A 230686-nucleotide genomic window follows, 5' to 3' on the forward strand; every position below is an offset into this window, starting at 1 on the left:
CGTCGGCCGCTGCGGTTCCCGCACCTGCGGCACCTGCCGCACCCGCGGCGCCTGCCGCACCGACGGTGGGGACGCCGTTTACTGTGGACGTGCGTAACGGCAACGTTGCCCGGATCACGATTGTCTCCGCGGTGAGGACTGACACCGTCAGCACGACGGCGTTTGCCACGCCGCCGAAGAACGGCACCTACCTGCTCCTGGACGTCCTTTGGGAGACCGAGAAGGGCGCGACCTCGTCCAACCCGCTGTACTTCTCCGCGAAGGATGCCAACGGGCGCAAAGCCGACATGAGTCTGTTCGCTGACAACCAGTTGGGGTCCGGCGAGGTTGTGCCCGGCGATAAGTCGCGGGGGTTCATCGCTTTCGATATCGCTCCGGGCGCGGCGACCGTGATGATCTCGGATCCGTTGCTGCAGGAGGCTGCCCGGATCCAGATTCCGTAATTGGCAGTACTTGAAACCTCTGATGCTCAACTGGTCGGGTCTCTTGGGCAGGACACTCCTACAAAGCGTCCGCTTCGGAAAAGTGTTCCTTTGTTGGCAGGAGGGGGCGACGTGGCGGGTGAACAACCACGCATGGATAAGAACAGGAATTGCGACGCACGAATAGTGCACCATGACCACGACCTGGACAGGTGGTAAGAGTTGAGTCCTAAGAGCGTAATGGGAGCGTTGCGTATGCGACGCCACTCCCAGCAGGGATATGATCTCGAACTAATGAAAACGGCTTGCTCAGCTATGGCTGATCGGCGCTGGGGGTTAGTCGAAAGGAAGGCATGAGTAGGTCCGGAGATTTGCGAGGGCGCCACGGTGAGAAAAAGCATTGGGTGCATGGCCTTCGCCGCCCTACGCCCACTGATTCTCATTCATCCCTTGGGCAGGTCGAAAAATAGTGGGGTTTTGGCACACCGGCTACATGGAATTCCATGAGCCTACAGGCGAAGGTTCAAATCCATTCGTGGAGCCGAAACAGGTGACCTTTCCGTGTATGACCTGCGGCGTGGAATTTTCAACGGCCAGCGATCTGCGCGTACACAATTTTGAGGGTCACCCCGTGCGGCGCCCTGTTCTCGTGTTCAATGGGCGGGAATGCGGCAGGAGTCGCCTAACCATCACCAGTGAAACCACCCCGAAGGATTGGGTCATACGGACAGCTGAGGCTGTGAGTGTCAACGGCAAGACAATTCCAATCGGAGGCGCTGCAGAATTTCTGTCATCTCAGCGGAGCGGTGTTGTCGACGTGACGCTTTCGAATCTGGATGTTGTGCAGACTTTCCAGTTCGAGTTTGCTCTCGCTGATATGGAAGATCTTGACGGAGTTGACGCTGCCTTGGCACGTCTGGTCGACGGGGGCGAGCTGAGTCGCCGGTCTATCGACGACTTCATTATGCGCTGCAAGCAATATCGGACTGCCGTCCGGTATCAATCCGGCCTTGCAAATTACCTTTACGGCGTTCTGGCACGCGAGGGTGCTGCTGGGGGAGAGGGTTCCGAGCGGTCGGGGGAGGGCAGTGGCTATGAGGGCAAATATGATCAGGCTGTCGGAATATTGAGAAGTTTTGATCGCCCTCCAGCAGAGGCTATATGCGGCATTGTTGCCTTCCACTACAACCAGTTCGAACGCGCCATGACGAAGACCAAGAGCCAACGCGTTGCGGAAGTGTCTTTGCGCTTTCAGGCGCTCGTCAAAGGGGAAAGCTGGTTGCCCGATGCGCTGTCGCAGTCGCCACACCCGAGCCTGGACGTCGCTCTCAGCGACTCGATAATCGAACAAGTGCTCAGGTGGACTGCATTGCCACTTGACGGTACAGCAGCCGATGACATGGCTGAGCTGGCTGCCAATATTGGCTCGCAACGACCATACGACGCGCTCAAGCTCCACCTGGTGTTGGCTGAGCACGCGCTGGCTGTAGGAGATTACCCTGCAGCGCTGCGCTATGCCGAAAGCCTTCGACACAGCCGTCTCAGCGAGAAATGGTACAGAAATTTCCGACCTCGAGTTCAACGTCAAGGAGTTCTTAAAAAGTGACAACAGACGACGGACCCACTGGAGTTCATTCGGCTGAAGGCTCGGACCCGTCCCTGCCTAAGGAACCTGCGGACATCGGCCCGCAACCGCCCAACCCAGGCAACAGCAGCAAGCGGGAGCGGCCCAAAACGATCCTCGCATTGATGGAATATGCCTACAGCGAAGCGGGACGAAAGCTAAATTTGTCGCGCAAAGATGTATTCGATTTGTCGGTTCGGCCAGAGGATGAGCAAGCAGAAATCGATATTGTTCGGCAATTAGCGGGTAGAGATCTGCTATTCGCCGTCCCGCCGGCTTTGTTGTCATCGCTGGCTGAGCTGGGATCAGAAACGCTTGTGCGTCGCCGCGTTCTCGATCTGGTTGTCGTGGCTTTCGCCAGCCACAAACTCTTTGAGGGGCGGATTGAGGGCTTGAGGGAGCAGCAGCCCTTGAAAATGCTTACCGCCGAAGAGGTTAACCGTGCTGCCAAGCAAATTAAGTTCAGCGACTTGGGGCTGAACGAGGAATCTGAATTCAGCGACGCAAGCCGGGCGCGGCTTCGCACAAACGCGGTAACCGCTCTGGAACTCTTCCGCGTTCTCCGCGATCGTTGGACTTCGCGACAGTTCATCGAGGACATGAGTGCCACTGTCTGGGACTCTCCGACGCAGCCGAGTGCGTACAAGACAGCTGCTCTACTGGCGACCGCGAAGAACGCAGAAGCACTGAGCCAAATCTCGCGGCACTTCGAAGTTCTTCTCCGTGACTCGAAGAAGGAAACCGGGAAGGCCAATTCGCAAGCCCGGGAGCAGGAGCTTCGTGCCATAACGGCCGAGGGTTTGGGAAAAAGACTGGCAGCAGATCTAGAAAAGGCAAGAGCACATGCCGCGGAGTTGGCAGCTAAAGCCAATGAACTTGAGCTGCGGCTTTCGGTAGAGCAAAACAACCGCGTGGTTGATAAGAGCCACCACGTCGATGACTATGAGGCTCTCAGAACTCAGGTGATTCGACGGCTCTCTACTCAGGCTGAGCTTTTAGGGGACGGGCTTCACGCCCTTCGCCATGGAAGCACAGGTGTAGCGGAGGAGTTCGTGGACAGGGCACTCACTGCAATCGGTGGTGAGGTCACACGCCTTAAGGAACTGGACGGGGGAGTGCAATGATTGCAGGTTTTGATTTCGGAACAACTAACAGTCTGGTTTCTGTGGTGGTTGGCGACCGTGTCATTGACGTTTTGGACGATGAGGGCCTGCCGCACCCATCTGTCGTTCGATACGAGGGCGAGGAAGTCGTCGTCGGACGCGAGGCCCGCCATGCGCTAGAAGAAGTCGGTCTCGGCGTGTATGGCAACACCGTGCGCTCCCCAAAGTTTCTCCTGGGCGAGGAGTCAGTGACTGTCGGAGGGGTCGACCGCAGCCCCATCGAGATTGTGGCAGATGTCATCCGCCACGTCCGTTTTGAATCGCGGCGAAGCGGTCAGCGACAAGTGCTGGGCGAGCTGGATCGTGCAGTGGTCACGATTCCTGTGAACATGAACGGACCGAGACGCGCGGCTCTTCGAGAAGCCTTCGCCCATGCCGGAATCTCTGTGGCTCAGTTTGTTCACGAACCACTTGCAGCCCTCTACGGCTACCTCCGCGGTGCAGCAGATACCGACAGTGAAATCCGGGGCCTGATGCGACGCAACGTACTGGTCGTTGACTGGGGTGGCGGCACCCTCGACCTCACGCTTTGCAGAATTGAGCCGGGGCGGATCCTCCAGCTCCGCAACGGGGGAACTGACATAGTCGGAGGCGACAAATTCGATGAAGTGATTCGTGACGAGGTCGTCGCGCGATTCTCTACAAAGCACGGGATCTCCAAGTCTGATCACCCCACAAAGGAAGCACGGCTCAGGCTGTTGCAGGATGCGGAACGGAACAAGATCGCACTCTCAGAGCGGCCGAGCGTCACTTTCTATCGTCCAGGCTACTTTCCAGAATCCGAGACCACGCTTGAGTACCCGCTAACGCGGCAAGAGCTGGACGCAATTACACGACCTCTTGTGACATCAGGCATCAGGGAGATTGAAGCGCTCCTTGACAGCGTCGGCATGGCACCCGCTCAAGTCTCACTTTGCCTGGTTGCCGGTGGTATGGCCGCGATGCCAAGCATACGGAGCCGACTGCACGAACTCTTCGGGCCTGAACGAGTACTCGTCCCTGCGAACAGTGCCACGCTCGTTTCGCAGGGAGCGGCACGCATCGCTCACGACTCACAGCGGCTGGTGCTGGCAAAGCCCATTGAGCTGGAGATGGCACGTGGTTCACGCCTTCCACTGTTGAGGGCCGGAACGGCCATGCCGAATGATGGCGAGGTATGTCAAGACCGCTTTCACCTGTACTGCACCGATCCGACTGACGGTCGGGCAAAGTTCGCCATAGTGGCGCCAACTGAGCTTGCTGATCAACCCCAAGCCAGCGATCCGAGAACATCTCTCGGCATGGTAGCCATTGCTGTGGACAAGACAGCCCCACCTCTCGCCGAGCGGCTGGAACTAGACGTAAAGGTCGACGACAACCTCATCTTGTCTGTCACCGCTATGTCCAAGCAGCGCGGCGACAAAGCACATGCGTCCTACTTTGACCTGGAGTTTGGCATCGGACTCCCCGGCAGCAATGACCTGGGACCAATTGATATTGCTGACTCCCAGGCCTATATACCCAACGACGGCCTGATTGCCCGTGCCAACGTAGCCGATCAACAGGATACGATGCTGGTTCCCGGAGACGTGCTTTATCAGCATCGGCCTCATGCGTTTTCTCGGCTCCCTGGCCCGGACCAAGCCACTGATGAGCAACTGATCGAGCACCTCTACTACAAGCCCTGTGCCGTCTGTAAGCGCAAATGGGGCGATCCCGCTTGCAGGTGCGCCTCGGTAGCCTGACATGGCTTCTCAGCAAGTCGTTGTACGTATCCAAGAGGGTGCGTCTGTAGTCGCTGAACATGTTCGTCGACCGGTCCGGTTAACTCCGGACGGATATGCCGGCATTGTCTACAACGGCGCCGTTTACCCGTTGTTTGCCCACGACGTGGTCGACATTTCCGGCGCATCGTGGGAAGTCGAGGACTGCAGCAGGTTCCTTTTCGCAGGAGCCTCTATCCCATACGTGCCGCAATTTGACGACGTCGGTGAGCAGCAGAACTTTGCGGGTTTCCACGGTGAGTGGGAGGTCGAGACCAATCGCTTTGGTCATTACCTTGTCTTTAATGCCCCTGAGCGACTTGCGACGGATGTCGTCGACGCACTCGAGGCCGGAGGTCTTTCGGTCCAGAGGTGGGACGTCAGCCATCGTCCCACGACTGAGGGGAAGTTCTACGACTGGTTTGCCCGGCTCCGGTTTAAAGGCAGCCATGAACAGGTCGTGGCCCAGATCTCCGCCGTCTTTTCGCCCGCCTCAGCAGAGCCAACAGCTGCGCCCGTTCCGGCACCTTCAGTCTCGTCGCTAGAGGATCTCGCAGCACAGGTCGAGCAATTGGTCGATCTGACGGCCGAACTCAGGGAGCGTCTCAGCACCTCTGAGTCGGAAGCTTCGCTCCTAAGACAGCGGCTCACTACCGCTTCAAGTCGGGAGTCAAAACTTTCCGAGGATTTAGATCGGGCCCTAGATCATCAAAAGGCACTACAAGGTCAGCTTGAAGAGCTGAGCCGTGATCCGCGGCAAGCTGTTGAAACGAAAATACTCCTGAAACGTCAGGCCGAGACCGAAGAACTTCTCGAACTGGCGTTCGCGGAAAACTCCGAACTTCGTAGGAGTCTGGCGGGTTTCCGTGATCAGGCGGAGCAAGGCGACGTACGGATTTTGACACTCGAGGCGACTGTGGTCGACCTACAAGAACGCCTCCAAGAATTCGGAGAACAGGAGCGAGTGCGGCGTAGAGGTGCGGTGACGGCCCGAGCACCTCGTCGTGGTGTTCCTGGATTTCTGGATGTGGCCTTCTCTCGGCTGACCTTTGTTTTCGACAGCGTTGAAGTATTGGCCAACCTCGATTCATCAGCGTCTATGATGCGATCGCTGGTGCAGATTGATATGGGCGAGGTTGTGGGCAAGGATTTGGAAGGCATGCGCGGCTGGCGCGAGGTTTCGAAGCTTGCCACCGGGGTTGCTGGTAGCGAGGACATGGGTCGCATTTACTACAAGCCGGACGGCGACCGCGTCCTTGTCAGCGTGCACGTAAAGCAAGACGACAAGGAACAGCGCCGTCACATCGAGAGGCTTCGCTCCATATGAGGACGATATTAACTATCCGGCGGAATTGCAGTGGGAAGTAGGCGTAGCCGGGGTGGTGCCGCGTGGCGCGCTAAGAGCGGCCGGATCGTGCGGGACACTGATGATGGTGCGGCAGAGGAGCGCTAGGCTCCTCTGCCGCGAGCAGAATTGCTGCGTTTGTGAAAAGGCTCAGGGTTGAGCCTTGGTTGAAGGGGGAGAGCACAATGGCCGATATTGAAGACGTGACACTGGAGACGCAGCTCGATGACGAGGAGGCCAACGCAGACATTGCGAAGGCGGTCAGTGCCCGTCATTCGATCGCCCGGAAGTACGTCATGAGGATTCGGCGCCGGCGTCCGGAGGCGAGCCCAGCGGAAGTTATCAAGCTGCTTGAGCGTCACTACAGCACATCGATCACCGCTGCAGGGGCTGCTATCGCTGCTGGGTCTATCGCGGCTGAGGTGGGAATTTCCTTGATTCCGGGTGGCGGAGTCGCGGCCGCCGGTCTTAAGACTGCCGGCAAGCAGGCCGCGAAGAAGACTGTTCAGGTAACGGCGAAGGAGGCGGCCAAGGTGGCCGCGAAGAACATGGCCATGGGTGCTGCGAAAAACGGGGCCCAGCGGGTGGCCGCGCTTCTCCCTGCCGGTGATCAGCAGCTTCAATTCGAGATTACGGCAATTTTTGGGCTAGCCCTCGCCGACGTACATGGGATGGACCTCGACCAAGACCAGGCTCATGCTCTGGTTTACGGGCTCACCAATGACTCCGTTAGCCAGCAGCAGATCGCGACTATGGCCAAGGACGTCGCGGAAACGTCTCCCGATGGAGTGGTGGGCGTTGGTCACAAATTCGCCGCCGCCAGCGGTGACTGGTCACACTGGGCAACGACGCTGGCAGACACGCTGCCGAGCGGAGCCGCGCAAAGTCTCGTCAGGACCATGCAGACGGGCCAGTTGGATACCGTGCGGGAAACCCTGAGCGGAAAGCAGCAGTCCGCGATCGAATACGGGGTTGGCGCGCTGACGGGAGGAGTCAGCCGGTTCGTTTTCGGCCGGGACGTGGTGGAAGCGGCACGGGCTGCATTCCCTGAGGCTCCGGAGGAGTTCCCTGCACACCTGGCTCTGCAGGACAAGTCCTCCGACGCCGACGACCGGGAGTCGGAGCCCAATCGGGCGCTTGCAGCCCTCGAGGATGCTGCGAAGTCCACAGGAAGCTGGATCACGGGGACGGCCAGCACGGTTGGAGAAGGAGTCGCAACCGGTGCCTCCGCTGTGGGGTCAGGGGTCGCAAGCGCCGCCGCTGCTGTGTCTCGCCCCTTCCGCGCTGTGGACGTTGACGGCGACGGTATCCCCGATGAGCCGCAGGCACTCGCAGCGGTAAAGGGCCTTGGCGGTGCCCTTGCTGGAGCCACCGGCGCAGCGAGTGGAAAGGTCGCTGGTTTGTTCAAGTCCCGTAAGCGGGACATAGCTGATGCGCCGGAGAAGGCGCCTGAGGAATGAACTCAGAGGCTTACAGTGCAGAACTGGCTGCTGCCATGGAGGCTGGCTTTATAAGGAACCGCAATACGGGCGAGCACTGTCACAGCCTCGCCGACGCGTATATGGCTTCTCTGGCCGAGAGTTCCCTACCTGAGGACGTAGAGGAGCGCGAGGAGTACGACCGCCTGGTCGCGTGGTCCCTGGAGAAGAGAGACGTGTCGCGGGGAGAAGTCGTTATGACGTTCAACTTCATTCGGGTTAAAGCGGTTCGGGTAGCCCTAAAAGTCGCCCAAAGGCGCGGGGAGGTCGGCCAGTACGAGTCCCTTTATTGAGCCGCCGGTGATCCTCAAACAGCACGCTTCGTGACAATTCCGGCAGCCGGTAAGCTCCCCGTATTGCAGCTATGTAAGCGGCTTGCGGTGCACCGAAAGCTGGCAGATGAACTGCATGTCATCGCCCATCGTCAACCACCCGCACGTAATCACATAACGAACCGCCTCAACGCTCACTCGCACCTGAAGACGGCGGTATACGTGTGCTATCGATGAAACGTTCGTGGGTTAGAAGGGCGCCTGAAGGGTCTAATCCACAGTCAAACGTAATCGGAGCATTTTGACATAGGTGCCGAACTGCAGATCCTCGCCCAGTCCACCCACTCTTTGTCCGAACTATGTGGTGGAATACGTAGGTGACTGCGACGATGCCCCTGCCCGATGACATCCTCGAGCGCATTTGCCTTGAGAACCTCGCTGTATACCGAGAATCACAGGGTCGGCTCCAGGAGGACGTCAGCCAAGAGGCGCAAGTCGCGCATGACTATCGTGGGCGTCTCGTGTACGAGCTCCTCCAAAATGCGGATGACGCGCTAGTTGGCATTGCGACGACTGAGGACAGGGCATTATTTCGACTCACGGACACCGAGCTGTGGGTTGCCAACACGGGGCGCCCCTTCACCGAAGCCGATATACGAGGACTGTGCGGCTTGGGAGCCAGTTCCAAGGCCCAATCAGACGGCCCCAAGCGCGCCAGCATTGGTCACAAGGGATTGGGCTTCAAATCGGTTCTCGAAATCACCGACAGGCCCGAAGCCCACTCCGAGACGGTGAGTTTCCGACTGGGACGGGAGCAAGCGGAAGCGCGGGTGTCCAGGCTTTGGAAGGAGTTTGACCGCGGCAATGTCCGCGGGGTGCCGGCGATGCGGTTCCCTTGGGCGATGACGGAGGTGCACGAAACTTGGGACGAACTCCGTGCAGCCGGCTATCACAGCGCCTTTCGATTCCCGTTCCACGAACGCGTCAGCTCCGAACAGAAGGCAGCACTCGCGCATCAATTATTGAACCTTCCGATGACCAGCGTGCTCTTTCTCAAGCACTTGGAAGAAGTGGTCATTGAGGTTGCGACTTCCAGCGAGAAGTCAGACCGTCAGTGGCTCGTGGAAAGGCACCGAGTGACCTCCGCTGGCATCGAGCGGTGTGTCGGACTGACCGAGTCGGGTCTCTTCAGAGTCGACTTGGTCAACCGGGAAGGTGAGGGTGACCGCTACTGGGTTGCTCACGACGGCAACGTGCGAATCGGCGACCACCGAGATGGCTTGACTGGGCCGGCATGGGAGGGCGTGGACGTCACCGAAGTGTCGGTCGCGGTCCGGGATGCCGACGAGCCGCGGGTCAGGCCGGAGGACCGCAGGTTTCACGTCTTCCTGCCTACGCAGGAGCCTTCATCCTGCTCGCTGCTGGTCAACGGGGCCTTCACGACTGACCTTTCACGGCAGCACATTCAAGTCGCGGACACCGAGTCGAACTACAACGGGTATCTCGTACGTCGCGCAGCCGAGACATTTGTGCGGATGCTCATGCCTCACCTCCTTGCCGAGGGTGGCCCCCGTTACGTCCTGCGAGTTCTGGATCGAGGCGAAAGCGATTCCGGGACGGCAGGCCGACTCCTCGCCGACGCCATTGCCAGGGCAATGACGGGTGTCCGTTTCCTGCCCTCAGGACCGAATGAACTCGCCTTCATTGAGGCGGTTTTTCCATCGCCCGTTCTTGGCGCAGAGGGGTCCGCCTTCGCGGCCCTCCTCAAACCGGACTGCGTTATTAAAGGCAGACAATTCCCTGATCCGGAGTTCTGTGAAGGCACGCTTGCCGGGGTTTGTGCGGCCTACGGGTCAGCGGCTCTGAGTCCGATTGACTCGCTACGGGCCCTTGCTCACAATCTCGACACGGGGAAGACAGCGTTGAGACCAAGCCTCGACGCTCGTTATCAGGTTGACCCGGTGCTTGATCTCTGTGCACTCCTCTGGGAACGATCGGACGCGGCGGATCGCCAGGCCTTGGAGGAGAGCGCCCGGCTGGAACCGGTCTTCCCTGTCGGCGAGAACGATGGTGGCACCGTTAGGAGGATAGCTCTGCGAGGTGAAAGTGCGTTTTACCCGCCGCGCTCTTCCGCGGAGGGACTTCCCCTTCGTAAGTTACAGTTCCTCGCACATGCGGTCTGCTGGGGCACGCTCGGCAGGACCGAACAGAGGTCGGTACTGGAGCGCCAGATGAAGGCGTGGGATGCACTCTTTGACGTGAAAGAGTTCCGCTTCGAGGAGGTCATGCGCGCTGCGGTCCTCCCAGGACTGACGCGCACGGCAGGGGCCGATGCTGAGTTGCGGGAGTCAAACCGCACCATCGAAGCACTCGCCACGATATGTCGGTTGGCCGGAAAAACCACCAAACCCGATCAGCCTCTTCCCATGGGGCGGCTCGGTTCGGATCGAGCGTTCTTCAATCTCAGCCGCCTTGATGTTCCGTGTCGTGCCGATGACAGTGGGGAGTTGACCTGGGCACCGGCCCATCAGGTTTACTTCGGAAGCGACTGGGTTGGCGATGACTCTGTGGAGCCGATCGTTGAAGCAATGGCCGATGCGGGCGAGGTCATGCAAGTCCGATTCCTTGCGTCGCCCGACGTGTTCGCCGAGTTCTCTGCCAGCATCGGGGTCAACGAGGATGACGACGCGAGTCCAGGGACAATCGATCCCGACGAGGGAGAAGTCGACCTAGATGACGACACCGACGAAGCACTTGAGACCACCGTCGATGATCGCTGGCGCAACTTTTTCGCTTGGCTCGGAGTGAGCCGTGGTTTGAGACTGATCCACTTTCACGATGTTGACGACACCGGGACCGGGTGGACGAACACTAAGGGTCTCGGTCTCCCTGGTGGTTGGGCTTTCTCAGGCTTGGATAAGGTCTGGTCCGAATACCAAGCGGATCTCGTCGGGGCACTCGCGTCGCATCCGCGGTGGGAGCAGACGGATCACTATCTCTATCAGGTTCACAACCTTGATCGGCTCGATGAGATCGCGAGAGTCGCCCTCCGTAGAGACACCGACGTGGCCGAGAAGCTGCTCGACCACCTCGTTCGCAACTGGAACACCTACGCCCGCCACACCCAGGCCAAGTTGGCATTCGTCGGAGCCGGCAAATGGCCGTCGTCCCGTACGGCTCCTCCGCGAGCAACGTCGGAAGAACTCGTTAATGCTGGCCCAGATCTATGGCTCTACCGACTTCGTCACCACGCGATTTGCCCCACTAGTCATGGTCCGCGGCGTCCAAACCAAAGTTGGCGTCGATCGGAGGAGCTTGTCCGTCGTCTGGGCCGCAGTGGGCGCGACGCCGACGACTACCTTCCCGTCCTCAAACAACCGACTGGGGTGCCGTCGTCGACACTCCGCGCTTGCCTCGACGAACTGCAAGTCCGCGGCGAGCTTACTCCGGCCGCGTTCAATGTCGAGGATGCACACGATCTCTGCGTACGCATTTCGCACCTCTACCCGTCGGGCATCACCGACCAGGCGCTGCGCTCGGAACTGCGGCCGATCTACCGACAAATGTTCGAACTCTTGGTCGGCAGCACTGTGAACAACGGGGCGCCACTGACTGACACCCCGCTTGCCGCTCGCACCGCGGCTGGGTACGAGTTCCTCGCCGCGCGAGACGTTGTGTACGCGTCCGTGTCTGGCAGCCGAGAACGGAGCGGTGTGCAAGACAAGATACCGTTGTTCGTTCTCGAGGCCGAGCCGGGAGCGCTTCGTCCGCTCCGCGAGCTCTTCGGAACCCCGCTCCTCGAGAGCGCGTTGGAGTGGTCGGCGAGGCCGGGTGAGACCCCTCTTGAACCGTCCGGCCTCGGCACTTTCCGCCAAGGACTCCGAGACCTCATCCCACCGCTACTCGCCCGCCTAAGTGCCGATCGAGCTGACCGGAGTAGGGCCGACCAACGGGCCTTGACTGAATTCGCTGAGAAGTTGGAACCCGTGGAGTCGCTGAATCTGAGTTGCTCATTCCGAGGGCAGGACCTCGGTGACATTCCCCAGCGGACGTACTACGTGCGGCGCTCCGAGGAATCAGGATTTCAAGGTTTCGCCGTGTGGACCGGCCCTGCGTGGCCGCCGATAGCGGAGGACGCTCATACCTTGGCTATGGCGCTTGCGGAGACCTTGGAGGTCAACACTGTCGAGACCTTCCTATCGTTCATCAACGCGAACCCCGCACAGCGACAGCAACTGCTCGATCTGGCCGGCGCCGCCGAGAAGCTGGAGGAGGTGCAGCGAGACATTGCCGATCTCGGAGATGACGCGTATCAGGTCGATCAGCTGGTGAACCGCGTAGAAAGCAACGAGCTCGACACGACAGACGGCGAGTCAACAGAAGCGGCCGCCGGGCTCGCAGGCCGAACGCCTCCCGCTGCGACCCGTGCCGCACCGCGTATCCCGTTGCACCGCTACGAGGACCTCCTGATAGATGGAGAACTCATCCGCATCGAGGGAACAGGTCCCAAACACGAGGCCCCAGGAGGGAACCGTCAACTCGCAGCCGCAGGTGACGGACATGGCGCCGACGGGGGTGGTTCTGCGGGCGTGCCAAGGGCAGCCGCCGGCACCGACCTGAACGAACTTGACCGTCTGGGCATGCGTATTACCTTTGCATTTGAGGAGCGCCGATTCGCCGGGCAGAAGACCGTCGTGCTCCCAGGAGAGACGCCCCCTGAGAATGCGGACGTGCTCATCGTCGACGTCAGCTCACCGGAGATGATCGTAACCGCTATAGAACAGTCCACCGTGGTTGGCCAAGTGTTTGTCCAGCTCGCTGAGCAGGGCATCAGCGAGCTCTACCCTGGCTTCGACGTCCTGACCATCCAGAATGGTTCAATCGATCGAATGATTGAACTGAAGTCGTCCGGAGTCGACGCACAAGTTCAAGCCATGAGTTGGAACGAGTGGAAGACGGCCGGGGGCGAATTAAGAAACTATTTCTGGCTCTACCTCGTTGGCAATCTTCGCGCCGATCTCGAAAACGCCTCACCCTTCGTGAGAGCTGTGCAAGACCCATTCGGGACACTTGCATCATCAAAGTCGGAAGACGTCATACGCAAGCGCACTGTTCAGCTCCGAGTGCGCGAGTTCGCCGCTGCAGATCAACTCACACTGGAGTTGCGGCATCAGAAAGACGCGCAAAACTGGGACTACAGGTGAGCTTGATGGCAAAGCCAGCATCGTTGCCTCCCCCCGAACTCCCGCAGCGAATTACATTTCTAGGCTAAGAATCGCAAAAAGCTGAGGCGGTCGAGTAGGTCGGCCGCCTCATCTTCGTTCCGGCTGTTCTAGGAGGGCCATGGACCGTCGTGGAATAGTCATATCTTTCCCCGTTCGGGGGGGTAGGTGTATTTGCCTGACAGCAGCTGCGGACCGGCTAGGCCAGCCAGCGCCGCCAGCGTGGCCGCTCCGGTTCCGGAGTCTGTTCAGGTTCCGGTTCCGGCTGCTCGCCCAAGGCTAGCGCGGCCTGGACGATGTCGTCCGCGGTGAGCGTCATGACGGCCTCACGATCGAGTGCGTCGAGACTTTGTTCCTTGTTGAGCGACAGCCGTAGCGCCTGGCGGTTGAGCGCCTGCTCGAACAGCGTGCGGGCGAACCGTGCGTTGCCGGAGTCCTCGCTGGCGTGGAGCCCGGTGAAGATGCGGCGCAGCATCTGGTCAGCACCCGCCTCCAACGTGTACTCGTGCTGGGCCAGCATCTGGTGGAAGATCGTCTGCAGTGCGTCGACGGAGTAGTCGGGGAACGTGATCTCGCGGGCGAACCGGGAGCGCAGTCCGGGGTTCGAGAGCAAGAAGGACTCCATCAGCCTCGGGTAACCGGCCACGATCACGACCAGGCGGTGGCGGTGGTCCTCCATCCGCTTGAGCAGGACCTCGATCGCCTCTGGGCCGAAGTCCATACGGCCGTCCTCCGGGGCCAGCGCGTAGGCCTCGTCGATGAACAGGACGCCGTCCAGCGCACGCCGGATCACCCGGTCCGTCTTGATGGCGGTCGCACCCACGTATTGCCCCACCAGGCCCGAACGGTCGACCTCGACCAGGTGGCCCTTTTGCAGCAGTCCCACCGCGCGGTACATCTCGGCCAGGAGCCGCGCCACGGTGGTCTTGCCCGTGCCCGGATTTCCGAGGAACACCAGGTGCTGTGATGTGGCCACCTCCGGCAGGCCGTGCGCCTTACGGCGGGCCTGGACCTGGAGCAGTGCGACGAGGGCCCGCACCTGTTCCTTCACGGTCTCCAGCCCGACCAGCGCGTCGAGCTCGGCCTGCACCTCGGACAGCGGCCGGGCCGGCCCGGGCCTCACACCGATGAGATCGCCCACCAGGTCGTCCATGCGCTCTGAACCGGGCAGCTTGAGCTGATCGGCCAGATGGCCGATGGTTTCGCGCAGGTCGTCGAGCGGATTGCGGCTGGGAGCCATGCATCCACTGTAGTACCCGATTCCCACCTTGATGCAGATTCGCCGGGTGGCCCTCAGAACAGCGGCCAGGGCACCGCCGGCATTTCACCGCTCGGAGCAGGGAACCGACCCAACTGGCGCAACCGGGCGCAGCGCACGGCGGCCGACGCAATTTCTTGGGCGGAGAGCAGGTCCGCCAGGCTTCGGCCCAGCTCACCGTCCAGCCCTTCGCTGACACGGTCGATGCCCTCAAGTTCCTCAACGGTCAGAGCGTCTCCCAGCCACCCCCACAGCACCGTGCGCAGCTTGTGGTCACGGTGAAAAGTGAGGCCATGGTCCACGCCGTGGCGGTGCCCGTCCGTCATGGCAAGGATGTGTGCGCCTTTGCGGTCGGCGTTGTTCACGACGACGTCGAACACCGCCATGCGTCTCAGTGCCGGTGTGTCCTCGTGGACGAGGGCGACCATCCGTCCCTGCTCATCCTGACCCTCAAGGACGTGTTTCCAACCGCTTGCCGGGACGTCGTCCGTTGCCACAAGGTCCACCGCGTTCTGGCCGGGGTCTGTCTCCTGCCAGAGCTGCACCATCCCTATGCCCAACGGACCATCGCGGAGCCAAGTGCGTGGCACTATGTTCCAGCCGAGGACCTCAGAGACCAGGTAGGAGGCAACCTCCCGGTGGGCGAGGAAGCCATCGGGAAAGTCCCACAACAGTTTCTCCCCGGCTATCGGTTTATAGACGACCGTCGTGTCGCCGATGCTGCCCACGAATGTAGCGTTCGACGCCGTCGTGATGCGGCCGGTGAGCGTCAACTCGGCAGTCAGCAGGTCGGGCGCCGGCATCAGACCTCAGGAAGAGTGCAGACGTGTCCGTCTGGGTCCACAGGGTAACCGCAAAGGGGGCATGCGGGACGCCCGGCCCCGACAACCTCACGGGTGCGCTTGGCGAAGGCACGGGCGGTACCGACCGGCATCCGCACCAACAGCATTTCGGGCACTTCAGCGTCGTCTTCCTCGAATGACCCGTCGTCCTCAGCATCAACTTCCGCGAGCGGGTATGCCTCGATGACCACCTGCGCCGTCGTCGGGTCCCAACCCAGGCTCAGGGCGCCGGTTCGAAACTGCTCCTCGACCGCCTCGAGCTGGTCATTGTCGACGAGCTCAATGGGAGTACCGGTGGGAACGCTGAAAGGGTTGCCCTCGAGGGTCATGAGCTGATCGAGGATTTCGTCAATCTTCTCGGCGAGCTGGGCCGACTGCTGCTTCTCCAAAGCGATGCTCACAATTTGCTGACCTGTGCGTACCTGCAGGTAGAACGTGCGCGACCCCGGAACGCCGATGGTTCCAACGACGACCCGGTCGGGCCAGGCAAATTCATGAACACGTGTAGGCATAAGAGCATTTTAGGCACGGGTGCTTCATGGTGCCTGATTAGTTGCAAGGGTGGCGAGGTCGCGGATTACTCGTTGGATCTCATGTTCCCGTCTCCTGGCAAGGGAAGTTTGTTGTACTGCACGCGGCTTTACCAAGGGTTTGGTGGGCGGAGCAGGAACAGGAGCGTCCGTGATATGTGCTTCCTTTGCCTTGGGCGGAATACTGCTCATGTTCATACGTCCCCCCGACGTAGATGCTTTGCTGCCGTGTGGGGACACTCTATGAAGCCTGAAGAACAAGATGGAAGGGTGTTTTTCCACCTTTGGGATTTTTTGCGTCGATCTTGAGGTAGGCGGTCAGGCCCTCTGCCAACTTACCGGGAGCGCCTTCAGCCCATAGATGATGGTGCTTTCCATTCGTTCCAGGTGGGCTCCCTGATCCAGAGCAAGCCCGGGCAAACGGGACAGTAGGGCACCCAGCGCGATCCTGGCTTCGAGCCGGGCCAGCGGGGCGCCGAGGCAAAAGTGAATGCCGTGGCCGAACGCCAGATGCCGGTTCTGGCCGCGGTCCACGTCGAACTCGGCAGGCCGCTGGAACTGCCGCTCGTCGCGGTTCGCGGAGCCGATCCAAGCCACGATCGGTGCGCCGGCCGGAATCAGTTCGTCTCCCAAGACAGTCTCCGTGACCGTCACCCGGTACATGGACTGGACCGGCGATCGAAAGCGCAGCACTTCTTCGATGGCCTGGGGAAGCAGGGCGGGTTCCCTCAGCAGGCGGTTCATGGTGCCGGGGTACTCAGCCAGGCACAAAACCGCGTTGCCGATCAGATTGGTGGTGGTCTCATTGCCGGCGACGAGCAGCAGGGCGCAAAAACCGAGCAGTTCGGGCACCGTCAGTTTTGGCCGTCAATCTCCGCTGCCAGCAGGGTGCTGATGAGGTCCTGGCCTGGCCGGCGCCTGCGTTGGTCGATCAGGGCCAGGAAATACTCCGTCATCTCCACGTTTGTGCCGGAGTGGTTCTCACTGGTCGAATCAGTCCGCGTCTGGCTGACAATCACGTCGGACCATTGTTTGAAGCGCTCACGGTCCTCCGCGGGGATACCCATAAGTTCGGCGATCACTATGACCGGCAGCGGGTAAGCCAATTCCTTAATCAGGTCTGCGCTGCCGCGGGCCGCGATCCCCTCCAAAAGTTCGTCAGTGAGCGCCGCGATACGGGGAGCCAGCGCGTCCACGGCTTTGGGCGTGAACGCCTGGGTCACCAGGGATCGTAGCTGCCGGTGCCTTGGGGGATCGGTGGCAATCAGGCTCGCTGCGAATAGTTGGCCGGTCCCCGATGCATCGTCCCCGCCCATGCGCGACGAGAATGTTGCATATTCGGACAGTGCCCGCTGGACGTCGTCGTACCGGAAGACGTGCCAACTTCCCGATTGTTCGTCGTAATGGACAGGGGCAGTTTCCCGCATTCGTTCGTAGTGGGGAAAGGGGTTGAGCTGATGTTCAGCGGACTGGATGAAGTCCACGGCTGGCCTCTCTGCTCGCCGGGAGCCCTATCGCCCGAACGGACGGTGGGCCCGGGTCGACTGCGCGTCGAGCCTTGATTTTAGCCAATGCCTGCTCCTGGGTCATTAGCAGGCGGTAAAGCGGTTGGTTCTGTATTCGCCGTTACCGGTGTATGCGTTCTTGCCAGTCCGCCGGTACCTTGTCTTCCGGTGCAGGTGCCGGCTGCTCCGGTGGCCTCGACTGAGGATCCGGAAGCCGCGGGCCGCGGAAGAATCTCTTCGTGGTGTGGTCGTAGAACCAGTCCTCCCCAGGTTCAAAGGACCTCATGACGGGGTGACCGACGGTGCGCGCGTGGGCACTGGCATGCTGCGAAGGTGATGAATCGCAGCATCCGATGTGGCCGCATTGGGCGCAGCGGCGGAGATGTAGCCACCACCCCGGGCCGTCACCCCTGAGGCATTCCAGACACCCTGTTCCACTGGGTATGGCGACGAGGCTGATTCCCGGAATAGGACGATTCTCCATCGTGTCCTCCAAAATCTCCGTGCCTTGGGAAAATGCCAGAATCAACGGGACAACCGGGGCTGATATTACTCCGTTCCCGGTGGCTAAGGACCTTCCCGGAGGCAGCGGCACCCCTTGTCCCCACTGTCCCGGCGCGAGTATCGTGAGCGCCACCGAACCATTGAACCGGAGAGACGGCGGCTATGGATCACTCGGTTCCGATCATGCTGATTGCTACCGGAGACTCAGCCTCTCGGCGCATTCTTGAAGACGAGTTACGTCGTCGCTACGGTGCCGACTACGAGGTGGTGGCCTGCGCCGACCACGCCCACGGGCGGGCGGTGCTTGAGGGGCTCCGGCGCTGGAATCGCCCGGTTGCCCTCATACTCGGGTGCTACGGGCCGGCCGACCGCGGTGGGCTCGATTTCCTCCGGCGTGCGTATGGCTTTCACCCGGCCGCCAAGCGTGGCGTTGTAGTGACATGGGGCGATTTCGCCAGCGCCCCCACTGTATTCCGGGCGATCGGGCAGGGCTACGCCGAATTGGTGATCATCCGTCCCGAACGATCGCGCGACGAGGAATTCCATGGGGCTATTACCGACGCCCTCGATGACTGGCACCTGGCCCAGGGGCTTGGGTTCGAGGCGGTCCGGCTGATCGGGGAGGTAGGCGACGAAAGAACGCATACGCTGCGCGACTCCTTGAGCCGAAACCACATCCCGGTGGGTTTCTACCCTGCCGGGTCCGAACTGGCGGAACGGACGCTCGAGAGCGTGAACCTGCGCGACCCCGTGCTGCCGGTCCTGGTGCTGGAGTTCACGGCTCCACCCATTGTCCTCGAGAACCCCAGTGACTTAGAAATTGCCGAAGCAATGGGGGTGACGCGACCGCCGCCGGCGGACAAGATCTTCGATGTGGTGGTTGTGGGAGCCGGCCCCTCCGGTCTCGCGACCGCCGTATATGCCTCCTCCGAGGGCCTGTCCACCATGGTGGTGGAGGGAGAAGCTGTGGGAGGCCAGGCCGGCACCAGCTCGTTGATCCGCAACTACCCTGGCTTCTCCCGTGGTGTGAGCGGTGCCCATCTGGCCTACCGGTCGTTTCACCAGGCATGGACTTTGGGCACGGACTTCCTGTTTCTGCGGAAGGTGCAAGGGCTCGGTGTGGATGGAGCGGTGTACGCTGTGTCGATTTCCGATGGCACTGTGGTACGGTGCCGTGCAGTTGTAGTGGCCACCGGCGTGGACTACCGTCGCCTCGGCATTCCTCAGCTGGAGGATCTGGTGGGCAGAGGCGTCTTCTACGGGGCCACAGTCTCCGAGGCGCCGTCGATGGCCGGAAAAAACGTCTGCGTGGTGGGTGGCGGCAATTCGGCCGGACAGGCGGTTCTGCACCTCGCGAAGTACGCGAAAAAGGTGACGCTGCTGGTGCGTGGACCCACATTGTCAGTCAGTATGTCGGAGTACCTCATCTCCCAACTCGAGGCCACCCGGAACATCGCGGTCCGCTATAGCACCATGATCGTGGGGGCCCGCGACCAGGACGGATTCCTTGCCGCCGTCAGGGTGTCCGCATCCGGCGCCGCCGACGGAACCCCGGATGAGGAGATCGAAGCGGGCGGCCTGTTCGTGCTGATCGGTTCGGTGCCGCGGACTTCCTGGTTGCCCGAGACCGTAGAGCGTGACCCGGCCGGTTTTCTGCGCACGGGAGCCAGCCGGGATGTCAGTGACGCAGGGTCCGCCAGGACGGACAGGCCGCCATTGGCGCTGGAAACCAGCATGCCCGGCATTTTCGCGATCGGCGACGTGCGGGCCGGTTCGATCAAAAGAGTGGCTACCGCAGTGGGGGACGGCGCCACTGTGGTCTCGATGCTTCACAGCTACCTGGCCGAGAACCCCTTGCCTGTCCCGCCGTCTAACCCCGGAGAGGCAGCCGCACCCGAGGAACTGCCCGGTGACGTCCGCTTCACCTGATGCCACGCCCTTGATTCCACCGATGCGGTGGCTGCTCTACCTCGCTGCATTCCTCGTGTTCCTTGCCGGGCTGGTGCTGTTCGTGTTTCCCCTCCGGACTGCGGAATGGTTCGCGTGGACAGTCAATCCGCCCATGACCGCCGTCTTCCTCGGCGCAGCCTACTGGTCGGCCGCCGGCCTGGAGGTGGCCGGCGCCCGCTCAGCAAGTTGGGAATCAGCGAGGCTGGCTGTCTTGCCGGTGTTCGGCTTCACGGCATTGACCCTCGGAGTCACCCTGCTTCATCTCGACCGTTTCCACCTGTCGCCAGGCACTGCCACCCTTGCGCAAGTAGCCGCCTGGGCATGGCTGGCGATCTATGCGATCGTCCCGGTGGCAATGCTGGTCATCAGCTGGATACAGATCCGCTCCCGGCGTCCTGCCTCAAGGTCCCTAGCAGCGGGATGGCCGGTGCTGCCCCCTGCGCTGCGGCTGCTCCTGGTGGGAATCGCCGCGATACTGCTGTTGTATGGCGTGGCGCTCCTGGCAGCACCCATTCCCGCCGCGGCATGGTGGCCGTGGCCGCTGTCCGAGCTCACAGCCAGGGCGATCGGAGCATGGCTGGTCGGTCTTGGGTGGGCGGCCGCGCAGGGCCAGATGAGCGCCGACCTTCGCACCGTCCGCCCCGTAGCCCTGACCTCTGTTGCCTTCGTCATTCTGCAGGCGCTTGCCCTGCTGCGGTATGGCGGTGCCCTGGCCTGGGCGAGCGCACCGGCGATCGGCTTCGTAACCGTACTCCTTGCCATCGGAGTGGCCGGCGGATGGGCGCTCGCGCTTTCTTTTCGCCGGTAGCGCGGGCCTAAATTACGTGAGCGGCCTTCCAGTCCCCACTAAGCTCTAAGCATGGCGGTTCAAGATTCTCCGGGAAATACGACCAAGGCCATCCATCAGGACCTTGGTCAACGCCGTGGCTGGATTTTGACGATCGCCGTGGGATTCGCCGTCCAGATCCTCAGTGTCGTTATCGGCTTGAAGACAGTGGGGCCGCTGTGTGGCAGCCCGCTGCTCCCGCAAAGCCGTGCAGCTGAAATGGCAGACGTGCAGCTGCGAACTACCGAACTGGCGGCAGAATGCTACCGGAACATCGATTCCGCGTCGGTCCCTGTCTGGATCCTCATGGCGTTGGGAATCGGCCTTGTCCTGACAGGAGTGGCCGTCAGGATCGTCGCTATCCGCAGGTCTATTGATCTGACCCGGAGCTGACCGAAACCATCACCTGCGGACCTTCCCGCGGCGCAGCCGGCGTCGGTTCGCTCTTTGTCCTGTTAAGGGCCGGACACGGCGCCATGCCCTGTGCGGACGGTTACTGCCGGCCTCGGCAGGAGGGGGAGCCGAGGCCACCAGTGAAGACCCGTTCCGGCGGCGGCGCAGCCTCAGGATGGCGAATGCCGTCAAACCAATCCAGGCGAGAGCGGCACCGATAATGACAATCACCGCAGGAATCGGATCCATGGCTAATTTTAGGGACCGGGCCGCGTGGATGGCCGCCATGATTTCCAAGGGTTACTAACACGTGATTGAAGTAGTACCGCCGTTACCGGTTCATGACCTCTGTACAACTGATGGATCTCACCCCGTAGTAGTAAGCAATCATTTTCCTTGACGGAACAGAATGGCCCCTGTAACAGTTAGGCGTGGGCGGATCGATGGAGAACCACCAAGGGAATGGCGCGGCGTCAATCCCCGGTGGGCTCACTCAGGGTTCCGCGGCCCCGCCGCCACTCCTGGAAGTCCGTGGACTGACCAAAAGCTTCTTCGGCATTCCCGTGCTGGAAGACGCCCACCTTACCCTTCACCGGAGCCAGGTTCACGGGCTCGTGGGCGAAAACGGCGCCGGGAAGTCCACCCTGATGAAAGTGCTCGCGGGGGTCTACCAGCCGGACGCGGGAACAGTGCTTTTGGACGGCGAGGAAGTCAACTTCAGCCACCCTACGAAGGCCCACGAAGCCGGGCTGTCATCGGTATTCCAGGAGTTTAATCTCCTTCCCGACCGGACAGTGGCCGAGAACATCTACCTGGGCCGGGAGCCGCGCCGCGGAGTCCTGGTGAACAAGGCGCTGATGAACGCGAAAACGGCGGAGCTGCTTGAGTCGCTCGGGATCACTGCCATCCGGCCTACCGCGCAGGTGCGGACCCTGACGGTGGCTGAGCAGCAGGTAGTGGAGATTGCGAAGGCTGTCAGCTATGACGCCCGGATCGTTTCCATGGACGAACCCACCGCCGCACTGGCCGGCGCCGAAGTTGAGCTCCTCTACCAGATCGTGTCCCGCCTCCGGGAACGTGGAACGGCGATCCTCTATGTGTCCCACCGGCTTCGGGAGCTCTTTGACCTGTGCGATGTCATCACCGTCCTGAAGGACGGCCGCGTGGTCAGCACCGGCCCCGCCTCGGAACTCGACGATACAAGGCTGGTCCGGCTGATGGTGGGCCGGCCCATTTCAGCATTCTTCCCGGACAAACTGCCCCGGACGGACAGCGGTGCCGATGTCCCCGCAGGTCCGATCCTCGAACTGGAGGCGGCTGGAAACGGCCAGCTGGACGGGATCAGCTTCAGCGTTCAGCCGGGTGAGATTGTGGGGCTGGCCGGCCTCCAGGGCTCCGGCCGGACTGAGCTGCTGCACGCCATTTTCGGCGCCGCCCCCTTTACCCGGGGCACCATGAAGGTGGAAGGCCGTGAAGTCCTGCCGAAGTCGCCGCGGGAGGGGGTCCGGGCGCGGATGGCCCTCATCACGGAAGACCGCAAGGCTGAGGGCCTGAGCCTGAACCAGTCCATCCTGAACAACGCGCTGACCGTGATCAGGTCCGTTTTCCCGCGCCGCACAGGCGCCGCCCGAACCGAGATCCCCGGTGTGTTTTCCTCCCTGGAAGTCGTGGCCCGGGACCTGGACCAGGAGGTGCAGTACCTCTCCGGCGGGAACCAGCAGAAAGTGGTCCTTGCCAAGTGGCTGGCCATCCGCCCCCGCCTGGTCCTGCTGGATGAACCGACCCGCGGCATTGACGTGGGAGCCAAAGTGGCGGTGTACCAGCTGATGCGCAAGCTGGCAGCCGAAGGCAAAGCCATCCTGATGGTCTCCAGCGAATTGCCCGAGGTCATCGGCATGTCGGACCGGATCCTGGTCATGCGTGACGGGCGACTGGCCGGCGAACTTCCGGCCGGAACGTCGGAGGAAGCCGTCCTGCAGCTGGGAACGGGCGCCAGGACCACACCTGGAGGAGGAACATGAAACAACGGGGCAGCTTCATCGACCGCCTGTCCTCCACTCAGATTGTCTACCTGGTGGCGCTGCTGACCCTGATCGTTGGTGCCGTTCTCGTCAGCACGATCGGGCGGAATTTCTTCAGTCAGGGCAATATCTCCAGCATCCTGACCGGAACCAGCGTCCTCGGTTTCATCGCGATCGGACAGACGCTGGTCATCCTCGCCGGCAGCCTGGACCTTTCTGTCCCCTATGTTGCCAGCCTGGCCAGCCTTATTGCCGCCGGGGTGATGGCCAACAACCCGGGTAACGTCCTGCCCGGGGTCCTGCTCACGCTGGGCGCCGCGGCCATCATCGGCCTGGCGAACGGGCTGATCGTGGCCCGCCTCAACGTGCACGGGTTCATCGCCACGCTGGGCATGGGCCTGATCATCAGCGGCTATCTCGCCACCAACTTCAAGGGCAGCTTCGGGCAGACCCCGCTCTCGTTCCGGCTGATCGGGGCGACCGGCCTGGGACCAGTTCCCATCTCGACCATCATTATGCTGGCCTGCGCAGGCCTGGCCATGCTGCTGCTCCACCGCACCCGGATGGGCCACCACCTCTACGCCGTCGGCGGTGACATTTCCGTGGCCCGGACTTCTGGAATCCGTATCGACTTGCCTGTCATCACGGCCCATGTGATCTGTTCGGTGCTGGCCGGAATGGCGGGGCTGCTCCTTGCCAGCCGGCTGGGTGTGGGCAGCCCGACGGTGGGCTCGCAGGGCGGCTACGACCTGCTCTCCATCGCCGCCGTGGTCCTCGGCGGCACCCTGCTTGCCGGCGGCAAAGGGACCATCACCGGAACCCTGGGCGGCGTCCTCATCTTCGCCATGCTGGACAACATCATGTCCGTCATGCAGATCAACCCCTTCCTCAAGGACGTAGTCAGGGGCGTGGTGATCGTCGTCGCAGTCGCGGTGTACGCCCGCCGCAGAATCGTCAACAGGCCGGAGCGCTTCAGTTCGAAGGGCTCTGCGGGAGCGCCTGCCGCAAAGGCTGCATTGGCGGAGGGGCCATGAGTGCGGCACTGCCCTCCGGGCGCAGCGCGGTCCTCCGGCAAAACCGCGCCAGCCGTTCCCAGCGGCTCCTGCGGGCTTTGCGGACCCCCGGCGGCGCCGTTTTCATCCTGTTGATCGGCCTCCTGGCGGCCATCATCGCCCTGAACCCCTCCTTCGGGGAGCCGGGCTCCTTCATCCGGTTTATTGGCAGGACAGCTCCGATCGCCATCGCCGCCGTCGGCCAGTACTTCGTCATTGTGGGCGGCGAATTCGACTTGTCCATGGGATCGGTGGTGACCATGCAGGTCATCGTTGCCGGCAACCTCATCCGGCAGGACGATTCCAGGGTGATCCCGGTGCTGATCCTCATGTTTGTGCTCGGCGCCTTCATCGGACTGGTGAACGGACTGATCACAACGCTGCTGAAGGTGCCCAGCTTCATTGTGACGCTGGGCATGATGCTGGCCCTGCTCGGGCTGGTCCTCTACTGGACGGGCGGCGCGGCCCAGGGAAACCCGGCGGACAGCTTCCGCCAGATAGGGCGGGGCGGGATCCAGGATGTCCCGGTTCTGGACATCATTCCCTACCCTGTGATCATCCTGACGGCGGTGGCCATCCTGGCCGTGGTCCTGATGCGCCGCCCCTTTGGCCGCATGCTCATCGCAGTGGGCGACAACCCGAGGGCTGCTGAACTGTCCGGTTCCCGCGTCTGGTGGGTGCGGACTCGGGCGTTCATCATCTCGTCACTGTCGGCCACCGTGGCAGGCATCCTGCTCGTGGGCTATGCCGGAGTCCATCCTTCGGTGGGGCGCGGTTACGAGTTCACGGCGATCACCGCCGTCGTCCTCGGTGGCGTGGTGCTGGGAGGCGGACGCGGCTGGGTCCTGTCTGCGGCAGCAGGCGCGTTTGCCCTCGAGGCGCTGTTCACCCTCCTGAACTTCATGGGCGTCCAGGCCACGTGGCGGGACACGGTCCAGGGGGTCATCATCATCATCGCTGTGGCAGCAGGGTCCAAGTCATGGCAGCGAAAACGCAAGGGCGCCGCATCCGCTGCCCATGACGAACGGCACCGGCTAAGCGCAGCACCCATGCCCCGCGAGGGCACCGAACAAGGAGGAGATCGAGTCTGATGCGCAAACACTCTATCCGCGCTGCCGCGCTTGGGGCGGCGTTGCCGCTGGTGGTGCTGACCGCCTGTACCACCACGGATCCGTCAGTTACCGAAACGACGGCGCCTGGTACCGGCTCGCCCGCCGCAACCACTCCGGCGAGCCAGGACTGGTTTGACCAGAAGCTGTACGATGACCAGTTTGAGCAACGCTCAGCGACCTTCGAAGGGAATGCGGAGCAGCCCTACCTGCAGTACATTGCCGGTGACATGACGGACACCGCGAAGTTCGCCTCAACGGGGGCAAAGAAGGTCTGCTTCGCCAACGCGTCCATCTCGAACCCGTGGCGCCAGACCGGCTGGATCACCATGAACCAGCAGCTCAAGGTCCTGCAGGACTCAGGGGCCATTTCCGAGATGGAAACCCGGGACGCCAAGGACAACGACAACACGCAGATTGCGGACATTGACTACTTCATCGACGAGGGAAACTGCGATGCGTTCGTCATCTCGCCCAACTCGACGGCGGCCCTGACCCAGGCTGTGGAACGCGCCTGCGAGACCGGCAAGCCGGTGGTTGTCTTTGACCGCGGGGTGGAAACGGACTGCGCCACCACGTTCATCCACCCGATCGGCGGCTTTGCCTGGGGCATTGACACCGCCACGTTCCTGACCGACAAGCTGCAGTCCGGTGACAAGGTGGTGGCCCTCCGCATCCTCCCCGGCGTGGACGTGCTGGAACACCGCTGGGCGGCGGCGAAGAAGATCTTCGAGGAGAAGGGGATCGAGGCCAAGGACTACTTCACGGGAGCGGACCCCACCGAGATCAAGAAAATCATCTCCGACGAACTGGCCACCGGCGACGTCCGGGGCGTCTGGATGGACGCCGGCGACGGTGCCGTGGCTGCCCTCGAGGCGTTCGAGGATGCCGGCAAGGACCTTCCGGTGATGACCGGCGAGGATGAGATGAGCTTCCTGACCAAGTGGAAGGAGACCGGCATCGATGCCATGGCCCCTGTCTACTCCAACTTCCAGTGGCGGACCCCGCTGTTGGCCGTGGAAAAGATCTTCAAGGGTGAGCAAGTCCCGGCAGAATGGATTCTCCCGCAGAAGCCCATCCTCGCGGACGAGCTGGACGACTGGCTGCAGCGCAACCAGGGGATGCCCGGCGGCCACTACGCCAAGTTCGGCGGAGAAGACCTCCCCGGCTACCCGCAGGTTTGGCAGCAGCGGCAGATACCCTGACGCTGTCCCTCTGCGAGCAGCGTGGAAGGGAGTGGCGTTGGAGGGAGCGGCGTGAAGCGTTCCATCGGGATCAGCACATGGGTCTGGGAGTCTCCCCTGACCGATGCCAACCTGGGCGGGCACCTGGCGAGGATCGCCGCGCTGGGGTTTGACGCCGTCGAACTCCCGCTGGAAAACCCCGGCGACTTCACTGCCGCCGCGGTGCGCGAATCGCTGGAGTCCACGGGGCTTTCACCGTTTCTTGTTGGTGCCATGGCGCCGGGCCGGGACCTCGTAGCCGCGGACCCGGCCTCCGTGGAACGGACCCAGGCCTACCTCATGGCCTGCGTCACCATGGCCAGCAGTATCGGTTCGCCCACTGTTTGCGGTCCCTTCTACGCCCGGACGGGCCGCGTCTGGCAAATGTCGGCGGGGCAGCGGCGGGAGGCCTACGCCGAGCTGCGCCGGAACCTGGAGCCGGTAGCCGCCCGGGCCCTTGAAGCGGGCGTAGTGCTCGGTATTGAGCCGCTGAACCGGTATGAAACGTCGCTGATCAACACGGTGGACCAGGCGCTCGAGGCCCTGGAGCCGTTACTTGGCAACGGTGTGGGCCTTGCTCTGGACAGCTACCACCTTCATATCGAGGAGCGTTCGCTGGCGGCCGCAGTCCGGGCGGCCGGCGAACACGTGGTGCACGTGCAGGTGTGCGGGAACGACCGGGGCGCTCCCGGCGGGGACCAGACCGACTGGGAAGGCTTCCTGCAGGCCTTGGACGAGGTGGGCTACAGCGGACCGTTGAACATTGAAAGTTTCACTGCCGATAATGCCGCGATTGCCGTTGCTGCCTCCATCTGGCGGCCGCTGGCCCCGAGCCAGGACGAGTTGGCCGCAAGAGGCTTGGCTTTCCTGCGCGGCCTGTAGTCGAAAGCGCCTGGGGCTGTGGCAGCGGCAGGATCGGCCTGGTTACCTACTGAAGGTCACCCGGTCCCGCTTACACGCACACCGCCAACCGCCCCCGTCCACGGCGTATCGCCCGGGCTGGGCAGGAACAAGTGCGCGAAAACGTACCCCTGTTGAAGTGCTATGACCTGTGATGTGGCCCCGGCGCAATCCAGCTCGAGCTCCACCGGCCGAAAGGGTGCCCCGGGATGCTCCTGTCCAACGAAGACCTTCGCGCCTGCTGCACCAACACAGGCCGCGGTGACCGTGTACTGTCCGGCCGCGGACACCTTCTCGAATGTGCCAAAGCCCCTGTCGGGTCCGTCCAGTGGCCCCACTTCGGAAAGGAGGACTGGTCCCGGTGATGTCCTGAGGAGCCGCTCCAGCTGAGCGTAGTTCCTTGCCTCCTGCTCCAGGACGTGCCTGCTTTTGTATGGCGGGAGCGACGCTGTTGCTGGCGCGGGGGCTGTTGGGGTGTTCACCGTCTCGGGCTCAGGGTAGTCATAGGAGCATCCCGTCATACCGCCAAGAGGGAATGGCAGGCACAGCGCAAGCGCAACCAGGTGGCGCCTGTCCTTCATTCCCACCCTTCAATGGTGGGCAACCTTGCCGTTCAATACAACAGCTGCGTAACCGTATAGAAGTCTGCCGCTCCAGATGGCCCCCTCAGGCAGCACCGCCACAAGCATGGTTCACGGCCTTTAACCAGTAACGGTGTCGCCGTGGCGGTGTGCGACTTTCCAGTCGCCGTCTTCGCGGCGGTATATCTGCGTGGCCCGCAGGACGTAGCTGCGCGGCTCACCGTCCACTGAGGTCGAGGTGTGTTCGAGGTCGGCGGTGTATGCCATATCGCCGTTGTGGATGGCCAATTCCGCGTTATACAGCGCAGTCCTCACCCACGCCAGAAAATCAGTCCATTTCCAACGGCCTGGCCAGATCGAATCGCTCCACCAAAACTGGAAGTGAGTCCGGCTAACGCAGTTTACGGGAGTAGGACGAGCCCGAGGCGGTCCGCTCCAACAGTCCGAAGTCCACCATGTAGCGGCGCAGCATCACAACGTCCTCGGTATAACTGAGGAGCCGTTCATTAACCTGCTTTTCGGTAAGGTTCTCGCCGGGCTCGATGGCTTCGCTGATGATCCAAGCCAGCAGCTCGCGCCGCTCCGACATGTTGGCTGGATACCTTTCGATCCTGCCCAGGCGCATAAAGCGGTCCACTCCGCTCTGCGGCTGGCGCCGCGGTTGCTGAGCCAAAAGGTCCCGGAAGATCGATTCAGGTGCCACCAGTTCGTCTGCGGCATTCCGTTCGACGAGGCCAGACTCAAGCAGGCTATCCAGCGCCCGGTTTCGCCGCTGATCCTGTGCGCCAGCAAGCACCTCGGGAAGCTCTGCTCCGAGCACAATTTGTGCGTAGGCCGTTCGGGCGTCGCTGTTGGCGAGGGCAGCCACCACTCGCCGCCAATGGGGCCCGCTAAACCTCGTCCCTCCGGCCACAGCATTTCCTCACTCTGCATCTGCGCCCACCTGTACCGATCACGGTGCTGAAATCGTAGTCCTGATGCCAGTGCCTGCGGAACGGCGGGTGGCCCGCCTCCAGCCCTTCGGCAGGGTCTGGATCACGATGGGCAGCGGGTCTACATTGGTTCTGGCGGTGCAGTAGGCCCAGCCACCACTAATCCAGGAGGCGACGATGAGCCCCAACCCAAAACAACCGATAACCGATGACAGCATCCAAGTCCGCCAAGTCAACCATTACCAGTTCAGCTGGGTGGCCGGAGAAGCAGCGAAACCTGGCACCTGGACCCTCCAGTTGGTCCTTGACCAGGGCGCGTGGGAAGAAGTGCTCACGCTCGATGCGGAGGACGCCGAGGTTCTCCAAAACCTCTTGAAGCGCTCGGCAACGGTGTATTACGACGTGCGGCGCCGGACCCTGATGTTCGGGACCACACCAGCCGGACAGTAATTGGCGCCGCCGTCCTTTTCGCTCCTGCCGGCATTTCAGTCCTGGCGCCCTTCGAGGATGCGCCGCGCATCCTCCTGGGCTTGGAGGGCCAGCTCGCTGACCACCTCGCCCGTCATATGGCCGGCGGCGGAAATGATGCTCCGGAGTTCCGAGACTGTCCGCGGCGAGGCCACGCCGTGGTGTGCCATGGCGTGGCAGTTGGGGCATAACGGTACGAGGTCAGCAACAGGGTCCAGTTGGTACCCGTCCCCGAGCATTACTGGCGGCACGACGTGGTGCACGTCAATGAAACCCGTGCCAATAGCGCCGTAGGAGGCCTCGAATGAGAAACCGCACGCAGCGCAGGACGTTCCATGGAAGGCCAGGCACACGCGCCGAGCGTCAGGGTTTCGCTCGTAGCGGTTTACCTCGACAGTGCTGACAGCGTGCGGCGGGTAGGTTCCCGAAACCAGCTGCGTAGGCTCCACTGCCGAAGGTCCGTGGTCCCGCCAAAGCTGGCGAAGATCATGTTCCGCCTCAGGCGGAACGGCCAGACTTGAGCAACCTTGTGCGTCACCCCGGGGAATCGCAGGGACGGCTGCGCTGAGGGCGTCGGGACGTATTTGCTCGCCAAGGGGGAGAAGGGCGTCGAAAGCGACGCTGACATAGCAGCCAGGTGCATCAGCATCCCCGGAATGGACGGCCTCTGAGGGCTCGGAGAGCACCACGCCATGGCCGATCAGGCCGGCGCACGCGTCAGTGCCTCCCTGCAGCAAGAGCCAAACCTCGGTTCCCGCCAGGATGTTCCGGTTGTCGCCGGCGCTCCAGCGCTGCAGGAACCGGCCGGACTCCGCAACCTGCTCGACGGCGGCGCGGTAGTCCCAGCCGTTCCACCGGTTGGGGTTCCATCCCAGAATTACTGCAACCACCACTCACCTGCTCCAGTCCACGCCGGATCGCGTCCCATAGCTTGAACGGCGGGACCTAGATAGCTTCCTTGGCCAGCGCTTTGGTCTTGGCCGGTGTTTCGCGTCCCAGGCGCTGATCAAGCGTGACGCGCAGCCTTGCGGCTGCTACTTGGACGCGATGCTCAGCCGGGGAAGTCTTGTGTTGGGCCGGTTTGGCAGGGGAGCTGCTACGGGGAGTAGGGACGAAGCGGTGTTCAGATGACGCTGCGCTCATTCTCCAACCACCTTAATCTTGTCCTCATCCGTCGTTTCATTGTCGCCCATGTCGGCAGGGGAGTCCACGAAGGCAAACTGCTGTAGCGCCGGGGCGTCCCGCGAGCGGAGTGGGGGACGGAGCAGGAGTCACTCCACCAGCCTATGTGGCGGCGAGCCCATCAAGAGCATGGCGAAAAGCCTTTCCACTTCTGTGTCGCGGCCACCGACTGACGCCACCGGGAGTAGGCATAACCGTCAGACGGCGGTGTAACCTCCGTCGACCAGGTAGTAGCCGCCTGTCATGAAGGAAGCCTCTTCTGACAACAGGAAGCAAACGAGGTGGGAGACTTCCTCCGCGGTACCTAGGCGGTTGAGGGCGTGTTTGCCCTCAAGGACCTGCAGGACCTCAGGACTGAGACTGCTTTCGACGAGCGGTGTCCGGATGTAGCCAGGGCCGACGGAGTTGATCCGTAGTCCCTGCGGGCCGTACTCGGCCGCAGCATTCTTGGTAATCCCCACGACGCCATGTTTGGCAGCGGTGTAGGCGCCGTTGCCGAGGGCAGCGACTGTGCCGTGGATGGAGGCCATGTTCACAATCGAACATCTCGTTGCGCCGGCCTCAAGCATCCGGGGGATCTGGTACCGCATCCCGTACAGGACGCCATTGAGGTTGATGCCAATGACCTTGTCCCATTCGTCGAGGTCCGTTTCACCGGCCGGCGCCTGCTTCCCGCCAATGCCGGCGTTGTTCACCGCCAAGTGCAGTGCCCCGTATGTATCCACGGCGTGGCGGACCACCATTTCGGCGTCCTCCTTGCGGGCAGTATCCTGCCTTACCGCCGAGGCGGTTCCGCCGCCGTCGGATATTTCCTGGCCAACACGCTGCGCCGCCTCAAGGTTAATATCAGTGACGACGACGCTGGCTCCTTTGGCAGCCAACTCCTTGCTGATTGCTTCGCCGATGCCGGAGCCGCCTCCGGTGACAATGGCGACTTTGCCGGTGAACTGTGCCATATTGACTTCCTCTCAGTCGCCGCGGCGTTCGCGACAATTCCGATGGTTGGAGGCTGTGATCCACGCTACAGCCTGGAGCTGGAAGCCAGCCTATTGCCCTGCCGTCGCGTCGCCCCCGGGGAGAGTCGTCCCACCATGTGGCGGGGCCAGGATCGGCCGCGGGACCTCCATGGGGCCCTGATCGAGTCGGAACGGCGGGTACTCGTCACGCATCAGCGAAGTGTAGGCGAGGACCCGGTAAATCCAGCGGTTGATCCCGAGTATCAGGTCGAACAGCGGGCGCTGGTACCGGCCAGTGAAGAGCAAGGCCACCACGGCAATTAGGACAAGCAGCCCCAGCACGGAAAGCCCTGTTCCACGTTCGTAAGTAGTCCCCAAGTCACCGGTATCCGCTTGCCACGTCCAGGTGGTACCGGCGAGCGCGGCGACGACGAGCAGATGCGGGATTGCAAGGAGCCACCATTTGACCAGGACCAGCCCGCGGGAGAGCCGTTCGGGGTAGTCCACTTCGAAGTCGGCAGGATAGTTCGTGCGGGCGAGGGTGAAGGGCGGGTAGAGGTCCGTGCCTGCAGCGGCGTAGGCGTAGAAGGCGACCCTCCAGTTCCACCGCAGAACCCCCACATTGAAATTGAACAGCCGCCGCGGGTAGCGGCCGGTAAACAGGATGGCGAACCCTGCAAAGATCGTGGTCACGAGGAACGCGAACCAAAGGAAGACCAGCACGATGAAATGCGGAACGGCCAGGAACCATTTCACCAGCCACATCCAGCGCGACAGGGCGGGGTCAAGTTCGCCGATGAGCCGTGCCGGGTAGGGTGTCCGGTCCGCTGGCTCCGCCGGGCGGGGGAGGGCCGGCTGAGCTGCTCCCGGCGTTGCCGGAACTCCCACCGTGGTGCCGGGCAGTGCCCCGCCCGGTCCACCGGAGGGCGGTCCCGCATGCCGTCCGAGTCCGGCGGCTCCCAGAATGAGCAAAGGAATCCCGATCACCAGTGCAACGGCTCCGCCCACGAGCAGGCCCGTGGCTGCCGGCCAAATCAGCTCGGACCGGAACCCGGCCTGCACCTCCGAGTCGACGCCGAGGCTGGCATCGGCGTTCATGATGACAATTGCCCAGCTGCCGGCGGCAAGATCCCAGGTAAGCTCCTGCTCTCCGGCACCCGACGCGGATGCGGTCCAGAACGTTTGATCTCCCGGCGGTGACGGTGCAGTGGTACCCGGAATGTCACGGTACTCCGCCCGGAAGGGCCGGCCGTCCACCTCAAGCAGCTCCGAGTGATGCACGCCCGCAAGGTACCGCTCGACGTCGGCCTGGGAAGCGATGCCGATGAAGATCTCCTTGCCGGCCTCCGCGGAGGAGGCCCGCAGCCTGAGCGTACCGACGTCGAAGGGCAGGCGTGGCGGAATGCCCTCGCCGACGGCGTCAAGCCGGGGCGTCGTCAGAGCATGCGAGCCAACGGAAAGGCGGGCGGTGCCTGACGTCAGGAATCCGTCGCCTTGGGCAGAGCCCACCACGGACGCCACGGCTCCTCCCGCCAGTACCGTCAAGCCAAAGAGCGAAATGAGGATCCCCAGGATGAGCATTATCACTGCAGCGGTCTTTTTCACGATGCTGTCCCGCCTCTCTGCGGGGCCGTCCAGTCTCAACGGCGCCTGTTTACTTTGATACCCGCGAACTGCCCGGAGTCCGCGGGGAGGCCGCCCAGCGTAGGGACAGTGTGCTCCGGATGGGGCGGCTTGTCGATACCTAATTTGAGCCGGTTTCAGGGTGGCCCGGAGGGGTTGAGCAGCCCTGCTGACCCGCCCTGCGCCGCTACTTCCACGCCTGCTGGGAGGAGAGTACGCTGGGGTCACCGTTAGGAAGTGTGCGGCCACCATTGAAGACTGGGTGTGGATATCCCCAGCGTTCCGGAAGTGATGCTTAGTGGTTGCTCGAACCCCTCTGATTGCCGGTTTTCCGCGGTTCGGGGCCCTTTGGGGCTGCGGGCCGCATGTAACGGGCAAAGTCTCCTTCAACCGCCGTGCTCCGGCCTGCCGCGCAGCACTCATCACAGACCCATGACTTAACAAAACCAAAGAGGAGTCCCCGTGGACCCTGGGGCCGTTCTAGCGCTGATTGCCGGTTACATTGCAGCCGGAGTTGGTGTTTTCCTGCTGTACTCGCCTGTGCTTGTTCTTGTAGTCGGTTTGTTGCTCACGGCCGGCCTGCTGCAACTCCTGGCCTGGCCCTTCCTTGTCCTGATCCGCAAACTGCGCCATAAGCCCAAGCCGCCGCAGGACGGATCGTGGCTCCTGCAATGATGCGGGAGTTCACACGTCGCCCCTTTCGTCAGTATGCTTACTATTATCCGCAAAGCCGCTGAAGAGAAAGGCATCACCATGACGGAACAGAACCTGCCTGACGACGAACTTGAGATCGTCGAGGAGAACGATGTGCTCCTTGACGAGACCCCCGGCGCGGCTTCTTCCTTTGAGTTGGATCCCGTTGTGGGCGGCCGGCCTGACAGCTACCCCGGCGCCGCGGAGAACAACCCTGACCGCTGGCAGGAGGATCCGCTGCTGCAGGACGAAGTCTCCGGCGAGGAGGAGGATTTCCTCAGCGACCAGACACTGCGCGACGACATGAAGGCGACCCGAGATGGCGCCGGGGACGAACTCCCGGCAAGCACGCCGACCTTGGGCGAGGCAGTTGCCGATGTCGACTTCGGCGAAGACCCCACCGGCCTGGAAGCGGACGCCAGTGACGACCAGGAAAACTTCGGCGGCTCGCCCCTCAGTGAATTCGACCCGGATGACATGGAGCGCTAGCACCCAACGCCAACGGAGGAAGATGGCAGGGCTTCTGCCCTAGCCGTACATCGAAACTACGCTAAAATGATAAGCAGGCTGATGAATATCGGTTGGCAGGATCAAGACTGAAGGAGTTTCACATGAACTTGGGAAGCATGATCAAGAATGCCGCTGGACGATTCGCAGGCAGGTCCGGCACCGGCGGAACAGTCCGCGGCACCGGAATGAACGCCACAGGGCGGACGCCCCACACCACAGGCGGCATGGGCGGCCGGCCGGGCACCGGCGGCATGGCCAGCAAAATCATGGGCATGCTCAAGCGGCGCTGACCCGTCACACTGAACCACGAAGCAGGTCCCGGATCATTCCGGAACCTGCTTTTTGGTCCCACTAAAAACCATGCGCGAACTCGTCGTCCTGGGCACCGCCTCGCAGGTTCCCACCCGGACCCGCAACCACAACGGCTACCTGCTTCGCTGGGACGGCCAGGGGCTGCTCTTCGACCCGGGTGAGGGAACCCAGCGGCAGATGATCCTTGCAGGCGTCTCCGCAACCCAGATCACGCGCATCTGCCTCACCCACGTCCACGGAGACCACTGTTTTGGCCTGCCCGGCGTGCTGTCGCGCATGGCGCTGGACGGAGTGGCCCACCCCGTCCACCTGCACTACCCGGCGTCCGGCGCCGAGGTGGTCCGCGCCCTGGTGTCCATCAGCTCGGCCGGGATAGACCTGCGGCTTCATCCGCACGGCGTGAGCGGGACTGTGGCGGAAGGCCTGGAGGTCCGGCCGCTGAAGCACCGCATCGAGACTTACGGCTACCGGCTGGTCGAACCGGATGGCCGCACCCTGCTGCCCGACCGCCTTGCCGCAGCGGGGATCACAGGGGCCGACGTCGGACGCCTCCAGCGCGAGGCCACCCTGGCCGGCGTCCACATCAACGACGTCAGCGTTCCCCGGCCGGGCCAGCGCTTCGCCTTCGTTATGGATACCGCTCCCTGTGCGGGCGCGGAGGACCTGGCGGACGGCGTCGACCTCCTTGTCGCGGAGTCCACCTTCAGCGACGACGACGCCCCGCTCGCCACCCAGTACCGCCACCTCACAGCCGGGCAGGCTGGAGCGTTGGCCGCCGGCGGCGATGTAAACACCCTTGTGCTGACGCACTTTTCGGCAAGGTACGACGACGTCAGCGGCTTGGGTGCGCAGGCCCGGGCCCGCGCCGCCCGGGCAACGGTCATCACGGCACACGACCTGCAAAGGATTGCCTTCCCGAAACGGCGGCGGTGGCACCAGGACCCCATTCTGACGAGCGGGGGCAGGGCGGATGATTGCCAAACCCAACCATGAGGTAGAGAGTGAATTATCCGGTATGCACCCCGGGCCCACCCGCCCACCGTGTTGTGGAGGTCGACAATGAGCAAAACTTCCGAAGAAGTCTTCGACGCTACTCCTGAAGGAAGGGAACCCGAACTTAAACGGGTCCTTGGCCCCAAGCTCCTCCTGCTCTTCATCGTGGGCGACATCCTGGGTGCAGGCGTCTATGCCGTCACGGGAACCATGGCAGGAACCGTGGGCGGCATCGTGTGGCTGCCGTTCCTGCTGGCCTTCGTGGTGGCCACCCTGACAGCCTTCTCCTACCTGGAGCTGGTCACGCAGTATCCGCAGGCCGCCGGTGCCGCCCTTTATACACACAAGGCGTTCGGCATCCACTTCGTCACCTTCCTGGTGGCCTTCGCCGTGGTTTGTTCAGGCATCACCAGCGCCTCCACCTCCGCGAACGTCCTGGCCCAGAACCTGTTCGGCGGGTTCGAGATCAACGGCTGGATGGGGCTTCCCGGGCAGGGTGTCATCACCGCGGTAGCAATGGGCTTTATGCTGCTCCTCGCCGCCATCAACCTCCGCGGCGTGGGGGAGAGCGTGAAGTTCAATGTGGTGCTAACCCTGGTGGAGATGATCGCGCTCTGCATCGTGATCGGCGTCGGCTTCTTTGTAATGTCCCAGGGGACGGGGAACCCCGGGGAGATCTTCGTCTTCAAGGACTACCAGGACAAGGGAATGTTCCTCGCGGTCACAGCAGCCACATCCATCGCGTTCTTCGCCATGGTGGGCTTTGAGGACTCCGTGAACATGGTGGAGGAAACCAGGAACCCGGAAAGGATCTTCCCCCGCACCATGCTGACCGGCCTGGGAATAGCCGTGCTCCTGTATATGCTGGTCGCGGTCTCCGTGGTCAGCGTGCTGACGCCCACAGAGCTGGAAAACATTCGGGAAGCCGAGGGTGCGGCCCTCCTTGAAGTAGTCCACAAAGGTTCTCCCGATTTCCCGATCGACAGAATCTTCCCGTTCCTGGCGGTCTTTGCCGTAGCCAATACGGCGCTGATCAACATGCTGATGGCGAGCCGCCTCATTTACGGCATGGCACGCCAACGCGTCCTGCCACCTGCCCTCGGGAAAGTCCTGCTGGTCCGCCGCACGCCGTGGGCAGGCATCCTCTTCTCAACCGTCCTGGCACTGGGACTCATCCTGTACGTGACCAGCGATCCGGAAAGCAACATCGTGGCCAACCTCTCGGGCACCACGGCCTTCCTGCTGCTGTGCGTGTTCACGGTAGTGAACGTGGCGTGTGTGGTGCTGCGGCGCAAGCGGGACCCCAACCGCAAGGTGTTCTTCACCTCCCCGGGGCAACTGCCCGTGGTGGCCGCCCTGCTGTGCGCTTTCCTGGCCGGGCCCTGGGTGGGCAGGAATCCCATCCAGTACCAGATTGCCGGCGGCCTGATGGCCATCGGCGTTGTGCTCTGGTTCGTCACGTGGCTGATCAACCGGAGAACGAACCAGGGTCAACCTGAGAACAAAGCAAGAGGAAAGGCTTAACACATGACAGCTGCTGCAGAATCGACTGTCACCTTTGACGGACGCTTCGCCAGGGAACTGGCCGAGCTGGCTGTTCCCTGGCAGGCAGAGGAGGCCCCCGAGCCGAAGCTGCTCATCCTCAACGACGGGCTGGCAAGGGAGCTGGGGCTTGATCCGGAATACCTCCGGTCCGCCGAGGGCGTACGTCTCCTCCTGGGCAATCACGTCCCGGAGGGATCGACGCCGGTTGCGCAGGCGTATGCCGGCCACCAGTTCGGCGGCTACTCGCCACTCCTGGGCGACGGGCGTGCCCTTCTTCTCGGCGAGGTGACCGACGCGGAGGGCAGGCTCCGGGACGTCCACCTGAAAGGTTCGGGCCGCACACCATTTGCCCGCGCCGGGGACGGCCGTGCCGTCGTCGGACCAATGCTGCGGGAGTACCTCGTCAGTGAGGCGATGCACGCACTCGGCATCCCCTCAACACGTTCCCTTGCTGTGGTGGGCACCGGCCGCCCCGTACGCCGCGACACGATGCTTCCCGGGGCCGTGCTGACAAGGGTAGCCAGCAGCCACCTGCGCGTGGGCAGCTTCCAGTACGCAAGGGCCACCGAAAACCTGGACCTCCTGCGCCGCCTGGCCGACCATGCCATCAGCCGGCACTACCCTGATGCCGCCAAAGCAGAAAACCCCTACCTCGAGCTCTTCGAACGGGTGGTGGCCGCCCAGGCATCGCTGGTGGCGCAGTGGATGCTGGTGGGATTCGTCCACGGCGTGATGAACACGGACAACATGACCATCTCCGGAGAAACCATCGACTACGGGCCCTGCGCTTTCATGGACGCCTTTAATCCTGCCGCGGTCTACAGCTCCATTGACGTCGGCGGGCGTTATGCGTACGCCAACCAGCCGGTCATTGCCGAATGGAACCTGGCCCGACTCGCCGAGGCCATGCTGCCGCTCTTCAACGAGGACCAGGAAGAGGCCGTGGCCCCTGCCGTCGAGGCACTCGGCAAGTTCCGCCGCCAATACAGTGACGCATGGTTCTCCGGCATGAAAACCAAACTCGGTGTGGCGGAAGCCCCAGCGGGAACGCCTGAGGCTGAAGAAGCCTCTGAGGTGGTGGACGGGCTGGTGGCACTCTTGAGGGACGGACCAATCGACTACACGTCCTTTTTCCGGAACCTGGCCCACGCGGCAAGGGGAAATGACCGCCCGGCCAGGGGAATGGTCCTTGACCTGGCTGCCTTCGACGCGTGGGCGGCGCGGTGGCGTGCCCTGCAACCCGACGCCGGCATGATGGACCGGGTCAACCCCGCCTACATACCGCGTAATCACCTGGTGGAGGAAGCGCTCGCCGCAGCAACGGAGGGTGACCTTGGTCCTTTCAACCAACTCCTCGACGTGGTCCGTGACCCCTTCCACGAGCGGCCGGGGCTCGAACGCTACACCGAGGGAGCGCCGGAGGACTTCGGCAGCTACCAGACCTTCTGCGGCACCTGAGCACGCACGGCACTGAAGCAGCCACAGTCTAAGCAGCCAAGGCACCTGCGGGGCCGGCTGCCTGGAGGGCCGGACAACAAAACAGGGCCTGGCAACAACAGGCCCGGACAACAAAACAGGGGCGGCAGCCGGGAACAATCCCGTCTGCCGCCCCTGTTCGGGTGGTGTGACTACGCTACGCGGACGAAGGAAGCGCCGCTGAGCCAGCTGATGGAGTGGACCTCGGTCTTGAAACCGTCCACGCCGCCGCTGACAACCTGGCCGTTGCCGGCGAAGACGCCCACGTGGCCGGCGGTGATCACCAGGTCACCGGGAGCGGGGGTGCCCACAGTGGAGCCGTACTGGTAGAACTGGCCCGGGGCGAGGTCGCCAACGCCCTTGCCCACGGAGCGGAGAGCCTTCTCCACCATGGCGGTGCAGTCCTGCTGGACGCCCAGCTGGCCGTACGCGGCCGCCAGGATGGCTGCGCCGGTGCCGGTGCCGGCGGCTGCCGGTGCCGGAGCGGGTGCTGCCGGAGCCGGAGCAGGCGTCGTGGAAGCGTAGGACAGGTTCATTCCGGTGTTAGCGGGAGCGGCAGCAACAGCAGCCTTGACGGGAGCCGGAGCAGCAGCCTTGGCGGGAGCTGGAGCAGCTGCAACGGCACCGGCACCGGGGATCTGGATCTGGTCGCCGGGGAAGATGATCGTGTCGATCGACAGGCCGTTGGCGGACAGAACGTCATTCAGGGCTACACCGTTGGCGGCCGAGATGGCGCCCAGGGTGTCGCCGGAGACGACGGTGTGCACGTTGGCTGCAGCTGTGGCTGCGGGGGCAGCCACTGCAGCAGCAGGTGCTGCATAAGCCTGGGTGTTGGTGGTCTCAGTGGTGTCCGGACCGGTAACGCCTGCGTGGGCCGGGGCGCCTACACCGAAGGCAATGCCGGAAGCTGCGGCTACGGCGAGCGCCGGGCGGCCAAGCGACTTGGCTGAGACAGCCAAGCCCTCGAGCGCGATGGAGCGGGCCGGAGTCGCGCGGTGACGGGCGGTGGTGGAATTTTTTGACACGGTTGATCGCCTCTCCCATGCCTGCGGGGTGAGCTGTCGGGTTCGGGTTGGAGATACCCGGCCGGCAGCGACTCCGCACGGAACGGAGGCGCTATCGACTTAACCCCAAGGCCTCGTAGGAGGCCGCGGAAACTTGGTTCCCCCGTCCCTGCCAGCTGGAAACGATTGAATCCCGGGTCAGTGGCAGGGCTCGGCATACTGACGGGAATGTCCCGTCTGAGAGGGACACCTGAAGACCATAACCTGATTCCGCACCGATTGTCACATTTGGGTAACATACGAGGTGTTCCTATCGTATTTAGCAATCGAATAGACTCATTTGCCGCATCCGGCTGACCACCCGAAATAGGCGCGCCGCACATCTGGCCGTGTTCTTTGTCACAAACTGATAAAGGATCTCGAAAAGTGGCCGCGAACCTTGCCCGGAGGTACCGGACGGAGGAGGATGTTCGGCACCGGCGAGGAGGCACAGTGACCCAGCTAGGCAAGTATGAGAAATACCTGATCGAGGAATTTTTTGACGACTACCGTGCCGGCGCGCTGAGTCAGCGGACCTTCACCCGGCGGGTTGCCTTCATCACCGGCAGCATGGCAGCAGCAGCGGCGGCGATGCTGCTGGTGGGCTGTACGCCCAGTGAGGTACCGCGGAGCACCGACCCCATGCCCACCCCGGAGCCTTCAACATCTTCGGCCGCCGGCACTGCCGGTTCCGGTGCTGTGCCCGGGGCAAAGAGCCCGCTTTCCGTTCCGGAGGGTGCGCCAGGGATGACGACGGCGACCGTACAGTTTTCGTCCGGCGGAACCTCAATCAGCGCCTACCAGGCCAGGCCGGAGCGGGAAGGGCGCAGCCCTGCCGTGCTGATCTGCCATGAAAACCGCGGCCTGACACCCCATATCGAAGATGTGGCCCGCCGCTTCGCGAAAGCGGGCTACGCGGCCCTTGCCCTTGACCTGCTCAGCCGGGAGGGCGGGACTGCAAACATGGACCGCGACGCAGTTCCCGGTGCCCTCACCCAAGCCGGCGCCCCGCGCCACGTTGCCGACTTCGCAGCAGCACTGGAGTATCTCAAAGCCCAGGACTTCGTGGACGGCGGCCGTATCGCCATGACCGGCTACTGCTTCGGCGGCGGCATTACATGGCAGGCGGCCACCGAGCTGGACGGGTTAAAAGCCACCTCGGCGTTTTATGGGCCGGCCCCTGACCTGGCCAAAGTGCCGGACATCAGGGCCGCCGTTTTCGGCGTTTATGCCGAACTTGACCAGCGCATCACGGGCGCGATGCCTGCTCTCAAGGATGCGCTCGCAGCCACTGATGTTGTCCATCAGCTCACTGTCTACCCCGGCGTTGACCATGCCTTCCATAACGACACCGGCGACCGCTACAACGAAGCCCAGGCTACGGCGGCGTGGAACGATACCCTCGCGTGGTTCGGCGAGCACCTCTAGGGCGCGGCATGCGCGCCTGGCGTGCGGAAGGCGGATGTTTCTCCGCTCCATAACGAAAAATGCTGGCCGTCAAAGACGGCTCGCCGTGCGCCGCCTGGAACCACCGGTGGCGAGGAACTGGTCCTGACCCCGCGTAGGCTTTTCCCATGCCCGACTACGAACGGTTCCGTCTCCTGCTCGAGGAGGAACGGGAGCGGAAGGCGGCCCTCCTGCCGGCCCTCCGCGCGGACATCGCCTCCGCAAATTCAGCACGCCAGGACTCCAACGTGGACGACGAGCATGATCCGGAGGGCTCCACCATCGCCTTCGAACTGTCCCAGGCGTCCGCCCTGCTGAAGCAGAGCAGCATTGGGCTCGGCGAGGTGGAGGCGGCCCTGGCCAGGATCGCCGCCGGCACCTATGGGACCTGCGCGGTCTGCGGGGACGCCATCGCCGAAGGCAGGCTGGAGGCACGGCCGTGGACCCCGTTCTGCATCCGGCACGCATCGGCAGGCCGCAGTCAATGAGCAGCGGCGTGGACGTGACTGTTGTTGCCGCCTTCATTGACCGCACGCTGCAGAACGAGGGTGCCTGGTACCGTGCGGACGACGTCGAGGGCCGGCTCGGCGGGCAGCTGGCCTCCTACGGCTCCTCTGTGGGTGCTGTCCGGGGGACCATCCGCGACGCCCTGCGAAAGTACAAGGACTTCGATCACGACGCCGTGGTACAGCTGGCATCCGCCCTGTGGGGTCAGCCCAAGCCCGGCTCCAGGGCAGTCTTCGAGCGCCGGCTCGCCGCCGTTGTGCTGCTCCAATCCAGGGAGTCACTCCTGCGCCATTCGGACCTGACGCGGATTGAGGGCTTCCTGCGCTCTGCCGGCACGAGCGAACTGACCGAACCCCTGCTGGCCGACGTCGTGGCGCCCTTCCTGGCGCGGCTCGGCGGGCGCGACCGGCAACGCACACATGTTGTCCTCGCCCGATGGCGGACGGACTCTGACAGCCGGCTGCGCAGCGCCGCCGCCTACCTCGCACAGCAACCTGCCCACGAAGCCCCATCACAAGGAGACACCCATGAACGATCCCTATAACCTGGACCGATTTGTTGCCGCGCAGGATGGCGGCGGGACCTATGACCAGGCCCTGGCCGAACTGCAGCTGGGCAGGAAATCCGGCCACTGGATGTGGTTTATCTTTCCGCAGATCGCCGGCCTGGGCCAGAGTGAAATGTCGCAGCGGTACGCCATCAGCTCCCTTGCCGAAGCCCGGGAGTACCTGGACCATCCCGTGCTGGGCCCCCGGCTTCTCGACTGCGCCCTTGCGGTCACCAACCACAAAGGCCGCCCGGCGGAGGACATCCTGGGCGGCATCGACGCGCGGAAGCTGCAGTCGTCCATGACGCTGTTCCTCCGCGCAGCTCCCGGGGAAACCGTCTTCAAAACAGTCCTGGCCCAGTTCTTCGATGGGCAGCCCGATGGCGCTACCGACGAGCTGCTGGCGGGCAAGGGCGAACATTAAGGGCCAACAGCGGCGCCCTGCGCAATTGCGCAAGGTACCGCCGTCGGGCTCACGTGGTGTAACTCAACGCTACGGCGAGGGGCTGCCGCCGTTGACGTTCAGCGTTTCCCCGATGACGTAGCTGGACTCCGGCGATGCCAGGAAAACATACGCCGGGGCGAGCTCTGCCGGCTGGCCCGCCCGGCCCAGGGGGGTGGACTGGCCGAACTCCGGCAGTTCCTCCTTGGGCTGGCCGCTGCTTACCTGCAGCGGCGTCCAGATGGGCCCTGGCGCTACGGCGTTGACGCGGATGCCCTTCGGCGCGAGCTGCTGGGCCAGCCCCTTGGTGAAGTTATTGATGCTGCCCTTGGTGGTGGCGTAGTCCAGCAGCGTGGGGGACGGGTTGTAGGCCTGGATGGACGTGGTGTTGATGATGGTCGATCCTGCCGGCATGTGTGGGAGGGCAGCCTTGGTCAGCCAGAACATCGCGTACACATTAGTTTTAAGGGTGTGGTCGAACTGCTCGTCCGTGATGGCGGTCAGCTCCTCCTGCGCCACCTGCTTGCCGGCGTTGTTCACCAGGATGTCCACCCCGCCCAGCACGGCCACTGCGGTATCAACCACTTCACGGCAGACGTTGGGGTCCTTCAGGTCCCCTGGGACCTTGACGGCCTTGCGCCCGGCGGCCTCGATGAGCCCCGCGATGCGGGCTGCGTCCTCTTCCTCCTCCGGCAGGTAGGACAGGACGACGTCGGCCCCCTCGCGGGCGAAGGCGATGGCAGTGGCCGCCCCGATCCCGGAGTCCGCGCCCGTCACTATTGCCTTCCTGCCTTCCAGCCGGCCGGTCCCGCGGTAGGTGTTCTCGCCGAGGTCCGCTTTGGGCTCCAGCTCAGCGTCCAGGCCCGGCTCGGGCTGGTGCTGCTCGGGGGGAGAGATCTTCCCGTACGCGGTCACGGGATCGCGGAAGGTGTACTGGTCTGTCATGGTGGTCCTCCTGTTGGGTAGGGGTGGAACACGGTAAAACTAAGCATGCTTACCGTTCCAAGCCTAGGCACTTCAGCCTGTCCCTGCCAACCCGCATTCCACTAGTGGTTCAGTAGGGTTTCGAGTCCCGGCTTACCTCCACCAACCTGACATCCCTGATGGTTCCCGAGTCCACGACCGCTGTCATGAACGTGCAGGCAGGCTGGCGGCGCCGGTCTGTGGGGGAGCCCGGGTTCAGCAACCGCAGCCCTCCAGGGGAGGTGCTGTCCCACGGGATGTGGCTGTGACCGAAGACCAGCACGTCGGCGTCCGGATAAAGTGCCTCGCACCGCGCTTCCCGGCCCTTCGCCTGTCCGGTCTCGTGCACCATGGCGAAGCGGACACCCTCGAACGTGGCGGTGGCCGTTTCAGGCAGCCGGCGCCGCAGGTCAGGACCGTCGTTATTGCCGTAGACCCCAATAAGGCGGCTGCTCCGGTCCTCAAGCTGGTCCAACAGTTCAGCCGTCACCCAGTCGCCGGCGTGGAACACCACATCGGCGCTTTCGACGGCGGCCCACAACTGCGCAGGGAGTGCCTTGGCGCGCTTGGGAACATGGGTATCGGCGACCAGGAGAAGGTTCAGCGGCATGGGGAAATCCTGCCATGCCGAGCCGTTTCCGTCGGTGCCTTCCTTTGGCATTGTTCATCATGTTGGGCAGTCGTAATCTGGGGCTGGAGGTGATAGCCATGGAGGCTGCACAGGGCGACAGGATTATTGTTCACGGAAGGACCGTCGGGTCTACAGACCGGCACGGCGTAATTCTCGAAGTGCGCGGGCAGGGCGGAACGCCGCCCTACCTGGTCCGCTTTGACGACGGCCACGAAACCATCATGTACCCCGGCGGTGATTTCGCCGTCGAACGCGGCAACGTGCACTAGCGCCGCAGGTGATGCGCCGGCTCCGGTGCACCTGTCAGACTGGAGCGATGGATCACTCACTGGCTTCAACGCCGTCCTCCACGCCGCCTGTCCGTACCGGCCCGCGCGATCCCGGTGACGCCTGGGTGGACGGGGAACACGGCCGGTACTGGGGCAGGTTCGGCGCGGCCGGGGTGCTCGCCTTCGACCCTGCCAAGGGAGTGCTCCTGCAGCACCGCGCCGTCTGGAGCCACAACGGCGGAACCTGGGGACTGCCCGGCGGAGCGCTCCACAAAGGCGAGGACGCTGTTGTGGGCGCGTTGCGTGAGGCCTTTGAAGAGGCCGCCGTGCCGCCGGAGAGCGTGGACGTGCTCTTCACCTCGGTGCTGGACCTGGGTTACTGGTCCTACACCACGGTGGTGCTACTGGTGACAGAGCCATTTGATCCGGTCATCAGCGATCCCGAGAGCATTGAACTGCTGTGGATTCCGCTGGCTGACGTGGAGAGCAAGGAGCTGCATCCCGGTTTCGCGGCGGCGTGGCCGGACCTGCGGGACCGGCTCGTTTCCGGCGCTTAGCCCAGTACGCCGGTCAGTAGTCCGGGCCGTATTCGGCGTGGACCAGGATGGGCAGGTGGTCCGAGTTGCCGCGCGGGAGGGTCTCCACGCTCGTGATGTCCAGCCCCAACGACGTGGCGAAGTCGAAGTGGCCCTTGAACACCTTGTAGCGGGTGTACGTGCGGCGGTTGCTCAGCGAGAGCGCATACCCCGAGTTCTTCATGTGCACGTGCAGGTTCTTGGTGAAGAACGGGTAGTTGAAATCGCCCACCATCAGCGTCATCAGGCCTTTGCCCATACTCAGGAGTTCGGCATGGGCGGCGTGGATCTGCTTCCGCCGCAGCGAGTTGGAGGCGGTCAGGGGTGCGGCGTGGAAGGAACCGATCACCAGTTCGTGCTGGGTCTCGTTGTCCATCACGCGGGTACCGATGAGCCGTTCGTGGGCCGGTGCCAGCACGCGGTCATGCATGGACTTCTTCAATGCGAACGACTGGGTGTCCAGGGCCGTGAACCGGCTGGTGCGGTAGTAAATGGCCAGCCCGAGCCGGTTTCCCTTGGTGGCGTCCGCGAGGTGAAGCGGGCCCAGGGTCTCCGGCAGGTCGCTGGAATCCACCTCCTGGAGGCAGAGCGCATCAATATCGTGGTTCCGTGCCAGGGCAAGGAGTTCACCGCTTGCCTTGTGCTTGCGGAGGTTGTAGCTGATGACGCGCATGGAACACCTCTTCCGAGGGTTGCTGACAGGACCAGTTCCTGAGTCTACCCAGATGACGGCCCCCAGGCTCCAACATTTCGCCGCGTCGGATGGCAGCTCCTGGCGGCGGTCCCGGAGCAAAACGATAGAGTTATTGGCAATTCACTGACATCTCCTTCGAAGGGCACCCGTTGACTGCTGATCTGCCTGAACTGGCTGAGGGAAACTTCTATTACCGGTCCCTGGGTGATGGCCGTTTCCGCTCCACCATCCACGCCCAGGGCGCCTGGAACGTCCACGAGCAGCACATGGCGCCGGCCTCCGGGCTGATGGCCGACAGCCTCGAACGGCACCAGCCGCGGACGGACATGCGGATGGCCCGGCTCAGCTTCGAGATCCTGGGCCTGATCCCCGGCGGCGAATTCCACATCGAGACCACCACGCTGCGGCCTGGCAGGACCATCGAACTGCTGCAGGCCGAGCTGGTGGCAGGCGGCCGGACAGCGATCCGTGCCACCGCCTGGCGGCTGGTCACCAGTGATACCTCCGAGGTGGCCGCGGTGGAAGACACCGCCATTCCCGGGCCCGACGAATGCAAGCCGTACGACGGAGCGTCAGTATGGCCGGGCGGCTACATCCGCTCCCTTGAGATGCGGGTGGCGGAAGGGCACCGGCCCGGGGCCGGCAAGGTGTGGCTGCGCACGGACCATCCCCTGTCAGACCGCGAAGACCGCGAAGACAGCGGCGACCTCGCGCGGCTGATGGGGCTGGTGGACACCGCCAACGGCATCGCTGCGCGGGTACCTCCGGGCGCGGACAGCTACGCGTTCCCCAACCTGGACCTGCAGATCCACATGTACCGCCGCCCCGAAGGGGAATGGCTGGGGCTGGACAACGCGGTCTCCTTTGGCGGGGACGGAATCGGCCTCACCTCAACGGTGCTGCACGACCTCCAGGGCCCCTTCGGCAGGGCGGAGCAGATCCTGACCGTGCGCAGGACGTGACGGCTGCGCCGGCGTGACTCCATGCGGGACGTTAAGTCCGGCCCGGGCCGGGTTCAGCCCCGGCCTTGGAAGACAAGCCATCCGGCGAGGGTGGACAGCCCGGTCAGAGCAGCGCCCCAGAGCATGTCCACCACAATCAGCTGCAACGGCCACACCTTGAGTGTTGCCGCGTTGGTCAGGTCGTAGGTGGCGTAGGCGAAGGCACCCAGCGCCGCACCGTAGCCCAATGCCGTAAGCCAGCTGCCGCCGTCGATCGCGGGCCGGAGGGCAAAGAACACAATTCCGGCGATGTAAATGACGTAGAAGGCAACCGCGTACCCTAGGTTTGGCTTGTCCGCCAGCAGATCGCCGATGTGGCTCCGGTAGAACGGGTTCATCAGCTTGAGCCAGACGGCGTCAATTACTGCGAATGCTGCGGCGACAACGAGGAATTGCAAGATGACCATAGGGGAGCTTAGCAACATGCATCACGCCGGACCGGGACCCCGCACGCTGACAGTAGTGCGGCAGGAGGCGTCGCTGGGTGCCGCCCGTGACCTGGAATTTGGCCTGGAGCTCCTGGCCAAGGCAAGGACGGGGGACATCGGCCCCATGTTGCGGCTGTACCGCCCTGCCCCCACAGTGGCATTCGGGCAGCGGGACACCCGGCTGCCTGGCTTCGAAGCAGCAGCCCAGGCCTGCCGTGACAACGGTTTCGAACCGCTGGTCCGCAGGGCGGGAGGGCGCGCTGCTGCCTACCACCAGGGAACCCTCGTGGTGGACCACATCGAACCGGACGCAGATTCCATTGCAGGATCGAAAAGCCGGTTCGGATATTTTGGTGAGCTGTTCGCTGAAACGCTGCGCAGCATAGGAGTGCACGCGGCCGTGGGGGAGATCCCGGGTGAGTACTGCCCCGGGGAATACAGTGTGCACGGCACGGACCGGACAACCGGCTCCCGGATCAAGCTGGTGGGCACTGCCCAGCGCGTGGTGGCAGGAGGCTGGCTATTCAGCTCCGTCATCGTGGTGGAAAACTCCGCCCCCATCCGCAAGGTCCTCACCGACAGTTACGCAGCATTGGGGCTGGAGTGGGACCCCGCCACGGCCGGAGCCGTCAATGATCTTGTGCCGGGAGTGGACGTCGCAGCGGTGGAGGACGCGCTGCTGGCAACCTATGCGGGCCATGCCACACTCACGAGCGCTGCCTTCAGCAGCCTGGGGGCATGACCGGGCGGGTATGGCAGGTACACAAAACGGGACCAGCACCGAAATGCTGGTCCCGTTCTGGTTATCACACGCCTCCGACGGCGGGTGCCTGGGCTGCCGGCCCTCTGGCCGGCTTCCCGGCTACGCTGCGAGGCGGTTCTTGACCTCGGCAGCGGAAGGGTTGGTAGCCGCGGTGCCGTCCGAAAACAGGACCGTGGGCACCGTGCGGTTGCCGCCGTTCAGCTGCTCCACCAGTTCTGCCGTACCGTCCACTTCCTCGATGTTGATCTCGGTGTAGCCTATGCCCTGCGCGTCCAGCTGCTTCTTCAGCCGGTTGCAGTAGCCGCACCAGGTGGTGGAAAACATGGTGATGGTGCCGGTTTCGGGGGTGAAGTCCACGGATTTCTCCTACGTGTCGCTTACGGGTTCATTCCTGACAACGGTAACGTGCAGTCCGCTATTCCCGGCAACTGCGCCCCTGGCCGCCCCCGGATGACAGCTCCTGCCGCCGATGGCATGCTGGAGCCATGTGTGGACGCTATGTGATGGCACGTGCCGTGGGGGACCTCCTGGCTGAGTTCGACGCCGAGCTTGAGGAGGAGGTGGCCATCCCGCCGTCGTGGAATGTCGCGCCAACTGATGACGTTCCCATCGTCCTGGAGCGGCTGATCGATGAGGGCCCGGAGCGCAAGCAGGTGCGCCAGCTGCACGTGGCGCGGTGGGGACTGGTTCCCTCCTGGGCGAAGGACCCGGGTATCGGCTCGCGGATGATCAACGCCCGGAGTGAATCGGTGCTGGAGAAGCCCGCGTTCCGGAAGGCCATCCAGTCACGCCGGTGCGCTGTGCCCGCAGACGGTTACTACGAATGGAAGCAGGGGCCGGGGAAAGGGAAGCAGCCCTACTACGTACATCCGGGCGAGGGCCGTGGCCTGGTTTTTGCCGGGCTCTATGAGTGGTGGAAGGATCCGGCCTGGCCGGCGGGGGAGCCCGGCGGCTGGATGCTGTCCACGTCAATCCTGACGACTGACACCCCACCACCCGGCAGCGAATCAACTGTCTTCGGCAAGCTGACCGCACTGCATGACCGCGTGCCGCTGCCGATGGACAAGTCCACGATGCAGGCCTGGCTCGACCCGGAGGCCGACGACGCCGCGGGGCTGGTTGACCTGGTGCGGTCGCGGGTCAAGGACGTGGCTTCGGACTGGCACGTGGATTCAGTGGGAAAGGACGTGGGCAACGTCCGCAACAACGGCCCTGAACTGATCCGCCCGGTGGAAGCACTTTTCTAGGCGTTACCCATAGCAGCCCGGACGGCTTTGCCGGCGGGCTAAACGGTGACCGACCCGGCGTCATCCACCGTCCACGTGGGGTTGTACGCCACTTCCCAGCGGAAGCCGTCCGGGTCTGCGAAGTAGCCGCTATAGCCGCCCCACGGCTGGGTGATGGGCTCGGCGATGATGTCCGCTCCCGCTGCGGCAGCTTCTGCCATGACCCGGTCAACGTCTCCTGTGCTGGGGAGGTTGTGGCTGAGCGTGATGCAGGGGACGGGGCCCGGCGCGCCGACACCGGCGTCAGCTTGCATCTGGCGGACGTCCCACAGGGACAGCACCAGGCCATGGTTCACCTGGATGAACACCACGTCCCCCGGAAACTCGCGCTTGACGGGCCAGCCAAGGCCGTCCACATAGAAGGAGCGGGACGCCGGGACGCTGCGGACGCCCAGTGAAATGAAGTCGACTCTGGGTTGCATGGTTCGATACTGTCAGAGGATGGCAACAATTCAAGGGAACGATAGAGACGCCCTGGCCGACAAGGAACAGCTCGCTGCCGTCCGGGTTGCCGTTGACGAGGTGGATGACCAGATTGTCACCCTCATTGCACGCCGGGAGCGGCTGATCCGGATCGCCGGAACGCTCAAGGGCGACGACGCCGAGGTCCGTGCGCCTGGCCGCGTGGAGCGGGTCATCGAGCACGTCCGCTCCGCCGCTGAGAAGAAGGCCATCGATCCGGACATCGTGGAGTCCACCTACCGGGCCATGATCTCAGGGTTCATCGAACTCGAACTCCGGGTCCACAAAGAGAACAGCTGAGCGGTTTCTGCCCAGCTGTTAAAGGTTTTCCTCCACCGGAACTCCGGACTGGAATTCCCGGCCGTCCGCTTCGCTGAAGCCGGTCATCACGTGCCCTTTGCCGAGTCCGTTGATTGCTGCGAGCGGGAAGTGGCCGGTGATGGTGTTTCCGGAATGGGTCACGCCTGAAAGATCGTAGTTCTCTTCCGTGCTCTGTTCGTGGTTAAACGAGAAAAAGGCGATTGCCTCCCCGTTCATGAATTCAATGCCCAGCCGCCGCTGCGAGGAGTAGTCCGGGGTGGCAGCCACAAGCCCCACCACGTAGGCACCGGAACCGGGGATGTTGCCGTCGATGTCGAAGGTGGCCACGAGTGTGGAGTCCTGGGCTTTGATGCTGACCTGCTTGAGGAGTGCGTCATGGGTGCTCATGGACCAATCCTGCTCCCTGCCGATCGGTCCGTCCACCCCCGCCTAGGATTTGTCCTGCCGCTGGCTTAGACTGGAAGCATTCGAACACATATTCGAATTCTTCTTGTTTCTTTGGCCTGTCGGGAGGTGCCCATGGCGATGTTCAGCGAATCCGTGGTTGTTGCCTGCAACCCTGACGGCCAGCCCGTGAGCCTTCAATGGGCAGGACGGTCCTATTCCGTCTGCGCTGAACCGGTGCGCTGGTACGAACGCCGCCAGTGGTGGGCGGAAGAAAGCCGTGCCCCGCTGGGGAGCGGGCCCGGGCTTGTTGACCACGAAATCTGGCGGGTCCAGGTGCTCCCGTCCGCTGCAGGTTCCGGCACGGCCAAGGAGCAGGACGAGGCGCTCACCCTTGACCTCACCCGCCATATCCGCAGCGGCCGCTGGCGGCTCCTGCGCATCCACGACGCCTTGCGCCCACGAACAGCATGAGTTTCACCCATCTCCACGTCTCCACCGCATTCAGTGCCCACTATGGCGTTTCCTGGCCTGATGAACTGGCGCAGGCTGCTGCTGCCGACGGCGCAACCGCGCTCGCCTGCACTGACCGCGATGGCCTGTACGGAACCATCAAGCACCTCAAGGCGTGCATGACAGCAGGTATTGATCCCATCGTCGGGGTGGACCTGGCGGTGTATGACGACGATGGCGATCACCGCACCCAGCTGGCCGGCCGCGTGGTGGTGCTCGCCCGCGGCAACAACAACGGGGCTGGGTACCGTGCTTTGTGCCGGCTGGTGTCAGATGCCCATGCCCGCACCTCGGGAAAATCCGGCGGAACCATTCCAGTGGCAGTGACCAGGGCAGAGCTTGCCTCCCGCACTCTGGACCCCCAGACCCTCAAACCAGTGCTGATGGTGCTCCTTGGGCCGGACTCCGACGTCGGGCGTGCGATGGGCGGCCGCCGGTACCTGCGCCCGCGGACCCTTTTTAAACAATGGCTCGAGGCCATGCCCCGCGGAACAGTGGTGGCCGAGATCGTTTCCCAGCTCAGCGCACCGGGGGCGCCCCTGAGCACCTCGCATGCCGTCCGGATGCTCAAGCTCGCGGCGGAGCACAACGTTCCGGCAATCCTCAGCAACGCCGTCAGGTACTGCGCGGAGGACGGCGCCGCCACCGCTGACGTGCTGGATTCAGCACGGACCCTGAAATCGCTGCCGGAACTGGCCCAGGAACCACTGCTGCAGCCCAACGGCCAGGGCTGGTTGAAGTCCGCCGCCCACATGCTGCAACTGGGCAAGGAAATCATCGCGGCAGCGGGTTACGGTGCCCAGGACCTTAAACAGCTCATGGCGCAGACCGAGGCGCTCGCCGATCTCTGCAGGATAAACCCCGAAACCGACATGGGCTGGAAGCAGCCAGTGGTGCCGGAGGCTTCTGTCATCGGGATCAGCCAGGACCCGCACGTTGAACTGGTGCAGCGCTGCGAGGCGGGAATCGGGCGGCGGTTCCCGGGAATCCACGGCAGCCGGGAAAAGGAAATGCGGAAACGCCTTGACCATGAACTGGGGATCATCCGGAACCTGGGCTTCTCCTCCTACTTCCTCACCGTCGCCGAAGTTTCACGCATGATCCAGGACATGGGGGTAAGGGCAGCGGCCCGCGGGTCGGGAGCTTCCAGCCTGGTGAACTACCTGATCGATGTCAGCCAGGTAAACCCTCTGCAGCATGACCTGATCTTCGAGCGCTTCCTGTCCCGGGATCGCGCCACCCTGCCGGATATCGATATCGATGTCGAAAGCGCCGAACGGCACAACGTCTACCGGCGCATCTTCGAGCGCTTCGGCGCGGAGCGGGTCACGCTGATGAGCATGCAGAACGGTTACCGGGCAAGAGGTGCAGTGCGGGATGCCGGCATGGCATTGGGAATGGATGATGGCGACATTGGGGACATCGCCAAACAGCTATGGCGGTTTTCCGCCCGGAAGTTCCGCGAGGCGCTGCAGGAAAAGCCGGAACTGAGGGAGTTTGCCGGCCGGGTGGAGCAGCGGGAGACCCACGGGAACCAGCAGCTGGACCTGCTGGTGGACCTGACGGAACGCCTTGACCGGCTGCCGCGGCATATTTCAATGCATCCCTGTGGTGTGATCCTTGGGGACGCAACCCTGCTGGACAGGACACCCGTCCAGCCCAGCGGCCTGGGGCTGCCCATGAGCCAGTTCGACAAACACGATATGGACCCCATGGGCATGCTCAAGCTGGATGTCCTGGGCGTCAGGATGCAAAGCGCCATGGCATTCGCAGTCCGGGAAATCATCCGGATCCATCCCTCAAAACAGGAAGTGGTGGCTGCCGGGGCCCATCCTGCCGGGCAGGACGGAACCGGCCCGGATTACATTGCAGAAAACGGGCAGATAGACCTCAACGCCATACCGCTGGATGATGAACCCACCTTTGAACTCATCAGGAGCACGCACACCCTCGGTTGCTTCCAGATCGAGTCTCCCGGGCAGCGCGAGCTGATCGGCAAAATGGCGCCGCGGGAGTTCAACGACCTCATCATCGACATTTCGCTTTTCCGCCCCGGGCCCATGAAGTCGGACATGGTCCGGCCCTTCCTGGAACACCGGCACGGTTTCGCCCCCGAGGTGTACCCCCACCCGGACCTGAAACCTGTGCTGGCGGAAACCCATGGGGTGACCGTTTTCCATGAGCAGATCCTAAAAACGTTCAACGTGATGACCGGCTGCGGCCTGGCCCGGGCAGACGAATTCCGGCGTGCACTGGGCAATGAAGTGCTGGAGTTGGGTGTTGAGGAGTTCTTCCGCAGGGAAGCCCGGAAGAAAGGCTATTCGCCGGAGGTAGTGGACAACGTCTGGGGGACCCTGAAGGCTTTTGGCAGCTTCGGCTTCTGCAAGGCCCACGGTGCGGCTTTCGCCGTGCCCACCTACCAGTCGGCCTGGTTGAAGGCGCACCATCCCGAAGCCTTCCTGGCCGGACTCTGGGAACACGATCCCGGCATGTACCCCAAAAGATTGCTGGTGGCCGAAGCCAGGAGGCTGGGCATTCCCATCCTTCCCCTGGATATCAACCGCAGCAAGGGCGAATACAGGGTGGAGCGGGTCCGGCAGGGGCCCGATGCGGGAAAACTGGGAATCAGGCTGAGCCTGAACGGTATCTATGGGCTGTCTGCCACAGAATTGAAGAGGATTGTGGCAGGCCAGCCTTATGACTCCCTTGCAGACCTCCGTGCGCGCTCGCGGCTTAGCAAGCCCAGTATCAAACGCCTGGCCCAGCTTGGTGCTTTTGATTCCCTGCACCGCGAGGCGGGCGGGGTGGCGAACCGGGCAGACCTGGTCCAGCACCTGCAGCAGCTTCAGAACTCAGGCAGTACGCGGAAAGGCGTCGAGGTTCTCGAGGGGCAGCTGTCCCTGCCCCTGGGAGATGTGGAACTGCGCAACGTCAAGCCCGGCCTCCCTGAACCTACCCTGATCGAAAACGTACGGGCGGAGCTGGATTTGATGGCGGTGGACGTCAGCAGCCACCTGATGGACAGCCACCGGCCAATGCTGGACAGATTGGGAGTGACGACGGCAGACAAGCTCCTGGGCTTACGCAACGGAACTGAAGTACTGGTGGCCGGAGTGAGGGTAGCCACCCAGACGCCTCCCATGCGCGGCGGCAGGAGGGTGGTGTTCATCAGCATTGACGACGGCACCGGCTGTATTGATTCTGTCTTCTTCCACGAAGCCCAGGAAAACGCCGGCCTGCTCCTGTTCGGGACCAGGCTGCTGCTGATTCGCGGCACCACACGCAGGACAGGCCCGCGGGGAATCAGCCTGAGCGCAAGCATGGCCTGGGACCTGAGCCGAACTGAAACCCTGCCATTTTCACCTTCGGACACCGGTGCACCGGACGGCCCTCACCCCCTGGATGGAATCAACCGGAGTCTGGCCATCACGGGATTTAACGGCTGAGCCTGCCGTGCGCCGCGTTGGTCGGCCCTTTGCTGAACCGATAGCATTGACGATGGCTGGCTGTGGTCCCCGTACGCCACAAGCTATGAAGCCTCAACTTTGAATAGGAGACACCCGTGTCAGATGCCCAGCAGATCACCCTTCTCGTCGATGGCGAAGAGACCAAGGTGACTACCGGGACAACCGGTGCGGAACTCTTCTTTGAGCGCCGTGATGTTGTTGTTGCCCGCGTCAACGGCGAACTGAAGGACCTTGACCAGGAACTTCCGGAAGGTGCCGACGTCGAAGGCGTCACCATCGATTCCCCCGACGGACTGAATGTGCTCCGCCACTCCACCGCCCACGTGATGGCCCAGGCGGTCCAGCAACTGCGCCCCGATGCCAAGCTGGGCATCGGCCCGTACATCGCCGACGGTTTCTACTTCGATTTTGACGTGGCCGAGCCCTTCACCCCCGAGGACCTCAAAACCCTCGAAAAAATGATGCTCAAGATCGTCAACCAGAACCAGAAGTTCGTCCGGCGTGTGGTCTCCGAAGACGAGGCCCGCGAAGCCATGAAAAACGAGCCCTACAAGCTCGAACTCCTGGGCAAGAAAAACGAAGCCGCCGAAGCCGGTGAAGGCGTCAACGTCGAGGTGGGCGCCGGCGACATCACCATCTATGACAACGTTGAGCGCAAGGAAGGCACCACCGTCTGGTGCGATCTCTGCCGCGGTCCGCACCTGCCCAACACCAAGATGATTTCCAACGCCTTCGCCCTCACCCGATCATCCTCCGCATACTGGCTGGGAAACCAGAAAAACCAGCAACTGCAGCGGATCTACGGCACGGCCTGGCCCACCAAGGACGCGCTGAAGGCCTACCAGGAACGGCTGGCAGAGGCCGAACGCCGCGACCACCGCAAGCTGGGCTCTGAGCTGGACCTGTTCTCCTTCCCGGACGAGCTCGGTTCCGGCCTGCCGGTGTTCCACCCCAAGGGCGGCATCATCCGCAAGGAGATGGAGGACTACTCGCGGCAGCGCCACGTTGAAGCCGGCTACGAGTTCGTCTACACGCCGCACATCACCAAGGGCCACCTGTACGAGGTCTCGGGCCACCTGGACTGGTACAAAGAAGGCATGTTCCCGGCGATGCGCGTCGATGAAGAGCTCAACGCCGACGGCTCCATCCGCAAGCCGGCGCAGGACTACTACCTGAAGCCTATGAACTGCCCCATGCACAACCTCATCTTCCGGTCCCGCGGACGCTCCTACCGTGAGCTGCCCCTGCGCCTGTTCGAATTTGGCTCGGTCTACCGGTACGAGAAGTCCGGCGTGGTGCACGGCCTCACCCGCGTGCGCGGCATGACACAGGACGACGCCCACATTTACTGCACCCGCGAGCAGATGAAGGACGAACTCACCAAGACGTTGACCTTCGTCCTTGACCTGCTCAAGGACTACGGGCTCAACGACTTCTACCTGGAACTGTCCACCAAAGACCCGGAAAAGTACGTCGGTGACGACGCCACCTGGGAGGAAGCCACCCGGACCCTCGCCGAAGTGGCACAGGAATCAGGTCTTGAACTCGTACCGGATCCGGGTGGAGCTGCCTTCTACGGCCCCAAGATCTCCGTCCAGGCAAAGGACGCTCTGGGCCGCACCTGGCAGATGTCCACCATTCAGCTGGACTTCAACCTGCCCGAACGGTTCGAACTCGAGTTCCAGGCCGCCGACGGCAGCCGCCAGCGTCCCGTTATGATCCACCGTGCGCTTTTCGGGTCGGTGGAGCGGTTCATGGGCGTGCTGACCGAGCACTACGCCGGCGCCTTCCCGGCGTGGCTCGCCCCGGTCCAGGTGGTGGGCATCCCGGTGGCGGAGACGTTCAACGAGTACATGTTCGACGTCGTTGATCAGCTTAAGGCGGCCGGCATCCGGGCCGAGGTGGATACGTCGTCGGACAGGTTCCCGAAGAAGATCCGCACTGCCAGCAAGGACAAGATCCCGTTTGTGCTGATCGCCGGCGGCGACGACGCCGAGGCAGGCGCAGTGTCGTTCCGGTTCCGTGACGGCAGCCAGGACAACGGCGTGCCCGTGGCAGAGGCAGTCAAGCGGATCACGGAAGCCGTCCGTAACCGGACCAGCTAGCGGAAACGGAACAGCACCGTGCAGGAGAACACAGACGCAGGATATCCAAGCGATGCCGGCGTAACCGACGACTTTGACCTCGCCGGTGTCCCGGACGCCTTCCAGCGCCTGTGGACTCCGCACCGCATGGCTTACATCAAGGGCGGCCAGCACCAGTTCAAGAACGAAAACGACTGTCCCTTCTGTGTCGGACCGGCAAGGACCGATGAAGATGCGCTGATCGTCTACCGGGGAAAGACCTGCTACGTGGTGCTGAACCTTTTTCCCTACAATCCGGGGCACCTCCTGGTCTGTCCCTACCGCCATATTCCCGACTACACGGACCTCACCGTCGAGGAGACGGCGGAGTTCGCCGAGCTGACCCAGACCGCCATGCGGGTGCTGCGGAAAGTAGCGAACCCGGGCGGATTCAACCTGGGGATGAACCAGGGCGTGGTGGGCGGAGCGGGCATTGCCGCGCACCTGCACCAGCACATTGTTCCGCGCTGGGGCGGTGACGGGAATTTCTTCCCCATCATCGCCCAGACCAAGGCGATCACGCAGACCCTTGACGAGGTCCGCCAGCAGGTCGCCGACGCCTGGCCCGGGGAGACGGATGCTGAATAAGCACGCCCGCGGGTTCTTCACCGCGCTGTTCACCCCGCTCGCCCGCTGGCTCCTTCGAATCGGCGTCTCACCGGACGCCGTGACCATCATCGGTACCGCCGGTGTGGTGGTGGGAGCCCTCGTCTTCTACCCGCTGGGCCAGCTCTGGTGGGGAACACTGTTCATCACCGCGTTCATCTTCTCCGACGTCCTGGACGGCATCATGGCCAGGATGCAGGCGGTGGGCAGCCGTTGGGGCAACTTCCTCGACTCCACCCTGGACCGGATCGCCGACGGCGCCCTTTTCGCCGGCCTGGCCGTCTGGTTCTTCACCGGCGGCGCGAATGTTCCGATCGCCATGGCCGCTACCGTCTGCCTTGTCCTTGGCATGGTGGTCTCCTACGCCAGGGCAAAGGCGGAGTCGCTGGGGTTCACGGCCAACATCGGTATAGCAGAACGCGCTGAACGCCTTGTTTCCGTGCTGGTGGTGACCGGATTCACCGGCCTTGGGCTGCCGCACGTGGTGCTGCTGGTGACACTGATCCTGCTCGCCCTCGCCAGCCTCATCACCGTGATCCAGCGCATGGTGTCCGTACGCCGCCAGGCACTCGCTGAACCATCGCCTGCCGATTAACACGAATTAAGCCGGCCGGGCGCGGTAAGACTAGTATTAGGACTGCCCGATCAATGGATCCGGCAACCCGGTGTGTGTACATATGGCATCTCCGTGCCGCCCTGCACCCCGGCGAAGGTCATCTATCTACCCATAGGGGTTTTTGTGTCTACACCTGATGTAAGCAGCGAAGCCGGTTCGTCCGCGAACAGCGTCACGGGCAGCAGCCGTGTGAAGCGGGGCATGGCTGAGATGCTCAAGGGCGGCGTCATCATGGACGTCGTCAACGTCGAACAGGCCCGCATCGCCGAAGACGCCGGTGCCGTTGCAGTAATGGCGCTGGAACGCGTTCCGGCCGATATCCGCGCCCAGGGCGGCGTCTCCCGCATGTCCGATCCGGACATGATCGACAAGATCATCGACGCCGTGTCCGTGCCGGTCATGGCCAAGGCCCGGATCGGTCACTTCGTCGAAGCCCAGGTCCTGCAGTCCCTCGGCGTGGACTACATTGACGAGTCCGAGGTCCTGACCCCGGCCGACTACGTCAACCACATCGACAAGTGGAACTTCACCGTTCCCTTTGTCTGCGGCGCCACCAACCTCGGTGAGGCGCTGCGCCGCATCAACGAGGGCGCGGCGATGATCCGCTCCAAGGGCGAGGCCGGCACCGGTGATGTCTCCAACGCCACCGGCCACATGCGCCAGATCCGTTCCGAGATCGCCAAGCTCGCAGCCCTGCCCGAGGACGAGCTGTACGTTGCGGCGAAGGAACTGCAGGCCCCGTACGAACTGGTCAAGGAAGTTGCCGCTGCCGGCAAGCTTCCCGTGGTCCTGTTCACCGCCGGCGGCATCGCCACCCCCGCCGACGCTGCCATGATGATGCAGCTCGGCGCCGACGGTGTGTTCGTCGGTTCGGGCATCTTCAAGTCCGGCAACCCCGCCCAGCGCGCCGCCGCCGTCGTTAAGGCCACCACCTTCTTCGACGACCCCGACGTTATCGCCAAGGCTTCCCGCGGCCTGGGCGAGGCCATGGTGGGCATCAACGTCGACGAGATCCCTCAGCCGCACCGCCTGGCTGAGCGCGGCTGGTAATTTCCGCCCTCTTTGGTCGCCTTTGGGGCGCCGGGCGTCGCTAAGCGGTCGCCTTGCGTCTTTATGTACGACGCCGGTTCCCCAACTTTCTCTGGTGGGGGACCGGCGTCGTACTTTTTGGGCTTGGGGAGGTTTACTCCAGGCCTCGGCGCTTCAGCAGGGGCTCCAGTTTTGCTTCGCGGCCGCGGAGGGTGCGGAAGGACTCGAGTGGGTCGCGGCTGTTTCCCCGGGACAGGAGCTCCTGCCGGAAACAGGCACCGTTAGCCCGGGTGAGGCCGCCTTTTTCGGTAAACCAGTCCACCGTCTCGGCGTCCAGCACTTCGCTCCAGATGTACGAGTAGTAGCCGGCCGCGTAGCCGGCCCCCGCGAAGACGTGCTGGAAGTATCCCGTGCGGTAGCGCGGCGGAATCAGCGCATGGGCGATTCCGGCAGCCGCCAGGGCCTTGTCCTCGAACGCCAGTGCATCCTCGGGGATTTCGCTGCTCCCCAGGACATGCCAGGCCAGGTCCAGCAGCGCCGCCCCCAGGTATTCGGTAGTGGCAAAGCCCTCACCCCAGAGCCGTGATTCGTTCAGTTTGTCCACGATTTCCTGGGTAAGCGGCTCGCCGGTGGCGTAGTGCTTCGCGTAGTTGGCCAGCACCTCCGGCCACATGATCCACATCTCGTTGACCTGGGACGGGTACTCCACAAAATCGCGCGGAACCGAGGTGCCGGAAAACCGCGGATAGGTGACATTGGAGAACAGCCCGTGCAGGGCATGCCCGAACTCATGGAACGTGGTCCGCAACTCATCCAACGTCAGCAGCGTCGGTTCGCCTGCGGGCGGCTTGGAGATGTTTAGGTTGTTGATGACCACTGGCTTGGTACCGAGCAGTTCAGACTGTTCCACCAGGGAGTTCATCCAGGCCCCGCCGCGCTTGGATTCACGGGTGTAGTAATCGCCGAGGAACAGCCCGAGGGCGCTGCCGTCCTCATTCCGGACCTCCCAGACCCGCACGTCGGGGTGGTAACCGGAGAGATCCTTCCGTTCGTGGAAGGTAATGCCGTAGAGGGATGTGGCAGCGAAGAAGACGCCGTCGGCCAGGACCCTGTCCAGTTCGAAATAGGGCCGGAGGGCCTGCTCGTCCACGTCGTACTTTTCCCGCCGGACCTTCGCGGAGTAGAACGCCCAGTCCCAGGGCTCCAAAGCGCGCCCGGCTGCCTCCGACAGAGCCGCGGCCTCGCGGTCCGCATTGCGGACCGCGGCCGGGGCCATGCGGTTCAGCATCGACTGCACCGACTCGAAATCCGGTGCTGTCTGCCGGTCCACCACCAGTTCGGCGTAGTTGGCGAAGCCCAGCAGCGAAGCTTTTTCGGCGCGCAGGGCGGCCATGGACCTGGCGAGTTCGAGCACGTCGAGGTTTCCGCCGCTGCTCCCGCGGGCCACGGAGGCTTCAAACAGCCGCCGCCGGACGTCGCGGTTCTCCAAAGCGGCGAGGGCCGGCTGGTTGGTGGGCTGGATCAGCGTCAGGAGGAACTTCCCCTCATGGCCGGCCGCACGAGCTGCTTCTGCGGCGGCGGCCATGTCGTCGGCCGGCAACCCTGCCAGGTCTGCGGGGTCCTCCAGCAGCAGGGCCGCGGACTTCATCCCCTCCTTGACCCGCTGGCCGAATTCGGTTCCCAACCTGGAGAGCTCGGCATTGAGCTCCCGCAGCCGCTCCTGCCCGGGACCGTCCAGCTGAATGCCTGTCTGCCGGAACTCCTTCAGATACTCATCCACCAGACGTGCCGACTCCCGGTCAAGACCCGTTGAATCGATGGCAGCGAAGCGCTCGAACAGGGCCCGGTTCAGGAACACTTCGTCCTGGTGGGCTGCAAAGCGCGGTGAAAGCTGGGTTTCCAGGTCCCGGATTTCGTCAGACGCGTCGGCAGAGACCAGGGTGAAGAACGCCGCAGCAGCCCTTTGGAGCAATTGGCCGGAGCGTTCCATCGCCACTGCCGTGTTCTCAAACGTGGCGGGGTCACTGTTCTCCGCGATCGCCTGGACTTCGGCCAAGTGCTCCGCGAATCCTGCCTCAGCCGCCTGGGCATAGTGGGATGCCTCTATGTCCACGAACGGGGGCAGTGCGAACGGGAGCATGCTCGGAGTGAGCAGGGGGTTTGTCATGAGGTAAATCTTCCACACAGGCCGCACCTTCTCAACGTCCCTCAAATGCTCGTGGCGTCCGTGGGCGTTGCCTAGAATGACCGCTATGGGGATTACCTGGCGAGGTGCTGCCTCGCGTGCCGGGTCCACGACAGTGGCCTTGGTCGCGGCTGCTGTGCTGGCAGGCTGCGGCCTCGTGGCGGAACAGGACGGGCAGCCGCTGCGGACGGCGGAGTCTGCTCCACAGAGTCCGGGTTCGGGCATCGCGTCGCTCACGGACACCGGTCCTGCCCCTAGCCCCACAGCCACACCTAGACCCACACCCACGCCCACGCCGGGTAAGGGCCCGGCCTGCCCAATGGTCCGGTGCACCACCGTGCTGGTCACCGGCGACATGTTGATCCACACCCAACTCTGGCAACAGGCGCAGCAGGACGCCGCAGCCGCCGGCAAGCCGGGCATGGATTTTGGGCCACTCCTGGAAGGGCAACGCAGGTACATCACCAACAGCGACCTCGCCATCTGCCACCAGGAGACGCCGGTGGCCGGCCCGGACGGTCCGTTTTCTGCGTACCCGTCGTTCAATGTTCCGCCCCAGATCATCACCGCGTCCAAGGACGTGGGGTACCAGGCCTGCACCACCGCCAGCAACCACACCATTGACCGTGGCACCGACGGGCTGCTGCGCACCCTGGACGCCCTGGATGCTGCCGGCCTTAAACACACAGGCTCCTACCGGACTGAAAGCGAATCCCACGGCATCCTCATCATGCAGACGGCGGCAGCAAAAGTCGCCATTATCCAAGCCACGTACGGGCTCAACGGACTGGTCCCTGAATATCCCTGGCAGGTGGACATGCTGGACACCGCATCCATGATTGCCAAGGCCGAAAAGGCAAGGACGTTGGGGGCGGACATTGTCCTGGCCGCCATGCACGCGGGTGATGAGTACGCCAGCGAACCGAACGCCCAGCAGGAGGAGGTGGCGCGTGCCCTGGTGGACAGCCGGCAGTTCAACCTGGTCTATGGCCACCACACCCACTCGGTGCTGCCCATCGAAAACTACAAAGGCACCTGGATTGTGTACGGCCTGGGCAACGGCGTCACGGAGCTGTCTCCCTGGTACGTGGTCAATAACGAGGGCCTGCTGGTGAGGGCGCAGTTTGGCCAGGACGTGTCAGGAAAGTGGTCGGCCACAGACCTGGCGTGGGCGCCATCGGTGATTGTCCGCGACCCGTACCGCTGGTGTTCCGTCGCCGCTGATGCGCCGCAGGGACAGTGTGCCGGTCCCGAGGAGGACATCGCCACCAGGCAGCGGACCAGCACGGTGGTGGAATCCCGCGGTGCGGGGGCAGCGGGTGCCCACGAACTCCTGATAACCCGCGAACCCTAAGCCTGACCGCCAAAAGGTGCGGGCCGCCGTCGGCCGCTCGACGCTGTGCCAGTCAGCGCGGGCGGCGCGCCGCGTGTTCCCTCGCCAGTTCCGCGTAATGGTCATCCGGGTGGCCGGGCTGGAATGTGCCGTACTTCCGCTCGGCCGCCGTCCGGATCAGGAAGTCGGCAATGGCTGGATTCTTCGGCAGCAACGACCCGTGCAGGTAGCTCGCCACGATGTTGCGGTACCGGGCACCTTCGTGGCCGTCGCTGCTGTTGTTTCCTGTCCCTTTGGCTACCGTGCCGAGCGGCCGCACCCCGTTGCCGAGCGTGGTCTGCCCGCTGTGGTTCTCGTAACCCAGCACCTCGCCGAACTCGGGCGTAGCCACCTTGACGTTGCCGATCAGGCGCTCCTCAGTGCCGTGGGTTTCCACGTCAAGAATGCCGATGCCGGGAATTACTGCTCCGGTGCGCGTTTTGAAGAACCGTCCGAAAAGCTGGTACAGCCCGCAGATGACCAGCATCGGCGCGCCGTCCTCAGCCAGGTCCTTCAGCGCTCCCGCACGTGCCTGCAGGTCGTCCTGGATGACCAGCTGGCCGCTGTCCTGGCCGCCGCCGCCCACGATGATGTCCACGTCCTTTGGGAAGGGATCACCAACGTTGTATTCGAGCAGTTCCGGGGTGTAACCGTGCCATCTGATGCGTTGCTGAAGGACCAGGGCGTTGCCCCAGTCGCCGTAGATGTTCATGTCGCGGGGGTAGAGCTGGACTATCCGGATGGTGCCCTTGCTCGCGGAGCTATCCGTTGCAGGATCCGCGCCTGACTGGCTCAAGAGACAACCTCCACGGTGGTGATTTTGGACAGCTCGCGGCGGATGGCCAGCATGGCTGTGTAGGTGCAGAAGATGCGCTTCGGCTTGCCCTGGGCTTCCCTAATAAAGGAGGCAAGGGCAGGCGTAATCTCGGGCTCGACCCCGCCGATCCGCACGTCGTCGTACTGCAGGCGCAAGGCCATGTCGTAGGCGCGGGAGCCGGTGAGCTGGTCCACTCCGCCCTCTCGCAGGGAGTCGAATTCCACATCCCACAGCCAGGACATGTCCCGGCCATCGGCGTAGTTGTCGTTGATGGCAATCATGGTGGCATAGCCGCGGGCGGGGAAGGACTTCAAGCCAAGCCGGAACCCGCTGGGGTTCTTGACCAGGACCAGGTCAAGGGGCTGCCCATCGACCGTGAGGCTTTCCCCGCGGCCGAAGGCAGGCGCAACCTGGGCGAGTGCGGCCAGCAGGGTGTCGTGGTCGGCGGTGGCTGCGCCACCGCCGCAAATGCTGCGGGCCAGGGTCAGTGCCGCCGCCGCATTGAAGATGTTGTAGACGCCGCGAAGCTTCATCCCGGTGGTGACCGTGACGCCGTCGTACTCAAATTCGGCGGTGTCCGCACCCACTTTGCGGAGGACGACGTCGGCGGCAGGCTTCTCGGGAAGGCCCGCCGGAGCGGGACTTCCGGGAGCGGCGCGCATGTCGTCGTCGTTGGGGAAGGTGCCCAGCAGCGAATCGTCCAGGCCGAAGTACTTGACGTCCTGCCCGGTCAGGGTGCTGGCGATCCTGGCGACGCGGGGGTCCTCCCGGTTCAGCACCACTGTTCCGGTGGTCTTGGCGGCGATGTGCTGGAGCAGCTGGGCCGTCTTGTCGATCTCACCGAACCGGTCCAGCTGGTCGCGGAGGACGTTCAGGAGCAGGCAGTAACGGGGCGGGACGCTGTTGACGAAGTGCACGGCGTGGGCCTCGTCGAGCTCCAGGACGGCGACGTCGGCATCGAGCCGGCCCCGCCAGTCCACTTCACCCAGCAGTGCGGCGGCGACGCCCCTCGTGAAGTTACTGCCGGTGCGGTTGGTGAAAACCTTCAGCCCCTGGCTCTCCAGCAGCTCCACCACCATTTTGGTGGTGGTTGTTTTGCCGTTGGTACCGCTGACCACGGCCACGCCGTGGGGGAGCGTGGTGAGGGTCCGCCGCATGAAGCCGGGATCGATTTTTTCGACCACCAGCCCGGGCAGGGCAGAGCCGCCGCCCCGTAGCCGGGACACCCGGCGGACCAGCTTGCCGAGCGGAACACTGAAGTAGAGCATGCTTCGAATATATCCCAGCAACGGCATGCAAGGGCCGTCGGGGCGGGTCTCCGGCGCCGGTCGGGAAGGCCGCGCCCCGTATGCTGGATGGATGACAAATTCCCCTTCAGCTGCTTCCGCGCGCGTGGGCTCGGGCTTGCGGATCGGCGTGCTGGCGCTTCAAGGTGACTTCCGCGAGCACCTCCATGCCATCGAAGCAACCGGAGCCGAGGGCGTCGGGATCCGCCGTCCGAAGGAACTGGACGGCCTGGACGGGCTGATCATTCCTGGCGGTGAATCCACCGCGATCGACAAGCTCGCCCGCGCCTTCGACCTCGCGGGACCCCTTCGGGAGCGGATTGCAGAGGGCCTGCCCGTTTACGGTTCCTGTGCCGGCATGATCCTGCTCGCCGCGGACATCGCTGATCCAGCCACAGACCTCGCCGGAGCTCCGCAACAGACCTTCGGCGGACTTGATATCACCGTCCGGCGCAACGCGTTCGGCCGGCAGCGCGAGTCCTTCGAAACGGACCTTGACTTCAAGGGACTCGATTTCAGCGCCACCGAAACCGGTGTTCCTCCGGTCCACGCCGTCTTTATCCGGGGCCCCTGGGTGGAACGCGTCGGCCCGGACGTGGAGATCCTTGCCCAGGTGGAACCGGCGGATCCGGAGCACGCCTCCCACGCGGTCCCGCTGCCCGGGACGGCTAGAATTGTTGCAGTGCGTTCCGGCCAGTTGCTGGCCACCTCCTTCCATCCGGAAGTGACCGGGGAAAAACGCGTACATGAACTTTTTATCCGCATGATCAGAGGAGAAGCGTAAAGCATGTCAGGCCACTCCAAATGGGCGACGACCAAGCACAAGAAGGCGATCATTGACAGCCGCCGCGCCAAGTCGTTCGCCAAGCTGATCAAGAACATCGAAGTTGCAGCCCGGATGGGCGGCCCGGACCTCGCCGGCAACCCCGGCCTGGAACTTGCCGTCACCAAGGCGAAGAAGACCTCGGTCCCCAACGACAACATCGACCGTGCCATCAAGCGCGGCGCCGGCCTCACCGGTGAAGTGGTTGACTACACGGAAATTATGTACGAAGCCCGCGGCCCGCAGGGCTCCGCGCTGCTGGTCGAGTGCCTCACGGACAACAAGAACCGTGCCGCCTCCGAGGTGCGCCTGGCCATCTCACGCAACGGCGGCACCATCGCCGACCCCGGATCCGTGAGCTACCTCTTCGCCCGCAAAGGCGTTGTCAACCTGCCCAAGAACGGCCTCAGCGAGGACGACGTCCTGATGGCAGTCCTGGACGCCGGCGCGGAGGAAGTCAAGGACAACGGGGAAACGTTCGAGATCCACTCCGAACCGGGTGACCTGCAGGCCATCCGCGAGGCACTCAACGAAGCCGGCATCGAGTACGACACCGACGAGGTGGAGTTTGTCCCCTCCATGCAGGTGGAACTCGACGTCGACGGCGCCCGCAAGTTCCTGAAGCTCGCAGACGCCCTCGAAGACCTCGACGACGTGCAGAACGTCTACAGCAACGCCGACCTCAGCGACGAAGTCCAGGCTGCCCTGGAATCCGAGTGACGCCCGGCCTTGCATGCTGAAACCGGACGCCCGTGACGCTGCGCGTACTGGGGGTTGACCCCGGACTGACCCGCTGCGGCATCGGCGTGGTGGACGTCGAACGGAACAGGCGTGCCACCATGGTGGCCGTTGGGGTGGTCGGGACCTCTCCGGACGAAACGCTGGACCAGCGCCTCCTGGTGATCGCGCTGGCAATCGACGAATGGCTGGACCGTTACGAGCCCCAGGTGCTCGCCGTCGAGCGTGTCTTCTCCCAGCTGAACGTCAGCACCGTGATGGGGGTGGCCCAGGCGTCCGGCGTGGTCATCGCCGCTGCCGCGCGGCGCGGGATCCCGGTGGCACTGCACACGCCGTCGGAAGTCAAAGCCGCAGTTACCGGCAGCGGATCCTCCAACAAGGATGCGGTGACCAAGCTGGTTACCAAGATCCTGCGGCTGGACGCGCCGCCGCGCCCGGCCGACGCGGCGGACGCCCTGGCGCTGGCCATCACGCATGCCTGGCGCGCCGGCAGCGGCGCGGCCGTTGCCACCACCGGGCCCGGCAGTTCTTCGCTCACGCCGGCCCAAAGAGCGTGGGCTGAAGCCGAAGCGAAGGTGCGGCGCGCACGCTGATTGTCCTGGCTGCTTGCTAGGGTATTCGTAGATATGTTCGGATCGCCGGTCCAATTCCTAGAGCCCGGCAGTAAACAGGAGCCAGGCCCTTGATCAGTTTCCTCCGCGGAACCGTAGCGCACGTTGGCCTGTCCACGGCCGTTATCGACCTCAATGGCGCGGGCATGAGCGTCAACGCCACGCCGCAGACCCTCAGCCGGCTCCGCACGGGCGAGGAGGGGCAGCTTTTTACCTCCCTGATCGTCCGGGAGGATTCGCTGACCCTCTTCGGTTTCGGGTCCGACGACGAGCGGGAAGTTTTCGATGTCCTGCTCAGTGTCAGCGGGGTGGGCCCGCGGCTTGCCCTGGCGGTTCTCGCTGTCCATGACCCGGAAGCTATCCGGGTGGCTGCACATACCGGGGACAGCAAAACGTTCACCAAGGTGCCCGGTATCGGGCCCAAGGTCGCCGGCCGGATCGTCCTGGAACTCGCAGGAAAGCTGGTTCCGCACGGCACCGGTGGCACGGCCAGCGCGCCCACCCCTGCAGAGGCTGCCTGGAAGCCCCAAGTGGTCGCGGCCATGACCAGCCTCGGCTGGTCCGAAAAGGACGCGTCGGCAAGTATCGACAAGGCATTGGCCGATGATCCCGAGGTCTCGTTCCGCGGCAATGTCCCGGAGATCCTGCGGACCACCCTTCGCTGGCTGGGCCAGGACGGGGCCCGCGCCGGCAACCGCGTAGGCAGCCGTGGTTGAACCGTCAGTGGTGGCCGCAGGGGAGGAGCCGGAGGAGCGCGCCATCGAGGCCGCCCTTCGGCCCAAGAACCTGCACGACTTCGTGGGCCAGCACCGGGTCCGCAAGCAGCTTTCCCTGGTGCTGCAGGCCTCCCGGATGCGGGGCCGGAGCGCGGACCATGTGCTGTTCTCCGGCCCGCCCGGCCTCGGCAAGACCACGCTGGCCATGATCGTTGCGTCCGAGATGAACGCCCCGCTGCGGATCAGCAGCGGCCCCGCCATCCAGCACGCCGGAGACCTGGCGGCCATCCTCTCCTCCCTGTCGGAGGGCGAGGTCCTGTTTTTGGACGAGATCCACCGCATGTCCCGGCCGGCAGAAGAAATGCTCTACATGGCCATGGAGGACTTCCGTGTGGACATCGTGGTGGGCAAGGGAGCCGGTGCCACGGCGATTCCGCTTGAACTTCCGCCGTTCACCCTTGTTGGCGCTACGACCCGCGCCGGCCTCCTGCCCGGGCCGCTGCGCGACCGCTTCGGCTTCACCGGGCACCTTGAGTTCTATTCCGTCGCCGAGCTCGAGCTTGTCCTGCGGCGCTCCGCGGGTCTGCTGGACCTCAAGGTCAATTCCGCCGGCTTCAGCGAAATCGCCGGCCGTTCACGCGGCACGCCCCGCATCGCCAACAGGTTGCTGCGGCGGGTACGCGACTGGGCGCTGGTCCACGGCATCGAACAGATCGACGCGCGGGCGGCGTCAGCTGCGCTGGATATGTACGAAGTGGACAAAAAAGGACTGGACAGGCTCGACCGGTCAGTCCTGGAGGCGCTGATCACCAAGTTCGGCGGCGGCCCTGTCGGGCTGTCCACCCTGGCCATCGCCGTCGGCGAAGAAACCGAGACCGTGGAAACGGTGGCCGAACCCTTCCTGGTCCGCGAGGGACTCCTGGGCCGCACTCCTCGGGGCCGGATCGCCATGGCCCCCGCCTGGACCCACCTTGGCTACGCCATCCCTGCCGGGGTCTTCGGGCAGGAGCCGCTGGACCTGTTCGAAACGGCCGGCGACGACGCTGACGGCAAGGAAGACTGGGCCCCGCAGAGCCAATAACAGGCTCCCTTCAGCTTTTCCCTTTAGACTGGTATGACGCTCGGCACGTTCGGGTCTTTGTTCCTGCAGCCACCAGAATGCGGCTGCGCCGGCGGAGAAGGAAATCCGTCAGGTTTTCTGTCCGCCAGTCCGGCCAGCGGACGGAACTCATCGGACGTCGCCGGAAACCGGCCAGGCACGCAATAGAACGGATTTCTCCCTTGGATCTAATGTCAATACTCCTCTTCGTCATGCTTGGCGTGTTCATCTTCATGATGTTCCGCCGCAACAAGAAGACGCAGCAGCAGCAGGCTGAACTCCAATCGCAGTTCGCTCCGGGCGTTGAGGTCATGACCAGCTTCGGTCTTTTCGGCCGCATCGTCGACATGGACGACGTCGAGAACAAGGTCACCCTGGAACTCTCCCCGGGCAACCTCGCCACGGTGCACCGCCAGGCCGTCACCAAGATCGTGGAGCCCGTCGCGGTTTCCGACGAGGACGCACCGGCTGTGCCCGCCGTGCCGGATGACGCTTCATCCCTCACCGCCCGCGAAACCGGCACCCAGTCCGCGTCAGTGGAGACCCCGGACGAGACCCTGAAGCGACTCAATGACGAGGGCAAGAAGGACAACTAGTCCCGCTGGTTCTACACAACACCTCTACGGCTGCGGATCGCCGCCGGTGCCGGCACCGAGCATGCACCGGCGGTTCCTCCGTGAATAAGAGAAAGATCAACAATGGCACGAACTGGCCTTAAGAAACCGGGCCTCAGGGTCCTGGTCTGGCTCGGCGTAATCCTCGCCGTGCTGACTGCTGTCCTTGCCGGCGGCACCATGGCCGGACAGGCGAGCTGGGCCCCGAAGCTGGCGCTGGACCTCGAAGGCGGCACCCAGATGATTCTGGCGCCGAAGGTCGAGGGCGGTTCGGACATCAACGAAGAACAGCTCAACCAGGCTGTGGCCATCATCCGCCAGCGCGTGGACGGTTCCGGCGTCGCTGAAGCAGAGATCAGCACCCAGTCGGGGCGCAACGTGGTGGTCAGCCTTCCAGGCACCCCCTCAAGCCAGACGCGCGACCTCATCCAGGCTTCCGCGGACATGAACTTCCGCCCGGTCCTCCTCAACGGTGCGGGCGCACCCGTCCCGGAGGAGTCGCGGGCTCCCGAGGACCAGCTGCCCAAGCCGACGGCGGAACCCGCCAACAGCAGCGACACCAACTGGATCACGCCGGAAATCTACCGCCAGTTCGAAGCCCTTGACTGCGACAACCCGTCCCAGGACGAGCAGGAACGCTCGGATCCGGCCAAGCCGCTGGTGACCTGTGAGCCCGCCTCCGGAACGAACCCGGCCATCAAGTACATCCTCGGTCCGGTAGAGGTCAAGGGCAGCAACATCGTCACGTCCTCCTTCCAGCTCCAGCAGGGCGCACAGGGCGCCGTCACGAACGAGTGGGCCGTCAACATCCAGTTCGACGACGAAGGCACCGCCAAGTTCAAAGAGGTCACCGAACGCCTGAACCAGTTCTACGTGGCTGCCGGCGGCGATACCGGAAACGACCCCAAGGCCCAGTTCGCCATTGTGCTGGATGACCAGGTGATCTCCGCGCCCCGCTCGCTTGCCGTCATTACTGACGGCCGGCCCCAGATTACCGGCGGCTTCACGGAACAGAGCGCCAAGGCCCTGTCCGACCAGCTCCGCTTCGGCGCCCTGCCCATCAGCTTCGAGATCCAGAGTGAGCAGCAGATCTCTGCCACCCTCGGTGGCGAACAGCTGCGCATGGGCCTCCTCGCGGGCGTGATCGGCCTGCTGCTGGTGGTGGTGTACTCGCTCTTCCAGTACCGGGCCCTCGGCTTCGTGACCATTGCCTCGCTGGTGGTGGCCGGCATACTGACCTATCTCGCCATCGCCATCCTGGGCTGGACCGAAAACTACCGGTTGTCCCTGGCCGGAGTGGCCGGCATCATCGTCGCCATCGGCCAGACGGCAGACTCATTCATCGTCTACTTCGAGCGCATCCGCGATGAGCTCCGTGAGGGACGCGGCCTGGTGTCCGCCGTCGAAAACGGCTGGAAGCGGGCCAAACGCACCGTCCTGGCTTCCAAGGCCGTCAACCTCCTTGCAGCCCTGGTCCTGTACTTCGTAGCGGTGGGCAACGTCCGTGGTTTTGCCTTCACCCTTGGCCTCACCGCCATCGCCGACCTCATTGTGGTGTTTATGTTCACGCACCCCACCCTGCAGTTGCTGGCACGCACCAGGTTCTTTGGTGAAGGCCACCGGCTGTCCGGCCTCGACCCCAAGCGTCTGGGCGCCGTGCCGCTCTACCGTGGTGCAGGCCGAATCCGTACGCCCGAAGACAAGCCTGCCGCCGTGGTACGCACCAAGAATGCCGGTGCCGCGGCCGAGGCAGAGCGCCGGATGACCATTGCCGAGCGCCGGATGGCGCAGAAGCAGGAGCAGCTCGCAGGCTCCTCCAAGTCTGCAGCGAAGGAGAACAAGTAATGCCAAGCTTCGCGAATTTCGGCAACGAGCTCTACACAGGCAAGCGCTCCTACAACTTTGTGGGCGCCAAGAAGATCTGGTTCATCATTGCGGCTGTTGCCGTTGCCCTGTCCATCCTGATTCCCGTGGCCAAGGGCGGCTTCAACCTCGGCATCGAGTTCCGCGGCGGGTCCGAGTTCACCGTCTCAAACGTCCAGACGACTGACGCGGCCGTGGGCGAAAAGGCCGTCACGGATGTGGTGGAGGGCAGCGTTCCGCGCGTAGCCAACGTCGCCGGGACCACCATGCGGATCCAGACCGACAAACTGACCGACGACGAAACCCTTCGCATCAAGGAGGGCCTGACCGCGGCCTACGGCGTCACGGACAACGAAGTGACGTCAACGTTCGTGGGTCCGACGTGGGGTGCAGACGTAACCAAGCAGGCACTGATCGGCCTGGTGATTTTTGTGCTCCTGGCCGCGGTGCTGATGGCGTTGTACTTCCGCACCTGGAAGATGTCACTCTCGGCAATCGCCGGCATGGTGGTCACGATGTTCGTCACGGCAGGGGTCTACGCCCTCAGCGACTTCGAAGTTACCCCGTCCGCCATTATCGGGTTCCTGACCGTCCTCAGTTACTCGCTGTACGACACGGTGGTGGTGTTCGACAAGATCCGCGAGAACACCGCGGACCTGGACGCCTCAACCCGGCGTACTTTTGCTGAGGAAGTCAACCTGGCGGTGAACCAGACCCTGGTCCGCTCGATCAACACCATGATGGTGGCGATCCTCCCTGTGGGTGCCATCCTGTTCATTGGTGCGGGCCTGCTGGGCGCGGGAACCCTGCGCGACCTCTCGCTTGCGCTGTTCGTCGGCATCCTGATTGGCACCGCAGCCACGATTTTCGTCGCGGCCCCCATGTACGCCTGGCTGCGCCAGAACGAGCCGGATCTGGTCAGGCAGGCCAAGCGGGTGGAGCACCGCCGTGCCGAGGCTGCTTCCAGGTCTGGAGCAACGGCGGTGGAGCCGGCCCAAACCTAAGCCGCTGGTGCCGGGCCGGGCCGTGTCAGAACCTTGACACGGCCCGGCCCGTCCTGTTTTAAGGGCCGGTTTAAAAAGTCCCCCGGCGGAGGAATAGACTGAAGTAATTAAACGGTGGTGAGGGGTGCTTCATTGGAAGAACGTTCGGCGTCGGTGCCAACGGCACAGGGAGATAAAAGTCCTTCCGGTCTGCAGACCGGTGCGGCTGCTTCCGCACGTCCGGGTTCGTTGGTTCCCGTGGACAACTCCGGGTCCCGCCCCACGTTCCCGGGCCGTAGGGAGCGCACCCGCTCCAGGCTTGCCCGGCTGACAGGACGCGGCGCGGCCAATTATTCGCCCATCCTCGAGCCGCTGCTGAGGACGGTCAGGGCCAACAATCCCAAAGAGGATTTTGACCTGATCCAGCGCGCTTTCGACGTGGCGGAGCAAAGCCACCGGGGGCAGAAGCGCAAGAGCGGCGATCCCTACATCACCCACCCTGTTGCGGTGGCCACCATCCTTGCCGAACTGGGCCTGAGCGGGACAACCCTGGCGGCGGCTCTCCTGCACGACACCGTCGAGGACACCCCGTACACCCTTGCCGACCTGAAGCGCGATTTCGGGCCTGAAGTGGCCATGCTCGTTGACGGCGTGACCAAGCTGGACAAGGTCAGCTTCGGGGAAGCAGCGCAGTCCGAGACCGTGCGCAAGATGGTCGTGGCCATGGCCAAGGACATCCGCGTCCTCATGATCAAACTGGCGGACCGGCTTCACAACGCCCGCACGTGGCGTTTCGTGTCCGCCGAATCTTCGGCCCGCAAGGCCCGGGAAACGCTGGAAATCTTTGCCCCGCTTGCACACCGCCTGGGTATGAACACCATCAAGTGGGAACTGGAAGACCTCTCCTTCGCGGCGCTGTACCCGAAGGTGTACGAAGAGATTGTCCGCATGGTGGGGGACAGGACCCCTGAGCGGGAGAAGAGCCTGAGCGTCATCCGCGACCAGATCACGGAAGACCTCCGCACTGCCCGCATCAAGGCGACCATCACGGGCCGTCCCAAGCATTACTACTCGATTTACCAGAAGATGATTGTCCGCGACAAGGACTTCGACGACATCAACGACCTCATGGGTGTCCGTGTCCTGGTGGACTCCGTCCGGGACTGTTACGCAGCCCTTGGTACCATGCACTCGCGGTGGAACCCGCTGCCCGGCAGGTTCAAGGACTACATCGCGATGCCGAAGTTCAACATGTACCAGTCGCTGCACACCACCGTGATCGGCCCGGGCGGCAAGCCGGTGGAAATTCAGATCCGGACCCACGAGATGCACCGCCGCGCCGAATACGGCGTGGCGGCACACTGGAAGTACAAGGACCAGCCCAACCGGACTGCCGTGGGCCCGGGCAGCCCCCGCGACGGCGACATGGGCTGGCTGCGGTCGCTGGTGGACTGGCAGCAGGAAACGTCGGATCCTGGCGAGTTCCTTGACTCGCTCCGGTTCGAGATCAACGCCCGTGAGGTGTTCGTTTTCACGCCCAAGGGTGAGGTCATGGCCTTGCCGGCTGGATCTACTCCGGTGGACTTCGCGTATGCCGTCCATACCGAGGTGGGGCACCGCACCATCGGTGCCCGGGTCAACGGGAAGCTGGTTCCGCTCAACAGCGAGTTGAACCACGGCGACTGGGTGGAAATCTTCACCTCCAAGGCCGAAGGCGCCGGACCCAGCCAGGACTGGCAGCATTTCGTCAAGAGTGCCAGGGCCCGCAACAAGATCCGGCAGTGGTTCAGCAAGGAACGCCGTGAAGAGGCGATCGACCGCGGCAAGGAACTGCTGACCCGCGCCATGCGGAAGCAGAATCTTCCCCTGCAGCGCCTGATGACGCACGAGGCCCTGGCCGCAGTAGCGCAGGAATTCAAGTACGTTGACATTTCCGGCCTGTACGCCGGCGTGGGCGACGGCCACACCTCCGCGCAGTCGGTCATGGAGAAGCTCGTCGAAAGTCTCGGCGGCAACGAAAGCACCGACGACGACATCACCGAAGTCAGCGTCCCCACCCAGGTAACGAAGGCACGGTTCTCCGATTCCGGCGTTGTGGTCCGCGGCGTCGGTGACGTCTGGGTGAAGCTTGCCCGCTGCTGCACTCCTGTGCCGCCGGATCCCATCCTCGGCTTCGTGACCAGGGGCTCGGGGGTGTCAGTACACCGCACCGACTGCACCAACATCTCGGACCTGAAGGACCAGCCGGACCGGATCGTTGACGTGGACTGGGCGCCCACGCAGTCCAGCGTGTTCCTGGTGGAAATTCAGGTGGAGGCGCTGGACCGCAAATCGCTGCTCTCCGACGTGACGCGTGTGCTGTCCGAAAACCACGTGAACATCCTCGCAGCGAGCGTCCATACCTCCACTGACCGGGTGGCCATCTCAAAGTTCGCCTTCGAGATGGGGGACCCCAAGTATCTGCACCACGTCCTTAGTGCCGTCCGTCGCATTGACGGGGTTTTCGACGTCTACCGCACCACCGGGAACAAGCGCCGGAGCTAGCAGGGCCAACTTCTCCAGGGCTGCTTTCTTATGCGGAACGCGGGGGCTGGCCTCGATGGCAAGTACCAGCAAACGCAGGCGCACATCGTTCTGCGGGCGGGCGAGCAGCCCCTGAAGCGTGGGAATGGCGCGTTCGGCCTCCACATGAAGGGCGACATCAAGGGCAGTCCGCAGGGGACTGGAGACCATCAGGCCACCGAGGCTGACGACGTCAAAGGGACCAAGCCTCACCTCATGCAGGGTGCAGCCCCTGGTGTTCCGGAGGCTTGAAACCCGCCGCTTCGCGTCCACCAGGAGGGCAATCCGGTCCGGTTCGCCCGCGCAGCCGTAAATCCATGCCGCTGTCATACGGCCCGCGACTACCCGCTGGCGGACAGCCGCGGGGACGGCCCCCGCTGCAGCCCGTGCCCGCAACTGCGGGGAGGCTGTGGCACCGGGCAACGTGTAGCCGTGCTGATGGAAACGCTCCAGCAGGCCGTCCGAGGCCAAGGATTGCAGCTCCGGCGACGCAAAAGGCATGCCAGGGGCGTACAACTCAGGAAAACGGGGTGCTGCTTCTCCGCCCTGAACATGGTCCCTGGCGGAGGGAGGAGTTGATGGATTCGCCATCCACCCATCCTGCCGCGCCTGCGCTTAACAGGCACAGGCCCGGCACCGGATATGTGGATAACCGGGGCCGGGCCTGGAGTAAGTGGCGGCGTGTACGGGCCGACCGATAAGCCTAGGACAGCTCGCTGGCCGAGCGCTGGATCTGGTCAAGCCACGCCTGCCGTGCTTCAAGGGCTTCCTGAGCGGCCTTGATCCGACGCTGGTCGCCGGTTTTCTCGGCCTTGGCGAGGTCGTCCTGCAGCCCGGCGATGGCGGATTCCAGCTGGGAGAGGGCGCTGTTGGTGCGTGCTTTCCGTTCAGGGTTGGACCGCTGCCACTGTTCTTCCTCAGCGTGGCGCACTGCGTCCTCAACCTTGCGCAGTCCGGCTTCAATGCGTCCCATGTCTGCCCGGGGGACCTTGCCGGCCTCTTCCCAGCGGTCCCGGACGGACTGCAGGGCCTTCTTAGCGGCCCCGAGGTCCTTCACGGGGAGGATCGCGTTGGCCTCGGTCAGGAGGGCTTCCTTGACCGTGAGGTTTGCCGCGTACTCCTGGTCGATCTCGTCATTAGCGGACTGGCGGTTTGTAAAGAAGACGTCCTGGGCGGCCCGGAACCGTGCCCACAGGGCGTCGTCGTCCTTCCGGCTCGCGCGCGGGGAGGCCTTCCACTGGTCCATCAGGCGGCGGTACTCGCCGGCGGCGAAACCCCAGTCGGTGGAGGTGGACAGCGCTTCCGCTTCGGCGATCAGCTTTTCCTTGGCCGACTTGGCAGCGGAGTTGTTGCTGTCCAGCTGTGAGAAGTAGGCACGGCGGTGCCGGTCAAAGACGGTGCGCGCAGCACGGAAACGCTTCCACAGGGCGTCCTCGTTGCTGCGTCCCAACCGGACTCCGCTCTTCTGGGCAGTCTTCCAGCTCTCGAAGAGTTCGTTCATCCTGGCGCTGGAGGTCTTCCACTGCGTCTGGGCCGGGTCCTGGCCGGAAATCTGCTCTGCTTCGGCAACGATCGCCTCGCGTGCGGCGAGCTCGGAGGCGCGGACGGCCTCGTGCTCAGCCTTTTCCGCCTTTTCCAGCTCAGCAATCTGGGTGGAGAGCTCGTCGAGGCGCGCCTCCGCGGACCGGAGGTCGCCCACCATATTCCGCTCGGCCAGCTGTTCGCGGAGGTGCGTGACGGTCTTCTGCATGTCGGTGCTCGGGGCCTTGGAGCTGACGCGCTGCTCGAGCAGCACAATCTGGGCCACTACGTCGTCGTATTTCCGGGCAAAGTACGCCAGGGCTTCGTCGTCACTGACGTCCGGGTACTGGCCGACAGGGTGCTCGGCGCCGTCGATGGTCAGGAAAACGTGTCCGTCGCCCTCAACGCGTCCCCATTTCGAGGCTTCCGCCAGCGAAGTGGACGGCGCTGGTGCGACCTGTGCTGCGGCAGGTGCGGCAGCGGGCTTGGGGCGGGAGGCAAAAGCAGCCGGGGAGGGCGCCGGGCGGGGCGCCGCTGCCGGGGCACTGCTCTCCGGTTCGTTGCCCTCCGGTTCGTTGCCCTCTGGTTCGTTGCTCTCCGCGGCGTTCTCCGCCGGGGCTTCCGCTGCCGGGGCGTTGCTCTCCGCGGCGTTCTCCACCGGGGCTTCCGCTGCCGGGGTGGTGGCTGCTTCAGATGCTGCGTCGTCGGCGGCAAATGCCGTCGTCTCGGTCAGGTCTGTTGCTGTTTCGTCGGATTTCTGACTGTCTGTCACCGCTAAAAGTCTTTCGCTTGGAGGAAAATACTCAGGTCCTGCGCCGCAGCCGCCGGGGCCGGGCCTCCTACTTCAGAGAAAACGAGTCTATCGTGACTGGTTCCACAGGTGCGCCGTCTGTGTCGCTGCTGCCCGGCGTAATTCCGGCGGAAGCTATGTTCGACACCACTTCCAGGCCGGAGGTCACCCTTCCCACCACCGTGTACCCGCCGGCGGTATCGGCCGGGATGACCGTGTCCTTGTAGACGATAAAGAACTGCTGTCCGTTCCCAAAGGCGTTATTGCCCGTACGGGCAACGGCGACAGTTCCGGCGGGATAAGTGTTGTCCGCGGGGGTGTTTTCCAGCGGTCCCCACGTGTAGTCAGGATCGCCCTGGCCCTCAGGGCCGGAGGCGCCGCATTGCAGCAGCCCAAAGGTCTCGCCGGTGGTGAGGCGGTGGCAGGATTTTCCATTGTAATAGCCCTCATCGCTGAGGGACTTGAAAACAGCGGCCGCCTGCGGGGCAGTTGTCCCGTCAAGCTCCACCGCGAGGGCGCTCCCGTTAAGGACCAGGTCTCCGGTGAACGTCTTGCCCGCAGCGGTCTCGGCCGCCGGGATATTCGGGCCGTTGGTGGCCTGGGCAGTCGGGCTCGCAGGTGCCGACGCGGACGGGCTGGTCAGCCCGGCCTCGGCTGCGGCGAACTCCTCCTCAGTCGGATTACCGGCAAAAGCGGTGAGCTGGAGTACGACGGCGAGGACAACGGCGGCGGTTCCGGCACCGGCGGCGATGACGTTGTCCCGCTTACGACGCTTCTCCTGGTCCCGCCGCAGCTCGCGCTTGGCTTCCATCTGCTGGATGCGGCGCTTTGCTTCGCGGGCGCTGCGTGAACTGGCCGCCAAGGGTCCTCCTTATTGTCGGGCTGCTGCACAGCGTGGCGTGAGGCCTCGGGCGCAGTTGTCTGACGGCCGAGCCCTGCCGGTCCGCCGTATTAGAGATGCCGGCGGATGACGCATAAACTGACTGCCGCACATAGTTTATGCATGACTGGCTGGACTGCCGCCGTTCCTGGCCCGTTTCGGGATTCCGGGCAAGTCCCAGGCACAACACCTACGAGGAGAAAATCCACCATGGCACGCACCGCCTCCCTGTCCGGATTCCCCGAGTGGCTTCCCGAGGAGCGGCTGGTGGAGCTGCATGTGCTGGACACGCTCCGCCGGGTATTTGAGCTGCATGGCTTCTCTTCCATCGAGACCCGGGCCGTGGAAACGGTTGGCCAGCTGCTGCGCAAGGGTGAGATTGACAAGGAAGTGTACGGCCTCAGCCGGCTGCAGGAGGACGAGAGCGACAATCCGGTCAAGGGAGGCAAGGCCGATCCGCACGCCCTTGCCCTGCACTTTGATCTCACCGTCCCGTTTGCCCGTTATGTGGTGGAGAACGCCGGCTACCTCGCCTTCCCGTTCCGCCGTTACCAGATCCAGAAGGTTTGGCGCGGTGAGCGTCCCCAAGAAGGCCGTGCCCGTGAATTCACCCAGGCAGACATCGACGTGGTGGGGGACGGCGACCTGCCCTTCCGGTACGACGTCGAAATCGCGCTGGTGATTGCCGAGGCCCTCAGCGCCCTCCCGATCCCGGACTTCCGCCTTCGGATCAATAACCGCAAGCTCGCGGAGGGCTTCTACCGGGGCATCGGGCTCGAGGACACTGCCGGCGTGCTGCGCAGTATCGACAAACTCGAAAAGATCGGCCCGGACAAGGTGGCTGACCTGCTCAAGGCGGAACTGGGGGCAACCGACGAACAGGCGCAGAAGGCGCTGCAGCTGGCTGCGATCCGCACGGAGGACACATCCTTCGTGGCACAGGTTCAGGCGCTGGGGGTGAGCAACGAGCTGCTGGATGAGGGCTTGAACGAGCTGGAACAGGTGATCGAAGCGGCTGTCCAGCGCGCCCCCGGCAAGGTGGTGGCTGACCTCAGCATCGCCCGCGGCCTGGACTACTACACCGGCACCGTTGTGGAAACCGTACTGGTGGGCCACGAGCAGCTGGGCTCCATCTGCTCCGGCGGACGTTACGACGCGCTGGCGTCAAAGGGCAACCGGAAGTTTCCGGGGGTGGGCCTTTCCATCGGCGTCACCCGGCTGGTCTCCCGCATCCTCAGCCAGGAACTGGCCAAGGCCTCGCGATCGGTTCCGACCGCAGTCCTCGTTTCCCTCGCCTCCGATGACAGCTGGAGTGCGGCACAGGACGTTGCAGCCCAGCTCCGCAGCCGTGGGATCGCCACCGAGGTCGCGGCAAAGGCGGAGAAGTTCGGCAAGCAGATCAAGTTCGCCGACCGCCGGGGCATCCCCTTCGTCTGGTTTACGGACGACGACGGCACCCACCAGGTGAAGGACATCCGCACCGGCGAACAGGTGGTCGCGTTCCCGGAAACCTGGACCCCCCCGGTGCAGGATCTGACCGTTCAAGTGGCCTCAACAGTGCCGGTGGCATCCGCGGTATAGGGACCTGACGTTCTACGTCATCACCGATTGCTTGAAGTGGGCGCGTTTAAATGCCGCGGCGCGCTCCCGGTGCTGACGACGGCGGTGCGGGGCAGCAGCCCCTGCGGTCGCTAAGGTGCCTGTCAAGCGAGTTCTGGTCATTTGGGTGCCGGGCGGTGGGGCAGTGGACCGGTAGGTATGGCCCGTGGGTGTGCGGAGTTCTACTGAGCGTCGGGGTCCCGGGGTGGGTGTGGCTGTCCATCCGGGTGCTTCTTTGGTGTGGTTGCAGGCTTCGCAGAGGCCTTGTCCGTTTCGGCTGTTGGTGGGGCCGTCTTTGTGCCAGGGGATGATGTGGTCGTGGTGGCGGATGGGCGCGTCGCAGTAGGGGGTGCGGCAGGTGTCGTCCCTGATTTGAATGAACCGGCGGAGCCCCGGTGGGAAGAGCCGGGCCTTGGAGTCCATCGCGACCAGTTCGCCGGTGGTTGGTGCGGTGTAGAGCCGGCGAAGCCAGACCTTGAACCCGGCATTCTCCGGGATAGCTGTTTCCCTGCCGGCAGGCTCTGAACCAAACGCTCCCACGACTGCTTTTCTGGCCCAGCTGCCGGGGACGACGCCGTAGCCGGTGAGTCTGGCTGGTTCACTGTGGCCTTGGAAGAGGGTGCGGTCGGTCATCACAAGCTGGATCTCGACCCCGTTGATCCCGCCCGGGGTGCCGGTGACGCGTTCGACGAGGGCGTCGGCCATGATCGCGCCCTTTGGACGTTCATCGCCAGAAGACTTAAGTGCGTCGGCGTGGCGGGTGAGGGCTGCGTAGGCGGCGACGCCCTGCGCGACCGGAACCAGTGCCGTGAGGTAAGCCATGGTGTCGGGCGCAGGGCGGAGGCTGACCGTTCGCTCTGAGACGGCATGGGAAGCCCGCTTCGCGACAGACCGGGGGTCCCGCCGGTACGCTGCGGCACGGACGGCGCCGGTGATGGCCCGGTCTCCGGCGCCGGCGAGGGTCCCGGTGTCGGCGGCGATTTCCTCGTCCACGGCGGCCCGGTCCTCGGCGGACAAGCAGGCTGTTTCTTTCACGATCAGGGTGGCGCGCCACTCATTCAGCTGCCCGGACTCGAGAGCTGCGAGGGTGTGGGGCATTCCGGTGACCAGGGCTTTCCCCAAGCCCAGCAGCCTGCCGCCCCTGACAGGGGACTCCCGGCGGGCGAGGGCGATTTCCGCTCCCACCCCGGCGCCGAGCTCATCTGCCGGGACATCCGCTGCGGCCTGGTCCTGTCTCCTCGCGAGGCCGTAGGCCACAGCGATCCTGGCCTGCTTTGCAGCGGCGGCCCCCTTCAGGTCCTCCAGTTCACGCAGTTGGTCAATCATTCCCTGACTATCAGGCGCGGGACGGATGGATGCCACGGTGCGCACGGCATCAGCAACCCGGGGACCACGGGAACTTCCCTTTGCTTGAGTCGCTTCCTGACCCCGGGTTGCCGACGACCGTGTTGCTTCCATAGCCAAAGTCTTCCAGCCGGGCGCGGCAAAAACAGATGCCCGAGGAGCTATGTGGATAACTTTCGCCGCGCCCGCAGCCGTAGCCGCAGCACCAGCCAGCGCCCCGCTACACCGGTGGCCAGGACCGCCATCATGGTGAGCACCGAGGCCGGTGGAAGGGTGAAGGCCAACAAAAGGCAGGCCAGGAATCCCACTGCGTTGAGCCACCTGGGTGCGTACCCGGGGTGCGATGCCAGCGTGTAGGCAGAGGCGTTGGCCACCGCGTAGTACAGGAGCACGCCGAAACTTGAAAAGCCCACCACAGTCATGACGTCGGTGGTCAGCAGGAGCAGGATAACGACCGCAGCAACGGCGACTTCGGCAGCGTACGGAACAGTGTGCTTTCCGCCCACCCGGGCCAGCTGCCGGGGAAGGTCCCGTTCGCGTGCCATGGCCAAAGTGGTGCGTCCCACGCCGGTAATGAGGGCAAGGAGCGCTCCGAGGCACGCAGCCGCCGCCCCCGCCTGCACCAACGGCGCACCGGCTGCCAGCCGTGACTGCAGGACCGCTTCCAGCAGCGGGGTGTGTGTACCCGCCAATTCTCCGCCGGGAAGGTGGTTGAGCAGCAGCAGTGCCAGTGCCAGGTAAATGACGAAGGCGGCAGACAGTGCGGCCAGGATGGCCTTCGGAATGGAGCGGGACGGGTCCTTGATTTCCTCGCCCAGCGTGGCAATCCGGGCGTAACCTGCGAAGGCGAAGAACAGCAGTCCGGCAGCTGGCAACACACCCCCGGGTCCGCCCGAGGAAGCCGTCAGAGGTCCTTCCGCTGCCGGGTGCGGCCCCACAATCGCCGCAACGGCCACAAACACCAGGGTGGCCAGCACCACGCACAGCAGGATGCGGGTCAGCAGTGCCGTCCGGGTGATTCCCAGCAAGTTGACTGCGGTCAACGCCACCACCGCCGCGATGGCCACCGGCACTGCATAGGCACCGGCAACATAACTGCCGAATGTCAGCGCCATCGCTGCGCACGAGGCGGTTTTTCCGGTGACGAAGCCCCAACCGGCGAGGAACCCCGGCCACTCACCGAGCTGTTTGCGGCCGTAGACGTACGTCCCTCCGCTGGTGGGATACTTCGCTGCCAGGGCAGCTGATGCGACCGCGTTGCAGTACGCAACGCCCCCGGCAATGACCACCGATAGGACCAGCAAATTTCCCGCCAACGCGGCGGCGGGGGAGAAGACGACGAACACTCCCGCGCCCAGCATGGAGCCAAGGCCGATAACGGTGGCATCGAAGGTGCCAAGCCTTCGATGCAGTTGCTGGTGCGCGCTCATGCGGTGACAGTCCCTTTGCAGCGGGTAAACTCGAACGGAATCGTTCCCCGGACGATCCTATTTAACTTTCCGTATGACTTCCCGTGTTACCCCGCAGAAAGGCGTGCTGTGCTGCGCACACATGACCTCGGATCCCTTCGTTCCGAGCACATTGGACAAACCGTAACCCTCGCTGGCTGGGTGGGCCGCCGTCGTGATCACGGTGGTGTGGCTTTCGTGGACCTGCGCGACGCTTCCGGCGTGGCACAGGTTGTGGTCCGCGAGGAAGAAGTTTTCCACGGCCTGCGCAACGAGTATGTCCTGCAGGTCACCGGCACCGTCTCCAAGCGGCCTGAGGGTAATGAGAACCCGGCGCTGGCCACCGGCGGGATCGAGGTCATGGCGGACAAGGTGGTCATCCTCAACACCTCCGAGCCGCTCCCGTTCCAGATCGACGAGCACGTTGAGGTGGGCGAGGAAGCACGCCTGAAGCACCGCTACCTGGACCTGCGCCGGCCCGGTCCCGCCCGCAACCTCCGGCTGCGCTCGGAGGCAAACCGCGTGGCCCGTGAGCTGCTGCACCAGGATGGCTTCGTGGAGGTTGAAACCCCCACTCTGACCCGTTCGACGCCGGAAGGCGCCCGGGACTTCGTGGTCCCCGCCCGCCTGGCCCCGGGTTCGTGGTATGCCCTGCCGCAGTCACCGCAGCTTTTCAAGCAACTCCTGCAGGTGGGCGGCTTCGAGAAGTACTACCAGATCGCCCGCTGCTACCGCGACGAGGACTTCCGCGCCGACCGCCAGCCGGAATTCACCCAGCTGGACATTGAAGCCAGCTTCGTGGACCAGGACGACATCATTGCCCTCGGCGAAAACATCGTCAAGGCACTGTGGAAGCTGATCGACGTCGAGATCCCGACGCCTATCCAGCGCATCACCTACGCGGACGCCATGGCCCGGTACGGCTCGGACAAGCCCGACCTCCGCTTCGGCGTGGAGCTGACCGAGCTCACTGAGTTCTTCAAGGACACCAACTTCGGTGTCTTCAAGGCCCCGTACGTGGGCGCCGTGGTGATGCCGGGCGGTGCCTCCCAGCCCCGCCGCACGCTGGACGGCTGGCAGGAATTCGCCAAGCAGCGCGGGCACAAGGGCCTTGCCTATGTCCTGTTCAAGGAAGACGGCGAGCTCGCCGGCCCGGTTGCCAAGAACCTGACCGACACCGAGCGCGCAGGCCTCGCGGATGCCGTGGGCGCCAAGCCCGGCGACTGCATCTTCTTCGCGGCCGGCGAGAAGTCGGCCGCCCGCGCCCTTCTCGGTGCTGCCCGCGTCGAAATCGGGCACCGCACCGGCCTGATCGACCCCAAGGCCTGGGCTTTCTGCTGGGTAGTGGACGCGCCCATGTTCGAACCCGCCGCAGCAGCGGTGGCGTCCGGGGATGTGGCCGTCGGGGCCGGCAAGTGGACGGCTGTGCACCACGCTTTCACTTCACCCAAGCCCGAGTTCCTGGACACGTTCGACCAGGATCCGGAGTCCGCCCTGTCCTACGCCTACGACATCGTCTGCAACGGCAATGAAATCGGCGGCGGTTCCATCCGTATCCACGAGCGCGATGTCCAGGAACGCGTCTTCGAACTGATGGGCCTCGACCGCGAGGATGCCCAGACCAAGTTTGGCTTCCTGCTGGAGGGTTTCAAGTACGGCGCCCCTCCGCACGGCGGCATCGCCTTCGGCTGGGACCGTGTGGTGGCATTGCTGGCCGGCGTGGAGTCCATCCGCGACGTTATTGCCTTCCCAAAGACCGGCAACGGTTACGATCCCCTGACGGCGGCCCCGGCCCCGATCACGCCGCAGCAGCGCAAGGAAGCCGGCGTGGACTTCAAGCCGGAGGCCAAACCGGCAGAAGGCAAGTAAAGCACCACTGATCCAACTGAAGGCTCTCCCTGGAAGGGAGGGCCTTCAGGCTTTTCCGCAGACAGGAGTCCTTGTGGCCCACAGCTTCCCCGGTCACCAAACCCGCGCCTTCGAAACGCTCATGGATGCTGCCTGGCCCGCCGTCGAGCGTTACGACACGGGGGAGTGGGTCCTCCGGGCTGCCGCCGGGGTCACCCAGCGAGCCAACTCGGTGTGGCCGCGGGAGTCCACCGCGGAGCCCCGGGCCGCGCTGCGCGAGGCGGTCCAGTGGTACCGGAAGCGGCGTCTTCCCCTGATCTTCCAGATAACGGACACGCCTGCCAACGCCGGGCTGAACGACTATTTGGACGCGCAGGGCTTCACGCGGCAGTCCGAGACGCTCGTTATGGCCCGGCCGGCTGGTGTTGACCCTCCGAGTCCGGCGGCAGCTGGGAGGGTTGAGTTCCGAGATCAGCCGGAAGAGGAATGGCTGGACCTTTGGTGGCGCGTGGACGGCCGGGGCGGCCAGGCCGAACGGGAGATTGCGAGAACCATATTGGCCGGGTGCCCGTCCCTCTACGCCTTAGTGAGGGATGACGACGGCGTGCCGGCCGCTGTTGGGCGCCTCGCCCTGGTGGAGGGAACCGGCGGCATCTACTGCATGGCAACCTCGCCGTCCCACCGGAGGCGCGGCTACGCTTCGGCGGTGCTGCAGGCGCTCCTGTCCGAAGGGGACGCCCGCGGCCTTACCAGCACCTGGTTGCTGGTCACAGCGGCCAACGAAGCAGCCCAGCAGCTGTACCGTCAGGCCGGGTTCGAGGAGTCGGGCCGCTACCTCTACCGCCAGCAGCGGCCCCGGCGCGCCCTGACGGGCTGCTGAAGCGTTAGCGCCAGTCCAGCGGCCGTTCCGTCCGGTTTCAGACACGGAGCCTACGCGGGCGGGTCGCTGACCTGGATCCGAACCGAGCAGGCGTCCGCTGCCGCCTTCTTCAGCACAGCGGCCTTGGGGTCCGGAACGTCAAGGCAGGCCAGGCGGGGCAGCCCGGCATAGTCCTGCAGGGCCGGGTGGTCGAGGACAAAGCCCGCCAACGCCCGGTCGCCGCCGGGAACCATATACTCAAACGGCTCACCGCTGAATACCCGGCGGGCCTGTTCGGCTACAGCGTCCACGAGTGCGTCCGCCTGGTTGGACCGCCGCCGCGCGAACCGTTGCTGGGACTGGCCGCCCGCGGCGGTCCGGGACTGCACGTAGGTGGAGCCGACCTTCGAAGCCAAGGGCACGCCCTCACTGACCACCGCAACCCCGTAACCTCCACGCCGGACCAGCAGAAGGCCGAGCCGGCGTGGCTGTGACGCGAGGGAGGCGAGCCGTTCCAGCGCGTCGGCGCCGCGGCCCGGCCTGCCGTCGATGGGCCAGGGCGCCTGCAGGAGCGCTTCGGCGCCGTCACCAGCAAGAAGGTGCAGGCCGTCGTCGTCATCCCGCATCTGGAACCCGCCGTGCGCCGCGCCGAACCTCTCCGTCCAGCCGGGCAGGCGGCTGCCCGTGACGTAGGCCGTGCGGACGGAGGGCTGCCGCTGCCCGCCGGCGGAGGTACGTGCGGACATGCTGGCATCCTTCGCTGAGCGGCTGCGGCTTCCGGGGAAGCCATGGGTGAACTGGAAGTAGCCTATCTATGTGGAAGATCTCTTTGGGCACGGGCCCGGCAATCATGACGACGACGGTCCCGTTGCCGCCGACAGCACCGTCTCCAGCGGGAGCGCAAAGCCGCGGAGCCCGCTCGCCGTGCGGATGCGCCCACGGACGGTCGATGAGGTAGTAGGTCAGCAGCACCTGCTGGGCCAGGGCTCGCCCCTGAGGCAACTCGCCGCGGGAGCGGATGCGGCCGGGCCGGCAGGGCCCAGCTCGCTGATCCTGTGGGGTCCTCCCGGAACCGGGAAGACCACGCTCGCGCACGTGATCGCCAGGGGACCGGGACGGAAGTTCGTGGAACTTTCGGCCATTACGGCCGGGGTGAAGGACGTGCGACGCGTGATGGATGAGGCCCTGACGGCACGCGACCTGTACAAAACCACCACCGTCCTGTTCCTCGATGAGATCCACCGCTTCAACAAGGCCCAGCAGGATGCCCTGTTGCCCGGCGTCGAAAACCGCTGGGTGGTACTGGTGGCGGCCACAACCGAGAACCCGTCGTTTTCCGTGGTGTCGCCGCTCCTGTCCCGCTCCCTGCTGCTGACCCTCAAGCCGCTGACTGACGCCGACATCGAAGGGCTGCTGGAGCGGGCGGTTGCGGACGCCCGTGGCCTGGCGGGGAAGGTGGAGCTCGCCGACGAAGCCCTGGCGCACCTTGTCCGGCTCTCCGGCGGCGATGCCCGGCGTGCCTTGACGGCGCTGGAGGCGGCGGCGGGTGTTGCGTTCGGGGACGCGGACGACGCCGGCGAGGGCCTGGTGAAGGTGGAGCTGAAGCACACCGAGCGCGCGCTGGATGTTGCCGCTGTCCGCTACGACCGGGCCGGCGACCAGCACTATGACGTGGCCAGTGCCTTCATCAAGTCCATCCGCGGATCCGATGTGGACGCCGCCCTGCACTACCTGGCGCGGATGCTCGAAGCGGGGGAGGACCCGCGGTTCGTTGCCCGCCGGATTGTGATCTCGGCCGCCGAGGATGTGGGGATGGCTGATCCCACTGCCCTGCAGACGGCCGTGGCCGCAGCCCAGGCCGTGCAACTCATCGGCATGCCCGAGGGGCGGATCATCCTGGCCGAAGCCGTGGTGCACCTGGCCACGGCGCCAAAGTCCAACGCCGCGTACATGGGCATCAACAAGGCCATCTCCGATGTGCGGGCAGGGCTGGGGAACGGCATCCCCGCCCACCTCCGGGACGCGCACTACCCGGGTTCCAAGCAGTTGGGCCACGGCCTTGGCTACAAGTACGCCCACGACGCTCCCCACGGAGTAGCCGCCCAGCAGTACCCGCCCGATGACCTGGTGGGAAGGGACTACTACCAGCCCACCGCCAACGGCGCAGAGCGGGACATTGCTGTGCGGCTGGAACGGCTGCGGAAGATCGTCCGGGGCCAGTAGGCGCCGTGGTAGGATAGATGTTTGTCTGGCAAGGCGCGGACGCACAATCTCCCCAATTTTACGTTGAGAAGGTTATGCCTGCGCCCAGTAGCAAAAGGCAGCGGTTGGCCGATGCTCTCCATCGTGGAGGCCAGTAACACTGACACACCGCAGATATTGGAAGGACACAAGTGGCTAACAACACTCGTGCTCGCCGTCAGGCCCGCCTCTCGCGGTCCCTCGGCATCGCTCTGACCCCCAAGGCCGCCAAGTACATGGAGCGCCGCCCGTACGGCCCCGGTGAGCATGGCCGTGCCCGCAAGAAGCAGGACTCCGACTACGCCGTACGTCTGCGCGAAAAGCAGCGCCTGCGCGCCCAGTACGGCATCCGCGAAGCACAGATGACCCGCGCCTTCGAAGAAGCCCGCCGGACCAAGGGCCTGACCGGTGAAAACCTCATCGAACTGCTCGAAATGCGTCTTGACGCCCTGGTCCTGCGTGCCGGCTTCGCGCGCACCATCGCCCAGGCCCGCCAGCTGGTTGTGCACCGCCACATCATGGTTGACGGCGTTCGCGTTGACCGCCCGTCGTTCCGCGTCGGCGAGGGCCAGCTGGTCCACGTCCACAGCCGCAGCGAAACCATGGTTCCGCTCCAGGTTGCAGCAGCAGGCGCCCACCGCGACGTCCTGCCCGCCGTTCCGGCATACCTGGACGTCAAGCTGGAAGCCCTCCAGGCACGCCTGGTCCGCCGTCCCAAGCGCTCCGAGGTCCCCGTGACCTGCGAAGAGCAGCTGGTCGTCGAATTCTACGCACGCTAAATTCCAGCAGCGTATCCAAAGAAGCCCGTGGCAAGCGCCGCGGGCTTCTTTGTATGTAAGGTACTTGGGGGACATCTGCGGGAATGCGCTTCACGACGCATCCGCCAGGTGGAACGAACCACAGAATTTCGAGGAGATGAACGTCTATGTCTGGTGGCGATATTGCCGGCCTGATCGCTGCCGGAGTGTTTGCGCTCCTGGTGTTGCTGCTTGCCGTGCCCATCCTGAAGCTGGGCAAAGTCCTTGACGAGGTCCGCACCTCCATCAGGTCCCTGAGCGAAGGTGCCACGCCCCTGATGGACGAGGTCACGGCCACCGTGTCCACCACCAACCAGCAGCTGAAGAAGGTGGATGGGATCTCCTCCAACGTCTCTGACGCGTCAGCGAACTTGTCGGCACTGTCCTCGCTGGTGGCCGCCACCGTTGGTTCGCCGCTCATCAAGGTGGCAGCGTTCAGCTACGGCGTCCGCACCGCGCTGGCCAACCGCAAGAAACCCGCTGCCGGCCGCCGTAGCCGCTGAACTCCGGAGAACTTTAAATGAAACGACTTGTCTGGATGGGAATCGGCGTGGCGATCGGAGTCATCGCCTTCCGCAAAGTCACCGAAGCACAGGCCACCATGCAGTCCACGCTTGGGCCGCAGGGCCTTAACCGGGCTGTGGGCCGGCTGGCCGACGGGGTCTACGACTTCGCGGACGCTATCCGGGACGGAATGCGTGAACGGGAAACAGACCTCCGCGCCGCCCTCGGCGTGGACTCCGGAGAACTGGTCCGCCGCTGACCCGGCAGGCCGCAGCCCGGCCAAGGCACCTCAGAACCAACCGGCAGCAACCGTGCCTACGGAACTGCCAAGCGAACGAACTTCCGCGCATGTGCGCGGACCAAGAAGGGTAAGTAAACAGCTCATGAAGTCGCAGGAGATCACTAAGCGCTGGGTGGACTTTTTTGTCAGCAAGGGCCACACCGCGGTCCCCTCCGCATCGCTGGTCTCCAGCGACCCCTCGCTGCTGTTCACGGTTGCCGGCATGGTTCCGTTCATTCCGTACCTCACGGCGCGCGAAGAACCGCCCTACTCCCGCGCCACGAGCGTGCAGAAGTGCATCCGCACCGGTGACATCGAGGAAGTGGGTAAGACCGCACGGCACGGCACCTTCTTCCAGATGTGCGGAAACTTTTCCTTTGGCGATTACTTCAAGGAAGACGCCATCAAGTTCGCCTGGGAACTGCTCACCACGAGCGTGGACGACGGCGGCTACGGCCTCGCGCCCGAACTGCTGTGGGTGACGGTCTACGAAGAGGACGACGAAGCCAAGGAACTCTGGCTGAAGAACACCGGCGTTCCGGCCGAGCGCATCCAGAAAATGGGCAAGTCCGACAACTACTGGCACACTGGCCAGCCAGGTCCGGCCGGTCCGTGCTCGGAGATCTACTACGACCGCGGCCCTGCATATGGCGTGGAGGGCGGCCCGCTGGCTGACGAGACCCGGTACATCGAGATCTGGAACCTCGTGTTTATGCAGTACCAGATCGAAAACGTCCGTTCCAAGGAAGACTTCGATGTTGTGGGCGAACTGCCCAAGCGCAACATCGATACGGGCCTTGGCATGGAGCGCCTGGCCATGATCCTCCAGGGCGTCGAGAACATGTATGAGACCGACCAGGTCCGTCCCGTCATCGACAAAGCTGCCGAGCTCTCCGGCAAGGAATACACGTCCGCTGAAACACCGGATGATCCGCACCACACGGATGACGTGCGTATGCGCGTGGTGGGCGATCACATCCGCTCGGCACTGATGCTGATCTCCGACGGAGTGACCCCCTCCAACGAGGGCCGCGGCTACGTCCTGCGCCGGCTCATCCGCCGTGCGGTGCGTTCGATGCGCCTCCTGGGCGTGGAGCAGGCCTGCCTGCCGGAGCTGCTGCCGGCCTCGCGGGACGCCATGAAGGGTGTCTACCCGGTGGTGGACACCGACTTTGCGCGCATCAGCCGCATCGCCTACGCCGAAGAAAAGGCGTTCCTGCGCACCATCGCCTCCGGCACCGCCCGCCTTGAGGATGCCGTCAAGGAATCCAAGGCTGCCAACAAGCCGCTTTCCGGCGCCGATGCCTTCGCCCTGCACGACACCTATGGCTTCCCCATCGACCTCACGCTTGAAATGGCCGAGGAGGCCGGGCTCCAGGTGGATGAGGCAGCCTTCCGCAGCCTCATGCAGGAGCAGCGCAAGCGCGCCCAGGCTGACGCGAAGGGCAAGAAGGGCGGCCACGCTGACCTGAGTGCCTTCCAGGAGATTCTGGCCCAGGGCGAGACGGTCTTCACTGGTTACACGGAGCTCGACGGCGAATCCCGCGTCCGGGGCATCCTCACCGGAGGACAGCCGGTGCAGCAGGCTTCCACGGGTGACGAGATCGAGCTCGTGCTCTCCGAGACCCCGTTCTACGCAGAGGCAGGCGGCCAGGCCGCCGACACCGGCCTGATTACCGGTGACGGGTTCGTCGTCGAGGTCCTCGACGTCCAGCGGCCCCTCAAGGGCCTGAGCGTCCACAAGGCGATTGTCCGGGAAGGCGAAATCGGCGCAGACTCGCTGGTGCGTGCCGCCGTCGACCGCGAACGCCGCCACGCTGCCGAGCAGGCACACACGGGCACGCACATCGTGCACGCCGCACTGCACCAGATCCTGGGGCCGGAAGCCACCCAGCGCGGGTCCTTCAACAAGGCCGGCTACTTGCGCTTCGACTTCGCCTGGGGCGAGGGCCTGAGCACCGCCACCCGTTCGGAGATTGAAGAGGTCTCCAACCTCGCCATCCGGAACAACTACGCTGTGGAGACCAAGGTGATGGGACTGGCGGAGGCCAAGGCCCTGGGCGCCATGGCCCTCTTCGGGGAGAACTACGGCAGCGAAGTCCGCGTGGTGGAGATCGACGGCGCGTGGTCCCGTGAGCTCTGCGGCGGAACACACGTGGCCAACACCTCGCTGATCGGCAGCCTCTCGCTCCTGGGCGAACAGTCAGTCGGCTCCGGAAACCGGCGCGTTGAGGCCTTCGTTGGCATGGATGCATTCCGCCACCTTGCCGCCGAGCGTGCCCTGGTGACCGAGCTGACCGACCTGCTCAAGGTTCCCTCCGGCCAGCTGGCCGACAGGATCGCCGCCACCCTCGCCAAGCTCAAGGCTACCGAGAAGGAGCTCGACAGGCTCCGCAAGGAACAACTGGCTGCTTCCGCCGCCCAGCTCGTCAACAGCGCCAAGGATGCCTCCGGGGTCAGCGTGATTGCGCACGACGCCGGGCAGGTCAGTGGCGCGGACGACCTCCGCGGCCTGGCTCTGGACCTGCGGAACCGCTTGGGTTCCGCTGCCGCTACGGTGGCTGTTGCCGGCGTCGCGAATGACCGCCCCATGGTCCTGGTCGCCACGAACGAGGCCGCACGGGAAGCCGGCGTCAAGGCAGGTGCCTTGGTACGGCTCGCCGCAGGCATCCTCGGCGGTGGTGGTGGTGGCAAGGACGACGTCGCCCAGGGCGGCGGGACGGACGCCGGTAAGGTGGCCCCGGCCCTCGCGGCCGTCGTGGACGCCATTTCAGGGCGATAAACCTCCTATGACCAATCCAACAGCGGCCGGCGGCAGCCCCCAGGGCATCAAACTGGGGGTTGACGTCGGCACGGTCCGGGTGGGGGTGGCCATCTGCGACCGCGACTCAATTCTGGCCACGCCGTACAAGACGCTGGACCGGAACGCGAAGAAAAACTCGGACGTCCGGGTCATCGCCAACCTGGTCGAGGAACTTGGCGCCGTGCAGGTCATCGTGGGCCTGCCCCGGACCATGAAGGGCGAAGAGCACGCGTCGGCCAGGATGGCCACCGAATACGCCGAGCTGCTGGCCGCAGAGCTGGCAACACGGGCCCTGGCAGTGCCGGTGAACCTGGTGGACGAGCGCTTGAGCAGCGTTACAGCGCACCGCAACCTCCATGCTGCTGGCATGAGCAGCCGGGATCACCGTAAAGTAGTTGATCAGGTCGCGGCGGCAGGTATCCTTCAGCACGCCCTCGACATGCAGAAAGCCAGGGGATCGGATGTCGGTCGACGCGTGACCGCGCCCTCCCCTTCCGTGGACCCGGGGGTCGGCGGGGTGGATGAGTCCGTCCGCGCCACTCCTGACACGGACCGATCTTCAGATGGAAGGCAACAGTGAGTCCTGCCAATATTGACGACGCTTCCGGCCCCTTGGATGCCGGGGCGGCGCGGCCGCTGACCCGCAAGGAACTCCGGGCGCGCGAAAAGACCTCTGACACCGGACTCCAGGGCGCCGTGCCCGAGCAGGCCTACGAAACGGGGCACGAGGTTCCGCCGCCGCCTTCTGAGCCTCCGGCCGCTGCGGGGTCACCGGTTCCTTCGGCCCCTGAAGAACACTCGATTCCGGCCGCTCCGCAGGCACCGCCGTCCATCCAGGACGCTCGTGATGAGCCGCAGCCCCCGCAGGGCGATGTTCCTTACCACGACGTGCACGCTTCCTACCCTGAGCCTGCCCTTGCCGGCCACCACCATTCAGCAGGTGGGCACTACGAAGACGATGCCCAATATGCGGAGGGGCACCACTACCAGGAGGGTGTGCAGCACGACGATGCCCTCCATCACGAGGGGCACTATGACCACGGGCAGTACGACGATGCGCACCACGAGGCGGGGCATCACGAGTTCCTGCCCGGCGCTGCGGCAGCGCCCGTAGTGGCTAAGCCCTCGAAGAAGGTCCGCCGCCGCCGGCGGTTGCTGGCGCTGTTCCTCACGCTTGCGGTATTCGTTACGGCCGTCGCCGTCGGCGCCCAGTTCTTGAAGCCATTGCTGGGCAATGACAAGCCCAGCGACTACCCCGGCCCGGGTTCGGGTGAGGTGATGGTGACGGTCGAGAACGGGGAAGGCACCCGTTCCGTAGCCACCAAATTGGAGGGTGAGCAGGTCGTGGCGAATTCCGACACGTTCCTCCAGGAATTCAACGCCTCCGGCGGGGTATTGGCGCCGGGGGACTACACCTTCAAGACGCAGATGAAGAACTCCGATGCCGTCAACGTCCTGCTTGGCAAGGACCAGACGAAAGTGATCTACTTCGCCCTGAGCGCCGGCCTGCGTATCGGTGAGTCGTTGCAGGCCATCTCGGAAGGTTCCGGCATTTCCATCCAGGATCTGCAGGCCCTCAGCAACCAGCCGGCACAGTTCGGCCTGCCCGCAACGGCCAAGAACCTGGAAGGGTACCTGGCCCCGGGCGAGCACCGTTACCCCCTGGGCACACCGGCAAAGGACATCCTCCAATCTCTGGTCAAGATCACCGTTGATGAGCTGGAGGCTCAAGGGATCACTGATCCTGCCAAGCAGTATGAGGCCGTCATCGTAGCCAGCATCGTTCAGGCAGAAGGAGGCCAGGCAGAATACGGGGACGTAGCCGGGGCCATCTACAACCGCCTCAAGCCCAATGACCAGACCAACGGGTTCCTGCAGGTGGATTCGGCGGTCACGTACGGACTGGGAACGAAGAGCTACAACTTCACGGAAGAACAGCGCCAGGACAAGTCCAACCCGTACAACACCTACGCGAATCCGGGCCTGCCCCCGGGGCCGATCGGTTCACCGGGAAAGACAGCCATTGATGCTGCCGCCAAGCCCAAGTCCAACGACTTCCTGTATTGGGTAACCATCAACCTGGACACCAAGGAAACGAAGTTCTCCCGCACCCTGGCTGAACATAACGGCTACGTTGAGCAGTACAACGCCTGGTGCATGGCGAACGTCGGCCGCTGCACATGAGCCTGCGGGCAGCCGTCCTGGGCCACCCCATCAGCCATTCGAAGTCTCCGGCACTGCATCATGCGGCGTACAGCCGGCTCGGCATCGGCATCAGCTACACGGCCATCGACGTCACTGAGCAACTGCTGCCGTCGCTGATGCGCCAGATCCGCAACCAGCCGGGCTGGCGCGGCCTTTCGGTCACCATGCCTTTGAAGACCGCCATGGTCGGCGAGGTGGACGAGGTCCGCGGCGTGGCCCGGACCCTCGGTGTGGTGAACACCGTGTGCTTCGAGGAGCACGGGGATGGTTCCCATGCCGTCGGGTTCAATACCGACGTCACAGGAATCGTCAATGCGGTCCGGCACGCCGGCGCCCGCACGCCTGCGGCCCCCGTCATCCTCGGCGGGGGCGGCACAGCGGCCGCGGCCGTTGCAGCCCTGTCTGAGCTCGGAGCCGGCTCCGCCCGGATCTTCGTCCGTGACCCGGCACGCACGGCAGAAGTACGCGCCGCAGCAGAAGGCCTGGGCCTTTCCCTGGTGATCCGCCCACTCACGGAGGCCGCGAAACCAACGGCCGCTGCCGACGTCGTCATCTCCACGCTGCCACCGCGCGCGGCTGACGGGCTGGCAGCCGAAATCGCGGCGATGAAGACCTCCACGCCCGGCGTTTTGCTGGATGTGGCCTACGATCCCTGGCCCAGCCTGGTCGCGTCCGTGTGGGAGGCCGGCGGCGGCGCCGTGGTGCCCGGCCTCGAAATGCTGCTGTACCAAGCGGTGGAACAGGTACGACTGTTCAGCCGCCTCGAAGAGGAAGTTAACGCATCCGTCATAGATGTGATGTGTGACGCAGTCGGCCTTCCCCGACGGGCGTTGTAACCGCCATACGTGGCAGGATGGAAAATATGTTGCGTTGGTTGACTGCCGGTGAATCCCATGGTCCGGCCCTGATGGGAATTATTGAAGGCGTCCCCGCCGGTGTTGAAATCACCAGCGGGCACATCGCCGATTCACTGGCCCGCCGCCGCCTGGGCTACGGCCGCGGCGCACGCATGAAGTTCGAACAGGACGTTGTGACCATCCTCGGCGGAGTCCGGCACGGACGCACCCAGGGTGGCCCCGTCGCCATCCAGGTGGGCAATACTGAATGGCCCAAATGGGAGCAGATCATGTCTGCCGATCCGGTGGACGCTGAGCTGCTCGCCGACCAGGCCCGCAACGCGCCGCTGACCCGCCCGCGGCCGGGCCATGCCGACTTCACCGGAATGCAGAAGTATGGCTTTGACGAGGCCCGCCCCGTGCTGGAGCGCGCCAGCGCCCGCGAGACTGCGACCCGTGTGGCCATGGGAACGGTGGCAGCGCAGTTCCTGAAGCACCTCGGCATCGAACTTGTCAGCCACACCGTTTCAATCGCGACCGTCACCGTGCCCGAAGGGCGACCGCTGCCTGTTCCCACCGACGTGTTGGCCCTGGACGCGGATCCGTTGCGCTGCTTCGACCGGGAAACGTCCGACGCCATGGTGGCCGAGGTGGATGCGGCGCACAAGGAAGGCGAAACCCTGGGCGGCGTCGTTGAAGTCCTCGCCTACGGACTTCCCCCGGGACTTGGCAGCTACGTGCATTGGGACCGCAGGCTCGATTCCCGCCTTGCGGCCGCGCTGATGGGCATCCAGGCGATCAAGGGTGTGGAGGTCGGCGATGGCTTCCTGACCGCCGCACGCCGCGGTTCGGCTGCCCACGACGAGATCGTCCGGGACGCCGACGGGCGCATTGTCCGCACCAGCAACCGTGCGGGCGGCATCGAAGGCGGCATGAGCATCGGCGATGTGCTGCGCGTTCGCGCGGCCATGAAACCCATCGCTACGGTTCCGCGCGCACTGAAGACCATCGACGTCAGCACCGGAGAACCCGCCAAGGCACACCACCAGCGCTCCGACGTCTGTGCCGTCCCGGCCGCGGGTGTAGTGGCGGAAGCCATGGTGGCCCTGGTCCTGGCTGAAGCGGTCACCGAAAAGTTCGGCGGCGACTCCGTGGCGGAAACCGCCCGCAACATCAAGGGCTACCTGGACAGCATTCCGGCGTCCCTGGACTCGATCGGCCAGTAAGTGCCCCACAGCAACAAAACCGCGTCCCTGGGCCGCCCGGTGGTCCTCATCGGGCCCATGGCCGTCGGCAAATCCGCTATCGGGCAGCAGCTTGCCCAGCAGCTCGGTGCCCCGTTTGTGGACACCGACGCCGTCATCGTGGCAGCCCATGGCTCCATTTCCGATATTTTCGCCGGACGCGGCGAGCACGCCTTCCGGGAGATAGAGGCGCGGACAGTGGCCGACGTCGTGGAAGCGGCGGAAGGCACGCCCACCATCATCTCCCTTGGCGGCGGTGCCGTTCTTGATTCCGGAACCCAGCAGCTGATCGGCCGCTGCACCGTTGTGTACCTCGAATGTGACGCCACAACGGTTGCCGGCCGCATCGCCCGGAACTCCGGGCGGCCGCTGCTGGCGGGGGATGCGATGGGCCGTTGGACGGCAATGTTCGCCACCCGTAAGCCGGTGTACGAGCGGCTGGCAGATATCACCCTGGACGTGCGCCACGGCTCGGTTGCCGAGCTGGGGCGCCGGCTGGAAGCAGCACTGCGGGACTACGCAGCTGCCAAACAGGAAGTTGAAAAGTGAGCGCGGAATCTACAGTTATCAAGGTCACCGGCGAATCCGCCACTAACAACTACGACGTCGTGGTGGGGCGGGGACTGCTGGGGGACCTTCCCGGCCTGCTCGGTGAGCGCGTCCGGCGGGTACTGGTGATCCACCCCCGGGCCTTGCGGCTTACCGGCGACACGGTCCGCGATGAGCTCGCGGCAGCAGGGTTCACGTCACTCACGGCGGAGATTCCCGACGCCGAAGAAGGCAAGCACATCCAGGTGGCCGCCTTCTGCTGGCAGGTCCTCGGGCAAAACGACTTCACCCGCTCCGACGCGATTGTCGCCGTCGGGGGAGGTGCCGTTACGGATCTGGCCGGCTTCGTCGCCGCCACCTGGCTGCGCGGCATCAAGGTCATCCACATGCCCACCAGCCTGCTCGGCATGGTGGACGCGTCAGTGGGCGGGAAAACCGGCATCAACACCGCCGAAGGCAAGAACCTGGTGGGCGCTTTCCACCCCCCGGCGGCCGTGCTGGCGGACCTGGACACGCTGAACACCCTGCCCAAAAACGAGATCATCTCCGGAATGGCAGAAGTCATCAAGTGCGGCTTCATCGCTGATCCCGCCATCCTGGACCTCATCGAGAAGGACCCGGAGGCGGTAGTGGACCCGCAGTCCGCCGTCCTCCGTGAGCTCATTGAGCGGGCAATCGCCGTCAAGGCAAAGGTGGTCTCCGAGGACCTCAAGGAGTCGGGCCTGCGGGAGATCCTGAACTACGGGCACACGCTGGGCCACGCCATCGAGCTGGTGGAACGCTACTCCTGGCGCCACGGCGCCGCCGTCTCCGTGGGCATGATGTTCGCTGCCGAACTCGCCCGCAGCGTCGGCAGGCTCACCGACGCCGACGCCGACCGGCACCGCACCATCCTGGAGACACTGGGCCTTCCCGTCACCTACCGCCGGGACCGGTGGCAGGGCCTGCTGGACGGGATGCGTCGGGACAAGAAGTCCCGTGGTGACCTGCTGCGCTTCGTCGTCCTCGACGGGATAGCCAAACCGGGGATCCTTGACGTCCCGGACACCTCGCTGCTGTTTGCCGCCTACCAGGAGATTGCTTCCTGATGCTCGGCGACATGGAGGGAACAGCGGACTGGCCGGAGGCAGGCTTCCCGGGCATCCGCATCAACCCCGAATCACTGCTGCCGCAGATCGTGAACGAGGACGCCTGCCGGGAGGCACTGGCAGTGTCCACCGACCCCGCGGACCACATTTTTGTCCTGCTGGTGGAAGGGCACGCGGCTGAGGCGGCGGAACTGCTGGCCGAGGCTCGCTTCAAAGACCCCGAGTCCTTCAGGCTGCGGGCCTTTGAGGCCGAAGTGCTGAGGGTTTCGAACCGGCTGGACCGGGCAGTGGAGCTGTTCCGGCAGCTGCTCGCCGAGGTTCAGGGGACGCCCCGCGAGGCGCTGGTCCTGCAGTTCCTGGGCAAGACCCAGTACAGCGCGGGACAAACGTCGGCGGCCGTTGAATCCTTCGCCCGCGCCCTGGACCTGCGGGTGGCCGAGTCCGCAGATGCCGCCCTGATTTACTCGTCCACTGTGGCGCTGCAGCGTGCCCGGGACGTCCTGGACCTGGCCTGCTGACACCGCCGACGGGGGCGGCCCGGAAGGCGCCCGCCGTTTTACCGGTAGAATAGTTCTTGAATTTTTTCGAAGACCCGATTTTTGACAAACACGCGCTGGCAAGCCGATTGGCAGGCCTGCCCGGCATACAACGTCTGAGCACGCGACCAGACAAAGAAACCAGAGGAAACCAGTGGCAACCACTAACGACATCAAGAACGGAACGGTCCTGAAGCTTGAGGGCCAGCTCTGGAACATCATCGAATTCCAGCACGTCAAGCCGGGCAAGGGTGGCGCCTTCGTTCGTACCAAGATGCGCAACGTGATGTCCGGAAAGGTCGTGGACAAGACGTTCAACGCCGGGCTCAAGATCGAGACCGCCACCGTGGACCGCCGCGACTACCAGTACCTGTACCAGGATGGGGCGGACTTCGTGTTCATGGACACCTCCGACTACGACCAGATCACGGTTTCCGGAGCCACCGTAGGCGACGCCACCAACTTCATGCTCGAAAACCAGATGGTCAACATCGCCATCCACGAGGGCACACCGCTGTACATCGAACTGCCGCCGAGCGTTGTCCTCGAGATCACCTACACCGAACCCGGCCTGCAGGGTGACCGCTCCTCGGCCGGCACCAAGCCAGCAACCCTGGAAACCGGCTACGAGATCCAGGTTCCGCTGTTCATCGAGAACAACACCAAGGTCAAGGTGGACACCCGCGACGGCAGCTACCTCGGCCGGGTCACCGAGTAGTGAGCGCCCGCGGTAAAGCCCGAAACAGGGCCCTGGACGTTCTTTTCGAAGCAGAGCAGCGCTCTGTTTCGGCCTTCGACGTGCTCCGGGCGCGCCGGGAGAAGACTGACCAGATCGTTAACCCGTACACCCTGGAAATTGTTGAGGGCGTGCTTTCACAGCAGGCAGCCATCGATGAGTTCCTCGAGACGTACTCGCAGGGCTGGAGCCTGGAGCGTATGCCGTCTGTTGACCGCATCATCCTCCGGATCGGTACCTGGGAACTCCTGTACAACGACGACGTCCCGGACGGCGTGGCCGTGAGCGAAGCGGTTGCGCTGGCCAAGACGCTGTCCACCGACGAGTCGCCGCAGTTCATCAACGGCCTCCTGGGCCGGCTGCAGCAGCTGAAGCCTTCCCTGCTCGCTTAGGCGGCAGGAACGCAAAGGGCTGGCTTCCACCAAAGTGTAGGCCAGCCCTTTGGTGGTTAAGCTGCCAGCCAGCGACTTATAAGTGGGGTGGCGGCAGCGTTCAGTGGGCGACGGCGGCCCGCAGGGCCAGGATGCGCTGGAGCTGGTGGCGCTCTTCAGCCTGGTGCAGCTGGACGTCGCGGCCGCTGAGGATGCGCTGGCGGGTGTTGGCCAGCTGGGTCGCCGCCTTCAGGAATTCCTTCATCTGCCGTCTCCTGCCGTAGCTGCCGGCCCAGTTCAAGGCCGTACGGCGGCCGCCCAACGTGGCAAGGAGCTCCACCTCGGCGGGCGTGAACCAGCCGGCGGCGGAGTATTCGAGCAGGCGTTGGCGCGTCAGCCGCTTCTCCGCCACGCGCAGGAGGATGATGCCCGCCACGGCAAGGAAGAAGATGGGAACCTGGACCAGGATGTAGTCCACCAGGAAGCCCTGGCCCATGCTGTTCCAGCGGTTGTGGAGGAACATGGCCGGCAGCAGACCCACGAAGAAGGCGGCAACCGATGCGCCTGCGTGCCAGCGCCGCGCTGCGAAGCCCATGATGAGCCCGGTGGTGCCGGTGAAGATGGCGTGGGCAAAGGGGGACATCACACCGCGGAGGAAAAACACCTGGGCGAAGTTGCTGGCCGGGTCCGCCGATTCCGCAATTGCCCGGCCGAAATACAGGATGTTCTCGGTGAAGGCGAAGCCGCCTGCGATAGTGAAGGCGAAAACCACTCCGTCCACAGGTCCGTCGAAGTGTTTCCTGGCCAGCAGGAGCAGAAGCAGCAGTCCCAAGGACTTGGCGAACTCTTCCACTATGGGCGCCTGCACTGTAGCCATGTAGGTCTGCAGGTCCGCTCCGTCAGACAACTGGAAGCCCAGCACAAAAAACGGCTGGATGAGCAGGGTGACTGCGATGGAAACCGCAGCGCCCCAGGTGAAGGCGAAGTACAGGAGCCGCTTGGGCTCAGGTTCCCACTTGTCGATGACATACACGGCCAGGAGCACCACCGACAGGGGAATGAGCGAGGCCACGAAACCCACGAGGAAGCCGGCCGGTCCAGTGTTCGAGAGCAGGAACGGCACCACCAGGAAGAGGCTGAGGAAAGCAAGGGCACTGCCCCCGATGGTCAGCCCGAGCAACCCGCCGCTGCGGGTCCGGCCGGCATGAACTACCGTTCCCTGGACCTGCGGCGGCACCACTGTATCCACGGGCCGGCCCTGATGCCCCGGCGCCGGCCGGTAGTTCTCGGGCTGCACCTGCCCCATCCAGCTCGGGTTGGCTTCGTGCGGGAGCGGAGCACGTGCCGCCCGGAAGGGATCTTCGGGTGGCCCGGACGCCGGGAAGCGGGGATGCGTCGACATACCCGAAAGCCTAGGTGGCTTACGCCATGCGTCCAAGGACCTCCGGCACTGTGGCCGCGAGTGTGTGACCATCACCGCTCTGTCCGGGCACCGGTCCAGCCAGGCCCATGTGGTAATTTTGGAACGCACATGATCCTTTTTTAATTCCGTCCTGTGAGGCGGGGAAAGGGGAGACGAGCGTTGACTTCTGTCACCAGCGCACCGGTTCCAGCCAGGGTAGTCCTTAGCCAGGCGGACATCGACCGGGCCCTCACTCGTATCGCCCATGAGATCCTCGAGGCCAATAAAGGTTCCCAGGACCTCGTCCTGCTCGGCATTCCCCGCCGCGGTTACCCGCTGGCTGCGAGGCTTGCGGAAAAAATCGCCGCCGCTGATCCCAGCGTGGACGCCGCCGCGATTGTTGGCCAGTTGGACGTCACGATGTTCCGCGACGACCTGTCCCACCAGGGCACGCGCCCGCCGTACCCCACCAAGCTCCCGCGTACAGGCATCGACAACAAGGTGGTTGTCCTCATTGACGACGTCCTGTACTCGGGCCGCACTATCCGTGCCGCCCTTGACGCCCTCGTGGACCTGGGCCGGCCCCGCATCGTCCGGCTCGCCGTACTGATCGACCGCGGCCACCGGGAACTGCCCATCCGTGCAGACCATGTTGGCAAGAACCTGCCCACGTCATCCGCGGAGAAAGTCCGGGTCCGGCTCGAGGAAACCGATACCGCCCCCGGCGGTACACCGGTCAACGAAGTAGTGATTGAGGGCCGCTCGTGAAGCACCTGCTTTCCACCGAAAACCTCAGCCTTGCCAACGCCATCCGCATTCTCGACACCGCCGAGGAAATGGCTGCCGTAGGTGACCGCGAGGTCAAGAAGCTGCCCGCTCTTCGCGGCCGCACCGTGGTGAACCTCTTTTTCGAGGACTCCACCCGCACCCGCATCTCCTTCGAAGCCGCCGCCAAGCGCCTCTCGGCAGACGTCATCAACTTTGCCGCCAAGGGCTCCTCGGTGTCCAAGGGGGAGTCCCTCAAGGACACAGCCCAAACGCTTTCCGCCATGGGGGCTGACGCCGTCGTCATCCGGCACTGGGCCTCGGGTGCCCCGCACCGGCTGGCTGCCACCGACTGGATCGACGCCGCCGTCATCAACGCCGGCGACGGCACCCACGAACATCCCACCCAGGCCCTGCTGGATGCATTCACCATGCGCCGGCACTGGGCCCGCCTGGCCGGGACCGGCTCCGAAGGTGCCGACCTGAAGGGCATGCGGGTGGCCATCGCCGGCGACGTCCTGCACTCCCGCGTGGCCCGCTCCAACGTCTGGCTCCTGCGCACCCTCGGCGCCGAGGTCACCCTGGTGGCGCCGCCCACGCTGCTGCCCATCGGCGTCGAAAAGTGGCCCTGCAAGGTCAGCTACAACATGGATGAAACCATCGAGCAGGGCGTTGACGCCGTGATGATGCTCCGCGTCCAGGGCGAACGCATGAACGCATCCTTCTTCCCCAGCACCCGCGAATACTCGCGGCGGTGGGGCTTTGACGACAACCGGCTGCGGGCGCTGGACGCACTGGGTATGAAAGACACCATCATCATGCACCCCGGACCCATGAACCGGGGCCTGGAAATCTCCGCAGCCGCCGCCGATTCCCCCCGCTCCACCGTCCTGGCCCAGGTCCGCAACGGCGTGTCCGTGCGCATGGCCGCCCTTTACCTGCTGCTCTCCGGGGACACCCGGGAACCAGCCGCCACCCCCGCCCTGGCGTATACCGGCACCCATTCCACCAAGGAGAGCAACTGATGGCAGGCAACACCGGAACCTATCTGATCCGCGGGGCCTCAATCCTGGGTGGAGCGCAGGGGGACCTCCTGATCCGTGACGGCCTCATCGCCGAAACCGGAACCGGCTTGTCGGCCACTGATGCCGTCGTCATCGACGCCGCCGGTTTGGTCGCGCTGCCGGGCATGGTGGACGTCCACACCCACCTCCGTGAGCCGGGCCGCGAGGACGCCGAGACCGTGGAGACCGGAACCCGCGCCGCTGCCCTGGGCGGCTACACCGCCGTGCACGCCATGGCCAACAGCACTCCCGTCGCTGACACCGCCGGCGTGGTGGAGCAGGTGTACAGCCTGGGTCAAAAGGCCGGCTGGGTGGACGTGCGCCCCGTCGGCGCCGTGACAGTGGGGCTCGCCGGTGAGCAGCTCGCCGAGCTCGGCGCCATGGCCGATTCCCGAGCCCGCGTCCGCATGTTCTCGGACGACGGCATCTGCGTCCACGATCCCGTCCTCATGCGCAGGGCGCTGGAGTACGTCAAGGCGTTCGACGGCGTGGTGGCCCAGCACGCGCAGGAGCCGCGGCTTACCGCCGGCGCCCAGATGAACGAGGGTGAAGTGTCAGCGGTGCTGGGACTTGCCGGATGGCCCGCAGTGGCGGAGGAAAGCATCATCGCGCGGGACGTCCTGCTGGCCCAGCACGTTGGCTCCCGGCTCCACGTCTGCCACGTCTCCACGGCCGGTTCGGTGGAAATCATCCGCTGGGCCAAGGAACGCGGCATCAATGTCACGGCAGAGGTCACCCCGCACCACCTGCTGCTGACCGATGACCTGGTCCGCAGCTACGATCCCGTCTACAAGGTCAACCCGCCACTGCGTACCGACGCCGACGTCCAGGCCCTGCGCGCCGGCCTCGCGGACGGGACCATCGACGTCGTCGGCACCGACCATGCCCCGCACCCCAGCGAGCACAAGGAGTGCGAGTGGGCGCAGGCCGCCATGGGCATGACCGGGCTGGAGACGGCACTCTCCGTGGTGCAGCACACCATGATCGAAACCGGTCTGATGACCTGGGCAGACTTTGCCCGGGTGACCTCCGCCGCTGCCGCCAAGATCGGCCGCCTGGAGGACCAGGGCCGCCCGCTGGAAGCAGGTGAACCTGCCAACGTCATCCTGGTGGACCCCAGCGCGCGCTGGACGGTTGAACCTTCCCTGATGGCCACCATGGGCCGGAACTCGCCGTTCAAGGGCATGGAACTGCCCGGCAAGGTTGTTGCCACGTTCTTCAAGGGACACCCCACTGTCCTGGACGGCGCCCTCAACACCGCGTACGGGCACGCCGCTTCCGTAGGCGCCGCCTGATGGACACCCAGCTGCTCTCGCTGGTCATCACGCTGGCCCTTATCGCCGCAGCCTTCAGCCTCATCTGGCTGGGCTGGCGGAACCGCCTGCGCCGCCAGGCCGACGTCGAACAGCTGCCTTCGGTGCCCGAGGCGCCGGGGGAGCCGCTCACCACTGCCGAGGGGCAGTACGTCGCGTCCACCACAGGCGGTGACTGGCTGGACCGGATCGCAGTGCACGGGCTCGGTATCCGGACGAACGCCACGCTTAAGCTTTACCCGCACGGCGTCCTTTTTGACCGGGCAGGGGCACCGGCGCTGTACATTCCCGCGGCTTCCCTCACCGGGGTGCGGCTGGACAGCGGCATGGCGGGCAAATTCGTGGAAAAGGACGGCCTCCTGGTCCTGGCGTGGACGCACGGCAGCCACGAGCTGGACACCGGCTTCCGCACCCGCCGCGCAGAGGACAGGAACGTGCTTTTCGCAGCACTTCAGGAATTGATTTCTTCGGCCCCAGCGGCTGATGCCAATAGTGGAAAGTAAGACAGTGACAACAAACACAGCAGTATCGGCCCCAGTTTCCGCTCCAGCTGCGCTGGTGCTCGAGGACGGCCGCATCTTCCGCGGACGAAGCTACGGCGCCACCGGAACCGCCCTGGGCGAGGCAGTCTTCGCCACCGGCATGACCGGCTACCAGGAGACCATCACGGACCCCTCCTACGCCCGACAGCTCGTGGTCCAGACCGCCCCCCACATCGGGAACACCGGTGTGAACAACGACGACGCCGAGTCCCGCCGCATCTGGGTGGCCGGCTACATCGTCCGCGACGCCGCCCGCCGCCCCTCGAACTGGCGCTCGGAGCGTTCGCTGGACGAGGAGCTGGTGGACCAGGGCATTGTCGGCATCCAGGGTGTGGACACGCGCGCCATCACCCGCCACCTGCGCGAGCACAAAACCATGCGAGCCGGCATCTTCTCCGGCGAAGCCGCACAGGCCACGGACAAGGAACTGGTCGACGCCGTGCTCGCCAGCGCCCCGATGGAAGGCGCCCGGCTGGCCGAGGAAGTCAGCGTTGACGAGGCGTACGTGGTGGAACCCAAGGACCACGGCTGGGACGGCGACCCCCGCTTCAGCATCGCGGCCGTCGACCTCGGCATCAAGGCCATGACCCCCGTCCGGTTCGCAGAGCGAGGCGTCCGGGTCCACGTCCTCCCCGCCACCGCCACCCTGGAAGACGTCAAGGCAGTCAACCCGGACGGCTTCTTTATGTCCAACGGCCCCGGCGACCCCGCCACGGCCGACGCCCAGGTCAAGCTGCTCCGCTCCGTCCTGGACGAAAAACTGCCCTACTTCGGCATCTGCTTCGGCAACCAGATCCTGGGCCGTGCCCTGGGCTTCGGCACCTACAAGCTGCGCTACGGCCACCGCGGCATCAACCAGCCCGTGATGGACCGCCGCACCGGCAAGGTGGAAATCACCTCCCAGAACCACGGCTTTGCCGTAGATGCTCCGCTCGACGGCGCCACGCAGGCTCCCGAGGCACGCTACGGGCGCGTGGAGGTCAGCCACGTCAGCCTGAACGACGACGTCGTGGAAGGCCTTGCCTGCCTGGACATCCCCGCCTTCTCCGTGCAGTACCACCCCGAGGCAGCGGCCGGACCGCACGACGCCGCCTACCTCTTTGACCGCTTCATTGAATTGATGGAGGGCACCCGGGACGGCAGGACCGCCAACCTGTCCAAGGATCCCGTGGACTCTGCCCACTCCGCCGGCGCGGAACACAAAAACGACAACAAGACTGAGGACAAGAAGTAATGCCGAAACGTACAGATCTCAAAAGCGTCCTCGTCATTGGTTCCGGCCCGATCGTCATCGGCCAGGCTGCCGAATTCGACTACTCCGGCACGCAGGCGCTGCGCGTCCTCAAGGAGGAGGGCCTGCGGGTCATCCTGGTCAACTCCAACCCGGCCACCATCATGACCGACCCGGAGTTTGCCGACGCCACCTACATCGAACCCATCACCCCCGAGGTGGTGGAGAAGATCATCGCCAAGGAACGCCCGGACGCCGTGTTGCCCACCCTGGGCGGCCAGACAGCGCTCAACACGGCCATCGCTTTGGACAAGAACGGTGTGCTCGAGAAGTACAACGTGGAGCTGATCGGTGCCAACATCGCCGCCATCGAACTCGGCGAGGACCGCGAAAAGTTCAAGGGCGTGGTGGAGCGCTGCGGTGCAGAGTCCGCCCGCAGCCACATCATCCACAGCATGGACGAGGCTTTGAAGGCTGCCGATGACCTCGGGTACCCCATGGTGGTCCGCCCGTCCTTCACCATGGGCGGACTCGGCTCGGGCCTCGCCTACAACGAGGACGACCTCCGCCGCATCGTGGGCCAGGGCCTGCAGTACAGCCCCACGTCCGAGGTGCTGCTTGAAGAGAGCATCCTCGGCTGGAAGGAATACGAGCTCGAGATGATGCGGGACAAAAACGACAACGTCGTGGTGGTCTGCTCCATCGAGAACTTCGATCCCGTAGGCGTCCACACCGGCGACTCCATCACCGTGGCTCCCGCCCTTACCCTCACGGACCGGGAATACCAGCGGCTGCGCGACATCTCCATCGCCGTGATCCGTGAAGTGGGCGTGGACACCGGCGGCTGCAACATCCAGTTCGCCATCGACCCCGCCACCGGCCGCGTGGTGGTCATCGAGATGAACCCGCGCGTGTCCCGTTCCTCGGCCCTGGCGTCCAAGGCAACCGGCTTCGCCATCGCCAAGATCGCCACCAAGCTCTCCCTGGGCTACACGCTGGACGAGATCCCGAACGACATCACCCAGAAGACCCCGGCGTCCTTCGAGCCCACCCTCGACTACGTTGTGGTGAAGGTACCGCGCTTCGCGTTCGAGAAGTTCCCGGCCGCGGACAACACCCTCACCACCACCATGAAGTCGGTGGGCGAGGCCATGGCCATGGGCCGCAACTTCACCGAGGCCCTGCAGAAGGCGCTGCGGTCGCTGGAGCAGAAGGGCTCCCAGCTGGACTTCAGCTCCGTTCCCGAATGGGAAGTGGCTGAGCTCATCGAAAAGGCAAAGCGCCCGACGACGGAACGGCTTCACCAGGTCCAGCGCGCCCTCCTGGGCGGCGCCAGCGTGGAGGACCTTTTCGAGGCAACCAAGATCGACCCCTGGTTCCTGGACCAGCTCCAGCTGCTCAACGAGATCTCCCGCGAGATCCGCCAGGCCGGCGCACTCACGGCCGACATGCTGAAGCGCGCCAAGCGCCACGGCTTCTCCGACGAGCAGATCGGCGCCCTCACCCACAATTCCGAGGCTGTGGTCCGCGGCGTCCGCCAGGCACTGGGCATCCGTCCCGTCTACAAGACCGTGGACACCTGCGCCGCAGAGTTCGCGGCCTACACCCCGTACCACTACTCGGCCTATGACGAGGAGGACGAGGTTGCGCTGCACTCCAAGCCGTCCATCCTGATCCTCGGTTCCGGCCCCAACCGCATCGGCCAGGGCATCGAGTTCGACTACTCCTGCGTCCACGCCTCGATGGCCCTGCGCAAGGCCGGCTACGAGACCGTGATGGTCAACTGCAACCCGGAAACCGTCTCCACGGACTACGACATCTCCACCCGCCTGTACTTCGAGCCCCTGACGCTCGAGGACGTGCTGGAGGTTATCGCCGCGGAGGAACGTACCGGCGGCGTGATGGGCGTCTTCGTCCAGCTCGGCGGCCAGACCCCGCTCAAGCTGGCCCAGCAGCTGGCCGACGCCGGTGTCCCCATCCTCGGCACCTCCCCGGAAGCCATCGACCTCGCCGAGCACCGCGGGGCGTTTTCGCGGGTCCTGGACAAGGCCGGCCTGATCTCCCCGAAGAACGGCACCGCAGTGTCCTTCGAGGACGCCAAGAAGATCGCTGACGAGATCGGCTACCCGGTGCTGGTCCGCCCGTCCTATGTCCTGGGCGGCCGCGGCATGGAGATCGTCTACGACGAGCCCAACCTGTCCCGCTACATCGCCAACGCCACGGAAATTACCCCGGACCACCCGGTGCTGATTGACCGCTTCCTGGAGGACGCCGTCGAAATCGACGTCGACGCCCTCTTCGACGGTACGGACATGTACCTGGGCGGCATCATGGAGCACATCGAGGAAGCCGGCATCCACTCCGGTGACTCCGCCTGCGTCCTGCCGCCCATCACCCTGGGCACCAACGTCCTGGAGCGCGTCCGCACCGCAACCCGGGCCATCGCCGAAGGCGTGGGCGTGCGCGGCCTCATCAACATCCAGTTCGCCCTGGCCTCGGACGTCCTGTACGTCCTCGAAGCCAACCCGCGGGCCTCCCGCACGGTGCCGTTTGTGTCCAAGGCCACCGGCGTGCAGATGGCCAAGGCCGCCGCCCTGATCGGAACCGGTGTCACCATCGGCCAGCTCCGCAGCGCCTACAAGATGCTGCCCGAGGTCGGCGACGGCTCCACCCTGCCCCTGGACGCCCCGGTGTCCGTCAAGGAGGCAGTCCTGCCGTTCAGCCGCTTCCGTACCCTTGAGGGCAAGGTGGTTGACTCCCTGCTCGGACCCGAAATGCGCTCCACCGGCGAGGTGATGGGCATCGACAAGCACTTCGATACCGCTTTCGCCAAGAGCCAGGCAGCTGCCAACAACGCCTTGCCCACCGAAGGCAAGATCTTCGTCTCGGTGGCAAACCGCGACAAGCGCTCGGTGATCATGGGTGTCAAGCGGCTCTCCGACCTCGGTTTCGAGATCGTCTCCACCGGCGGCACCGCCGATGTCCTGCGCCGCAACGGCATTCAGGCCACGCCGGTCCGAAAGGTTGCAGAAGGCAGCAGCGCCGAAGGCGAAGGCACCATCGCCGACCTCGTCATCGCGGGCGAGATCGATATGGTCTTCAACACCCCCTCCGGCGGTGAAGCCCGCAGCGACGGCTACGAACTCCGTGCAGCCGCCACGTCCATCGGCATCCCCTGCATCACAACGGTGGCCGAGTTCAATGCGGCCGTCCAGGCCATCGAAGCGATGCGCATCTACGAATGGTCGGTCACCAGCCTGCAGGAGCACGCCGCTGCCCTCGCAGAGTCCCAGAAGGCGGCCCTGCAGCATGCCTGAGCAGGCAGCATCCGCTGAAGTGCAGGGCCGGGAGCCCTTCGGTTCCCGGCTCGGTGCGGCCATGGCCGCCCGCGGTCCGTTGTGTGTTGGGATCGACCCCCACCCATCCCTGCTGGCCGGCTGGGGGCTGAAGGACGACGTCGACGGCCTCCGCTCGTTTTCCCTGACGGTCCTGGAGGCCGTCGCTTCCCTCGCTGCCGCCGTAAAGCCGCAAGTGGCGCTCTACGAGCGCCACGGTTCCGCGGGGATGGCTGTACTGGAGGAAATCCTTGCAGTTGCCCGGGACGAGGCTGTACTCACCATTGCCGATGCAAAACGCGGGGACATCGGATCCACCATGGCGGCCTACGCAGACGCGTGGCTCCGTGACGGTTCCCCGCTGGCCGCAGACTCGGTGACGCTCAGCCCCTACCTTGGGTTCGAGTCGTTGCGTCCGGCCCTCGATCTCGCGGCCGACACGGGGCGTGGAGTGTTTGTCCTCGCCCTGACGTCCAACCCCGAAGGAGCCTCGGTCCAGCATGTTGGGGGAGCGGACTCCGTGGCACGAAGGGTTGCCTTGGCGGCCGGCGGGGAAAACCGCCGCTACCCGGGGGAGCTCGGTTCGGTCGGCCTGGTAGTCGGTGCAACCGTTGGTTCTGCCCTTTCGGATCTTGATGTGGACCTCGCCGGCATGCGCGGGCCCATCCTGGCGCCGGGCTTGGGAGCGCAGGGTGCCACTCCGGCCGACCTCCGTGCCACCTTCGGCAGTGCCCACCCGCAGGTGCTGGGAACTTCCAGCCGGGACATTCTTTCCGCCGGACCGCAGCTGCGCGCATTGCAGGAGGCTGCCCAGCGGACGCTTGACGGGCTGCGGGGCGAATAGCTGCCCGTTTCCCCCGATGCATTGATTCGGGCAGCACCAAAGGGTAGTTTCAGGACATGTCCAAGGGCGGCCGCCCTTGGACGTATCCACCCAGATCCGGGGGTGTCCACCATGGTGCTGCGACCCTTATCCGCATCCGAACGAACTGATGCCTTGAACAAAGCGGCGGCAGCCAGGGCAACCCGGGCCGCGGCCAAGGAAAACCTCAAGAACGGTGCAAGCTCCGCAGCGGACATCATCAATTCCGCGATGGAGGACGAAGCGATGGCCCGGATGAAGGTTTCGGAACTGCTGGAGGCACTGCCCGGTGTAGGAAAAGTCCGGGCCGCCGCCATCATGAAGCAGCTGGGTATCGCGGCCTCCCGCCGGCTCCGCGGCCTGGGCGTCCACCAGCGCCGGGCGCTGGTAGATTTTATAGACGAGAACTAGAGCGGGTACTTCCCGCTTTCCCCGAACTCCGGCATAAAGGAATACGTGAGCAAAAAACCTGGACTGACAGTCCTCGCTGGTCCGACGGCTGTTGGCAAAGGCACCGTGTCCACCTACATCCGGGACAACTACCCCGAGGTCTGGCTCTCCGTATCAGCCACCACCCGCGCCCCGCGGCCAGGTGAAGTTGACGGAGTCCATTACTTCTTCAAGGCCAAGGAGGAATTCGAGCGGCTCGTTGCCGAGGGAGAATTCCTCGAGTGGGCGGTAGTGCACGGCCAAAACACCTACGGGACTCTCAAGAGCACCGTGAACCAGGCGATCGCCGAGGGCCGGTCGGTGCTGCTGGAGATTGACCTGCAGGGCGCGCGCCAGGTCAAGGCAGCCGTTCCGGACGCCCAGTTCGTCTTCCTCGCGCCGCCGAGCTGGGACGAAATGGTCCGCCGGCTGGTGGGCCGCGGCACGGAAACACCTGAGGAACAGCAGCGCCGGCTGGAAACCGCTAAACTGGAGCTTGCTGCTGAACCGGAGTTCGACTACACCGTCATTAACGACGACGTTCGCCGGGCAGCGGACGAGCTTGTTTCACTCATGGGGCTGACCCCGCATCCGCACGGAACGCCGGAACGGTCAGCCCGCTAGAAATTTGGAGAATTCGTGTCCACGAACCTTGAAGGCATCATTAACCCGCCGATCGACTCGCTGCTTGAAGCAGCAGATTCAAAGTACGGCCTGGTGATCTTCGGTGCCAAGCGTGCTCGTCAGATCAACGCTTACTACGCCCAGCTGCACGAGGGCCTCTTCGAATACGTTGGCCCGCTGGTAGACACCAAGCTGAACGAGAAGTCGCTTTCCATCGCCCTGCGCGAGATCAACGAAGGCAAGCTGGTCTCCACGCCGATCGAAGCCGCAGAGTAATACTGCCGCCTGACGTGCTGTTGACGGGGGTCACGTGCGCATAGTCCTCGGAGTCGGGGGAGGGATTGCCGCCTACAAGGTGGCATCGCTCCTCCGGCTTTTTACTGAAGCCGGCCATCACGTCACTGTGATCCCCACGGAGGCGGCCACCCGCTTTGTGGGCACCGCCACCTGGGAGGCGTTGTCCGGAAATCCGGTCAGCAACAGTGTTTTCGACGACGTCCACCAGGTCAACCACGTCCGCCTGGGCCACGAAGCGGACCTGGTGGTCATCGCCCCGGCCACTGCCGACCTCCTGGCCAAAGCCGCTACCGGACAGGCCGGGGATCTCCTCACCAACACCCTGCTGATGGCCCACGGCCCGGTACTGTTTGCCCCGGCCATGCACACCGAGATGTGGCAGCACGCGGCCACCCGGGCGAACGTGGAAACGTTGCGGAGCCGCGGAGCGGCCGTCCTGGAACCGGCAACCGGCAGGCTGACCGGCTCTGATTCAGGTCCCGGGAGGCTGCCCGAGCCCGAGGTGATTTTCGATGCCGCCCTGGCCCTTGTCCAGGGCCAGTCGGACTACCAGCTGCCGCTCGCGGGACGCACCGTCACCATCAGCGCCGGCGGAACCCGCGAACCCCTGGACCCGGTACGGTTCCTGGGCAATAGGTCCTCCGGTAAGCAGGGAGTGGCGCTGGCCGTCGCCGCCCGGAATGCCGGCGCTACGGTCCGCCTGCTCGCAGCCCATATGGAAGTTCCCCCGCCGGCAGGCGTGGAAGTGGTGCCCGTGGAGACTGCCCTGCAGCTGCGTGAGGCGGCGCTGGCAGCAGCGGCGGATTCCGACGTCGTGATTATGTCCGCCGCGGTGGCGGACTTCCGCCCCTCGGAGGTCTCGGACACCAAAATCAAGAAGCGCGATGACAGCGCAGACCCCGTGATCACGCTGGTCCGCAACCCGGACATCCTGCACGAACTGGTGGAAGTCCGGAACAGCGGCGGCCACGCGGAGAGGCAGCAGCTGATCGTAGGTTTCGCTGCCGAAACCGGCGACAGCCACGGTGACGTGCTGGCCTACGCGGAAGCAAAACTGGAGCGTAAAGGCTGCGACTTGCTGGTGGTGAACCATGTGGGCGCGGATAAGGTCTTCGGCCAGGATACGAATTCCGTTGTCATCCTGGCCCGGTCCGGCGCCGAACCACAGGAGGCGGCCGGCACCAAGACTGAAGTTTCGGCGGCCATCATCAGCCGGATCGCCTTTGAACTGAATCACGTTTCCCCCCGCGCCTGACGTGTTTCCGGCCACGTTCGCTTAGCAAGAGGACATCTCCCGAGGTCTCCTGCGGGGAGGACGAATCCCAACCAGTAAGGTAGTTGAGTGACTTTACCGCTGCACCTTCCCCACTCCCACGCGGCCACGGCTTCCGCGCTCCGGCTCTTCACGTCCGAGTCGGTCACCGAAGGCCACCCGGACAAGATCTGCGACCAGATCAGCGACGCCATCCTTGACGCCTTGCTGGACAAGGACCCGGAATCCCGCGTCGCCGTGGAGACCATGGCCACTACCGGCCTGGTCCACGTGGCCGGTGAGGTCACTACCGACGCCTACGTGGAAATTCCGCAGATCGTCCGCGAGACCATCCTGGGCATCGGCTATGACTCCTCGGCCAACGGGTTCGACGGCGCCCGGTGCGGCGTTTCCGTGTCCATCGGCCAGCAGTCCAACGACATCGCCGGTGGCGTCTTCAACTCCCTCGAAGCCCGCGAGGGCCGCCAGGAGGATGACTACGACCTTCAGGGCGCAGGCGACCAGGGCCTGATGTTCGGCTACGCGAGTGACGAAACTCCCTCCTACATGCCCACCCCCATCTGGCTGGCACACCGCCTTTCGGAGCGACTCACCGAAGTCCGCAAGTCGGGGGAGCTGCCGTACCTCCGCCCGGACGGCAAGACCCAGGTGACCGTCGGCTATGACAAGGACCTGCCGGTCTCCGTCGAAACCGTGGTCATCTCCAGCCAGCACGCCGAAGGCGCAAGCCTCGAACAGCTCCGCGCTGACCTTGCCTCCATCGTCATCGCCCCCGTGCTGGCCGGCGCCAACCTGGACATCTCCCGGGCCGCAAACATCCTGAACCCGGCCGGCGAGTTTGTTATCGGCGGCCCTGTCGGTGACGCCGGCCTGACCGGGCGGAAGATCATCGTTGATACCTATGGCGGCATGGCACGCCACGGCGGCGGCGCCTTCTCCGGCAAGGACCCGTCCAAGGTGGACCGCTCCGCCGCTTACGCCATGCGGTGGGTTGCCAAGAACGTTGTTGCAGCAGGTTTGGCCAAACGCGCCGAAATCCAGATTGCCTACGCCATCGGCCAGGCGCGTCCCGTGGGCACGTACGTTGAGACGTTCGGCACCGAAACGGTGGACCCCGCCCGCATCAGCGCTGCCATCGCCGAAATTTTCGACCTTCGTCCCCGCGCCATCATCGACGCCCTGGACCTGAAACGGCCCATCTACGCCAAGACTGCAGCCCACGGGCACTTCGGCCGGGACGATCCGGACTTCACCTGGGAGCGCCTGGACCGTGTGGACGACCTGAAGGCTTTCTTCAACGCGTAGCCGATGGCCGGGGCCGAACCCGGCGCGAATGCCGCTGCCGGGTGGAATGTCTGTGCCTGCTGGTTTACTGACCAGGTCCACCCGGCGATGCTGAACGGAGGTAGCCGAAGTGGTTGCTGACGATTCCATGCAACCGTTGCTGGATCTGCCGGCCGCGGTACAGCCGTCCCTGCTGCAGGGTTTCCCTTCCCGCAAACAGCAGGCGGGCCCGCAGCTGGCGGACCACCTTCCGGTGGCCAGGGTGTTGGTGGAATCCTCGCTGCCCCACTTGGACCGGCCTTTTGACTATGGCGTTCCTGCCGGGCTGGATGAGGATGCCCAGCCCGGCGTCAGGGTCAAGGTCAAGTTCAACGGCCAGGACCTCAGCGGGTTCATTATGGAACGGGTGGCGGAGTCCGACGCCGGCCACACCCTGTTGCCGCTGGCGAAAGTCGTTTCCCCGGTTCCCGTCCTGACACCCGAGGTCCGCGACCTGGTCACCGCCGTAGCCTCCCGCTACGCGGGAACCGTCAGCGATGTCCTCCGGGTTGCCGTCCCGCCGCGGGTAGCCCGGTTGGAGAAGGCGTACTCCGCTTCCGCGGAAACTCCGACGTTGGAGACAGGTGAAGGCGCTGCAGCTAAGGGCCCCGGCGCAGACGATGCCTGGGTAGGTTTCCGGAACGGCCTGGCCTTCCTGCGACACCTAAAAGACGGTGGTTCCCCACGGGCGGTCCTAAATCCTCTCCAAGGCTACGGACCCGCCGGTTGGCCGCAGTTGCTGGCCCAGGCCATTGCCGCAGCCTATGCTTCCGGGCGGGGAGCTGTGGTGGTGGTCCCGGACAACCGGGACCTGGACCAGCTTGAAGAGGCCGTGGGAGCGCTGTTGCCGGAGCAGGCCGTAGCACGCCTCACCGCGGAGGACGGCCCCACGCCCCGCTACCAGAACTTCCTGCGGATCCTCGCCGGTACCGCGCGGGTTGCCATCGGGACCCGGTCAGCTGCCTATGCTCCCGTCAAGGACCTGGGGCTCGTGGTGTGCTGGGACGACGGCGACGACCTCCACATTGAGCAGCGCGCGCCCTACGCCCACGCCCGCGAAGTCCTGCTCCTGCGCGCCGAACAGTCCGGGGCTGCCTGCCTTTTGGCAGCCCATTCCCGCAGCACGGAGGTCCAGCGGCTCACCGAGACAGGCTGGGCGCTGCCCGTGGAAGCGGACCGCACGCTGGTCCGCCGCACCGTCCCCCGCGTGGTGAACACGGCCGACAGCTTCGAGCAAGAGCGGGATCCGCTCGCCAGGATCGCCCGCCTTCCCGGCACTGCCTGGCGGGTCGCCAAGGAAGGACTCGAACGGGGACCGGTCCTGGTGCAGGTGGCCCGCGCCGGCTACGCGCCGTCGCTGGTGTGTGACCACTGCCGGGAGCCCGCGCGCTGTGCTGCCTGCCAGGGGCCCTTGGCCGTGGCCGGGGCCAGCGGAACCTCAGCCCTGCCGCAATGCCGGTGGTGCTCCACCCCGGCGCCCGACTGGCACTGCACGCACTGCAGCAGCCGAAAGCTTCGCAGGGGCGCAACGGGCGTAATCCGGACGGCCGAGGAGCTCGGCAGGGCCTTCCCCGGCAAAACCGTCATCACGTCCTCCGGGGACCAGGTCAAGGCACGCGTAACCAACAGCAAGGCCTTGGTGGTGGCCACGGTAGGAGCCGAACCCATAGCAGAAGGGGGATATGCCGCCGCCTTGCTGCTGGACGGTGACTCATTGCTGCGCCGCGAGTCATTGCGCGCCAGCGAGGACACCGTGCGCCGCTGGTTCAATGCCGGGGCCTTGGTTAGGCCTGCTGCCGAAGGCGGCCTTGTGGTGGTTACGGCAGCGGACACCGCAGCTGTGGGGGCGCTGCTGAGATGGGATCCTGCAGGTTACGCCGAACGCGAGCTCTCCCTCCGGGCCGAACTGCAGCTTCCGCCAGCGGTGCGCATTGCCTCCATCACCGGCCCCCGGGCCGCCGTCGGGCATTTCTCGGGTGCAGTGGCAGCGCAACTGGAGCCCGCCGGGATCCACCTCCGTACGGCAGGCCCCGCGCCGCTCATTCTCAGCGGTCCACCCTCCACCCGCCGCTCGGCGGAGGACGTCCGGACCCTCCTGTTCTTCCCCTACGCCCAGGCCGCGGCGGTCACCCGCGTTCTGAGGGCTACCCGGGCGGCAACGGCCGCAAAGCGAAGTGCGGAACCTGTCCAGCTGCGACTGGACGGGGTGGACGTACTGTAGCGGAGCCTACTGGCCGCGGCGCTGGGCCACGATGTCGTGTGCCACGTCCACCAGTTGGCGGGCGGATTCCTCCCAGCTGAACTCGCGGGCACGGGCAACGGAGCGCCGTGAGGTTTCCTCCCACAATTCCCGGTCGTCCAGTTTCTTCACGGCGTCGGCAAACTGCTGGGGCGATGCCGGGTCAACATAGCTGGCTGCATCCCCGCCCACCTCCCGGAATATTGGAATGTCGCTGGCGATGACCGGCGTGCCCAGCGCCATGGCCTCGACCAGCGGCAGTCCGTACCCTTCGGCCCGTGAAAGAGTCACCAGCGCGGTGGCTGTTTCCAGGAACGTGGCATATTCCTCGTCGGTGACGCCGTTGTGGAACTCCACTTTCGCTCCAGGCGGGATGAGCTTCTCCAGTTCGGCGCGCCGCTGAGGAGTGATCCGGCTGAGCAGGTGAAGCGTGAAGCCGGGCAGTCCAGCCATTCCGGCCACCATGGTTTCGACATTTTTGTAGGGCATGAATGAGCCCATGTACACGAGGCAGGGTTTGGCGCCGGCCTCCGGGCTGCGAGGCTCCTGGGCCGGCTGCGGCGCATTGCTGATAATCCGGACAGGCCGGCGCGTCAGCCGGTACTTGGCCATTAGCGCCTCGGTGGTCCGGCTGATGGTGGCTACGACGTCGGCCCGGTTGAGTAGGAGGCGCTGCGGCCAGTACGCCTTGTGGTAGAGGCGCCAGAGCAGCCGCACCGGGGCCGGCAGGAATCCCGGAGGTGCTGGGTGCTCGTAGTAGATGAGGTCGTGCAGGGTCAGGATCAGGCCGTACTTGCGGCCCAAGGTGCCCATCGTCTGCATTGGGCAGACCACCACGTCCGCGCCAAGCGGGTTGATCTTGCGGGCAACGAACAGTTCCGCGGGGGACAGGGGGCTGTTGATCAATGTGTACGGCACATCCGGCAGCAGGGCCAGTTGGCGGATGTCAGAGATCAGCATCGAAACGTCGGCGATCTTGGAGGCGGCCGCGATCAGGCTCGCACCGTAGCGGCTGATGCCGTCGTGATGGTCTGTCCGGGTGAACCGGGCGTCGATGACAAGCTTCACGCGGGGTGGTCCTTAAGGAAGCTGCGGATGTGGCGGGCGGCTGGCTCCGGCGTTTCGTAATGGATCAGGTGGCCAACATCAGCAATAACCTCGAGTTCGCCGTCCGGCAGCAGTTCGACGAGCTGGTGCTGGTCGCGAAGCGTGGCGATTTCATCCTTCTCACCCGCGATTAGGAGCACAGGAAGGGTCAGGCTGCCGGCCACCTCGGCCACATGGCTGCTGACCGAGGCAGTGAAGGATTCGAGGAGGCTGTCACGGCTGGCAAAAGCACTGAAGTACGCATGGTGCTGGCCGTGGATAAAGCGCCGAAGGTCCCGGTCGCCTGTCTTGGCCATGGCTCCGCTCATCACCCGGACAATCAACGGGCTGCGGAGCAGGGCCAGCCCCAGCGGACGGGGAAGGCGGGCGGCAACGCGGTAGTACAGCACTGCCAGCCTGGTCATCACGCCTTTGGGGCCCTCGAGGGCAGGCGCTGCGATGGGGTTAATGAGGATCAGTGGATTCACGGCGCCGGGGTGGGCGGCCACGAAATGGGCGGCAATGATGGACCCGAACGAGTGCCCCAGCAGGACCGTATCCGGCCCCAGGCCCAGTGCCGCCATGAATTCTGTGATGAATGCGCCGTAGCCCGGAACTGTGTGACCACCTGGCACGAAGGCTTCCGAGCTGCCGAAGCCGGGCAGGTCCGGCATGATGATGCGCATCTCCGGAAGCTGGTCGGCCACCCGAAGGAGCCCGTGGTGGTCGCCGCGGAATCCGTGGATCACCAGCATGGTCCGGGTCTCAGCGGTTTGCAGCACTGGCTCGTAGGTCCAGAAAGCTACCCTGCCGCCGGCCAGCTGCACCGAGGAGGCATGGGTGCGGCCGGCCAGGTCCGGGCCGATGAAGGCGGGCGTGGAGGATTGCCCCGTGTGTGCTGTTTCCATGGGAGTCCTAATTGACGTTGTCCGGGTGGGAACCGGTCCGCTGTCCCCGGTCCAGGCCGGCGAGCGCATCCATGTCCCTGGCCGAGAGTTCAAAGTTGAAGACGTTCAGGTTCTCGCGGATGCGCGCCTCGGTGCTTGCCTTGGGGATGGCGATGTTCCCCAGTTGTATGTGCCAGCGGAGGATGATCTGCGCCGGCGACCTGCCGTGTTCGGCGGCGCAGGCCTGGACTACAGGATCCGCCAGCACATGTCCGCGTCCCAGGGGACTCCACGCCTCGGTCCTGATCCCGAGATCATCGTGGATTTTCCGCAGCTCCACCTGCTGGAGCCAGGGGTGCAGCTCGATCTGGTTGACCGCAGGGGTCACCTCTGCGGTCTGCATCAGCCGGTCCAGATGGGCGGGCTGGAAGTTGCATACGCCGATCGCCCGCACTTTTCCCTCGCGGTAGAGCGTCTCCATGGCCCGGTAGGTTTCGGGGTACAGCCCGCGCCGGGGGCAGGGCCAGTGGATGAGGTACATGTCCACGTAGTCCAGGCCCAGGTTGACCATGGAGTTGTCGAATGCACGCAGGGTGGCGTCGTAGCCGTGGTGGTCGTTCCACACTTTGGTGGTAACAAAGATGTCCTCCCTGGCCGGTGACGGGAAAAGTTCACCGGAGCCACCGCTGCCTGCCTGCGTGCCGAGCTGTGAACTGATGCCGCGGGCAACCCCTGACTCGTTGCCGTACATGGCGGCAGTGTCGAAGTGGCGGTATCCGGAGCCGAGGGCCATAGCCACAAGGCCCGCCGCCTCCGATGGCGGCACCTTGTACAGGCCGTAGCCCAGCTGGTCGATCAGCACGCCGTTGTTCAGGCTCAGCCGCGGGGAGATCCTCATAGCCATGACTCTACCTACTCGCCACGGCAAGGCCCTCCATACCCACCAGGCGGCGCGCTGTGGCCTCGTCAAGGATCAGGTCCGTAGCCAGGCGCGCCGCTAAGGCGCCCTTGAGCCCGTTGATCTTGGACACGCCGGAAACCACGCAGATCCTGCGCCTTACCTGCCGAAGTTCGGCGAGGGCCGGGCCCGTGGACCGTTCGTTCAGGACGATCCCGTCGGAGGAACCGTCAGCGCGGAAGAACACCGTCGCAACATCACCCACGACGTCGGACGTTGCCAGGATGTTGAGGTCGCCCTCGTCCAGGTAACCGCCGGCATAGACGTGGCTGGGGAAATCGGCATCAACGGATCCGACCCCAAAGATCGCGATGCTCATCTTGGCCTGAAGTTCAAGGATTCGCTGCACGCTGCGTTCATTCCACATGGCTGACTTGGTGGCGGCGTGGTCGAAAAATGCCGGAACGGGGAATTGTTCCACCCGCGCGCCGTAGGCGCTGCCGAAGCGGCGCATGATGTCACTGGCGTAGGTAATGCCTGTCGTGTGCATGTTGCCCGCGCCATTCAGCTGCACCACCACGCTGTCGTGGGTAATTTTCCTGGTCAGGTGGCGGCTGACGGCACTGAGGGTGGAACCCCAGGCGACACCGATGATCGCGTTGGAATCCACCAGGGGCCCGATGGTGCGGGCGGCCTGCATCGCCACCCGGTCCAGGGTCTCGGCCTCATTGAGTGTTTCCATGACCGGCACAACGTGTGCGTCTACTCCGTACCGGCGGCGAATCAGGCCCTCCAACTCCGGTCCTGTATCCAGGGGATTGCGGATCTGGACCTGGACCAGCCCCGAATCGCGGGCCGAGGACAACAGCCGGGAAACAGTCGAGCGGGATGTCCCAAGTTCGCGGGCGATGGCATCCATCGTGAGGTCCTGCAGGTAATACATTTGTGCAGCCCGAAGGGCATCAGCATGCCGGGAAGCGTCCACCTGAACTCCATTCTGCACGTTTGTGCATAGTGCTTGACTCCATTTTCCATTACTCCAAACAATAGATGAGAACGGCGGATCACTTTCTGTGTCCGCACCACACAAAGCCCCAGGAGTTGTTTTGGGACCAAAGGATTCACCGGCCCGCCCCGCCGCACCAAAGCCGGGAGCCGAACGCGCATCAGTACATAATCTGCGGCTCCGGCCGCACGCAAAAGTGCTGGTGGTAGGTGGCGGGATTAACGGCGTTGCGACCTTCCGGGACCTCGCCCTGCAGGGAATTGACGTGGCACTTGTGGAACGTGGTGACTACTGCCAGGGCGCCAGCGGCGCCTCCTCGCACATGATCCACGGCGGCATCCGCTACCTCGAAAACGGCGAGTTCCGGCTGGTCAGGGAGTCTGTAGTGGAGCGCAACAGACTACTCCGGATCGCACCCCACTACGTCAAGCCGCTGCAGACCACTATCCCCATCTTCAGCACCTTTTCCGGAGTGCTCGCGGCCCCTCTGCGCTTCCTCACCCACAAGCAGCAGGGCAAGCCCAAGGAACGCGGCGCCTTCCTCATCAAGATCGGCCTCAGCCTGTACGACTCGTTTTCCCGCGACGGCGGCACAGTGCCGCGCCACCAGTTCAGGGGACATAAACGCGCCCTTGCTGAACTGCCCGCCCTCCGCCCCGACGTCAAGTACACGGCCACGTACTTCGATGCTTCCGTACACAACCCCGAGCGGCTCACCCTTGATGTCCTGCAGGACGGCGAAAAGACAGGCCACGCGTCCGGCGCTAACCCCCAAGGCAGTACGGCCCGTGCCAGTAACTACCTGTCACTGAGATCCATGACGGGCGAGCCCAACCGCGGCACCGGCAAAGGAAGCACCTTGCGGTTGCGGGATGAGCTGACCGGTGAGGAATTCGATTTCACGGCCGACGTCATCGTTAACACCACGGGCGCCTGGGTGGACCTCACCAACGAAGCCATGGGAGCAGCCTCCAGCTTTATGGGCGGCACCAAGGGTTCCCACATCGTGCTCGACCACCCGGAGCTCCTCGCCGCCTGCCGGGGACGCGAAATCTTCTTTGAACACACGGACGGCCGCATCGTGCTCATCTATCCGATGGGGGACCGCGTCCTCGTCGGGACCACGGACATTGATGCCGACATGGCCCAGGATGCCGTCTGCACCGATGCGGAAATCGAGTACTTCTTCGAACTCATCGGTCACGTCTTCCCGAGCATCCCCGTCAAGCGCGAACAGATTGTCTACACCTTCTCCGGCGTGCGGCCGCTGCCTCGACACGATGCGACGCAGCCCGGCTTCGTCTCCCGGGACTACCGGATCGAGCGCCGTGCCCCCGGGAACAGCACAACCGGGGCGGGCGCCGTCGTCCTCAGCCTGGTGGGTGGCAAATGGACCACCTTTCGGGCGCTGGCCGAACACCTGACCAATGACGTCCTCGCCGAACTCGGCGTGCAGCGGAAAGTATCGACAGCGCAGCTCGCCATCGGCGGCGGCGCCGGTTTCCCCGCGGACGAGGCGGGCGTGCAGAAGTGGATCAAGGACCACATGACTGCCGGCCGCGACGCGGACCGGACCGCCGGCCTGCTCACCCGCTACGGAACCAGGGCGGAGGCGGTGATGGCCTACCTCGACGGCGGGCCGGACCACTTGCTGCACTCCACCCGGGAACTGAGTGCCCGTGAACTGGAGTTCATGGCAGCCCATGAGCAGGTTGGACACCTCGTGGATGTCCTCATCCGCCGCACGTCCCTTGCCTTCCGGGGCCTCGTGACTGGCGAGCTGCTCAACGAGGTGGCGGAGGTGCTCTCCGGTCCGCTGGGATGGGACGCCGCAGCACGTGCAGCGGAAATCCGGCACGCGCAGGACGTGCTGCAGCGGTTCCACCGCGTAGAAACGCACAGCCTGGTCGCATAGGACAGGCTGTCGGCCGGGGCACCCAACCCGTCCCGGCCCAACGGTCCTTCAACCCGCGAAGGACTGACAACAGAAAATAGAGGAGTCAAAGATGTCTCTTGGAATTGTTTTTCTATCCGAAGTCTTCGGAACGGCGATGCTGACCCTGCTGGGTTGCGGCGTCGTCGCCAACGTCGCCCTGCGGGGGACGAAAGGCAACAGCGGCGGGTTCCTGATGGTCACTTGGGGATGGGGCGTCGCAGTTTTCGCGGGTGTCTATGTGGCCGCGAAATCCGGGGCGCACCTGAACCCGGCCGTGACGCTCGGCCTGCTCGCCAACGGAGCCGGCGAATACGCCCCTGATGTTCCCGTGGATTTCGCCTCTACGCTGACCTACTTCGGCGGAGAACTGCTGGGTGCCTTCCTCGGCGCAGTGGTCTGCTGGCTCGCCTACAAGCAGCATTTTGACGTTGAAGAGGAAGTCGCCAGCAAGTTGGCCGTCTTCTCCACCGGCCCGGCCATTCGTTCCAGCTCCTGGAACCTGGTGACCGAGATCATCGGCACCTTCGTGCTGGTGTTCGTCATCCTCACCTTCGGCGGCACCCCGTCAGGCCTCGGGCCGCTGGCTGTCGCACTGCTCGTCGTCGGCATCGGCGTATCACTCGGCGGACCCACCGGCTACGCCATCAACCCCGCCCGTGACCTCGGCCCCCGTATCGCCCACGCCCTGCTGCCCATCAAGGGCAAGGGCTCCAGCGACTGGGGCTATTCCTGGATCCCTGTAGTCGGCCCGCTGGTCGGCGGTGCCCTGGGCGGCCTCGTCGCCCGGATTGTCCCGATCATCGCCACAGCAGCAGCCTGACCCCGCACCCAACCACCGCTCAAAATCACACCTCAAGACAAGGACGTCATCGTGAACCAGTACGTAATCGCCATCGACCAGGGAACCACCAGCACCAGGGCCATCATCTTCGACCACAGCGGCAGCATCGTCTCCTCCGGGCAGATGGAACACGAACAGATCTTCCCGAAAGCCGGCTGGGTGGAGCACAACCCCGCCGAGATCTGGAACAACACCCGTGAGGTCATCGCCTCAGCCCTCTCAAAGGCGAACCTGACGCGGCACGATATTGCCGCCGTCGGCATCACTAACCAGCGTGAAACCGCCGTGGTGTGGGACAAAACAACGGGTGAAGCCGTGTACAACGCCATCGTCTGGCAGGACACGCGCACGCAGGACATCGTGGACGAACTTGCCAGCGACGGGGGAGCGGACCGCTTCAAGCAGAAGGTGGGCCTACCGCTGGCCACATACTTCTCGGGCACCAAGATCAAGTGGATCCTGGACAATGTGGACGGCGCACGCCAGCGGGCCGAAGCCGGGGACCTGGTGTTCGGCAACACCGACGCGTGGGTCCTGTGGAACCTCACCGGCGGGGTGGACGGCGGCGTCCACGTCACCGACGTCACCAATGCCTCGCGCACGCTGTTCATGGATCTGGAGACCCTCCAATGGGACGAGGAAATCCTGGGCATCTTCGGCGTTCCGCGGTCCATGATGCCGGAGATCAAGTCCTCCTCGGAGGTGTACGGCACCGTTCACACCTCCCAGCTTCTCCGCGAGGTTCCGGTGGCCGGCATCCTCGGCGACCAGCAGGCAGCCACGTTCGGCCAGGCGGCATTCCAGACCGGCGAAGCCAAGAACACCTACGGGACGGGCTGCTTCCTGATTTTCAACACCGGCGAGGAAATCGTGCACTCCAAGAACGGCCTGCTGACTACGGTCGGCTACAAGCTTGGCGACGCGGCACCCCACTACGCCCTTGAAGGCTCCATCGCTGTCACCGGCTCACTGATCCAGTGGTTGCGGGACAACCTGGGCATGATCAGCAGCGCCCCGGAAGTGGAAACCCTGGCCGCTTCGGTGAAGGACAACGGGGGCGTGTACATCGTTCCGGCATTCTCCGGGCTCTTCGCGCCATACTGGCGTTCCGACGCCCGGGGCGCCATCGTGGGCCTCACCAGGTTTGTTAACAAGAGCCACATTGCCCGGGCAGCGCTGGAATCCACAGCGTTCCAGACCCGCGAGGTGCTCGACGCCGTGAACGCGGACTCCGGTGTACCGCTCTCCGAGTTGAAGGTCGACGGCGGCATGGTTGCCAATGATGCGCTGATGCAGTTCCAGGCAGACATCCTTGGCGTCCCCGTCATCCGGCCCAAGGTGGTGGAGACCACCGCCCTGGGCGCCGCCTACGCCGCCGGCCTCGCAGTCGAGTTCTGGAAGGACCTCGGCGAACTGTCATCCAACTGGTCTGAAGACAAGCGCTGGGAACCCCAGATGGACCAGGCCGAGCAGGACCGGCAGATGCGGCTGTGGAAGAAGGCCGTGACAAAGTCCATGGATTGGGTGGACGAGGACGTGCGGTAGCGTCTTCCGGCATTGAGAGTGCGTGGCTGGGGCGCGAGGAAGGCGGCCCCTGCCCCGCCCGTCCCCTGCTGCTCCCACGGGTGCCCACCACACCCGAGCGAGGGGCCGCCTCCCTTGCTTGTTGCGGTGGGCGCCCTACCTCCTCGTGGGGCCGCCATCTTCGCGGACGTGTCGGCGACGCTTACTCCTCGTGGGTTTCTACAGTTCCTGCGTTGCCGTCTACCGTCACCAGCTGGCCTGTTCGGAGCTCTTGGGTGGCGGTGCCTGTGCCCACTACTGCCGGGATGCCGTATTCGCGGGCTATCAGGGAGGCGTGGGCTGCCAGGTTTCCGCCGTCTGTTACGACGGCGGCCGCGTCGGCGAGGAGGGGAGTCCAGGCCGGTGCGGTGGCCTTGGCCACGAGCACCTCACCTGGTTGAAACGCGGAAAAGTCCTCGGGTCCTTCGACGGTACGGACGCGGCCGCGTGCCCGGCCTGGGCTTGCGGGATGACCCACCAGGGCACCTTCGGGAAATTTGCCGGCGCTTCGCGCCGTGTTGGCCAGCCGGTCAAATGTGTTGCCGAGCATCGGGAGCTTGCCCAGCATCAGCGGGGCGGCCAGTTTCCGTTGCCGGAGCCAGTCCGCGCGGCGTGCCGCCACGTTGTCCTGCTGGGGCGGCGCGTCGAGCCGCAGGTCCTGCCGGGTCAGGAAGTACACGTCGTCCCTGTTGCTGATGACGTGCGCCTGTTCCAGCTGCGTCCCGATCTCTGCAGCGCAACGACGCAGCAGCGGCCAGCCAAGGGTGAAATCCCGCACCTGTTCCTCCCGGAGCAGCGCATAGTGTTGGGCAACCGCGAGTAGATTGTCGAACCGGCGCAGCAGGCGCGAGCCCTTGAGCATGGAGCGGCAGGCATTTTCGGCTCTACGCCGCCGGGAAGCCGCAGCAGCGGATCCCCGGGAACTGCTGCCGAAGGGAGCAGCCGGGCCGGGCTCCTCGGCCGCCGTCGGGTGATACCAGTCGAGGCTGTAGACGGCGTGCGGAACCCTCGGCGGCAACGCCGGGGACAGGCCGCCCAGCAGCACTTGGTAACCGCCGCCGTCGTAAAGTTCCTCTTCCTTCCGGGAGGCAAATTCGGTGGCAAGGTGCCTGCGCCAGAACCTGGCCAGCACCATCTCCATCTTCCAGGCCGCCCCGCCCGTGGCGGCGAAGAACCACAGATATCCTCCGGCGGCCCCTGCCAGCTGTTCAACGAGATCCATCAGCCCGGCCAGGGTTGCCGGCAGCGGGACGCCGCGGTAGCTGTCTACGAGGCTGCGGTAGGCCGGCAGGTGTTGGGTGCGCCACTCAAGCTCAAGATCCCGCAGGACGGCGCGGTCTGCACCAGCGGGATCGAGCATCGGCCGGACCACGGAGTTGAAAAAGTAGTGCAGCGAGTGCCGCGTTCCGCTAAAAAGCAGGTGGGGGAGTGCCCGGGGTGTCGGCGGGGCCACGTAATACCAGCCGTTGACGGTGGCATGGCCCATCGGAACCCGAAGGCCGGTGGAGCGGAAGACGGCGTCGTTGTAGGCGGAGTCCAGGCAGGGAACAATCCAGTCCATAAAGAGCGGGGTGACCGGTTCCGGCAGCCATTCTCCGAGCCGGAAGTTCCGCAGCCAGGCGCCCTTTCCCGGGGCCAGCCATAGCACCGGCTCCGGAACCGCTGTCATCGGACGTGCCTGCACAACCTGGACGCGGCCGGAGCAGTCCACCACCCACTCCACGTCCTGGGGGCAGCCGAAATGCCGGGCGACGTTCCCCGCCATGGCGGCAACCGCCGTCGCGCTTTCCTTTGTGAGGACAGCACCGGCACCACGCTGTGGGACGACTGATCCGCCGCGGGCCAGCCACTCTTCGCCACGCTCCGAACCTCCCACCAGCTTTTCCCCAAGACCTTTCACAGCGGAAATCACCGTCTCGTCCCGGGCGCCGGTCAAGGGATGTGCGGTGAAGGCGACGCCGGCGGCCGCGGCGTCCACCATCTGCTGGACGAGGACGGCCATCTGCCCGGCGTCGGTGGTGTCCTCGTCTCCAGCGCCCGGATCGGCCTTTGGTCCGCCGGGCGGGGCGGCAACCGGCGGCAGCGATTCCTGGTAAGTCCGGACGCGGCCGGCATCAGCCGATCCGAAACAGCGGATAACGGCGGAGGGGAGGTCCTCGACCGGCACGTCCAGATAACTCTCATACATCCCTGCATAGGAGGCGCCTGGCAGGTCTTCGGCAGCCGCCGAGGAGCGGACGGCATAGGGGCCGGGACCGGCTGCCCGGGCCGCGTTTTGCAATTGGCGGTCCCAGGCATCCTGCCCGCCACCCGAACGTGCGTCCAAAGCCGCGCGCGGGACGACAAACCCGGAAGGGACGGGAAATCCGGCGGATTTCAGGTCCGACAATGCCGCGGCCTTGCCGCCGGCCTCCGCCCGGGTGAGGTGAAGGTGTCGGCCAAGCGGCAGGAAAAGGCGACTGCGAGGGGGATTGGGGCTGACGGCAGCACCGGCGTCATCGCCCATGTCACTCGCGTCAATGCCCAAGGAGTCACCTGCCGGGTAAGTAAGCCGGGTTGCCCGGCTCAAGTCTAGTGACGCGGGCCGGCGGTGGTACAGGTTGGCACGACACCAGCCCGGCCGCTTCGTGCGCTAAAGTGGTTTCATGCGTGCGATCCTTCTGCTTAGTTAGCCGCCCGGCATCCGAAACGACGGATAACCGAGCGGCAGCCCCTCCATGGCGAGGGGCTTTTGTGTGTCCGGGGCAGTTTCCGGGCCGCCAGCAGCAGGATCAGGCCGTTATGGCAGCACAGATGCCGTAACAGAACAGAAGAGGGCAGCAGTGGGCGTTCAGCCGGAGACAGAGACCGGAACAGCAACAGTGTCGGCGGAGGTGCCCGAGGAGGGCACGTACAGCTTTGCCGCCATGGAGGCCAAGTGGCCGCAGGTGTGGGAAGACCTCAAGGTTTTCACCCCTGTCGACGACGGGTCCCGCGAGCGGCGCTACGTGCTTGACATGTTCCCGTACCCGTCCGGCGACCTGCACATGGGGCACGCCGAAGCGTTTGCCATGGGTGACGTTGTGGCCCGCTACCTCCGCCAGCAGGGCTTCGATGTCCTGCACCCGATCGGCTGGGACTCCTTCGGCCTGCCCGCCGAGAACGCCGCGATCAAGCGCAACGCCCACCCCAGCGAGTGGACTTACGCCAACATCGAAACCCAGGCCGCGTCCTTCAAGCGCTACGCCATTTCCGCCGACTGGTCCCGCCGGCTGCACACTTCCGACCCGGAGTACTACCGGTGGACGCAGTGGCTGTTCAAGCGCTTCTACGAGCGCGGCCTGGCGTACCGGAAGGATTCCCCGGTCAACTGGTGCCCCAAGGACCAGACCGTGCTGGCCAACGAGCAGGTTGTCAACGGCGCCTGCGAACGCTGCGGCACAACTGTCACCAAGAAGTCGCTCAACCAGTGGTATTTCAAGATCACGGACTACGCTGACCGTCTGCTGGATGACATGGAACAGCTGCGCGGCCACTGGCCCGAGCGCGTCCTGGCGATGCAGAAGAACTGGATCGGCCGGTCCGAGGGTGCGCACGTCAACTTCGTCATCGAGGCCGACGGCGGCAAGCCAGCCAAAGAGGTCACGGTCTTCACCACCCGCCCGGACACCCTGTACGGTGCAACGTTCTTTGTAGTGGCCGCAGACGCTCCGCTGGCCGTGGAGCTCGTCACCGATGAACACGCTGCTGCCCTGGAAGACTACCGCGAGCAGGTCAAGGCGCTCACGGAAATCGAACGACAGTCCACCGAGCGCGAAAAGACGGGGGTCTTCACCGGCCGTTATGCCGTGAACCCTTTGAACGGGGAGAAGCTTCCTGTCTGGGCCGCGGACTACGTTCTCGCTGACTACGGCACGGGGGCCATCATGGCCGTCCCCGCCCACGACCAGCGCGACCTCGACTTCGCCCGCAAGTTTGACCTCCCGGTGCGGGCGGTTCTGGATACCGGCGAGGAAGACCCGGCAGTCTCCGGCACCGCCACCGCAGGGGAGGGCACGCTGATCAACTCCGGCGACCTGGACGGCCTGCCCAAGGCCGAGGCCATTCCGGCCGCGATCGCCATCCTGGAACGCCAGGGCACAGGTGAGAAGTTCGTCAACTTCCGGCTGCGTGACTGGCTGCTCAGCCGCCAGCGGTTCTGGGGAACCCCCATCCCCATCATCCACTGCCCGTCCTGCGGGGAAGTCCCCGTGCCGGATGAGCAGCTGCCCGTGACGCTGCCCGCCGATCTCCGCGGCGAGGCCCTGTCGCCGAAGGGCACCTCGCCCTTGGCGGCAGCCGAAGCATGGGTCAACGTCGACTGCCCTTCCTGCCACGGCCCGGCCAAGCGGGACACCGACACCATGGACACGTTCGTGGATTCGTCCTGGTACTTCCTGCGCTTTGTGTCACCGCAGTACACGGACGGTCCCTTCGATCCGGAGAAAATCAATGACTGGATGCCCGTGGGCCAGTACGTGGGCGGCGTGGAGCACGCCATCCTGCACCTGCTGTACGCCCGGTTCTTCACCAAGGTCATCAACGATCTCGGATTGATTGAAGCCACCGAGCCCTTCAGTGCGCTGCTGAACCAGGGGCAGGTCCTTAACGGCGGCAAGGCCATGAGCAAGTCGCTGGGCAACGGAGTGGACCTGGGTGAACAGCTGGACAAGTACGGTGTTGACGCCGTCCGCCTCACCATGATCTTCGCCTCTCCGCCGGAGGACGATGTCGACTGGGCAGACGTCTCGCCGTCCGGTTCAGCGAAGTTCCTGGCTCGCGCCTGGCGGCTGGCCCAGGACGTCGCCAGCGAACCCGGCATTGACTTCGCGTCCGGCGACCGGGCCCTCCGCTCGATTACCCACCGGACCATTGCAGACGCTGCCGAGCTGCTGGACGCCAACAAGTTCAACGTCGTGGTGGCCAAGCTGATGGAGCTGGTTAACGCCACCCGCAAGGCCATCGACTCCGGTGCCGGGGGAGCAGATCCGGCAGTGCGGGAGGCGGCCGAGGCTGTCGCAGTGATCCTGAGCCTGTTCGCCCCCTATACAGCGGAGGACATGTGGAGTGTCCTTGGCCACCCGGCCTCGGTGGCCAATGCCGGCTGGCCGGCCCATGACGAGTCGCTGCTGGTGCAGGACACCGTCACCGCCGTGGTGCAGGTGCAGGGCAAGGTGCGGGACAGGCTTGAGGTTTCGCCCGACGTCTCGGAGGACCAGTTGCGCGAACTGGCGCTGGCCTCGGACAACGTCCAGCGCGCCCTTGACGGGCGGGGCATCCGCACCGTCATCGTCCGCGCCCCTAAACTGGTCAACATCGTCCCGGCATAAGCCGGACCAGGCCGCCGGAAACCCCGGCGGCCTGCTGTGACCCAGGAGGCTCCATTGCCACACCGCGACGCCGCCGCCTGGCCTCGGGTCCGGGCGCGCCTTCTGAACCGCCTCCGGAAGCAGGAAAGCCCTGCACCTGAAGCAGGCGCCGTCGTACGTGTTGCTGTGGTGACCGACTCCGCCGCGGCGTTGCCGACTGAGTGGATTGCCGGGTTGAGCGGGGACGGCCGGCTGACCGTCATTCCCATGCCCGTGATGGTAGGGGATGAGATCTACGGTGAGGGCGACGACGACATCTCGGAGACCATAGCGCTGGCCCTGGCCAGCGGGACGTCCGTGAAAACCTCCCGGCCCTCGCCCGGACAGTTCGAACAGGCCTACCTCGCGGCGCGGCGCAGGGGCTATGAAGCGGTAGTTTCCGTGCACATTTCGGGTGGCCTGTCCGGGACTGCCGATGCGGCGCGGCTTGCAGCCGGCAGGGTGGGCATTCCGGTGGAAGTCGTCGACTCGGGAACGGTGGGCATGGCCCTCGGGATGGCCGTCCAGGAAGCCGTTCGCGTTGCCGGGGAAGGCGCCGATTCCGGGGCAGTGGCCGCTGCAGCCGCCGATCAGGCAGCTCGGACCAAGGTCTATTTCTACGTTCCAAGCCTCGAGCAGCTTCGCCGCGGAGGACGGATCGGGACGGCTGCTTCCCTGTGGGGCACCATGCTGGCGATCAAGCCCATTCTTGGCGTCGACGGCGGAAAGATCGTACCGCTGGAAAAGGTGCGGTCAGCGGTCCGGGCCGTTGCCCGGCTGGAGGAACTCGTGGCCGCGGACGCTTCTGCCCGAACCGCCGCAGGGGTACGACTCGCCGTCCACCATTTCGGCAACCCTGCGGAAGCGGAACGCCTCGCCGAACGACTGGCTGCTGCCTTGCCGCAGTGCCCCCCTGCCCAGATCAGCTCGCTGCCCGCGGTTCTGGCCGCGCATGCGGGGCTGGGGGTCCTGGCCGTTATTGTGGGCAGCGACCTTGTGGCGGAGTATGCCGGCTGACCGGGTGCTTCTCTACCGCTGCGCTGCTCGGGTAAAGGGAGGACAACCCGTGCGAAGGAGTGAAGCTCCCCAACGACGCTGAGGGTGGGGACCATATGCGGTTCCTCACCAAGGAGGAGTACAAGGCCTAGACGCGGCCATGGATCCCTACTTCCGGCCGTTCTTCGGGTTCCTCGTGGACACCGGTCTGCGCTTCGGAGAGTCAGTCTAGCCGCGGGTCAGTTCACGGACACACCTACCACCTACCCGATTCTGTCGGTGCCCGGGAGCACCATGGACCTATGACGGCTCCAACTGTTGAGGCGCCGATCCATGAACTGATGGATCTCGCCTGGAATGTTGACTATGACCTGCTTGAGCAGCGGGGCCTGCTCGGTGACGGGCTGTTCGTCGAGGAGTGCACCGGGATCCATTCCTGGGTGGAAGACGATACCCGCTACACGGTGGTCCACTCCAGGGAGACCGCCGTCCCGTTCGTGGACACCCGGCCAGTGGACGCCATCGTCTTCCATCACGACCTCCTCGGCGCCGACGACCCAAAATCATTCGTCCGGCTTCAGACGTAGGCTCTGGACCTCCGAGGCGGAAAAGAAAAGGTGCCGCACCCCCGATCAACGGGGCGCGGCACCTTTTTCGTTCCATCACCAGGAGTGGGCTACGTCCACGATCAGCCGGGAACCGGATCCTGGCCCGTCCAAAGTGAAGACCCGGAAGGGCAGCCGGGCACGGACGCCCAAGCCGATGCTGGTGGAACCTTCGAAGCTATTCGCATAGACCACTTGCCGGAATGTCTTGTAGCCGGCCACGTTGGACAGCTCAGCCTTCGCTGCGGGGTTGTAGGTGACGTTGCCGTTCTGGTCGTAGGAGGGTGCGTTCACGACGACCTGCAGGCGTGCGTTGCCGTAGACCGGAATCGTGAAGCCGGTGCCGTCCTGGATGATCTCCGGGACGTACCGGACCGTGTAGCCCTTCGCGGGGCCGTTGAGGTCAACCACCATCCGGTCGAAGCAGGGTTGCTGCCCTGTCCGGACGTTGGTGACGGAGGCGGAGCTCATCTCGGGCGCGGATTTGGCCAGAGATCCCCATGCGAGCCCGCAATAGGTTGCTGCCGAGGCTGGCCCCGGCGTCACGATGCCCAGCCCAACGGCCGCCAAGAGCGCGGTGAGCCAGAGGAGGAGTTTTCTCATTGGGGTGCCATCCAGGTAGGTGGAGCGGTTGGATAGCTCAAGATTAGGGAGGGCAAAGCCCCGAAACGAGAGTTGTTGCCGCTTCGCGGCGGAACCGTAAAGAACACCTGATCCGTGTCACACGCCAATAAATCCCGGGGCCGTTTGTCGCCTGTCTTAATAGTTTCGGTGCCGTTTTTTGCACCCAGCCGTAATGCTGGTAACAGCTCCGGGACAGGACAAAATCCCTCAGCAGCGTGATTCCCGGGCCCGAGTGGGTAACTTGTACATACTCGCGGTTGAGCAGTCAGCCGGCACGGCACTCCCTAGAGAGTCACCGACCATGGCATCCGACGCTGATACCTCCCGTCAAGACACAACACTCGGCCTCACACCTGCCGGCAGGATCTTCAAATCCTTTCGGCTCTGGCCGGCCGTGCCTATATCGGACCTCCTCTGGCTAAGGCACGTACTTGACCGCCGTGTCGAGGCGGATAGGGCAACCGCGGTGCAGAAGCTCCTTCGTCTTGTGGACGCGGAGCTCATCCGCCGCTCTGCCTCGCCTGGCGGCATCATCCCTTCCGCGCCACAGCCCAGCTGTGAGGAGCCCTGTCCGGAAGCGGGCTAGGACCACCTGCTGCCCCAAGGATGTGGGGGCAGGTGCTGGCGGCCCCTCCCAGGGAGGGCCGCCGCCGTGGGCCGGTGCCAGAGCTTGGGGGACCGGCCCACGGTCGTCATCCACCAGGACACGCTCCTGCAGGCCGGACCGACCTCATCACTGGGGCGCCGCAGTGTGCCGCCTGGGCAGCAGGAGCTGGTCACTGGGCTGCCTGTCCGGCCGGTCCAGGATCCATGCGCTGTCCTGGGTTGTCCGCGGCTTTGTTCGCCGCAGCTTCCTAACCAAGAGGGCGAAAGGCAACAGCACCAGCTGCAGGACCCCGGCCGCTATCAGTAGCAGCACAAAGAGGATTAGGTACGGCAGGTAGATGAGGAAGATGCCGAAAAGCGTGGCAAAGTATCCCATGCTGAATCCGAAGAACGTTTCGGCATTCAACGATTGCTCCCAAAGTTATCTGGAGTGGTGGGTGGTGCCGCTGCCTCGAGCCCGCCGGAGGCTCACCCTCCGGGCGCGTGCAGCAGCGCGGTTTCGGTGAGTACCGGCCCGCCATGGCCTCACATGGTGGCCCACCCCTCCCGGGCCCGAGGCAACCAGCGTTGACCCGCTTCGTTTGCGTCGGAGATGGAGGACGACAATGGCGGTCAGGCCGATCCAGGCAAATGCCGCACCGATGACAAGGAGCACTGCTGGAAGCGTGTCCACTGCGACACTTCTCCTAGAACTGAAGGGTTCGGCGGTTGGCCCGTAAGGCACGGGGCATAAATGGTGAGGGCGATAGCCCAGGCTGAACCGCGGAGTTCAGAGGTGTGCAGGGGAGGCCCGCGTCTGCTCTTGAAGGGCAGAATTATGCGGGGAGCTGGGGGAATCGGGGGCGGTCACAGCGGTCTCCGGATGAGATGATGCGGGGCCTGCTGCTTGACTTAGTTGAGGTATATCGCGGGGCGCAGCGGGAGTCAATAGCGCCGGCCAACGCCCCTGCACCAGCTCACGGAAAAGGGGCGGCCGGTGGCCTAAGGGGCGCGCACGAGCGTGACAGCGACCAGCCGGAATGGTTGACGGGTCGTTGATACAGGAGCCGCGGGCCAGCCAGTATCCGCGCTCTCGCGCGGACCTTTTCGTTGACGGGATTTTACCGGTTGTCGTTTCCAGAAGTCATCTGCACTGGCACCCGCCGACTTTATTGTCGGCATCTTTTTCTAGCCCAACCGCCCCCTGACCGGCGGTTCTATTTTAGTCCGACTAGGATCGGGGCAAGACGAACCTGGGGGATAGTGAATGGAACCGATCGTGGTTGAGGGCGGCAAGGGCACCGTGACACTCGGGAATGACGAAGTCATTCAACTTCTCTAAAAGCCCAAAGTCCGAATCGAGGCCGCCGACGCCCGAGCAGCAATGGCAGCCGTATACACCATTGCGCAAGAATCGGAATTCCCAATGCTGGTGGACATGACCACCACCGAATGCCTCAGTCGCCAGGCGCGTTCCGTTTTCACCATTCCATGCGCCGCCTCGCGCTAGCCTTGCTGGGCACCAGCCCAGTGGACCGGATACTCGCCAACTGGTCCCTCAGCGTGCAAAACCTTCCCTGCCCGGCACGCTTTTTCACTTTCAAGACCGAGGCCATGAAATGGCTGCTCGCTTAGACCTGGTGCGCCAGCGCGGCGAATGCCACTCCTGTTCACAATCCACGCCATCGATTTCGCTCGAAACCTTGTGGTTTCAAGAGACTGGGGTAATGGGACAGGCATCGACGCCGGCCCTTCCTCATGCCACGCGCAGGCCTGTAAACAGGCGCCAAGTCACGCACTGAGAACCCGAAAGCGCATGTCTGTCAATTGTCCGCTCGTACCTGCGTGAGTGCGATACAGGGTCACTCGCGGCCGAGGAGGCGCACCGAACAGCGGCACGCCTCCGCCGAGGATGACGGGGACGACTTGGACGATGATTTCGTCCAGCCAGCCGCGCTCAAGGATCTGCCTCGCTAGGTTGCCTCCAAAGACCCCGACGTCCTTGCTGCCCGCGAGTTCCTTGGCACGAGCTAGTCCCGTTTCGAGGTCGGCGGCCGTTTCAAGTCGCGGCTCGGGGACGATCTCGTGGGGGCGGTGGGTGACCACGACCACCGAACCGGACCAGTCGCCTCCGTAGACACCTGCTACGGCGCCGCCTTCATCAGAGCTTGCGAGGTCATACCAGCCACGCCCGGCCAGGACGGCGCCGGTGGCTCCGGCGACTGTGGCGGCCAGGTCACTCGCGGTGCTGTATTCAGAGCCGCCGGTCCAGGACATGTCGTGCTCCGGGCCAGCGATGAAGCCGTCCACGGACATCGCCACGTGCAGGATGATCATCGTCGTCGGTTCTCCTGCAGCAATGATTGGGAAATCAGGTGGTATGAGAATGGCGTAATAATAATCGGGGAGTCAACATCTGTCCTTCCGGTTGTGCAGATGACTTCCGACATTCTGTGCAGCCGTCTTCTAAAACTGACGCCGGTGCCCGGCGACAGGCGGCTAAGGGACACGCCCAGGCTCCACAAGACTGTCAGGGCCCGGAAGCACCATGGAGCTATGACGGCTCCAACGGTTGAGGCGGCGATCCACGAACTGATGGATCTCGCCTGGAATGTTGTCTACGACCTGCTCGAGGAGCGGGGCCTGCTCGGGGACGGGTTGTTCGTCGAGGAGTACACCGGGATCCATTCCTGGGTGGAAGAAGTGACCCGGTACACGGTGGTCCACTCCCGGACGGTCGCGGTCCTGTTCGTGGATACCCGGTTCGTGGACGCCATCGTCTTCCATCACGACCTCCTAGGCGCTGACGATCCGAAGAGCTTCTTCAGGCTTACGCAGCAGTAGCAGGCCCAGCCAGCTGGAACCTGCCGTCACTCGCCCAAGTCGAAGTCCAGGTCTAGGTCTTCGAGGGAGTGGAGCTCCCGCCACGTTTCCGTCACCCGGGCGCTGGGCAGGGCTGCCGCGATGGGCGTCCTATCCACGGCCACGAGCTGGTCCAGATCCAATCCGGTGAGGGCCGCGATGTCGCGGACGGGTACCTGGAAGGTGCGGAACGGCCCCAGCGGGGGAGCGTCATCGGTGACGCCGGGGCGGAGGATCTCCGGCAGGTCATCGAGCTGGGGTGTCTGATCCACGACGTAACCGGTGGTAGCCAGTTCACCCTCGTGGAGGAAGGCGGCGACCTTGAAGAAGCGCAGCGGGATTTCCACGCCTCGGTAGACCGGGTCGTTCTCGCTGGTAACGGGCCCGGTGAACACCACGACCCGCCGGCTGTGATCCGCGGCGTGCTCCTGCAGGTACGACTCCAGCCCCAGCCAGAGTTCCATGCCCTGGTTGAACTTGGCCGCCTGCGGGGCCGCATTCGTGTAGTAGAAGGTGTCCTCATTCGCCTGGGCGGCCTCGGCCCGGGTATCGCCCCACACCGCGGAGGCACGGCGGACCAGGTGCCCGCGGTCCAGGTCGTTGCGGGCGTACACGCGTTCGCCGGTCTGCTGGTCTTCCGGCAGACGCGGGTCCAGCCGCCACTGGATGCCGGACCGGTCCAGATCCATCAGCTTCGTTCCGTCCATGGCCAGGGCTGTCACCGCGGCCAGCCGCTTGTCCGGGCGCATAAGGACCGAGAAGTGCGTGTAGGGGAGCAGGACAGTCTTCACGCCGGGCCAGTGCGGGGATCGGGACCGGGACTCCGAGGAAATCAGCGTCATACCCGGCCCGGCCGGCCAGGCTCCGGGCGGTGGCGGCTGCCGTCTGGTCCGTCATCAGTTCATCCATGCCCGGACCCTACCAGCCGCACATGGCGGTGGGCTGAACACGGCGATAAGTAATGTCCGCCATGGCCAAGATGCTGTGCCGGTAGGGGCTGGTCTGCCATATTGGTGCCAGAACATTCCCAAACCGGAAGGGCTGACAGATGGGCGCCTGGGGCTCTGCCGTTCGAGAATGACGACGCGCTGGACTGAGCTTCCTGCTCGGCCAGGAGCTTCTGCACGCGCAACTCCAGACGGCTCGGAGGCCGCGGAGGCGCGGGCGGGCGGAGCCTGACACGGTGCCAGTCCAGCGTCTCGATGTCGGGGTCCGACCGCAGGGCGTCGATCAGTTCCTTGCTGCCAAAAACCCTTGTGCCCATCAGGTCATAGTCAGTCCACAGCACCCAGGCCCTGTCTTCAGGCCACCACAGCTCCGGACTGAACTCCTGGACCCCGGTTGCCAGCATGGAGGTCAACATGGTCGTGAGATCGAAGGTGAAGGTTCGCATGGCCTCAACATCGAAGATGCTGGTGATGGGCGAAAACCTGCCACGCATGCGGGTCGAGCCGGTGTGTGCTGCGAGGATCGGAACGATCGCCTCCAGGTCAGCTTTACCCAGGGAGCCTTCCGTTGGCCAGAGCGAGTCGTCGGGGTGGATGCCCGGGTGCATGACCACGTAGTCGGCATCGCTTTCGTTCAGCAGCGCTGACCAGCAGTAGGCCGGTGGGATCTCCAGGCCACTGTCCCCGGCGGGGCCCTGCAAAGGGACACCCTTGCGGGAGGCGGTCTCAGCCCAGGTGATCCTCTGCCAGCCCTCAGGAGCGTGCGCGCCGAAACCGAAGCCGGGCACCTCGTCCACATCATCGGGTTCAGGCTCCGCGGGGACATCAGCCGGCCGAAAGAACTGGGCATGGAGGACCCAGGTGCTGTGCCTGAAGCCATTCGGGAGCGGACCGTTGACCGGATCGTCAAGGAATCCATTGCCCAGCCAGGCGAGCTCCGGACCGGCCAATCCTTCCCAGGTCCACCCTTCGGGCAGTGTCCGCAGCTCTTCTGATTCCCCCATGGGACGAGCGTACCGTCATGGTGAGCGAAGCGAGGGCACGAAAAAGGTGCCCCCGTTCACTGAGCGCACCCTTTTCGATTACCCCTCGCAGTCAAATCCCCATCCGACTGCGCCAATAATAAGCATACTTAGCAAATGGGTTGGCAAGCCCGTGCGTATTTGCAGCGGAGCCGTCGCCAATATGTAATCGTTACCGGTTGAGTCCCTGAGTCGGACAGCGTGGCCAGGTCGGAGGACACAAAGGGCTGGACGGCCAGATCTTTGCCCGCGTCGCCGGTTTGCCCCCCGAGTGACCTCGGCACTACTTCACGGGTCAGCTGCGGCGCAGCGGCCCACCCCCTCCTGGGCGCGGACGATCCGAAGAGCTTCTGGGCCCCGGGCAGCGTCTCCGCTCCGGTATGGGGCCCGTGCCGTCGTGATGGACTTGAGCTGGGTCCGCGGCAAATTGAAACATTCAGTTCAGGAAAAGCGGGGCGCAGATGGGGGGATCCAGCCATTTACTATCCGTCGGGCAGAGCCGAAAATTGGTCCCAGATCACGACCTCCATACGGGGAAGTGGCAGCGCCGGCCGGTTGCCGCCGCCGGCTGATTAGGGAGTTCCCATGTCGATCCTGCGAATGACACCCGAATCCGAAGCCACAGGCCTGGTTGCTGAAATCTACGAAGACGACCGACGCTCGCTGGGATATGTGCCCAGCTACACGAAGGCGCTGAGCTTGAACCCGGAGGCATACCTCGCATGCCAAGCGCTCCTCAAAGCCATCAGCAAACCACTCGGGCCACGACTCTACGAACTGGTAACGCTGGCCGCCTCCCAAGCCATCGGCTCGACACACTGCAGGCTGGCCCACGGCGAAAAATCACTCGGCATCTTCAAAGAAGAACAACTGCTAGCCATCGCAAGAGACTTTCACGATGCCGGTCTGTCCGAGGCCGAAGTAGCGATGATGGATTACGCCATGAGGGTCTGCACGGACGCGGCCGCCATGACCGACCGTGACTCGCAGTTATTACGCGACCTGGGCTTCAGCGACCGCGAAATCGTGGACATCACGATGGCCGCCGCTGCGCGAAATTTCATCAGCCGATCGGTCCTGGCCATGGGCGTCGACCTTGAGGTTCCACCTGGCATGGGTGATGAACTGAAAGACGCCTTGCTTGGTCCGATGGCCCTCAAACCGAACGGATCCTAGACGGTTAAGCCCCGGTAAGTGCGGCAGCCCGAACACTTGGTCCAATGCATTTCCCGCCTCCGGGTATCGTCCGGCCAGGCGCCATGCATCCCCGGCTCGGGTGAGGCCCTCGGCCAGCCACAGGTCCCTGGTCCTGGATGCAGGGTGCTCCTCCAACACTGTCACGGCGTCCACCAAATGGCGCACGGCCATACCGTGGTCGGTGCTTGTAGATGCAATGGCAGACCGTGCCAGCAGCCCTTCCACTCGAATCGGAGCATCAGCAAGAGCCTTATTCCGGGCACGCATGACGCCCTCGACGAGTTCGGCGAATCGGTCAGCTGCGCCGTCGTCGCCGCGTTTTCCACATAGCCGGTTGTCGCCCTGTTTTCCCGGGCGCGCCTGTCCCTAGCGTGGGGGTATGTCACGCCGGAATGCAGGAGAAGCAGGTGAACAGGCGCGCCACGCCAGGTCCCGGTTGCAGGCTACCCTGGGTGACAGTTCCCCCGGGGTGTTGCTGGGGGACGACGGCGGTCCTCCTTTTGAGTATCGGGGCCCCGGCATGGCCGGCGGAGAAAAGCGCGGGAACACCCGGTCCAATGAGGGCGACGATGGAAGAAAAGCGCACGATGAGCGTCCTGTTCGGATGGCCAAACAAGCCGCCGACGAGACTTTCGCCTACCTTGCCTGAAACCTTCGCCGGTCTTGTCCGGCGTCGTCTATCTTGCCTGTAAGGGGTGATTATCAAATGGCTGAAAACTCAGAAGTACTGGAATGGGTTTCCCCTCGCAGACAGCGGGAAATCGACAACCAAGTTGCGTTCCTGCGCTACCAGCTCGAATGTGAAGATACTCCGGCTGAAGGGGGTGAGAAGTGATGAACGACTACGTTCCTCGGCCCCATGAAGCCTACGACCCGCACTGGGTCATCAAGCGCGACCTCTCGAACATCATCGAGAAGTTGCGGGCTAAAAGACAGACCGATGAAATCCGGGTATCCCTGGCGATCTACGAAGAAATCCTCGCCCGCTATAACGCGGACCAACCGCGAAAGCTCGCTTGAGCTGAGCCCCTATTGCATTTGCAGTAGGAATTTCACCATATGTAAGTTGAAGGCGTAAAGAGATTTTCTTCACGCCGTTACGGCCCGAATCTGCCTTGCAGTAAGTGACTTGATTACATCCGGCTCCAATACGTGGTGCCAACGAGAGCTATGGTGACCTGCGGGGCCACCACATAGTTGTTTGAACGGGTCTACCTAATCCAAGTTCTCCTGCTCACCCAGCACGCTGCCATCGCTTCAGCTGGCGTTACCGATGATCTCCCGGCCGCCTATGGAGCCGAGCTGGACGTAGCCGATCAGGGTGACGTACTGCATGCTGCACGCATCACCGCCGCCTGTGCCGGTGACCGCGATCTGGATGGACGAGGCGGTATCGGTGACTCGGACTGTGTTCGGGTGACTGCAGGCAGCGGTGGACGCCGAAAGGTATATCCGGTTCTTTTGGCGGTCGACCCGGACCAACTGCCAGGGCACGGTCGAAGCGGCGTCTGTTGTGCGGTCAATTGGGAGTTCGCCGTACTGCGGCGAGACTGTCCCGATGGGCAGTACGGGCTGTCCGGGTGGCGGAGTGGAACCTAGCGGAGGGTCTGCCTGCCATGCACAGGATGTCAAAGCAGCTACCAGCACCACCATGCAGAAGGTGGCAGTTCTGGGCCTAAAGCGGCGCAGGACGTCGGTATCCGTAGTCATCGTTCACCTACCATGAAGACGACCGGGGGAGTGCTGATCGGCCCGGGGCAGGGGTTGAAGGGGTCCTCCCTGCTCCATTCCAGGTCGTTTTCCTGCTCAGCCAGCACCGCGCCATCTCCGGCCAGGGCACGCAGGGTGATAAGGGTTGGTACCGGGCCGAGAATGAAGGTGAACCGCCAGGTGTCTCCCTCCTTGCTGCCGATGTACAGGGTGTCGGGGTAAATCGGCGCCGGGACACTTGGCCCGGGTGCTGGAGAGAAGCCTCCGTTTGGCAGCTGTACCCCGTGATCGGTGACGGAAACGGACGGGGCAGGGGCCGCCGTCGGCGCTGGCGCCGAGCAGCCTTCATCGGTGCACAGTTGGACTTCCTCCACCGCTGCCGTATCGCCCTCAACCATCACTTCGAGGCCGCTGACGTAGCCGATGGCCGGACACGCTGTGCTGCAGCCCGCGGACGGCAGCGTGGCTGCGACCAGAGCAGCGATTCCCAGGATCCCCCGACCCGTCTTCATGGCTAGAGTCTAGGCCCGGCAGGAGCGGTCTGGTCATACTCCGCGAATAAGCGCGGTCGGGGCAGTCTCCCATCACTGCCCGATAGTCTTGGTTGACCACGCCTGGTGCGTGACCTGGGAGCAGCGGGCAGGGTCGTAATGAGCTGGCAGAACTGGCCCGCGACCTAAGGAAGCTCATGAACGCGTATAACCTCCCAGTCCCAGGCGACCTCCAGTGGTAGGCAAAACAACCCCATCCAGGCCGCGCCGGAACAGGGTGCGGCACCCCCGGTTCGCTGCGGGGGATCGGGTCAGCTTTGCCGAAGGCGGCCTCACCGGTACAGGGATCGTGGACGCCGCATCCAGGGACTACTCGATCATTTGGATCTGGACCGACGGCGGCTTGGGCCGGCGGATGTTCTTCCAGGGTTGTGGCAGCATCATCTCGTCCTTAGAGGACCAGCCGGAGTAAGGCCATTGGTGCCGGGAGCTCGTGGCCATCCCAAACCGTCGTCCCGAGCCCACCGCTGCGGCTATCGATCCTTGCCCGATCCCTACCAGTGGGATGTCGAGATCGCAGGCCATGGCGCTGCGCCCCGGGTCACCGATGGTTGCGACGATGACCGCGACCATTGAAGTCCGCCCGGGCCCTGGCCGGGACCTTGAAGCGCGTCCCAGCGCGCGGCCGCGCCCGGACAGCGCAGTCCGACCGGCTACTCTGCTGGAATGGAACCCTGGCACCAGAACCGGCTGACAACGAGACAGGCTGAACTCGTGGAAGCGTGGCTGCCAGGCGTTCGTCTCCTGAATGATCTTTCCTGGAATCTCGTTGACACTGCGGTACTTGAAGTGGGGCATGCACAGCATAGATACGTCGTCAAAGCGGCCGGGCCCTCCAACCACCACATAGGGCGGGAGATAGAAGCGCACCAGTCTTCGACCGCCATGTTGGCGCGCCAGAACCGTGCAGCGAAACTCGTACGGTCGGACCGCTCGATGAACATTCTGGTAACGGAATATCTGGAAGGTTCCCTTGTGGAGGGAACCGAGGCCGAATTTGAGACGGAGACGTACCTACAAGCGGGGTGCCTATTACGCGAATTTCACGAACAAGCCAGACGTACCGACCCTTACTATGAGGCTGCAGCGACTGCGAAAGCGCTGGCTTGGCTGGACACACCGCACCGCATTGAAGAATCTGCCGCCGAAAAAGCCAGGGCCGTTTTCCGCACCTATCAGCCGGAACCGGTGGTGATCGTGCCGACCCACGGTGACTGGCAGCCACGCAACTGGCTCATGGACGGGACCGAGCTCAGGATCATCGACTTTGGCCGCTACGGGTACAGGCCGGCCACCAGCGACTTCTGCCGCCTTGCCGTGCAGCAATGGAGGAACGCTCGTCAACTGGAGTCCGCCTTTTTCGAGGGGTACGGTTCAGATCGGAGAGACAGCAAACTCTGGAAGGTCCTCCTGCTGCGCGAGGCGGTCTCCACCGCGGCCTGGGCCTACCAGGTTGGCGACGATGAGTTCGAGGAACAGGGCCACCAGATGCTGCGTGACGCCTTGGCAAACTTCTGAATCACCCCTTGATGCAGAAGGTTGCGACGGCGGTGGGTTGTCAGTATTTGCGTCCTTTCCACATAGCCGGTTGCGGCACTGTTGCCCGGGTGCGGCCTGTCCCTAGCGTGGGGGTATGTCACGCCGAAATGCTGGAGCAGCAGGTGAACAGGCGCGCCACGCCAGGTCCCGGTTGCAGGCTGCCTTGGGTGAGAATTCCCGCGGGCTGTTGCTAGGCGACGACGGCGGGCCCTCTTTTGAGTATCGGGGCCCTGGAACTGATGGCGAAGAAAAACCTGGCCGTACCCTTCCCGGTGACGAAATTGCCGCTACGGAGTCCTTCGACGTCGGCCCCGCCATCCGTTGGCGCCTCAGCTTCCGGCTTGGCGTGCTCCTGGGCATCCTTGCAGTCGCTGCCGGCGCCTGGTTCTGGTGGCAGGCGGCCTCCGGACGGCCGGAGATCCTGCCACTGAGCGGAGTAAGCCCCGGAACCACCGCCCCAGCGGCCGAAGATGGTGCCCCCGGAGAGGACAGCGGCGGCGGCAGCCGAGCCGGTCCGGAGTCCGACCCGCAGGAAAGCGCCCCAACAGGGACAGTGGTGGTTCATGTTGCCGGTTCCGTGCTTGGGCCCGGAGTGGTCCAACTGCCCGGTGGCAGCCGGGTGCACGAGGCCATTGCCGCCGCCGGCGGGGCAGCTCCCGGCGCCGACCTGAACCGCCTCAACCTCGCCCTGGTTGTTGAGGACGGGCAAAAGATCCACGTCCCGCAGCAGGGCGAAGCGTTGCCGGCCGGCTCGGAGGATTCAGGAGCCCCGGCCGTCGGCGATCCGGGGGACGCGAACGCCGGAGAGGCGGCAGGATCGAAGATCAACCTGAATACGGCCGGGGTGGAGGAACTGGATGGATTGCCCAAGGTCGGCCCCGTGCTGGCACAGCGAATTGTGGACTGGCGCAAGGAGCATGGCCCGTTCAAGGCGGTCGAGGACCTTGACGCCATTGACGGTGTCGGCCCGAAGATGCTTGAAGCATTGCTGCCGCTGGTGACCATATGAGACGAAGACTACGCATCACGATGACGATGATCCTCGGGCGGCGCCATGGATAGCCGGCCATCGAAAACCCGGGCGAGCCCCTGGAGCCGCTACGTGGAGTCGGCGGTCCGCGTGCATGCGCTCGGCCGGCATGATGGGCAGCAGGCAGGAGCGGTGGATGGGCCGCGGTCGGCGGCCGGGACCAGCACCCGTGATGGCGCCCCGGCCGACCTGCGACGGAGGTTGCTCCGTTCGGCCCATGGGCCCGGGAGAAGCTTCCAAGAGTTCTACGGAGCGCAGTCAGCGCGGTTCCGTGACAGCAACAGGAAAGCCCGGCAGGAGGCAGACGCCGACAGTAGCGGAACCCCGCGCCGGCGCACCGACGTCCGGCTGGCGTTGCCGGCGGCGCTTGTCTGGGCTGCCTCCGTCGCCGGGCTCTGGCTGCACCCCTTGGCTCTGGGCGGCGTCTGCTGCGCACTCCTCGTCCTGGCCGCGCTGCTGCTGCACCGCACCTTCAAAGCTCGTACCTCGCGCATTGCCCGGCGAAGTCACGGAATACCGGCCCGGCGCAGTTTCCTCACCACCACGGCTGTTGCCTTCCTCTTGGCAGCGACGGCGGCAGCGCACTCGGCGGTGGCCGCGACCCAGCGCCACGACGGTCCCCTCGCGGCCGCCGTCTCCTCCGGGAAGTCAGTAGTAGCGGTCCTTGAAGTGGCAGGAACCCCGCGTGCCCTGACTGCACCCAACCAGGCTGGCCCGCCCGCGCGCTGGTCCGTACCTGTCTGGACCCGCGATGTCAGTACCGGCGGTGTTGTGCTTCGGACGCGGGCACAACTGGTGGTGATGGGCGGTGGCCGTTGGGGCACTGTGGTGCCCGGCGAGATGGTCCGCGCAACGGGAAAGCTCCGCCCCGCTGATCCCGGAAAGGAGGAGGCTGGTATCCTCACGGCGTCCTCCGGCCCAGGGCAGCCCTTTTCCTCTCCCATCATGCAGGGAGCAGCAAAGGAACTGCGGGAACGTTTTGTTTCGGCCGCCTCTTTCCTCGCCCCGGATCCCCGCGGCCTGCTTCCCGGAATGGTTACCGGGGACACCAGCGCCTTGGACGAGGGCCTGAATTCCGCCATGAAAAGCGTTGGCATGACCCATCTGACTGCCGTCAGCGGTGCCAACTGCAGCCTTGTCCTGGGCGCCCTGCTGCTGCTGGCCCGGAGATTCCGCTTACCCCGGTTGCCGGCCGCCGGGCTTGCTGTGGCAGGCCTTGGGCTGTTCGTCCTGCTCGTCGGACCCGACGCGAGCGTGCTGCGGGCAGCCCTGATGGGAGCCGTGGCAGTGGCGGCCCTGGCTGCCGGCCGGTCCGGACGAGGCCTGAGCTTCCTGTGCCTCGCCGTGATCGGTCTTCTGCTGGTGGACCCGGGGCTGGGATCAAGTTTCGGGTTCCTTCTGTCGGTCCTGGCCACACTGGGGATCATCATCCTGGGTCAGCGCATGATGGCATGGACCCCTTCGTACGTCCCGCGCTGGGCAGCGGCCGCTGTGGCTGTTCCCTTGTCCGCGCAGCTGCTCTGCGGACCGGTGATTGTTGTGCTGCAGCCCCAGTTTTCAACCTACTCCCTGCTGGCCAACGTCGTAGCATCCCCACTGGTGGCGCCTGTAACCCTGCTGGGAACGGCTGCTGTGCCCCTGGTAGTCCTGGCACCGTGGGCGGCCACTGTCCTGATCGCGGTGGCCGGCACCTTCAGCGCCGCTGTGGCCGGGACGGCCCGATTCACCTCGCAGCTTCCCGGCGCAGCCCTTCCTTGGCCCGAGGGTGTGCCCGGGTTGCTGACCATGGTGTTCCTGTCCGTGCTGACGTTCCTGGCCGTCTGGGCCGCGGTCCGCCCGCGCCGGCTCGTCCGGTTTGTTATGGCCTCGCACAGGTGCACCGTCTCCCTGATTGAAGTGCTGGAACGGTACGCTGCCGGAAGGCTAAAGAGCTACGGCCGCAAGCCGCGGCGCATGCCTGCCCGGCGCTTCCCTGCCCGGCGCTTCCCTGCCCTGCGCGTGCTGCCGAAGCGTGGCCCGGGCTTGGAGGGGGCCGCAGGACGTGGCAGGCTGGGATACTCCACAAAACTTTCCGGAAGGAAGCCCTGATGGCCGCTGCGCAGAAACGTGCAACCCGTTCGCCGGCGTCGAACGGCCCCACTTGGCGGGACGTAACCCCCGCCGCAGTCGTCCTGGTCACCGGGCCTGAGGAGTACCTCGGCATCAGGGCCGTGGACCGGGTCCGGGCACAGGTACGGGCAGCCGCCCCGGACGTTGAGGTCAGCCGTATCAACGCCGCAGCCTACGAGGCCGGGACCCTGCTCATGCAGGTCAGCCCGTCCCTGTTCGGCGAAAGCAAGCTCATCGAAGTTGAGGCCGTCGAATCGATGAACGACGCCTTCCTGGCCGACGCGCTTGCCTACCTCGGCCACCCCGAGTCCGACGCCGTCCTGGTGCTGCGGCATGGCGGGGGAGTCCGGGGGAAGAAGTTGCTCGACGCGATCAAGAAGGCCGGCTGGCCGGTGGTGGACTGCCAGCCCCTCAAAAAGGACGCGGACAAGATGGCTTTTGTCACCGCCGAGTTCAAAGGCGCCGGGCAGAGGATCGAGCAGGACGCCGTGCAGGCTCTCGTCAACGCGGTGGGAGCGAACCTTTCGGAACTGGCGGCAGCATGCAGCCAGTTGATCGCCGATGCCGGCACCACGGTGACCACTGACATTGTGGACCGCTATTACGGCGGACGGATCGAGGCCACGGCGTTTAAGGTGGCCGACGCTGCCATGGCAGGAAACGGTCCGCTGGCGCTGTCCACTCTCCGCCATGCCCTTGCCACGGGGGCAGACCCTGTCCCCCTTGTCGCCGCGCTGGCAGCAAAGTTGCGGACCGTGGCGCGCGTGGCCGGCGCTTCGGGTTCCTCGGCCCAGATAGCCGCCGAGCTCGGGATGCAGCCCTGGCTGGTGGAACAGGCCCAGCGGGACGTCCGGCGCTGGACGCCGGAAGGACTGGTCCGCTCCATCCAGGCCACCGCCGAAGCCGACGCCCAGGTCAAAGGCCTCTCCCGCGATCCCGTCTACGCGGTTGAACATGCCGTCACGGTGATTGCCATGTCCGTCCAGGGCAGGTAGGCCAGCACCACGTCACACCGAGCGCCGGGAAAAGCGAGAACGTAGTTAGTTAAAACAGCGCAGGAACTTAAAGATGTGTGGCCGGTACCAAAGCGGTACCGGCCACAACCATCAGTTCAAGCGAACTGGAAACCTTACAGTGCGTTGACCTTCTTGGAGATCGCCGACTTGCGGTTTGCTGCGTTGTTCTTGTGCAGAACACCCTTGCTGACAGCCTTGTCCAGCTTGCGGCTGGCAGCAACCAGGGCAGCAGCAGCTGCATCCTTGTCCGTGGACTCAACGGCGGTGTTGACGGCGCGGATGGCCGTCTTCAGCTCGGACTTGACTGCGTTGTTGCGCAGGCGTGCCTTCTCGTTGGTGAGGATGCGCTTCTTCTGGGACTTGATATTCGCCACGTGTGAACTCTCTTTTTAATGCGGAAATGGTCTAGAGGGCTTTCAGATTGGCCATTGACTGAGCGGCGTGGGGATACCTATGGCGGCCAACCATCAGTGGCCGTCGACCTGCACGGACACACAGCTATAAAGAATAGCAGGTCAGGCGCAGGACTGGCCATTTGGGAACTTAGCTCCAGCCGTGTCGCCGGCGGAGCCCTTCGGCCACCTTCTCAAAGCGGGCACGCTCCAGCACGGCGCCTTCCCGCCGGATACTGTCCGGCCGGAGCTGGACAATGCGGTCCAGCCGGGCCTCGCTGGGCCTGCCCTGGCGGTCCCAGCCGCCGACACCGATGTCCACATATCCTGCTGATGCTCCCGAGTCGGGGACCCGGTCTTTGCTGGTGAGCATCAGTCCAAGGAGATATCCGCCGCTGCGGCCCACCAGCAGCACCGGGCGGTCTTTGCCGCGCGTGTGGTCCTCCTCGTACGGCACCCACGCCCACACCACCTCGCCCGGGTCCGGGTCGCCGTCCGGCTGCGGCGAGTAACTGATGGTGAACCGGCCTTCAAAGTCGCCGGGGTAATTGCCGCTGCCAGGAGCGGCAGGCGAGGGTGCGATGCGAGCCGCCCCGGCTTTACCGGCCGGCCCGCCCCGGCCCGCCTTCTGCAGCACGCGGAGGCCTGCTTGGACTGCGTTTGCCAGCGAAAGGAAATTGATAGCCATCAGGCAACCCTAACTCCGGCCCGGGTGGCAGGCCTGGAACGTCAAAGGGGCCCGCAATGCAGTGCCACAGGCCCGGACGTGGGACACTTGAATTTCCAGATGTGCGGAGTGTCCGCAGGGTGCCCTCCGTGCGCCTTGGCGGCGACCGCGTGAATGCCAACAGTAAGGACCCTGCGTGTCTCCCATGGCCCGCACCGCCCCGGTGCCCGCCGCGACAGATCCGGCCATCATTCGGAACTTCTGCATCATCGCGCACATTGACCACGGCAAGTCCACCCTGGCTGACCGCATGCTGCAGTTCACCGGCGTCGTTCAGTCCCGCGACATGAAGGCTCAGTACCTGGACCGCATGGACATCGAACGTGAGCGCGGCATCACCATCAAGTCCCAGGCCGTCCGTATGCCGTGGGAACTCGACGGCACCAGTTACGCGCTGAACATGATCGACACTCCAGGCCATGTGGACTTCACCTACGAGGTCTCCCGCTCGCTTGCAGCCTGCGAAGGAGCGATCCTCCTGGTCGACGCAGCACAGGGCATTGAGGCCCAGACCCTCGCCAACCTGTACCTGGCGATGGAAAACAACCTCACCATCATCCCGGTCCTCAACAAGATCGACCTCCCGGCGGCCCAGCCCGAAAAGTACGCGGCGGAGCTGGCAAGCCTGATCGGCGGGGACCCGGAGGATGTCCTTCGCGTCTCGGGAAAGACCGGCATGGGCGTCGAAGCACTGCTGGACAAGATCGTTCGCGACCTTCCGGCCCCGGAAGGCGATGCAAACGCCCCCGCCCGTGCCATGATCTTTGACTCCGTCTACGACACCTACCGCGGCGTGGTCACCTACGTTCGTGTGGTGGACGGCATGCTGCACCCCCGCGAACGCATCCAGATGATGTCCACCCGGGCCACCCATGAACTCCTCGAGATCGGGGTGAGCTCCCCGGAGCCCACCCCGTCCAAGGGATTGGGCGTCGGCGAAGTGGGCTACCTCATCACCGGCGTGAAGGACGTCCGCCTGTCCAAGGTTGGCGACACCGTGACAAACCTCGCCAAGCCGGCCGCCGATTCGCTCCCCGGCTACGCCGATGCAAAGCCGATGGTCTTCTCCGGCCTGTATCCCTTGGACGGAACGGACTACCCGGTGCTCCGCGATGCCCTGGAGAAGCTGATGCTCAACGATGCCGCATTGGTCTACGAGCCGGAGACCTCCGCAGCGCTTGGCTTCGGCTTCCGCGTTGGCTTCCTGGGTCTGCTCCACCTGGAAATCACCCGCGAGCGGCTGGAACGTGAATACAACCTGGACCTGATCTCCACGGCGCCCAACGTCGAATACGAGGTGACGCTGGAGGACAAGAAGGTGGTCCACGTGACCAACCCCAGCGAATACCCCTCCGGCAAGATCTCCGAGGTCCGCGAGCCAATGGTGTCCGCCACCATCCTGGCCCCGAACGAATTTGTCGGCGCCATCATGGAACTGTGCCAGAGCCGGCGCGGCGTTATGGGCGGCATGGACTACCTGTCCGAGGACAGGGTGGAAATCCGCTACCGACTGCCGCTGGCCGAGATCGTGTTCGACTTCTTCGACATCCTCAAGTCCAAGACCCGCGGCTACGGTTCCCTGGACTGGAAGGCCGACGGCGACCAGGTGGCCGACCTGGTGAAGGTGGACATCATGCTCCAGGGTGAGCAGGTGGATGCCTTCTCCGCCATCACCCACCGCGACAAGGCCTACGCCTACGGCGTCATGATGACCACCAAGCTGCGCGAGCTCATCCCCCGCCAGCAGTTCGAGGTGCCCATCCAGGCGGCTATCGGCTCCCGGATCATCGCCCGCGAAAGCATCCGCGCCATCCGCAAGGACGTGCTGGCCAAGTGCTACGGCGGTGACATCTCGCGTAAGCGCAAACTGCTGGAAAAGCAGAAGGAAGGCAAGAAGCGCATGAAGATGGTGGGCCGGGTTGAGGTCCCCCAGGAAGCGTTCATCGCCGCCCTCACCACAGACGAGTCCAAGGACAAGGCCAAGAAGTAGTGAACACAGCGTCCGGCAACACCGGAGGCCCCTGCAATGCCTAGCACCCTTCCCCTCGGCGACCCGGCGCCGTCGGACGGTCTGCTGCCCGCCCAGGCGGTGGACGGTTCGGCGGACCGGGCGTTTGGGCTGTACGTCCACATCCCGTTTTGTGCAGTGCGCTGCGGCTACTGTGATTTCAACACCTACACTGCCACGGAACTCGGCGGCGGCGCCTCCCAGGACGCTTACGCCGGCACGGCCGCTTCAGAGGTGTCGATGGCGGCCAAGGTCCTCACGGACTCCGGCCTTCCCCCGCGCAGGCTGAGCACCGTGTTTTTCGGCGGGGGCACACCTACATTGCTTCCCGCAGACGACCTTGCCCTGATTCTCCGGCGGGCCATCGACCAGTGGGGCATCGAAGACGGCGCTGAAGTCACCACGGAGGCGAACCCCGATTCGGTCACGCCCGAATCCCTTGCCATCTTGAAGGACGCAGGGTTCACCCGGATCTCCTTCGGCATGCAGTCTGCCGTTCCGCATGTGCTCAAGGTACTTGACCGCACGCACACGCCCAGCCGGGTTCCGCAGGTGGTGCAATGGGCACGTGAGGCCGGCCTCGCAGTCAGCCTCGACCTGATCTACGGGACACCGGGGGAGTCCCTCGCAGACTGGCGATACTCGCTGGAGACCGCCTTGTCCTACGAACCTGACCACATCAGCGCCTACGCGCTGATCGTGGAGGACGGTACCAAGCTCGCCGCTCAGATCCGCCGGGGTGAAGTCCCCGGAATCGACGACGACGACCACGCCGACAAGTATGAACTCGCCGACCAGCTGATCACCGAAGCCGGCCTCGGCTGGTACGAGGTCAGCAACTGGGCCCGCACGCCGGACCAGGCCTGCCGCCACAACCTCGCCTACTGGCGCGGCGATGACTGGTGGGGAATCGGGCCGGGCGCGCATTCACATGTGGGCGGGGTCCGTTGGTGGAACGTCAAACACCCCACTGCCTATGCCGGCCGTTTGGCGCAGGGCCTTTCGCCGGCTGCCGGCAGGGAGACGCTGGACCTGGAAACCCGGAACGTGGAGCGGGTGATGCTCGAAGCGCGCCTGCAGTCCGGTCTTGAGGTTTCTTCCCTTGGTGCTGACGGCCGGCACGAGGTCGCAGGCCTGATTGCCGACGGCCTGGTGGAGCCTGCCCAAGCCTTCCGGGGACGGCTTGTCCTCACCCTCAAAGGCAGGCTGCTGGCGGATGCGGTGGTCCGCCGCGTACTCCCAGCCTGATTATTCGCCGCCGAGGGTGGTGGTGGTCCTGGTGGGGCTGTCCCAGAGACGGGCTGCGGTGCACTCTCCCTGTGTCAGCACGTCCAGGACATCCATGGCGGTTCCGAGCAGGTGGCCTGGAATCCGGCGCGCGAGGGTGACGTGCGGTGTCCACGCATCCGGCACGGTATTGGCAAAAGCCCCCGTGCACTGCTGATGCAGCCGCGCGTGCATCTGCAGCAAACCCGCCGCCGGCACCACCAGGCGCGCCAGCACGTACTTGCCGGAACCGGCAGGAAAAACCACCAAACCGGAAAACCGGACGTCAATCGGCAGGCCGCTCCACAGATCCTCCGCCGCGGACCCGAGATCCAGGTTGTCGCCTGCCGCCAGGGTGATGTGTGGCCTGTTGCTCGGTGAGGTATGCGTGGCCAGGCTCGGCAGGCCGGCTTCAAGAAGGCGGGCCCAATCCGTCCTGATTGAAGAATCGGTGGGTTCCCCGAAGGTCAACTCGACGCTGCGCATGCACCCATCATGCCGGACGCTGATGGACCGTTTGCAGGGGAGCGGGGTCTGCCTGCGCTACTTGATCCAGCGCAGGTTGTACGGGTAGCGGTGCGGCTGGCCCTTGTTGACGTGGATGCCGGCGGCCACCGAGAAGCATGTGAGGGCGATCCAGATCAGTGTTGCGATGACGGCAAAGATGTTGCCGACCACCGGCACGAAGACAAGGATGTTGGCAACCACTGCCGCGATGGTGGGCGGCAGGCTGAAGTTCAGCGCCTCCTTGGACTCCTGGGCGGTAAACGGGCCCCGGTCACGGAAGATCAGGTAGATCAGCAGGGAAGGAACGCAACCCAAAATGCCGCCAAAATGCGCCAGGGTGGCCCACTGCCGGTCCTCGCTGGCCGTCAGGGGCAGCGCATTTGCCGGAACGCCGTGGTACTCCGAACGGCCCTGGCCGCCCTGGCTGTCCCTGTGCTCACGTGCGTTTTCTGCCACAGTCTGTTCCTTCGAAAGTGCAATGGTGCTGACTAAGAATGCCATGTCTACTGTTGCCGGTGCTGCGATCCGCAGACACTGCAGTATCAAGAATACTGGGTGCAGCGGTGATGCCTGTCCCAACACGGGGCAGGAACAGGCGCGCGGCAATGAGGTTTGACGGGGCTTCAGGGAACCGTGAGGAAATCGATGACTTCCTCCACCCTTCCCAGCAGCGACGCTTCCAGGTCCGCGTAGCTGCGGACGGCGCCCAACAGCTTCTGCCACCCCAGACCGATGTCCTCTTTGGTTTCGTGGGGCCAGCCGAAGGCTGCGAGGATGCCTGTTTTCCAGTCCTGCCCGCGCGGCACCACGGGCCACTTCTCGATCCCCAGGACAGCCGGGCGGATGGCCTGCCAGACGTCAACGTAGGGGTGTCCCACAATCAGTACATTCCCCGCGGCACCGGGAGATGCCATCACGGCATCGGCAATGCGGGACTCTTTCGAATCGGGCACCAGGTGGTCCACCAGCACGCCCAGGCGCCTGCCGGGCCCCGGCTTGAAGCCGGCCACAGCGGCCGCGAGGTCATCAATGCCGTGCAGCGGCTCGACGACGATGCCCTCCACCCGAAGGTCATCTCCCCACACCTTCTCCACGAGTTCGGCGTCGTGCTTTCCTTCGACCCAGATGCGGCTCGCCTTGGCAACCTGGGCTCTCTGGCCTGCCACGCGGACAGAACCCGAGGCCGTCCTGCCGGCGGCTGTCGCCGTGCCTGCGGCCGGCCGCGGAGCGGGCGGCATCAGTCGGATCGCCTGGCCTTCCAGGAGGAACCCGAAGCCCAGCCGGAAGGAGCGGGACTTTCCGTTGCGGTCCTCCAGTGCCACCACATGCATTCCGCCTGATTTCTCCACCCGGGTCACTGCGCCAACCCAGCCGGACTGCACGTCCTCCAGCACCATGCCCCGTTCTACGGGCACTTCGGGCAATTGCGTCTTGGCGGGCGCGGAAAGGTCCTGGGCTCCCCAGTTCTGGTAATGCATCGAATCACTCCGCCTCGCGCTAGATCACGGCCGGGAATTCCGCCCGGAGCGGTACCAATGCTAACAACGGGGTGAGTCATAATAGACTGTTAGCACTTGGGCATGTCGAGTGCTAACCGCTGTAGCGTCACGGTGCGGGCGGAACGCCTGCCCCGAACCCTGGATGGAGGTGGAGAGTGAGCGAGCCACGCAAACTGGAAGTACTGCGGGCCATCGTGGAGGACTACGTCCACTCCCGCGAGCCCGTCGGGTCCAAGGCCCTGGTAGAGCGGCACCATCTTGGTGTCTCCAGCGCCACCATCCGCAATGACATGGCCGCGCTTGAGGACGAAGGGCTGATTACGGCGCCCCACACCAGCGCGGGCCGCATCCCCACAGACAAGGGCTACCGGCTCTTCGTCGACCAGATTTCCGCTGTGAAGCCCCTGTCCCAGGCGGAGCGGCGGGCTATCCAGTCCCTCCTTGAGGGCTCGGATGACCTCGACGACGTCCTGGAACGGACCGTCCGGCTGTTGTCCCAGCTGACTAACCAGGTGGCGGTTGTCCAGTATCCGCACCTTAACCGAGCACTGATCCGGCACATCGAATTCGTTCTCCTGGCACCGCGGAAGGTGCTGGTGGTGCTGATCGCCAACACCGGCAAGGTGGAACAGCGCGTTATCGACGTCGGGCAGGACCTGGCGGATGAAGCCCTCGCTGCGTTGCGCGCCAGGTTCCTTGGCTCCCTCGCCGGGACCCCCTTGGCCCAACTGGGGCACTCCCTGCCCGCAGTGGTGTCCGGTGTCTCCCCGGGACAGCGGCAGGCAGCCCAGGCGCTGGCGCACGGACTGGAGGGCCTGGCCCACAGCAGCCGCGAAGACCGTATGGTGATGGCCGGCACGGCCAACCTCGCCCGTTCCAACGTTGACTTCCCGCTCAGCATCGGGCCGGTGCTGGAGGCGCTTGAGGAACAGGTGGTGATGCTGCGCCTGCTGAGCGAGATGGCGCAGGATCACCGCGGCGTAGCCGTGAGCATCGGCCGTGAAAACCCCTATGACGGCCTGGCGGAAGCATCCGTTGTGGCCACGGGCTACGGCCCGGACAGCGTCGCCAAGATTGGCGTGCTGGGTCCTACCAGGATGGACTATCCCACCACCATGGCAGCCGTTAGGGCTGTCGCCCGTTACCTGTCACGGATTTTGGGGCCCTGACCGCATGACGGCGCCCAAAAGCGCCCAGCAGTGATGCAGTAAGACTGCAGGCAAAACAACAAGGAAGAGATACGAACTTTGAGCAGCCACTACGAAGTCCTTGGAGTCTCACCGGATGCCACCGGAGAAGAGATCAAGAAGGCCTACCGCAAGCTGGCCCGGACCCTTCACCCGGACGTTAACCCCGGTGAGGATGTTGCGGACCGCTTCAAGGCAGTGACCCACGCCTACGAAGTTCTCTCGGACCCCCAAAAGCGGCGGGTCTACGACACCACCGGCAACGAGAACGGCACGGACAACGGGTTCGGCGGGGGAGCGTATGCCGGCCAGGGCTTTGCTTTCCAGGACATCTTCGACACATTCTTCGGCGCCGGCGGCACCACCGGCCCCGCGTCACGGGTCAGGCGCGGGCAGGACGCGCTCATCAGCGTCCGGATCGAACTCCGCGACGCGGTGTTCGGGGTCAACAAGAAGCTCGAAGTGGATACGGCAGTGGTCTGTCCCACCTGTGATGGCTCGTGCTGCCGTCCCGGAACCCATCCGGAGCGCTGCGACATCTGCGGTGGCAGCGGCCAGGTCCAGAGGGCCGTGCGTTCCATCCTCGGCCAGGTCATGACCGCCGCGCCCTGCGGTACCTGCGAAGGCTTCGGAACCGTTATCAAGGACCCCTGCAACGAATGCAGCGGGCAGGGCCGGATCCGCAGCCGCCGTTCCCTGACCATCAAGGTCCCCGCCGGCGTCGCCACCGGCACGCGCATCCAGCTGTCCGGGCAGGGCGAGGCCGGTCCCGCCGGTGGCCCCACCGGTGACCTCTACGTGGAAATCCGCGTCAACAACGATGCCACCTACGTCCGCGAAGGCGACGACCTCCACGCCACCCTGAACATCCCCATGACGGCAGCTGCCCTGGGAACCGACGTGACCCTCGAAACGTTCGATGGGCCGCAGGAGATCGACGTGAAGGCCGGCACGCAGTCCGGAGAGATCATCACGCTGCGCGGCCTTGGTGTCACCCACCTGCGCGGCTACGGCCGTGGTGACCTGAAGGTTCACCTCCAGGTCGAGACGCCGGCGAAGCTCGATCCGGCGCAGGAGGACCTGCTGCGCCAGCTGGCCAAGCTTCGCGGCGAGCAGATTACGGATGGCAAGCTTGCTGCCAGCGGTGGCATGTTCGCCAAGCTCCGGGACCGGCTCGGTAACCTGTAGCGGTGAGCAACCCCGTCTTTTTCACTGCGGCCGGGTCCCTGGACGGGATGGTGCCGGAAGGTGTCTTCGTCCTGGAAGGACCCGAGGCCCGGCATGCGGTTACGGTCAAGCGGCTCGCTCCAGGCGAAGCCGTGGACATCGTTGACGGCGCCGGTACCCGCATGAGCGGCAAGGTTACCGCCGCTTCCTCCTCCGGGCTCGAAGTGGAATGCACCTCGGTGGTTGTTGAGGACCGGCCGGGCACCAGGCTGGTGCTGGTCCAGGCCCTGGCCAAGGGCGACCGGGATGAGCTGGCCGTTGAGACGGCCACTGAACTGGGCATCGACGCTGTTATCCCGTGGCAGTCAGAGCGGTCCATCGTACGCTGGAAAGGTGACCGGGCCGCCAAGGCCCACGCAAAATGGCAATCCGTTGTCACTGCCGCCGCCAAACAGGCCCGTCGTGCCTGGATCCCTGAAGTGCGTGCCGCCGTCGACACCGCCGGCCTGGCCTCCGCGGTGGAGGCGGCCGACCTCGCCGTTATCCTGCACGAGAACGCGGTGCGGCCCCTGCGGTCCGTCCTGGAATCCTGGCTCCCGCCCGGGGCCGCTGACGGCGTGCGCGAAGTGCTGCTGATCGTAGGACCCGAGGGAGGGATCAGCCAGCGTGAAGTGACAAGGCTTTGCGGCCGGGGTGCCGTCACCGCCCTGTTGGGACACCACGTGCTGCGCTCATCAACGGCCGGTCCTGCCGCCGTCGTTCTTGCCAGCGACGTCCTGGGCCGCTGGGCGGCTCCCACAGTTTGAGCCGCCCGGCGGGCGGGGCTAGCGGACCTGAAAGCTTCGGGTGTCCTCGGTTCCGTCCACTTGGCCGTCCGCGTTCGAAGTTTGGGCAACCCGAAGTTCGAAGTCGCCCTCAGGCAGCGTCAGGGCCAAGGTGAACACCCCGGCCTGCGCGGGATCCGCAGCCGCCGTTGTTTCTCCCGTCAGGAAAGGGGTTTTGTCTCCGTTGTCTCCGGACCGCAGGATCTGCCAGCGCAGCTTGCCGCCGGGCAGGGTGCTTCGTCCGGTGATCTTGACGCTGCCGTCGGCCACTTCCACGTTTTCCTGCGGGTCGATGATCCAGACCGGAGCCACCAGCCCGGCGGTACGGGCCATGAGTGACCCCAGCTGCACATGGTCAAAAGCGACGTAGTCGGTGTGTCCGTCCACGAGGATCCGGACACGGATCTGCTGCCCGGAATCAATCAGCCCTGAGCTCGCAGCAGCCGCGGTAGCCGTGTAGACAAGCTGCTGGATGGCCCGGGCCGCCATGTCGGCGTCAAGATTGCTGTTGAAGGCATCCTCCGACACGTCCACGGTGATGACGTCCTTGCCGGAAATGGACGTGGCCAGCTGCTTGGGGTTCTGCCACGGCGTGAAGAAGTCCGGGTCCAGGGGCTTTTCAGACATCATGGCGCGCAGGGCACGGGTCACGGGATTCTCCTGCTCCGGAACGTCCCGGAACTCCCGGTAGAGGAAGACATCGCTGTCGCTGCGCCCAATCCAGTAGACGGGGGCCTTGTTGGAGGACTGGGTAGTCTCCAGGGGTGCACTCGTGGACGGGGCACCGGAGGTAATTCCCGGGGCGGGAGTGCTGGAGGACAGTGTGCCGGTGGGGGAGGGCTCCGGCGCTGCGATGCAGCCTGCCAGGACAGGGACCGTGATCAGGAGACCGGCAAGGACCGCTGAACGGGCGCCGCTAAAGGCACCTCGGGCCCGGCGGGGCGCTGCGGTTTCCGGCAACTTGATTGCCCTGTCCTTTCCTGTCGGGTAGCCGATCCCCGGTCGGCTTTGATACTCCAGCACCACGCTGGATTTCCAGCATTACACAGCCCCGGGGAGCAGAAGCGCCGGGATGCGCTGCGCGGTCCAACTGCAACTGGAACGATATGAGGCCGATATGAAGTTGATACCTAATGACGCGAAACACGCCTTGTGCCGGTGGGAGCCGTCCCGGCGCCCCATTGCTGTATGGGGTCTGGTGTGCCTGCTGGCGTAGGATGGAAGGTACCGCTGGAAGCAACGGCACCAGCCGCCGCAAATCAGCTAACAGCTATTGTTTCGACATCGAGGGGATCACAGGCCTGCGGGCCAGCACCATGACTGAATCAGCTAACGGAAAGCGCAGGCTCGTCACAGGCGAGGGCGCAGCGGGGGAGTTTCCCCATACACTCCCCGGCGTCCGGACCGAAGTAGTCCTTTTCGACAACTCGGACCAGATGGTTCAATCGCTGGGCAGCCATGATGAAGCGTTGCGGTTCATCGAGGAACAGTTTCCTGACGTGAACTTCCACGTCCGCGGCAATGAGCTTTCCATCAGCGGACCGGCGGCTGATGTGCCGCGGATTATGCGGCTCCTCCATGAGGTCCGCGGACTCGTTGCCCGCGGCACGGTCATCAGCCCGGCTGTATTGCAGCAGCTCGTGGCCCTCCTCCGCTCGCAGTCGATGCAGAATCCCGTGGATGTCCTGACCCACGACATCCTGTCCAGCCGTGGCAAGACCATCCGTCCCAAAACCCTGAACCAGAAGAACTACGTGGACGCCATCGACGTCAACACGGTGATCTTCGGCATCGGGCCCGCGGGAACGGGCAAGACCTACCTGGCCATGGCCAAAGCAGTGCAGGCCCTGCAGCAAAAAGAAGTCAGCCGGATCATCCTGACCCGCCCGGCCGTCGAGGCGGGGGAGCGGCTTGGTTTCCTTCCCGGGACCTTGAGCGACAAGATCGATCCGTACCTCCGTCCGCTTTATGATGCCCTGCACGACATGATGGACCCTGAATCCATTCCGCGGCTCATGGCGGCGGGGACCATCGAAGTGGCGCCGCTGGCCTACATGCGCGGCCGCACGCTCAATGACGCCTTCATCATCCTGGACGAGGCGCAGAACACCACGCCCGAGCAGATGAAGATGTTCCTTACGAGGCTTGGCTTCGGATCCAAAATGGTAGTTACGGGCGATGTCACCCAGGTTGACCTGCCCTTCGGTACCCGGTCCGGGCTGCGGATCGTGGAAGAGATTCTGCAGGGCATTGATGGTGTGAACTTTTCCGTCCTGGACGCAGCAGACGTGGTGCGGCACCGCCTGGTAGGCGATATCGTCAATGCCTACAGCATCTGGGACGACACCCAGCGCAGCCGGGTCAAGCATTCGGCAAGCCGGGAAAAACGGGGGGAACACGCGTGAGCATCGAGGTGAACAACGAGTCCGGCGTCCAAGTGGACGAATCCGAACTCGTTGCCCTGTCCAGGTACATCTTTGAGCAGCTCTACATTCATCCGCAGGCCGAATTGTCCATCCTTTTGGTGGACGAGCCTGCGATGGAGAAGCTTCACATCGAGCTGATGGACGAGCCCGGCTCCACTGACGTGCTGTCCGTGCCCATGGACGAGCTGACCCCGGGTACGCCTGACCGCCCGACGCCCCAGGGCATGCTGGGGGACATTGCGGTGTGCCCGCAGGTCGCAACGGTCCAGGCCCGGAACGCCGGACACTCGCTGCAGGACGAGATGCTGCTGCTGACCACGCACGGTATTTTGCACCTGCTGGGCTACGACCACGCCGAGCCCGAGGAGAAGGCCGAGATGTTCGGCCTTCAGCGCGAACTCCTCTCCGGCTTCACCGGTAAAGAAGCGCCCGCCGAGACCACCCAGTGACCCCTCTGCTCCTCGTCGCGATGGCCCTGGCTTTCCTGGCCGTCGCGGCAGTACTGACCGCGGCCGAAGCCGCCTTTAACTTCCTCCCGCGGCACGACGCCGAAGAGGCGCTCGTCAAGAGCCGCGGCACCGCGATGCGCCGGATCCTGGCACAGCCCGTTGCGCACATCCGAGCGCTGCGGTTCTGGCGTATCTGGTTTGAGATGGCCTCAGCGGTTGCCGTCGCCGTCCTGTTGTACAGCCTGCTCGACAACATCTGGCTGGCAGGGCTTGCCGCAACCGGCATCATGGCCCTCCTGGGATTCGTCATTGTGGGCGTTTCTCCCCGCCAGCTCGGAAGGCTCCACTCAGGTGCCGTGGTGCGCTTCACGGCACCGATGATCCGTTTCCTCACCTGGGTGCTCGGACCCATCCCGGGGTGGCTCGTGGCGCTGGGAAGCGCTGCTGCCCCCGGTGCACCGCTCGGCGATGAGGCGTTCTTCAGCGAGCAGGAGTTCCGTGAGCTGGTTGAACGTGCCAGCGAATCGGACATGATCGAGGACACCGAGGCCGAGATGATCCAGTCGGTCTTCGATTTCGGCGACACCCTGGTCCGTGCCGTGATGGTGCCGCGGACAGACATCCTCAGTATCGAAGCCGGCTCCAGCCTCCGTCGTGCCATGTCGCTTTTCCTGCGGTCCGGGTATTCCAGGATTCCTGTGATTGGCGAAGACACGGACCATATCCTGGGCATCATCTACCTCAAGGATGTCGCGGCCGTCCTGCATGAATTGGCGCCCGACGAGGAGCCGCCCCTGGTGGATTCGCTGGTCCGGGAGGTGCGGTACGTGCCCGAATCGAAGCAGGTCAGTGACCTGCTGCGCGAGTTGCAGAAGGAATCCACGCATGTGGCCATCGTGATCGACGAATACGGGGGTACGGCCGGACTCGTCACCCTCGAAGACCTGATCGAGGAGATCGTGGGCGAAATCGTCGACGAATACGACACCGAAAGCGCCGAGGCCGTGGAACTGGGCGACGGCTCGTACCGCGTGAGCGCCCGGATGAGCATCGATGACCTTGGCGAGCTTTTTGACATCGAGCTTGACGACGACGAAGTGGACACAGTTGGAGGGCTGCTCGCCAAAGCGCTGGGCCGTGTACCCATCGTCGGCAGCAGCGTCGAAGTTGACGGTGTGTCGCTGCGCGCCGAAAGGCTCGAAGGCCGCCGGAACCGGGTCAGCCACATCATTGCGGCGCAGGTTCCAAAAGTAGACACTGACCTTGAAGACCTCCTCCAGGAGGCGGAAGCAACCCAGCAGGGAGTTCCACGTGAGCAAGAAAAATAAGGCCGCAGGCGACGAAGACTTCGGGGGCTTCCGCGCAGGATTTTCAGTCCTGGTGGGCCGCCCCAACGCGGGCAAGTCCACACTGACAAACGCCCTGGTGGGCAAGAAGGTAGCCATTACCTCCGCCAAGCCGCAGACCACCCGCCACACCATCCGGGGCATCGTCCACCGCGAGGACGCACAGCTGATCCTCGTGGATACACCGGGCCTGCACCGACCCCGCACGCTGCTGGGAAAGCGCCTGAACGACCTCGTGGCGGACACCCTTGCCGAGGTGGACGCCATCGGGTTCTGCCTGCCGGCCAATGAAAAGATCGGACCCGGCGACAGGTACATCGCGGCCCAGCTCGCCGCTGTTGGCCGCCAGCCTGTCATTGCTATTGTCACCAAAGCGGACCTGGTGGACCGGCAGGCCCTGACGGAGCAGCTCCTTGCCGTCGCCGCGCTCGGGCGGGAAGTGCTGGGGGAGGAAGGCTGGAAGGATATTGTTCCGGTATCCGCCAGCGACGGCTTCCAAGTGGAAACCGTAGCCGACGTCCTGATCAGCCACATGCCGCCGTCGCCCCCGCTGTACCCGGACGGGGAGCTGACCGACGAGCCGGAAGCCGTGATGGTCGCAGAGCTGATCCGCGAAGCGGCGCTGGAAGGCGTCCGCGATGAACTGCCGCACTCCCTGGCCGTGGTCGTTGAAGAGATCGTGCCCCGGGAGGACCGCCCGGAGGACAACCCCCTGCTGGACGTGCGCGTGAACCTCTACGTCGAACGCCCGTCCCAGAAGGCGATCATCATCGGCAAGGGCGGCAGCCGGCTGCGCGAAGTGGGCACAAACGCACGGAAGGGAATCGAGGCCCTCCTGGGGACGCGCGTCTACCTCGACCTGCACGTGAAGGTCGCCAAAGACTGGCAGCGGGATCCGAAACAGCTGGTCAAGCTGGGCTTCTGAACGTTTTAATACGTGCGGCCGGTGGCCGTCCGGGGATTTCCCAGCCTGGACCACTAAAATGGACCGGATTCAGAATCTAGAGGAAGGTTCACCACGTGGGGCGAGGCCGCGACAAGCGCGAAAACGGAGCTGACGTGTCAGCAGGGGGACCAGTGTCCCGGCACGCGGATGATGGCACCGTTGGAGCCGCCCGCCACTTTGGCCCCGTGCGCGGGATGCCGTTGTGGCTCAAGATCACGACGGGCGTGCTGTCGGTGGCCCTCGTGGGTGCCTTGGCATTCGCAGGATTCTGGTTTCTCCGCCTCCAAGGCAACCTTTCCAAGGCACCCCTGAACGCCGGGGGCGGAAGTAACGAATCGGTGAGCGACGCGACCGGGCGGATGCAGATCCTGATCCTCGGCTCAGACACCAGGGACGGCAAGAACGCCGAGTATGGCACGGCGGACGATTCACGCGGCTACGGCAAGTCCGACGTCATGATGCTGATGGACATTTCCGCGGATAACAAGCGCGTCAGTGTCATCAGCTTTCCCCGCGACCTGCTGGTTGACATTCCTGAATGCAAGGACGAGGAAAGCAACCAGACCTATCCCGCCCGCAGCGGTGTGATGATCAATGAAGCCATGGCCGAGGCGGGCATCGGCTGCGCCGTGGACACGGTCAACCGGATTACCGGCCTGGAAGTGGACCACTTCATGATGGCGGACTTCAACGCGGTGAAGGAACTGTCCAACGCCGTGGGCGGCGTGGACGTATGCATCAGTGACGCCGTCTTTGACCCCGATTCCCGGCTCCGCCTCCCGAAGGGCACCTCCGCTGTTCAAGGTGAAATGGCCCTCGCCTTCCTGCGGACCCGCCACGCGTTTGCCGACGGCGGTGACCTTGGCCGCATCAAGGCCCAGCAGGGGTTTCTGTCCTCGCTCACCCGGAAGATCAAGGATGAAGGCACCCTCTCGGATCCCGGCAAGATGCTGAAGATCGCCGACGTCGTCACCCAGAACCTGACCGTCGACGAGGGCCTGGCTTCGGTTCCCACCCTGTTGACCATCGGCAACCGGCTTAAGGACATCGATATCAGCAAAGTTGCGTTCGTGGCCGTTCCCACCACGCCCGCCGTTCTGGATCCAAACAGGCTTCAGATCGCCGAACCCGCCGGGTCCCAGCTGTTCTCCGCGCTGCGGCAGGACATCGACCTGACCGACCCCACAGCGCCGCCCACACCTGCGCCCACGGAAACCAGTGCTCCGCCTACGGGGGCTCCAAGTGAAACGGCTCCTCCGGTGCCGGCCTATGACAAGGCGCTTCAGTCCGTCACCGTTGCCAACGGCACCGGGGTGCCAGGGCGCGCACAGGAGATAGTCCAGGCCCTGATCGGCGGCGGATTCACCCAGGCCGGACAATTCGAGGCAACCGCCGTGGAACAGTCCGCCGTCTACTACGGCACCGGCTTTGCGGACGTGGCTGCTGACGTTGCGGCGCTGCTGGGAATCCCGGCGGCGCAAGTGCTGCCCGCTCCGGCCGTGTCCAGCGTCCAGGTCTATCTGGGCACCGATTTCACTTCGGGTGCCACCTACGGGGCGCCGGCTGCGCTGCCGGAGAATATCGTCAACCAGACAGCGGGGGACACCCTCTGCCAGCAAGCCAACCCCATGCTGATCGTCGAGGGTTAGCAACGCACGGCCAGGACGGACGCAGGCTGGACGGCCGCAAGCCGCCTAAGACAGAAAAACGGGGCCCGCTCGACGGGCCCCGTTTTTTGCTTTCTACCAGATGCTGACGCGCTCTTCCGGGGACATCCACATGCCGTCCTGGTCAGTGACTTCAAAGGCGTCGTGGAAGGCGTCGAGGTTCTTCGCGATGGCGTTGGTCCGGAACTCGTTGGGCGAATGCGGGTCCGTTGCCAGCCGGCGGATGGCTTCTTCGCTCCGGATCACCTGCCGCCATCCTGCCGCCCATGATGCGAAGAAGCGCTGGTGCCCCGTGAGGCCGTCCAGGACCTCCGGCTCCTTTCCATCGAGGCTGATCAGGTAGGCCTTGTAGGCAATGGCCAGCCCGGCGAGGTCGCCAATGTTTTCGCCGAGGGTGAGGCGCCCGTTGACGTTATGTCCGGGTGCTGCGTACGGGGAAAGCACGTCGTATTGCGCCACCAGCTTGGCCGTCAGCTTTTCGAAGGCCTGGCGGTCCTCGTCGGTCCACCAGTTCCGCAGTGCACCGCCGCCGTCGAACTGTGACCCCTGGTCGTCGAAGCCGTGGCCGATTTCGTGCCCGATCACCGCGCCGATCCCGCCGTAGTTTACGGCGTCGTCAGCGTCGGCGGTGAAGAACGGCGGTTGCAAGATCGCCGCCGGGAAAACGATCTCGTTCATCATCGGGTGGTAGTAGGCGTTGACTGTCTGCGGGGTCATCAGCCATTTGTTGCGGTCCACCGGCTTGCCCACCTCATCAAGGTGCCGGTCGACGTCGGCGTTGTGTGCCCGTTCCACGTTGCCCAGCAGATCAGCCGGGTCAATCTCCACGGCCGAATAGTCAATCCACTCTTCCGGATAGCCGATCTTCGCCCGGAACCCCTCCAGCTTCCGCAGCGCCTCGGCCTTGGTGTCCTCGCCCATCCAGCCCACAGCGGTGATGCTTCGGCGGTAGGCCTCAATCAGGTTTGCGACCAGCGTCTGCATACGGGCCTTGTGCGTTTCCGGAAAGTGCCGCGCCACATAGATCTGCCCCACGGCTTCGCCGAGGCCGCCTTCCACAACGCCCACGCCGCGCTTCCAGCGGTCTTTGTTCCGGGGGGTGCCGCTGATGGTGGTCCCATAGAAGGCGAAGTTGGCGTCAACAAAAGCAGAGGACAGGTAGGGGGCAGCGGCGCTGACTACCCGCATGGCCAGCCACTCCTGCCAGTGGGCCAGCGGTTCGCTCTCGAGAAGCCCGGCGGCGCCGTCGAAGAACGGAGGGGTGCTCACCACAATTTCCTGCCGCTTTTCCTCGTCGATGCCGGCTGCTTCAAACCAGGTTGTGAGCAGCGGGAACATGGCGGATGCCTCGTCCGCCGACTTCAGGTTGTAGGTCTTTTGCGGGTCCCGAAGGGTGACGTTGTCCCAGTGATGGGACGCCAGCTTGGTCTCGAGGGCAACCACCCGCCCGGAAGCGCCGACCGCATCCGGCACGCCGGCCAGGTCAAGCATCGTCTTCACATGCGCGCCGTAGGCGGAGACCATGAGGGCAAACTTTTCTTCCCGGTAATACGATTCATCGGGCAGTCCGAGACCACCCTGGCCAACGTAGAGGAGGACCCTGTCCGGATTGCCTGCGTCCGGAGCCGGGTAAATGTAGAACAGCCCGCCCACATCCGCCCGGAACAACCGGCCCGCCAGGGAGACCAGGTCTGCCACGGAGGTGGTGGCGAACACCTCGGCGAGCCGCTGGCGGATCGGTTCCATGCCCTTCGCTTCTACAGCGGCTTCGTCCATGAAGCTGTTGTAGAGGTCCCCGACCTTCTGCTCGATGCCGCTGGCGGACCCGCCCTTTGCCGCTGCTTCCTCGATGATGTCGCGGACAGCAATCTCGGACCCGTCCCGCAGGGCGGTGAACGTGCCTTCCAGGGGCCGGTCATCGGGGATTTCGGTAGCCTTCAGCCACGCACCGTTAACGTGCTGGTAGAGGTCATCCTGCGGCCGGACGGTGTTATCAAAGGTGGACAGGTCGATCCCCGAAATGGGCACTGAAGCTCCTTTTTGCTGACCGCGGCCGGCGGGATACCGGTCGGCGTCTGCATGGTGGACGTAACGGACGGTAGTGCTCTTTCATCTTACGCACCCGTGTTACTCTCAAAAGGTGCGTGCAGAGCTTCTTCTTCTTAGCTGCCGCGGCGAGGCCTCAGACGCGATCTAGCGCAAGGCCCACCCTCGCTGCGGAGTTTGTGCTGCCCGGCCACCCTTTCAAAGAAGAATCACAGAAAAGGCCCCGATAGTAATGCGAAACGCACAGAAGCCCTCCGGAATGCCCGCCCACCGGTATACGCCGTTCCAGGACCTGATCAAAGTCGAACTGCCTGACCGTACGTGGCCGGACAAAATCATCACCAAGGCTCCACGCTGGTGCGCAGTTGATCTGCGCGACGGAAACCAGGCCCTGATCGATCCCATGAGCCCGGCCCGCAAAATGAAGATGTTCGACCTGCTGGTCCGTATGGGGTACAAGGAGATCGAGGTAGGTTTCCCGTCTGCGTCGCAGACCGACTTTGACTTTGTCCGCCAGCTCATCGAAGGCAACCACATCCCGGACGACGTCACCATCCAGGTCCTGACACAGGCCCGGGAGCACCTGATCGAGCGGACCTACGAGTCCCTGGTAGGTGCCAAGCAGGCGATCGTCCACCTGTACAACTCCACCTCGGTGCTGCAGCGCCGTGTGGTCTTCAACCAGGACGAGGACGGGATCCTGGACATCGCCCTCCAGGGCGCGCGGCTGTGCAAGAAGTACGAAGAGACCCTGGTGGACACGCACGTGACCTACGAGTACTCCCCGGAATCCTTCACGGGCACCGAGCTGGAATACGCAGTGCGGGTCTGCAACGCCGTCGCCGATGTTTTTGAGGCTTCCGCCGACCGCCAGGTCATCATCAACCTGCCCGCCACCGTGGAAATGGCCACCCCCAACGTTTACGCCGATTCCATTGAATGGATGAGCCGCCACCTGCACCCGCGGGAAGGCATCATTCTCTCACTGCACCCCCACAACGACCGTGGAACGGGTGTCGCGGCCGCCGAGCTGGGCTACATGGCCGGGGCCGACCGGATCGAAGGTTGCCTCTTCGGCAACGGCGAGCGGACCGGCAACGTGGACCTGGTCACGCTTGGCCTGAACCTCTTCGTGCAGGGCATCGACCCCATGATCGACTTCTCCAACATCGACGACGTCCGCCGGACTGTGGAGTACTGCAACCAGCTGCCCGTCCCCGAGCGTTCGCCCTACGGTGGCGACCTCGTCTTCACGGCGTTCTCCGGATCCCACCAGGACGCCATCAAGAAGGGCTTCGAAGCCCTCGAACGGGACGCGGCTGCCGCCGGCAAGGACGTTGCCGATTTCACCTGGCAAGTACCGTACCTGCCCGTGGACCCGAAAGACCTGGGCCGCAGCTATGAAGCCGTGATCCGGGTCAACTCCCAGTCCGGCAAGGGCGGCGTTGCCTACCTGCTGAAGAACGAGCACAGCCTGGACCTGCCGCGCCGTGCCCAGATCGAGTTCTCCGGCGTCATACAGAAGCGCACGGACACAGTGGGCGGCGAAGTCAGCGGTGCCCAGCTGTGGCAGGTGTTCCAGGACGAGTACCTGCCCTCCGGCAAGACTGACGGGCAGTGGGGCCGATACTCCCTGGGCGCTGTCAAGACAGAGACGGATGACGACGGCGGCATGACACTTCACGCCTCACTCACCGTGGACGGCGTGCAGGTTCAGCGGACCGGCACCGGCAACGGCCCCATCGCCGCCCTGCTGAGTATCCTCCGGGAAGACGGCGTGGACGTCCGCGTGCTGGACTACAGCGAGCATGCCCTCTCTGAGGGCGGCAACGCCATGGCGGCCGCCTACGTGGAGTGTGCAGTGGGGGAGCGCGTGCTCTGGGGCGTCGGCATCGACGCCAACACCAGCATGTCCTCCTTGAAGGCTGTTATTTCTGCTGTGAACCGCGCCGTCCGGGACGCCCAGGCCTGACGCACGGGGCGTTGTGCCGCCGGGGACACCCCGGCGGCACAACGCCGCCCCTTGGTGCCCGGAAGGGCGGTGCCCGCAAAGGATGGGAAGATAAAGGCGTGGCCCAACACTCTTTCGCCTCCCGCGCGTACCGGGACGACGCCGTCGTGCTCCGTACCCACAAACTGGGCGAGGCGGACCGCATCATCACGTTGCTGACGAAGCACCACGGACAGGTGCGGGCTGTGGCCAAAGGAGTCCGGCGGACCAGCAGCCGGTTCGGCGCGCGCCTCGAGCCGTTTATGGTGGCGGACCTGCAGCTCGTGTCCGGAAAGTCGCTGGACATCGTGACCCAGGCCGTGGCCAAGGGCGCCTACGGCGGAAGCATCGCTGCAGACTACGGCCGCTACACGGTAGCTGCCGCCATGACGGAAACCGCAGAAAAGCTCACCGACGTCGACGGTGAATCCGGAACCGCCCAGTACAACCTGCTGGTCGGAGCCCTTGCCTCACTGAGCCGGAATGAGCACGCGGCCGGGCTGATCCTGGATTCCTATCTGCTCCGGGCACTGGCCACGGGCGGCTGGGCGCCCAGCTTCACGGACTGCGCCCGGTGCGGGCTCCCGGGCCCGCACAGCGCTTTCTCCGCACCCGTGGGCGGTATGGTCTGCAATGGCTGCCGGCCGCCGGGGTCGCCTGCGCCCGCGCCAGAAACGGTAGTGCTGCTCGCGGCGCTGCTGACGGGAGACTGGGCCACTGCGGACGGCTCCCTGCCCGTGCACCGCAAGGAAGCGGCCGGCCTCGTGGCCGCCTACCTGCAGTGGCACCTTGAACGAGTACTGAAGTCCCTCAAACATGTGGAGCGCAGCTGACAGTGGCCCTGGGAAAAAAGAACAACACGTCCCGTCAGCGGAGCCACCCCGTGGTTGCCCCGTACCCGCATCCCTCGGGCGCGGTGGCGCCGTCCATTCCGGCGGAATTCATCCCCCGGCATGTTGCCATCGTGATGGACGGCAACGGCCGGTGGGCGAACCAGCGGGGACTGCCCAGGATAGAAGGCCATAAGGCCGGCGAGCCGGCCCTGCTGGATGTTATGGCAGGGGCCATTGAGCTGGGCATCGAATACGTCAGTGTCTACGCCTTTTCCACGGAGAACTGGCGCCGCTCCCCGGAGGAAGTCCGCTTCCTGATGGGATTTAACAAGGATGTGCTGCGCCGGCAGCGGAACCAGCTCGACGAGTGGGGCGTCCGGGTCCGGTGGTCGGGCCGGCGGCCACGCCTGTGGGGTTCGGTCATCCGCGAGCTTGAAGAAGCTGAGGAGTTCACTGCAGGGAACAGCACCTGCACGTTGACCATGTGTGTAAATTACGGCGGCCGGGCGGAGATCACGGACGCCGTGTCCGCCATTGCCGCGGAAGTCGCTGCCGGCAGGCTCAAACCCGGTGCCATCACCGAGCGCACCATCCAGAAGTACCTTGACGAGCCGGACCTTCCGGACGTGGACCTGTTCCTGCGCAGCTCGGGGGAGCAGCGGCTGTCCAACTTCCTGCTCTGGCAGTCCGCTTACGCCGAGTTCGTCTTTATGGACACCCTGTGGCCCGACGTCGACCGCCGGACCCTGTGGTCCGCCGTGGAAGAGTACGCCCGCCGGGACCGCCGTTACGGTGGTGCAGTGGACGCAGCCCGCCCTGTCGACGGAGCAGGCCCGGGGCAGTAGCCCGGTCAGGAACGGCCGGTCAGTGTTGTTTGGGACCCTCTTCGGCGTCTGCCAGGTCGCCGTAGGCGCGGAGCCAGCGCGACAGCCGCGCGTAGGCGTCCGCACGCACAGCGGCAGGGGAGAGGAACACGTCATGCAGTGCGCCCTCAATCCTTTCCACCGTCACGGTGCGGCCCAGGGTGAGGGCGCGCGCAGCAATAACGTTGACGTCCAGCACAGCGTCCGTCCGCCGCATCTCTTCGGACCAGAAGAGTCCATTCGCGCTTCCCCGGGATAACAGCACCAGGATGGGAACCTCGATGTTGAGCCCGCGCGCCACCTTGGCGTGGCCGGCGAGTACCGCACTGAGCCAACCGGCTCGCACCGGGAAAGCCATGGGCGGCCGGTAGCGGTCATCCAGGGACCATTCCCCATCCGCAGAACTGCTGATGGTCCGCCAGTAGAAGCCGCGCTCCGGAAGCCTGAGCACAGCCTCCGGCCGGAAACGGGCAACAGGCCCCACCATGCTTGACGCCGCGCGCCGCACCAGCGCACTTCCATGCATCTCCAGCCATGGGCTGTTGAGGATGAGCTGCGAGACCGCTTCGGGATGCCTGCTGGCCCACAGCGCAGCCACCAGCCCTCCCGTTGAATGCCCCATCAGGGTCAGCGGCCGGTTAGTCCCCTCCTGGCTGATCAGGCGGCACGCCATCTCAACCTCGGCGTCATAGTCGGCGAGGTCCGAGACGTAACCGCCCGGAGTCTCCGGACGCAGGCTCCGGCCGTGGTTATGCATGTCCAGTGCGTAGAAGTCGTAGCCGGCCGAAGACCAGAAGCGGGCAAGATCCACATTGAAGAAATAGTCGCTCCAGCCGTGCAGGAAAAGGACGGCCCTGCGGTGCCCCGGCGAGGGGAGGACGCCAGTTACGGCCGGGCGGAACCGCACCAGCGTGGCGGTCCGCTCCACACCGTCCGGTCCGGCGGCTGTGAAGGCATGGGACTCGAATTCCTCGCCCAGGATGTCCCGCTGCCATTCCATGGCTTTATGCTATTCCGCCGCTTGGCCGGCCCGCGTCATTTTGGTCCGTGCTCATTTTGGTGTGGGCCCGCCAAGACGGAAGACTGGAGGCATGCGCGTTTATCCCACATTCTTCAGGCTGGCCTTTTCATGGATGGACGCCGAGCGCGCCCACACAATAGGGTTCAAGGCCATCCTGCTGGCACATCGGTCCGGTGCGGGGAAGGTCCTGGAGAAACTGACGGCCCCGGCACCGTCGCTGCAGACCACCGCCTTCGGCGTCACCTTTCCCTCGCCCTTCGGCCTTGCCGCAGGCTTCGACAAGGAAGGCCATGGCATTGAGGCACTGAGCCAGCTCGGGTTCGGCCACGTTGAGGTGGGCACCATTACCGGCCAGGCCCAGCCGGGCAACGAAAAGCCGCGCCTTTTCCGCCTGGTAGAGGACCGTGCCGTAATCAACAGGATGGGATTCAATAACGACGGCGCCACCGCCGTCGCCCCGCGGCTCAAGGCCGCCCGTGCCGCACTTCAGCGCAGGCACCCGGCGGCGCGCCCGGTTATCGGAGTCAACATCGGCAAGACCAAGGTTGTTGAATTGGCTGATGCTGTGGATGACTACCTGGCCAGTGCCCGCAGCCTTGCGCCCGCCGCGGACTATCTTGTGGTCAACGTCAGTTCGCCCAACACCCCCGGCCTTCGGCTCCTGCAGGACGTGGAAAGCCTCCGGCCGCTGCTGACCGCCGTCGGCGAAGAAGCCGACCGTGCAGCGGGCCGCCACGTTCCCCTGCTGGTGAAAATTGCCCCGGACCTCAGCGACGAGGACATCGACGACGTCGCACGCCTGGCCCTGGACCTGAAGCTGGACGGCATCATTGCCACCAACACCACTATCGCCAGGACAGGCCTGGCGTCCCCTGCAGACTTGGTGGAAAAGTGCGGTGCAGGCGGGCTCTCCGGCGCTCCGCTCAAACAGCGTTCCCTGGAAGTGCTGCGCCGGCTCAAGCAGACCACCGGTGACGCCCTGACCCTCGTGGCCGTTGGCGGAGTAGAAACGGCACAGGACGTCCAGGACCGGCTGGATGCTGGGGCCACGCTGGTCCAGGGTTATACGGCTTTCCTCTACGAAGGGCCGTTCTGGGCATCGCGCATCAACCGGCAACTGGCGAAGAACCGGCGGTCCTAGCGCGTCGTTGCGTTGAAGCGGCTGCCGTACCGGGTGCGGTGAGCTATACCCCTGGTTGCAACGAAACCCCGGCGGACATTCCGCCGGGGTTTCGTTGTCTATTGAATGGGAGGACGCGGGGAACCAGGTTAGGCGGGGTACTGTCCGCGTTTGACCTGAGGCTTGGGCAGCCGCAGCTTCCGGAACTGTAGCGAACGCATGGAGCCGTACCAGACCGTGCCCCGCTCCACCTCGCCGAACTTCTCGGTCAACCTCTTGCGGAGCTTGCGGGACAGGATAAACACGTCAACGAAGACGGCCAGGAACATCACCCAGAAACCGCCCAGGACGTAGATCATCAGGTCACTGGACGCAGGCACCACCAGGGAAACCAGGACGAAGACGAGGGCGCCGAACATGAGGTACTCACCGAGGCTGAACCGTGCGTCCACATAGTCACGGGTAAACCGCTTCTGGGGTCCCTTGTCGCGCAGCGGCAGGAACTTCTCGTCGCCGGTGTCCAGCGCCTGGCGCATTTTGAGCCGCTGGTCCTGGATGGCTTGGCGCTCGGCAGCCTTGGAGGCTTTGCGGTCCTCCGGCACCAACGGGCGCTTCCGCGCAGCCTCCTGGGCTTTGCGCGTTGGAGTGGGAGCTCCCTTGCCGGCTATGCCGTCCTGGCGGGCCGCAGCTTCCGCAGCCTGCGGGTCTGATAATTCCTGCGCCGAGGGCGCTTCTTTTTTACGTCCGAACACCTGAACAGAATACCTTGCGGCGGCTTGGCCTTCCGGCCCTGCTGTCACGGCTGCCAGGGCGTTGAATGTGACGAGGGTAATGTTTTTCCATGACTTCATCTCCGACGGCCACCCCCAACAACATTGCCGGCTCCACACCTTCCGGCCTCGACCCAAACCCCGGCACGGAGGACCTCCGGGCCGCCATCGACCGTTCCTTTGAGAGCACCCTGGCCAGCCTTAAGGAACTGGTCGCGATTCCGGGCATCGCCTGGCCCAGCTTCGACCGGTCGCCGCTGGACCGCAGCGCCGAAGCCGTGGCGGAACTGCTCCGTGGGGCTGGCCTGAAGGATGTGCAGGTCCTTGGCTGCGACAAATCCGACGGCACGCCGGGCGGCCCCGCCGTCGTCGCCCGCCGCCCGGCCGCCGAAGGCAAGCCGACCATCCTGCTGTACGCCCACCACGACGTCCAGCCCGCGGGCGACGAAAAACTGTGGGATACCGAACCGTTCACGGCTGTTGAGAAGGATGGGCGCCTGTACGGCCGCGGCGCCGCAGACGACAAAGCCGGCATCGTGGCCCACATCGCGGCCTTCACGGCGGTCTCCGAGGTCCTGGGGGACGGGCTGGGCCTGGGAGTGACCTTCTTTTTCGAGGGCGAGGAGGAAGCAGGCTCCCCCACATTCCGGCCTTTCCTGGAGGCACACCGGGAGCTGCTCCGTGCTGATGCCATCGTCGTCGCCGATTCCAGCAACTGGAAGGTGGGTGTTCCGGCCCTGACAACGAGCCTCCGCGGTTTGGTGGACGGAACCATCGAAGTCCAGGTCCTGGAGCACGCGGTCCATTCAGGGATGTTTGGGGGACCGGTGCTGGATGCCCCCACGCTGCTGTCCCGCCTGATCGCCACCCTTCATGACGACGACGGAAACGTCGCCATCCGGGGTCTTGTGGCCTTCGACAATGCGACGGTGGAGTTCCCGGAGGCTGACTACCGGTCGGATGCCTCAGTGCTCGAGGGCGTCCGCCTCGCCGGCTCGGGGAGCATCGCCTCGCGGCTCTGGACCAAGCCGGCGCTGTCCATCATCGGCTTTGACGCACCTGCCGTTGACGTGGCCTCGAATACCCTGCTGCCCCGGGCACGGGCCAAGTTCAGCCTGCGGCTTGCGCCGGGGCAGGTTCCTGAAGAAGCGATGGAGGCCGTCCGCAAGCACGTGGAGGCCCACGCTCCCTTCGGCGCCAAGGTTACCTTCACGCCGGGGGAGAGCGGCAACCCGTTCAAGACTGACACCTCTTCTGCCGCGGCAGGGATGATGATGTGGGCATTGGGGGAGGCATGGGGCGTTCAGGCCGTGGAGACGGGAATCGGCGGTTCGATTCCGTTTATCGCCGACCTCATGGACGTGTATCCGGACGTGCAGATCCTGGTGACCGGTGTAGAGGACCCGGACTCCCGCGCCCACAGCGCCAACGAGTCACTGCACCTTGGGGATTTCCGGAAAGCCATCCTGGCGGAAGCGTTGCTGCTGTCACGCCTGAACGGGGGACTGTAGACGCGGCGGCCTGTCGTCCTGACGCCACCCCTGGCCGCACCCCGAAGCGTAAGCTGGAAGTCGCTCCGCGGGAACAAGGAAGAGGCTTCCGTGGTTACGTCAGGAGTTAGAGCTACACGTGCGCCCCGCGTAGCATGTAGCTATAGCCCATACCGAATCCGTAGGGGCAGGCACCGTTAGCGCGGGGCCGCCAGACCGTCCTAAGAAGGTAGGCCAATGAGCACCGCAACCAATGAGAACAGCACCCAGACCACCAGCGCGGCCAGTGAAGAACTGCCTGTCCACGAGGTCAACCTGACCGACGTCGCAGCAGGCAAGGTCCGCAGTCTTCTCGAGCAGGAAGGCCGCACCGACCTGCGGCTCCGGGTTGCTGTGCAGCCCGGCGGCTGCTCAGGACTGATCTACCAGCTCTACTTCGACGAACGGCTCCTGGACGGCGACGCTGTCCGGGACTACGACGGCGTCGAAGTTGTTGTGGACAAGATGAGCGTCCCCTACCTCAGTGGTGCCAGCATCGACTTTGAGGACACCATCTCGAAGCAGGGATTCACCATCGACAACCCGAACGCCGGCGGCTCCTGCGCCTGTGGAGACTCCTTCCACTAAGCCGGTTATTTCGCCCGATGCCGGCGCCGCGCCCCCTCCCATTAATCACGGAAGGAGGCGCGGCGCCGACATGTGGGCGAAACTCCCGGCGGAGCGGTAAGCTCTACACCGAGTAGTAAAACTTTTAGTGTGCCCGCGGCGCCGATGGCTGCCCGGACAACAGCAGCAACAAGTAGGAAGGGCCGTCTGTGAGTTCGCAGAACCGAACCGGCAGCCGACGCAAAACGATCACCACGATCACAAGCTTGGCAATTGCCGGCGCGTTGGTTTTGACCGGATGTTCGCCAGAGGTAGAGAAGGGGTGGCTGCCCACAGAACGTGGCACCACCAGCAACAGCGACCGCATCATGGACCTCTGGGTCAACTCATGGATCGCCGCCTTGGCTGTGGGCATCATTACCTGGGGCTTGATCGTCTGGTGCCTCGTGGCCTACCGGCGCCGCAAGGGCACTGTGGGCTTCCCGCGCCAGACCAGCTTCAACCTTCCGCTGGAAGTGTTTTACCTGACCATTCCGCTCTTTATGGTCCTGGTGTTTTTCTACTTCACGGACCGCGACCAGCAGGCCATTGATGACCGGTCACAGCCCGCCGACGTCGTTGTCGACGTCCGCGGCAAGCAGTGGGCATGGGACTTCAACTACAAAGCCGGCGACGTCATCGAAGAAGACGTCTACGAGGCAGGCGTCCAGGCGCATCTGACCGGCAACACGATCGACAAGGAACAGCTCCCCACGCTGTACTTGCCCGTCAACAAGTCCGTTGACCTCGAACTCAACGCACGCGACGTGATCCACTCTTTCTGGGTTCCCGCCTTCCTGCAGAAGCGCGACATGATCCCGGGCAAGACCAACTACATCCGGTTTACCCCCACTAAAGAGGGCACCTACGACGGCAAGTGCGCCGAACTCTGCGGCGAGTACCACTCGGAAATGCTGTTCCGCGTCAAGGTGGTTTCTGAAGCTGAATTCCAGGCGCACCTGGAAGAGCTCAAGGCCGCCGGCAACACGGGCCTCCTCGGTGTGGAGTACGACCGCAACCCGAACCTGAACGAAATTAAGTAAGGGGAGCGACGTGGCTACGTACACTCAATCCGCACCCACCGGAGTTCTCACGGCTCCCGTGGTTCCAAAATCCAAGGGGCGCATCGTCGTCAACTGGATCACCTCCACCGACCACAAGACCATCGGGTACATGTACCTGATTGCGTCGTTTGTGTTCTTCTGCCTTGGCGGCGTTATGGCGCTGCTGATCCGCGCCGAACTGTTCGAACCCGGCATGCAGATCCTGCAGACCAAGGAACAGTACAACCAGCTGTTCACGATGCATGGCACCGTAATGCTGCTGATGTTCGCCACCCCGCTGTTCGCAGGTTTCGCGAACGTCATCATGCCGCTGCAGATCGGCGCACCTGACGTTGCGTTCCCGCGGTTGAACGCGCTGGCTTTCTGGTTCTTCCTCTTTGGCTCCACCATCGCGGTGTCCGGGTTCATCACCCCGCAGGGTGCTGCGTCCTTCGGCTGGTTCGCTTACGCTCCGCTGTCCAACACCACCTTCAGCCCCGGCATCGGCGGGGACCTGTGGGTGTTCGGCCTGGCGCTGTCCGGCTTCGGCACCATCCTCGGTGCGGTCAACTTCATCACCACCATCATCTGCATGCGCGCCCCCGGCATGACCATGTGGCGGATGCCGATCTTCACCTGGAACACCCTGGTCACCGCCATCTTGGTGCTGATGGCGTTCCCGCCGCTGGCCGCCGCGCTGTTCGCCCTGGGAGCGGACCGCCGCTTCGGTGCGCACATCTTTGATCCGGAGAACGGCGGTGCAGTGCTCTGGCAGCACCTGTTCTGGTTCTTCGGCCACCCCGAGGTGTACATCATCGCGCTGCCGTTCTTCGGCATCGTTTCCGAGATCTTCCCGGTCTTCAGCCGCAAGCCGATCTTCGGCTACAAGGGCCTGGTTTACGCCACGATCGCCATTGCTGCCCTGTCCGTGACGGTGTGGGCACACCACATGTACGTCACCGGTGCGGTGCTGCTGCCGTTCTTCGCGTTTATGACCATGCTCATCGCGGTGCCCACAGGCGTGAAGTTCTTCAACTGGATCGGCACCATGTGGCGCGGCTCGCTGACGTTCGAGACGCCCATGCTGTGGAGCATCGGCTTCCTGATCACGTTCCTCTTCGGCGGCCTCACCGGCATCATCCTGGCCTCCCCGCCGTTGGACTTCCACGTCTCCGACTCCTACTTCGTGGTGGCGCATTTCCACTACGTGGTGTTCGGCACGGTGGTGTTCGCGATGTTCGCCGGGTTCTACTTCTGGTGGCCCAAGTGGACTGGCAAGATGCTCAACGAACGCCTGGGCAAGATCCACTTCTGGCTCCTGTTCCTGGGTTTCCACGGCACTTTCCTCATCCAGCACTGGCTCGGCGTTGAGGGCATGCCCCGCCGTTACGCGGACTACCTGGTGGAGGACAACTTCACCTGGATGAACCAGTTCTCCACGGTTGCCTCGTTTGTCCTCGGTGCATCGCTGATTCCGTTCTTCTGGAACGTCTACATCACCTGGCGCAGTGCCGAAAAGGTGCAGGTTGATGACCCCTGGGGCTTCGGTGCCTCGCTGGAGTGGGCCACGTCCTGCCCGCCCCCGCGGCACAACTTCACCTCGCTGCCCCGGATCCGTTCCGAGCGGCCAGCGCTGGACCTTCACCACCCCGAGCTTCGACAGGTCCACACCATCGAGTCACCGGCTCCCGCGGCCAACGTGCTCGGTAACGCCGACCAGAAGGACACTGCACAGTGAAAATTGAGTCATGGATCTTTGGTTCCGGAGTCTTCTTCTTCGTACCGGTTTCGGTGATTTACGGCTTCCTCACCGATTGGGGTGAGTGGGTCGGTATCCTCGGTATCCTCCTGGTCGGCGGCCTCGCCGGCATGATTGGCGGATACCTCGGTTTCACCGGCAAGCGCGTCGGCCTTCGTCCTGAGGACCGCAGTGATGCTGAGATCCACGAGGGTGCCGGCGAGCAGGGGCACTTCAGCCCCTGGAGCTGGTGGCCGCTGGTCCTCGGTCTGGCGTGCGCCACAGGTTTCCTGGGCCTGGCAGTAGGGTTCTGGATCGTCTACATCGCAGCCGGCCTGGCCGTTGTGGCACTTATCGGCTGGGTATACGAGTACAGCCGCGGCGACCACGCCCACTAGGCAAAAAGAACAACGACGGCGGGCCCCACCTTTTTGGTGGGGCCCGCCGTCGTTATTTGTACTTTTACTGCCGCGCCCTGGCGTGGCCGGCCTCCCCTCGGGTTGCCCTTTGCCCGGGTCCTATTCCCGCCCCTGCGACTCCAACAGCTCACCCAGGGTCCGGAGGGCACCCTCGGCCTTCTCGCGGCTCAGGGCACCGTTCAAGGCCGAATCCTCGATGCCCAGTTCCACTTCGCAGCCGCAGGGAAAATCTGCGGCCATTACGTGCAATAGCGACCGCGCATCCACTCTCCTGATGCCGGCCTTGGTGATGGTCACGGGAAGCCCCGTTTCAGTCACCGCCCGGACGAATACAGCCGCCGGACGCGCGTGCAGTCCGATCGGGGCTGTGACCACGGCCTTCTGTGTTGGCAACGCGAACTCCTTGTTGGTGACGGCCCCATCCGTCGGTGCTGAAAAAATTCCTGTCCAAATATAGCGGCCCGTGTGCCCGTCGGGCTAAATACGGCCAGCTGGCGGCGCGGGGTGGTCTAGACCTGTCCTAAAATGGCTAGGTGAACGTGAACCCAGGGGAGACCCACCATGGCGGCTAGCGCAGGGGCAATAGCCGGCGAAATCGACCGCACCAGCGGAACTGCAATCTATGTCCAGCTGCGCGAGATCCTTCGTACGTACATTGCCGATCAGTGCCGGCCGGGCTCCGCGCTGCCCTCCGAACGCGACCTGGCGGAGCGCTTTGGGCTTGCGAGGATGACGGTGCGGCAGGCGATTGACGCGCTGGTTGGTGAGGAAGTCATCGAGCGCGTGGTGGGGCTCGGCACGTTCGTTCGCAGGCCAAAGCTGGACCTGCAGGTGAAGCTGACCTCGTACAGCGAGGAGATGCAGCGCCGCGGCATGGTTCCCGCAGCCAAAGTACTGAGCTTCGAACAAATCGGAGCCAGCGCATTCCTGGCCCGTGAGCTTCAGCTGGACGAGGGCACGCCACTGGTCCGCTTCCGGCGCCTCTTGTTGGCGGACGGGGAGCCCATGAGCGTGGATGAGAACTTCATACCGGCCCACCGCGTTCCCGGCCTCTTGGACGGAGAGCCCCCCACCTCGCTGTACAACGTGCTGAGCGAACAGTTCGGCCTCGTGATGGAGTGGGGAGAGGACATGATCGAGGCGACCGCAGCATCGCCCTCCACCGCCCGGCTGCTCAACGTCGAAGTCGGCTCTCCGTTGCTCAAAATCCAGCGCCACGCTTTTGTTTCCCGCACCATGGTGGACTACTCCGTCTCCTATTACCGCGCCGACCGCTATAAGCTGTGGGTCCCGTTGCAGCGCCCGGGGGCGCGGCGGTCCCGTAACCTCTAAGCTGGCGAGCCTCTGCCCCGACCCCGCCCGCCTTGGTTGTTCGCTGCAGCGTGCCCTGACAGCGGTGGAGGGGAAACAGAAAGGCCCGGTCCATTTGGACCGGGCCTTTCTGTTTGGAACCAGACTGCGTGCCTAGTGGCTCAGGCTTTTTGCTTCCTGAGGTGCTTCAACTGCTGCGTGGCCGTGGCCGTGGGCCGCTTCCAGCTCAGCAGGGGTGGCCGGAGCTACACGGTCCTCGAAGAACCACTTGGAGAGGAATGCGCGCCGTTTCTCCTTGCGGGTCACCACACCGTGCTCATTCGGTACTGCCGGCAGAACCTCAGGCGACTCAAAGCCCACGAGTTTGTAGCGCTTGTACTCGTCCAGTGGTGCGTGCACCTCGATGAACTCGCCGTGCGGGAGTCGGACGATACGCCCGGTCTCGCGTCCGTGGAGGGCGATCTCGCGGTCCTTGCGCTGCAGGGCCAGGGCGACCCGCTTGGTGACGATGAACGCAATGATCGGGCCGATGATGAACAGGGTACGCAACCAGTACGTGACATCGTTCAAGGAGACGCCGAAGTGGGTGGCTATGAGGTCGGAACCTGCAGCTGCCCACATCACGCAATACCAGACGAAGCCGGCCATGCCGATGGCGGTACGGGTCGGGGCGTTGCGCGGACGGTCAAGCACGTGGTGCTCACGGTCGTCCTTGGTGATCCACCGCTCAATCCACGGGTACATGAACATCACCGTGAACAGAATGCCGGCGGGCACCAGGGCCGGGAGCAGGACGTTGAAGCTAAACACGTAGCCGAACCAGTTTTGCTCGACCTGCCAGTCTCCCAACGTACCGGGCATCAGGCGCAGCGCGCCGTCAACAAAGCCGATGTACCAGTCGGGCTGGGTACCGGCCGACACGGGGGAGGGGTCGTACGGACCGTAGTTCCAGATCGGGTTGATGGTGAAGAACCCGGCCATGAGGGCCAGGACACCGAAGACGATGAAGAAGAATCCACCGGCCTTCGCAGCGTAGACAGGACCCAGCGGGTAACCCACAACATTGTTGTCGTTGCGGCCCGGACCGGGGTACTGGGTGTGCTTGTGCACGACGACCATAAAGAGGTGCAGGACGATCATCAGCAGGATCAGTGCCGGCACCAGCAGGATGTGCAGCATGTACAGGCGGCCAATGATGGCAGTGCCCGGGAATTCTCCGCCGAAGAGGAAGAACGAGATGTACGTGCCCACGATCGGGATGGACTTGATCACGCCGTCGATGATGCGCAGGCCGTTGCCGGAGAGCAGATCGTCGGGGAGGGAGTAACCCGTGAAACCTGCGGCCATAGCCAGGATTAGGAGGACACTGCCGACGACCCAGTTCATTTCGCGGGGCCTGCGGAAGGCTCCGGTGAAGAAGACCCTCAGCATGTGCACGGCGATGGAAGCCACGAACAGCAGCGCTGCCCAGTGGTGGACCTGGCGCATAAAGAGGCCGCCACGGACATCGAAGGAGATGTCCAGTGACGAGTTGTAGGCCACCGACATTTCAACGCCCTTGAGGGGAACGTAGGAGCCGTCGTAATGCGTCTCCGCCATGGACGGATCGAAGAAGAACGTCAGGAACGTGCCCGAAAGCAGCAGGATGACGAAGGAGTACAGAGCTACTTCGCCGAACATAAAGGACCAGTGGTCCGGGAAGACCTTGCGTCCGAATTCACGGAGGATTCCGGAACCGCCAACACGTGCATCGACGAAGTCGGTGAACCGGCCTGTCTTGGTTTTGGCGACGAAAGCGGGCTCAGCTGTTGATGCTGCGCTCATGCATATCACGCTCCCAGTAACTTGGTCCTACAGGTTCTTTGAAGTCGCTGGTGGCGACCAGGTAGCCCTCGTCATCAACTGCGATGGGCAGCTGGGGGAGCGGCCGGCTGGCGGGGCCGAAGATCACCTTGCACTCTTGCGTGAGGTCGAAGGTGGACTGGTGGCACGGGCACAGCAGGTGGTGCGTCTGCTGCTCGTAGAGAGCAACGGGGCAACCGACGTGGGTGCAGATCTTGGAGTAGGCAACGATGCCGTTGTAACCCCAGTCTTCGCGGCCCGCGGAGGGGTTCAGCGAGTCGGGATCCAGGCGCATGAGCAGCACAACGGCCTTGGCCTTCTCGTTGAGCTTGCCCTCGTGAAGTTCGTTCAGGCCCTCCGGGATGACGTGGAAGGCTGAACCGATGGTGACGTCGGAGGCCTTGATGGGCGTTCCGTCAGGGTCACGGGCGAGGCGCTTGAGCTTGCCGTCCGTGGGTGCCCACATGGTGTGGGCGAGCTTGTTGTCCGGGCGCGGTCCGAGGTCACCGAAGATGGCAACCGCAGGCAGCGGGGCAAGTGCAACTGCACCCAGCAGGGTGTTGCGGATCAGCGGACGGCGCTTGATGCCCGTCTCTTCCACGATGTCGTCAACGATTCGGACAGCAGCCTGGCGGTCCTCTTCGTAGCGGATGGCGTGGCGCTCTTCGGAGACTTCGTGGTCCGGCATCAGGGCCTTGGCCCAGTGCACGATACCGGTACCGATGCCGAGCATCGCGAAAGCCGTTCCAAGGCCCAGGAGCATGTTCTGGAGCCGGATGTTGCCGATAGTTGATTCGCCGGCCCCCAGATCAATGGCGAAGTACGCCACCAGGAAGATCAGGGTTCCAACAACAGAGATGCCAAATAGTAAGGCGACCTGCCGTTCTGCCCGCTTTGCGGCCTTCGGGTCCGTGTCAGCCAGGCGCAAACGGTGCGGAGGAATTCCAGGGTCCTGGAACTTCTCCACCTCATTCTGACCAGCCGTAGCTACGGTGCCCGAGTGGTTCGGACTGCCGTCACTATGGTTGCCCATAATTCGCCTCATCCTTCTCTCGTCCCGGCGGGTGCCGGGTTAGTTTCTAATATCAAGCTGCTGACGGATCAGCAGAAGTTGTGGAGGGCTTCGCGGAGGTCTTAGGACGTCCGCGAGGTCAGCCAGATGGTGAAGGCGATGATGACGCCGAGACCTGCTACCCAGACGAACAGGCCTTCTGCGACGGGACCCAGGGATCCCAGCTCAGCGCCGCCGGGGGAGCCGCTGGTTTCAATCTGCTTCAGGAAGGTGATGATGTCGCGCTTGCCTTCAGGGGTGATGTTGGAGTCGCTGAAGACCGGCATGTTCTGCGGACCGGTGACCATGGCCTCGTAGATGTGCTTGCCGGACGTATCCTCCAGGGCAGGCGCGAACTTACCGCGGGTCAAGGCGCCGCCGGCGGCGGCAGCGTTGTGGCACATGGCGCAGTTGGTGCGGAAGAGTTCGCCACCGGCGGCTGCATCGCCGCCTTCGTCGAGCAGGCTCTCTTCAGGGATTGCCGGGCCGGCACCCAGGGAGGCAACATAGGCTGCAAGCTGGTGGGTCTGCTCATCGTTGAACTGGACGGGCTTCTCCAGAGCCTGGGGGCCGTTCATCTGCATCGGCATGCGGCCGGTGCCCACCTGGAAGTCAACCGATGCGGCGCCAACACCGACGAGGGACGGGCCGTCCTGGGAGCCACTCCCACCCATGCCGTGGCAGGTGGCGCAGTTGGCGGCGAAGAGCTTGCCGCCTTCTTCGACGTCATTTGCACTGAAGGTGGTGGTGGAGGCCTTGGCCTCGTTGACGGTGGTGGCCACGGCGTACAGCCCGCCGGTGATGAGGAGCCCCATCAGCAGCAGCGCTATTGCTGCCAGTGGGTGACGCCGCTTTTGCGAGAGTGCCTTCACGTGGTGGTTCCTTTATTCGATCCTGCGCCGGCTCCGGGAGCCGCTACCTGAAATTCTGCCTCTTGTAGAAAAAGAATCAAAGCTGGCTACTTGAGTACGTAGATGACCAGGAAGAGGCCGATCCAGACGACATCCACGAAGTGCCAGTAGTACGAGGTGACGATCGCAGACGTTGCTTCAAAGTGCCCGAACTTCTTCGCGGCAAAGGAACGGCCCATGATCAGGAGGAAGGCCACAAGGCCGCCGATCACGTGGAGACCGTGGAAGCCGGTGGTCATGTAGAAGGCCGAACCATAGGCGTTCGAGGAGAGCGAGACGTGCTCGGAAACCAGCATCGCGTATTCCGTGGCCTGGCCGGCGACGAAGAACGCCCCCATAAGGAAGGTCAGCGTGAACCACTCGTTCATTCCCCAGCGGGCGAACTGGAAGGCCCCGCCGGTTCGGCGCGGCTGCAGCCGCTCGGCGGCGAAGACGCCCATCTGGCAAGTGAATGAACTTGCCACGAGGACGATCGTGTTGGCGAGCGCAAAGGGGAAGTTGAGCTTGGCCGTCTCATCCGCCCACATTTCCGCACTCGTGGAGCGCAGGGTGAAGTACATGGCGAAGAGACCGGCGAAGAACATCAACTCGCTGGACAGCCACACAACGGTTCCAACGGAAACCATATTGGGGCGGTTCAGCGTGGGGTGCGCCGGGGTACTGGGGGCATGGGTCGCAGATGTCACATAGACATTATGTCTGTAAAAGTCCGTGCTGCCCAACGCAAACCGCCTTTTCGGGGGACTTTTTCTACAAAGACGCGAAATCGCCGCAAAAAGTTTCCCTGCCCGTTCATATTGGTCACTCCCGGCCATCCCCCGATAGCATCAGCAGGTGACTTCACAGGCATCTGCAGCGGCGCCAGGCCACACCTGGCCGCGGCTGATCTCGGCACTGATCAGCGGCAAGGACCTCACGGCGGACAGCACCGCCTGGGCTATGGACACCATCATGTCCGGGGAAGCGACGCCCGCCCAGATCGCCGGATTCCTGGTGGCCCTCAGCGCCAAGGGCGAAACCGTCGAAGAGCTCTCCGGCCTGGTGGACGCCATGCTGGCCCACGCCAGGCCGGTCTCCATCACAGGTGAAAAGCTGGACATCGTCGGGACGGGCGGTGACCAATTGAACACCGTGAACATTTCCACGATGGCCGCCCTGGTGGCTGCCGGGGCAGGCGCGAAGGTGGTTAAGCACGGCAACCGGGCGGCGTCGTCGTCGTCCGGCTCGGCAGACGTGCTGGAGGCACTGGGCGTCCGCCTTGACCTGTCCATCGAACAGGTGGCACGCAATGCTGAGAATGCGGGCATCACCTTCTGCTTCGCCCAGGTCTTCCACCCCTCATTCCGGCACACAGCCGTGCCCCGGCGCGAACTGGCCATCCCCACCGCTTTTAACTTCCTTGGCCCGCTGACCAACCCGGCCAAAGTCCAGGCGTCAGCAGTGGGGGTCGCGAACTCAAGAATGGCGCCGCTGGTTGCCGGCGTCCTGGCCCAGCGCGGAAGCCGTGGCCTGGTGTTCCGCGGAAATGACGGGCTCGACGAACTGACCACCACGGGTCCCTCAACTGTCTGGGAGATCCGCAATGGCAGTGTGACGGAACTGACGTTTTCCCCAGCGGACCTGGGCATCAAACCGGCAACTGTTGAGCAGCTCCGCGGGGGAGACGCCCAGGCCAATGCCGCGGTGGTCCGCGATGTCCTTGCTGGCAAGGAAGGTCCGGCCCGGGACGCCGTTCTCCTTAATGCGGCAGCCGGCCTGGTGGCGTTCGACACCGGTGCGGACGGCCCGTTCCTCGACCGGATGCAGAAGGCATTCAGCCGCGCAGCCGAATCCATTGGCTCAGGCGCTGCCGCAGCCGTCCTGGAGAATTGGGTCTCGCTGAGCCGTCAGTGATCGCCCTGCCCGGCTACTGCTCGAAGCCGAGGGCGAAAGCAGCGTCCAGGTCATGCTGGGAGTAGGCGCGGAATGCGATGTGCGTTGTTGTGTGGACGACGGCAGGAACCTTGGACAGGCGGTCCGCAATAACGTCGGCCAGGTCCTCGTGCCGGGGAACCCGTGCCACCGCGATCAGGTCCCATTCGCCGGTAACGGAGTACACCTCGCTGATGCCCTCGATCGCTGAGATCTCCTCGGCCGTCTCAGGAATGCGGGCAGCGTCGGTCTTGATCAGAACGAATGCGGTGATCACGATAAATCCTTCCGGATCTGTTGCGCCGTAGCATAGCCCGGCAAGCTTCTCGGTGCTGCCAGCCTATTACATCAGGGCGGGCTGCCCGCGGACCTCAGCCGCGCCACCTTCTTTCAGGCGCTCCGGAGCCGCCGGACCCCTGCCCATGCCAGCCGCCACCCCACAAGCAGCAGCCCCAGGCTCAGCAATGCCACGATGATGAACGGCAGCACAACCGTCTGGCCCGTCAGCAGCCGGAGCACCATGCCGCCCCCCAGGGCCCCCAGCCAAACCGCCAGGCCCGTCCAGCGCACCGACAAGGGGTTGCGCCATGCTCTTGCCGCCATCCAGCCAAGGGCCGCCCCGGCCAAAAACGGCCAGGCAGTGAGCAGCACTCCGGCAACAACGTCCCCCCGTTGGTGGGCGTCACGGCCGACGGCGGCAAACACCAGGATCAGGACCGCGTCGGCAATGGCCGCAGCTGCTGCCAGCCGTCCCGGGAACGAAGGGCGGGTCCGGTGGATCGAAGGTGTCATGGTTTCGAGCCTAGCAATGGCCAGTGGTTCCAGTGGGGCCGCCCTACCGGACGCTCGGTTACCCCTTGCCGGACATCCTGTCATTGAGCAGGATGGACGAACCAGGCAGAAGGAAGGCGGGAACCATGCGGTTGATCCAGGTTGCCCAGTACGCCGGCGACCTCCGGCGCGCAGCGGAATTTTACTCCGAGCTGCTGGCGGTCCAACCCACGGCGGTGTTCGACCCGCCCGGCCTGGTGTTCTTCGACCTCGACGGCGTGCGGCTGCTGCTGGAGGCCGGTGCCCCGCGGGCTCTTTTGTATCTGGACGTTCCGGATGTAAGGAAGTCCGTGGAGGAGCTCACGGGCAGGGGAGTGGACGTAGTGGCTGCGCCGCACGTGATCTACAGCCACACTGACGGGCTTCTTGGTCCTGAAGGCACGGACGAGTGGCTGGCATTCATCCGGGACAGCGAGGGCAACACGCTGGGACTCGTCAGCCAGCTGGCGGCAGGACCCTCCGCCCCCTGACCGCCCGACGTGTGAGCCCACTTGCGCCTTAAGGCCGTTGTCCCCCCGGGGCTTCAGCACTAGGCTCAAGCCGGAAGGGAGGAACTATGCCACGCACCATCGGGACATGTCTTTGGTTCGAAAACCAGGCGGAAGAGGCCGCAGAGTTCTACACGTCAGTGTTCGACGACTCGAAGATACTCAACATCTCGCGCTTTGGCGAAGGTGCGCCCGGTCCCGCAGGCCAGGCCATCGCCGTCGAGTTCGAGCTGGAAGGCCGCGGGTTCACTGCGTTGAATGGTGCACGGGCTTCCAGTTTCACCGAGGCAGTCTCGTTTGTGGTCGACTGCGAGGACCAGGAGGCCGTGGACCGCTACTGGACGGCCCTGACGGACGGTGGCAGCGAAAGCCAGTGTGGGTGGCTCAAGGACCGCTTCGGAGTATCCTGGCAGATCGTTCCCTCCGTACTGGGCTCGTTGATTGCCGGGCCGGACCCACAGGGGTCGCAGCGGGCGATGCAGTGCATGCTCGGAATGCGGAAACTGGACATTGCTGAACTGCAGAGAGCCTACGACGGCTGACTCCCGGGTGGCCGTACCTGGGTGGATGCCCGATCCAATTACGGCAGTACTCCCGGAAAACCCGGCCGGCAGCAGGTCCAATGAATAAACCGCTCTGGATCTGCTGCCTCGTGGGAGCCGCCGTCGGAATCACGTTGGGCCTTGCTGTCTTTGACAGCCCGTTTATCGGCTTCGCCCTGGGCCTCGGCATTGGCGCAGTCGTCGGGGCAGGGATCAGGCCGCGCCGCTGACTTGCCAGCCCCTGTTGCTGCAGCGGGCCGGGCTATGCCACGAAAGCCCCGGCGGGTGCGTCGATATGTGAAATATGAAACTCCGCGCCGGCAGCGACCAGCCGCGTGCGATAGCCGGACCGCAACTCCACGGAACGGGTCCATCCGCCGATGCGCACCGTGTGCGCCCGGGACGCGGCGGCATTGCGCGGCGTCAATGAAAGTTCGACGGCGGCGCCTTGCTCCCAGCGAATGTCAACGGTGATGCCTGGCCGGGCAACCAGCCCGCTGACGCTGCCCGCGGCGAGTTCCCCCGGAAGCGCGGGCAACACGCGGATTTCTCCGGCGTGGCTCTGGAGGAGCATCTCCGTCACCGCTGCGATGAACCCGAGGTTTCCGTCCACTTGGAAAGGCGGGTGCGCAGCGAACAGATTCGGGTAGAGGCCACCGGAGTGGTCCACGGCCGTGGTGGCGACAGGCCTGAAGATAAGGCGCAGCAGGTCGGCTACCCGCTCCGGTTCCCCGAGCCGGGCGCGGAGGCACAGCTTCCAGATCAGTGACCAGCCGGTGGAGTCGTCGCCCCTGCGGTCCAGCGTTGTGCCAACCGCCGAGCGCAGGTCACGGGACAGGGGAGTGCTGCCGGGATAGGCAAAAACCAGGTGCGAAACGTGCCGGTGGTCCGGTTCCGTTTCGGGGTGGGATGGGCCCCACTCGAGGACAGTACCGCTGCTGATGGCCGGGGGAGCGATCCGCGCCCGTGCAGTGGCAGACTCCCGCACAATGGGGTGGTCCGCTTCGCCTACTTCTTCAGCCAGGGCAAGTACGGTGTCAAAGAGCCAGCTCAGCAGCGCCCGGTCCATTCCGGTGGAGGTGCTAACGGCGGCCCTGCCTTGTCCACTCAGGTAGCAGTTTTCGGGGGAGGTGGAGGGCCGGGTCTGCAAAGTGGCGCCGCCGTCGTCGATGAGCCAGTCGCATGCGAACTCTGCGGCTCCGACTGCGATCGCCCAGAAGCGCCGCAATTCGTCCGGAGTGGCTGAGCCGAAGCGTCGCCGCTCATCCAAGTGGCAAACGAGCCACACGCCGCCCATTGCCCACTGGGACCAGCTGGCATGTCCGGACGTGGGGGACGTAAACGCCCAGGCGTCACTGTTGTGGTGCGTTGCCCAGCCGCGCGTTCCGTAGAGGGTTCGAGCCGTGGCACGTCCGCGTTCTGCCAGTGCCTCCACCAGGTCCAGCAGTGGCTCGTGGCACTCGGCAAGGTTGGCTGCTTCTGCTCCCCAGTAGTTCATTTCAGTGTTGATGTTCAGCGTGTAGTTGGAGGACCATGGCGGCTGCAGTTCGTCATTCCAGATTCCCTGCAGCGTTGCCGGCAGGGTGCCGGGCCGGGAGGACGAGATCAGCAGGTACCGCCCGTAATCAAAGAGCAGCGACACCAGGCCGGGATCAGCAGCCGGAGCGGCGCCTGGCTGTCCGGCGGCCGTCAGGATCCGCTGGTCTGTGGGCAGGTTTGGAAGGATTGTTTGCGCATCGGGGCGCGGCTCGAGGACCAGGCTCACCCGGTCAAAAAGGAACCTGTGGGCTTCCACGTGGTCCTTCCACAGCACGTCAAAGCCACGGTCCAGGGCTGCATGGGCACGGGCGGAGGCTTCTGCGGCGCAATCGCCGGCACTGCCGCGCGGCGGGTGGCCGGGTGCCGTGAAAGTGGTGCTGGTGGCCAGCACCAAGACCAGTTCGGTGATACCGGAAAGGACGACTAACGCAGTACCACCATCGCTGCTGGCAGCACCGGGTTGTCCATCGTGGGCCAGGGCCAAGACAGCCGCGCCGGCCACCGGTGCGATCCCCGGCAATTCCCAGGTCAGGGGCGGCTCGTCCGGTTCGTGGCCGGGAGCGGCATCCGCGGGAAGATGTAGCTGCAGGGAGAGTTCGCTGGATCCGGACGCGCAGTACGTCTGGCGAAGGGGAGTCTGGAGGCGCAGGATGACCTCAGTGGGGGACTCAGAGCGGAGCCGGTGCACCAGTACCTGGTCCGGGGCGCTGATGAAGGATTCCTGCCGGATGCTGGTGCCGGCCGCCTCCTGAAGGCTGCTGTGCGTAGCCGAGCGAAGGGACAGGCCACGTTCCACCAGCCGGCCGGGCTTCAGGGTCTCTATGAACACGTCGGCAAACGGCAGGTATGCCTGGGAGTACCGGCCCTGCAGTGCCTCGAGGTCACGTTCTGCATCAACCGGCCGGTCCTCGGCTATCGCCGCCCGCGCACTGGCAAGGGCGGCCGACGCAACTTTAGGGCTGATGGCTTCACAGCGGTGCTCGCTGGCCGGGCTCCCTGACCATGCCGTACTGTCATTGACCTGCAGCCTGACCTGGTGTTGAGCCGCCAGCACCATGGCGCCGAGACGGCCGTTGCCCAGGGGAAGCCCGTCCAGCCAGTCCAGCGCTGGGGAGGTGTAGTAAAGGTCGTTGGCCGTCATGTCAGGGAAGCAGGCTTTCCGGGACGTGCCCGAGGCTACGGGACGGCTGAAGTTTTGGGCACGTTGATGTCATGGCGTGCACTTTACCCGGCGGAGCGGTTGGGCACTGTTAGTGCCGCACCACGTCTATTCAGTTCGTTGTTTCAGTCAATAAATGTGTTCGGACCGAGACCTTTGCGGGAACGCTTTTCCGCTGCCCCGTCCATAGGGTGAACTCATGGACGCAAATTCAGAGAACAGCTCACCGCGGTGGCCCTGGGCTATGGCGATCCTGGGCTTAGTCGTCTTCAACGTCCTTTACCTCGGGTTCAGACGTGGTGAGTGCCTTGATGCCGCAGAGGGCTCGGGCGCTACAAGTGTATGTACCAGTGGTCCGCTGTTCGGGATTGAAGGCACATGGATGCTGGGAGTTCTAAGCGGGGCGGCCGTCGTCTACTTCGCGTTACGTCTCAGGCGGGCAACAAGAGCCGGTGGGAATAAGGAAACAGGGCTAAGCCGAACATCTCGCCCCGGGCGGTAGTTGGCGCAACGCCAGTCTTGAAGCCGTCCCAATAGCCGGTCGATGCAGGGTGAAGACCCCCAATGTCCTTCTGAGGGCCGTTGCCGGGAATCCCGTATGACCTGCCTCGTTGGTTGGTAGATCACCGCCAATAGGAACGGGTGGGCGATGGGCCGCTACGGGCCGGTTGGCGAAGGGGACGCGGTGACCACTACGTTCTTGCCATTGGGATCGCCCGTGTGGCAACTGATCAGTACCAGCCTGTTGGGTACAACAGCCCAGACGGTGCTGTCCCGCAGGGTTGCCTTCGTGTAGGTAGCGACCGAATCCACTTGAAAGTCCAGGTTCCCCGCCGCTGTCCAAACTGTCAGCTTGTCGCCCGGAGCGGTTGCTGTGCTCAGTTTATTGAACGGTGCCTCCCGCCCTACCCAACTATGGCCGATGATATAGGTTGTGTTCGAGGAGCCTGCACCGGGAGAACCAAAGGACGCCAGCCAATAGCCGTCCATCGTCTCCGGCGGCACGAGGTTGCGGCTGGCCTCGGCTTCCGCATCAGGGTCGAGGGCGTGAACGGCAACGTCCATGCCGGCGGCGGGGTAGCGTATGCGAATCGGTGGGGAAGCCACCGGATCGCTAGCAGCATGCGGAACCGGACGCCGTTCACTGATGACTTGCGGCGACCCCACAGAACCCGCGGGTGGATTGACATTTGATGCAGCGCCGCACCCCGCAACCAGGAGCAAGCCCGCGAGGCTGCCTGCAAGAACAGAGGTGCCTCGGAACTGTTGGAGACGTACGGCGAGCACGGCTTTTATCGGGCAGAGCCCTTCGCGTGGGCCCTTGATCTCCAGACCGTCCATACGCATCCGGCCGCGAGGAGGCCGCTGGCCCAGCCCAACCAGGTGGGGAGGAGATGGCCGGATTCCGTCCGGACAGGTTGCGCTTGAACGCCGGTATCCACGTTGTATCCCAGATTCGTGCTGGCAACGCCCGGCGCTTTCCCGGGGTTTGCCGGTGGAGCGGGAACGGCTGGACCTGCCGGTGAGCCCGCCGCTCCAACGCAACCGTTGTTGAAGATCACAACGTTCTCCGGGGTCATGTTCTGGCCAGCAGGGGAACCGCCAAACCCGGGAAACGGAATGATGTCGCCACTGTGACTTCCATGGCCATTCAGGTTATTGCCATGGCGAGAGACAAGAAACGGCTCATACGTGCCCGACTCTGTGAGGTGGCAGATTAACGCGCCCGATTGGTTTGCGACTGGGGCCGCGACGGCGGGAGCATTTCCGCCAGCCATTCCCAGCCCCGCGATTCCCAAAACGGCAATAGCTTTTCGCATCCAATGGCCCCCACCAGTTTGATTTTCCTCATCGTGCAGTCGGTTTGAACGCTAGATCGCGATCCTGCTTAAGTCCACCAGGGGAAAGCATGAGACTGGAAATGGGCGCCACTTCCAACCCTTCTCAACCGCAACTTAACATAATGTAGATTATCGGCGTTTTGTATCGGACCCGGGAGGGGCGGGAAACAATACATTTGCGACCCGTGCCCAGTATCGTTCATGGGGACGATGAATCCGCAGGTCAGCATTGTCTTATTCCGGGCGCTCGTTAAGAATGAGTCAATGACGGTCTACGTGCGATCACTTGAAACTGCAGTTCCTAAAACGATGCTGATCCAGGCAGAAGCCCGTGACGTCTTTGCGGCCCAGCCCGGATTGTCCAGGCTTGGTTCACGGCTGGTCAATACCTGTTTTGATTCCGCGGCGATTGATACACGCTTCACCGCCGTCGAAGAACTCACCACGGATCATCGCGCCGAAAATCCGCAGTTTTTCGATCAGGAGACCGGCCTGCTGCTGAACCCTGGCACAAAGGTCCGCAACGATATTTTCGGCCGCGAGGCAACCAAGCTCTTTGTGGAGGCTGCCCGCTCCGCCGTCAACGCTGCCCCAGAACTCGATTTACTTGACATAACTCATCTCATCACCGTCTCCTGCACCGGGTTCTTCAACCCGGGCCCTGACTATAAGGTGGTTCGGGAGTTGGGCCTGGATCCCGCTGTCCAGCGCTACCACTTGGGCTTCATGGGCTGCTACGCAGCTTTCCCTGCACTGCGCGCCGCAAAGCTGTTCTGCGAGGCCGACCCGCAGGCCGTTGTCCTGGTGGTGTGTGCCGAGCTGTGTTCCCTGCACGTCCGCACCTCAAACGATCCGGACACGATCATGGGCTCAGCCCTGTTCGCTGATGGTGCGGCCGCCGCCGTCGTCACTGCACGCAGCGGGTCGGCGGAAAAGTCCCTGCTCCAGCTCGATCACTTCGAGACGGTCCTCACCCCGGTCGGCGAGGACGCGATGGCCTGGAACATCGGCGACCACGGATTCGAAATGGTGCTTGGAAATTATGTGCCGCACATCATCGATGACCATATTGTGGGTGCCCTGCGGCCCCTCCTGGCCAAGGACCCGGAACTGGAAGCACTCCCCTACACCTCCATCCGGCACTGGGCCATCCATCCGGGCGGCCGGAGCATCCTGGACAAAGTCCAGTCCCGGCTCGGCCTCACCGAAGAGCAGCTGGTGCCGGCGCGGGAGACGCTGCGGAACTACGGAAACATGAGCAGCGCCACAGTACTTTTTGTCCTCAAACACATCCTGGAACAGGAGCCTGAGGACGGGGACGAACGCATCTGCTCCATGGCCTTCGGCCCGGGACTCACAGTGGAAACCGCGCTGTTCACAAAAGTGGGCCAGGCTCCCAGTGCAGGACTGGTGGAACACGTGCCGGGCCAGGCAGCGGCAGAAGTATCGGTCCCCTAATCCATGGACTTGCTGTTGCGGCAGCGCGCCGTCGACGCCTTGGAAATCATGGACAGGCCGGACTGCGACGCCCGGCTCCTCCAGAACACGTACCGCCAGTTCGCATTGGTCAACCGCGCGCTTGCGGGTTGGCGGGGGCTTTATGTCAGGGAGCTTCGTCCCTCCCTGGCTGCGAACACCGCTCCAGCCACACTGCTCGACATCGGCGCCGGCGGAGGTGACCTCGCGCATATGTTGGCAGGCTGGGCACGGCGCGACGGACTTCCGATGCACATCACCGGCATAGACCCTGATCCACGTGCGGCCGCGTACGCGCTGGCAAGGCCGCCCATACCCGGTGTGCAGTTCCGGCAGGCGCACAGCGCGGATCTTCTCCGGGAAGGAAGGCACTTCGACTTCGTCATTTCGAACCACGTCCTGCACCACCTTTCGGCGCACGAACTTCAGCAGCTGCTCGCCGATTCAGCCGCTCTCAGCACTAAAAAAGCGCTGCACAACGACTTGAGGCGAAGCCCCGCCGCCTACGCCCTCTTCTCTGCCGCCGCGTTGCCGTTCCGTCGTTCTTTCATCCGGGCGGACGGCTTGACGTCCATCCGCAGGAGCTACACCCCCGCCGAATTGGCGGACCTCGCTCCCCCGGGCTGGACCGTTGAAACCAGCTCCAAATTCCATCAGATTCTCGCCCTGCGCAGAAACTGACATGTCAACGGAAACGGAGGTTCTGATCATCGGCGGGGGCCCGGTGGGCCTGTACCTGGCCGCCCTGCTGCTTCAGGACGGCGTCAGCGTCAAGGTCCTGGAGCAGAGGCAGGCCAGGAACCTGCACTCACGGGCCATCGGCATCCATCCCCCCGCCCTTGAGGGTCTGCAGCGCATCGACATTGCGGCTTCCGCGGTGCAGGAGGGCGTACAAATCCGGGAAGGGTTGGCAGTCAGCGGCGGAAAGACTGTGGGCACCATGTCATTCGCCGGAGTCTCGGAGGCCTTTCCCTTCGTGCTGGCCCTGCCCCAGTTCCGCACGGAACAGCTTTTGGAGGAGCGTGTCCGCCAACTGGACGGCGCCGCCCTCGTCAGGGGTGTGCGCGTCAGGCGGGTGAAGGACGACGGCGGGCAGGTCGCCGTCGCCGCCGGACCTGCCGGGGAGGGCACAGGCAGGGAATCTACGTGGACGGCATCCTTCGTTGTAGCGGCCGACGGCGCGCGGTCCCAAGTGCGCGGCCTCCTGGGTGTGCCCGTGCGCCAAAAAAACTATCCCGACCACTACCTCATGGGCGATTTCCAGGACGCCGGGTTTTACGGCGAACGGGCAGTCCTGTTCCTTGAGCCGCGAGGCATCGTTGAGTCTTTTCCGCTGCCGGGCGGGGTCCGGCGCTGGGTTGTGCGGTTGGGGAAGCCTGCCGGTACCGCCACGCCGGATGAGTTGGCACAGCAGGTCCTGCGCCGAACCGGGATCTTCCCGGATGCCCGCACCAATACCATGGTGAGCGCGTTCAGCGTCCGTTCAACCATGGCCCGCCGGATGATGGCCGGGAGGGTGTTCCTGCTCGGAGATGCTGCCCACGAGATCAGCCCCATTGGCGGACAGGGCATGAACCTCGGGTGGCTGGACGCCTGGGCCCTTTCTCCCCTCCTCCAGGCGGCACTTGCAAACCCCGAGCAGGTTGACCTGCAGTTCAAGGAGTTCCAGGCCAACCGGCAACGTGCCGCGAGGCTGGCTCAGCGGCAGTCCGAGATCAACATGCTGCTGGGGCGGCCGTTGCCCCGGCCCTTGCTGGACCTCCGAAATCTGGGGATCAGCGCGGCAGCTGCCACCCCGTCAGTAAACCAGTGGGTGGCCCGCCGCTTCACCATGCAAGACCTGGACAGGCAGCCGGCGTGGGCGCCGCTTTGGCCTACCGGACGTAGCAGGGTTACCTGAAGTAGCAGTCATAGCTGTCCTGGCTGACGATCAGCCCATCGCTGACTTCAAACACCGACGACGTCCTGGCCCGGATAATCTCCCCCCGGTCCCAGTAACGGAGGTCCATCAGGGCCGTCGCGGACCAATCCGCTTCCACCGCCACCCGTCCGCCCTCACAGGTGGTCCGCCTGACCACAAACTTCTGGTCGGCCACCACTTCCGGGCTTTGGTCGGCGCCCGCCAGGACCTCCGCCAGCCCGCGCGTGGAGCCTTCGGGCGCCAGGAGGTGCGGCGCCTCCACCAGGACAAAGGAGTCGGCGAGGAAAGGCCTGATGGCTGCCGCTCCCCCGCCGGATTCCAGGACGCGGATGAATTCAAGGACATGGTCCAGCGGCGGGGTCTGCACGGAGGAGTCTTCAGGCACGGGATAGACACTAGCCGAGCCGGGGCCGCCCGGCCGCTAGGCTTTCCCCATGAACCAAGGCGCGCCGGAGACCACCCACACCGCAGAGCAGATCCGCGAAACCGTGGAGCGGATCCTCGAAGCAGGTGCGCTCCCGCCCATTGTGCAGGCAGGTCACCCCGCGCTCAGGCAGCGCGCTGCCGCCTTTGACGGGCAACTGTCCGACGACCAGCTCGGGCACCTGATTACGCTCATGCGCCAGGTGATGCATGAGGCTCCGGGCGTGGGGCTGGCCGCGCCTCAACTCGGTATACCGCTGCAGCTGGCCGTCGTGGAGGACCAGTTCGACGTCGATCCTGAGGCCGCCGCCCTGCGTCACCGGAGCCCCCTGGACTTCCTTGTGGTCCTGAACCCCCGCTACACGCCCCAGGGCGATGGCTTGGCATCCTTCTACGAGGGCTGCCTCTCCCTCAACGGCCTCCAGGCCGTGGTGGCCCGGTACGAGAATGTGCTTCTTGACTTCCAGACTCCGGATGGCACAGGGATGCAGCGGGAGTTTTCCGGCTGGCAGGCCAGGATTGTCCAGCATGAGACTGACCACCTGAACGGTGTGCTGTACGTGGACCGCGCGCAGCTCAGGTCCCTGAGCACCAACGCCGAATACGCCGCCCATTGGGCAGAGCCAGGCATCGCCAAGGCGCAGCAGGGGCTCGGCTTCGGCGCAGGTCCTGCCGGCATCAGCCTCCACTGATCTGCCGGTACCACGACCCGTCCAGAAAAACCGGATGCTGGAGCCATAGGATGGTTCGCATGCCCCCTACGACTGACCTGCCACTGTTGTGCCCGGTGTGCCGGAAACCGCTGGAACGTCGGACAGCCGCCGATGCCGGTCAGAACCGCCTGGTGTGCCCTGCCGGCCATAGCTTTGACGCCGCACGCCAAGGCTACTTCAACCTGCTGGTCGGGAAGGGCACTGCTTTCGAGGCCGACACCGCGGACATGGTCCAAGCACGCTCCGATTTCCTGGCGGCGGGGCATTACCGCCCGTTGGCAACTGCGGTGGCAGCCGCCGTCGTGCCCTGCCTGCCTGAAGGGGGCAGTGCCGTCCTTGACGCAGGGACGGGAACGGGACATTACCTCAGGGCTGTACTCGATCAGGCCGCGGCGCGCAGCCGCCGCCACGTGGCTGCGCTGGGCGTGGACATCTCCAAGTTCGCGCTGCGCCGCGCCGCGCGGCTCAACCCCGAGGCCGTGAACCTGGTATGCGATGTCTGGCAGCCACTGCCGCTGGCAGATAATTCGGTGGACGCCATCACCGTCATCTTTGCGCCACGCAATGCCGCCGAGTTTGCCCGAATCCTGCGACCCACCGGGCGGCTGGTGGTGGTTACTCCACGGAGCGGGCACCTTGCCGCCATCGCAGCCGCTACCGGCATGCTTGGCATCGAGGAAGACAAGGACGCCCGGCTGGCCGAAGCGATGGGCAGCCATCTCGACGCCGAGACAAGCACCGACGTCGGGATTCAACTGGCACTGACCCGCCGGGAGGCCGCGGACCTCGCCTATATGGGCCCGGCCGGCCACCACCTTGCCCGGCGGGACCTGTCTGAACGGCTGCTCGCGATGCCCGAGCCGGTCCAGGCCGAAGCCAGGTTTAGGCTGACGGTGTTCCGGCCGAGGAAAGCGGCCGCGACGTAACGACTTGGCCACTATCGCTGCCCCGCTGGTGAGAGCCCGCCCACAGCGAAGTGGGCCGCACTAAGATTGAAGGACAGTTACTGGCGGGTGCGCGCGTGCAAGCTCCCCGTAGCGAAGGGGGAGAACGTTGTTCGAATGGCTCGGGGAAAACTGGTGGGCATTGTGGCTCACGGCCTTCCTGGCGTTTGCAGTGATCGAGATGATCACGCTTGATCTGTTTTTCATCATGCTCGGCGGAGGCACCCTCGCCGCACTGGTCGCGGACTTCGCAGGCGCGGACCTCTGGCTACAGATCGTGGTCTTCTGCGTGGTGTCCCTGCTCATGATTGCCTTTGTCCGGCCCGTGGCTCTGGCCCACCTGAAGAACGGTCCGTCAGAGCAGCGCACCAACATTGACCGGCTCATCGGCGAGCAGGCCGTGGTGATGGAACCGGTGACATCCGACGGCGGACTGGTCAAGATCGGCGGAGACATCTGGACAGCCCGTTCTGCCGGGGGCGTTCTTCCCGCCGGCCAAAAAGTTGTGGTTTCCGCCATCGAAGGAGCCACGGCAGTGGTGTCAGCGCCGCCGGAAGCAGTTGGCCAGTCCTGATACAGCCTGAACAAATGGGGAACAAGGAGATGTATGGATAACGCAGGAGGAACTGCATTGGCCATTGTGCTGGTGGTCCTGATCGTGTTTGTGATTATCGTGCTGGTCCGGTCGGTGCGGATAATTCCGCAGGCCCGCGCAGGCGTGGTCGAACGGCTGGGCAAGTACCAGCGCACGCTTAATCCAGGGCTGACCATCCTGATCCCGTTCGTGGACCGGCTCCTGCCGTTGCTGGACCTCCGCGAACAGGTGGTGTCGTTCCCTCCGCAGCCGGTTATTACCGAGGACAACCTGGTGGTCTCCATCGACACCGTGGTCTACTTCCAGGTTACGGATCCGCGGGCGGCCACCTACGAGATCGCCAACTACATCCAGGCGGTGGAGCAGCTGACCACCACCACGCTGCGCAACGTTGTGGGCGGCCTGAACCTCGAAGAGGCGCTCACCTCGCGCGACCAGATCAACGGCCAGCTGCGCGGCGTCCTGGACGAGGCCACCGGCCGCTGGGGCATCCGCGTTTCCCGCGTGGAGCTCAAGGCCATCGACCCGCCCCACTCCATCCAGGACTCGATGGAGAAGCAGATGCGCGCGGAGCGGGACCGCCGTGCCGCCATCCTTACTGCCGAAGGCACCAAGCAGTCAGCCATCCTGACGGCCGAAGGCCAGCGGCAGGCGTCCATCCTGGCGGCGGAAGGCGACGCCAAAGCCGCCATCCTGCGTGCCGACGGCGAGGCCCAGGCCATCCAGAAGGTCTTTGACGCCATCCACAAGGGCAATCCGGACCAGAAACTGCTGGCATACCAATACCTGCAGACCCTTCCAAAGCTCGCGGAAGGTTCTTCCAACAAGCTGTGGATCATCCCCAGCGAAGTCGGCGAAGCCCTCAAGGGAATCGGCAACGCATTGGGGGGAACCAACCCTGATCCCGCCGCGGCGGGGTTGTTCGACGAAGTGGGAGCCAAGACCTCCGAGCCATAGGCTCAAGGCCGGGAAAGCGTTTCGAGGGGATCCGCAGCAATTGCGGATCCCCTCTATTTTGGCCCGGATGGCATGACACCCGTATAATTGGGTATTTGTCCGGCAGGAGCAGATCCGCTGGAACAACCAAGCTTCGCGATGCGTTGAATCTTAAGATGCAGCACAGAGCACACAGTAGTCCGGAGGTGCTTTTTAGCCACCGGCTTGCGCGGGGTCTTACTCCGCGAACCGATCAGAGGGAGAAAACATGAGCGATCGCAGCCTGCGGGGCATGCGCCTTGGTGCGCAGAGCATGGAGACCGAGTCCGGAGTCGAGCCGGCTCCGCGCCAGCGCGTCGAGTACCGGTGCGAGGACGGCGAGCAGGTCTTCGTAACGTTCTCTTCCGAGGCGGAGATTCCCCCGGTCTGGGTTTCCAAGACCGGCAAGGAAGCCCTCCTGGTCGACGGCGAACGCCCGGACACCAGCAATGACAAGGCCGTCCGCACGCACTGGGACATGCTGCTGGAACGCCGCTCGCTTCCGGAGCTGGAGCAGATCCTGGAGGACCGGCTGACCATCCTGCGCGAACGCCGCGGAGAGCGCCGCTCCGCCTAGCACCCAAAAATGCATTAAGGGCCGTCCCCCTCCGTGGGGGACGGCCCTTGCTTTTGCCGCGGCCGCTTCTTGGCAGGCTAGGGCTAGTTACGGCTGCGCCGACGCCTTCTTGCGCGTGAGGGTGTTCCAACGGGCCTGGAGCCCCCACTTCGTGACGTTGATCATTGCCTCCACCACGATGTTGCCGCTCATTTTGGAGGCGCCGAGTTCGCGCTCCACAAAGGTGATGGGCCGTTCCTCGATCCGCAGGCCCATGCGGGAAACCCGCCAGGCGAGGTCAACCTGGAAGCCGTAGCCCACTGAGTCCACCTGATCCAGGTTGAGCTTTTCCAGCGTGGTCCTGCGGAAGGCGCGGTAGCCGCCGGTGACGTCCTTGATCTTCAGGCCCAGCATCAGGCGGGCGTAGGTGCTTCCCACCCGCGAGATGGCCTGCCGGTACAACGGCCAGTTCACCACGCTTCCGCCGGGGACCCAGCGCGAACCCATGGCAAGATCGGCGCCCTGGTCGATGGCCTCGAGGAGCTGGGGCAGCTGTTCGGGCTGGTGGGAGCCGTCGGCGTCCATCTCCACCAGCACGTCATATCCGGCGTCCAGCCCCCACCTGAAACCGGCGATGTAGGCGGCTCCCAGCCCTTCCTTGCCTTTGCGGTGCAGGACATGCACCTGGGCGTCCTCGGCCGCAAACCCGTCGGCCAGCCGGCCCGTGCCGTCAGGGCTGTTGTCATCCACTACCAGCACGTCCGAGGCCGGTACGGCTGCGCGGAGCCGCTGCAGGGTGATAGGCAGCGATTCCAGCTCGTTGTAGGTGGGGATGATGGTAAGGACGCGCACAGAGAGCCTTCCTGGTGGGAACGGTCGGTGCGCCCGCGGACGAGCGAAATCGCTGGCAGGCGCAGCTACCTATTATAGGGCGGGCGGCACAGGGGCCAGGAACCGGGGGGTCAGGAACGGGGGTCAGGAACGCAGCGAAGAGCTGGAGTACAGTTCAGAACCGTCCCTTACCGTCTGCAGGCAAACCGGGTCGGAGCCGGTGTCCAGCGCAGGCAGCAACGGTGTACGGGCCCTCGGATCGGTGCTCCACGACTGCACCCTGCCGTCGGCCACCTGTACCATCAGCTCCTCAACCTCCCACACAGCAAAGCTCGCCGGAGCTCCGGGGACCAACTGGCCCGCCATGGGGTTGTGATACCTGGCTGCCCGCCACCCTGCCCGGGTGTGTCCCAGGAAAGCCGCGCGCGCCGAAATCCGCTCATCCTCATTGTGGTGCTCCACGCAGGCCCTGACGCTGGACCAGGGGCGCAGCGGGGTCACGGGGCTGTCACTGCCAAAGCACACCGGAACCCCCGCGGAGTACAGGCTGGCGAACGGATTCATGGACCTGCTCCTCTCCCCCAGCCGCTTCTCGTACAGTCCTCCGGGACCTCCCCATGCAGCGTCGAACGCTGGTTGGGCACTAACGGTCACGGCGTAGCGGGCAAGCGTTGCGATGGCTGTTGCATCCACCATTTCCACGTGCTCAAACCGGTGGCCTGCAGCCCGGACGCGCTGCTCCCCCACCTCGGCCGCCGCGAGCTCCAAGGCCTGCAGTGCGGCATCCAGCCCGGCGTCCCCAATAACGTGGAAACCGCCCTGGATCCCGACGAGGGAACAGGCAGCGAGATGCGCCGCTGCTTCCTCAACAGTCAGGTACAGGCTGCCGGACTCTTCGGGGGCGTCGCTGTAACCCGATCTGAGGGCCGCCGTCCGTGATCCTATGGAGCCGTCGATGTTAAGGTCGCCGGCCAGGCCCCGGGCGCCGACGCCCAGCTGATCAAGAATGCTGCGGGCGTGCTCTTCGGATGTCGCCAGTTCGCCCCAGTACGGCAGTACGTCAGGCGCCGGCACTCCCCCGTTGTTGTTGTTCCAGCTTGCCGCCAGCCTGAGGTCCTTGGCGCCCCCTATATGCGGAGCGCCGATCTCAGCGACTGCCACGTAGCCGTTGGCGGCAGCCTCCGTGAGGGCCCGGCGCTGGTGCCCCCGGAGCACTTCCTCGGGGAGCCGGCGCGTTGCCTGCCGGGCTGCTGCGTGCGCGGCCCGCCGGACCCTTGGGCCGCCGTCGAAGCCGTCAAGGCCGCGGAGGCCTGCCGAGTCTGCCAACGACGCCGAGACCAGGGCTGAGTGGACATCCACGCGGGACAGGTACACCGGGCGGCCTCCTGAAGCCCGCTCCAGTTCCTCCGCGCTTGGCAGGCTGGCATCGGCCCAGGTGCTTTCATCCCAGCCGTGGCCCAGGACCGGACCATCGCCGGGTGCGGCGGCGACGGCGTCCAAAAGTTCACGTGCAGAGCTGGCCTTCTGCAGTGCCAGGGAATCCAAGGCGATTCCTGTTTCCGTCAGGTGCATGTGGGAGTCCACGAAGCCGGGGGCAACCAGCGCGCCGCGGAGGTCGATGATGTCCATGGAGCTGTCCGCGATGGAAGTAGCTGCCTGTTCGGATCCCACCCACGCCACCGTGTCTCCGTCCACAAGCATGGCGGTGGCAAAGGGGTCGGCGGCTGTGTAGACAGAGCCGTTGCGATAGAGGACCGGGCTGGTCTTGGCACGGGATCCGGACAGGTCTTCGGGACGGGGCATAGGTAAGCAGTACTCCTGGAGATAAGACGGCCGGCAGCAGCGGGCGGTAGGTCAGAGAACGGAAGAGTAGGCCACGACGCCGCGGCGGATCAGCGAGATGGCGTCGGAGCAAAGGCGTGCGAGGCGGGGATCCAGGCCAGGAATCTTTGCGAGCTGGTCCAGCAGGTCAACCACCTGTTTCACCCAGCGGACGAAATCACCCGCCGCGAGGTCGGTGCCGCTCAGGACGTCCTGCAGGTGCCGGCCCCGCGCCCACTTGTAGATCGGCCACACCAGGCCCAGTTCGGGTTCGCCGGTCAACGGAAGCTTGTATTCCTCTTCCGTATCCTCCAAGGCGGACCATTCGCGCACCACGATGTCCACCGAGGTCTCCAGGGAGACGCTGGGCATCCGCGGGCGCAGCCCCCGGTCCTCGCGCTTGGCTTGGTACACCAGGACGCTGGCAAGGGCTGCGATCTCCGCGGCGTCAAGGTCATTGAAGGCGCCAAGCCGGAGCGACTGGGAAATCAGCAGGTCCTTCTCGCCGTAAATCCGCCGCAGCCGGTGCCCGTCGGAGCTGATGATCAGCCTGCCGTCGGTGGCGGGTTCGAGGTAACCGTAGGAGGACAGGACGTCGCAGACCCGGTCGAACGTCTTGGCGATGGTGTTGGTGCGGCCCTGGATCTGCCGGACCAGCCCATCCGTTTCCCGCCGGAGCTTCCACCAGCGTTCGGACCAGCGGGCATGGTCCTCCCGTTCACTGCACCCGTGGCAGGGGTGGGCGCGGAGTGCGCGTCGAAGGTCGGCAATCCGCTTTTCCTGGTTCGGCAGGGCGGTGGCGAGGCCGAAGTCGTTGTTGCGGTTATTGCCGGGTGCAGGCGGGCGGTTTTCCCGCAGCGCGTTCCGGGCCGAGGATGCAAGGTCGCGCCGGGACTTGGGAACCTTGGCGTTGAAGGACTTGGGGATGCGGATGCGCGTCACGGGCGCGATGGGACCTTCCAGGTCATCGGTCCCGATGCGGCGCAGCTGGTTGTCCAGGGTCAGCACGGCGGGACGCGGCTCCCGGCTGCTGTGGTCCGAGCTCAGCACAATCGCGGGGCCAGGGGCCCGGCCGCCCGGAACGTGCACAACGTCGCCGGGAAGCAGGCGCGCCAGCGAATCATCGCTTAGCGACTTCCGCGCCCGTGACTTGGTGCGGGAGGTGGTGTTCTCGGCGTCGGAGAGCTCCCGGCGCAACCGCGCGTACTCCGTGAAGTCCCCAAGGTGGCAGGTCATCGATTTCGCGTAGCCGGCCAGCGATTCCTCGCGGCTGCGGACCTGCCGTGCCAGGCCGACCACAGAGCGGTCCGCCTGGAACTGGGCGAAGGAGGACTCCAGGATCTCGCGGGCCCTTACCCGGCCGAACTGGGCCAGGAGGTTGATGCTCATGTTGTAGGTGGGCCGGAAGCTGGAATTCAGGGGGTAGGTACGCCGTGACGCCAGGCCGGCGACCGCCGTCGGGTCCGTACCCGGCTGCCACAGCACCACAGCGTGGCCTTCGACGTCGATGCCGCGGCGGCCGGCGCGGCCGGTCAGCTGGGTGTACTCCCCGGCAGTGATGTCCACATGCGCTTCACCGTTGAACTTGTCCAGCTTTTCGAGCACAACGGAGCGGGCCGGCATGTTGACGCCGAGGGCAAGCGTCTCGGTGGCAAAAACAGCCTTCACCAGGCCGTCGGCGAAGAGCTTCTCCACTACTTCCTTGAAGGTGGGCAGCATCCCGGCGTGGTGCGCCGCGAAACCCCGAAGCAGGCCGTCCCGCCAGGTCCAGAAGCCCAGAACGTCCAGGTCGTCCGGGGGAATGTCATGGCCGGCCTCGTCCACGCGCTCGGCGATGATCCGCTGCTCTTTTTCCGTAGTGAGCCACAGCCCGGAACTGACGCACTGGGCAACGGCAGCGTCACAACCGGCCCGGGAGAAGATGAAGGTAATGGCCGGCAGGAGGTCCATGCGGTCAAGGCTTGCAATCACCTGGGGCCGGCTGGCGGGCCGCACTCCCCGTTCGTCTCCGCCCCGGCCAGGGCGCTCATTCCCGCGCCTTCCGCGCTGGCCCCGGCCGTTGGGCCCCGATCTGGCACGGAAGCTCTGCATGCTTTCGCTGCGGGCCACCGTGAGGAGGTCGGGGTTGACGTCGAAGCCCCGGCTCTTGGCCCTGTCCTTGCTGGAGTTCTCTTGAGCCTCGTCCGAGTCCACAGGTGGAGCAATCTCGTCGAAGGTGGTTTCCCCGGCAAACAGGTCCATGATCTGGCGGCCCACCATCACGTGCTGCCAGAGCGGCACCGGCCGGTGCTCGGACACAATGATGTCTGTATCGCCGCGGACGGTATCAAGCCAGGCGCCGAATTCCTCGGCATTGGATACGGTGGCACTGAGGGAGGCCACCTGCACTTCGCTGGGGAGGTGGATGATGACCTCTTCCCAGACGGCACCGCGGAAGCGGTCGGCAAGGTAGTGCACCTCGTCCATCACCACGTAGCCCAGGTCGCCCAAGGTTGCCGAATCGGCGTAGAGCATGTTGCGCAGGACCTCTGTGGTCATTACCACCACCGGGGCATCACCGTTGATGCTGGTGTCACCGGTCAGCAGGCCCACGCTGTCGGCTCCATACTTGTCGCTGAGCTCAGTGAACTTCTGGTTGCTCAGCGCCTTGATGGGTGTGGTGTAAAACGCCTTCAGGCCCCGCTGGAGCGCCAGGTAGATCGCGAACTCGCCAACGATGGTTTTTCCGGCCCCGGTGGGCGCTGCGACCAGCACCCCCCTGCCTTCCTGCAGGGAACGGCAGGCTTGCCGCTGGAAGTCGTCGAGCTCGAAGTCCAGGGTGCGCGAAAAGGAACCGAGGTAAGTGGCCGCCTCTGCCGTTCGTTCGGCGCTGGCACGGTACCTCTCGGCCGGCGATAACTCTTCAGGATCGCTGGGGCCGGACGGGAATAGCCTGGGCCGGAACGAACCGTCGTTGGAGGACATACTCCAAGCCTAATAGGAGCCTAGAGGTTCTTCAGCTCACTGCCCGGGGTGGCGATGTCCGCTGTGGCATCAGTTTCCGCCAGGCGCTTGGCCTGGCGGCGCTCCCTGCGCTTGTCATTCATCAGGCAGATCCCGATGGCCGCGAAAAAGAGCACCAGCAGCGGGCCCGCAAGCATGAACATGGAGATGGCGTCGGCCCCCGGAGCAGCAATTGCCGCCAGCACAAACACCAGGAACACAGTGACGCGCCAGGCCTTGAGGATGGTTTGGCCGGAGATAACACCGGCCATGTTGATGCCCACCAGCACCACGGGGACCAGGAAGGCGATCCCCAGCACCAGGACCATCCGCGTCACGAACTCAATGTACGTGCGCGCATCAATCACGCTGGACGAGCCGTCCGGTGTGAACTGTGTCAGTGCGCGGACCACCTGCGGCACCACAAGCCAGCCAGCCCAGATACCGGCAAGGAAGAGCGGGACGGCGGCCGCCATGTAGCCGAGGGTGTACCGCCGCTCCTTGGAGGTCAGGCCTGGCGTGATGAACGCCCACAGCTGGTAGATCCAGATGGGACTGGAAATGACCACCCCAATGAGGAGCGACATCTGGAGCTTGAAGTCGAACGGCGAGGCGATGGTTCCGAAGTTGATCGCCGAGAGCCCGCCGGTTTGCTGGGAGATGCGGTTGACCGGATCGGCCAGCGCCTTCAGCAACGGATCGTAAAGTATCCAGCCTCCGATGCCGCCAATGACGACTCCGATAGCCGACTTGATCAGCCGGTTTTTCAGCTCCTTGAGGTGGTCCCAAAGAGCCATGCGCCCTTCGGGGTTGGCTTTACGGGCCCGCGACAGTGCCACTGGGGGTCAGGCGCGGTTCGACGGCGGAACGTCAGTGCCGTCTGTCGACTCGCCGGGCTTCGCCTTGGGGTGGTTGACGATGGTGCCTTCCACGGGACCGGAGGCGTCAGTGGAGTCGGTCTTGCCGTCGTTCTTCATTTCCTTGACCTCGGATTTGATGATCCGCATGGACTGGCCCAGGCTGCGTGCCATCGCCGGAAGTTTGGGCGCGGCAAAAAGAAGCAAAGCAACAACGATGATAATTACGATCGGCCAGGGGCCATCAAACAGTCTTCCCACGGGAAATCCTTTCGTCTAAGTACATTTTACTTCTATGTGAAGTCCAGATCGCCGAGCGCCTGCGGCTGACCCCGGTCCGTCTTGCGCTGCACTCGTCTGAGGCGGCGTTCTTCCCGTCGGGACGACTTGGATGCCTCGTAATCATGTCGCATGACGGTCGGGGAGGCAAAAACTGCGGAACCCGGCTGCGGCTTCGTTGGATCCGGAGACGCGTCCGACTGCTCGATGGGGCCCAATTGCCCCAGTTTTTCACCGGCTGCCCCCAAGTCCTTGAGGGTGGCCATGAACTGGCGGAACAGCCGGAAGCCCAAAAAGGCATAAAGGAGCAGTGAGAGCGCAACGAGCGCTACCCATATCAAAATCCAGGACCACCAAGGCATGCTGAGAAGTCTAGCCGCCGTACCTGGCCAGGGACGCCGCCAGCCATGTGCGGGCCGCGTCGGCCAGTTCCGCCGGGGCCAGGATCCGGGCGGAACCGCCATGCTGGGCCACGAACATCGGAAGCCACGCGGTGTTGCCGAACCGGATATCAGCAACCAGCCCGCCGTCGTCGAGCTCGGCAGTACGTTCCGCGTAATAGTCGTCGGCCAGCCCCCTCCCCTGCCGGGTGAGCTGGACCGTGACAATCGTGTCGTCGTCCCTGGCCGTGAAGAGCTTGGCCGGAACCCCGTCGGCGGGGGTTGTACCGGCCGGCACCGGCCGCCCGTTCGGGTGGAGGTGCTGGACGCGGTCCAGCCTGAAATTCCGCAGCCCTTCCACTGAATGGCAATAGGCCTCGAAGTACCAGATGTTGTCCAGCGAATAGAGGCGGAGCGGGTCGACGTCACGTTCCGAGACGCTGTCCCGTTGCGGGGCCAGGTACGTCAGGCGCAGCTGGGATCCGGACTCGATGGCTTGCCGTACCGTGGCGTGTGTCGCGGCATCTGCCGGTGCCATTTCCGGACCGGCAAGGGAAGCTGCCCGGAGCCCCTCCTCGCCGGCGGCCGCCAGGAGCTTGAGCGTCACCGATTCCAGGGCGCTGCCCTCTGCTACCTCCGGCAACCCGTTGAGCGTCTCCAGCCCGGTCAGGAGGGCGCAGGCCTCTTCCACGGTGAAGCGGACGGGTTTGGTCAGGTCCAGGTCCTGCGTGATGTAGACGTGGTCGTCCTCCCACTGGATGTCCAGCAGATCGTCGGGATAGCCCTCCGGAAGGCCTGAACAAATGAGGATTTGCAGATCATCCTCCAGTTCCTTCCTGCTGATCCCGAAGCGGTTTGCGACGTCCTCGATGTGCAGGCCTTGGTTGTGGACCAGGAAGGGCACCAGTTGGAGCATCCGCTTGAGCTGGTCCTCCGAGGTGCGCGCGCGGACGGGCCGGGAGGGAGTGCTGGCGAACCTGAATGCGGGGACAGGGGCGGCGCTGAACTCTGCTGCGGCGCGAAGCCGGCGCCGGACGGCGTCCGCAAGTTCGGCGGGAGCCACTGCCAAAGCGTCAGGGCCGTAGGAAGCTAGTTCTTCGGCAAGAACCTCCGGGTCCCGGTACTCCAGGCTGATCCGCTCGTAGCCCGTTTCGGGTGGTTCTGCGGCGCCGCTGCCCTGTGCACCTTCCAGCGCAACGTCCTGTGCGACAGCACGGCGGCGCAGTGCCAATAGCCGCCCTTTTCGGACGTCCACGACGGCGGTGCGCAGCGGCAGTTGCGGCAGGCGGTCCAGTTCCTGCCGGATGTTGAAGTCGCGCGGCGGCGTGAATTGCTCGCGCTCGAGGATGGTCACCGCGCTGGTGAAGCGGGACAGGCGGAAATGGCGGGGTGCCTTCCGGACCCTGTCGTAGCCCGCAAGGTACCAGTGCCCGAAGCGGCTTCCGAGCCCCCAGGGCTCAACCGACCGTTGTTCCTCGGTTCCGGTACTGCCGGCAAGGTAGGTGAACGTGACGGGGTGCTTGGCGTGCATCGCGGCAACAAGGTCGTCGAAGGCCTGGCCGGCGGGCTTGATCCTGGGCTGGACCCCTGCCGGTAGTTGGACGTCGGCCATCGCTCCGGAGGCCTGGAGCTTCCGCAACGCGCTCTGTGCGGCTGTGCCCAGTGCTGCGCGCTCCCACAACTGGGAGGCCAGGAGAAGTACCGTCCACTCCTCCGGCCCGAGCTGAACGTCCGGCAGGCGGTTGGATTCCTTGCCGATCCGGTAGCGGGTGGTGGCGGGATCATCCTCGCTCCAGCCCAGGTCCGTCAGCGTTTCGACGTCGAAGCCGAAATTGCGAAGATCGCTTTTGTCCCGTTCGAACATGCGGCCGAAGGATGCCTCGTTGCCGGGGGTGTCGCGGTAGATCGTTGCGCGCAGTTCGTTCCGGCGCAGGCCGTACCTCGTGTTCAGCAGGGCGATCAGCAGGTTCAGGAGGCGTTCAGTACGGGATGCGGACACCCTCGCTACGTTACTAAACTCCGCGCCGTAACGCAGGAAGCGCGGCAGCAACGGGATGTGATGGTCCTGTTGCTGCCGCGCTCCACACGGATTTCTGCTGGGGTCAGCGAACGCCCACGAGGTCAACCACGAAGATCAGGGCTTCGTTGGGTGCGATGGCGCCGCCTGCGCCACGGGAACCGTAGGCAAGCTCGGAGGGGATTTCGAGGCGGCGGCGGCCGCCAACCTTCATGCCCAGGAGGCCCTGGTCCCAGCCCTGGATGACCTGTCCGACTCCCACCCGGAAGTCCAGCGGTGCGCCGCGGCCCCAGGAGGCGTCGAATTCCTCACCCGTGGACCAGGCAACTCCGACGTAATGGGTGGAAACGGTGTCTCCGGCTTTTGCTTCGCGGCCGTCCCCCTCGATGAGGTCTGTGATGACGAGTTCCGTGGGAACGTCGCCCTCGGGGAAGTCGATTTCGGGCTTCTGCCGGTCAAATTCCCGCTGTCCAAAAGACATGCTTGCTCCTTGGTGTCCTGTAGTTGGTGTGCTGATTGGATGCCGCGGCGGGGGCCGGGCCTGTTGCCATTGTTGCTACTTGGCTCCGAGGATGTCCACTACGAAGACAAGATCGCCCTTGGCTTCGCCCTGGCCGGCGTCGCCGTAGGCCAGGTCCTTGGGGATCACCAGCAGGACGCGTGAGCCTACGGTCTTGCCGGCCAGTCCCTGGGTCCAGCCCTTAATGACGCCGGTAAGGGGGAAGGATGCAGGCTCGCCACGGTCGAAGCTCGAGTCGAACTTCGTTCCCCCCACCAGGTTGACGCCCACGTAGTTCACGGTCAGGGTGTCGGTCTCCTTGACAGCGGGGCCGTTGCCCTTGATCAGGTCCTGGGAGACCAGTGCGGTAGGAGCGGCAACCCCTTCGACGGAGATCTCCGGAACGCCGTCTTTCTCAGTGACGGTGGGCAGGCCGGCCGGCGGGGTAACTGTCTCACCTTCGGGTTTCTCAAGCACCGGGGTGACGTCGGAGGCTGAAAGGACCTTGATCACCAGCAGCTGGGTAGGCTGGGCTTCGCCGCCGGCAGCAGCGGCCTGACCGGGAACGGCGAGTGCAAGGCTGGAACCGACCTTAACGCCTACAAACGCGTTGTAGATGACCTCGCTGCCGGTCTTCAATTCCTCGTTGAGTTCCAACGCCTCGGGCTCGCTGGCGAACGTGTCCTCGAGAGTGGATCCATCCGTACCGTTGAGGGCGAGGATGGAGATGTTGGCGATTTGGTTCGCCTTCACTGTGTCGCCGTCGCCCTCGGTGACCACCTTGATGGTGGGCTCTGCCACTTCCAGCGGCTTGGTGAACTCCACGCCCGGAGCTTTTTTGTCCCCGTTGTCGGTCAGTTTGAGGGAGTCGAACTTTGCAGTCTCGCCAGCTGACTTGCTGGTGGGTTCCGGCTCCGCGGTTGAACCACCGCAGGCGGTCAACAGCAGCAGGGCGGGAAGAAGGATTGCTAGTAGTCGGCGCACGTAAGAGAACTTTCGTCGGGGCAAGATGGAGGCAGTGGTCCGCAACTCAGCGGGCGGCACCGTGGCAGGCCCTTTAAAGGGACCCTATCCAGAATAGCCCCTGAAGCTGGGTGTCAGCCCATAGAATCGAGAAGGGCATCCACGCGGTCATCGACGCTGCGGAACGGATCCTTGCACAGGATGGTCTGGTGTGCCCGGTCGTTCAGTTTCAGGTGCACCCAGTCCACGGTGTAGTCCCGGCCCAACTCCTGCGCCCGCCGGACAAAGTCACCGCGAAGCTTTGCGCGCGTGGTTTGCGGCGGCGCGTCAACGGCGTCCTTGATAACGGTGTCGTCCACAATCCGCCGGACGGCCCCGCGGCCCTGAAGCAGGTAGTAGAGGCCGCGGCTGCGGGAGATGTCATGGTAGGTCAGATCAAGCTGGGCTATCCGTGGGGCGTCCAGCCCGAGCCCGTGGCGTTCCCTGTAGTTGTCCATCAGCTTCTTTTTGATGGCCCAGTCAATCTCGGTGTCGATGCCCCGGGTGTCGCCGCTTTCGATAGCCTTCAGCGTACGTTCCCAGAGGTCGAGGATCACCGGGACATGGGAGTTGTGGGCACCGTGCTCTTTGACGAAGGCAGTTACTTTTGTGAGGTACTCCTGCTGGATTTCCAAAGCGGTAAGCTGGCGCCCGTTGGCGAGGCGGACCAGTGCCCGTCCGCTGAGGTCATGGGAGATTTCGCGGATGCTGCGGATAGGGTTTTCCATCCGCATGTCCCGCATAATGACCCCCGCCTCGATCATTCTCAGGACCAGGTCAACGGTGCCCACCTTCATCAGGGCCGTGGCTTCGGACATGTTCGAATCGCCGACGATGACGTGCAGCCGTCGGTAGAACTCGGCATCCGCGTGCGGCTCGTCGCGGGTGTTAATGATGGGGCGGGACCGGGTGGTGGCCGAGGAGACCCCTTCCCAGATATGGTCCGCGCGCTGGGAGAAGGCGAAGGTTGCCCCGTGCGGGGTCTTCAGGATTTTTCCGGCGCCGGCGATGAGCTGCCGGGTGACCAGGAAGGGAATCAGGATCTCGGCCAGCCGGGAAAATTCACCGCGGCGGGGAATCAGGTAATTCTCATGGCTGCCATAGGAGTTTCCGGCCGAGTCCGTGTTGTTCTTGAACAAATAGACCGTGCCATTGAAGCCCTCAGCCCCGAGGCGGGCCTGCGCTTCGTCCACGAGGTCGTCGAGAATCAGCTCCCCTGCCCGGTCGTGGGCGATCAGCTGCGCGAGGTCGTCACACTCCGCCGTTGCGTATTCGGGATGGGAGCCGACGTCGAGGTACAGCCTCGAGCCGTTGGTGAGGAAGACGTTGGATGAACGGCCCCAGCTGACCACCTTCCGGAAGAGGTACCGGGCCACCTCCTCGGGGGCAAGAGGCCTCGAGTCGGGGCTGGAATACGAAATCCCGAATTCCGTTTCGATACCGAAGATTCTCTTGTCCATCTGTCCTCCTAGGCCAGCAATGCAGTAATATCCGCGTCGTCGAGCCTGCGGAAGGCGCGCCGCGAACCCCGCGAGCTCTCCGATGACCTGTCCAGCACGGCAACTTCCACGGCCGTTACAGGCAATGCCTTGGGCTGTTCGCCAGTCTCGGTGCCCGGAACCAGTGCTGCCATGGCAAGCCGCAGGGCGTCTGCAAAGCTCATTTCGCTCCGCCAGCCCTGATCGATGGCTGAGGACACCCTGTCTGCCTGGCCGCCCATCACAACAAACTGGTGTTCGTCTGCAATGGAGCCGTCAAAAGTCAGGCGGTAGAGGTGGTCTTCGGCCTGCGTGGGACCTACCTCCGCCACTGCGAGTTCAACCTCAAATGGCTTCTGCTCGGCGGTAAATACTGCGCCGAGGCTTTGTGCATAGACGCTGGCGAGGCCGCGGGCGGTAACGTCCTCGCGGTCGTAGGAGTAGCCGCGGACGTCTGCGTACCTGACGCCGGCCTGCCGGAGGCTTTCGAATTCGTTGTACTTCCCGACGGCCGCAAATGCGATCTTGTCGTAAATCTCGCCGATCTTATGCAGGGACGGGGAGGGGTTCTCGGCGACCAGGGCAATGCCGTCTGCGCAGCTGATGACCGTAACTGACCTGCCGCGGGCTATTCCCTTCCGTGCGAAATCCGCACGGTCCTTCATTAGCTGCTCTGGCGATACGTAAAACTGCTGGGTCATCTCAGGCCTCCCGTCCGGCGTTGGTGCGGGCCTCGATGATGTTTCCAGCGGCCGCCGCGAGCACGTTCTCGGCTACCCGCCGTGCGCCGACCCTGTCCACGGTATAAATGACAGGCCAAAGTTGGCGGACGGTATCCGGTCCGCCCGTGGCGGAATCGTCGTCGGCGGCGTCGTAGAGGGCTTCGACGGCGACGGACACCGTTTCGGCCTCGCTCAGGTTTGGACGCCACAGCTTTTTCAGGGCGCCCCGGGCAAAGACAGAGCCTGAACCGACCGTATGGTGCTCGTGTTCCTCGTACCGGCCACCCGTGACGTCATACGAGAACAGCCTTCCCACACCGGCGCTGGTGTCGAAGCCGGCGAAGAGCGGCACCACGGCGAGTCCCTGCATGGCGAGGGGCAGGTTGCCCCGGATCATCGCTCCCAGCCTGTTGGCTTTGCCTTCCAGGCTGAGGAGGGTGCCCTCTATCTTCTCGTAGTGTTCCAGTTCCACCTGGAACAGTCGGGTGAGGTCAATCGCTATGCCGGCAGTGCCGGCGATGCCGAGGACGGAATAACGGTCGGCAGGGAAGACTTTTTCAATGTGCCTGCTGGCTATCACGTTGCCCATGGTGGCCCGCCGATCCCCGGCCATCAGAACACCGCCGGCGTAGCTCATGGCCACAATCGTGGTGGCATGCGGAACCTGCAGCGGTGGGGTCCCGGGCACGACGGCCTGATGTCCCCTGTTGTACGGCAGGAGTTCGGGCCGGTCCCGCTGCAGATGTTCCGTGAAGGACGAGGTGGCGTTGGCGGCTACCTGGTTGGCGGTTGATTCCTGCACTCATGCACTCCTTGAACGTAGTTCTTCAACGTCGGTACAGATTCCGGCCGTCCGCGGCATCCGCCACCCACCGGTCCGGGTTACTGGCCGCCTTTTTGGACGAAGGCCCGCACGAACTCCTCGGCATTGGATTCGAGCACTCCGTCGATCTCGTCGAGGAGGTCATCCACGCCTTCGGTTGATGCTGATGCCTGCGCTTCGGGCGGCGCGGGCGGGGCCTCGGGAATGTCCTCGTCGACCTGGGTATCGCGCGATTGCGGCTGCTGCTGCTCCTGGCCTGCCATCTTTACCTCTCCCTTTCCTGCCGTCGGATCCGGCGGATCCTCCGATATGCCAATCCTGCCACGATGCAGGCCTTCCGGCGCGGTTTATGCCGCAGGCGGAGTTCTGTTGTGTCCCAGGAGTTCCGCGAGGAAGGGGCCTGCTTCACGGTAGCGTTCGAATAACGCTCCGGTCAGGCCTTTGGTTCCCCGAAGGGGCTCCCGGGTGGGCACGCGCTGAAGCCTGCCGTAACCCGGGACGTCGAAGATGACCGAGTCCCAGCTGGCCCCCACCACGTCCTTGCCGAAGCTGCTGATGCACTTGCCCCGGAAGAACGCACGGGTGTCCGGCGGCGGCTCGCCCACGGCAGCCGCAATGGCGCCGTCGTCGACAATCCTGTCCACGCGGTTCCTGGCGAGGAAGCGGTAGTAAAGGCCTTTTTCCGGCCTGATGTCGGCCCATTGAAGGTCAACCAGCCCAAGCCGGGCGTCGTTCCACTCCAGGCCGTCACGTTCGCGGTAGCCCTCAAGGAGCGAGAGCTTTGCGACCCACTCAACGGACCGGGCAGCCGCTGCCCGGTCATTGTCCAGCTGGGTGAGGACGGTGGCCCACCGGTCCAGCACGTCGTGGGTGTGTCCATCGCCGTCCACGGCGTCACCGACCCCGGTGTCCTGTGCCAGCTTTGCAGCGGCTTCGTGATACATCCACTGGAGGTCGAGGGCTGTGACACGCCTGCCGTCCAGCAGACGAAGCGTCGCGGTAAGGGAGGTGTCGTGGCTGACCGTCTGCAGGGCGGCCACGGGTTCGTACACCTCGATCTTTGGTGCGAGCCCGGCTTCGATAAGGCTGAGGACCATGGCCGTGGTTCCGAACTTCAGGTAGTTGGAGACCTGGCTGAGGTTGGCATCACCGATGATCACGTGCAGGCGGCGGTATTTGTCCGCGGTGGAGTGGGGTTCGTCCCGGGTGTTGATGATGGGACGCCGGATGGTGGTTTCCAGGCCCACCTCGGCTTCGAAGAAATCAGCCCGCTGGCTGATCTGGTAGCCGGGGGTGGAAGCGTCCTGTCCGATCCCCACCCGGCCGGACCCGCAGAGGATCTGGCGGCTGACGAAGAAGGGCGTCAACCCTCGGACGATGTCCCCGAACGGAACAGAGCGGGGCATGAGGTAGTTCTCGTGTGACCCGTAGGACACAGATTTGTTGTCAGTGTTGTTCTTGTAGAGGTTCACCGGTGGCAGGTCGGGATCAGCGGACAGCCGCCGCACCGAGGCCAGCGCCACGACGTCACCGGCAGCGTCCCACTTGACCGCATCACGGGGGTTCGTCACCTCAGGGCTTGAATACTCCGGGTGGGCGTGGTCCACGTACAACCTGGCTCCGTTGCCGAGGACCATGTTCATCAGGAGGGTGCCGGACTCATCCTGCCCGTCGAGTTCGAGTTCCTCCCGGCCGTAGGCCAGCGCAACGGCCTCCGCGTCCAGTACCGGCGGCTGGTCGGTCAACTGGCTGGGGTGGGCGGATCCCCTGTCCACCGTCCAGCCCCGTGCGTCATGGAGGGGTTCCTCGTCGGTGTAGTCCCACCGCGTTTCTGCCCCGCCTGCGGCACGCTGGCGGGTCACCTGGGCATATGCCTGGACCACCCTCGCGCTCATCATGGTGGCGTTCGCCGACGGGGCAGACGGGGCATGGATGCCGTATTCGGTTTCTGCTCCCATGACCCGCAAGGCCCCGCCTACGGGGAGGGCTCCCCCGGGGGCAGGTTCCTGCGCAGCCGTCATAGATACTGCCCTGTGGTCGGCATTGTTTCGATCGACTTTCCAGGCTCCTGGCCGGCTTTGCCCTGAACGATGGTGCGGATGTAAGTGATCCGTTCACCCTTCTTGCCGGAGATCCGGGCCCAGTCGTCCGGATTGGTGGTGTTGGGCATGTCCTCGTGTTCGCGGAACTCGTCCACCACGGCCCGCAGCAGGTGCTCGATCCGCAGCCCCTTCTGGTGTGTGGTCAACAGGTCCTTGATGGCGTACTTTTTGGCCCGGTCCACCACGTTCTGCACCACGGCGCCGGAGTTGAAGTCCTTGAAGTACAGCATCTCGGTGTCACCGTTCGCGTACGTGACTTCCAGGAACTCGTTCGACTTGTCCGTGGAGTACATGGCTTCCACCGTGCGCTGGACCATGGCGTCCACCGTGGCCTGGACGTCACCGTCGTGCTCAGCGAGGTCGGATTCGTGGAACGGCAGGTCCGGAGTGATGTACTTGTTGAAGATGTCCGCAGCAGCCTCGGCATCCGGGCGGTGGATTTTGACCTTGACATCCAGCCGGCCGGGCCGAAGGATTGCCGGGTCGATCATGTCCTCACGGTTGGACGCGCCGATCACGATGACGTTGTCCAGCCGCTCCACACCATCGATCTCGCTGAGCAGCTGGGGAACGATGGTGGTTTCGACGTCGGAGGAAATCCCTGTGCCGCGGGTGCGGAACAGCGAGTCCATCTCGTCGAAAAATACCACTACGGGGCTGCCGTCTGATGCCTTTTCCCGGGCGCGGGAGAAGATGAGCCGGATGTGGCGCTCCGTTTCGCCTACGTACTTGTCCAGGAGTTCGGGGCCCTTGATGTTCAGGAAGTAGCTTTTCAGGTCCACGTTCCCGGAGCGCTCCGCGGCACGGGCAGCAAGTGAATTGGCCACGGCCTTGGCGATGAGGGTCTTGCCGCAGCCGGGAGGGCCGTACAGCAGGATGCCCTTGGGCGCCTTCAGGCCGTGTTCCCGGTAAAGGTCCGGATGCAGGAAGGGCAGTTCGACGGCGTCGCGGATCTGTTCGATCTGCGGTCCCAGACCACCGATGTCCTCGTACGTAATGTCGGGGACCTCTTCGAGGACCAAGTTCTCCACCTCGGACCGCGGCACTTTCTCCAGTGCGTATCCGGTCCTCGAGTCGATGGAGAGGGCATCGCCCACCCGGAGCTTTTCGGCGAGCAGCGCACCGGAAAGCCGGACTACCCGCTCCTCGTCGGCCCGTCCCACCACGAGAACGCGGTCCGAGCCGAGCATCTCCTTTAGGGTGGCCAGTTCGCCCGCCCGCTCGTAACCGAGCCCGGCGACGACCAGGAGCGCCTCGTTGAGGAGGACTTCCTGGCCCACGGCCAGCTGGTTGATGTTCACTAAGGGGCTGATGCCCACCCGCATTTTCCGGCCGGCGTTGAAGATGTCCACTGATTCTTCAGTGGCCGCCTGCCCGCTGCTGCCCGGTGAGGGCTGCCTCCGGGGGTTCAGCTGGAGAATGGTGCCGAAGCTGTAGGGAGGTTGTCCTTCCTGGTCCAACGCGTTCTTCAGCCGGAGAATCTCGGCCTTCGCGGCCTCAAGCATCGTGACCAGCTTGGTATTGTTCTGCGTTGCCGCAGCCAACTGGCGGTCGATGTGCCTGAGCTTGTCCCTAAGGATGTTGACCTGGCGGTCGGCAACCGAGAGGTCGTTGGCGGCAGACTGCTCTGCCGGTGTACGTCCGGAGTCCTGGTTTGGCGTCTCCATGATGTATCAGCCCCTTCCTGCGCTTCTATTAAGACCTTAGTCCCAAGATGGCAGGTAGGGTGGGAGACTCCCGAAATATGGACTAGTTCGTGATGTCCGGCGTGTCCTTGACGTTCGTGCCCGCAATGGCATCGCGGGCGGCGCGCCGAAGCTTTTTGTCGGAGACCAGCCGCTCCCCCACCGCGCCCGGCGTCCAGGCGTTGACGTCCTCCTCGTTAAAGTCTGTCTTTGAGGGGCGCCGTTTGACGGAGATGCCAGTGACGCCGTCGGCCAGCCGGCGGGTGACCAGCAGGAAGCCGGTGTGGGCCACCATCCGGTGGTCGGGGCGGACGGCGAGGCCTTCGAGGTGCCAGCCACGGACCATCGACTCCCAGGCGTCCGGCTCAGTAAACCGTCCGTCGGCGCGAATGGCCTCCGCTGTCCTGGAGAGCTGGGTGACGGTTGCCACGTAGTTGATCCACACGCCGCCCGGGGCCAGGACCGTGGCCACGGCATCGAGGCACTCCCAGGGCGCGAGCATGTCCAGGACCACGCGGTCCACGGAGCCCGGGGCCTCGCTGCGCACCACTTCCTCCTGGAAGTCGCCAAGGGAGATCTGCCAGGCAGGGTGCGGGCCGCCGAAAATCGTCTCAACGTTTCCACGGGCGATGTCCGCGAATTCTTCACGCCGTTCAAAGGAGTGCAGGTAGCCGTTGTCTCCGACAGCGCGGAGCAGCGAGATGGAGAGGGCGCCGGATCCAACGCCTGCTTCCACCACCCGGGCACCGGGGAAGATGTCGGCCATGGTAACGATCTGCCCGGCGTCCTTGGGGTACACCACGGCAGCTCCCCGGGGCATGGAGAGGACGAAATCAGAGAGCAGCGGGCGCAGGGTCTGGTACTGCTGGCCCACGTTGTTGACCACTACTGAGCCGTCAACCTTACCGATGATGTCATCGTGGTTCAGGAAACCGCGGTGGGTATGGAAAGCACCGCCACTTTCGAGGGTGATCGTGTTCATGCGCCCCCGCTCGTCGGTCAACTGGACACGTTCGCCTTCCCGGAAGGGACCGCGGCGACGGGCAGCTCCCACCGGCTGCGAGCCGCTGGCGGCGACACCGGACTCGGCTGCTGCTGTGGCTTCGTTGACGGCAGTTTCGCTGCTCATGATTTTCCTCGCTCCTGTAAAACTGTGGTGCCCCCGCGCCGATGTCCTTAAGGACATTGTGGCTTCTGCGGCGGCAATGCACGACCGGCAGGTAACTCTACCGGTTCCTGCCCTGCGGGTGCCTACCGGGTTGCTGGCGCCTGCCCGTGATCGCGGACAGCACCGCGTCCTGGGAGAGCAGCCCGGTCACCCTGCCGTTGTGGTCCACTACGGCGTAGTCCCGTCCTTCGAGTTGGGAGAGGAAGTGCAGAAGTTCCTGTCCCTTCGACCATTCCGGTACGTACGCGCCCGCGGCAAGGGCATAGGACACAGCAGTGATGGGAGTTGCCCCGGCGGCAGCGGCCGGAACCGAAGCCAGCGCAGCAGGATCAACGACGGCCTCGGGCCGTCCCCCATGGCCGTACACCACCACTGACGTTCTGTCCGGTGCGCCAAGCCGGAGTGCGTCCTGCACCGACGCCGTGGCAGGCAGGCCGACGGCGGGCGTCGACAACCCTGCCGCGCTGACCAGATGCAGCCGTCCGCGCAGCGTTCCCTGCTGGATGGCGGCCGAGGCTCCCATCCACAGGAAGCCTCCCACCAGCACGGTAATCATGAGCAGGCTGAACTCCGGTGAGTCACCGGCAAGCAGTGGCCGGAGGATGAACCAGTAGACGAGCGCAACCACGATGATGCGGCCGCCCCAACCTGCTGCCACCGTTCCCTTGGCTTGGCTGCCGGTGGCCTTCCAGACGGCGGATTCCACCAGCCGGCCTCCGTCGAGCGGGAGCCCCGGCAGGACGTTGAAGACGGCAATGAGGAAGTTTGCCCACATAAAGATGTTGGTGAGGATCTCGGCGACACTGCCCAGGGTGGCACCGGTCAGAAGCAGCCAGGCGCCTGCGGCCAGGACAAAGTTGGCGGCGGGGCCGGCAAGGGCCACCAGCACGGACCGTCCCGGGGTGGCAGTGAAGCTCTCGAACTGCGTATGCCCGCCCCAGAGGTTGAGCACGATCTTCTGGGTTGGCCACCCATACATCCTGGCCGTCAGGGCATGGGCCAGTTCGTGGACCAGGACGGAGACGAGCAGCAGGACAGCGTAGGCGAAAGCGATGATGTAGGCGCTTGCACCAAGGGCAGGGTTGTTCCGGCCAAGTACGGGCCCGTAGACAATCACGGTGAAGGCGGCGATGAGGAACCACGAATAAGCGAGGACAACGGGAACACCGGCAATCCTGCCCAACGGGATTCCCTCCCGGCGGACCGGGGCCGCGGTCTCAGTCATGGGAGGTCTCCAGCAGGCCGGCCGGTGTTGCAGCGGACGGCGCTGCTGAGCGGGCCACCACCAGGTCCTCAAGATCAGCCAGGGACCGTCCCGCCAGGGACTCCCATAACGTGTAGCGCCCGTCTTCAGGCAGTGGGACGATGTGGGGAATGGCGACGGTGGCCACTCCGGACGCCACTGCCGCTGCCACGCCCGGTTCCGAATCTTCAAGCGCCACACAGTGGTGGATCGCCAGGCCGGCGTCGTCTTCCTGGAGCAGTTCCACTGCTTTCAGGTACGCCTCCGGGTGCGGCTTTCCTTGCGCCACGGTATCCCCAGTGACTACCACTTCGAAGTAGGGGCGGGGAAGGCTTGACACCACTTCCCGGGCCAGCGGCCCCTCGGACATGGTCACCAGTGCGCATCGCACACCGGCAAGGTGGAGGTCTTCCAGGAGCTCCCGCGCACCCGGGCGCCACGGCACCCGACGCCTAACGCTGGCCACCACTTCTGCGGTGAGGGTGTCAATGATGTCGCGGACCTCAAGATCGACGCCGGCCTGCTGGAGGAGGCCGGCGGAGAACGTCAAAGACTGTCCTACGAGCTGCATGGCCTGTTCATGGGACCAACTTCCGCCGTGGGCTTCCACCAGTGCATGTTCAGCCGCTATCCAGTAGGGCTCCGTATCCACGATGGTGCCGTCCATGTCCCAGAGGACGGCTTTGAGCGGGGAACTGGTGGCTGGCGGTCGCATGCCCCCAGTCTACGGGGACTGTCTGGACGGGGGCTGTGGCTACGCCCTCGGCGAATACGGCCGGGTTTGCTGCCTCTTCGGGAGATTCAGACGCATTTTTCGGCGCTTCATTCAATGCAAGACCCTGCTCCTTGGACGTAGGGTGAAGAAATGAATAGCTTCGAGGGAGACACCACCGAACCGGGTGCCGGACCCGCCCGTGAGCGCTTCCTGCAGCCTGTGGCTGACGGACAGCGCGTCACAGTGATGCTGGCCGCCTTTGAAGGCTGGAACGACGCCGGGGAGGCTGCAAGCGACTCGCTGCGCTACCTCAATAAGCTGTGGGGCGGCAAGAAAGTGGCGTCCATAGATGCCGACGAGTACTACGATTTCCAGTTCACAAGGCCCACCGTGCGCAGGAATGCTGCCGGAGAACGCAAGATCAAGTGGCCCTCCACCCGGATCTACAAGGCCAGCGCACCCGGTTCGAACGTTGACGTCATTTTTGTCCAAGGCACCGAGCCGTCCTATAAATGGCGGGCTTACACGGCGGAACTCCTGGTGCACGCCGAAGCACTGAACGTCGACTACGTTGTCCTGGTGGGCGCACTGCTGGCAGATGTTCCGCATAGCCGGCCCATTCCGGTGAGCACGTCCTCCGACGACGCACCGCTGCGGGAACGCATGAACCTGGAAGCCTCGCAGTACGAAGGCCCGGTGGGAATCGTCGGAGTACTCTCCGAGGTGTCCCTCCTTGCAGGCATCCCCACGGTCTCGCTATGGGCCGCCGTCCCCCACTATGTTGCGCAGGCGCCATCGCCGAAGGCACAGCTGGCCCTCCTCCACCGGATCGAGGAACTGCTCCAGGTTCCCTTGGACACGCACGAGCTGGCGGAGGAAGCGGATGCCTGGGAACGTGGCGTGGACGAGCTGGCCACCGAGGACCCGGAAATCGCGGCCTACGTGCGGCAGCTGGAAGAGGCCAAAGACACCGCTGACCTTCCGGAAGCCACGGGCGAGTCCATTGCCCGCGAGTTTGAGCGTTACCTCAAACGCCGCGGGCAGGACAGGCCCTAAAGGCGGGTTCCTGTAGATGGCAGTTCAGAGCCGGATGCCCAGGAGGGCGTCGACGGCGTCCTTTACCAGGTGCTGGTCTGCAGGGCTGGCGGCAGCGCCGGCGTCGTCCGCCTTCCGTGCCCAGCTGGAGACCGCTGCAACGGCAGAGGGGGCGTCCAGGTCGGTGGCAAGGGCTGCCCGCATCTCCACGATCAGCGGTTCCGCGGAGCCTTCGGGGGCTTGGTCCAGCGCACGGCGCCATGACGCGAGGTCTGACTTCGCGGCAGCGAATCCTTCGTCCGTCCAGGACCAGTCCGAACGGTAGTGGTGGGCAAGGATGGCGAGCCGGATGGCTGCCGGGTCCTCCCCTGCGGCGCGCAGCTTCGACACCAGCACCAGGTTGCCCTTGGACTTGCTCATCTTTTCGCCGTCCAGCCCCACCATTCCGGCGTGGGCGTAATGCCTGGCAAGGGGGACTCCGGCCAGTGAAAACGCGTGGCCGGCACCCATTTCGTGATGCGGGAAGATCAGGTCCGACCCGCCGCCCTGGACGGTAAAGGGCGAGGGCAGGTACTTCTGCGCGATGACCGTGCACTCGATATGCCAGCCGGGCCGGCCGGCTCCCAAGCTGCCGCCGGGCCAGCTGGGCTCGCCTTCCCGCGCCACCCGCCACAGCAGCGGGTCCAGCGCCTGGCGCTTTCCGGAGCGGCCGGGATCACCGCCACGTTCGGCGAAGAGCTCCAGCATTTCACTTTCGGCGAGGCCGGAGATGGATCCCAGGGACCAGGCGTCCGGTGACGCGGACTGCTTGCCGGCGGCCTCGACGTCGTAATAGACATCCCCGTCCGGCTCGCCGTTGGTGCCCTGCACCCTGTAAGCCAGCCCCAGGCTGACCAGCCGCTCCACCTCGGGCACGATCAGTGAAATGGACTCGACCGCGCCGACGTAGTGGTCCGGCGCGAGGACGTTGAGCGCTTCCATGTCTGTCTGGAAAAGCTCAATCTGGGTTGCTGCGAGGTCCCGCCAGTCCACGCCGGTGGCCGTGGCGCGTTCCAGCAGCGGATCATCCACGTCCGTCACGTTCTGGACGTAGGACACCTCATGGCCGGCATCGCGCCAAACGCGGTTGAGGAGGTCGAACGCCACGTAGCTCGCGGCGTGGCCCATGTGCGTGGCGTCGTAGGGCGTGATGCCGCAAACGTACATGGAGGGCCGGCCATCTGTTTCCAGGGCCACCTCGCGGCCCACAGCGGTATCGAACAACCGGATGGCCGGCATGCTGCCGGGCACGTTGGGAACAGGGTGGGAGATCCAGGATTTCACACGCCAAGCCTAGTGCTAGGCGCTGATGACATTGAAACCGAGTAGGAGGTACAGGGCCAGGCCCAGGAAGATCCGGTACCAGACGAACAGGCGGTAGCTCCGGGTGGAGACGAACTTCAGGAACCAGCCAATGATGATGTAGCCCACCACCAGGGCGATCACGGTGGCCAGGGCTGTCTCCGGCAACCCGTAGGGGCCAGTGATGCCCTCATTGGACACGGTTTTGTAGAGCTGGAACAGCCCGCTGCCAAACACCGCGGGAATGGCCAGCAGGAACGAGTACCGTGCCGCAGCTTCGCGGGTGTAGCCCATCAGGAGGCCCGCGGTGATGGTACCGCCGGACCTGGACACTCCGGGGATGAGCGCCATGGCCTGGGCAAGGCCGTAGAGGATGCCGTGCTTGTAGGTCAGCCGGCTGAGGTCCCGTTCCTGCTTGCCCACTGCGTCCGCAACGGCAAGGAACAGGCCGAACACGATCAGCATGGTGGCCACGATCCACATGCTGCGGAGCACTGACTCGATCTGGTCCTGGAACAGCAGACCCAGCACCACGATGGGCAGGCTGCCCAGGATAACAAGCCAGCCCATCCTGGCGTCAGGGTCCTGCCTGGAGACTTTTCCGGAAAGGGAACCGGCCCACGCCTTTACGATCCGGACGATGTCCCGCCAGAAATAGATCAGGACTGCGGTTTCGGTACCCAGCTGCGTGATGGCGGTAAAAGCGGCTCCGGGGTCGGCGGCGTTCGGCAGGAACTGCCCAACGATCCGCAGATGGGCGCTTGATGAAATCGGTAAAAATTCGGTCAGTCCCTGCACAAGGCCCAGCAGGGCCGCCTCAAACCAGTTCACGCTAAGACCCTACGGCATGGGCAGTGCTGGTTCTGCCCGTAAGCTTGCTGCTATGCAGCAGCGTTACGTCGGCAACAGTGGATTGCGAGTTTCCGCCCTATCCCTGGGCACCATGTCCTGGGCCGGCGAGACCGACGAACAGGACGCCGCCGAGCTGCTGCGCACCTTCCTGAACGCCGGCGGACGGCATGTCGATACGGCAGCCTCGTACGCCGATGGACGTTCGGAGGCCATGATTGGGGCCATGCTGGGCGACGTGGTTGCCCGCACGGAGATTTCCATCTCCACCAAGGCAGGGATGACGACGCCGGATGGCCGGCGGGGTGTGGACACGTCACGGAACGCGATGCTCACCGGCCTGGAGGCCAGCCTGGCCAGGTTGGGCACCGACTACGTGGACATCTGGTTTGCGCAGGCCTGGGATGGCAACGTGCCGCTGGACGAAACGCTGTCCGCGCTGGAGTTCGCCGTACGGACCGGAAGGGCCCGGTACGCCGGGGTCTCGAACTTCAACGGCTGGCAGACGGCCAAGGCCGCGGCCATCGCAGGGTTTCCCCTGGTGGCGGCCCAGGCCGAGTACTCATTCCTGCAGCGGCAGCCTGAAGCGGAGCTGATTCCGGCAATTGAAGATGCAGGCCTGGGCCTGATGGCGTGGGGACCCCTTGGCCGTGGGGTGTTGACCGGAAAGTACCGGGGCAGCATTCCTGCCGGTTCACGGGGAGCGTCCGCCACGGATGCCGGGTATGTCGAGCCTTATCTGGACGGGAAAGCGTCCAGGACAGTCGAGGCCGTGTGCATGGCGGCCAAGGGCCTGGGCCGGACGCCGCAGGACGTGGCGCTGAGCTGGTTGCTTTCCCAGCACGGTGTCGCCACGGCGATAGTCGGCCCGCGCACGCCTGCGCAGCTCAAGGAAATCGTGGATGCCCAACTGACGCCCCTGCCGCCGGAGATAGCCTGCGCGTTGGAAGACGCATCAGCGCTTCAGTAGGGCTTTCGCTGGGAGCGGGGCCCGTGCCTTGTGTCAAACGTTCCGGTCCTCGACAATTTCAAGGTCTTCGTCGTCCACGTCGCTTTCCTCTTCCTCGTCATCTTCGTCGTCAAAGACCTGAAGCGGCGTGACCTCGTTGTACGCCTCGTAGAGTGCGTCCTCGTAGACTTCAAAAGCATCGGCTACTGCGAAAAACGCCGCCTCCACGGAGGGGTCACCATCTCCGCGGCGGTTGGATGCTGCTATAAGGTGTTCTTCCAAAGCGGTGGTCAAGGACTGAAGCGCGACACGCGGATCGATGCTCATGCCTTCACGTTAGCCGGAAAAGGACGAAAATGGAGAGCAAATGAAGGAACAATTTCTCACCAGCTCGGTCCAGCGGGAACGGGACTATGCGAAGCAGTACGAGTACCTCGTACTGACGGTCAGCCCTGTCGATTCACTGCACGAAGCCAGGCGCCGGCTGGTGGAGCACTCCGAATACGGCAAGTGGGAACTGGAGCGCAGCAAGCTGTACGTCGGGGGCGGCAGGCGGTTCTGGCTCCGCCGCCGGGTTCTGCAGGTCCAGCGGACCGTGTAGACAACAGGGGTCCAGCGGACCGTCTAATCCTCGAGGGGCCCCAGCCAGGCCGTGGCTATTGTGTTGTGGGCTGATTCGTCGTCGGACGGATGGAACATACCAGCCAGAACGTCCCGGTAGAGCCGTTCGAGCTCTGATCCCCGGAAGTAGCTTGATCCGCCGCTGACGCGGATGGCGAGGTCTACAACGTGGCGTGCGGTCTCCGTGGCGTTGACCTTGAGGCCTACGAGTTTCGGGAACCACTGCGGACCGTGATCGGCGAGGGCGTCCACGTCGGCGGTGACCGAGGCCAGTTGAGGGTACAGGTTGTCCATAGCCATCGCGGCCTCCGCCACTTTCCAGCGGATGTCCGGATCCTGCGCGTAGCTCCGTCCCGCATTCTTGAAGGAAGTCCGGCGCTTGACGGTTTCGACGCCCACTTCCAGCGCCCGCTCCCCCACTCCCGTGTAGACGGCTGCGAGCAGCGTCTCGAAGCACGCGAAGATGGCGAAAATCAGAGGGTCGCGGTTGGGTCCGACGGGTAGTTTGCGGAAGACCCGGTTTTCGGGGACGTGGACGCCCTCGAGGACCGTGGTGTTGGACTGGCTGGCGCGCATTCCCAAGGTGTCCCAGTCATCGAGAATTCTGTAGCCGGCTGTTTCGCGCGTGATGAAGCCGTGGACGAGTTCACCGTCACCCTCTCTTGCGGACGGGTCTTTTCCGAAGATGCCCAGCCTGGTCCACGCCGGCGACAGGCTGGTGAAGATTTTTGTACCGCTGAAGGTGTAGCCGCCGCCGGGCTGAGGCTCGGCCACCGTCCGGGAGTCGAACAGGACTGAATCGTTCCCTGCTTCGGAGTTGCCGAAGGCGAAGACTTCGCCCTGGGCGGCTTCCTTGAGGACAAAATCCAGGGAGTTGTCCCCTCTTGCCTGAAGGACATGCGCGACGCCGGTCCACACCAGGTGCATGTTGACCGCCAGGGCGGTGGCGGGCGCAGCCGTTGCCAGCCTTCGCTGGCACTGCGCCGCCGCTTCCAGCCCAAGGCCCTTCCCGCCGTCGGCCGCGGGGACAAAAAGCTTCAGGTAACCTGCCTCCGCAAGTTCCTGCAGGTCCTCGTGAAAAAATGCGTTGTCCCTGTCGTATCCGGCGGCCCTGGCACGGATCCGGTCCAAAAGGGCGTCCGGCAGGACTTCTTCCGGGGTCATGCGGGCCTGCTCAGTAGTTGGTGAGCAGGGTGTTGAGCACCCTGGCGCCGAATTTGAGGGAGTCGGCGGGAACGCGCTCGTCCACGCCGTGGAACATGCCGGTGAAGTCAAGCTCATCCGGCAGCATCAGGGGTGCGAAACCGTAACCGGTGATGCCCAGCCTGCTGAGCGACTTGTTGTCCGTGCCGCCCGACAGTGTGTAAGGCAGCACTTTGGCACCGGGATCCTCGGAATGCAGGGCGTCGATCATGGAATCCACCAGGTTGCCGGCGAAGGGCACTTCAAGGGACACATCGTTGTGGACGTAGCTCACGTCCACACCCGTTCCGGCCAGCTCCCGGACGATTTCCAGGACGTGCTCCTGCTGGCCGGGCAACGTGCGGCAGTCGATGAGCGCCTCAGCGGATTCCGGGATGACGTTGTGCTTGTAGCCGCCCTTCACGAGCGTGGGGTTGGTGGTGTTCTGCAGGGTTGCGCCCACAAACCGCGCCACCGTCCCCAACTGGTTCAGCAGGAGGTCGGGATTGTCGGCGTCGAACTCAACCCCCGTGAGTTCCGTCACGCCGTCCAAGAACTGCCTGGTGGTGGGTGTCAGTTCGATCGGCCACTTGTATTCGCCGATGCGGGTCACTGCGGCCGCGAGCCGGGTTACGGCGTTGTCGGTGTTGATCTGTGAGCCGTGGCCCGCCCTCCCATGGGCCACGAGGCGCAGCCAGGAGATGCCCTTTTCGGCGGTCTGCAGCAGGTAGGTGCGCTGCCCGCCGATGGTTGCCGAAAACCCGCCCACTTCCGAGATGGCTTCGGTTGCACCCTCAAAGAGCTCCGGGCGCTTGTCCACGGCGTAGCGGGCACCATACGCGCCGCCTGCCTCCTCGTCCGCGAAGAAGGCAAAAATGATGTCCCTCTTGGGCTTTTTGCCCGTGCGGGCAAAGCTTCGCAGGACTGCGAGGATCATGGCGTCCATGTCCTTCATGTCGACGGCGCCGCGGCCCCAGATGAGCCCGTCCTTCAGTTCGGCTCCGAACGGGTCCACCGACCACTGGTCGCGGAGGGCTGGCACCACGTCCAAGTGGCCGTGCACCACCAGTGCGCTGGCGGAAGGATCCTCGCCCTCCATCCGGGTAACCACGTTGGCCCGCCCTGGCGCTGACTCAAAGATCTCAGCCTCCATACCGACTTCCTCGATGAGCCCTGCGGCGTACTCTGCCGCAGCCCGCTCCCCCGGACCGGACCCGTCACCAAAGTTCGACGTATCTATCCGGATGAGTTCCTGGCAGATACGGACAACTTCATCCTCGGGCAGGACGTCAGGCATTGAGGGCTCCTCACTGGGGAATGACGGGTTTGCAGCGCTGGATTGCTGCCCTCAGCCTACCCACTTGGCCCGATTCGATGTTTCGGGAAAAGTCGTGTTAGAGTTTTTCTCGCTGCTTCGGAGAAACCCGAAACGCTGAAAGGCGGAAACGGTTCCCGAAATACCACCTGCGCGGGTGGCGGAATGGCAGACGCGCTAGCTTGAGGTGCTAGTCCTCGAAAGGGGGTGGGGGTTCAAGTCCCCCTCCGCGCACAAACGGAAGCCCCGGAAAATCATTGATTTTCCGGGGCTTTCTTGTGTCTGACCGCGCGGCCGCTTCGCTCAACCAGTTCTGCCAAGGTATATCCCGCTAGCCATTGCCCTTTCGGAGTAACCTACGGCGCCAGAGCAACAGGAGAACCCATAGGCCCAAGACCGGGAGGTGGATTGCGGGCCAGGTGACCGAACTGATCAGGGCCTCCTCAGCATCAGGGCGTGACGTATTTCACCGCCCGGGTACATGGGCATTAGCGAGAAAACGTGTTGCACATACATGAATGCGATGAACACCAGCTGTGCACACAGCTGATGGAGGGCCCTGTGGCAGCCGCTTCCTACCTTCGTTTTGAGTGCACTCAGTAGAAGGAAATGAGCTCTACGAGTTCCCCGACTCTGTCCTCCGGGTAGTTCCGGGCAATGTCTGCCTGCGTGAGAATGCCGACCAGATCATGGCCGTCAATGACCGGCAGCCGGCGCACCTGATGCTCCTGCATTGTGCTGATCGCCTCTTCGACGGAATCGTCCGCACCGATGGTGACAGGCTTGCCCTGACCAAAATCGCCTGCCTTCGCCGTACGGGGATCGCCGCCTTCCGCGAAGCACTTAATGACGATGTCCCGGTCCGTGATCATGCCCTTGAGCCGGTTGTCCTCGCCGCAAATTGGCAGTGCGCCGACGTTCAGGTCTTTCATCTTCCGCGCCGCTGCTTCCAGAGTTTCATTCTCACCGATGCATTCAACGCCGCCGGTCATAATTTCACGTGCTGTGGTCATGGCATTCTCCTTAGGTTGCGCCCGAGCGGGCGTTAGAAGTTCCCCGGTCACGGGGTTTTCCTACGGCTTCGTGGCCCTGCGTCAGGTAATGTGCCGTCAGATCCGATGAAGTCCCTGAACTTGCGCAGGTCCGTTCTGACCTGCGCGCCAGCGAGAACTAGCTTTGGCCCGGATCTCCCATAGGTTCCTCCTGTCCTGGCTGGGCGTCCCCGCGACGTGGACCGGAAGCGGTGGGTTGCCCGGAATGCTTCAGTCTAAATCGGTGCGCGTCGTGCTGACAGACCGGGTTTCATCCGACTTTCGGCTGAGGACCCTGCCACTCAGAACGGCAAGGGTACCGGCCGCGCTGACGCAGTCTTTCAGTAGAGGATGCGCTGGTAGAGGTTATGGTCCTGCCAAGTGCTGGCGATTTTCAGGTAAGCCGGCGCCACTCCAATCTTTTCGAAGCCGGCACGTTGAAGAATCTTTTGTGACGCGGCATTGTGCAGAAGGGTTGCCGCCTGGATGCGGTGCAAGCCCATCTTGTTCTTTGCATAACCGAGCACATGGGTCAGGGCCGCCGAGCCGATTCCCCGGCCGGAGTACTCGTGGTCTATCCAATACCCAACGTTGGCGCTGCAAAAAGGTCCGAGCACAATTCCAGTAAGCGTTATGGCGCCGATAATGCGATCCATATCGAGAATTACCCACGGTACTTCAGAACCAGCAGCGTAGGAGGCCAAACGCGCTTCTATGATTTTGTTCTGCCCGGCCACAGTGAAAAAATCCTCGGAGCGTGCTGGCTCCCAGGGGGTGAGGTACTCCCTGTTTGTCAGATAGGCGTCTTTCAATTTCCCGGCGTCGCTGGAGCGCGATATTCGGATCTCAATGTCGTCAATCAAGGTGTTCTTGGATGAGGTCACTTCGAGACTCTACCTATACTCCCGGGGCTCCGGGCCTCTGGGTGATGAACTCCCTAACCGGTAGATGCGAAGTAGGAGCGCGTCATTTGTCCCGGTTCCCACTCGTGTCGCCGGGTGGGTTCCACGAAGGGCAGATTCTGTCCCGCTGACGCGGGTGGCGGTTACGCGCACCAGGGTGGAGCATGACCCTCATGGACTTTGGAAAGGGCAAGGAGACGGGGCACGTGGTCCTGCTGGGCGACTCCATCTTCGACAATGCTGCCTATGTTGACGGCGGCCCGGACGTCATCAGCCAGCTGCGCCAGGAACTGCCAGGCTGGAAATGCTCGCTCCTGGCCATCGACGGGGACGTCATCACCGGCGTCGCCCGCCAGCTCCGCGGCCTCCCCCGGGACGCCACCCACCTGGTGGTGAGCGTCGGTGGCAATGATGCCCTGGGCTACGCGCCGTTGTTGCAGGAGCGGCCCGGCTCGGTTGCCGAGGCCCTGCTCATGCTTGACGCCGGAAGGGACAGGTTCGACGCCGACTACCGGGCCATGCTGCCCGCCGTCCTGTCACAGGGCCTGCCCGCGGCGGTATGCACCATCTACGACACTCCCCCATCGGAACCGAACCAGAAGATCGTCAGGGCAGCACTGTCCCTCTTCAACGATTCGATTACTCGGGCAGCCTTTTCCAGCGGCACGCCGGTGATCGACCTGAGGCTGATCTGCAGCGAAGACGCCGACTACGCCAACCCCATTGAACCTTCGTCACAGGGTGGCCGGAAGATTGCGCACGCCATTGCCACCCTGGTCCGGGCCGGCCACCCCAACCCCCACTCGGTGGTGATCGCCGGTGCGGCCCGGTCCGAATCTGCTCCCCCACCACATGGGGTGGGGTAAACAGACGATGCCATCCTCCCCCGGGTGCAGGCTAACGGGTGTGCGCGTGCCTTCTACGGCCCAGCAGCCGGGAGCGGGGCGCAACCGGACGGTACTGGACGCGGCGTTGCCGCTCCCGGTCGGCCCTGCGCTCCTGGCGCCGGGCCTTCCGCTCCAATCGGTCAATCCCGGACAGGATGGCGAAAGTGCCGACGACCCACAGGAACGCCATCGTCAATACCAAGGCAATTTCGATCTCGGTGCCCATGGCATTATTTTAGGACTTTCCGGCGCCCGGCAGGAGGCCTGGCCGGCCCCGGCTTGATGCGCCTGGGCAGTACACCTAGAACACCCCTAGCCCCCGCACTGCAGCGAGAACATCCGGCACGGTAATGGCCAACAGCGCCGGATCCGGCTCGGCCGCGAAAGTGTCTCCCCGCCGCAGCTCAGCGCGGGTCAGGACGACGTGCGGACCCGGGGGCGGACCCCAGATCTCGGGCGGAGCAGGCCCGAACAACACCACGGATGGCGTTCCGTACGCGGAAGCCAGGTGCGCAGCCCCCGTATCGGCGGAGACCACCAGGCGGGCCGCCGCGATGGTCGCGGCGAACTCCGCCAGGCCAAGCCGTCCCGCCAACACTGCATCCTCGGCAAGCCCCGACCGCAGGCACACGTCAAGGGCCCGGTCCCTCTCGCTGCTGCCACCGGTGAAGACAACGTTGTGCCCAGCCGAGTCAAGGGCTGCGGCAACAGCTGCGAACCGCTCGGCAGGCCAGAGCCGGCTGCCGTAGGCGGCTCCAACGTGTAAAACGGTGGCACCCGGTACGGGGCTGGGCACATGGGGAGTATTCAGGTGGATGTCCAGGGGGTCGGCCTCGATGCCGTGCCATGCCAGGAGACTGACCCAGCGTTCCCTCTCGTGCAGCTCGGCCCGCCACGGCGGCCCGTCCCGGTACTGGCTCCGGTGGCCTATGGTGTGGCGGGCCTGCAACGCCTCAATCCGGCCCTGGCTTTCCGGCCCGCTGCCGTGCAGGTTCACTGCCACGTCCACAACGCCGGGTTCCCTGGCCAGCGGCTCGTCCAGGCCGTGCGTGGGCAGAAGTTCATAACCGCCCACGAGCCCCAGCGCCTCAGAAAGCCAGCCCTGGGCCGCGTACCTCAGCCGGTGTTCCGGGAACTCACGCCGGAGCGCCTTCAGGGCAGGCACTGCGACCAGCAGGTCCCCAAGCTTCAACGCCCGAAGGACCAGGAGCTCCGGTTTCCCGTCGTGCGGCTCGTTGGCTCCCCGCGCTGGCGCACTCTCCGTAGCGCTCATGCCTGCTGCCCGGACAGTTCCGTGGCCGCAAGGCTGCGGACATCCTCGTGCACATCCCGCACGGCGATGCCGGCCACCGCCGAATCGTCGTGGGAGCAGCGCGGTGCCGTCCAGCCGACTTGGGTCACATCTATGCCGCAGGTGGGGCAGGCGGTCACCCAGGAAGCGTGGACCCGGTGAAGGCTCCGGCCCAGTGCACCGGCATTGATAACGTTGCCGGCCCAGAAGATACCGACGGTCGGAACCCCCAAGGCTTGGGCCAGGTGGCGCGGGCCGCTGTCATTTCCGACCACCACCGCCGCACGGACCAGCAGTGCCACCAAGCCTGCCATGTCCAGCTCACCAGCCACGGAACGTACGTGGCCCGAGGCGGCCAGTTCGACGATCCGCCCGGCAAGTTCCTTCTCGCTCTCATCGCCCACTACCACCACCTGGAAGCCGTCCCCGGCGCAGGCGACGGCAAGTTCAGCGAACCGCTCCGCCGGCCAACGACGGCGGGGATCCGTAGCGCCGGGATGCATCACCACTAAAGGCTGGCTATCGTCGTCGGCCGTTTGGGGTGAGGGGCGCAGGCCCTCCGCCGGAGCCAGCCTCGCCTCGAGATCAACAGGGAACGCACCCGCGAACCCGGCCACCTCCAGGGCCCTTAGCGGTTCATGCTGGTAATAGAGGTAGGGCACCGTACGCTCCAGGCTTGCTGCGTCAGGCGTGCGCGTTCCAACAGTGTGGCGGGCGCCGAGCCGGAGCAGGAAGGGATTGGAATACCGCCCGCCGCCATGGACCTGGACCGCCAGATCAAAGCGGCGTGCCCGCATCTCCTCGAAAAACCGCTCCAGCTCTTCTTCGTCCTCGGCTCCGGGCCGGACACCTTCGGAAAAGGGAAGGACCTGAACCTCGTCCACCGGGCTCTTCGTCGCGGCGATCAAAGCCTTGTGCGCCGGCGTGCCGAGGAGGGTTATGGAGGCCTGGGGGTATGCCGCTTTCAATGCGGCAATGGCGGGAATAGCGAAAATGAGGTCGCCGAGGCCCCCGCCGCGCAATACGGCTATCCTTGATACCGACTCAAACTTTTCCAGGACAGGACCAACGCCCGTGCCGGTCCGCCCGGCGCCTCCGAATTCTGCAGTGAGCTGCTCCACATATACCCCTTCAGATAGTGGGGAGACCGCAGCGTTCGCTGCGACCTCCCCGGCCCGTACAGCCACAGTAGGGTGATGAACCTTGAGGCCGTTTCCTTAAACCTCTACCCAAACGGCGGTCAATATACTCCGGCTATTGGGGAATACCC

General features: G+C 64.4%; 220 protein-coding genes, 1 tRNA gene and 1 riboswitch. Of the genes, 131 read left to right on the top strand and 90 right to left on the bottom strand.

Annotation, left to right across the window (positions count from 1 at the left end; genetic code table 11):
• From AC5RV1_RS00005 to AC5RV1_RS00040, 8 genes are all read left to right on the top strand, one after another.
• The coding region (locus AC5RV1_RS00005) for a DUF4352 domain-containing protein (RefSeq protein ID WP_493993054.1) at positions 1-443 on the top strand (443 nt) is incomplete at its 5' end.
• A 514-nt stretch (positions 444-957) separates the two neighbouring features.
• Positions 958-2028 (top strand): hypothetical protein, encoded by a 1071-nt coding sequence (locus AC5RV1_RS00010; protein ID WP_493993055.1) that lies wholly within the window; start codon positions 958-960, stop codon positions 2026-2028.
• A complete protein-coding gene (locus tag AC5RV1_RS00015) occupies positions 2025-3170 on the top strand; it encodes a hypothetical protein (RefSeq protein WP_493993056.1) in 1146 nt (381 codons plus the stop codon). Before AC5RV1_RS00010 ends, AC5RV1_RS00015 begins: the two co-directional genes overlap by 4 nt.
• Positions 3167-4933 carry an Hsp70 family protein gene (locus AC5RV1_RS00020; protein WP_493993057.1) on the top strand — a complete coding sequence of 589 codons (1767 nt, stop codon included), beginning with the start codon at positions 3167-3169 and terminating at the stop codon, positions 4931-4933. Before AC5RV1_RS00015 ends, AC5RV1_RS00020 begins: the two co-directional genes overlap by 4 nt.
• A 1-nt stretch (position 4934) precedes the next feature.
• Positions 4935-6278, top strand: a complete 1344-nt coding sequence (locus AC5RV1_RS00025) for a hypothetical protein (RefSeq protein ID WP_493993058.1) — start codon at positions 4935-4937, stop codon at positions 6276-6278.
• Between the two features lie 203 nt (positions 6279-6481).
• Positions 6482-7756: a hypothetical protein gene (locus AC5RV1_RS00030; protein ID WP_493993059.1), complete on the top strand. Its 1275-nt coding sequence runs from the start codon at positions 6482-6484 to the stop codon at positions 7754-7756.
• A complete protein-coding gene (locus tag AC5RV1_RS00035) occupies positions 7753-8067 on the top strand; it encodes a hypothetical protein (protein ID WP_493993060.1) in 315 nt (104 codons plus the stop codon). Before AC5RV1_RS00030 ends, AC5RV1_RS00035 begins: the two co-directional genes overlap by 4 nt.
• Positions 8068-8423: 356 nt before the next feature.
• On the top strand, positions 8424-13250 hold the full coding sequence (locus tag AC5RV1_RS00040; protein WP_493993061.1) for a sacsin N-terminal ATP-binding-like domain-containing protein: 4827 nt from the start codon (positions 8424-8426) through the stop codon (positions 13248-13250).
• A 217-nt stretch (positions 13251-13467) separates the two neighbouring features.
• Here the strand turns inward: AC5RV1_RS00040 and AC5RV1_RS00045 are convergent, their stop codons facing one another.
• The 6 genes from AC5RV1_RS00045 to AC5RV1_RS00070 all read right to left on the bottom strand — a co-directional run bounded on the left by AC5RV1_RS00045 (position 13468) and on the right by AC5RV1_RS00070 (position 17887).
• On the bottom strand, positions 13468-14508 hold the full coding sequence (locus AC5RV1_RS00045; protein ID WP_493993062.1) for an AAA family ATPase: 1041 nt from the start codon (positions 14506-14508) through the stop codon (positions 13468-13470).
• A gap of 53 nt (positions 14509-14561) precedes the next feature.
• Positions 14562-15329: an SCO1664 family protein gene (locus AC5RV1_RS00050; RefSeq protein ID WP_493993063.1), complete on the bottom strand. Its 768-nt coding sequence runs from the start codon at positions 15327-15329 to the stop codon at positions 14562-14564.
• Positions 15329-15880, bottom strand: a complete 552-nt coding sequence (locus AC5RV1_RS00055; protein WP_493948885.1) for a DUF3090 domain-containing protein — start codon at positions 15878-15880, stop codon at positions 15329-15331. The genes AC5RV1_RS00050 and AC5RV1_RS00055 overlap by 1 nt, the downstream gene beginning before the upstream one ends.
• A 336-nt stretch (positions 15881-16216) precedes the next feature.
• Positions 16217-16750 carry a cytochrome P450 gene (locus AC5RV1_RS00060; protein ID WP_493993064.1) on the bottom strand — a complete coding sequence of 178 codons (534 nt, stop codon included), beginning with the start codon at positions 16748-16750 and terminating at the stop codon, positions 16217-16219.
• Between the two features lie 2 nt (positions 16751-16752).
• Positions 16753-17382 (bottom strand): cytochrome P450 family protein, encoded by a 630-nt coding sequence (locus AC5RV1_RS00065; RefSeq protein WP_493993065.1) that lies wholly within the window; start codon positions 17380-17382, stop codon positions 16753-16755.
• A 142-nt stretch (positions 17383-17524) separates the two neighbouring features.
• Positions 17525-17887, bottom strand: a complete 363-nt coding sequence (locus AC5RV1_RS00070; RefSeq protein ID WP_493948883.1) for a UBP-type zinc finger domain-containing protein — start codon at positions 17885-17887, stop codon at positions 17525-17527.
• Between the two features lie 203 nt (positions 17888-18090).
• On the opposite strand from AC5RV1_RS00070, the gene AC5RV1_RS00075 reads away from it, so the two are divergent.
• The 8 genes from AC5RV1_RS00075 (at position 18091) to AC5RV1_RS00110 (ending at position 27363) form a co-directional block, all read left to right on the top strand.
• On the top strand, positions 18091-19836 hold the full coding sequence (locus AC5RV1_RS00075) for an NAD(P)/FAD-dependent oxidoreductase (RefSeq protein WP_493993066.1): 1746 nt from the start codon (positions 18091-18093) through the stop codon (positions 19834-19836).
• A complete protein-coding gene (locus AC5RV1_RS00080) occupies positions 19817-20665 on the top strand; it encodes a hypothetical protein (RefSeq protein WP_493993067.1) in 849 nt (282 codons plus the stop codon). Before AC5RV1_RS00075 ends, AC5RV1_RS00080 begins: the two co-directional genes overlap by 20 nt.
• 51 nt (positions 20666-20716) lie before the next feature.
• Positions 20717-21076: a hypothetical protein gene (locus AC5RV1_RS00085; protein WP_493948880.1), complete on the top strand. Its 360-nt coding sequence runs from the start codon at positions 20717-20719 to the stop codon at positions 21074-21076.
• A gap of 443 nt (positions 21077-21519) precedes the next feature.
• Entirely contained in the window at positions 21520-23097 is a 1578-nt protein-coding gene (locus AC5RV1_RS00090) for a sugar ABC transporter ATP-binding protein (RefSeq protein ID WP_493948879.1), read from the top strand.
• Positions 23094-24131 carry an ABC transporter permease gene (locus AC5RV1_RS00095; protein ID WP_493993068.1) on the top strand — a complete coding sequence of 346 codons (1038 nt, stop codon included), beginning with the start codon at positions 23094-23096 and terminating at the stop codon, positions 24129-24131. Before AC5RV1_RS00090 ends, AC5RV1_RS00095 begins: the two co-directional genes overlap by 4 nt.
• Positions 24128-25240: an ABC transporter permease gene (locus tag AC5RV1_RS00100; protein WP_493993069.1), complete on the top strand. Its 1113-nt coding sequence runs from the start codon at positions 24128-24130 to the stop codon at positions 25238-25240. Before AC5RV1_RS00095 ends, AC5RV1_RS00100 begins: the two co-directional genes overlap by 4 nt.
• Positions 25240-26463, top strand: coding sequence for a substrate-binding domain-containing protein (locus tag AC5RV1_RS00105; RefSeq protein WP_493993070.1), 1224 nt, complete (start codon positions 25240-25242; stop codon positions 26461-26463). The genes AC5RV1_RS00100 and AC5RV1_RS00105 overlap by 1 nt, the downstream gene beginning before the upstream one ends.
• Positions 26464-26514: 51 nt before the next feature.
• Positions 26515-27363: a sugar phosphate isomerase/epimerase family protein gene (locus AC5RV1_RS00110; protein ID WP_493993071.1), complete on the top strand. Its 849-nt coding sequence runs from the start codon at positions 26515-26517 to the stop codon at positions 27361-27363.
• Positions 27364-28082: 719 nt separating this feature from the next.
• Here the strand turns inward: AC5RV1_RS00110 and AC5RV1_RS00115 are convergent.
• Both AC5RV1_RS00115 and AC5RV1_RS00120 read right to left on the bottom strand, forming a co-directional pair.
• Positions 28083-28250: a nuclear transport factor 2 family protein gene (locus AC5RV1_RS00115; protein ID WP_493993072.1), complete on the bottom strand. Its 168-nt coding sequence runs from the start codon at positions 28248-28250 to the stop codon at positions 28083-28085.
• Between the two features lie 103 nt (positions 28251-28353).
• Positions 28354-28830, bottom strand: coding sequence for a DUF2087 domain-containing protein (locus tag AC5RV1_RS00120; RefSeq protein WP_493948873.1), 477 nt, complete (start codon positions 28828-28830; stop codon positions 28354-28356).
• 241 nt (positions 28831-29071) lie between these two features.
• Here AC5RV1_RS00120 and AC5RV1_RS00125 point away from each other — a divergent pair, with 241 nt between their 5' ends.
• Positions 29072-29344 carry a hypothetical protein gene (locus AC5RV1_RS00125; RefSeq protein WP_163164015.1) on the top strand — a complete coding sequence of 91 codons (273 nt, stop codon included), beginning with the start codon at positions 29072-29074 and terminating at the stop codon, positions 29342-29344.
• Positions 29345-29379: 35 nt separating this feature from the next.
• On the opposite strand, the gene AC5RV1_RS00130 is transcribed toward AC5RV1_RS00125, so the two are convergent.
• The 4 genes from AC5RV1_RS00130 to AC5RV1_RS00145 form a co-directional block, all read right to left on the bottom strand.
• Entirely contained in the window at positions 29380-30252 is an 873-nt protein-coding gene (locus AC5RV1_RS00130) for an HNH endonuclease (protein WP_493993073.1), read from the bottom strand.
• A 55-nt stretch (positions 30253-30307) separates the two neighbouring features.
• Entirely contained in the window at positions 30308-30505 is a 198-nt protein-coding gene (locus AC5RV1_RS00135) for a hypothetical protein (protein WP_493993074.1), read from the bottom strand.
• A gap of 236 nt (positions 30506-30741) precedes the next feature.
• On the bottom strand, positions 30742-31500 hold the full coding sequence (locus AC5RV1_RS00140) for an SDR family NAD(P)-dependent oxidoreductase (RefSeq protein ID WP_493993075.1): 759 nt from the start codon (positions 31498-31500) through the stop codon (positions 30742-30744).
• A gap of 90 nt (positions 31501-31590) precedes the next feature.
• Positions 31591-33105, bottom strand: coding sequence for a DUF4389 domain-containing protein (locus AC5RV1_RS00145; RefSeq protein ID WP_493993076.1), 1515 nt, complete (start codon positions 33103-33105; stop codon positions 31591-31593).
• 480 nt (positions 33106-33585) lie between these two features.
• Here AC5RV1_RS00145 and AC5RV1_RS00150 point away from each other — a divergent pair, with 480 nt between their 5' ends.
• The 6 genes from AC5RV1_RS00150 (at position 33586) to AC5RV1_RS00175 (ending at position 38634) form a co-directional block, all read left to right on the top strand.
• Positions 33586-33798 (top strand): hypothetical protein, encoded by a 213-nt coding sequence (locus tag AC5RV1_RS00150; RefSeq protein WP_430225519.1) that lies wholly within the window; start codon positions 33586-33588, stop codon positions 33796-33798.
• A gap of 78 nt (positions 33799-33876) precedes the next feature.
• Complete coding sequence (locus AC5RV1_RS00155; RefSeq protein WP_493993077.1) at positions 33877-34305, top strand: hypothetical protein; 429 nt, start codon at positions 33877-33879, stop codon at positions 34303-34305.
• Positions 34306-34427: 122 nt separating this feature from the next.
• Positions 34428-34616, top strand: coding sequence for a hypothetical protein (locus tag AC5RV1_RS00160; protein WP_493993078.1), 189 nt, complete (start codon positions 34428-34430; stop codon positions 34614-34616).
• 70 nt (positions 34617-34686) lie between these two features.
• Entirely contained in the window at positions 34687-35631 is a 945-nt protein-coding gene (locus AC5RV1_RS00165; RefSeq protein ID WP_493993079.1) for a ribonuclease Z, read from the top strand.
• A 66-nt stretch (positions 35632-35697) separates the two neighbouring features.
• The gene (locus tag AC5RV1_RS00170) at positions 35698-37155 is read left to right on the top strand and encodes an APC family permease (RefSeq protein WP_493993080.1); all 1458 of its coding nucleotides are present in this window, start codon (positions 35698-35700) and stop codon (positions 37153-37155) included.
• Positions 37156-37158: 3 nt separating this feature from the next.
• Entirely contained in the window at positions 37159-38634 is a 1476-nt protein-coding gene (locus AC5RV1_RS00175) for a protein adenylyltransferase SelO (RefSeq protein WP_493993081.1), read from the top strand.
• A 170-nt stretch (positions 38635-38804) separates the two neighbouring features.
• Here AC5RV1_RS00175 and AC5RV1_RS00180 read toward each other — a convergent pair whose 3' ends face one another.
• Positions 38805-39677, bottom strand: coding sequence for a LysM peptidoglycan-binding domain-containing protein (locus tag AC5RV1_RS00180; protein ID WP_493993082.1), 873 nt, complete (start codon positions 39675-39677; stop codon positions 38805-38807).
• A gap of 3 nt (positions 39678-39680) precedes the next feature.
• A riboswitch (cyclic di-AMP (ydaO/yuaA leader) is annotated at positions 39681-39844 on the bottom strand.
• A 304-nt stretch (positions 39845-40148) separates the two neighbouring features.
• On the opposite strand from AC5RV1_RS00180, the gene AC5RV1_RS00185 reads away from it, so the two are divergent.
• The 4 genes from AC5RV1_RS00185 to AC5RV1_RS00200 all read left to right on the top strand — a co-directional run bounded on the left by AC5RV1_RS00185 (position 40149) and on the right by AC5RV1_RS00200 (position 42619).
• On the top strand, positions 40149-41123 hold the full coding sequence (locus tag AC5RV1_RS00185; protein WP_493948863.1) for a dienelactone hydrolase family protein: 975 nt from the start codon (positions 40149-40151) through the stop codon (positions 41121-41123).
• 146 nt (positions 41124-41269) lie between these two features.
• Positions 41270-41629: a TraR/DksA family transcriptional regulator gene (locus tag AC5RV1_RS00190; protein ID WP_493993083.1), complete on the top strand. Its 360-nt coding sequence runs from the start codon at positions 41270-41272 to the stop codon at positions 41627-41629.
• Positions 41626-42192 carry a DNA alkylation repair protein gene (locus AC5RV1_RS00195; RefSeq protein WP_493993084.1) on the top strand — a complete coding sequence of 189 codons (567 nt, stop codon included), beginning with the start codon at positions 41626-41628 and terminating at the stop codon, positions 42190-42192. Before AC5RV1_RS00190 ends, AC5RV1_RS00195 begins: the two co-directional genes overlap by 4 nt.
• On the top strand, positions 42176-42619 hold the full coding sequence (locus AC5RV1_RS00200) for a DUF1810 domain-containing protein (RefSeq protein ID WP_493948860.1): 444 nt from the start codon (positions 42176-42178) through the stop codon (positions 42617-42619). Before AC5RV1_RS00195 ends, AC5RV1_RS00200 begins: the two co-directional genes overlap by 17 nt.
• Positions 42620-42688: 69 nt before the next feature.
• On the opposite strand, the gene AC5RV1_RS00205 is transcribed toward AC5RV1_RS00200, so the two are convergent.
• The gene (locus tag AC5RV1_RS00205; RefSeq protein ID WP_256248958.1) at positions 42689-43582 is read right to left on the bottom strand and encodes a glucose 1-dehydrogenase; all 894 of its coding nucleotides are present in this window, start codon (positions 43580-43582) and stop codon (positions 42689-42691) included.
• 109 nt (positions 43583-43691) lie between these two features.
• On the bottom strand, positions 43692-44210 hold the full coding sequence (locus AC5RV1_RS00210; protein WP_493993085.1) for a metallophosphoesterase family protein: 519 nt from the start codon (positions 44208-44210) through the stop codon (positions 43692-43694).
• Between the two features lie 98 nt (positions 44211-44308).
• Here AC5RV1_RS00210 and AC5RV1_RS00215 point away from each other — a divergent pair, with 98 nt between their 5' ends.
• On the top strand, positions 44309-44500 hold the full coding sequence (locus tag AC5RV1_RS00215; RefSeq protein ID WP_493948857.1) for a DUF1918 domain-containing protein: 192 nt from the start codon (positions 44309-44311) through the stop codon (positions 44498-44500).
• Positions 44501-44547: 47 nt separating this feature from the next.
• Positions 44548-45057, top strand: coding sequence for an NUDIX domain-containing protein (locus AC5RV1_RS00220; RefSeq protein ID WP_493993086.1), 510 nt, complete (start codon positions 44548-44550; stop codon positions 45055-45057).
• A gap of 13 nt (positions 45058-45070) precedes the next feature.
• On the opposite strand, the gene AC5RV1_RS00225 is transcribed toward AC5RV1_RS00220, so the two are convergent.
• Positions 45071-45748, bottom strand: coding sequence for an endonuclease/exonuclease/phosphatase family protein (locus tag AC5RV1_RS00225; RefSeq protein ID WP_163163987.1), 678 nt, complete (start codon positions 45746-45748; stop codon positions 45071-45073).
• Between the two features lie 170 nt (positions 45749-45918).
• On the opposite strand from AC5RV1_RS00225, the gene AC5RV1_RS00230 reads away from it, so the two are divergent.
• The gene (locus AC5RV1_RS00230) at positions 45919-46731 is read left to right on the top strand and encodes a thioesterase family protein (RefSeq protein WP_493993087.1); all 813 of its coding nucleotides are present in this window, start codon (positions 45919-45921) and stop codon (positions 46729-46731) included.
• Between the two features lie 53 nt (positions 46732-46784).
• Here AC5RV1_RS00230 and AC5RV1_RS00235 read toward each other — a convergent pair whose 3' ends face one another.
• The gene (locus AC5RV1_RS00235; RefSeq protein ID WP_493948854.1) at positions 46785-47177 is read right to left on the bottom strand and encodes a DUF2177 family protein; all 393 of its coding nucleotides are present in this window, start codon (positions 47175-47177) and stop codon (positions 46785-46787) included.
• 16 nt (positions 47178-47193) lie between these two features.
• Between AC5RV1_RS00235 and AC5RV1_RS00240 the strand changes: the two genes are divergently transcribed.
• On the top strand, positions 47194-47940 hold the full coding sequence (locus AC5RV1_RS00240; protein WP_493993254.1) for a lipoate--protein ligase family protein: 747 nt from the start codon (positions 47194-47196) through the stop codon (positions 47938-47940).
• 120 nt (positions 47941-48060) lie between these two features.
• Here AC5RV1_RS00240 and AC5RV1_RS00245 read toward each other — a convergent pair whose 3' ends face one another.
• Positions 48061-48318, bottom strand: coding sequence for a mycoredoxin (locus AC5RV1_RS00245; RefSeq protein WP_493993088.1), 258 nt, complete (start codon positions 48316-48318; stop codon positions 48061-48063).
• 128 nt (positions 48319-48446) lie between these two features.
• On the opposite strand from AC5RV1_RS00245, the gene AC5RV1_RS00250 reads away from it, so the two are divergent.
• Positions 48447-49208 (top strand): SOS response-associated peptidase, encoded by a 762-nt coding sequence (locus AC5RV1_RS00250; protein WP_493993089.1) that lies wholly within the window; start codon positions 48447-48449, stop codon positions 49206-49208.
• Between the two features lie 38 nt (positions 49209-49246).
• Here the strand turns inward: AC5RV1_RS00250 and AC5RV1_RS00255 are convergent, their stop codons facing one another.
• Complete coding sequence (locus AC5RV1_RS00255) at positions 49247-49669, bottom strand: VOC family protein (RefSeq protein ID WP_493948852.1); 423 nt, start codon at positions 49667-49669, stop codon at positions 49247-49249.
• 19 nt (positions 49670-49688) lie between these two features.
• On the opposite strand from AC5RV1_RS00255, the gene AC5RV1_RS00260 reads away from it, so the two are divergent.
• Entirely contained in the window at positions 49689-50009 is a 321-nt protein-coding gene (locus tag AC5RV1_RS00260) for a chorismate mutase (protein WP_256248964.1), read from the top strand.
• An 18-nt stretch (positions 50010-50027) separates the two neighbouring features.
• On the opposite strand, the gene AC5RV1_RS00265 is transcribed toward AC5RV1_RS00260, so the two are convergent.
• Positions 50028-50417 (bottom strand): hypothetical protein, encoded by a 390-nt coding sequence (locus AC5RV1_RS00265; RefSeq protein WP_493948851.1) that lies wholly within the window; start codon positions 50415-50417, stop codon positions 50028-50030.
• A 132-nt stretch (positions 50418-50549) separates the two neighbouring features.
• Here AC5RV1_RS00265 and AC5RV1_RS00270 point away from each other — a divergent pair, with 132 nt between their 5' ends.
• The 6 genes from AC5RV1_RS00270 (at position 50550) to pdxS (ending at position 58789) form a co-directional block, all read left to right on the top strand.
• On the top strand, positions 50550-50888 hold the full coding sequence (locus AC5RV1_RS00270; protein WP_493948850.1) for a DUF6504 family protein: 339 nt from the start codon (positions 50550-50552) through the stop codon (positions 50886-50888).
• On the top strand, positions 50885-54373 hold the full coding sequence (locus AC5RV1_RS00275) for a DNA polymerase III subunit alpha (RefSeq protein ID WP_493993090.1): 3489 nt from the start codon (positions 50885-50887) through the stop codon (positions 54371-54373). The genes AC5RV1_RS00270 and AC5RV1_RS00275 overlap by 4 nt, the downstream gene beginning before the upstream one ends.
• Before the next feature lie 116 nt (positions 54374-54489).
• Positions 54490-56499, top strand: coding sequence for a threonine--tRNA ligase (gene thrS, locus AC5RV1_RS00280; protein ID WP_493948848.1), 2010 nt, complete (start codon positions 54490-54492; stop codon positions 56497-56499).
• Positions 56500-56517: 18 nt separating this feature from the next.
• Positions 56518-57105: an HIT family protein gene (locus AC5RV1_RS00285; protein ID WP_493993091.1), complete on the top strand. Its 588-nt coding sequence runs from the start codon at positions 56518-56520 to the stop codon at positions 57103-57105.
• Entirely contained in the window at positions 57095-57718 is a 624-nt protein-coding gene (gene pgsA, locus AC5RV1_RS00290) for a phosphatidylinositol phosphate synthase (protein ID WP_493993092.1), read from the top strand. The genes AC5RV1_RS00285 and pgsA overlap by 11 nt, the downstream gene beginning before the upstream one ends.
• A 144-nt stretch (positions 57719-57862) precedes the next feature.
• Positions 57863-58789, top strand: coding sequence for a pyridoxal 5'-phosphate synthase lyase subunit PdxS (gene pdxS / locus AC5RV1_RS00295; RefSeq protein ID WP_430225502.1), 927 nt, complete (start codon positions 57863-57865; stop codon positions 58787-58789).
• Between the two features lie 133 nt (positions 58790-58922).
• On the opposite strand, the gene AC5RV1_RS00300 is transcribed toward pdxS, so the two are convergent.
• On the bottom strand, positions 58923-60935 hold the full coding sequence (locus AC5RV1_RS00300; protein WP_493993093.1) for a M3 family metallopeptidase: 2013 nt from the start codon (positions 60933-60935) through the stop codon (positions 58923-58925).
• Between the two features lie 76 nt (positions 60936-61011).
• On the opposite strand from AC5RV1_RS00300, the gene AC5RV1_RS00305 reads away from it, so the two are divergent.
• A complete protein-coding gene (locus AC5RV1_RS00305; protein ID WP_493993094.1) occupies positions 61012-62307 on the top strand; it encodes a CapA family protein in 1296 nt (431 codons plus the stop codon).
• A 52-nt stretch (positions 62308-62359) separates the two neighbouring features.
• On the opposite strand, the gene AC5RV1_RS00310 is transcribed toward AC5RV1_RS00305, so the two are convergent.
• Together AC5RV1_RS00310 and AC5RV1_RS00315 are read right to left on the bottom strand one after the other, a co-directional pair.
• A complete protein-coding gene (locus AC5RV1_RS00310; protein WP_493948845.1) occupies positions 62360-63121 on the bottom strand; it encodes a type 1 glutamine amidotransferase in 762 nt (253 codons plus the stop codon).
• On the bottom strand, positions 63118-64410 hold the full coding sequence (locus tag AC5RV1_RS00315) for a MurT ligase domain-containing protein (RefSeq protein WP_493948844.1): 1293 nt from the start codon (positions 64408-64410) through the stop codon (positions 63118-63120). The genes AC5RV1_RS00310 and AC5RV1_RS00315 overlap by 4 nt, the downstream gene beginning before the upstream one ends.
• Positions 64411-64501: 91 nt before the next feature.
• Between AC5RV1_RS00315 and pdxT the strand changes: the two genes are divergently transcribed.
• The 9 genes from pdxT (at position 64502) to AC5RV1_RS00360 (ending at position 74419) form a co-directional block, all read left to right on the top strand.
• Complete coding sequence (gene pdxT / locus AC5RV1_RS00320; RefSeq protein ID WP_493948843.1) at positions 64502-65212, top strand: pyridoxal 5'-phosphate synthase glutaminase subunit PdxT; 711 nt, start codon at positions 64502-64504, stop codon at positions 65210-65212.
• Between the two features lie 3 nt (positions 65213-65215).
• On the top strand, positions 65216-65971 hold the full coding sequence (locus tag AC5RV1_RS00325; protein ID WP_256249738.1) for a YebC/PmpR family DNA-binding transcriptional regulator: 756 nt from the start codon (positions 65216-65218) through the stop codon (positions 65969-65971).
• A gap of 32 nt (positions 65972-66003) precedes the next feature.
• On the top strand, positions 66004-66582 hold the full coding sequence (gene ruvC, locus AC5RV1_RS00330; protein ID WP_493948842.1) for a crossover junction endodeoxyribonuclease RuvC: 579 nt from the start codon (positions 66004-66006) through the stop codon (positions 66580-66582).
• An 89-nt stretch (positions 66583-66671) separates the two neighbouring features.
• Complete coding sequence (gene ruvA, locus AC5RV1_RS00335) at positions 66672-67316, top strand: Holliday junction branch migration protein RuvA (protein WP_493993095.1); 645 nt, start codon at positions 66672-66674, stop codon at positions 67314-67316.
• Complete coding sequence (ruvB, locus tag AC5RV1_RS00340) at positions 67309-68397, top strand: Holliday junction branch migration DNA helicase RuvB (RefSeq protein WP_493948840.1); 1089 nt, start codon at positions 67309-67311, stop codon at positions 68395-68397. The genes ruvA and ruvB overlap by 8 nt, the downstream gene beginning before the upstream one ends.
• Before the next feature lie 209 nt (positions 68398-68606).
• Positions 68607-69011 carry a preprotein translocase subunit YajC gene (gene yajC, locus AC5RV1_RS00345; protein ID WP_430226356.1) on the top strand — a complete coding sequence of 135 codons (405 nt, stop codon included), beginning with the start codon at positions 68607-68609 and terminating at the stop codon, positions 69009-69011.
• A 102-nt stretch (positions 69012-69113) separates the two neighbouring features.
• Positions 69114-70874 (top strand): protein translocase subunit SecD, encoded by a 1761-nt coding sequence (gene secD, locus AC5RV1_RS00350; RefSeq protein WP_493948839.1) that lies wholly within the window; start codon positions 69114-69116, stop codon positions 70872-70874.
• The gene (secF, locus tag AC5RV1_RS00355) at positions 70874-71896 is read left to right on the top strand and encodes a protein translocase subunit SecF (protein WP_493993096.1); all 1023 of its coding nucleotides are present in this window, start codon (positions 70874-70876) and stop codon (positions 71894-71896) included. The genes secD and secF overlap by 1 nt, the downstream gene beginning before the upstream one ends.
• 132 nt (positions 71897-72028) lie before the next feature.
• A complete protein-coding gene (locus tag AC5RV1_RS00360) occupies positions 72029-74419 on the top strand; it encodes a RelA/SpoT family protein (RefSeq protein ID WP_256249729.1) in 2391 nt (796 codons plus the stop codon).
• Here the strand turns inward: AC5RV1_RS00360 and AC5RV1_RS00365 are convergent.
• The 3 genes from AC5RV1_RS00365 to AC5RV1_RS00375 all read right to left on the bottom strand — a co-directional run bounded on the left by AC5RV1_RS00365 (position 74300) and on the right by AC5RV1_RS00375 (position 77610).
• A complete protein-coding gene (locus AC5RV1_RS00365) occupies positions 74300-75028 on the bottom strand; it encodes a type IV toxin-antitoxin system AbiEi family antitoxin (protein ID WP_493993097.1) in 729 nt (242 codons plus the stop codon). The two genes, AC5RV1_RS00360 and AC5RV1_RS00365, sit on opposite strands and share 120 nt — an antisense overlap.
• 112 nt (positions 75029-75140) lie before the next feature.
• Entirely contained in the window at positions 75141-76730 is a 1590-nt protein-coding gene (locus tag AC5RV1_RS00370; RefSeq protein ID WP_493993098.1) for a DUF349 domain-containing protein, read from the bottom strand.
• 67 nt (positions 76731-76797) lie between these two features.
• The gene (locus AC5RV1_RS00375) at positions 76798-77610 is read right to left on the bottom strand and encodes a peptidylprolyl isomerase (RefSeq protein ID WP_493948835.1); all 813 of its coding nucleotides are present in this window, start codon (positions 77608-77610) and stop codon (positions 76798-76800) included.
• Between the two features lie 228 nt (positions 77611-77838).
• Here AC5RV1_RS00375 and hisS point away from each other — a divergent pair, with 228 nt between their 5' ends.
• Complete coding sequence (gene hisS / locus AC5RV1_RS00380; RefSeq protein WP_493993099.1) at positions 77839-79209, top strand: histidine--tRNA ligase; 1371 nt, start codon at positions 77839-77841, stop codon at positions 79207-79209.
• A gap of 12 nt (positions 79210-79221) precedes the next feature.
• Here the strand turns inward: hisS and AC5RV1_RS00385 are convergent, their stop codons facing one another.
• On the bottom strand, positions 79222-80685 hold the full coding sequence (locus AC5RV1_RS00385; RefSeq protein ID WP_493993100.1) for an HNH endonuclease: 1464 nt from the start codon (positions 80683-80685) through the stop codon (positions 79222-79224).
• Between the two features lie 47 nt (positions 80686-80732).
• A complete protein-coding gene (locus tag AC5RV1_RS00390; RefSeq protein WP_493993101.1) occupies positions 80733-82001 on the bottom strand; it encodes an APC family permease in 1269 nt (422 codons plus the stop codon).
• Between the two features lie 108 nt (positions 82002-82109).
• Here AC5RV1_RS00390 and aspS point away from each other — a divergent pair, with 108 nt between their 5' ends.
• Together aspS and AC5RV1_RS00400 are read left to right on the top strand one after the other, a co-directional pair.
• Entirely contained in the window at positions 82110-83888 is a 1779-nt protein-coding gene (gene aspS, locus AC5RV1_RS00395) for an aspartate--tRNA ligase (RefSeq protein ID WP_493993102.1), read from the top strand.
• Between the two features lie 73 nt (positions 83889-83961).
• A complete protein-coding gene (locus AC5RV1_RS00400; protein ID WP_493993103.1) occupies positions 83962-84747 on the top strand; it encodes a GNAT family N-acetyltransferase in 786 nt (261 codons plus the stop codon).
• A 50-nt stretch (positions 84748-84797) separates the two neighbouring features.
• Here AC5RV1_RS00400 and AC5RV1_RS00405 read toward each other — a convergent pair whose 3' ends face one another.
• A complete protein-coding gene (locus AC5RV1_RS00405) occupies positions 84798-85472 on the bottom strand; it encodes an acVLRF1 family peptidyl-tRNA hydrolase (protein WP_493993104.1) in 675 nt (224 codons plus the stop codon).
• Positions 85473-85542: 70 nt separating this feature from the next.
• On the opposite strand from AC5RV1_RS00405, the gene AC5RV1_RS00410 reads away from it, so the two are divergent.
• From AC5RV1_RS00410 to nusB, 14 genes are all read left to right on the top strand, one after another.
• On the top strand, positions 85543-86949 hold the full coding sequence (locus AC5RV1_RS00410; protein ID WP_493993105.1) for a replication-associated recombination protein A: 1407 nt from the start codon (positions 85543-85545) through the stop codon (positions 86947-86949).
• A gap of 170 nt (positions 86950-87119) precedes the next feature.
• A complete protein-coding gene (gene rpsD, locus AC5RV1_RS00415) occupies positions 87120-87746 on the top strand; it encodes a 30S ribosomal protein S4 (protein ID WP_066276228.1) in 627 nt (208 codons plus the stop codon).
• A 146-nt stretch (positions 87747-87892) separates the two neighbouring features.
• The gene (locus tag AC5RV1_RS00420) at positions 87893-88267 is read left to right on the top strand and encodes a DUF948 domain-containing protein (protein WP_493993106.1); all 375 of its coding nucleotides are present in this window, start codon (positions 87893-87895) and stop codon (positions 88265-88267) included.
• A 17-nt stretch (positions 88268-88284) separates the two neighbouring features.
• Complete coding sequence (locus tag AC5RV1_RS00425) at positions 88285-88527, top strand: hypothetical protein (protein WP_240341793.1); 243 nt, start codon at positions 88285-88287, stop codon at positions 88525-88527.
• A 124-nt stretch (positions 88528-88651) separates the two neighbouring features.
• Positions 88652-91330, top strand: coding sequence for an alanine--tRNA ligase (alaS, locus tag AC5RV1_RS00430; protein WP_493993107.1), 2679 nt, complete (start codon positions 88652-88654; stop codon positions 91328-91330).
• A gap of 7 nt (positions 91331-91337) precedes the next feature.
• Positions 91338-91931: a Holliday junction resolvase RuvX gene (gene ruvX / locus AC5RV1_RS00435; RefSeq protein WP_493993108.1), complete on the top strand. Its 594-nt coding sequence runs from the start codon at positions 91338-91340 to the stop codon at positions 91929-91931.
• Positions 91928-93535 carry an endolytic transglycosylase MltG gene (gene mltG, locus AC5RV1_RS00440; RefSeq protein WP_493993109.1) on the top strand — a complete coding sequence of 536 codons (1608 nt, stop codon included), beginning with the start codon at positions 91928-91930 and terminating at the stop codon, positions 93533-93535. Before ruvX ends, mltG begins: the two co-directional genes overlap by 4 nt.
• On the top strand, positions 93532-94392 hold the full coding sequence (locus tag AC5RV1_RS00445; protein WP_493993110.1) for a shikimate dehydrogenase: 861 nt from the start codon (positions 93532-93534) through the stop codon (positions 94390-94392). The genes mltG and AC5RV1_RS00445 overlap by 4 nt, the downstream gene beginning before the upstream one ends.
• A gap of 26 nt (positions 94393-94418) precedes the next feature.
• A complete protein-coding gene (gene aroC, locus AC5RV1_RS00450; RefSeq protein WP_256249708.1) occupies positions 94419-95618 on the top strand; it encodes a chorismate synthase in 1200 nt (399 codons plus the stop codon).
• A 57-nt stretch (positions 95619-95675) separates the two neighbouring features.
• A complete protein-coding gene (locus AC5RV1_RS00455) occupies positions 95676-96185 on the top strand; it encodes a shikimate kinase (protein WP_493948452.1) in 510 nt (169 codons plus the stop codon).
• The gene (gene aroB / locus AC5RV1_RS00460) at positions 96182-97273 is read left to right on the top strand and encodes a 3-dehydroquinate synthase (protein WP_493948427.1); all 1092 of its coding nucleotides are present in this window, start codon (positions 96182-96184) and stop codon (positions 97271-97273) included. Before AC5RV1_RS00455 ends, aroB begins: the two co-directional genes overlap by 4 nt.
• The gene (locus AC5RV1_RS00465; protein WP_493993111.1) at positions 97273-97791 is read left to right on the top strand and encodes a tetratricopeptide repeat protein; all 519 of its coding nucleotides are present in this window, start codon (positions 97273-97275) and stop codon (positions 97789-97791) included. The genes aroB and AC5RV1_RS00465 overlap by 1 nt, the downstream gene beginning before the upstream one ends.
• A 172-nt stretch (positions 97792-97963) precedes the next feature.
• Positions 97964-98527, top strand: coding sequence for an elongation factor P (gene efp / locus AC5RV1_RS00470; RefSeq protein WP_050054941.1), 564 nt, complete (start codon positions 97964-97966; stop codon positions 98525-98527).
• A complete protein-coding gene (gene nusB / locus AC5RV1_RS00475) occupies positions 98527-98937 on the top strand; it encodes a transcription antitermination factor NusB (RefSeq protein ID WP_163163910.1) in 411 nt (136 codons plus the stop codon). The genes efp and nusB overlap by 1 nt, the downstream gene beginning before the upstream one ends.
• A 100-nt stretch (positions 98938-99037) precedes the next feature.
• Here the strand turns inward: nusB and AC5RV1_RS00480 are convergent, their stop codons facing one another.
• Positions 99038-100318, bottom strand: coding sequence for a PrsW family intramembrane metalloprotease (locus tag AC5RV1_RS00480; RefSeq protein ID WP_493993112.1), 1281 nt, complete (start codon positions 100316-100318; stop codon positions 99038-99040).
• 180 nt (positions 100319-100498) lie between these two features.
• Here AC5RV1_RS00480 and pyrR point away from each other — a divergent pair, with 180 nt between their 5' ends.
• From pyrR to AC5RV1_RS00545, 13 genes are all read left to right on the top strand, one after another.
• On the top strand, positions 100499-101086 hold the full coding sequence (pyrR, locus tag AC5RV1_RS00485) for a bifunctional pyr operon transcriptional regulator/uracil phosphoribosyltransferase PyrR (RefSeq protein WP_104044538.1): 588 nt from the start codon (positions 100499-100501) through the stop codon (positions 101084-101086).
• Complete coding sequence (locus AC5RV1_RS00490; RefSeq protein WP_430226338.1) at positions 101083-102108, top strand: aspartate carbamoyltransferase catalytic subunit; 1026 nt, start codon at positions 101083-101085, stop codon at positions 102106-102108. The genes pyrR and AC5RV1_RS00490 overlap by 4 nt, the downstream gene beginning before the upstream one ends.
• A complete protein-coding gene (locus AC5RV1_RS00495; RefSeq protein WP_493993113.1) occupies positions 102108-103442 on the top strand; it encodes a dihydroorotase in 1335 nt (444 codons plus the stop codon). The genes AC5RV1_RS00490 and AC5RV1_RS00495 overlap by 1 nt, the downstream gene beginning before the upstream one ends.
• The gene (locus AC5RV1_RS00500) at positions 103442-103963 is read left to right on the top strand and encodes a PH-like domain-containing protein (RefSeq protein ID WP_493948423.1); all 522 of its coding nucleotides are present in this window, start codon (positions 103442-103444) and stop codon (positions 103961-103963) included. The genes AC5RV1_RS00495 and AC5RV1_RS00500 overlap by 1 nt, the downstream gene beginning before the upstream one ends.
• The gene (gene carA, locus AC5RV1_RS00505) at positions 103944-105236 is read left to right on the top strand and encodes a glutamine-hydrolyzing carbamoyl-phosphate synthase small subunit (RefSeq protein WP_493948422.1); all 1293 of its coding nucleotides are present in this window, start codon (positions 103944-103946) and stop codon (positions 105234-105236) included. The genes AC5RV1_RS00500 and carA overlap by 20 nt, the downstream gene beginning before the upstream one ends.
• The gene (carB, locus tag AC5RV1_RS00510) at positions 105236-108550 is read left to right on the top strand and encodes a carbamoyl-phosphate synthase large subunit (RefSeq protein WP_493993114.1); all 3315 of its coding nucleotides are present in this window, start codon (positions 105236-105238) and stop codon (positions 108548-108550) included. The genes carA and carB overlap by 1 nt, the downstream gene beginning before the upstream one ends.
• Entirely contained in the window at positions 108543-109412 is an 870-nt protein-coding gene (gene pyrF / locus AC5RV1_RS00515; RefSeq protein ID WP_493993115.1) for an orotidine-5'-phosphate decarboxylase, read from the top strand. The genes carB and pyrF overlap by 8 nt, the downstream gene beginning before the upstream one ends.
• Before the next feature lie 111 nt (positions 109413-109523).
• Positions 109524-109841: an integration host factor, actinobacterial type gene (gene mihF, locus AC5RV1_RS00520; protein ID WP_205484295.1), complete on the top strand. Its 318-nt coding sequence runs from the start codon at positions 109524-109526 to the stop codon at positions 109839-109841.
• A 45-nt stretch (positions 109842-109886) separates the two neighbouring features.
• Positions 109887-110483, top strand: a complete 597-nt coding sequence (gene gmk, locus AC5RV1_RS00525; RefSeq protein WP_430226332.1) for a guanylate kinase — start codon at positions 109887-109889, stop codon at positions 110481-110483.
• 15 nt (positions 110484-110498) lie between these two features.
• Positions 110499-110759, top strand: coding sequence for a DNA-directed RNA polymerase subunit omega (rpoZ, locus tag AC5RV1_RS00530; protein ID WP_003800778.1), 261 nt, complete (start codon positions 110499-110501; stop codon positions 110757-110759).
• Between the two features lie 34 nt (positions 110760-110793).
• On the top strand, positions 110794-112035 hold the full coding sequence (coaBC, locus tag AC5RV1_RS00535) for a bifunctional phosphopantothenoylcysteine decarboxylase/phosphopantothenate--cysteine ligase CoaBC (RefSeq protein ID WP_493948418.1): 1242 nt from the start codon (positions 110794-110796) through the stop codon (positions 112033-112035).
• 87 nt (positions 112036-112122) lie between these two features.
• Positions 112123-113358 (top strand): methionine adenosyltransferase, encoded by a 1236-nt coding sequence (gene metK / locus AC5RV1_RS00540; RefSeq protein WP_493993116.1) that lies wholly within the window; start codon positions 112123-112125, stop codon positions 113356-113358.
• A gap of 127 nt (positions 113359-113485) precedes the next feature.
• Positions 113486-115597 carry a primosomal protein N' gene (locus AC5RV1_RS00545; protein WP_493993255.1) on the top strand — a complete coding sequence of 704 codons (2112 nt, stop codon included), beginning with the start codon at positions 113486-113488 and terminating at the stop codon, positions 115595-115597.
• Between the two features lie 6 nt (positions 115598-115603).
• On the opposite strand, the gene AC5RV1_RS00550 is transcribed toward AC5RV1_RS00545, so the two are convergent.
• The 4 genes from AC5RV1_RS00550 to AC5RV1_RS00565 are packed head-to-tail and all read right to left on the bottom strand — an operon-like array spanning position 115604 to position 119429.
• Positions 115604-116683, bottom strand: a complete 1080-nt coding sequence (locus AC5RV1_RS00550) for a glycosyltransferase family 4 protein (protein WP_493993117.1) — start codon at positions 116681-116683, stop codon at positions 115604-115606.
• Entirely contained in the window at positions 116680-117609 is a 930-nt protein-coding gene (locus tag AC5RV1_RS00555; protein ID WP_493993118.1) for an alpha/beta fold hydrolase, read from the bottom strand. The genes AC5RV1_RS00550 and AC5RV1_RS00555 overlap by 4 nt, the downstream gene beginning before the upstream one ends.
• Before the next feature lie 7 nt (positions 117610-117616).
• The gene (locus AC5RV1_RS00560) at positions 117617-118486 is read right to left on the bottom strand and encodes an aldo/keto reductase (protein WP_493993119.1); all 870 of its coding nucleotides are present in this window, start codon (positions 118484-118486) and stop codon (positions 117617-117619) included.
• Positions 118487-118496: 10 nt separating this feature from the next.
• Positions 118497-119429 (bottom strand): sugar-binding transcriptional regulator, encoded by a 933-nt coding sequence (locus tag AC5RV1_RS00565; protein WP_493948450.1) that lies wholly within the window; start codon positions 119427-119429, stop codon positions 118497-118499.
• Between the two features lie 163 nt (positions 119430-119592).
• Here AC5RV1_RS00565 and AC5RV1_RS00570 point away from each other — a divergent pair, with 163 nt between their 5' ends.
• The 3 genes from AC5RV1_RS00570 (at position 119593) to glpK (ending at position 123814) form a co-directional block, all read left to right on the top strand.
• Positions 119593-121407, top strand: coding sequence for a glycerol-3-phosphate dehydrogenase/oxidase (locus AC5RV1_RS00570; protein WP_493993120.1), 1815 nt, complete (start codon positions 119593-119595; stop codon positions 121405-121407).
• A 91-nt stretch (positions 121408-121498) separates the two neighbouring features.
• Positions 121499-122248 carry an MIP/aquaporin family protein gene (locus AC5RV1_RS00575; RefSeq protein ID WP_493948412.1) on the top strand — a complete coding sequence of 250 codons (750 nt, stop codon included), beginning with the start codon at positions 121499-121501 and terminating at the stop codon, positions 122246-122248.
• 51 nt (positions 122249-122299) lie between these two features.
• Entirely contained in the window at positions 122300-123814 is a 1515-nt protein-coding gene (gene glpK / locus AC5RV1_RS00580; protein ID WP_493948411.1) for a glycerol kinase GlpK, read from the top strand.
• A 181-nt stretch (positions 123815-123995) separates the two neighbouring features.
• Here the strand turns inward: glpK and AC5RV1_RS00585 are convergent, their stop codons facing one another.
• Positions 123996-126359 carry a PEP/pyruvate-binding domain-containing protein gene (locus AC5RV1_RS00585; RefSeq protein ID WP_493993121.1) on the bottom strand — a complete coding sequence of 788 codons (2364 nt, stop codon included), beginning with the start codon at positions 126357-126359 and terminating at the stop codon, positions 123996-123998.
• A 295-nt stretch (positions 126360-126654) separates the two neighbouring features.
• Here AC5RV1_RS00585 and leuS point away from each other — a divergent pair, with 295 nt between their 5' ends.
• The 3 genes from leuS to AC5RV1_RS00600 all read left to right on the top strand — a co-directional run bounded on the left by leuS (position 126655) and on the right by AC5RV1_RS00600 (position 130781).
• Positions 126655-129180: a leucine--tRNA ligase gene (leuS, locus tag AC5RV1_RS00590; protein WP_493993122.1), complete on the top strand. Its 2526-nt coding sequence runs from the start codon at positions 126655-126657 to the stop codon at positions 129178-129180.
• Positions 129181-129234: 54 nt separating this feature from the next.
• On the top strand, positions 129235-130215 hold the full coding sequence (locus AC5RV1_RS00595; protein WP_493993123.1) for a DegV family protein: 981 nt from the start codon (positions 129235-129237) through the stop codon (positions 130213-130215).
• A 281-nt stretch (positions 130216-130496) separates the two neighbouring features.
• The gene (locus tag AC5RV1_RS00600; RefSeq protein ID WP_493993124.1) at positions 130497-130781 is read left to right on the top strand and encodes a hypothetical protein; all 285 of its coding nucleotides are present in this window, start codon (positions 130497-130499) and stop codon (positions 130779-130781) included.
• Between the two features lie 75 nt (positions 130782-130856).
• On the opposite strand, the gene AC5RV1_RS00605 is transcribed toward AC5RV1_RS00600, so the two are convergent.
• From AC5RV1_RS00605 to AC5RV1_RS00615, 3 genes are all read right to left on the bottom strand, one after another.
• Positions 130857-131402, bottom strand: a complete 546-nt coding sequence (locus tag AC5RV1_RS00605) for an AMIN-like domain-containing (lipo)protein (protein ID WP_493993125.1) — start codon at positions 131400-131402, stop codon at positions 130857-130859.
• A gap of 754 nt (positions 131403-132156) precedes the next feature.
• Complete coding sequence (locus AC5RV1_RS00610) at positions 132157-132435, bottom strand: hypothetical protein (RefSeq protein WP_493993126.1); 279 nt, start codon at positions 132433-132435, stop codon at positions 132157-132159.
• 1364 nt (positions 132436-133799) lie between these two features.
• A complete protein-coding gene (locus tag AC5RV1_RS00615) occupies positions 133800-134345 on the bottom strand; it encodes a dihydrofolate reductase family protein (RefSeq protein ID WP_493993127.1) in 546 nt (181 codons plus the stop codon).
• Positions 134346-134564: 219 nt separating this feature from the next.
• Here AC5RV1_RS00615 and AC5RV1_RS00620 point away from each other — a divergent pair, with 219 nt between their 5' ends.
• Complete coding sequence (locus tag AC5RV1_RS00620; RefSeq protein WP_493993128.1) at positions 134565-134852, top strand: hypothetical protein; 288 nt, start codon at positions 134565-134567, stop codon at positions 134850-134852.
• 26 nt (positions 134853-134878) lie between these two features.
• On the opposite strand, the gene AC5RV1_RS00625 is transcribed toward AC5RV1_RS00620, so the two are convergent.
• Positions 134879-135712: a DNA/RNA non-specific endonuclease gene (locus AC5RV1_RS00625; RefSeq protein ID WP_493993129.1), complete on the bottom strand. Its 834-nt coding sequence runs from the start codon at positions 135710-135712 to the stop codon at positions 134879-134881.
• Between the two features lie 59 nt (positions 135713-135771).
• Complete coding sequence (locus AC5RV1_RS00630; protein WP_493993130.1) at positions 135772-136821, bottom strand: hypothetical protein; 1050 nt, start codon at positions 136819-136821, stop codon at positions 135772-135774.
• A 603-nt stretch (positions 136822-137424) separates the two neighbouring features.
• Between AC5RV1_RS00630 and AC5RV1_RS00635 the strand changes: the two genes are divergently transcribed.
• The 4 genes from AC5RV1_RS00635 (at position 137425) to AC5RV1_RS00650 (ending at position 139056) form a co-directional block, all read left to right on the top strand.
• Positions 137425-138015, top strand: a complete 591-nt coding sequence (locus tag AC5RV1_RS00635) for a carboxymuconolactone decarboxylase family protein (RefSeq protein WP_493948398.1) — start codon at positions 137425-137427, stop codon at positions 138013-138015.
• A gap of 400 nt (positions 138016-138415) precedes the next feature.
• Positions 138416-138685: a hypothetical protein gene (locus AC5RV1_RS00640; protein WP_493993131.1), complete on the top strand. Its 270-nt coding sequence runs from the start codon at positions 138416-138418 to the stop codon at positions 138683-138685.
• Between the two features lie 57 nt (positions 138686-138742).
• Positions 138743-138871: a hypothetical protein gene (locus tag AC5RV1_RS00645; RefSeq protein WP_493993132.1), complete on the top strand. Its 129-nt coding sequence runs from the start codon at positions 138743-138745 to the stop codon at positions 138869-138871.
• Positions 138871-139056: a hypothetical protein gene (locus tag AC5RV1_RS00650; RefSeq protein WP_493993133.1), complete on the top strand. Its 186-nt coding sequence runs from the start codon at positions 138871-138873 to the stop codon at positions 139054-139056. The genes AC5RV1_RS00645 and AC5RV1_RS00650 overlap by 1 nt, the downstream gene beginning before the upstream one ends.
• Before the next feature lie 237 nt (positions 139057-139293).
• Here the strand turns inward: AC5RV1_RS00650 and AC5RV1_RS00655 are convergent, their stop codons facing one another.
• From AC5RV1_RS00655 to AC5RV1_RS00665, 3 genes are all read right to left on the bottom strand, one after another.
• Positions 139294-139746 carry a hypothetical protein gene (locus AC5RV1_RS00655; protein WP_493993134.1) on the bottom strand — a complete coding sequence of 151 codons (453 nt, stop codon included), beginning with the start codon at positions 139744-139746 and terminating at the stop codon, positions 139294-139296.
• On the bottom strand, positions 139743-140258 hold the full coding sequence (locus tag AC5RV1_RS00660) for a hypothetical protein (RefSeq protein ID WP_493993135.1): 516 nt from the start codon (positions 140256-140258) through the stop codon (positions 139743-139745). The genes AC5RV1_RS00655 and AC5RV1_RS00660 overlap by 4 nt, the downstream gene beginning before the upstream one ends.
• A gap of 348 nt (positions 140259-140606) precedes the next feature.
• A complete protein-coding gene (locus AC5RV1_RS00665) occupies positions 140607-140870 on the bottom strand; it encodes a hypothetical protein (protein ID WP_493993136.1) in 264 nt (87 codons plus the stop codon).
• A gap of 93 nt (positions 140871-140963) precedes the next feature.
• On the opposite strand from AC5RV1_RS00665, the gene AC5RV1_RS00670 reads away from it, so the two are divergent.
• The 4 genes from AC5RV1_RS00670 (at position 140964) to holA (ending at position 145970) form a co-directional block, all read left to right on the top strand.
• Entirely contained in the window at positions 140964-141815 is an 852-nt protein-coding gene (locus AC5RV1_RS00670) for a phosphotransferase (RefSeq protein WP_493993137.1), read from the top strand.
• Positions 141816-141930: 115 nt separating this feature from the next.
• Complete coding sequence (locus tag AC5RV1_RS00675) at positions 141931-142845, top strand: ComEA family DNA-binding protein (RefSeq protein ID WP_493993138.1); 915 nt, start codon at positions 141931-141933, stop codon at positions 142843-142845.
• Between the two features lie 45 nt (positions 142846-142890).
• On the top strand, positions 142891-144954 hold the full coding sequence (locus AC5RV1_RS00680) for a ComEC/Rec2 family competence protein (RefSeq protein WP_493993139.1): 2064 nt from the start codon (positions 142891-142893) through the stop codon (positions 144952-144954).
• The gene (gene holA / locus AC5RV1_RS00685; RefSeq protein WP_493993140.1) at positions 144954-145970 is read left to right on the top strand and encodes a DNA polymerase III subunit delta; all 1017 of its coding nucleotides are present in this window, start codon (positions 144954-144956) and stop codon (positions 145968-145970) included. The genes AC5RV1_RS00680 and holA overlap by 1 nt, the downstream gene beginning before the upstream one ends.
• 134 nt (positions 145971-146104) lie before the next feature.
• Here the strand turns inward: holA and rpsT are convergent, their stop codons facing one another.
• Together rpsT and AC5RV1_RS00695 are read right to left on the bottom strand one after the other, a co-directional pair.
• Positions 146105-146365 (bottom strand): 30S ribosomal protein S20, encoded by a 261-nt coding sequence (rpsT, locus tag AC5RV1_RS00690; RefSeq protein WP_011692086.1) that lies wholly within the window; start codon positions 146363-146365, stop codon positions 146105-146107.
• A gap of 169 nt (positions 146366-146534) precedes the next feature.
• Positions 146535-147071 (bottom strand): type II toxin-antitoxin system PemK/MazF family toxin, encoded by a 537-nt coding sequence (locus AC5RV1_RS00695; RefSeq protein WP_493993141.1) that lies wholly within the window; start codon positions 147069-147071, stop codon positions 146535-146537.
• Between the two features lie 175 nt (positions 147072-147246).
• Here AC5RV1_RS00695 and lepA point away from each other — a divergent pair, with 175 nt between their 5' ends.
• Together lepA and hemW are read left to right on the top strand one after the other, a co-directional pair.
• On the top strand, positions 147247-149100 hold the full coding sequence (gene lepA / locus AC5RV1_RS00700) for a translation elongation factor 4 (protein ID WP_256249668.1): 1854 nt from the start codon (positions 147247-147249) through the stop codon (positions 149098-149100).
• Between the two features lie 36 nt (positions 149101-149136).
• The gene (gene hemW, locus AC5RV1_RS00705; protein ID WP_493993142.1) at positions 149137-150366 is read left to right on the top strand and encodes a radical SAM family heme chaperone HemW; all 1230 of its coding nucleotides are present in this window, start codon (positions 149137-149139) and stop codon (positions 150364-150366) included.
• Here hemW and AC5RV1_RS00710 read toward each other — a convergent pair whose 3' ends face one another.
• The 3 genes from AC5RV1_RS00710 to AC5RV1_RS00720 form a co-directional block, all read right to left on the bottom strand.
• Complete coding sequence (locus AC5RV1_RS00710) at positions 150367-150870, bottom strand: 2'-5' RNA ligase family protein (protein ID WP_493993143.1); 504 nt, start codon at positions 150868-150870, stop codon at positions 150367-150369.
• Positions 150871-150927: 57 nt separating this feature from the next.
• Positions 150928-151347 carry a DUF4870 domain-containing protein gene (locus AC5RV1_RS00715; RefSeq protein WP_458781981.1) on the bottom strand — a complete coding sequence of 140 codons (420 nt, stop codon included), beginning with the start codon at positions 151345-151347 and terminating at the stop codon, positions 150928-150930.
• 167 nt (positions 151348-151514) lie between these two features.
• The gene (locus tag AC5RV1_RS00720) at positions 151515-152369 is read right to left on the bottom strand and encodes a DUF3097 domain-containing protein (protein WP_493993144.1); all 855 of its coding nucleotides are present in this window, start codon (positions 152367-152369) and stop codon (positions 151515-151517) included.
• A gap of 176 nt (positions 152370-152545) precedes the next feature.
• Here AC5RV1_RS00720 and hrcA point away from each other — a divergent pair, with 176 nt between their 5' ends.
• From hrcA to AC5RV1_RS00735, 3 genes are all read left to right on the top strand, one after another.
• Complete coding sequence (gene hrcA / locus AC5RV1_RS00725; RefSeq protein ID WP_493993145.1) at positions 152546-153559, top strand: heat-inducible transcriptional repressor HrcA; 1014 nt, start codon at positions 152546-152548, stop codon at positions 153557-153559.
• Between the two features lie 78 nt (positions 153560-153637).
• Positions 153638-154765 (top strand): molecular chaperone DnaJ, encoded by a 1128-nt coding sequence (gene dnaJ, locus AC5RV1_RS00730; protein ID WP_493948384.1) that lies wholly within the window; start codon positions 153638-153640, stop codon positions 154763-154765.
• A gap of 2 nt (positions 154766-154767) precedes the next feature.
• On the top strand, positions 154768-155550 hold the full coding sequence (locus AC5RV1_RS00735; RefSeq protein WP_493993146.1) for a 16S rRNA (uracil(1498)-N(3))-methyltransferase: 783 nt from the start codon (positions 154768-154770) through the stop codon (positions 155548-155550).
• 18 nt (positions 155551-155568) lie between these two features.
• On the opposite strand, the gene AC5RV1_RS00740 is transcribed toward AC5RV1_RS00735, so the two are convergent.
• Positions 155569-156528 (bottom strand): GerMN domain-containing protein, encoded by a 960-nt coding sequence (locus AC5RV1_RS00740; protein WP_493993147.1) that lies wholly within the window; start codon positions 156526-156528, stop codon positions 155569-155571.
• Positions 156529-156884: 356 nt separating this feature from the next.
• Between AC5RV1_RS00740 and AC5RV1_RS00745 the strand changes: the two genes are divergently transcribed.
• The 5 genes from AC5RV1_RS00745 to AC5RV1_RS00765 all read left to right on the top strand — a co-directional run bounded on the left by AC5RV1_RS00745 (position 156885) and on the right by AC5RV1_RS00765 (position 162384).
• Positions 156885-157973, top strand: coding sequence for a PhoH family protein (locus AC5RV1_RS00745; RefSeq protein WP_430226235.1), 1089 nt, complete (start codon positions 156885-156887; stop codon positions 157971-157973).
• A complete protein-coding gene (gene ybeY / locus AC5RV1_RS00750) occupies positions 157970-158443 on the top strand; it encodes an rRNA maturation RNase YbeY (protein WP_387546947.1) in 474 nt (157 codons plus the stop codon). The genes AC5RV1_RS00745 and ybeY overlap by 4 nt, the downstream gene beginning before the upstream one ends.
• Positions 158440-159771, top strand: a complete 1332-nt coding sequence (locus AC5RV1_RS00755) for a hemolysin family protein (protein ID WP_493948381.1) — start codon at positions 158440-158442, stop codon at positions 159769-159771. The genes ybeY and AC5RV1_RS00755 overlap by 4 nt, the downstream gene beginning before the upstream one ends.
• The gene (gene era / locus AC5RV1_RS00760; protein WP_493948380.1) at positions 159755-160714 is read left to right on the top strand and encodes a GTPase Era; all 960 of its coding nucleotides are present in this window, start codon (positions 159755-159757) and stop codon (positions 160712-160714) included. Before AC5RV1_RS00755 ends, era begins: the two co-directional genes overlap by 17 nt.
• A gap of 215 nt (positions 160715-160929) precedes the next feature.
• Positions 160930-162384 carry an LCP family protein gene (locus tag AC5RV1_RS00765; protein WP_493993256.1) on the top strand — a complete coding sequence of 485 codons (1455 nt, stop codon included), beginning with the start codon at positions 160930-160932 and terminating at the stop codon, positions 162382-162384.
• Between the two features lie 93 nt (positions 162385-162477).
• Here AC5RV1_RS00765 and AC5RV1_RS00770 read toward each other — a convergent pair whose 3' ends face one another.
• Positions 162478-164430 (bottom strand): M13 family metallopeptidase, encoded by a 1953-nt coding sequence (locus AC5RV1_RS00770; RefSeq protein ID WP_493993148.1) that lies wholly within the window; start codon positions 164428-164430, stop codon positions 162478-162480.
• Positions 164431-164680: 250 nt separating this feature from the next.
• On the opposite strand from AC5RV1_RS00770, the gene leuA reads away from it, so the two are divergent.
• From leuA to AC5RV1_RS00785, 3 genes are all read left to right on the top strand, one after another.
• Positions 164681-166420, top strand: a complete 1740-nt coding sequence (gene leuA, locus AC5RV1_RS00775; protein ID WP_493948378.1) for a 2-isopropylmalate synthase — start codon at positions 164681-164683, stop codon at positions 166418-166420.
• 98 nt (positions 166421-166518) lie between these two features.
• Positions 166519-167271, top strand: a complete 753-nt coding sequence (recO, locus tag AC5RV1_RS00780; RefSeq protein ID WP_256249657.1) for a DNA repair protein RecO — start codon at positions 166519-166521, stop codon at positions 167269-167271.
• A 2-nt stretch (positions 167272-167273) separates the two neighbouring features.
• Entirely contained in the window at positions 167274-168116 is an 843-nt protein-coding gene (locus tag AC5RV1_RS00785) for an isoprenyl transferase (RefSeq protein WP_493993149.1), read from the top strand.
• 19 nt (positions 168117-168135) lie between these two features.
• On the opposite strand, the gene AC5RV1_RS00790 is transcribed toward AC5RV1_RS00785, so the two are convergent.
• The gene (locus AC5RV1_RS00790; RefSeq protein ID WP_493993150.1) at positions 168136-169134 is read right to left on the bottom strand and encodes an alpha/beta hydrolase; all 999 of its coding nucleotides are present in this window, start codon (positions 169132-169134) and stop codon (positions 168136-168138) included.
• 91 nt (positions 169135-169225) lie between these two features.
• Between AC5RV1_RS00790 and AC5RV1_RS00795 the strand changes: the two genes are divergently transcribed.
• On the top strand, positions 169226-170296 hold the full coding sequence (locus tag AC5RV1_RS00795) for a quinone-dependent dihydroorotate dehydrogenase (protein ID WP_493993151.1): 1071 nt from the start codon (positions 169226-169228) through the stop codon (positions 170294-170296).
• A gap of 128 nt (positions 170297-170424) precedes the next feature.
• Here the strand turns inward: AC5RV1_RS00795 and AC5RV1_RS00800 are convergent, their stop codons facing one another.
• Positions 170425-171027 carry a DUF3043 domain-containing protein gene (locus AC5RV1_RS00800; protein WP_493993152.1) on the bottom strand — a complete coding sequence of 201 codons (603 nt, stop codon included), beginning with the start codon at positions 171025-171027 and terminating at the stop codon, positions 170425-170427.
• An 89-nt stretch (positions 171028-171116) separates the two neighbouring features.
• Between AC5RV1_RS00800 and AC5RV1_RS00805 the strand changes: the two genes are divergently transcribed.
• The 5 genes from AC5RV1_RS00805 to AC5RV1_RS00825 all read left to right on the top strand — a co-directional run bounded on the left by AC5RV1_RS00805 (position 171117) and on the right by AC5RV1_RS00825 (position 176359).
• Entirely contained in the window at positions 171117-172556 is a 1440-nt protein-coding gene (locus tag AC5RV1_RS00805) for a dipeptidase (protein WP_493993153.1), read from the top strand.
• A 216-nt stretch (positions 172557-172772) separates the two neighbouring features.
• Complete coding sequence (locus AC5RV1_RS00810; RefSeq protein WP_493948372.1) at positions 172773-173162, top strand: HesB/IscA family protein; 390 nt, start codon at positions 172773-172775, stop codon at positions 173160-173162.
• 188 nt (positions 173163-173350) lie between these two features.
• Positions 173351-174223, top strand: a complete 873-nt coding sequence (gene ctaC / locus AC5RV1_RS00815) for an aa3-type cytochrome oxidase subunit II (protein ID WP_493948371.1) — start codon at positions 173351-173353, stop codon at positions 174221-174223.
• Positions 174224-174233: 10 nt separating this feature from the next.
• Positions 174234-175961 carry an aa3-type cytochrome oxidase subunit I gene (gene ctaD / locus AC5RV1_RS00820; protein ID WP_493948370.1) on the top strand — a complete coding sequence of 576 codons (1728 nt, stop codon included), beginning with the start codon at positions 174234-174236 and terminating at the stop codon, positions 175959-175961.
• On the top strand, positions 175958-176359 hold the full coding sequence (locus AC5RV1_RS00825; RefSeq protein ID WP_307095005.1) for a cytochrome c oxidase subunit 4: 402 nt from the start codon (positions 175958-175960) through the stop codon (positions 176357-176359). The genes ctaD and AC5RV1_RS00825 overlap by 4 nt, the downstream gene beginning before the upstream one ends.
• A 120-nt stretch (positions 176360-176479) precedes the next feature.
• Here the strand turns inward: AC5RV1_RS00825 and AC5RV1_RS00830 are convergent, their stop codons facing one another.
• Complete coding sequence (locus tag AC5RV1_RS00830; RefSeq protein ID WP_493948369.1) at positions 176480-176773, bottom strand: HPr family phosphocarrier protein; 294 nt, start codon at positions 176771-176773, stop codon at positions 176480-176482.
• Positions 176774-176941: 168 nt separating this feature from the next.
• Between AC5RV1_RS00830 and AC5RV1_RS00835 the strand changes: the two genes are divergently transcribed.
• Positions 176942-177712 carry a GntR family transcriptional regulator gene (locus tag AC5RV1_RS00835; RefSeq protein ID WP_493948368.1) on the top strand — a complete coding sequence of 257 codons (771 nt, stop codon included), beginning with the start codon at positions 176942-176944 and terminating at the stop codon, positions 177710-177712.
• Positions 177713-177844: 132 nt separating this feature from the next.
• Here the strand turns inward: AC5RV1_RS00835 and qcrB are convergent, their stop codons facing one another.
• The 4 genes from qcrB to ctaE all read right to left on the bottom strand — a co-directional run bounded on the left by qcrB (position 177845) and on the right by ctaE (position 182181).
• The gene (gene qcrB / locus AC5RV1_RS00840) at positions 177845-179515 is read right to left on the bottom strand and encodes a cytochrome bc1 complex cytochrome b subunit (RefSeq protein ID WP_493948367.1); all 1671 of its coding nucleotides are present in this window, start codon (positions 179513-179515) and stop codon (positions 177845-177847) included.
• A complete protein-coding gene (gene qcrA, locus AC5RV1_RS00845) occupies positions 179493-180566 on the bottom strand; it encodes a cytochrome bc1 complex Rieske iron-sulfur subunit (RefSeq protein ID WP_493948366.1) in 1074 nt (357 codons plus the stop codon). Before qcrA ends, qcrB begins: the two co-directional genes overlap by 23 nt.
• 101 nt (positions 180567-180667) lie before the next feature.
• Complete coding sequence (gene qcrC, locus AC5RV1_RS00850; protein ID WP_493948365.1) at positions 180668-181456, bottom strand: cytochrome bc1 complex diheme cytochrome c subunit; 789 nt, start codon at positions 181454-181456, stop codon at positions 180668-180670.
• A gap of 86 nt (positions 181457-181542) precedes the next feature.
• Positions 181543-182181 (bottom strand): aa3-type cytochrome oxidase subunit III, encoded by a 639-nt coding sequence (gene ctaE, locus AC5RV1_RS00855; RefSeq protein WP_493948364.1) that lies wholly within the window; start codon positions 182179-182181, stop codon positions 181543-181545.
• 148 nt (positions 182182-182329) lie between these two features.
• Here ctaE and trpD point away from each other — a divergent pair, with 148 nt between their 5' ends.
• A complete protein-coding gene (gene trpD / locus AC5RV1_RS00860) occupies positions 182330-183388 on the top strand; it encodes an anthranilate phosphoribosyltransferase (RefSeq protein WP_493948363.1) in 1059 nt (352 codons plus the stop codon).
• Positions 183389-183401: 13 nt separating this feature from the next.
• Here trpD and AC5RV1_RS00865 read toward each other — a convergent pair whose 3' ends face one another.
• Positions 183402-183683, bottom strand: coding sequence for an Lrp/AsnC family transcriptional regulator (locus tag AC5RV1_RS00865; protein WP_139029459.1), 282 nt, complete (start codon positions 183681-183683; stop codon positions 183402-183404).
• 113 nt (positions 183684-183796) lie between these two features.
• A complete protein-coding gene (locus AC5RV1_RS00870) occupies positions 183797-184198 on the bottom strand; it encodes a DUF3054 domain-containing protein (RefSeq protein WP_493993154.1) in 402 nt (133 codons plus the stop codon).
• Between the two features lie 125 nt (positions 184199-184323).
• Between AC5RV1_RS00870 and AC5RV1_RS00875 the strand changes: the two genes are divergently transcribed.
• The 3 genes from AC5RV1_RS00875 (at position 184324) to AC5RV1_RS00885 (ending at position 185497) form a co-directional block, all read left to right on the top strand.
• A complete protein-coding gene (locus AC5RV1_RS00875) occupies positions 184324-184707 on the top strand; it encodes a VOC family protein (protein WP_493993155.1) in 384 nt (127 codons plus the stop codon).
• 86 nt (positions 184708-184793) lie between these two features.
• On the top strand, positions 184794-185267 hold the full coding sequence (locus AC5RV1_RS00880) for a VOC family protein (RefSeq protein WP_493948360.1): 474 nt from the start codon (positions 184794-184796) through the stop codon (positions 185265-185267).
• A gap of 80 nt (positions 185268-185347) precedes the next feature.
• Entirely contained in the window at positions 185348-185497 is a 150-nt protein-coding gene (locus AC5RV1_RS00885; protein WP_493948359.1) for a hypothetical protein, read from the top strand.
• Positions 185498-185529: 32 nt separating this feature from the next.
• Here AC5RV1_RS00885 and AC5RV1_RS00890 read toward each other — a convergent pair whose 3' ends face one another.
• Entirely contained in the window at positions 185530-187947 is a 2418-nt protein-coding gene (locus tag AC5RV1_RS00890) for a glycosyl hydrolase family 95 catalytic domain-containing protein (protein ID WP_493993156.1), read from the bottom strand.
• 675 nt (positions 187948-188622) lie between these two features.
• Entirely contained in the window at positions 188623-189030 is a 408-nt protein-coding gene (locus AC5RV1_RS00895; protein ID WP_493993157.1) for a class F sortase, read from the bottom strand.
• 1040 nt (positions 189031-190070) lie between these two features.
• On the opposite strand from AC5RV1_RS00895, the gene AC5RV1_RS00900 reads away from it, so the two are divergent.
• The 3 genes from AC5RV1_RS00900 to AC5RV1_RS00910 are packed head-to-tail and all read left to right on the top strand — an operon-like array spanning position 190071 to position 193182.
• Complete coding sequence (locus tag AC5RV1_RS00900) at positions 190071-191264, top strand: type III polyketide synthase (protein ID WP_493993158.1); 1194 nt, start codon at positions 190071-190073, stop codon at positions 191262-191264.
• A 3-nt stretch (positions 191265-191267) separates the two neighbouring features.
• Positions 191268-191963, top strand: coding sequence for a class I SAM-dependent methyltransferase (locus tag AC5RV1_RS00905; protein WP_493993159.1), 696 nt, complete (start codon positions 191268-191270; stop codon positions 191961-191963).
• Position 191964: 1 nt separating this feature from the next.
• Positions 191965-193182 (top strand): FAD-dependent oxidoreductase, encoded by a 1218-nt coding sequence (locus AC5RV1_RS00910; RefSeq protein WP_493948354.1) that lies wholly within the window; start codon positions 191965-191967, stop codon positions 193180-193182.
• Here the strand turns inward: AC5RV1_RS00910 and AC5RV1_RS00915 are convergent.
• Positions 193175-193588 (bottom strand): nuclear transport factor 2 family protein, encoded by a 414-nt coding sequence (locus AC5RV1_RS00915; protein WP_493993160.1) that lies wholly within the window; start codon positions 193586-193588, stop codon positions 193175-193177. The genes AC5RV1_RS00910 and AC5RV1_RS00915 overlap by 8 nt on opposite strands.
• 49 nt (positions 193589-193637) lie before the next feature.
• Between AC5RV1_RS00915 and AC5RV1_RS00920 the strand changes: the two genes are divergently transcribed.
• The 5 genes from AC5RV1_RS00920 (at position 193638) to AC5RV1_RS00940 (ending at position 197430) form a co-directional block, all read left to right on the top strand.
• On the top strand, positions 193638-194318 hold the full coding sequence (locus AC5RV1_RS00920) for a peptide deformylase (RefSeq protein WP_493993161.1): 681 nt from the start codon (positions 193638-193640) through the stop codon (positions 194316-194318).
• A 59-nt stretch (positions 194319-194377) separates the two neighbouring features.
• The gene (locus tag AC5RV1_RS00925; RefSeq protein ID WP_493993162.1) at positions 194378-195265 is read left to right on the top strand and encodes a putative RNA methyltransferase; all 888 of its coding nucleotides are present in this window, start codon (positions 194378-194380) and stop codon (positions 195263-195265) included.
• Positions 195266-195392: 127 nt separating this feature from the next.
• Positions 195393-195857: an NfeD family protein gene (locus tag AC5RV1_RS00930; RefSeq protein ID WP_493948350.1), complete on the top strand. Its 465-nt coding sequence runs from the start codon at positions 195393-195395 to the stop codon at positions 195855-195857.
• Positions 195858-195890: 33 nt separating this feature from the next.
• The gene (locus tag AC5RV1_RS00935; RefSeq protein ID WP_163163758.1) at positions 195891-196835 is read left to right on the top strand and encodes an SPFH domain-containing protein; all 945 of its coding nucleotides are present in this window, start codon (positions 195891-195893) and stop codon (positions 196833-196835) included.
• A 247-nt stretch (positions 196836-197082) separates the two neighbouring features.
• The gene (locus AC5RV1_RS00940; RefSeq protein WP_013600997.1) at positions 197083-197430 is read left to right on the top strand and encodes an RNA polymerase-binding protein RbpA; all 348 of its coding nucleotides are present in this window, start codon (positions 197083-197085) and stop codon (positions 197428-197430) included.
• An 87-nt stretch (positions 197431-197517) separates the two neighbouring features.
• Here the strand turns inward: AC5RV1_RS00940 and AC5RV1_RS00945 are convergent, their stop codons facing one another.
• From AC5RV1_RS00945 to AC5RV1_RS01030, 18 genes are all read right to left on the bottom strand, one after another.
• Positions 197518-198261 (bottom strand): polyprenol monophosphomannose synthase, encoded by a 744-nt coding sequence (locus AC5RV1_RS00945; RefSeq protein WP_493948349.1) that lies wholly within the window; start codon positions 198259-198261, stop codon positions 197518-197520.
• 123 nt (positions 198262-198384) lie between these two features.
• Complete coding sequence (locus AC5RV1_RS00950) at positions 198385-200043, bottom strand: amidohydrolase (protein ID WP_493993163.1); 1659 nt, start codon at positions 200041-200043, stop codon at positions 198385-198387.
• Positions 200044-200094: 51 nt separating this feature from the next.
• Complete coding sequence (locus tag AC5RV1_RS00955) at positions 200095-203025, bottom strand: DEAD/DEAH box helicase (protein ID WP_493993164.1); 2931 nt, start codon at positions 203023-203025, stop codon at positions 200095-200097.
• Positions 203026-203045: 20 nt separating this feature from the next.
• Positions 203046-203840: a twin-arginine translocase subunit TatC gene (gene tatC / locus AC5RV1_RS00960; protein WP_493948346.1), complete on the bottom strand. Its 795-nt coding sequence runs from the start codon at positions 203838-203840 to the stop codon at positions 203046-203048.
• A 48-nt stretch (positions 203841-203888) separates the two neighbouring features.
• Positions 203889-204161, bottom strand: a complete 273-nt coding sequence (gene tatA / locus AC5RV1_RS00965; protein ID WP_493993165.1) for a Sec-independent protein translocase subunit TatA — start codon at positions 204159-204161, stop codon at positions 203889-203891.
• A gap of 32 nt (positions 204162-204193) precedes the next feature.
• The gene (locus AC5RV1_RS00970; protein ID WP_493993166.1) at positions 204194-204541 is read right to left on the bottom strand and encodes a hypothetical protein; all 348 of its coding nucleotides are present in this window, start codon (positions 204539-204541) and stop codon (positions 204194-204196) included.
• Between the two features lie 10 nt (positions 204542-204551).
• Positions 204552-206558, bottom strand: coding sequence for a helix-turn-helix transcriptional regulator (locus AC5RV1_RS00975; RefSeq protein ID WP_493993167.1), 2007 nt, complete (start codon positions 206556-206558; stop codon positions 204552-204554).
• 103 nt (positions 206559-206661) lie between these two features.
• On the bottom strand, positions 206662-207057 hold the full coding sequence (locus tag AC5RV1_RS00980) for an FKBP-type peptidyl-prolyl cis-trans isomerase (protein ID WP_066275847.1): 396 nt from the start codon (positions 207055-207057) through the stop codon (positions 206662-206664).
• Positions 207058-207132: 75 nt separating this feature from the next.
• Entirely contained in the window at positions 207133-208059 is a 927-nt protein-coding gene (locus tag AC5RV1_RS00985) for an FKBP-type peptidyl-prolyl cis-trans isomerase (protein ID WP_493993168.1), read from the bottom strand.
• Positions 208060-208172: 113 nt separating this feature from the next.
• A complete protein-coding gene (pafA, locus tag AC5RV1_RS00990; RefSeq protein ID WP_256247842.1) occupies positions 208173-209537 on the bottom strand; it encodes a Pup--protein ligase in 1365 nt (454 codons plus the stop codon).
• Positions 209538-209545: 8 nt separating this feature from the next.
• Positions 209546-210256 carry a proteasome subunit alpha gene (gene prcA, locus AC5RV1_RS00995; RefSeq protein ID WP_493993169.1) on the bottom strand — a complete coding sequence of 237 codons (711 nt, stop codon included), beginning with the start codon at positions 210254-210256 and terminating at the stop codon, positions 209546-209548.
• 1 nt (position 210257) lies between these two features.
• Positions 210258-211079 carry a proteasome subunit beta gene (gene prcB / locus AC5RV1_RS01000; RefSeq protein WP_493993170.1) on the bottom strand — a complete coding sequence of 274 codons (822 nt, stop codon included), beginning with the start codon at positions 211077-211079 and terminating at the stop codon, positions 210258-210260.
• An 80-nt stretch (positions 211080-211159) separates the two neighbouring features.
• Positions 211160-211363: a ubiquitin-like protein Pup gene (locus tag AC5RV1_RS01005; protein ID WP_141941378.1), complete on the bottom strand. Its 204-nt coding sequence runs from the start codon at positions 211361-211363 to the stop codon at positions 211160-211162.
• 84 nt (positions 211364-211447) lie between these two features.
• Positions 211448-213121: a depupylase/deamidase Dop gene (gene dop, locus AC5RV1_RS01010; RefSeq protein WP_493993171.1), complete on the bottom strand. Its 1674-nt coding sequence runs from the start codon at positions 213119-213121 to the stop codon at positions 211448-211450.
• Positions 213118-214869 (bottom strand): proteasome ATPase, encoded by a 1752-nt coding sequence (arc, locus tag AC5RV1_RS01015; RefSeq protein ID WP_163163736.1) that lies wholly within the window; start codon positions 214867-214869, stop codon positions 213118-213120. Before arc ends, dop begins: the two co-directional genes overlap by 4 nt.
• An 82-nt stretch (positions 214870-214951) precedes the next feature.
• On the bottom strand, positions 214952-216016 hold the full coding sequence (locus AC5RV1_RS01020; protein WP_493948338.1) for a tRNA (adenine-N1)-methyltransferase: 1065 nt from the start codon (positions 216014-216016) through the stop codon (positions 214952-214954).
• A 97-nt stretch (positions 216017-216113) separates the two neighbouring features.
• On the bottom strand, positions 216114-217280 hold the full coding sequence (locus tag AC5RV1_RS01025; RefSeq protein WP_493993172.1) for a site-2 protease family protein: 1167 nt from the start codon (positions 217278-217280) through the stop codon (positions 216114-216116).
• Complete coding sequence (locus AC5RV1_RS01030) at positions 217273-218013, bottom strand: HAD family hydrolase (protein ID WP_493993173.1); 741 nt, start codon at positions 218011-218013, stop codon at positions 217273-217275. Before AC5RV1_RS01030 ends, AC5RV1_RS01025 begins: the two co-directional genes overlap by 8 nt.
• Before the next feature lie 150 nt (positions 218014-218163).
• Here AC5RV1_RS01030 and AC5RV1_RS01035 point away from each other — a divergent pair, with 150 nt between their 5' ends.
• On the top strand, positions 218164-219069 hold the full coding sequence (locus AC5RV1_RS01035; protein WP_461190198.1) for a PAC2 family protein: 906 nt from the start codon (positions 218164-218166) through the stop codon (positions 219067-219069).
• Between the two features lie 24 nt (positions 219070-219093).
• On the opposite strand, the gene mshC is transcribed toward AC5RV1_RS01035, so the two are convergent.
• Both mshC and AC5RV1_RS01045 read right to left on the bottom strand, forming a co-directional pair.
• Entirely contained in the window at positions 219094-220371 is a 1278-nt protein-coding gene (gene mshC / locus AC5RV1_RS01040) for a cysteine--1-D-myo-inosityl 2-amino-2-deoxy-alpha-D-glucopyranoside ligase (RefSeq protein ID WP_493993174.1), read from the bottom strand.
• A 15-nt stretch (positions 220372-220386) separates the two neighbouring features.
• A complete protein-coding gene (locus AC5RV1_RS01045) occupies positions 220387-221220 on the bottom strand; it encodes an undecaprenyl-diphosphate phosphatase (protein ID WP_430226199.1) in 834 nt (277 codons plus the stop codon).
• Between the two features lie 52 nt (positions 221221-221272).
• Between AC5RV1_RS01045 and AC5RV1_RS01050 the strand changes: the two genes are divergently transcribed.
• Entirely contained in the window at positions 221273-222208 is a 936-nt protein-coding gene (locus AC5RV1_RS01050) for an aldo/keto reductase (protein ID WP_493993175.1), read from the top strand.
• Between the two features lie 33 nt (positions 222209-222241).
• On the opposite strand, the gene AC5RV1_RS01055 is transcribed toward AC5RV1_RS01050, so the two are convergent.
• Positions 222242-222514: a hypothetical protein gene (locus tag AC5RV1_RS01055; protein WP_104043962.1), complete on the bottom strand. Its 273-nt coding sequence runs from the start codon at positions 222512-222514 to the stop codon at positions 222242-222244.
• A gap of 40 nt (positions 222515-222554) precedes the next feature.
• Here AC5RV1_RS01055 and AC5RV1_RS01060 point away from each other — a divergent pair, with 40 nt between their 5' ends.
• Positions 222555-222788 (top strand): DUF5703 family protein, encoded by a 234-nt coding sequence (locus AC5RV1_RS01060; RefSeq protein WP_163163719.1) that lies wholly within the window; start codon positions 222555-222557, stop codon positions 222786-222788.
• Between the two features lie 23 nt (positions 222789-222811).
• Here AC5RV1_RS01060 and AC5RV1_RS01065 read toward each other — a convergent pair whose 3' ends face one another.
• Positions 222812-223972: an acyl-CoA dehydrogenase family protein gene (locus AC5RV1_RS01065; RefSeq protein WP_493993176.1), complete on the bottom strand. Its 1161-nt coding sequence runs from the start codon at positions 223970-223972 to the stop codon at positions 222812-222814.
• 10 nt (positions 223973-223982) lie between these two features.
• Complete coding sequence (locus tag AC5RV1_RS01070) at positions 223983-225287, bottom strand: M20/M25/M40 family metallo-hydrolase (protein ID WP_493993177.1); 1305 nt, start codon at positions 225285-225287, stop codon at positions 223983-223985.
• Positions 225288-225456: 169 nt separating this feature from the next.
• Between AC5RV1_RS01070 and AC5RV1_RS01075 the strand changes: the two genes are divergently transcribed.
• Positions 225457-225539 (top strand) — tRNA-Leu (locus AC5RV1_RS01075).
• Between the two features lie 362 nt (positions 225540-225901).
• Here the strand turns inward: AC5RV1_RS01075 and AC5RV1_RS01080 are convergent.
• Complete coding sequence (locus AC5RV1_RS01080; protein WP_493948331.1) at positions 225902-226318, bottom strand: CBS domain-containing protein; 417 nt, start codon at positions 226316-226318, stop codon at positions 225902-225904.
• A 359-nt stretch (positions 226319-226677) separates the two neighbouring features.
• Positions 226678-227220 carry a GNAT family N-acetyltransferase gene (locus tag AC5RV1_RS01085; RefSeq protein WP_493948330.1) on the bottom strand — a complete coding sequence of 181 codons (543 nt, stop codon included), beginning with the start codon at positions 227218-227220 and terminating at the stop codon, positions 226678-226680.
• A gap of 191 nt (positions 227221-227411) precedes the next feature.
• On the opposite strand from AC5RV1_RS01085, the gene AC5RV1_RS01090 reads away from it, so the two are divergent.
• Entirely contained in the window at positions 227412-228104 is a 693-nt protein-coding gene (locus tag AC5RV1_RS01090) for an SGNH/GDSL hydrolase family protein (RefSeq protein WP_493993178.1), read from the top strand.
• Between the two features lie 31 nt (positions 228105-228135).
• On the opposite strand, the gene AC5RV1_RS01095 is transcribed toward AC5RV1_RS01090, so the two are convergent.
• The 3 genes from AC5RV1_RS01095 to AC5RV1_RS01105 all read right to left on the bottom strand — a co-directional run bounded on the left by AC5RV1_RS01095 (position 228136) and on the right by AC5RV1_RS01105 (position 230537).
• Positions 228136-228351 (bottom strand): hypothetical protein, encoded by a 216-nt coding sequence (locus AC5RV1_RS01095; RefSeq protein WP_493948328.1) that lies wholly within the window; start codon positions 228349-228351, stop codon positions 228136-228138.
• A 75-nt stretch (positions 228352-228426) separates the two neighbouring features.
• A complete protein-coding gene (locus AC5RV1_RS01100) occupies positions 228427-229398 on the bottom strand; it encodes a glycosyltransferase family 9 protein (protein WP_493993179.1) in 972 nt (323 codons plus the stop codon).
• Positions 229395-230537 carry a glycosyltransferase family 9 protein gene (locus AC5RV1_RS01105; protein ID WP_493993180.1) on the bottom strand — a complete coding sequence of 381 codons (1143 nt, stop codon included), beginning with the start codon at positions 230535-230537 and terminating at the stop codon, positions 229395-229397. The genes AC5RV1_RS01100 and AC5RV1_RS01105 overlap by 4 nt, the downstream gene beginning before the upstream one ends.
• Between the last annotated feature and the right edge of the window lie 149 nt (positions 230538-230686).

This window comes from Arthrobacter sp. Hb9-2 (assembly GCF_059091165.1).

Bases quoted from the DNA above. Each gene is read 5' to 3' on its own strand.
- AC5RV1_RS00020 (WP_493993057.1), top strand. From the start codon at position 3,167: ATGATTGCAGGTTTTGATTTCGGAACAACTAACAGTCTGGTTTCTGTG.
- AC5RV1_RS00025 (WP_493993058.1), top strand. From the start codon at position 4,935: ATGGCTTCTCAGCAAGTCGTTGTACGTATCCAAGAGGGTGCGTCTGTA.
- AC5RV1_RS00030 (WP_493993059.1), top strand. From the start codon at position 6,482: ATGGCCGATATTGAAGACGTGACACTGGAGACGCAGCTCGATGACGAG.
- AC5RV1_RS00035 (WP_493993060.1), top strand. From the start codon at position 7,753: ATGAACTCAGAGGCTTACAGTGCAGAACTGGCTGCTGCCATGGAGGCT.
- AC5RV1_RS00045 (WP_493993062.1), bottom strand. From the start codon at position 14,508: ATGGCTCCCAGCCGCAATCCGCTCGACGACCTGCGCGAAACCATCGGC.
- AC5RV1_RS00050 (WP_493993063.1), bottom strand. From the start codon at position 15,329: ATGCCGGCGCCCGACCTGCTGACTGCCGAGTTGACGCTCACCGGCCGC.
- AC5RV1_RS00055 (WP_493948885.1), bottom strand. From the start codon at position 15,880: ATGCCTACACGTGTTCATGAATTTGCCTGGCCCGACCGGGTCGTCGTT.
- AC5RV1_RS00070 (WP_493948883.1), bottom strand. From the start codon at position 17,887: ATGGAGAATCGTCCTATTCCGGGAATCAGCCTCGTCGCCATACCCAGT.
- AC5RV1_RS00075 (WP_493993066.1), top strand. From the start codon at position 18,091: ATGCTGATTGCTACCGGAGACTCAGCCTCTCGGCGCATTCTTGAAGAC.
- AC5RV1_RS00085 (WP_493948880.1), top strand. From the start codon at position 20,717: ATGGCGGTTCAAGATTCTCCGGGAAATACGACCAAGGCCATCCATCAG.
- AC5RV1_RS00090 (WP_493948879.1), top strand. From the start codon at position 21,520: ATGGAGAACCACCAAGGGAATGGCGCGGCGTCAATCCCCGGTGGGCTC.
- AC5RV1_RS00095 (WP_493993068.1), top strand. From the start codon at position 23,094: ATGAAACAACGGGGCAGCTTCATCGACCGCCTGTCCTCCACTCAGATT.
- AC5RV1_RS00100 (WP_493993069.1), top strand. From the start codon at position 24,128: ATGAGTGCGGCACTGCCCTCCGGGCGCAGCGCGGTCCTCCGGCAAAAC.
- AC5RV1_RS00105 (WP_493993070.1), top strand. From the start codon at position 25,240: ATGCGCAAACACTCTATCCGCGCTGCCGCGCTTGGGGCGGCGTTGCCG.
- AC5RV1_RS00125 (WP_163164015.1), top strand. From the start codon at position 29,072: ATGAGCCCCAACCCAAAACAACCGATAACCGATGACAGCATCCAAGTC.
- AC5RV1_RS00135 (WP_493993074.1), bottom strand. From the start codon at position 30,505: ATGAGCGCAGCGTCATCTGAACACCGCTTCGTCCCTACTCCCCGTAGC.
- AC5RV1_RS00140 (WP_493993075.1), bottom strand. From the start codon at position 31,500: ATGGCACAGTTCACCGGCAAAGTCGCCATTGTCACCGGAGGCGGCTCC.
- AC5RV1_RS00155 (WP_493993077.1), top strand. From the start codon at position 33,877: ATGACGGAACAGAACCTGCCTGACGACGAACTTGAGATCGTCGAGGAG.
- AC5RV1_RS00160 (WP_493993078.1), top strand. From the start codon at position 34,428: ATGAACTTGGGAAGCATGATCAAGAATGCCGCTGGACGATTCGCAGGC.
- AC5RV1_RS00165 (WP_493993079.1), top strand. From the start codon at position 34,687: ATGCGCGAACTCGTCGTCCTGGGCACCGCCTCGCAGGTTCCCACCCGG.
- AC5RV1_RS00170 (WP_493993080.1), top strand. From the start codon at position 35,698: ATGAGCAAAACTTCCGAAGAAGTCTTCGACGCTACTCCTGAAGGAAGG.
- AC5RV1_RS00175 (WP_493993081.1), top strand. From the start codon at position 37,159: ATGACAGCTGCTGCAGAATCGACTGTCACCTTTGACGGACGCTTCGCC.
- AC5RV1_RS00190 (WP_493993083.1), top strand. From the start codon at position 41,270: ATGCCCGACTACGAACGGTTCCGTCTCCTGCTCGAGGAGGAACGGGAG.
- AC5RV1_RS00195 (WP_493993084.1), top strand. From the start codon at position 41,626: ATGAGCAGCGGCGTGGACGTGACTGTTGTTGCCGCCTTCATTGACCGC.
- AC5RV1_RS00200 (WP_493948860.1), top strand. From the start codon at position 42,176: ATGAACGATCCCTATAACCTGGACCGATTTGTTGCCGCGCAGGATGGC.
- AC5RV1_RS00205 (WP_256248958.1), bottom strand. From the start codon at position 43,582: ATGACAGACCAGTACACCTTCCGCGATCCCGTGACCGCGTACGGGAAG.
- AC5RV1_RS00210 (WP_493993085.1), bottom strand. From the start codon at position 44,210: ATGCCGCTGAACCTTCTCCTGGTCGCCGATACCCATGTTCCCAAGCGC.
- AC5RV1_RS00215 (WP_493948857.1), top strand. From the start codon at position 44,309: ATGGAGGCTGCACAGGGCGACAGGATTATTGTTCACGGAAGGACCGTC.
- AC5RV1_RS00220 (WP_493993086.1), top strand. From the start codon at position 44,548: ATGGATCACTCACTGGCTTCAACGCCGTCCTCCACGCCGCCTGTCCGT.
- AC5RV1_RS00225 (WP_163163987.1), bottom strand. From the start codon at position 45,748: ATGCGCGTCATCAGCTACAACCTCCGCAAGCACAAGGCAAGCGGTGAA.
- AC5RV1_RS00235 (WP_493948854.1), bottom strand. From the start codon at position 47,177: ATGGTCATCTTGCAATTCCTCGTTGTCGCCGCAGCATTCGCAGTAATT.
- AC5RV1_RS00240 (WP_493993254.1), top strand. From the start codon at position 47,194: ATGCATCACGCCGGACCGGGACCCCGCACGCTGACAGTAGTGCGGCAG.
- AC5RV1_RS00250 (WP_493993089.1), top strand. From the start codon at position 48,447: ATGTGTGGACGCTATGTGATGGCACGTGCCGTGGGGGACCTCCTGGCT.
- AC5RV1_RS00255 (WP_493948852.1), bottom strand. From the start codon at position 49,669: ATGCAACCCAGAGTCGACTTCATTTCACTGGGCGTCCGCAGCGTCCCG.
- AC5RV1_RS00260 (WP_256248964.1), top strand. From the start codon at position 49,689: ATGGCAACAATTCAAGGGAACGATAGAGACGCCCTGGCCGACAAGGAA.
- AC5RV1_RS00265 (WP_493948851.1), bottom strand. From the start codon at position 50,417: ATGAGCACCCATGACGCACTCCTCAAGCAGGTCAGCATCAAAGCCCAG.
- AC5RV1_RS00270 (WP_493948850.1), top strand. From the start codon at position 50,550: ATGGCGATGTTCAGCGAATCCGTGGTTGTTGCCTGCAACCCTGACGGC.
- AC5RV1_RS00275 (WP_493993090.1), top strand. From the start codon at position 50,885: ATGAGTTTCACCCATCTCCACGTCTCCACCGCATTCAGTGCCCACTAT.
- pgsA (WP_493993092.1), top strand. From the start codon at position 57,095: ATGCTGAATAAGCACGCCCGCGGGTTCTTCACCGCGCTGTTCACCCCG.
- AC5RV1_RS00300 (WP_493993093.1), bottom strand. From the start codon at position 60,935: ATGACAAACCCCCTGCTCACTCCGAGCATGCTCCCGTTCGCACTGCCC.
- AC5RV1_RS00305 (WP_493993094.1), top strand. From the start codon at position 61,012: ATGACCGCTATGGGGATTACCTGGCGAGGTGCTGCCTCGCGTGCCGGG.
- AC5RV1_RS00315 (WP_493948844.1), bottom strand. From the start codon at position 64,410: ATGCTCTACTTCAGTGTTCCGCTCGGCAAGCTGGTCCGCCGGGTGTCC.
- pdxT (WP_493948843.1), top strand. From the start codon at position 64,502: ATGACAAATTCCCCTTCAGCTGCTTCCGCGCGCGTGGGCTCGGGCTTG.
- AC5RV1_RS00325 (WP_256249738.1), top strand. From the start codon at position 65,216: ATGTCAGGCCACTCCAAATGGGCGACGACCAAGCACAAGAAGGCGATC.
- yajC (WP_430226356.1), top strand. From the start codon at position 68,607: ATGTCAATACTCCTCTTCGTCATGCTTGGCGTGTTCATCTTCATGATG.
- secD (WP_493948839.1), top strand. From the start codon at position 69,114: ATGGCACGAACTGGCCTTAAGAAACCGGGCCTCAGGGTCCTGGTCTGG.
- secF (WP_493993096.1), top strand. From the start codon at position 70,874: ATGCCAAGCTTCGCGAATTTCGGCAACGAGCTCTACACAGGCAAGCGC.
- AC5RV1_RS00365 (WP_493993097.1), bottom strand. From the start codon at position 75,028: ATGGCGAATCCATCAACTCCTCCCTCCGCCAGGGACCATGTTCAGGGC.
- hisS (WP_493993099.1), top strand. From the start codon at position 77,839: ATGGCACGCACCGCCTCCCTGTCCGGATTCCCCGAGTGGCTTCCCGAG.
- AC5RV1_RS00385 (WP_493993100.1), bottom strand. From the start codon at position 80,685: ATGGAAGCAACACGGTCGTCGGCAACCCGGGGTCAGGAAGCGACTCAA.
- AC5RV1_RS00390 (WP_493993101.1), bottom strand. From the start codon at position 82,001: ATGAGCGCGCACCAGCAACTGCATCGAAGGCTTGGCACCTTCGATGCC.
- AC5RV1_RS00405 (WP_493993104.1), bottom strand. From the start codon at position 85,472: ATGTCCGCACGTACCTCCGCCGGCGGGCAGCGGCAGCCCTCCGTCCGC.
- AC5RV1_RS00420 (WP_493993106.1), top strand. From the start codon at position 87,893: ATGTCTGGTGGCGATATTGCCGGCCTGATCGCTGCCGGAGTGTTTGCG.
- AC5RV1_RS00425 (WP_240341793.1), top strand. From the start codon at position 88,285: ATGAAACGACTTGTCTGGATGGGAATCGGCGTGGCGATCGGAGTCATC.
- alaS (WP_493993107.1), top strand. From the start codon at position 88,652: ATGAAGTCGCAGGAGATCACTAAGCGCTGGGTGGACTTTTTTGTCAGC.
- ruvX (WP_493993108.1), top strand. From the start codon at position 91,338: ATGACCAATCCAACAGCGGCCGGCGGCAGCCCCCAGGGCATCAAACTG.
- AC5RV1_RS00445 (WP_493993110.1), top strand. From the start codon at position 93,532: ATGAGCCTGCGGGCAGCCGTCCTGGGCCACCCCATCAGCCATTCGAAG.
- aroC (WP_256249708.1), top strand. From the start codon at position 94,419: ATGTTGCGTTGGTTGACTGCCGGTGAATCCCATGGTCCGGCCCTGATG.
- AC5RV1_RS00455 (WP_493948452.1), top strand. From the start codon at position 95,676: ATGGCCGTCGGCAAATCCGCTATCGGGCAGCAGCTTGCCCAGCAGCTC.
- AC5RV1_RS00465 (WP_493993111.1), top strand. From the start codon at position 97,273: ATGCTCGGCGACATGGAGGGAACAGCGGACTGGCCGGAGGCAGGCTTC.
- AC5RV1_RS00480 (WP_493993112.1), bottom strand. From the start codon at position 100,318: ATGTCGACGCATCCCCGCTTCCCGGCGTCCGGGCCACCCGAAGATCCC.
- AC5RV1_RS00495 (WP_493993113.1), top strand. From the start codon at position 102,108: ATGGCAGGCAACACCGGAACCTATCTGATCCGCGGGGCCTCAATCCTG.
- AC5RV1_RS00500 (WP_493948423.1), top strand. From the start codon at position 103,442: ATGGACACCCAGCTGCTCTCGCTGGTCATCACGCTGGCCCTTATCGCC.
- carA (WP_493948422.1), top strand. From the start codon at position 103,944: ATGCCAATAGTGGAAAGTAAGACAGTGACAACAAACACAGCAGTATCG.
- carB (WP_493993114.1), top strand. From the start codon at position 105,236: ATGCCGAAACGTACAGATCTCAAAAGCGTCCTCGTCATTGGTTCCGGC.
- pyrF (WP_493993115.1), top strand. From the start codon at position 108,543: ATGCCTGAGCAGGCAGCATCCGCTGAAGTGCAGGGCCGGGAGCCCTTC.
- mihF (WP_205484295.1), top strand. From the start codon at position 109,524: ATGGTGCTGCGACCCTTATCCGCATCCGAACGAACTGATGCCTTGAAC.
- AC5RV1_RS00545 (WP_493993255.1), top strand. From the start codon at position 113,486: ATGCAACCGTTGCTGGATCTGCCGGCCGCGGTACAGCCGTCCCTGCTG.
- AC5RV1_RS00555 (WP_493993118.1), bottom strand. From the start codon at position 117,609: ATGGAAACAGCACACACGGGGCAATCCTCCACGCCCGCCTTCATCGGC.
- AC5RV1_RS00560 (WP_493993119.1), bottom strand. From the start codon at position 118,486: ATGAGGATCTCCCCGCGGCTGAGCCTGAACAACGGCGTGCTGATCGAC.
- AC5RV1_RS00565 (WP_493948450.1), bottom strand. From the start codon at position 119,429: ATGTATTACCTGCAGGACCTCACGATGGATGCCATCGCCCGCGAACTT.
- AC5RV1_RS00575 (WP_493948412.1), top strand. From the start codon at position 121,499: ATGTCTCTTGGAATTGTTTTTCTATCCGAAGTCTTCGGAACGGCGATG.
- AC5RV1_RS00600 (WP_493993124.1), top strand. From the start codon at position 130,497: ATGACGGCTCCAACTGTTGAGGCGCCGATCCATGAACTGATGGATCTC.
- AC5RV1_RS00605 (WP_493993125.1), bottom strand. From the start codon at position 131,402: ATGAGAAAACTCCTCCTCTGGCTCACCGCGCTCTTGGCGGCCGTTGGG.
- AC5RV1_RS00615 (WP_493993127.1), bottom strand. From the start codon at position 134,345: ATGATCATCCTGCACGTGGCGATGTCCGTGGACGGCTTCATCGCTGGC.
- AC5RV1_RS00620 (WP_493993128.1), top strand. From the start codon at position 134,565: ATGACGGCTCCAACGGTTGAGGCGGCGATCCACGAACTGATGGATCTC.
- AC5RV1_RS00625 (WP_493993129.1), bottom strand. From the start codon at position 135,712: ATGACGCTGATTTCCTCGGAGTCCCGGTCCCGATCCCCGCACTGGCCC.
- AC5RV1_RS00630 (WP_493993130.1), bottom strand. From the start codon at position 136,821: ATGGGGGAATCAGAAGAGCTGCGGACACTGCCCGAAGGGTGGACCTGG.
- AC5RV1_RS00635 (WP_493948398.1), top strand. From the start codon at position 137,425: ATGTCGATCCTGCGAATGACACCCGAATCCGAAGCCACAGGCCTGGTT.
- AC5RV1_RS00640 (WP_493993131.1), top strand. From the start codon at position 138,416: ATGTCACGCCGGAATGCAGGAGAAGCAGGTGAACAGGCGCGCCACGCC.
- AC5RV1_RS00645 (WP_493993132.1), top strand. From the start codon at position 138,743: ATGGCTGAAAACTCAGAAGTACTGGAATGGGTTTCCCCTCGCAGACAG.
- AC5RV1_RS00650 (WP_493993133.1), top strand. From the start codon at position 138,871: ATGAACGACTACGTTCCTCGGCCCCATGAAGCCTACGACCCGCACTGG.
- AC5RV1_RS00655 (WP_493993134.1), bottom strand. From the start codon at position 139,746: ATGACTACGGATACCGACGTCCTGCGCCGCTTTAGGCCCAGAACTGCC.
- AC5RV1_RS00660 (WP_493993135.1), bottom strand. From the start codon at position 140,258: ATGAAGACGGGTCGGGGGATCCTGGGAATCGCTGCTCTGGTCGCAGCC.
- AC5RV1_RS00665 (WP_493993136.1), bottom strand. From the start codon at position 140,870: ATGGTCGCGGTCATCGTCGCAACCATCGGTGACCCGGGGCGCAGCGCC.
- AC5RV1_RS00670 (WP_493993137.1), top strand. From the start codon at position 140,964: ATGGAACCCTGGCACCAGAACCGGCTGACAACGAGACAGGCTGAACTC.
- AC5RV1_RS00675 (WP_493993138.1), top strand. From the start codon at position 141,931: ATGTCACGCCGAAATGCTGGAGCAGCAGGTGAACAGGCGCGCCACGCC.
- AC5RV1_RS00680 (WP_493993139.1), top strand. From the start codon at position 142,891: ATGGATAGCCGGCCATCGAAAACCCGGGCGAGCCCCTGGAGCCGCTAC.
- holA (WP_493993140.1), top strand. From the start codon at position 144,954: ATGGCCGCTGCGCAGAAACGTGCAACCCGTTCGCCGGCGTCGAACGGC.
- AC5RV1_RS00695 (WP_493993141.1), bottom strand. From the start codon at position 147,071: ATGGCTATCAATTTCCTTTCGCTGGCAAACGCAGTCCAAGCAGGCCTC.
- hemW (WP_493993142.1), top strand. From the start codon at position 149,137: ATGCCTAGCACCCTTCCCCTCGGCGACCCGGCGCCGTCGGACGGTCTG.
- AC5RV1_RS00710 (WP_493993143.1), bottom strand. From the start codon at position 150,870: ATGCGCAGCGTCGAGTTGACCTTCGGGGAACCCACCGATTCTTCAATC.
- AC5RV1_RS00720 (WP_493993144.1), bottom strand. From the start codon at position 152,369: ATGCATTACCAGAACTGGGGAGCCCAGGACCTTTCCGCGCCCGCCAAG.
- AC5RV1_RS00745 (WP_430226235.1), top strand. From the start codon at position 156,885: ATGACTGAATCAGCTAACGGAAAGCGCAGGCTCGTCACAGGCGAGGGC.
- AC5RV1_RS00765 (WP_493993256.1), top strand. From the start codon at position 160,930: ATGCCGTTGTGGCTCAAGATCACGACGGGCGTGCTGTCGGTGGCCCTC.
- leuA (WP_493948378.1), top strand. From the start codon at position 164,681: ATGCGAAACGCACAGAAGCCCTCCGGAATGCCCGCCCACCGGTATACG.
- AC5RV1_RS00790 (WP_493993150.1), bottom strand. From the start codon at position 169,134: ATGGAATGGCAGCGGGACATCCTGGGCGAGGAATTCGAGTCCCATGCC.
- AC5RV1_RS00795 (WP_493993151.1), top strand. From the start codon at position 169,226: ATGCGCGTTTATCCCACATTCTTCAGGCTGGCCTTTTCATGGATGGAC.
- AC5RV1_RS00805 (WP_493993153.1), top strand. From the start codon at position 171,117: ATGACTTCATCTCCGACGGCCACCCCCAACAACATTGCCGGCTCCACA.
- AC5RV1_RS00810 (WP_493948372.1), top strand. From the start codon at position 172,773: ATGAGCACCGCAACCAATGAGAACAGCACCCAGACCACCAGCGCGGCC.
- AC5RV1_RS00835 (WP_493948368.1), top strand. From the start codon at position 176,942: ATGGCGGCTAGCGCAGGGGCAATAGCCGGCGAAATCGACCGCACCAGC.
- qcrB (WP_493948367.1), bottom strand. From the start codon at position 179,515: ATGAGCGCAGCATCAACAGCTGAGCCCGCTTTCGTCGCCAAAACCAAG.
- qcrA (WP_493948366.1), bottom strand. From the start codon at position 180,566: ATGGGCAACCATAGTGACGGCAGTCCGAACCACTCGGGCACCGTAGCT.
- AC5RV1_RS00870 (WP_493993154.1), bottom strand. From the start codon at position 184,198: ATGACACCTTCGATCCACCGGACCCGCCCTTCGTTCCCGGGACGGCTG.
- AC5RV1_RS00875 (WP_493993155.1), top strand. From the start codon at position 184,324: ATGCGGTTGATCCAGGTTGCCCAGTACGCCGGCGACCTCCGGCGCGCA.
- AC5RV1_RS00880 (WP_493948360.1), top strand. From the start codon at position 184,794: ATGCCACGCACCATCGGGACATGTCTTTGGTTCGAAAACCAGGCGGAA.
- AC5RV1_RS00885 (WP_493948359.1), top strand. From the start codon at position 185,348: ATGAATAAACCGCTCTGGATCTGCTGCCTCGTGGGAGCCGCCGTCGGA.
- AC5RV1_RS00890 (WP_493993156.1), bottom strand. From the start codon at position 187,947: ATGACGGCCAACGACCTTTACTACACCTCCCCAGCGCTGGACTGGCTG.
- AC5RV1_RS00895 (WP_493993157.1), bottom strand. From the start codon at position 189,030: ATGGACGTTGCCGTTCACGCCCTCGACCCTGATGCGGAAGCCGAGGCC.
- AC5RV1_RS00900 (WP_493993158.1), top strand. From the start codon at position 190,071: ATGACGGTCTACGTGCGATCACTTGAAACTGCAGTTCCTAAAACGATG.
- AC5RV1_RS00905 (WP_493993159.1), top strand. From the start codon at position 191,268: ATGGACTTGCTGTTGCGGCAGCGCGCCGTCGACGCCTTGGAAATCATG.
- AC5RV1_RS00910 (WP_493948354.1), top strand. From the start codon at position 191,965: ATGTCAACGGAAACGGAGGTTCTGATCATCGGCGGGGGCCCGGTGGGC.
- AC5RV1_RS00920 (WP_493993161.1), top strand. From the start codon at position 193,638: ATGAACCAAGGCGCGCCGGAGACCACCCACACCGCAGAGCAGATCCGC.
- AC5RV1_RS00925 (WP_493993162.1), top strand. From the start codon at position 194,378: ATGCCCCCTACGACTGACCTGCCACTGTTGTGCCCGGTGTGCCGGAAA.
- AC5RV1_RS00935 (WP_163163758.1), top strand. From the start codon at position 195,891: ATGGATAACGCAGGAGGAACTGCATTGGCCATTGTGCTGGTGGTCCTG.
- AC5RV1_RS00940 (WP_013600997.1), top strand. From the start codon at position 197,083: ATGAGCGATCGCAGCCTGCGGGGCATGCGCCTTGGTGCGCAGAGCATG.
- AC5RV1_RS00950 (WP_493993163.1), bottom strand. From the start codon at position 200,043: ATGCCCCGTCCCGAAGACCTGTCCGGATCCCGTGCCAAGACCAGCCCG.
- AC5RV1_RS00955 (WP_493993164.1), bottom strand. From the start codon at position 203,025: ATGTCCTCCAACGACGGTTCGTTCCGGCCCAGGCTATTCCCGTCCGGC.
- tatC (WP_493948346.1), bottom strand. From the start codon at position 203,840: ATGGCTCTTTGGGACCACCTCAAGGAGCTGAAAAACCGGCTGATCAAG.
- AC5RV1_RS00970 (WP_493993166.1), bottom strand. From the start codon at position 204,541: ATGCCTTGGTGGTCCTGGATTTTGATATGGGTAGCGCTCGTTGCGCTC.
- AC5RV1_RS00980 (WP_066275847.1), bottom strand. From the start codon at position 207,057: ATGTCTTTTGGACAGCGGGAATTTGACCGGCAGAAGCCCGAAATCGAC.
- pafA (WP_256247842.1), bottom strand. From the start codon at position 209,537: ATGGACAAGAGAATCTTCGGTATCGAAACGGAATTCGGGATTTCGTAT.
- prcA (WP_493993169.1), bottom strand. From the start codon at position 210,256: ATGACCCAGCAGTTTTACGTATCGCCAGAGCAGCTAATGAAGGACCGT.
- AC5RV1_RS01005 (WP_141941378.1), bottom strand. From the start codon at position 211,363: ATGGCAGGCCAGGAGCAGCAGCAGCCGCAATCGCGCGATACCCAGGTC.
- dop (WP_493993171.1), bottom strand. From the start codon at position 213,121: ATGACGGCTGCGCAGGAACCTGCCCCCGGGGGAGCCCTCCCCGTAGGC.
- arc (WP_163163736.1), bottom strand. From the start codon at position 214,869: ATGGAGACGCCAAACCAGGACTCCGGACGTACACCGGCAGAGCAGTCT.
- AC5RV1_RS01020 (WP_493948338.1), bottom strand. From the start codon at position 216,016: ATGAGCAGCGAAACTGCCGTCAACGAAGCCACAGCAGCAGCCGAGTCC.
- AC5RV1_RS01025 (WP_493993172.1), bottom strand. From the start codon at position 217,280: ATGACTGAGACCGCGGCCCCGGTCCGCCGGGAGGGAATCCCGTTGGGC.
- AC5RV1_RS01030 (WP_493993173.1), bottom strand. From the start codon at position 218,013: ATGCGACCGCCAGCCACCAGTTCCCCGCTCAAAGCCGTCCTCTGGGAC.
- AC5RV1_RS01035 (WP_461190198.1), top strand. From the start codon at position 218,164: ATGAATAGCTTCGAGGGAGACACCACCGAACCGGGTGCCGGACCCGCC.
- AC5RV1_RS01050 (WP_493993175.1), top strand. From the start codon at position 221,273: ATGCAGCAGCGTTACGTCGGCAACAGTGGATTGCGAGTTTCCGCCCTA.
- AC5RV1_RS01055 (WP_104043962.1), bottom strand. From the start codon at position 222,514: ATGAGCATCGATCCGCGTGTCGCGCTTCAGTCCTTGACCACCGCTTTG.
- AC5RV1_RS01060 (WP_163163719.1), top strand. From the start codon at position 222,555: ATGAAGGAACAATTTCTCACCAGCTCGGTCCAGCGGGAACGGGACTAT.
- AC5RV1_RS01065 (WP_493993176.1), bottom strand. From the start codon at position 223,972: ATGACCCCGGAAGAAGTCCTGCCGGACGCCCTTTTGGACCGGATCCGT.
- AC5RV1_RS01070 (WP_493993177.1), bottom strand. From the start codon at position 225,287: ATGCCTGACGTCCTGCCCGAGGATGAAGTTGTCCGTATCTGCCAGGAA.
- AC5RV1_RS01080 (WP_493948331.1), bottom strand. From the start codon at position 226,318: ATGACCACAGCACGTGAAATTATGACCGGCGGCGTTGAATGCATCGGT.
- AC5RV1_RS01090 (WP_493993178.1), top strand. From the start codon at position 227,412: ATGGACTTTGGAAAGGGCAAGGAGACGGGGCACGTGGTCCTGCTGGGC.
- AC5RV1_RS01095 (WP_493948328.1), bottom strand. From the start codon at position 228,351: ATGGGCACCGAGATCGAAATTGCCTTGGTATTGACGATGGCGTTCCTG.
- AC5RV1_RS01100 (WP_493993179.1), bottom strand. From the start codon at position 229,398: ATGAGCGCTACGGAGAGTGCGCCAGCGCGGGGAGCCAACGAGCCGCAC.